The sequence below is a fragment of the Schaalia sp. ORNL0103 genome, from assembly GCF_019429565.1.
Lineage (GTDB): Bacteria > Actinomycetota > Actinomycetes > Actinomycetales > Actinomycetaceae > Pauljensenia.
The window spans coordinates 115,343-281,535 of record NZ_JAHXSA010000002.1 but is presented as its reverse complement, the minus strand read 5'-3'; the positions used below and the strand labels follow the sequence as shown (position 1 = coordinate 281,535).

The following is a 166,193-nucleotide window of genomic DNA, read 5'->3' as shown; positions in this document are numbered from 1 at the left end:
GTCGTCCTCCGTTGGCGGCCTTGGCGCCGGCGGTCTGCCCGGTAGCGCGAGTGCGTCGGGCGGGACGACCGGCCTGACGGGCACGAATGGAGCGGGCGGTATGTCCGGCGCGGCAGGCAAGACGGGCAGCGGCAGCACCGCTGGCGGTTCGGGCGCGGCCGGGCGGCCCGGCATGGGTGGCTTCATGGGTGCCGGTGCCGGTGCGGGCGCCGGTGGCGGCAAGGACGACAAGAAGGGCAAGCGACGCAAGTACACGGCCTTCAAGTTCGAGGACGACGAGGACGATGCGCTGCCCCCCGGCTACGTCAACCCGATGTCGCAGACCTACGGATCGGACAAGGACCTGAAGCCCGCCTCCCCGAAGGACGACGGATGGGATCCCCGCCAATGGTGACCACGAACCACGTGTCCGGCCGCCGGCGGCGGCTACAGCTCGCGGGTGCGTGCGCGATGACCCTGGCCCTGGCGGCCGGGGCCATCGCCCTGCCCGCCGCTCCCGCTCACGCCGCCGACCCGATCACAGCCAACGAACAGACCTTCTACGCCTACTACAAGCTGGACCAGGCGCGGGCCAAAGGCTACACGGGCCAGGGCGTCACCATCGCACTCATCGACGGCGAGGTCGACACCAACGCACCCGAACTCGCAGGTGCCTCAATCATCGACAAGAGCCCCTGCACCGTCACCTCGAGTCCCTTCTCCAAGACACACGGCACTTCAATGGCCTCGCTTCTGGTCTCCAAGGCCTACGGAGTAGCCCCCGACGCCACACTGTTGACCTACACGACCAGCCAGCCCGGAGACAATGACGTGTCCGGCCGAGACTGCACCAGCAGCAACGGCAACGGAATTGAAGACCCCGTCTCCCTAATTAACCGCGCTATCAGTGACGGCGCTCAGATCATTAGCATATCCTCATCTAACGATGAGTCTTCTGACACAACGAAGTGGGCGATCGCCCGAGCCAACGCACTCGGCATCATCATCGTGTCGCCCATGGGTAACGACGCGAAAGACGAAACACTCGACACCTATTCGAAGTGGTCTGGCGTCGTGGGTGTCAGCGCCATCGACACCACCGGCAAGGTAGCCTCCTACTCCTCGTGGGGCCAAGGCACCACCGTCGCAGCAGTAGGCGGCCCCGTCGTTGTACACAACTACGAGAGCGGGAATAAAGGATTTACGGACGGAACTTCAAACTCCGTTCCCCTCGTTGCTGGTTTTCTTGCCCTGGCCAAGCAGAAGTGGCCCAATGCCACCAGCAACCAACTCCTCCAACTACTCACCAAGACAGCTCGGACCGATCAAAGCGGATGGAACACCTACATCGGATACGGAGCGGTTGATCCCGGCGCCATGATCAACACCGACCCCTCGCAATACCCCGACGAGAACCCGTTGATGGACCCAGCTCGACGCAAGGGCCCCACCACCGAGGAAGTACGCCAATACATCGACGGCCTCGTAAACCCCCGCGACATCGCCTTCGACGATTCGTACACCTACCGCGGGGCCGACGAAAGCGTCATCAGCAACACCGACGCCGGCGTGCCCATCCACCTGGGCACCAGCCCCCGCTACCACGCCAAGTAGGACAGAAAAGACCCCGCGTAGCCGCCGTTTGACGGTTCGACGCGGAGGTCTTTCGTGTCTCGGGATCAGCTCTTCGACGAAGAGTTCATCACAGCAACCAAGATTGCCACGATGCCAGAGACCAGGATCAGGATGATGCCGATGGGCAGGGCGTAGAACAACTGCCCTAAGAACGAAAATAGAGTATCGCTATTGTGTTGGAAGCCGTTGGTAGCACGGCCAAGGAATAGCGTGGCTATGAGGGGCAAAACCGTAAGCATCAAGCCAATTCCAAACAAGATACCCGCCGGCATGTACGACCTACGACGCCGCGCGGGCACCGCAGGCCCATAGGCCACCGGCCCAGCCTGCGGGAATCCCTCTTGCATTCCCGGATCGACGGGCATCTGCCCCCAATTCTGCTGCATTGCGGGCTGCATGGCTTGCTGCGGCAGGCCCTCGACCTGTGGAGGATTGGGCACTTGCTGGCCGCCGTATCCGGGGGAAGTATTCGGGTCCGGGGCCTGGGGAATTGGTGTGGTCACTGGTGTTCCTTGGGAGGTTGATGGTGTGGGAGCAGAGGTCGTCGGGTCCGGAAGGTCCTAGAACAACGAGATGAGGTAGAAGAACCCGTAGATCAAGAGGATCAGAAGAACGACGAGGCCAACAACCGCGAGCGGCGCAGCATTCATGAGCAGGCCTCGGGCGATGTAGCCGCGCTCGGAGGGGTTCTTCGTCTGCTTGAGCGCAACGAAGCCGAGAACCAGGCCAATAATGTTCACCGCGATGACGGGGATGGAGAAGAATCCGGCCGTGAAGATGAAGGCGATCGGAGCCAGGTCCAGCCCGTGCTCACCCCTCGGAATCAGCACGTACACCAGCGTCCCGAGGATGACCAGCGCAAAGACAACGAGTCCGGTGATACCGAATCCGCGACACGCTGCCCCTAGGGCTTTGCCTCGGCTGCTTCCAGGAGCGGCGGGCTGCTGGGGAGCCTGGGCCGGATACCCGTTCAAGCCGGGACCGGTCGAATATGGAGTCGTCACAGGTAGTCCTTCATTCGTCGAGGGCAATGGGACAGAGGCATCCGCTATAGGCTAGTCCCCATCATCCAGATGACGCCCAGGATCTCGGCAACCAGAAACACAAGCATCGGGGCTGCATTCAGCCAAATCCCCACCATGCACGCCTTCGCTTGACGCGGATCCTGCGCCCGCTTGCGCCCGGTCTTGCCAAGGACAAGGCCGATGATGTTCATAATCCCACCCAGGATGTAGAACATCGCGACGACGAGAATGAAGCTGATCGGAGCAAGAGTCCACTCAACGGAGTCGTCTGCCGAGGCAAGTACGGAAACCACTCCTGCGAACAACCCGATAGCGCAGAGGATGATCCCAATGACTCCGAGGCATTTGGAGGCCACGACGAGGCCATGGCTGGGAGGAGCCGCAAGCTGCGGTGCCGGCTGCATGTCGCCGTAGGGGTTGCCCGGCACGGCACCGGGGTAGACCGGTGTATTTCCGGGGTAGGCCGGCGCGTTTCCGGGGGTGCCGGGCATCCCGGAACCGGGAGAATGAGGCATTGTCATCATCGGTCCTTCACTCGTTGTTCGTTACGTCTGAGTACCCACCGGATGGGGTCACCGTGAGCGGCTCCGGGCCGCAAACACGAGGATGAGGCCAGAGACCATCAACATCAGGCCGAAGGGGACCACGTACAGAAGAAGTGCAACGCCGGCCCAGGCGAGCCCGTCCCCGCTATCCCCATGGTCTCCGGGGATAAGATCAATCGCGAGACAGCCAGCAATCGACGCCATGACGATGACTGCACCGAAGACGAGCAGGATGATACCGCCGATGCTCCGCCTCTTCTTCGCGCGAGGCACGGGTTCCTGGCCCGGATAGCCGGGCTGTGCGGCAGGCACATACCCCTGGCCCATCGCACCGTTCATAGGCTGCGCGCCCCATTGAGTGGGAGTCGCGTTCTCCGGAGGATACCCCGGAGCGGGATGCGAGTCCGGGAGGTACGGGTTCGGGGTTGTCACGGTCGGTCCTTCACGTGTTGATCAGTGCGCCCATGCGGGCTGCGATCACAATCCTAAACGAGCATATGTTCACGCCACGCATCGACAGTCACAAGGCCTCGGAGCGACTCTCTTAGTCAGACATGTACACCCAGTACAGCACCCCGAGGATGATCCACGGCAACGCGTTGAGCAGGAGGACGTAACACGCTCTTCTCACTTCCTGAAAGTTGTTGCACCGCAACAACTCGATGAGACCGAAGATCCCCCCGAGGACATTGATGACGAAAAGGGCTAACAGGGAGAATATCCAGATCAAGCCACCGCCGAGTCCGTATTTGACCGCCATGTCGTCCGAGTTTGCTGTTTCGATGAAATAGATGACCGTGAGGACGATGCTCAGGAGGACCACGACCCAACCACCAAGGCCAGCCACCAGCGACAGCACCCACGTAACGCGCCTGCGCACGGGCGGACGTCCGTCATGAACGTCGCCTCCGGGAGCGATGTTGGCCACGTGCTGAGGGGGTGTCACAGGCTGCGCCGCGGCACTTTGCGCACAAACATCATTCGACGCACTCATCGGTCGCCTCCTTCGTCGCGGAAAGGTGTTATTTCCATCCGAATAGCCACTCGGCGACGCCTGGTCCCAGCACGCTGTAGGCCCCGACAATAACGAGGACGGGACTCAGGCACAGGACCACTCCGCACAGGCTCGCGCTGCGCTGTTCGCTCGACACATCTGATTCACCCAGCTCTGCCCTGGCGATGACGAGGCCGGTGAGACTCAGACAAGTGGTGAGGCCGCCGCCGATCATCGCAATGACACGGTTGTAGACGATGGCGTCAACCTGATGGAAGTCTGGGTGGAACAGGACGACTATCTCGACGATGATCACAGCGGTGATGGAGATCGCGGTGACAATCCAGACACCGGCACCACATCTGAGGGGCGTCCACCTTTTGCGGGGCGTGGCGGGATACGGCTGTACCCCGCCACGTTCACGATCCGGAGCCTCCATGCCCCTCCCTCCAAAAGTATTTCAAGAATTGAGATTAATGGAGGGAGGGTGTTAACGCAAGGAGGAACGAGCTGGGGATAGCGCTCTACGAGGTTGAGGCAAGAACCACCAGGGGAAGGAACAGAAGACACAAGCACAGGCTTCCATTCAGGACTATTCCCCAGGTAGCGAGTGCCTGCTCATCCTCACTGTCGGCGCATCGTTGCGCCCGTATTCCCATGATCAGGCCCGTCAGCTGGGCGATGCCCACCGGGACAGACACGACGACGAAGGCGATCACAACAAACATGCCGAGCAAGAACGAGTCCTCCGGCGTCGAAGTAATTTCGCCAAGCATCGTGAACAGGCCGACAAGCAACGCTCCACCCATCACCAGCAAGCCTGCGACTCCCACCCCAACGGATCGCGCGCCCGCGCTGCTGAAGAAGCGCTCAAACAGGGAAACACACATGGACAGGACCGCAGCACCACACACAGCGAAGAGGAGAACGAGGCCAACCGGATCACTCACAATACCCGCGGCAGGGATGATGCCGGCGCAGCCAAGGAAGAAAGCATTCACGCCCACTCCAAGCGCGCAGCGCCCGAACTCCACGCGCTCCTCGGCATGCTTTCGCCCCACGAACCCGGCGATGACACCCGCCAGATGAATAATCCCCGCCGCGCCGACTACAGGCAGGACAGAACGGATGAACTCATCGTCACTCATCACCGCAGAGCCGCCGGGTATGACGAGGTTAGCGCTGGCGTTCATCTCGTCAAAAACCGCGCTCGACAGGACGATGAAACCCCCGATGATCACGGCAAGTCCCGCGAGTGCGCAGGCCAAGGACAACCTGTGCATCATTCGCAACACTCGCTTGTTGGGCACAGGTGCGGGACCGCTGTGATCATTCATCACTATCTCCATCCGACGCTTCAGTGACCTACATGAACAACATCAGAACAATCATGAAGGCGGTGAAGACGACGTATGGGCTTGCGTTCAGGAGGATTCCCAGCCAGTTGAGCTTCCGCGTCTTCGGCTTCCCCACTGCCCCAACAATCCCGATAACACCACCGGCGAGGTTCACCGGGCCAATAAACATCAGCGCAAAGAGCGGCAAGAAACCGATCACTTCCTTGCCACTCGGGTCGGGGTCGGATGCGCTGGCTCGGATAGCAAGCCACATGACCAGTATCGTCAGGCCAATGAGGGCCCACCCGACAACACCTAAGATGATCGACACTCGATTCACCTTCTGAGTCACAGCCCCTTGGGTCACGGGCACAGAACCCGGAGCGAATCCCTGCGGAACCGCCGCATATCCCTGAGACGTGGGCTGTGCGGGCGCGTATGGTCCCGAAGGCTGTTGCTCAGGCTGCTGAGGGTAAGGCGTACTCATCTCACTACTCCTATGCGTCACGCAAGGCCGTTACCCGAGGAGGGTGCGCAGCACCTGCGCAACCCCGGCCTCGTTGTTCGAGGGGGCGACGAAGCGCGAGGCCTCGACGACGTCTTGGGAGGCGTTGGCCATCGCGAAGGACAGGTCCCCCTCGCTCATCATGGACAGGTCGTTGCCGGCGTCGCCGAAGACGGCGGTCTGGGAACGATCCACCCCGAGGAAGCGCTGCAGGTCGCGTACGGCGCTGCCCTTGTCGACGCCTCGGATCTGCAGGTCCGCCCAGTTCGCGCCGGAAATCGCGTACTGGTGAGTATCGGCGAAGTTGGCCAGGGTGGCCTCCGCGAGCGCCTCGACCGGTCCGAGGACGAAGACAGCGAGCTTGACGATCGCGTCGTCGATCTCGCCGGCCTCGATCCCGTCGATGATGGCGATCTGATCATCCACGCGCTTGGTGCGGTGGTAGTAGGGCAGAACACCATCGACGAAGCGGTCATCGGTGCGCTCGACGTATGCAAACTGCTTGCCGCACATGACCAGGCCCCCGTCGATCCCATCCGGACCCAAGGTGGCCTCTCGGACGAGGCGGATGACCTCGCGCACCGTGGGGGTGTCCACCGGATGGGAGGAGACCTCTACGCCGTCACGCATCACGATGCCGCCGTTTTCCCCGATGACGGTCATGCCGGGGCGCCCGGGGAACATGTCGATGAGGGTCCACACCTGGCGGCCGGACGCGGGCGCGAAGGTGACGCCGCGCGCGTCCATCTGGTCGAGCAGCTCGTCCATGCCGGGCGGGAAGTTCTTGTCGTCGTCCAGCAGGGTGCCGTCCATGTCGACGGCGGCCAGGCGCAGGTCGGCGCCCGAGTAACGCGCGGGGTCAGTGGGGGTCATCATGGGTCCATTGTGCCCGACGGGAGGCACGGGTGCTCGCACCGGGGACGAGGCTGGGGCAACCGCACGCTGCCGGGCTCAGCCACGCACAGGCTCCTAGTTGTTGCTACTGCTGATATAGGACAGCGTCTGCACAAATCCAATGATGAAGGCGAGGCCGAGAAGAATAAGGCCTGGAGGGGTCAGATGGTAGAGGGCCCACACGAATGCCCAACCCGACGAAACATCATCGGGACCACCCCGACCGACGGTTGCATCGACGTACGCCGAATAAAAGAACGGGCTGATCGTCAGCAAAAGCCCAATAGCGCCAAGAATGAGCGGAATTTTGTAGTTTCCACTCTTCTTCGTCGAAGGGGACGCTCCGCTCTCACTCTCACTCATGTCTGATCCTTTCACTGCCCGACGCTGGGGTGATGACTTGCACCACCATAGCGCAACGGCCACGGCGCGCACGTGGACGGTCTTAGTACCCCTGATTCCGCTCCGCACCCTTGACGGCGAGATGTGCAATGAAGGCACACAGGAAGGCAAGAAGGCTGAACGGAGCCACGAAGATAAGGCACAACAGGAACATAAGGCCAGCATCAGCTTCTGATGCATTGCCACCCGAAACAATAGGGTCTACCAGGAGCACCAACAGCGGCCAATAGACGACGCTTCCCAGGATAACGAATCCCAAAATGACGCAGGAGCGCACCACCTTTGAGCCGCGGCGTGGTTTCTGGGCGCTCAGTGCGCCTTGAGGATCCCAACCAGCTCCGTAGGCCTGTGCGGCCCACGCCGCCGCTTCGGCGGCCTTCCTCTCGCGCCTCTTCGTTACCCCAGCATCGATTGCCAGCGCGATAAGGAAAATAATGAGGATGGGGGCGACAAGTAACAGCACGCTATCCAACTGAAGCAACCTCCAGATCATGAAGCCGCCTTAACGGCCTTCTATTCCATTCGGGAAGACACCGGGGCACCCCAGAACCAGCACCATAGCGCAACGGCCGCGGCGCGCGGTTGAAACCCTCAGATGCCCTGTTCCTTCTCATCAAGCTTCTGCGCGAGCTTGGCGAAGATCGCGAGCAGGAACGAGATGAGACCGAAGGGGGCAACATAAAACACGGCGAAGAAGAGGGTCCAGCCGCTCGCGACACCGGACGGATTGCTGCCGCTATCCATCGCTTCAGGCAGCAGGGGCAAAACGAACACGCTTGAGAGCAGCACGATCCCCAAGATCACGAAGAAGCGCGCCAGCTTTGAGCCCCGACGCCGCGGGGGAGTAACAGGTGCGCCAGTGATTGCCGCGGTCGATCCGCCAGGCGCAACGGGCTGTGCGGCGACAGCGGATGCAACCATGGCCTCGGGGACATTCTCGCCGCGCATCGTCACATCGTTACTCTCGTTCATGCCTGGTCCTTTCACTGCCCGTCGCTGGGGTAATGACTACCACCACCATAGCGCAACGGCCGCGGCGAGCAGCACGGCAGCCACGAAGGCCACGACGAGCCTACGCTCGCTCGCTGCATCGGGTAGTTTCGCTAGATGCCAAGATTGAACAGAGTAGCCCCGCAGAATCTGGTAACGAAGTAAAAGGCGACTATGACCACCGGGGGAATGATGAACATGCGCGCCGACAGCGCGTTTTGTTGACGTGCAGTCCACACCCATGCGACCCACTCGCCAATTCCCACGCAGAAAGCAAGAAAGACGGTGAGTAAACCAAAAATCATGCATGGGACGAGGAGAAGACCCGGAAGCCAGTATTGACCATCGCCATTATCCGAGTGATCCCCAGGCCCTAAATTAATCAGGAATGTGACGATGCTCGGCGCGAGAAGCAGCAGCAGGCCGATGACGGCAAAGATGATCCAAATTTTGGGAACCCGCGGCTTCTTCACAATGGGCTTCTCGGGCAGCATCCGCACAGCCGTTCCCTGTTGCCACTGCGGCGATGCAGGAGAGATGTCCTCAGACACCCGAGCCCTCGCTGGGCTGCTAGGAGCAACCCCCACAGGTATCGCTGCCTCATCTTTTCCACTCATCATCAAACCTCCTCGTTCGAGATGTGAATGAATCTAACTAGAACCACCAGAAGGCAACGGCCGCGGCGAGCAGCACGGCGGCCACGAAGGCCCCGAGCCGCGACAAGCGCCGCGCACCCATGGACAGGGAGCATCGGGTCGAGGCGGATAGGGAGAAGATCTCCTCGTCGAGCTCGGCTCGCGCGCGCACGCTCGGGCGCACGGCGGGCGGATACGAGGGCGGCGCGGGGCGCCGGCGACGCGCGGCTGGCCTGGTGACCTGCGCTCCTCGCGCGGCCCCACCGACCCCCTCCGCGTGCGAGTACTGGGAAGGCGAGCGGTACACGATGTCTCCATCGACTATTGCGGTGTGAATGGCGCAATCCTAGCACCCATGAGGCGCGCGTCACATACATTTGATTTCTTCAATTTCAAACAATTTGATCGGAGTCGCAAACCAACAAACAGCTTGCGCCCCCTTGCAAAATAAGCTGCCCGTCACACCATATGTTAGGCTGGCCCCGTTCGCTCAAAGCACCGAACGACCCTACTTCGAGGAGGAATCATGAGTCTGGAAGATCTGGCCAAGAAGGCTGAAGAAGGCTTCGAGAAGGTCGTTGACGCGGCCAAGGAGAAGGCTGAAGAAGCCAAGGACAAGCTCGCCGAGCTCGCTGGCGATGCCAAGGACAAGGCAGAAGACGCCAAGGACAAGGCAGCGGAGGCCGCCGAAGACGCCAAGGACAAGGCAGCGGAGATCGCCGAAGACGCCAAGGACAAGGCAGAGGACGTCAAGGACAAGCTCGAGAAGTGAGCCACCCGAAGGGGCCGGACCGACAGGTCCGGCCCCTTCTCCATACCCTCGAGTAACCCTGCCGGTGTTCTATTCCCAGATAACCTGACCCCGGCCTCGTCGATGAGGACGAGGCCGGGGCGGCGGCGTGCGTAAACGCTAGAGAGGACTACTCGCGCCCCTCGCGCACACCCGACAGGATGCGGCGGCGCAGCGGGACGGTCGCCTCGGAGGCAACAACAATGAGGACAACACCGACGAGGGCAGACACGAGCGCGATGAGGACCCCCTTTCCCGCACCCGCCGCAAGCATCGGTGACATGAACACCATGCCGAGCAGCATCGAGCCGACGATCATGACGAACGCGGGAATCGCGACCTCGAGGCGACGGCTGCGGTCCATGAAGCCGCGCGGGGACCCCATGTAGGACAGAGCGCGCACCTGGTCGGCGGAGTCGAGGACGCGGATCGACTGGTTGACCGCAGTCGACACAGCGCCCAGCACGAGGGTGATAGCGAAGGTGAGCAGCATGCCCCTGTTGATGTCGCCGACGACGATGAGCGCAACCTCATCGGTTCTGTCCCCGCTCATCGAGATCGCATCACTCGCGGGATACATGATGCCCACGAGGAACCCGACGAGGGCAACCGCCCCGAAGGAGCGCCACACGGCGCGCGGGTCGTCGGCCATGCGACGCCCGGCCACCATCATCTGGGGACTGCGCGAGGCCCGAGCCATGATGCGGCCCATGAGGCTGATCGACCAGACGCCCACCAGGTTGACGATCAGGAAGATCGCGCCCATGAACCCCAGGAATACGGCCATGCCGATAGCGGTTCCCAGGTTCATCGCGAGGGTGCCGACGCTCAGCCACACCACGAGGAGAACGAGGCCGAGGACGGGGCCGACCGCGCTCACGCGGCCCGCCTGCGTGCGGCGCGCGACACCCAGGGGCGTGATCGCAACCTTGCGCATGGCCAGCCACGAGGACAGGGCGGCCAGGAGGATCATGGCGAGCCCCTCGACGAAGAGGGCCACGACCCCCACCCACATCTCGCCGACCCCCATCGGGCGGCCCTGGAAGGACAGGGCGCCCCACGCGGGCAGCGTCACGGCGTACAGGATCGAGCCGACGACGACACCGACAACCGCAAACACGCAGGTTTCGAGGATGCAGGCGAGCTTCGTCTTGCCCGGCGCGAGGCCGACGAGGCGCAGGACCGCGAGGTCGCGCTCACGCCGACTCATGCCCAGGCGCGCAGCCGCTGCCCCCATCGAAATGATGGGGACGATGAGCAGGGTGGCCGCGAAGTACGCAAGCATCACGTAGAAGGACGCCATCCCGTCGAGGCTTGAGGGATCGTCGGCCGTGGCGGACGTGGCCGCGACGGCGGCTCTCGCCCCGAAGGCCATGACGCCGCCGGTGACCGCGAGCAGGAACGCGTGCGGCAGGGCAAAGGCCGCGACCGTGAGGACGGACGTCGCCCGGTCACGCGACCGCAGGAGCGCCCCGGCGGCGGTGCGTACCGCGCTCATCGGGCCACCCCCTGGTTGGGGGTTCCACTGCCTCGGGCCTCGAGGGAAATGCGGCCGTCGCGCACGTGGATCGTGTGCGGCAGGCGCGCGGCGACGGCGGGATCGTGGGTGACGAGGACCAGGGATGCCCCGGTGGAGGCGCAGGCGCTCGTCAGGAGGGACATGACCTCGCCTCCGGTGGCCTGGTCGAGGGCCCCCGTGGGTTCATCCGCGAAGATTACCGAGGGATCGGTGGCGAGCGCGCGGCCGATCGCGACGCGCTGGGCTTGGCCGCCCGAGAGCTGGCCGGGGCGGTAGGGGCCGGCGCCGTCGAGACCGAGGTTTGCGAGGATCTCGCGTGCGCGAGCGATGGCCTGTGATTTGGGCGTGCCCGCCAGCATGAGGGGCATCGCGATGTTCTCTTCCGTGGGCAGCTCGGGCAGAAGCTGGCCGTCCTGGAACACGAAGCCGAAGCGGCGCAGACGCAGGTTGGAGAGCACCCGCTCCGACATGGTCGTCATCTCTTCGCCGTCCAGGGTGATGGACCCTGAGCTGGGGCGCAGCACGCCCGCCAGGCAGTGCAGGAGGGTGGTCTTACCGGACCCCGAGGGACCCATGATCGCCACCTGCGTACCCTGCGGGAGTGTCAGGTCGACGCCCGCCAGGGCGTGAACGGGAGTATTCCCGCGCATGTATGTCTTCGTCAGTGCTCGGGTCACCAGACCCGCCGTGTCGTGTGTCATGTTTGAACGATAGACCCGCAGCCCCGCGCGATTCTATGAGGGTCTGCCCTGGTCGTCCCCTGGCTCGTCCCCGACATCGACGCCGCAGTTGCTACGTTTGACGCATGAGCCGCACCCTGGATCCCCTCGCCGCCCAGCTGCTGCTACGCGCCTACGCGCGGGCCACGAACATGCTCATCGCGGGGCGTTTCTTCGCGACGGACGACCCGACGCTCACCGCCCTGCTGCGCGCCTTCGGCGCTCACGTGGGCCCGCTGTCGGACACCGAGGGAACCCCGGCCTCGTCCCCGGTCGTCTTCGCGCTCGAGGAGGACGCGACCCCGAGGCCCGGCGCGATCACGGTCCTGGCGCCCGGAGGCACTTTCCGCGCCGTCATCGCCCCCGACGGGCGCACCATCACGGGCCCCGGCGACGAGGGACGCATCGAGTGGGCGCGCGCCCACATGCCCGTCACCGAGGCGGCGGCACGCGCACTGGCTCCCCTGGTGGCGGGCCGAAGCGTGGGGCTCTCCCTCGTCCTGGAGCCGAAGACGGCCGCCCTGGCCCTCATGCTCTCCGAGGCCGGGGCACGCGTGAGCGTCTTCGGCTGGGCGGCCGAGACCCGCGAGGACGTCGCGGCCCGCCTGCGCGACGCCGGCATCCCCGTGTTCGCGGACTCGGCAGCCTCCCGCGAGCGCGAGTGGGAGCTCGCGCGCGAGTTTTTGGCCCAGCGCAGCGAATTCCTGCTGGATGACGGCTCCCACCTGATCCGCCTGGCACACGATACCCAGCGCTGCCCGGGCGTCCTGGACGCGCTGGTCGGCGCGGCGGAGGAGACCACCTCGGGGCTGCGCCCCCTGCGTTCTTTCGATCTGCGCATTCCGGTCCTGGCCTCGAACGATGCGCGTTCGAAGACCCTGTTCGACAACGCCTATGGGACGGGCCAGTCGTGCTGGACGACGATCCTCGACCTCATTGACCCGCGCGGCGTCGGTGCGCCCGTGGCGGGGATGAGCGTCGTCGTCATCGGCTACGGTGACGTGGGTCGCGGCTGCGCGCGCTTCGGCGCGGCGCTCGGCGCACGCGTGACTGTCGTCGAGCTGGACCCCGTGCGCGCCCTGCAGGCGTCGATGGACGGGTTCGCCGTGGCCTCGCTGGAGGAGGCAGCTGCGAGCGCCGGCATGCTGATGTCCGCGACGGGCGAGCGGGCGACGATCCCACTGAGCGCGCTGGAGGCGGCGCCCGAGGGTGCGATCGTCACGGTCGCCGGCGGCGTTGACGGGGAGGTCTCCATCGACGAGGCCGTGGCCGCCTCCTGGGTCATGGTCGAGTCGGGCGATCCCCACGTGCAGACCCTGACCAGCCCCTCCGGCAAGACGCTGCGCATCCTCGAGCGCGGGGAGGGCATCAACTACACGGCGGGCGAGGGAAACCCCATCGAGATCATGGACATGAGCTTCGGCGTGCAGCTGGCGTCCCTGCGCGAGCTCCTCACCCGCGAAGGCGAGCTGGCCCCCGGCCTGCACGACCTGCCGCGCGAGGCGGACGACGCGGTGGCCGCAGCAGCGCTGGGCGCCCTGTCGCTGTCGTAGTCGCAGGTCACGTCCACCGGCAGGCGGGTACGCCCGCCCCACTTCTACACTGTTAGTCAGCGTCCCCCACCGAAAGGTCCCCCATGAGCGACGTGGTCGTCTGGTCCGCCGGCATGGTCATCCCGATCACCGCCCCCTCGATCCTCGACGGCGCTGTTGCCGTGCGCGACGGGCGCATCGAGCACGTGGGAGCGCGCGACTGGGTCATCGAAACGCTCACGCAGCGCGGCCTTTCCTTCACCGAACGCCACTTTGACGGCGTGCTGCTCCCCGGCCTGGTCAATGCGCACACGCACCTGCAGTACACGGGCATGGCGTCCGTGGGCGCCGGGCAGTACCGCGGTTTTGACGACTGGGCGCGTGCCTTCGACGAGGTCTACGACGCGGGCGGCCTGGACTGGGGAGGCGACGCGGCCGCGGGCGCGCGCCTGCTCCTGGCCAGCGGCACGACCGCCGCCGCCGACGTGGTGACGGACGCAGCCGCGGCCTCGGCCCTGCACGACGCCGGGCTGCACGGCGTCGCCTACTGGGAGGTCATGGGCTGGTCGAACGAGGAGTGGCGGGCCCAAGGCGAACGCGAGGTCTCCGCATCCCTCGACGCCATGCCGACCCCTCCGGCCGTGGGCATCTCCCCGCACGCCCCCTACTCCCTCGACGCCGAGCCGCTGCTAGACCTGCCCGACATGGCCAGGCGCCGCGGCATGCGCATCCACATCCACCTGGGCGAATCCCACTCCGAGGCCGAATGGTCCGAGACGCGCACGACCGCCCTGGCCGACCTGTGGAAGAGCGAGCACTCCTCGTCGTTCACGGCGATGCGCTCGCGCGGTGGCGGCTTCTCCTCGACGCAGTTCGTCGATCAGCTGGGTGTCCTCGGGCCCGACTGCCACGTCGCCCACGGCGTGTACATGCGCGCCGACGACCGCAGGCGACTGCGCGCCCGCCAGACGGCAGTGGCGCTGTGCCCGCGCTCGAATCGTGTGATCGGCCTGGACGCGCCGCCGGTCAGCGCCTACCTCACCGAGGGCAACATGATCGCGGTGGGCACGGACTCCCTGTCCTCCTCCCCGTCCCTCGACCTGCTCGAGGACGTCGCCCTCCTCTTCGACCTGGCGCGAGCTCAGGGCTACGAGGATCAGGACCTGGCGCGCCGTCTCCTGCAGGCCGCGACCCTGGGCGGTGCTACCGCGATGGGCCTGGCGACCGGACCTGATCGCCTCGGGCAGCTCCAGTCGGGCGCGGTCGCCGACATGTGCGTCGTCGACGTGCCCGTCACCTCGATCGTGGAGACCATCGATACCGTTGCCCGCCACGGCGCTGGCCGCGTCGTCGAAACCGTCGTGTCCGGACACGTGCGTTACTCGGCCTCGCGCTGACCCTGTCGTTTCCCTTTCGCTCAGCCTCCCTTTCTCTTCGTTTGGAGTTTCGCATGACCGACGTGTCCCCGCTGATTGATGCCATGGGCCTGGCGCCCCACCCCGAGGGCGGCCACTACCGCCGCACGTGGACCGCGCCGGCGCAGGTGGACACTCCGCGCGGGAGCCGCCACAGCGCCTCCGCGATCGTCTTCCTCCTCGACCGTGACGAGGAGGCCCGCTGGCACCTCGTGCACTCCGACGAACTGTGGATCTGGTCGGGGCCCGGTGCCCTCGAGGTGCACCTGGGGGGCAGCGGCGACGCACCCGAGGCCGACCCGCGCATCGTCACGCTGGGCTCTCCGGCCGGAACGCAGGCCTCCGATCCGAGCAACCCCGTGCAGGTCCTCGTGCCCGCCGGCACCTGGCAGCGCACCTTCGCCCGCGGTGACTACGCGCTGGCCACCTGCGTCGTGTCCCCCGAGTTCACCTTCGACGACTGGAAGCTCGCCGAAGGCCTCTGATCCCGACGGCACACTGTCCCACGGCGCGGACGCGCAGGCAACGATCACGCCGCTGAGCACCTTGAACGCGCGAGCACCACGGTTCGGGCATAGGGTGAGACCATCCGCTCGACCAATACGAGTGGCTCGTTCCAAGGAGGAAACATGGGTCTGGAAGATCTGAAGAAGCAGGCTGAGGAGGGTCTCGAGAAGGCTAAGGAAACCTTCGGCGAGGAGAACGTCGAGAAGGCCGTCGAGGCTGCCAAGGATAAGGCGACCGAGGTCGTCTCCGATCTGAAGGACAAGTTCCAGAAGTGATCTGACGGGGGGCCGGGCCGATGTGGCCCGGCCCTTTCGCATACCCACGCGGCACTGTGTCCCATCCCCCACCCCCACGAAACCCCTACGATTCCAACGTTTTCCCAGCCCAGGACTCGTTCCATTGTTTCGTGCAGCGAAATGACGCCAGCGCATTTTTCGGCGCACCGATACTCTCATCGAGTCAGACCCGCCCACAAGGCGGAATCCCCCACGTCACCGGGAGGCCCCATGCGCCGCTCTGTCCGTTCCCTCGCTGCCGTCACCGCCATCGCGGCCCTCGGCCTGGCCGCCTGCACGGGCGGCACGAGCTCCTCTTCTTCCGCCGATGCCGAGCAGACCTACGGCCCCGGCGCGCTGCCGACCGTGACGGAAGGCAAGCTCACCGTCGCCACCTCCGATCCCGCCTACTCGCCGTGGATCCTGGACAACGACCCGACCTCGGGCGAAGGCTACGAGTCCGCCGTCATCTACGCCCTGGCCGAGGAACTCGGCTACACCGCCGACAACGTCCAGTGGGTGCGCGCCACCTTCGACGCGTCGATCACCCCCGGCGCCAAGGACTGGGACCTGAACATTCAGCAGTTCTCCATCACCGACGAGCGCAAGAACGCCGTCGACTTCACGTCCCCGTACTACACGACCACCTCGGCGATCATCACCAAGGCTGGCACCCCTGCCGCCGACGCGAAGTCCATCGCTGACCTCAAGGACGTCCTGATCGGCGTCCAGGCCGGCACGACGTCGCAACAGTTCGCCTCCGATCACCTGGAGTCCGGCCTGAGCCAGAAGCTGCAGATGTTCAACTCCTCCGACGACACGGTCCTGGCCCTGCAGACGGGCCGCGTGGACGCGATTGTCGTCGACCTGCCGACCGCGTTCTACATGGTCTCCGCGCAGATCGATGACGGCGTCATCATCGGCCAGTTCGACGACACGACGGGCGGCGAGGAATACGGCATCGTCCTGCCCAAGGGCTCCAAGCTGACCCCCACGGTCTCCGCCGCGGTCGATCGCCTGGCCGAGTCCGGCAAGCTCGCCGAGCTGCAGGAAAAGTGGCTGAACGAGGCACAGAACGTGCCCACCCTCAAGTGAGGCCCCACACTCATGAGTGACTACTCGAGTAACGCGGCGGCCACGCTCACCGTTTCGGCGGTGGAGCGTGGCCGCCGCGCTTATCGGCGCGAGCAGACGGTCCTGTCGATTCTCATCTCCCTGGCTTCCACGATCGTGGTCGCGGGAGTCCTCATCGCCGTGGTCGTCAACTCCGACGGGTGGGAGGCCACCCGCAACACCTTCTTCAACGGCAAGTACTTCGTCGAAGCCTTCCCCCAGGTCCTCTCCGGCCTGTGGCTCAACATCCGGATCCTGCTGATCTCGGTGCTGGGCGTCGCCGTCTTTGCGACTCTGCTGGCGGCCGCGCGCACGCTGGCCGGTCCCGTGTTCTTCCCGATCCGCTTCCTGGCGGCCGCGTACACGGATATTTTCCGAGGCGTTCCCTTCCTGGTCGTCCTCTATCTGATCGGCTTCGGTATCCCCGCGCTCAACCCGACGACGCGCATCCCGACCGCGTTCCTGGGCACGGTCGCGCTGATCCTCACGTACTCCTCGTACGTCGCCGAGGTGCTGCGCGCGGGCCTGGACTCCGTGCACCCCTCCCAGCGTTACGCGGCGCGCTCGCTGGGCCTGTCCCACGGGCAGACGCTGCGCATGATCATCGTGCCGCAGGCAATCCGCAAGGTCACGCCGGCCCTCATGAACGACTTCATTTCCATGCAGAAGGACGTCGGCCTGATCTCGGTCCTGGGCGCGGTCGACGCAATCCGTTCGGCACAGATGGTCCAGGCCAAGACCTACAACATGACGTCCTACGTCGTCGCCGGCCTGCTGTTCATCATCTTGTCATTCCCCTTCATTCGCCTGTCGGACTGGTACACGGCCCGACTGCGTAAGCGCGAGCAGATGGGAGGCACCGTCTGATGTCGGTCCCCACGAATTACGAGGCCTCCCCCACCTCGGACAACACCACCCCGGTTCTGCGCGCCGTCGGCGTCGTCAAGCGCTTCGGCGATAACGTCGTCCTGCGTGGCCTGGACCTGGACGTCGCTGCGCACGAGGTCGTGGTCCTCCTGGGCGCGTCAGGCTCAGGTAAGTCGACGCTACTGCGCTGCGCGAACCTGCTGGAGCGGGTCGACGACGGCCAGATCTTCCTGGCCGGCGAGGACATCACGGACCCACGCGCGAACGCGGATCAGATCCGCGCGCGCATCGGCGTCGTGTTCCAGCACTACAACCTGTTCCCGCACATGTCGGTGCTGGACAACGTGACCCTGGCCGCCCGCAAGGTGCACGGCTGGGAGAAGGGTCGCGCACACGAGCGCGGCATGGAGCTGTTGGACCGCATCGGCTTGAAGGACAAGGCGAAGGAGTACCCGGATCGCCTGTCGGGTGGCCAGCAGCAGCGCGTCGCCATCGCACGCGCGCTCGCCACGAACCCGGAACTGCTCCTGCTGGACGAGATCACGGCGGCACTGGACCCGGTTCTCGTCGGCGAGGTCCTGGACCTTGTGCGTGAGATCAAGGAGCAGGGCTCGACCATCCTCATGGCGACGCACGAGATCAGCTTCGCCCGCCAGGCAGCCGACCGCGTCGTGTTCCTGCGGAATGGCCAGATCGTCGAGCAGGGTCCGCCCGAGCAGGTCATCGACAACCCGCGCGAGCAGGCCACCAGGGACTTCCTGGCGCGCATTCTGCACTGAGACAGGGAAACCAGAGGGGGTGGCCAACTCATCGTTGGCCACCCCCCTTCTCATCCACTCTCAGCGTAGTCCATTCCCGCAGGGATCCTTTCAGAGGAAAGAGCTAGCCCACTCGCACCGCAGATGCTAAGGTATCTATACGTACGGATAATGTCCGTACGAGCGAAAGAGGAGTTGATATGAGCATCGCAAAGACACAGCGTCTGGAACTACGCCTCACCGAGGAACAGAACACTCTCATTCGCAGCGCGGCTACATACACATCTCGCAGCATCAGTGATTTCGTCCTCTCCGCAGCCACATTGGAGGCAGAGCGACGTCTCGCCGACCAGCGCTTCTTCATTCTGAACGAAGAGGAGCACGCCCGCTTCGAAGAAATCCTTGCGGCCTCGCCGACGGACGATCCCAAGCTGCGCAAACTCTTTAATCGCCCCTCGCCCTTCGACACTCACATCGACCTGAACACACCGAGCATCTCCGAGAACTGATGTACGTATCAGTCCTGCAAGAGCCGCGGCCTCTCGAGCGGAGGGACGACCGGTCGCGCTTCCAATCGGGCAACACTGAGATAGACGATTGGTTCCACCGATTTGCGTGGCAGAATCACCGAGCCGGAAACGCTCGCGTCTTCGTCACAACGCAGGAACCAGAGACACTTGGTTTCTACGCCCTATCGATGGGGGCAGTGCAGCGCAGCAAACTCCCAGATGCCCTCAAACCTGGCCAACGCCCGGAGCCGTGCCCAGTTCTCCTCCTCGCGCGCCTCGCCGTCGATCAGCGCGCACAGGGACGAGGCATAGGCGCAGCTCTCCTCAAAGACGCACTCTTGCGAGCCTACACGCTCAGCAATGAGGTGGGATTCGCTGCCCTCCTGGTCCACTGCGCAAATGACCAGGCGCGCGAGTTCTACCTCAGCCAGTCCTCGAACTTTGTTCCCTGCCCGGGAGCGGAGAACCACCTGGTGTTGCCGCTGCGCGCCCTGCGAGAGTTTATCGATACTCTGTAGCATCCAGCACCGAACGGCCGCAACACAACGCAAAGGGCCCAGGATCCGCAGATCCTGGGCCCTTTGCGTTGTCAGTATGGAATCAGTTGGCACCCTGGGTGATGGTCACCTTGAAGTCGGTCGTTATGCCGTCCGGATCGGTCAGGCTCACGGTGACCGGGTCGTCGTCCTCGCCCAGCGCACGCAGCGGGTGCAGGGTGACGATGTTCTTCTCGGACTTGCCGACCTCGAGGGCCGTGGGGTCAGAGACCTCGATCTTCCACTTGGCGGCCTTGTCGGACTCGGCCAGCTTGATCTTCAGGTCGCGCTTCTCGGGGACCTTGATGCCGTGTTCGTCGATCTGAGCGATGGGACGCTCGACCGTCTTGACGTCCTTCGGGGTCACGTAGGAGTGAGCGGAATCGGAATCGGTGGCGCAGCCGGTCAGGGCGGAGATGCCCAGGCCGAGCGCCAGCACTGCTGTGAGGATGGAACGCTTGTTCATAAACACCATACTAAGCATCCATCCTCACAGATATGCATCACAAGGCCCGTTTTGGGACGATGTCACACCCTCCCGCATCACATGGACCAGACGAGCGCCCCCGACTCCACGTCCGCCCAGTAGGAGCTGGCAAACTCCGCCCACTGCTGCGGGAACTGCAACTGCGGGCTGTGCGTGCCCCCTCGGATGATGCTCTCGCGGGCACCCAGGTCTGCGGCCTCCTCGGCGTACCACGAGGGCGGCCAGATCTCGTCCTGGTCCCCGTACAGCACGTGTACCGGCACGCCCGTGGCCGCGAGCGCCGGGGTGTCGGGGCGCAGCTGGGAGAGGATGCGGGCGATGCCCACCAGGTTTTCCGAGGCCGTGTCCAGCGCGCGAATACGTTGGAATTCCGCCCATCCAACGCCGGGTTCATCAAAGTTCATGTCCGGGAAGTAGGTGCGCAGCACCTGCTGGCGCGCGCCGGGACCCGTGGGCAGGGGGTCATGAATCGGCAGGGTGTTCATCCAGTCGTAGACGGCCCGACCCGAGCAGAACAGGGTGACGGAGGCGAAGAGGTCGGGGCGCTTGACGACGGCCGCGCGCGCGACGATGCCGCCAAAAGAGTGGCCCACGAGGTGCACGCGACCCGAGGTCCCGGCCCAGGCCTCGGCGACGGCGATGAGGTCACCGACAAAGTCGCTCATCCCGTACGCGCCCAGGCCGGCTGGCGCGGCGGACCCACCCTGGCCTCGTTGTGAGTAGGCGAGGACGTCCCATCCCGCTTCCCCGAGGAACGGCAGGACGGTCGAGTAGTCCTCCTTAGAGCCCGTGTAGCCGGGGACAAGGAGCGCGCGGTTCTCCCCCGCGGCGCCCGGAGCCGACACCGCTGAGATCGCAGGCGTGCCGTCGACGAGGGCGGGGGCGCTCGGGCCAGTCAGCAGGCCACTGAGCTCGCCGGCCGGGGAGGGGACGGCGACGGGGGTGACGTTTGCTGCCAGCGCAAAGGGACCGAAAGGCTCTATCTGTTTCACGCACCCAATCGTAGAATGAACGCATGACAAACGAGACGATTGCGAGCCAGCTCGCCCACCGGACGATCCGCGCCTACAAGGACCAGCCCCTCACCGAGGAAGAGGTCACCACGCTGATGGAAGTGGCTCGTCACACCGCCACGTCCTCATTCCTGCAGTCCTGCACGGTCCTACACATCACGGACCCGCAGGTGCGCGAGGCGATCGGTGCTGCATCCGGCCAGCCCTACGTGGGCGGCACGAAGGGCGACCTGTTCATCTTCGTCGCCGACCTGTACCGCAACAGCCGCATCCGCGCCGAGCAGGGCGTCTCCTCGGAGGCCCTGGGCTCGATCAACCTGTTCCTCACCGCCGTTGAGGACGCGCTCCTGGCCGCGCAGAACGTGGTCGTGGCCGCCGAGTCGATGGGCCTGGGTACCGTCTACCTCGGCTCGATCCTCGCCGATCCGCGCCCCGTCGTGAAGGCGCTGGAGCTGCCGGAGCTGACCTTCCCGATCGTCGGCCTGCTCGTCGGCCACCCGGACCAGGAACCCGGCCAGAAGCCGCGCATGCCCCTGTCCGTCATGACCGCGAAGAACACGTACCCGCGCATCGATTCCTACTCCGAGACTCTCGCCGACTACGACCGCGAGGTCACCGAGTACTACGACCTGCGCTCGGGCTCGCGCCTCGAGTCCTTCTCGCACCTGGTCGCCACCAACATCGGCGTGGGCGGCGCACACGTCTCCCCCATCATGGAGGTCCTCCACGAACAGGGCCTGTGCCTGCGCTGACTCTCCGTCATTGACGAGGCCGTGGCCTCCCCTCGTGGTCGCCTGACCGCCCGGGGCGCCACGGCCTCGTCGCATGCTGAGCTTGTCGCGCGCTTACAATGAGCGCATGGCTGAGCTTGGTTTTTCCACCTACGTGTTTATCGAGCGCATCGCCGCGAACGCGGCCGCGCTGCACCCCTTCCCGGAGCACAACATTGCGCTCGTGCGGGACGCGCTGGCGGACGCCGGCTTCGACATCACGCTGCTCGGCCCGGACGCGCCGGAGGTCGGCGAGGGCGTGTACTTCCAGCCCGAACCCTTCGACGACGAGGTCATGGGCCTCCTCGCGGACGCCCTGACCCTGCGCGGCATCGGTGCCTACGCCTACGCGCTCGTGGATTCGTCGCTCGGAGGGGACCTGGCCGACATCGCCCTGTTTATGCGCGTCGGCGACGCGTTCCCCCGTCACGGCCGCCACATCCTCATGACGCGCATGTACATTCATCGCACCCCCACGGGCGCGGGCAACAAGGCCGTGACCTGGGCGTTCGGGTCCCCCGCCGACCTGGAGGAGGCAAACCGTCTGCTGTCGGAGAAGTTCGACACCGAGCCGGTCACTGACCCGCGCGGGATGGCCGCCATCGAGATCCGTCACCCCGAGTTCGCGGCGGGCACGGCCGAACCGATGGTCCTCCTCGACGAGATCTTCCAGGTGCTGGGCGCCGCAGGCTTCGAGGGCATCACCATGTGCAACGACCCGGGCGAGCAGACCCAGGGCTGACAAGCGCAGCAGGGGCCGCCGCGCAACCGTCGTTGGTTGTGCGGCGGCCCTTTGTCAAGGGTTTAGCGAATCGCCTCCATGACGCGCACACCGTCGAGCACGCTCACGTAAGGCAGGGGGTTCACGCCGGACTCGAGGACGTACTCGGTGAGCTGGTCGCGCACAACCGCGCGCAGCTCGTCGGGGTTCCACGGCTTGCCGATGTAGTAGTCCAGGCCCGCCTGGTTGACCGCGCGGATCGTGTCGGACTGGTCCGCCTGGCCGGTCACCAGGACCGTGCGGGTCGCGCCGAAACGCTCGTCCTTCATGAGCTCCACGAGGAAATCCACGCCCGACTTTCCGGGCAGGCGGTGGTCGGACAGCACCAGCGCGAGCTCGTCCCCGTCTTCGACGATCTCGTCGATGACGGCCCACGCGTCATCAACATCCTCGGCGACTTCGAGCCGGATCTTGTCCCAGAACTGTTCAAGATCACGCTCGAGTGCGTCGCGCACGTCTGCTTCGTCCTCAAGGGACAGGATTGTCAGGGTCATGATTCCTCCTCGTGTGGTTGGGCGGGCAGCGAGATCCGCATGATCGTGGATCCCGGGTGAGAGTCGATCGTGAGGGTGCCCCCATGATCAACAATGATGCTTCGGACGATGGACATGCCCATGCCCAGGCCGAATCGGACACGCCCCGCCTTGGTGGTGAAGTGGGGTTCCATAATCTTGTCGACGATTTCCGGATCAATGCCCGGGCCGTTGTCGTGGATGGTGACGCTCACGCCTTCGGGCGTGGGACGCACGGTGATGCGGATGAGGGCCTCGGCCTCGCCGCGGGCGGGCAGCTCGGGCACGCCGCCCGAGGCCTCGGCTGCCGCGACCAGGTCGGCGTTCTCGTCCTCGATGGCCTCGGCCGCGTTCACGATGAGGTTCGTCCACACCTGCTGCAGCTTCCCCGGATGCGCACACACGGGCGGCACGTCCTCGTAGTCGCAGTCGATGCGGATACCGCGCACCCTGTGAGCGGTGAGGCGCAGGACATCGTCGATACCCTCACGCACGTCCACGGGCTTGAGGTCCTCGGCATCCGGGCGCGCGTAGCCCTTCAGGGACTGGGTCAGCTCGATGACGCGGTCGCCCGCGGCGAGCACCGAGCGCAGGGACCCGCCCAGGCGCGCCCCGGCCTCGTACGCGTCGATGCCGCCCGGGATCTGCGCGAGCGCACGCGCGCCATCCGCGCCCTGGATCCCCGCGCGCACGAGGCGCCGGGCGAGCGTGCGGTCACCGACGACGGGCAGGAGCTCCTTCATGAGGGCGCGCTCGACCGACGTGGAGCGCGGTGGCGCGGTGAGGGCGCGGGCCATCGCCTCCCGCGACGAGGCCGTGGCCGGTGCCGCGAGCGCGGCATCGACATCCTCGTGCAGGTGCTTGGCCGCGCGCACGAGGGCGGTCACCGGGTTGTTGAGCTCGTGGGCGATGCCGGCACTCAGTTCGCCGAGCATCGCAAAGCGCGCGCGTTCAACCAGCTCGGCGCGGGTGGCGCGCAGGTCCTCGAGGGTGGCCGCAAGGGCCTCCTTCTGGGCCTCGAGGTCCTCGGCGAGCATCGCGTTTTGCAGGTGGAGGTCCTCGGCGCGCATGAGGCGGCGCGTCAGCGAGCGGATCGCGAGGGCCGTCAGCGTCGCACCAATCGACGGGTCCTCGGAGATGACGATCTGGAGCTGCTCGGTCGTCAGGCGCACGAGCGTCGCCTCGGTCGCCGTCTCGCCCGTAAAGAACGCGTCCTCCGCGCGGGCCAGCGACACGAGGCCGATGAGCGGGCCCGACGAGGCCAGGTGCGCCAGGACCTCGCCCTGCGCCGAATCCCTGTGCAGCGACACCTGCCCGTCGAGCACCAGGTAGACGGCGCCCACCGGCTCTCCCTGCGTCACCAGCTGTATCCCCTCGGGGACAATCAGCCGAGGCCTCTGGCCGAGCACGCGCTCGACGCCGGCGAGGAGCTCCATGACGACCTCGTGCTCGTCGCGGTCCAGGCCCTCCAAGAGCGGGCCCTGCACAGCGAAAGGCGGCGGATCAGCGATGAGCGAGCGGATCTGCCTGTCCGAATAGCCGCACCCCTGCAGGTAGCGCACCATCGTCGAATACGCCTGACCCGCCAGCAGCGGCACCGTCCACGGGGACTTCAAGACCGACGCGAGCGCACAGGACTGCATGCACCGGGCCAGGTCGCGGTGCTCGGACTTATCCGTCACCACCACCCACTGCATGCGCTGCAGCGCCGGGAAGGTCCTCGCACGGTCGATGAGCGCGTCAATATCGCCGACCTCGGAGGTCACCAGGCCCATCAGCACATGGTCGCCCGGCTTCAGGCTGGCCTCGTAGCCGGCCAGGTCCTCAATCCCGTCGATGCGGTCCAGGCACAGGCCCGGGAAGGCGTGCGCCAGATCCCTCGTGACGGGCGCGGCAATCGAGCGCGAGTCGTCGCCCACGACCAGCATGTGAATCGGGTAGCCAGCTCGGTGCCCGCCGCTGCGCACATCCGTGCGGGCCAGCACCGAGGCGTCCTCCGCCGCCGGCCCCTGCGTCCACCCGCGGGCCAGCCCCGGCCGGGGGTGCGCCGCCCCCGACCCGACCATGGCCTCGTCCCCGGACACGTCACATCACCCCGATGAATCCCCAGGTCAGCGGCGCGATGAACGCCAGGAGGATGATGCCCACGACGCCCACGACGATGCCGACGATCGCCATCTCGCGGGTCGGGGTCGTGCCCGTCGAGTACGCGATCGCGTTCGGCGGGGTCGAGATCGGCAGGCACATGCCGAGCGAACAGCCCAGGGCGATGACGATGGCGATCTCGGCGGCGCTCGTGGAGACCGTCGTCGCCAGGCCCATACCCATGGGGATCAGGAGGTTCGCGGACGCGGAGTGCGAAATGACGTTCGAGGTCACCCAACCCACGAGGGCCAGCACGAAGATCAGGAGAATACCGGGGATCGAGGCCCACTGGATCGAGCCGAGCATCCACTTGTCGAGGCCCGTCGCAGCCACGCCCGAGCCCAGCGCGATACCGCCCGCAACCAGCCACAGGACCGGCCAGTCCAGGGCACGCAGGTCGTCGCCGCTCATCACCTTCGTCATCAGGAGGACCACGACCGGCAGGAAGCCCACGACGTTGGCGGAAATATGGTGCAGCGACTCCGTCATCCACAGGAGGATCGTCAGACCCGCGACCGAGTAGAAGATGATCGCGCTGCGCGACTTCTCGAAGCGCGCCGACGTGTCGATGTCAAACTTGGCGTCGCTGGGGATGTAGCGCCACGCGATGAAGGCCCACGACAGCGCCAGGAGGACCAGCATGAGCGGGACGGCCGCGAGCATCCACTGCAGGAAGGTCACCTTCACACCCGCGTTCTCCAGGGCGCCGAGCGCGATCGCGTTCGGGGGCGTGCCGACCGGCGTGCCCATGCCGCCGACGTTCGCGGCGACCGGGATCGACAGGGCGATGCCGGTGCGCGCCTTGCCCTCGGGCAGGGCCATGATGACGGGCATCATGACAGCGAACATCGTCGCCGTGGTCGCCGTGTTCGACATGAACATACTCATGATCGCAGTGATCAGCATGACGCCCATGACGGTCAGGCGCGGCTTGCCCATGAAGGGCTTGAGGAGGACGGCCGACAGGGCGCGGTCGAGCTTGTACTTGGCGGCGCCGTCAGCCACCATGAAGCCACCCAGGAACAGGATGATGACCGGGTTAGCCAGGGCACCAAAGAACTTCGTGTATGCCGGGGCACCCTCGCCCACGCTCAGCAGCGCGTGGTCCGAAATAAACAGGACCTCCAAAAAGATAACGAGGACGGCCGTGCCCGCGAGCGGCACCGCCTCCGTCACCCACAGCAGAATCGCCGCCAGGAAGATGCCGAACATGCGCGTTCCGGCCACATCCAGGCCGGGTAGCTGCACGAACAGGCAGGTCACGATACACGCCAGCGCCGCTACGGCGCCGAATACCTTGACCGGGCTAATTGATTGCTTCTTCTTCGAGAAATCTGCCGGTCGCGTGGACATATTCTGAGCGGAGCGCGGATTGATTGACACCGCGCCCTTGGAGCGTCGAGCCATTATGTGAAGACCTCATCGTCTTGCGTGGATAGTGTCCGACCAGTGTATGCCAGCACACACAAAAAGGGAAACTGGGGTGGGGCTTTCCGATACCCCACCCCAGCTTGACGCTGACTCCGTCAGTCGGTCCTCGCGTGACCCCCTACTCGGCCCCGGCCTCGTCGATGTCGTAGCCCGTCGGGAGGACGCCCGGACGCGCCGGCTCCCACCCGAGCGCGGGGGCCACGTACTCCGCGAAGTTGCGGATGATCGACCAGTTTTCCTCGAACCCGAGCTGGTTGGGGATCGTCATGAGGAGGGTGTCGGCCTCCGCGAGGGCGCGGTCCTGGCTCAGCTGCTTGATGAGCGTCGAGGGGGCAGCCGCGTCCGTCCGCGATCAGGTCCAGGGCGGCAGCCTCCTCGGCGAGGTAGAGAGGGTTCTCGTAGCGCATGTCTGAGTTATGGCGTTGGACGGAACACCTATTGCTTGCGGGCACGCGCAGCCCGCAGTCCGTTGGCGATGACGACGACTTCGGCGACCTCGTGCACGAGGACGACCGCCGCCAGGCCGAGCACGCCGGTGATCGCCAGCGGCAGCAGCACAGTGATGATCGCCAAGGACAGAACGATGTTCTGGTTGATGATCCTGCCGCCGCGGCGGGCGTGGCGCAGAGCCTGCGGGATGAGGCCGAGGTCGTGGCCGGTGAAGGCGACGTCGGCGGACTCGATCGCGGCGTCGGAGCCGGTCGCGCCCATCGCGATGCCCACGGTCGCCCCGGCCAGGGCGGGCGCGTCGTTGATGCCATCGCCGATCATCGCGGTCGGCGACGTCTCCGAGAACCCGGCGACGATACGAGCCTTGTCCTCGGGACGCAGCTCGGCGTGCACGTCGCCGATCCCGGCCAGCTTCGCCAGCGCTGCAGCGGTGCGGGAGTTGTCGCCGGTGAGCATGCTCACCTCGACGCCCTGGTCGCGCAGGGTCCGCACGACCTCGGGGACCTCGGGGCGCAGCTCGTCGCGGACGCCGATCGCCCCGGCCAGGAAGCCGTCAACGGTGACGAGCACGCAGGTCTGCCCCTCGGCCTCCAGGTCCTCGACCCGGGCCTTGAGCGGACCGGCGTCGATCCAGCGCGGACTGCCCACCGCCACCCTGCGGCCGTCGACCAGGCCACCGATGCCGTGCCCGGCCTCCTCGGCCACGTCCTGCGCGGCGGGGGTTCCCCGGCCCGCGGCGGCGATGGCGGCGGCGAGTGGGTGCGTCGAGTGCTGCTCCACTGCGGCAGCCCAAGCAAGCACCTGCGCGTCATCGAACCCATGGGCGGCGACGATGGCGGTTACCTCGGGCCGGTTGCGGGTCAGAGTGCCGGTCTTATCCACGGCCAGGTGCCGGATGCCACCGAGGCGCTCGAAGGCGGCCCCGCTCTTGATGACGACGCCGAACTTGGTCGCCGCGCCGATCGCGGAGACCACGGTGACGGGCACCGCGATCGCCATCGCGCAGGGGCTGGCCGCGACGAGGACGACCAGGGCGCGGGTGATCCAGGTCTCCGGGTCGCCGAGCAGGGACCCGAGCACGCCGACGAGGACGGCGAGGATCATCACGCCGGGCACCAGCGGGCGGGCGATCCGGTCAGCGATCCGGGCTCGGTCGCCCTTCTCGGCCTGGGCCTGCTCTACCAGCTCCACGATCGTGGTCAGTGAGTTGTCGGTGCCCGCGGCGGTCGCCTCGACCTCCAGCACGCCGGCGCTGTTGATCGCGCCCGCCGACACCGCTTCTCCGGGCGCGACCTCGACCGGGATCGATTCACCCGTGATCGCCGAAGTGTCCAGGCTCGACCGGCCCGAGCGGACCAGCCCATCGGTCGCGACCCGCTCGCCAGGGCGGACCAGCAGCACGTCGCCGACGGCGATCTCCCTGGCCGGGACCGAGGCGGAGGTCCCGTCGCGCAGCACGGTTGCGGTCTCCGGCACGAGCTTCAGCAGCGCGCGTAGCCCACCGCGGGCGCGGTCCATCGCCTTGTCCTCCAGGGCCTCGGCGATCGAGAAGAGGAACGCCAGTGCGGCCGCCTCCTCGACGTAGCCGAGGATCACCGCGCCCACGGCGCTGATCGTCATCAGCAGCGCGATCCCGAGCTTGCGCTTCACAACGAGATTCCGGATCGCACCGGGCACGAACGTGTACGCACCCAGCAGCAGGCCCGCCCAGAACGCGACCAGCGCCGCGATGTGCAGCCCCGACCACTCCAGCGCCAGGCCGGTGCCGAACGCGACGCCGGAGAGGATCGGCACGACCAGGCCGGGATCACGCCACCACGGGCGCTCTGCCTCCTCTGCCTCGTCCGCGGGACTGGTCATCGGCTCGTCGCAGCCGCAGGCGGCGCTCACGAGGCGTCCCCCGAACTGCTCGCGGCGCAGCAGCCTGGCACCGAGCAGGCTGGGTCGATGCACGGCGCGCTCTCGTCCACGGCGAGGGTCACATCGACCAGTGCCGTCAGCGCCGCGGCCAGGTGCGGGTCGGCGATCTCGTAGCGAGTCTGGCGGCCCTCGGGCTCGGCGACCACGATCCCGCAGTCGCGCAGGCAGGTCAGGTGGTTGGACACGTTCGAGCGGGTCAGCCCCAGCTCACGCGAGAGCACCGCGGGGTGGCTCGGGCCGTCAAGCAGGGACATCAGGATCCGGGAACGCGTCGGGTCGGCCATGGCCCGGCCGAGCCGGTTCATGACGTCAAGACGCGAAGCAATGGTCAGCATGCACTGAACTATACAGCAATAGCTGACCAATAGTCCAGTTGCAGGGGCTGCCGCACGCGCTCCGCGCGCTTGCCCTCGTGAGGCGTGATCACCTCTTGCGCCAGCGGGGCAACTTTGGCATCCCGCGGCCCTTCCAGGTCTCCACGAGACCCGCAACCCAGCGGACGGACACGAAGAGCCCGTAGCCGGCCTCGGCGAGGTCAGCGCCGACCACGAGCCACCGGCCGATGCCGAGCCACACGCTCCCGTCCACGTCCAGCGCCCACTGAACACCCATGATGAGACCGGCGATGACCATCCAGAGACCGGCGATGACCACGGCCACCGGCAGGAAAACGAGGCACATCGCGGTGGCGGCGGACCAGAGCTGTCGCGCCTCCAGCTTCGCCGTCGCGGCGATGATCCGCTCCAGCCGCCTCGGCGTCTCCTCGTCCATGACCTTCACGAACCCCGCGAGCTTCCTCTGCTGTTCGGTCAGCGTGGCAATCCTCGTGTTCTGCGCCTCGACGGCGGCGAGGATCGAGGTCAACAGCTCCATCGTCTCCGGACTGCCAAGCTACTGCTGCGACTACTCGGGCTCGTTCTGCTGCTTCAGCCTGTCGAAAGCTGCGCTCATGTTCCTTCTCCTTCTGCTGCTGGCGGTAGTCAAAGAACGCCTGCGCGCCCTCCGGGGCGAAGTTTGCCGAGAGGGCGCTCGCGCGCTTGCGGCGCTCGGCGCGGCCGGGCCGCCACCAAACGGGGGAAATGGCGTCATTAGAGGTACGACATGCCGGCGACACGCCGCCAACCAGTTCCTAATGCTGCAAAACCCCCATCGGCAGCCAGCCTCGTGCGCCACGTCGCCTACAAGACCTGGGCGCAGGGCCGATTGGCACGAAAAACTCGCCCAGCAGCGGGCCTCCAGCCGCGTTTCCGCGAAAAAGTTCGCCCAGCAAGCGTAAAAACACCGATTGTGGGGTGTTTTGAGCGTGCAAGGCGAACTTTTTCGCACTCACGCCCACCATCAGACCACGCAGGGCGAACTTTTTCGCGCACGAGGCGCGACAACGTGGCGACTTTGAAACCGACAACACCACTGCTCACCCCTGAACAGCAACCATTGAAACCACCATCACCTCTGCACCCGAAAACACCGAATTCGCATCCGCAATGGCGATGACGGTTTCAACCCACACGGATACGAGCGCACAAAGGCGACGACGGTTTCAGGCAACCAGGCCGCCCGGTCGGCACGGCCAGGCTGCAGCACCCATGGGCGGCGGCGGGGCCTGGCCGAGCTTCGATCCGACGCGCCGAGCCGAAGGCTCGCAGCGCGGACGGCGAGCGGGCGGGCCGCCGCCCACGGCGCAGCCCAGCCCCACAGGTGTGGAGGGCGCCGGAGGGACCGGAGGGCACGGGCGGGCTTCGAGGCGCGGCGCCGAACGAAGTGAGGTCGCCTAGCCTCGCGGGCGGCCGGGCCCTCCGGCGCCCGAAACACCCGTGGGGCCACAAGCAACACCATCAATGAGGCGAGCCGCCGCCCACCGGCACACACAGCGGCCCGGCCTCACAAAGCGGGTTATAGGACATTTCGTGTTGCTGGGGTTAGTCCCAGGTGTTGTGGTAGGGGGTGGTGTGGTGGAGTTCGTTCCAGCAAATTGCGTCGCCCCAGCCGGGGATAATGGCGGTGGCTTGGTGGGTTTGGCTGGCGTTATACCAGGCGTTTTCGAGGTCTGCGTCGGTGGGCATGGTGGCGAGGATGCGGGCTGCTGGCTGTGGGTGCGCAGAGTGGGTGTAGCACCACCAAAACACGGCTTTCATGCGTCGAGTCAGGCGCATGCCACGGTGATCGCGCAGCATCTGGCGTAGGCGCGCGTTCGTGCTTTCGATCTGGTTGGTTGTTGCAGGCATCGGCTGATCCCAGGTGGGGTCCAGGTACGTGAACAACAGGCCTTGCCTGATGAGCTTGTTGAGACTGTTACGAGCCCGAACAAGCCTCTCGTGGGTGTATTCCCATCCTCCGTCAGGCCTGCGTGTTTTCTCCTCCAAGAAGTCCTTCCAGCGCGTGCACCAGTCCTGGTAGGCACCGATCCATTCCTGAGCTTCTTCTCGGCCCTCCACGTGCAAGAGTTGTTGCCCAAGAGCGTATAAACCTTGTGAGGCCGCCAGTTTGGGGCGCGTTGTAGTGGCTTGGCGAATACGGCAATACGCATGGAAGGTGCAGCGTTGGATGCGCGTGGTCGGCCAGATTCTCTTGCAGGCTTTCGCGAACCCACTGCCCCCGTCAGTGACGACCAGGGCCGGTGGCGCGATGCGGCTCATGAGTGCTTCCCAGGCACGCGAATTCTCGCTCCTAGCCGCGTACCAACCCAGCACGCAATCGGGAGTTTGAGCGATGAGAACCACGGCACCTCGGCCCAGGTGGATACCGTCAACGAAGATGACGTCATGAACCTCATCGACGATCGGGCTAAACGGCCATAACTGCCACAATGGCTCACAGCGCCTGCGAAACGAGCGTCCCCCGCCAGGCAAATCCGCCTGACGGCGCCGACTGAGCAGCCAGGCCAAGAACTCATCAAGATGCTTGGCCGTGGGTCAAGTCCTGTGGAGTGGTGTAATCGTTTTGTGTCCTTCGGGTTGGGTTATGCGCTGAGTTGGAGTGGGGTGTCCTCCTGTTGGGTGGGTTGTGGTGTGAGTCGTGATTTGGTGAGGATGTCGAGGCTGAGGTAGCGTCGGCCTTCGGCCCATTCGTCGTTTTGTTCGGCGAGGACGGCTCCGACGAGGCGGATGATTGCGTGGCGGTTGGGGAAGATTCCCACGGTGTCGGTGCGTCGGCGGATTTCGCGGTTGAGGCGTTCATTGGGGTTGTTGGACCAGATCTGGGTCCATACCCCGGTGGGGAAGGAGGCGAACGCGAGGACGTCTGCCCTGGCTTGATCGAGGTGATCACACACGGCGGGGAGCTTGTCGTGGACGTAGTCCAAGAGCCGGTCGTATTGTGCGTTGACCGATGCGGCGTCGGGTTGGTCGTACACCGAGTGCAGCATCGCTTTGACGGCGGGCCATAGTGCTTTGGGGGTGACCGACATGAGATTAGCGGCGTAGTGGGTGCGGCATCGTTGCCAGGTGGCTCCGGGCAGGTTGGCGGCGATGGCTTCAACCAGGCCCAGATGGGCGTCACTGGTCACCAGGCGCACGCCGGTCAGGCCCCGGGCGACCAGGTCAGAGAAGAACTCGTTCCAGGCTGGAGCGGTCTCACTGGTAGATACGCGTACCCCCAGCACTTCTCGGTGTCCGTCATTGTTGACTCCGGTGGCAACCAGGACCGCGCACGAGACGACGCGTCCTCCTTCGCGCACTTTCATGGTGAGCGCGTCAGCGGCGACGAAGGTGAAAGGCCCGGCATCGTGGAGGGGGCGGTTGCGGAACTGATCGACGTGTTCGTCTAGGTCTGTTGCCATGCGTGAGACCTGGGACTTGGACAGTCCTGTGATCCCCAGGGTTTTGACGAGCTTGTCCATACGGCGTGTAGACACTCCTGCTAGGTAGCAGTCAGCGACCACTGTGATCAAGGCGCTTTCGGAGCGTTTGCGCCGTTGCAGCAACCATTCTGGAAAGTAGGTGCCTGAGCGCAGCTTGGGGATCGCCACGTCAATGGTGCCGACCCTGGTGTCCAAGGGCCGGTGGCGATACCCATTGCGCTGGGCCTGGCGCTGCGGATCTTGTTGACCCCACTGGGCCCCGCACACCGCATCAGCGTCCGCTGATAACAACGCGTTGATCACGTGCTGGAGCAAGGAACGCATCAAATCCGGGGATGCCTGGGACAACGCCTCGCCAAGCATGCCAGCAGGGTCGATAATATGAGGAGCGGTCATCGTTGTGCCTCCAAATCGTTTCGAGTCAGAAGTAGAGAGCTTTCTCGAAGGATCACACGGTGACCGCACCCATATCAAACGAGCCGACCACCACACGGTTACACCACTATGCGGGACGCTACTTGGCCGTGGAGTCTATTTCGTTCAACGTCGTGATTTTGCAGGGTTTACACCGCCACCGCTGACGACCTGATGAAGTCCTACCGTGACGGATCATGGGGCAACCACACACAGGGCACGATGCAGTATTCACAGAAACGAGGCAAACACGACCAACTAAAAAAGCTACTTTCCCGCGCAGCAAAGCCGAAAAGTCACCCTCCCAGCAACACGATTTGTCCATCCTCATAGTTGGTCCCAACCAACTAAAACACCGACTTTCCCGCACCAGAAAGCCAAAAAGTCACGCCACCAGCAACACCTAGTGTCCTATAACCCCACAAAGCACACGCGGCCCCCGGAACACCCGTGGGGCCACAAGCAAAACGAGAAAACAGGAGCGACGACACCGCAGCCACAACCAGGGAAAACAAAAACCGCAGATCCTGAAAGGATCTGCGGTTTCATCGTGCGCGAGGGGGGAGTTGAACCCCCACTCCATCACTGGAACACGGACCTGAACCGTGCGCGTCTGCCTATTCCGCCACTCGCGCGTACCCAGAAAGAATAGGGGCATCACACCCCCCGCGTCAAATCAGCGCTATATGACCCAGGGCACAAGACCCCGTACAACCTGGATTAAACAGCACTATTCCAACGAAAGACACGACCGGCACACTACGGCATCAACCTGCACGCAACGATGCCAGCGACACCCAACAGGCTCACAGCGATCACAGCGGCATCGATCCATCCGAGCCGCACGTGCGCCCCACGAGTCGCGCCATCCTGAGCCGCAATGGCCCCGCGCATGGACATGGCGCGCCCGGTTTCGGCCGCACCGCGGGACGTGGCCGACAGGATCGCAGTAATGACGTCGACACTCAGGCGCGCGTACCCGCGCATCGACAGCGTGGCCATATCCTGACCGAGACGCAGCTTGGCAGTATCGAGCACCGCCTGCGCCTGGTCTCGCAGCATCGGCAGGCCTCGCAGGGCGGAGGCCATGACGAGCGACCACTGATCGACCGGCGCACCCAAGAGCCGCAGGGGCCTCAGGAAGAAACGCAGAGCGGCCGCGAGCGAGGCGGTCGGCGTCACCCACGCAATGAGTCCGGACCCCCACAGGACGACGAGTGCCAGGGTGGAGACTCGCAGGAAGAGCTCGAGGCCATCCCCCAGCCAGGCGCCAACACAGCCCCCGATAAAACCAGAGACGAACCACATGGGCGGACGCGGTGCGACGCTGAGGGGGAGACGAACGACCAGCGAGGCAACGAGGAGGAGGCCTCCCACGATCGCGAGCGTCGACCAGCGCGGCGACAGGATCACACTGGTGGTGAGCACGGTCCAGCATGCAATAAGGGTCCCGGGCCAGGCACGCGACAGCGGCGTCGACCAGGGCAGGGGACGAGGCAGGGGGAAGCCCGCGCTTCGCCGAGGCTTCGGGCGCGGGGGCCCTTCGCCGAGGCCGGGTGGGGTCCTCGAGAATCGGCCCTCGCTGGCGCCGCCGCCGGGGCCGGTCGCCCCGCAAGCGGAGTGCGGTTCCATCATGAGAGCCCCCCCTCTGCGAGGCGTCCGTGGGTGTCGCACAGGGAGTCCATACCTTCGAGGTCGTGGGAGATGACGAGGATGGACAGGCCGGCGCGCCGGCGCTCGTCCAGCACGGAGATGAGCAGGTCGCGCGAGGCTGCGTCGAGGCCAGCCATGGGCTCGTCGAGGATGAGGACGCTCGGGTGGGAGGCAAGCAGTCCAGCGAGGGCGACGCGGCGCATCTGCCCGCCGGAGAGGTCGTCGATGCCGCGCGTCGCCAGGGCCGGGTCGAGGCCGACGAGTTCCATGGCCTCGGCGACGATACGGTCGCCTTCCTCACGGCTGATGGCACCCTTGCGATGCACAGATCCGGTGCCGATGCGCGGCCCATGACCGGCGGCGGCGAGGATGTCGGAGCGCACGGAGGGGCGCTGGAGCTGGAGGCGCGCGAATTGCATGGAGAGGGCAACGTCGCCGACGCAGCGCTCCATGGGACGCCCGCCGAGGGTAACCCGCCCCCAGGTGGGAACGAGGAGGCCGGTGAGGACGCGCGAGAGCGTCGTCTTTCCCGATCCGTTGTCCCCGGTGATAAGCATTGCCTGGCCGGGGTCGAGGATGAGGCTGACGTCGCGCAGGACCGGCTTCTCCCAGGGGGTGCCGAGGTCGTAGGTGTGGGCGACGCGGTCAGCCCACAGATGGGCGGCGTTAATGAGCGCAGGCGCGCCCGCCACAGAAGACACAGTCGACGTACCGGTGGCGGCGGAAGCGGAAGGATCCCCAGCCTCATCGATGAGGCGAGCACCCTCCCCCGCGCGTCGATCGGAGACGATGCGCCCGCTACGAATCGTGACGACGCGGTCGGCGCGCGCGCTTTCGGTGGGGTCGTGGGTGATGTGGACGACGGCGATGCCGCGCGCGGGCAGGGAGGCGAGGAGGTCGAGCATCTCGGCGCGGCCGGCCCGGTCGATCATCGCGGTGGATTCGTCGGAGATGAGCAGGCGCGGGGAGCGCGCAAGGGCACCCGCGAGCGCGAGGCGCTGAAGCTGCCCACCGGAGAGCGAGCGAGGGTCAGCATCCGTGAGGCCGGCGAGGCCGACTCGCTCGAGCAGCTCCTCGAGGTCGAGGTCGTCGATTTGCTCGGCGCTCATGCCCCAAGTGACGTCTTCGGCGACACTCTGTCCGAGAACAAGGAGTTCGGAGCGCTGTCCCACGAGCGCGGTCCCGCCGACAGCTCCGAGGACACCACCGCCCTCACGCACGCCAGAGCCGGGTTCGGCGCCCGCGAGGAGGAGGGCGAGGGTGGACTTGCCCGAGCCGTTATGCCCGACGATGACCGTGAATTCAGGCTGCTCGAAGCTCAGGGTGACACCGCTCAGGGCGGGGTGGTCAGCGCCCGGGTAGGTGAAGTCGACGTCGGTGAGGGTGAGGGGCAGGGGGGACGAGGCCTCGGCTCCCTCACGCGGGTCCGCCGAGCGGGCGGTCGCAGCCAGGAGCGGGTCCCAGCCCGCGTCCAGGGAGATGCGGCTGAGGATGGCGCCGAGGAGCCACCGTGCGGCGAGGACCAGGAAGGCCACGCCAATAAAGCGGGTGACGGGGATCCAGATCCACCACCAGTCGACAAACCATTGGCCGAGCTGATGCCCTGCGTCGACGAAGCCGCCGGAGTGAGGGATGTTTCCAATCAGCTTGAGGAAGCCATTGAGGGTCTTTTGGATGCTCTCAAGGCCGAGGGTGCGCAGGTCGGACAGGACCCAGAATGCGACGCCCGTGCCGACGCCCCAGATGACGCCGAGGCCAGCGGCGACGCCGCAGACGGGCAGCCAGGAGGCGCGCTTCTTATGGAGGAAGCCGATGATGAGGCCGACGAGGGCCGCCTGGAAGGAGCGGCCGGCGGTGGCGACGCCGCCGACGGCGATGGCGAGGAGGATCGTCGAGGCGAAGGCTGCGACTGCGGCTCGGGGTCGCAGCTTGAGGGAGACCATTGCGAGGGGGACAGCCGTGGCGACCTGGAAGAAGAGTTGGAAGACGGGGGTGACCGCGGCGATGAGGCCGAAGGTGACGGCCAGGCCCGAGAGCGCGCCAGCGGTCGCCACCTCAACGGGAGTGAGGCGGCGGGCATCGCGCGCGGATGTGCTCATGTGCCTAGTCTCCCAGGCCCCGCCCACATCTGCGACCGCCAGGCCGGGATCGCAGCACAGCAGGATAAGCTATGAGCGATCGACACACGCCCCAACACCTACTCCCTATTGATTTCTCCGAAGGGGATGTGGACGCTCGGGGTGGAGAGGGCAGCGCCTTCCACGTGGCGGCGCTGATCGTCGAAGAAGATGTGGGGCTGGAGCACCTCCAGCATGGGGCCCTTCGGGAGGCCGCCCAGGAAGAAGGCATCGTTAACGCGCAGGCCCCACTGTCGGATCGAGTTAATCGCACGCTCATGGGCGGGGGCGCTACGAGCCGTCACGACCGCGACGCGGACCCGGCGCCGATACCCCTGCGGATCATCCACACTTTTCGAGTCCTCTATCCCCTGAATCCGGTTGATCTTCTCCAGAAAATCAGCCATCGGCCCACGGTCGAGAGGCACCTCTGCCAGGGCACTCTCATTCTCCTGATACTCCTCCAGACCCCCACTCTGGAACACGCGCTCGGCAGAATCATCGGCAAGCACGCCGTCGAAGTCGAAAGCAATGCGCAGATCCGTATCCCCATCGTCCGGCACGGCACGCCCGACGACGTGGCCCGCCGCGAAACCCAGGCTGATCGCCTCACGCACGTCGGCCTCGTTCGCGGAGAGGAAGAGGGACATGCGCAGCGGCCTCATGAAGCGATACGGGGAGCGGCCCTGCATGAAGATCGCGCGCGTGATGTCCAAACCGTGACTCGCGACGGAACGCATCACCCGCATCCCGGTCTCCGGGTCATTGCGCGAGAGGATAACGACCTCCACCAGGCGCTCCCGATCCGACAGGTCGTTCAGGTCGAGGAGGCGGCGAATAAAGGGGAACGCGACACCCGGTTCGAGCACGTCATCGAGATGTTCACGCTGATACTCCCGATACCGTTCTTCCCCCTGCTCGCGGAACACCGCGTCGGACTCCTCCAGGTCAAACAGGGCACTCGAGGCGACCCCAATGACGAGGGCACGCTCCAGATCGAGCTCCGCAGCCATGATGCTCCTTCCACGCACATCCACCTAACGACGTCAGGATAAAAACGAGCATGCTCATCTGCGTCCGAGAAACACGCACATCGACACCGCGAAAACCTCTACACGACCCAAGGAAAAAACACCGTGTCATAATGCCGCACTCACCCTTGTGAGGAACACCTAATTTTGTGTAGCATCTCCCTCATAATCCCAAAAACACGAGAGGACCCAATGAAAACCCGCCTCGCCACCCTGACCGCAATCCTGGCCACCGCCACCCTTGCCCTCACCGCCTGCGCAGGCGGCTCCGGCTCCGCCACCAGCCAGTCGGAGCAGACCACCCAGGAGGCCTCGACCTCGTCGACGCGCACGATCACCGACCACGCGGGCAACGAGGTCGTCCTGCCCGAGAAGATCACCCGCGTCGCCATCGACCAGATCCCGATCGAATCCACCTACCTGGCCTACTTCGACGGCAAGGCCCCCTACCTGGTGGGCATGAGCGCCGCACGCGTCAAGGCCATGAGCCAGACGATCGCCGCCGAGATGGCGCCCGAAATGATGCAGGTTGACACCAGCTACTACGACAAGGGCGAGCTCAACGCCGAGGCCCTCCTGAACCTGAACGTCGACGTCGTCTTCTACAACGCCTTCAACAAGGAACACGGCGAAATGTTCCGCAAGGCCGGCATCCCGGCCGTCGGCTTCACGACACTGGGCAACCCCTCGGAGACCTACGCGGAGTGGATGGAGCTCCTCGAGGACGTCTTCAACGAGGACGGCCACATGGCCGACAAGATCGCGCTCGGCAAGGACCTCGTCGCCGACGCCCGCGCGCGCACCGCGAAGGTTCCCGAGGACCAGAAGGTCTCGACGATGGTGCTCATGGGCGCGGCCGACGGCCAGCTCGCAGTCGCGGGCGGCAAGGACGGCTGGTTCACGAACGAATGGGCCGACTCGCTGAACTACACGAACGTCACGCGCGACACCGACACCTCGCACACGCCCGTCACCTTCGAGCAGGTCCTCACATGGGACCCCCAGGTCCTCCTCGTCACCGGCAAGGGCATGTCGAACATGACGGCGAACACCGTCCTGACGAACTCGGTCGAGGGCGTGGACCTGTCCACCCTCAGCTCCGTGAAGTCCGGCCGCGTCTACTCCACCGGCCTGGGCATGTGGAACTGGTTCACCCCCAACCCGGATTCCCCGATCGTGGCGAACTGGATCGGAGCCTCCCTGTACCCGGAGCAGTTCTCCGACGTTGACCTGGTGTCGATGACGAAGGACTACTACCAGAAGATGTACAACTTCACGCTCACGGACGAGCAGGCTCAGCGCATCATCAACCCGGACTCCGCGTCCTGACACCTGGCCCCGGCCTCGTCTCCCCTATCAACGAGGCCGGGGTCCCTTTTGCGCTTTACTCCCGGCGCGCGTCGGGGAGAGGACATCATGAAGTCTGTACTGACCAGGAACGGGCGACTGCGCGTGTGGGTGGTCCCCACGCTGATCGCCCTCATCGTCGTGTGCGCGGCGGCAGCCATGCTGATCGGCCGTTTTTCCGTGTCCCTGGAGGACGTGGTCGCGGCGCTGCGCGCGCGGTTCTGGGGAGGCCCGGCGGTGCCCCCACGCGTCAACTCGGTCGTGTTTGACCTGCGAGCGCCGCGCATCATCGTGGCGATCCTGATCGGCGGGGGCCTGTCGGTTGCCGGCGCCTCGTTCCAGTCGCTCTTCTCCAATCCCCTGGCCACACCGGACACCCTGGGCGTCGCGGCGGGCACGTGCGTCGGCGCGGTCATCGCCCTGTTGCTGGACTGGAACCTGATCGGCGTGCAGGCCGCGGCGCTCGTCGCGGGCCTGGCGACGATGGCTTTCACGACGGCGATTTCACGCACACGCACGGGTTCTTTCAATGTCATCACGCTCGTGCTCGGCGGCGTCATCGTCTCCGCCCTGGCAAACGCGGTCCTCTCACTCCTCAAGCTCACCGCCGACCCCACGAGCCAGCTCCCGGAGATCACCTACTGGCTCATGGGTTCCCTCGCCGCGGTCACCTACCACCAGATCGCGCTGGGCGCCCCGTTCATCATTGCCGGCGTCGTCGTCATCGTGGCGCTGCGCTGGCAGCTCAACATCCTCTCCCTCTCGGAGGACGAGGCCCGCTCAGCCGGCGTCAACGTCTCCCTCATGCGCGCGATCCTCATCGTCGCGTCGACGGTCATCACGGCCTCGGTCATTTCGATGTGCGGCCAGGTCGGCTGGGTCGGCCTGCTCGTGCCGCACTGCGCGCGCATGCTGTGCGGACAGAACAACCGCGCGGTCATCCCCGTGTCGCTGCTGCTCGGGTCGGCACTCATGATCGTCATCGACACGCTCGCACGATCCCTGTCGGCCTCGGAAATTCCCATTTCGATCCTGACGGCCATCATCGGCGCCCCCTTCTTTATCGTGCTGCTGCGCCGGACGGGAGGAGCGCGATGATCAGCGTCGAAAACGCGACCTTCACATACCCGGGCGCCCCCTCCCCAATCCTGACAAACGTGTCCTTCGAGGTGCCCGAGCGCTCACTCCTGGCCATCCTAGGGCCCAACGGCGCCGGCAAGACGACGCTGCTGCGCACCATGATCGGCCTGCAGAAGTGGGACAGCGGGCACACACTCATCGACGGCACCCCCATTTCGTCGATGTCAACCCGCGCACTGGGCCGCGTCCTGTCCTACGTGCCGCAGGCCCGCAACGCATCGAACGTGGCGCTCACCGGCCTCGAGATGGTGATGGTCGGGCGAGCCCCGCACATGCGCACCCTCGCACAGCCCGGAGCGCGCGAGGAACGCATGGCTCGCGACGTCCTCGACGAGGTGGGCGCCTCCCACCTGGCCGAGATGCCCTGCGCGACCATGTCGGGCGGCCAGTTCCAGATGATCCTCATCGCCCGCGCCCTCGTCGCCGACCCGCGCATCCTCGTGCTCGACGAGCCGGAGACCGGCCTCGATTTCCGCAACCAGCTCATCGTCCTGGGACTCCTCGAGCGCCTTGTGCGGGACCGAGGCCTCGCCGTCATCATGAACACGCACTACCCGGCGCACGCCCTGCGCGTCGCGGACCAGGTCGCGCTCTTCTCCTCCACTCACGAGGCCGTGGTGGGTCCGGCGTCCTCCGTCATGAACGCGGACACCCTCGCGAGCGTGTTCGGCGTAGACGTGGCGATCGGCAACGTCGCCTTCGAGGGAGAGGACGTGCAGGCGATCGTTCCGGTTCGACTGAGTGGAGTTAAGTAGCGTCGTCACGCGGAAAACTTCTTCGTCACGATTGTGCAGGTCAGCCACATTTTCGCCGCGAGTGCGGTACCGTATAACTGTGATTCCGCACGCCCAGTCCGGGGGGCATCGATGCCGGGCAGGGGCAACGGGACCATGTCGACTCCGCAGACGGGGCCGAACGGTGCCCCAGCGTTGGGGCGAACACGAAGGAGGGCCCATGGCTACCGGGACCATCAAGTGGTTCAACGACGCCAAAGGCTTCGGATTCATCACTCCTGATGACGAATCCGGCGACGTCTTCGTGCACTATTCAAACATCATCGGCCAATCTGGGCGCCGCACTCTTCTAGAGGGCGAGAAGGTCGAATATGAGGCGATTGAAGGACCAAAGGGCCTCCAAGCTATGAATGTGGCACGAGCCGAGTGACACTGTGTGCCCGGGTGGAGTCCCCACTCGGGCACACTTGCACGAACTGACATGTTTTCCACTGATCTTCACGCATGCCTTTTTCGTTGATAAAACAGAGCTTTAACAGCTTTTTACGATGCCTGTGCCATGCCTTACAAGTGCTTGTGCGGTATAGACCGAGCGGTGGAATCCGCGTAGAATTGTGACTGCACCAAGGGGGGCGACCACGAGTCAGCCCCCTTTTTTGATGCCGTCGCCCACCCGGGCGGCACGGGCCAACAGGTCCACAAACACGCTGGCGTGCGGGGCGCGCTTCGTGCTTCCGCGCGAAGACACTCATAAGGAGAACCCCATGAACCAGATCGTCAAGGCTGAAACCGCCCCCACCATGTCCCAGGCCACCGCCTCGGCTTCCGTTCTCATCGCTCTGATCGTTGTCCTCGCGGGCCTCGGCGTGTTCGCTGCCCTTCAGGTTGCTTCCGTCGCGTCGGTCGTCTTCGCGATCGTCATCGCTCTGACCGCCCTGATCGTTTCCCCCGCTCTTCTCTCGATCGCTCGCACCCGCGCCTGAGCTAATGCGGGGCGTGTGAACGACACGCGCCCCACCCCCGCCAGCGTGACACCACGAAGGTGTCACGCTTTTTCGTTGCCTTCTTGGCTCTTTGTTTTCCTCGTTGGTGCAGCACCGCCCACACACACGTCTAGGGGTTTGAGCGCGTATCTAGGGGTTAACGCGCATGCACAGGGGCTTACGTGCGAGCGCTCAGCTTGTTGTTGGTTTGCGAGTACCTCGACATTCCCGCCGACGTGTACGCGAGCAGTTTTTACCCTCCGAGTTGCCCAAAATGCAGACCACTTCACCCAAAACAGTCCTTTTTCACCGTTTTTTGGCGAGGTGGTCTGCATTTTGGGCGCCACTCCCCTCAGACAGCCTGCGGGGCGGGGGGAATTGCACTACATGAGGGTGCGACACGCCGGCGACACGCTGTCAGAGGACCTCGTGTAGTGCAAAACCCCCACACCACCCCCGGCGTCGGGCACCACGGCGTTCAACAGTGAGGCTCGGACACCAAGGAACAGCGGCCCAGCGCGACACCAACTCACAATGGTCAGGCCCAACAGTGAGCCTCCGAAGGCTAGGGGCCACCGCAGGCCCAGAGGCAACGTCCTGGACACAGTACGGACGCCAAACGGATCAACAGGAGGCACCACGGTCTGATGTCCAGCTGGGCAGCACAGCAACACGCATAGTCCCTTCACCCGAGATTTGCATATTGTGCTCTCCCCCACTAAAGTCCGTCTGTTAAGCACAACATCAAGGAGGATGTCATGAGCGATTTTCAGATGGACACGGAAAAGTGCGCTCCGCGGCGGACACGGTACACCAGCTCTCTGACAACATGTCCGAGTTCAAACTTCAGAAGCCAAGCCTTTTCCTCGACTGCGGCGACGACGCTGTCTCTTCCGCCCTCGGCTACTTCACCACCATGTATCGCACCCACTCGGATGCTGCAAAACATTGGCTCGACAAGACCTCAGGCGCGCTGCGCGACACAGCGCAGGCTACCGAGGACATGGACGACGAGATCGCCGAGACCTTCAAGTCGATCTTCTCAAAGCTGTAGAAACGAGGCAGCCATGCATTCACCACTCGCATATTTATTTCCTCAGCTTCCTGGCGATCTCGGATCTATCTGGGCGTGCCAAAACGAAATGCGCAACCGGTCACGAGACATTAAATCGCTCCACGACGACATCTCCACATTGACCATCGCCCTCGCAGACTGGCAAGGTGCGGCCAAAGTCGCCTTCATCGACAGCAAGAACAAGGAACTACCCGAGCTCATCCGCTGGAGCGATGGAACCCTCCAGGCAGCAGATGCACTGAAGAATTACTACTTCAAGCTCGAAGAAGCGAAGCAGAAGGTCGATTCCATCCGGGGGCAGGCAGATGACCTGTGGGATGACTTTCAGCCACTCTCCTTCCTCAATAACAAAGCGCGCTGGGAGGAATACAAGAAGAAACTGGCAGAACTGGGGTTTTTGTACAGCATCGTAAAGGGCTTGCTCTCAAACGAGGCCCTCAATACCGCTGCTTCTTTGAAAGAAGCCCTCTACTTCACTCCCGAGGATCACAACCACATCGACATCGATGGCGATGGAAAAATGGACGACGTAGACCTCGGAGACACGCGCATGATGTCGCAACAGGAGCTCGAGGACATCCACAAGCGCCTGAAGGATCCATCGAAGCCACTGTTTAATATCGATCAGGGCCACATCGGCGACTGCCATCTATTGTCCACCCTGAATGCTTATAACCAGACCGAGGAGGGCCGCAAATACCTGGCGAGCCTGGTCACGCCGCACTACAACGCACAAGGAAAGATCGACGGGTACTTCGTGGATTTCCCGGGATACGGGAGAAACGAAAAGCGCGTATTCGTCCAGGACGTCATGCTGTATGGCGACACAGCCGGGAGAACGCCCAAGGCGGATCTCGCTTCCGTCTTCGAGAAAGCCTTCATTCAGTCCCACGATGGAGGAACGAAGAGCATGTTCCCCCACGCAGGAGCGTCGGCGAGCTTCTCAGCAATCACCATGCAGAAAATCTCCGGCATTCCGGGGATCCCTCTCGTGAACGTTAGTGCCTATCGTGGAATCATTAAAGATAAGACCATTGCGGCGATTAACTCGGGGCATCCAGTCGTCGCCGAATCCAGCCTCTTCGCCGGAGATGCACAGGTTACAGCCGACGGCAACCAAGAGAATATCAAGATCGCTTCCAGCCACGTCTACACGGTGGCCGCAGCGGATGAGAACGGCGTGACTCTCATCAACCCATGGGGCCACAACAATCGCAGCGGTGGCAGTGGCGGCAGAACGGGAGCAACCTTCACGATCAGCTGGGAAGAGTTCTACGCCAACTATGGCGATGTGACCGTGGGGTTCATCCCATGAGCATCAGACCCGCACGCACACGCACACCCGCACTCATCCGAGCCGTCGTCGTGGCCGTCCTCGTCCTGGCGTTCGTCATCCCCTGGACCTACGCGCACATCGCTTACTCCTGGCCCTGGAAAGAAAAAACCGAGGGCGACGCCTGCACCGGCAAGTACTACGTCACCCAATACGATAAGGAGCGAACCATTTCCCTGGGCACCCTTTCTGATGGACGTACGGTTTACATGGGCAGCACAGGAGAAGTTTCCATGGGACGCGAAATCGCCTCTTTCGGATTGTCCGTCAGTACGGACACTGATAGATCTGCCCCACTCGGCCAGGCAAAAGGCCTCCATCGGGGCGACAGCGCCACCATCGAAGGGGTCGGTACCTTCACCCTCAAGGAAGCCCACTCAGACATCGTCTGGTTCACCCCCAACCCAGGAAAAGCACTGTTCTGCTTCAACCCAGACCCCACATTCACATTGAACAACTTCGCACAACAAGGCCACTGACGCCAGCAACCACCACAGAAGCACACCCATGAGCAACAGACCCACACGCACACGCGCACGCATCCGCGCCCTCGTCGTGGCCGTCCTCGTCCTGGCGTTCGCCATCCCCTGGACCTACGCACACATCGCCTACTCCTGGGACTGGAAAGAACAATCCACAGACGACGCCTGCACCGGCAAGTACTACCTCACCCCATACGACAAGCAACGATCCTTAGAACTGGGAACGCTCTCCGATGGACGCGTCGTTTTGGTCGGCATCTCCGGAGAAGTCTCCATGGGACGCCAGATCGGCTCCTTCGGTGTGTCAGCATTCGACGACAACGACCACTCCGACACCCTCGGAAGCGCTAGAAATCTTCACCGCGGCGACAGCGCCACCATTGACGGGGTCGGCACCTTCACCCTCAAGGAAGCCCATTCAGACATCGTCTGGTTCACCCCGAACCCAGGGAAAGCAACATTCTGCTTTGACCCAGACCCCACATTCACCAAACAGAGCTACCCGTAACGAACGCAGCGACGCTGACAACCTTCAACACAGAAGCACAACCATGAGCACCACACCTGCACGCACACGCAGACCCGCAGGCGTCCGCACCATCGTCGTGGCCGTCCTCATCCTGGCGTTCGTCGTCCCCTGGACCTACGCACACATCGCCTACTCCTGGGACTGGAAAGAAAAAACCGAGGGCGACGCCTGCACCGGCAAGTACTACCTCACCCAATACGACAAGCAACGATCCATGAAATTGGGAACACTCTCCGATGGGCGCCTCGTTTTCGTTGGCATAACAGGAAAAGTCTCCATGGGACGCCAACTCGGCTCCTTCGGCTTGTCAGCACTCACCGGTTATGACCACTACGACTTAATCGGCCAGGCCAAAGACCTACACCGGGGTGACAGCATCACCGTCGAGGGGGTCGGCACCTTCACCCTGAAAGAAGCCCACTCCGACATCGTCTGGTTCACCCCCAACCCAGGAAAAGCAACCTTCTGCTTTGACCCAGACCCCACATTCACCTTCCGTGACTTCCCATAACAAACTCACGGATGACACCGCCCATCACCACGGAACCAAACCCATGAGCAACAGACCCGCACGCATTCGCGCCATCGTCGTGGCCGTCCTCGTCCTGGCCTTCGTCATCCCCTGGACCTACGCTCACATCGCCTACGCCTGGCCCTGGAAACGATTCCAAACAGGCACCCTCATTTCCTGCGACGACAAATACTTGGTAGGAGGTTATCCCAACAAACCACCAGAACTGTTAGGGCATTTATCAGACGGAGCACCGGTCGATTTCATTGCTGGAGGTGAGATCAACATGGGAGTAGAAACTGGCGACTTCGGCCTAGCTGCACAGAGGGGGAATGAAATCGACAACTTCGCTCACTCCCCACAACTCCGCCTAGGAGAATCTACGACCATCGAGGGGGTCGGCACCTTCACCCTCAAGGAAGCCCACTCAGACATCGTCTGGTTCACCCCCAACCCAGGAAAAGCAACATTCTGCTTTGACCCAGACCCCACATTCACCAAACGGAATTACCCATAACAAACTCACTGACGCCAGCAACCACCACCGAGCAGCACGCGCAATCCACCCGCCAACGGAAAAGACGAGGGGTGGGGACCCACCGGGATCCCCACCCCTCAGCCGTTCACGGCACGGTCGCCGCGACGCAGTCGATCACTCCGGCTGAGCCGCAGCGGCGGCCTGCGCGGCGGCCGGAGCCGCGGCGGCGATGGCTTCCAGCTCCGCCTCGCCGTGAGCGCCGGACACGAACCACCCCTCGTACACCGAGGGCGGCAGGGCCACACCCGAGGACAGGAACGAGTGGAAGAAGGGGGCGTAGCGCCACGCCTCCTGGGCGCGCGCCTGGTCGTAGTCGTACACGCCCGAGGAGGCCGCGGCCTCGCCGAACATGACGGAGAACAGGGATCCCGTGCGCTGGACGCGGTGCGCGACGCCGGCAGCGCTGAGCGCGTCCGACACGATCGTGCTGATCTCCTGCGCGGAGGCGTTCACGCGGTCGTACACACCCTGATCAGCGAGTTCGAGGGTGCGCAGGCCGGCGACCGTGGCCAGGGGATTGCCCGAGAGCGTGCCCGCCTGGTAGACGGGGCCCAGGGGGGCCAGCAGGTCCATGACGTCCGCACGCCCAGCAACGGCCGCCAGGGGCATACCGCCGCCCACGACCTTGCCGAAGGTCACCAGGTCGGGCACCCAGTCGGCGCCCTCCACGCAGGACACGTCAACAAAACCGGCGCTGTAGCGGACCGAGGGCGCGCCGTCGACCCACCCGGCCACGGCCTCGAGGCCCCACCAGCCGGCGGGGTCAACGCGGAAGCCGGTGAGGACCTCGTCGAGGATCATGAGCGCGCCGTGCGCGGTGCACAGGCGGCGGATCTCGCGGTTCCACCCGGGGTGGGGCGGGACCGTGCCCATGTTGGCGGGGGCGCCCTCGAAGATGACGGCGGCAATACTGCTACCCGCCTGCTCGAAGCACGCGCGCAGGGCATCGACATCGTTGTAGGGCAGGACGATCGTCTGGGCGGTGATGGCCTCGGGGACGCCGGCCGACCCGGGCAGGCCGCCGGTGGCGACGCCCGACCCGGCGGCAGCGAGCAGGCCGTCGGAATGGCCGTGGTAATTGCCGGCGAATTTCACGATGAGGTCACGCCCGGTGGCGCCGCGCGCCAGGCGGATCGCCGTCATCGTCGCCTCGGTGCCCGTGGACACGAAGCGGACGCGCTGCGCGAAGGGCACGCGCTCGCGCACGGCGCTGGCCAGCAGCGTCTCAGTTTCGGTGGGTGCACCGAAGGACAGGCCACGCGAGGCCGCCTCCTGGACGGCTGCCACCACCTCGGGGTGTGCGTGGCCAAGCAGCGCCGGGCCCCACGAGCCAACAAGGTCCACATAGGAACGTCCCTCGACGTCGGTGACGCGCGCGCCACTCGCGCTCGCGATGAAGCGCGGGGTGCCGCCGACGCCGCCGAAGGCGCGCACGGGCGAGTCGACGCCGCCGGGGATGACGGCTTTTGCTTGGGAAAATGCGGTTTCGTTAGTGGTCACGGCTACCTTCACAGAAGAAAAACGGATTGTTGGTATGGTATGCGCGCTCAGCGGGCCCGGCGGGCTACTTCGAGAGCCCAGTAGGTGAGGACGGAGTCGGCTCCCGCCCGGAAGATGCCGGTCAGGGATTCGTCGATAACGCGGGTGCGGTCAATCCACCCGTTGGCGGCGGCAGCCTCGACCATCGCGTACTCGCCGGACACCTGGTAGGCGGCGACGGGAATGTCGGAGGCGGCGGCCACGTCGGCCAGCACGTCCAGGTAGGGGCCGGCGGGCTTAACCATGAGCATGTCGGCGCCCTCGGCCGCATCGAGCAGCGCCTCGAAAAGGCCCTCGCGTCGGTTCGCGGGGTCCTGCTGGTAGGTGCGACGATCACCCTTGAGCGTGGAACCCACGGCCTCGCGGAAGGGCCCGAAGTAGGCGGACGCGTACTTCGCGGAGTAGGCGAGGATGGCAACGTCCGCGTGTCCCGCCTGGTCGAGGGCGGCGCGGATCGCGGCGACCTGGCCGTCCATCATGCCCGAGGGCGAGACCATGTGTGCGCCCGCGCGCGCCTGGGAAATCGCCATCGCCTGGTAGAGCGGCAGGGTCGCGTCGTTGTCGACGCCGCCTTCGGAATCGAGGAGTCCGCAGTGCCCGTGGTCGGTGAACTCGTCCAGGCAGGTGTCCGCGCACACGACGAGGGCGTCGCCGACCTCGGCGCGCACGGCGGCGAGGCCGCGGTTGAGGATCCCATCCTCCGCCCACGCCTGGGAGCCGATCGCGTCGCGGCGGCCGGGCACGCCGAACAGGTCGATGGCACCCACGCCCGCTTCGGCAGCCTCGGCTGCGGCCCGGCGCAGCGAGTCGATCGTGTGCTGGTACTGGCCGGGCACTGCGGCGATTTCACGGGGTTCATCGATGTCGTCGCACACGAAGACGGGCCAGATGAGCTTGGCGGGGTCGACGTGGGTTTCGCGCACGAGGGCGCGCATCGCGGGGGTCGAGCGCAGGCGGCGCGGGCGGATCGTCGGGATCGGGGAGGAGTCCACCCCGGCCTCGGCGAGGTAGGAGGTAACGGATTCGGGGACGGTGGTCATGAGTCTCTTTCTTCAGGTGCGTCGGCTTGGGCGGGGCGGTCGAGGGCGTCGATAAGGGCGCGGACGATGGCATCGGGTGTGGGGGACGAGGCTTTGGCCGCGACCGCGATCCCCTGCCGCCTGGCGGTGGCTGCGGTGGGCGCGCCGATGGTCACGACCCGAGTTGAGGGGGGCGGCGGCCCGAGGAGCAGGGGGAGGGCGCGCGCCTGGGATGAGGCGGTGAGGACCGCCGCGTCGTAGTGCCCCGCGCGGAAATTCCCCGCGATATCGGCGTCAATATCGGCGGCGTCGGCGGGGGTGGTCGTGTAGGCGTCGACGGCCTCGACGCTCCAGCCGAGGGAGCTCAGCCCATCCGGCAGGGTATCGGGCGCTGCCGCCGAGCGGGGGATGAGGACCGGGCGCGCACCGGAGGCCGCGGCAGGGAAGCACTCGAGCAGCGCGACGGCGGATCCGGCCCCGGTCAGGTCGGCGCTGACCCCCGCGTGGTCGCTGATCCATCGGGCCGTGGTCTCACCGACAGCGGCGATGCGCGTGCCGCGCGAACATGCCCGCGGCAGGGTGTCCGCAACCGCCCGCGCGGCCCTCCAGGAGGAGAACACGACCCACGCGTATCCGCCGTCAGCGAGCCGGGCGCGCGCCGCGTCGAGCTGCGCGGAATCCAGCGGCGTCGAGACCGTGAGGGCGAGAGCATCCACCCGCGCCCCGGCCGTCCGCAGGGCGCGCGCAATGGCGTCGTCGGGCTTGGCGCGGGTCAGGAGGATCCGCCGCGCGGTCAAGTGCGCATTCACTGAGGGTGCGCTCACGTGGGGCTCGTTCACGAGGATTGCCTCGGCGCTTTCGTCGCCCCCAGGTCGGTGACCTCGGCGGCGCCACACGCGAGCAGCTGACGCGCCACGTCCTCGCCGAGGCGGGCGGCCTCGCCGCGACCAACCGAGTCCGTGAGCTCGAGCGCGCCACTCGCCTCGACCCGCTCACGCCCGTCGACGCTCATCACGCGCGCGTCGAGCAGGAGGGCCGAGGAGGCCTCGTCCACGCGGGCGAACGCACCCACGGGAGCCGCGCACCCCGCACCCAGGGCGGAGAGGACGGCCCGCTCGGCGCTGGCCGCGAGCGCGGTCGGCCGATTGTTGAGGGTGCTCAGGAGGGCGCGCAGGAGGGGGTCGTCCTCGTCGCGCGTTTCGATGGCGAGAGCTCCCTGCGAGGGGGCGGGCATCATGACGGTGGGGTCGAGCACGTCGGTGGCGTGGGCGTCGAGGCCGATGCGCCGCAGCCCGGCGAGGGCGAGGACGACCGCGTCGAGACGCTCGCCCGTGCCGAGGGCGGAGGGCGCGGTGCCCGCGTCGGCGCCCAGGTCAATGCCGCGCACGCGCGAGAGCCTCGTGGGGACGTTGCCGCGCAGGTCGCAGACGCGCAGGTCGGGGCGCGCGGCGAGCACCTGGGCGGCGCGCCTGGGCGAGCCCGTGCCGACGAGCGCGCCCGCGGGCAGCGACGACAGCGTCGCCCCGTCGGCCGCGCACAGGGCGTCGCGGGGGTCTTCGCGCTGCGGGACGGCCGCGATGCGCAGGCCCGGCGTGGGGGCGGTGGGCAAGTCTTTGAAGGAGTGGACGGCCAGGTCGCACTCTCCCCCAAGGAGAGCGAGCCGCAGCTGAGCGGCGAACACGCCAACGCCTCCGAGCGCGGCCAGGGGTGCCGCAGACACGTCACCGTGGGTGCGCACGACCTCCAGATTGACGCGCACGTCCTCGCCGAGGCGAGCCCCGGCCTCTTCGATCGCCCGCGCGACGGTGGTGGATTGGGCGAGCGCCAGGCGCGATCCCCTGGTCCCCAGCACAAATGTCCGCGTGGTCATATCAGTCCTTTCGCGCCCGCGCGGGCGTGTGTGACAACGGAGGCGATGCCGGTTCCTGCGACCCAGGCGCCCGTGAGCGCCACGCCCCCCAGGGGACGCACCTGTTCCTCGAGAGCGGCGACGCGGCTGCGATACTCGGGCGGCAGGGGCGGGAGCGTGCCGTTCCAGCGGGCGAGCAGGTGGTCGGTGACGGCCTCGGCGGCGATGGTGACGCCGGTGAGCGTGCGGATGTCGCGCAGGGCCCCCTCGACGGTGACGGCGGGTTCGGCCTCTCCGAGGCGCCCGTAGGACAGGCGCAGCAGGTGCGTGTGGGGCGGGAGTTGGTCGGCGAGCCAGGGCCACTTGACGTTCAGGTGGGACAGCGCCTTGGCCGCCACCGGCCGCTCGTCGGCAGGGGCGGGCGCGACCAGGAGGCCCTGGGAGATGGGCGCGTCGTCCAGCTCGGGGGCGTGAACGGCCAGGGTGAGGCGCGCGATGGGCGCACCCTCGGGAACGCTCACATCGGGCACGAGGCCGGGGATGCGCGCCTGCGTCAACAGGCGCAGGGCGGCGCTGGCGCTGCAGGCGAGGACGAGGCGCTCCGTCGTCACGTTCACGCCCGGCCCACTCGGCACGGGTTCAGCTCCGGGGGTGGGCCCGGGCTTCGTCGGCCCGCACTCGAGGGTCCATCCCGAGGCCGTGCGCCTCAGTGAGAACGCGCCCGTGCGGGTCAGGACGGTTCCCCCGGCCTCTTCGATGGCGGCCCTCAGCGCGTCGACGAGGACGAACATACCGCCCTCGACACAGGCTTCGGGGGTGCGGCGCGATCCGGCAGCGGCCAGGCGCGCCGCAACCGCAGCGGCCAGGGATCCGTGACGGGCAGTCTCGGCGCGCAGGCCGGGGGCAACCGTGTCGGTTGCCAGCACGGAGGGGTCGGCAGTGTAAATGCCCGCGATGATCGGCCGCACCGAGCGCTCCAGCACGGCCTCCCCCATGCGCGCGGCCACGAAACCTGCCAGAGTCTCCCCGGCCTCGTCCATGCCGATGCCGCCGCCCATCGAGCGATCCTCGAGGGCGCGGCGCACCCCGGCCTCGCCGAGTACATGAGCACAGTCAGGCGCGTCCGGGTGGGCCGGGATTCCCAGGAACGAGTCGCGCAGGAAGGGGCGCAGCTCCCAGCCGCCGCGCAGGGCGGGGGCGTAGAGGCGGGCGCCCGATCCGGCGGGCTCGACCGAGGTCAGCCCCAGGGCCTCCACGATCGAGGAGGTGTCGGTGCCGCGCACGACGTATGTCTCCGCGCCCAGGTCCACGTTCGCTCCGCCGACCGTGCCACGGGCGATGAGGCCGCCCAGGTAGCCGCGCGCCTCAATCAGGAGGGGACGCACGCCCGCGCGGGCCAGTTCCCACGCGCTCACGAGGCCGGCGATACCTCCGCCGACGACGACCGCTCCTGGGTGGGTGGGGATGGCCTCCAGGGGGTTCATCGTTCGTCGCCCAGCTCGTGCACCAGCTCCACGATGCGCGTCAGCACGTCCGGGTCGGTCGTGGGTGGCACGCCGTGTCCGAGGTTGAAGACGTGCCCAGGGGCGGAGCGACCAGCGTCGAGAATATCTCGAACAGCCTGTTCGATAACGTGCCACGGGGCCTGAAGCAGCGCGGGGTCCAAATTCCCCTGCACGGCCTTTCCGGGCACCTGCGCGATGGCCCACGACAGGTCCGTCTTCCAGTCCACGCCCACGCAGTCGGCACCGACCTCGGCCATGTCGGCCAGGATCGGAGCGCTGCCCGTCCCGAAGTGGATGAGCGGAGCGCGCTCGCCGGTCACCGGGCTGACGGCGCCGGCGACGCGCTGCGCAACCATGCGCGAATACGGCGCGACGGATTCCCGATAGGTACGAGGCGAGAGGGACCCCACCCACGAGTCGAAGAGCTGCGCGGCGCTGGCACCGGCCTCGATCTGAGCGGTGATAAAGTCGGCGCTCACACGCGCACACCAGGTCATGAGAGCATCCCACGCGCCAGGGTCCGACGCCGCGAGCGACCGCGCGGCCATGTGATCGCGCGAGGGACGCCCCTCGACCATGTACGCGGCCAGGGTGAAGGGGGCTCCGCCGAATCCGATGAGCGGCGTGGAGCCGAGCTCGCGCACCGCCGTTGCGACGCCGTCGCGCACGGACTGGGCACCCTCGGCGCAGTCGCGCGTACGCCCGGTGGAATCGGTCCAGGACCCCTCCCCGTAACGATGACTCAGCAGCTCGTCGATACTCTCGCGCGTGCGATAGGGATGATCGAGGACGGGGCCGACACCTGGCTCAATCTCGACACCCACCCCGGCCAGGCGCAGGGGGACCATGATATCCGAAAAGAAGATGCCCGCGTCCACGCCGTGGCGCCGCACGGGCTGCACCGTTGCCTCGGCGGCCACGTCGGGGCGCAGGCAGGCCTCGAGCATGGGCAGGCCGACGTCGGCGCGCAGCTCGCGGTACTCAGGCAGGGAGCGTCCGGCCTGACGCATGAACCACACGGGGGTGGGCCCGCGTTGCCCGGTCAGGGCGGCGATCAGCGGGGGCGTCGTCATGTATCTCCCTTAATTTAATGATGTTTTCATGCGTTAATTCGCGCATTTCCGTCGTTTTCCAGTTTAGTTCAAGACAATTTCGCACACGTCGCAAATGCTTGAATTTACGTGTCTTTATGTCCATTTATCCGCGGGAGAGAGCCATTTATTTCACCGACATTCCGAAATGACACGGCGTCACCAACATAAATAGCTTCGCTACTCTGCTCGCGCTACCCGCGTGCCCTTAAATGGACGCGTTGTGACTATTCATGTGCTTTCCGCGGACCACCGCTACACCCCCCTCGATGACATCGCCCGGCTCTCCAGCGCGGACGATCTGGGTCCTACCCTCACGCGCTCGCTGCCGAACGCGCGCGGAGTCATGGTCCTGCGCACCTGCAATCGCGTCACCATCTACGTCGACGCCCCGGCCTCGGCCGACCCCCACGCGCTCAAGGACGCGGTCGAGCGCGAGCTCGCCCAGGCCTCGCACGCACAGCGCGAGGACGTGCACCTGCGTCACCTGTGGGGTCGCGACGGCCTCGTCGATCTGTTTTCGACTGCGGCGGGACTGGAATCCATGGTCATCGGCGAGCGCGAAATCGCCGGGCAGATGCGCCGCGCCGCGCGCACGGCCTGGGAGGACGGGACCCTCAGCTGCGACCTGGGGCGCGCCGCCGAGCGAGCGTCGGCCACCTCCCGCCGCGTCGCCACCGAGACCGGACTGGCCGGGGCTGGACGATCCGTCGTCGCCGTCGGCCTCGACATGGCTGCGGCTCACCTGGGACCGTGGGAGGACGCACGCGTGCTCATCGTCGGGACGGGCGCCTACGCGGGCGCGACCGTCAGCACCCTGCACGCGCTCGGCGCATCGGACGTGTCCGTCTACTCGACGTCCGGGCGCGCACGCGAATTCGCCCAGGGACGAGGCATCGGCTGGGTTGATGCCGCAGACCTACCCTCTGCTCTGGAGCGCGCCGACCTCGTAGTGACATGCCGAGGGCTGGGAAGCCCCGTCCTGACGCGCGACATGGCCGCCCAGGCCGGGCACACCGTGGTCCTGGACCTCGCGCTCATGCGCGACACCGAAAGCTCTGTCGCCTTGCTCCCGAATGTCACTCTCATTGATCTGCCGACCATCCAGGCCTCGGTCCCGGCAGCCGATGCTGACGCGCTGACGCGCGCCCGCGCCATCATCGACGAGGAGGTCTCCTCCTTCGAGCGCGGCCTCGGCGCCCGATCCATGGACCCGGTCGTGCGGCACCTGCGCTCACGCGTTTTCCGCATCGTTGAGGAGGAGATCGATCGCCTCGGCGAGGATCCCCTCTCGACGGACGACGCAGCCCGAGCACTGCGTCACCTGGCCGCGCGCCTCATCCACAACCCGACCGTCATGGCGCGCCGGGCCGGCGAGGAGAGCCAGCAGGAACGCTACCTGGAGGCCCTCGGCGTGGTCCTCGGCATCGACGAGACCGCCCTGATCTCGGGGGACGACGCGACCCCTCACGCTTTCTCGCCAGGTGATCACAGCCGTTCCCGCGGCGGCGTCTGCCCACACAATGTTCATACACTGGGTGCATGAGCACCCAGAAGAACGAACCACGCGCACTCGCCCTCGGCGTTTCCTGCTACGTGATCTGGGGTTTCTTCCCCCTGTACTTCTCGCTGCTCTCCCCCGCCGGCGCCGTCGAGGTGATCGTCCACCGCGCGGTGTGGGGCCTGTTCTTCTGCCTGGTCGCACTCGCTGTGACGGGTTCGCTGGGGAAGATCCGCGCGCTGATCGCCGACCGGGGAGCCCTGTGGCGCCTCGCGGTCGCGGGCGCGCTCGTCGTCGTCAACTGGTCGGTGTACGTGTACGCGGTCCTCGCCGGCCACACAACTGATGCGGCGGTCGGCTACTTCATCAATCCCCTCGTGACGATCGCGCTGGGCCTCATCGTGCTGCGCGAGCGCGTCACCCCAATCCAGAAAGTGGCCCTGGCCCTCGGCGTCGTCGCCGTCGTCATCCTCGTGATCGGCCAGCGTTCGGTACCTATCGTCTCGCTCACGCTCGCTCTGACGTTCGGCCTGTATTCCCTCGTGAAGAAGGACGTGGCCGCACGCGTCGACCCGCTGGCGGGCATGGCGATCGAGACGGCCGCGGTCTCGCCCGTCCTGCTCGGCTACTACGCCTACCTGGCGGCCACATCCTCGACGTCTTTCCACACGATCGCTTCTTCCGACGACTCTGGGGTGTCCTGGGTAATTCACCTGGCGCTCCTGGTGGGCGCGGGTGCGTTGACGATGATCCCCCTCATCATGTTCGCCTCGGCAGCAAGGGGCCTGACCCTGGGGACGATGGGCTTCCTGCAGTACCTGGGGCCCACCCTGCAGCTCCTCGTCGCAGTGTTCATCTTCCACGAGACCGTACCCACGTTCCGCTGGATCGCAATGGGCGTCGTGTGGGTGGCGCTGAGCTGCCTGAGCGCCGACTGGCTACTTTCCTCCGTGCGCGCCAAGCGCCTGGCGCGCAAGGGGCACCAGGACTAATTCCGACGGGCTCACTGGGCACGGCGGGCCTGCGAGGAGCGCCCACAGCAGCGGTGTTTCGCGATCAAGTTCGCCCAGCGCGAGGCCTTCGCGGGCTCACCCATGACAAAGTTCGCCCAGCACAGGGCATTCTTGCGCCAAGCCGGTACAAAACTCGCCCAGCACGCCACAAACCGCCGATTTTGGGCCATTTTTCGTGCGCTGGGCGAATTTTGTCACGCTCAGGCCGACAACAGGCCACGCAGGGCGAAAAAAGTCACGCCCAAGACCCCACATCAGCCCAACAAGGTCACCATCCCCAATTTCGCACGTAATTCGATTACATGAAACTTCAACAACACTCAGAAACGTTGAAATACCAACGAATACAATTCAAATTCTGAAATAGTCTCAGGGGAATTACGTGCGAAATTGCTAGAGGGTAGCGGTGAGCGCGCTAGCAACGCACAGCGACACAGCGCCGCCGGTGTGGAGGGCGCCGGAGGGATTGGTGGGCCAGGCCGCGGTGCCCGTAGGCGGCGGCAGGGCCTGGCCGTGCTACTCACAGCGACACAGCGCCGCCGGTGTGGAGGGCGCCGGAGGGATTGGTGGGCTTGGCTGCGGTGCACGTGGGCGGTGGCGGGGTCAGGGCAACACGCGAGCACAATAAGCGTCACTGGTGTGGAGGGCGCCGGAGGGATTGGTGGGCCAGGCCGCGGTGCCCGTAGGCGGCGGCAGGGCCTGGCCGTGCTACTCACAGCGACACAGCACCGCCGGTGTGGAGGGCGCCGGAGGGTCCGGAGGGCACGGGCGGGCTTCGAGATCGACCACTCCGAGCCGCAGGCTCGCGTGTGGCGATCTCGCGGGCGGCCGGGCCCGACGGCGCCCGGAACACCGGCGGCCCGGGTAAACCAGCCCTTACTCTCCGCCGCCGGGCTCCGGGCGTCCCGTGTAGTTGACGAAGCGCGCCATGTCGCCCTGGAAGAGGGCTGTGACGGTCGCGGTCGCACCGGCACGGTGCTTAGCGACGATGATGTCGGCCTCGCCGGGGCGGTCTTCCTTGTCGTAGTAGTCGGGGCGGTGCAGCAGGATAATGATATCGGCGTCCTGCTCGAGCGAGCCGGACTCACGCAGGTCGCTCATCATGGGCTTGCGGTCGGTGCGGCCCTCGGAGTTACGGTTCAGCTGCGCGACGGCGATGACCGGGATGTCGAGGTCCTTGGCCAGGAGCTTGAGGTTTCGCGACATCGCGGAGACTTCCTGCTGACGCGACTCGACCTGGCGGCCGCTCGTCATGAGCTGGAGGTAGTCGATGACGACGAGGCCCAGGTTTTCCTGCTGCTTGAGGCGGCGGCACTTCGAGCGAATCTCGGAGATGGTGATGTTCGCGGAGTCGTCGACGTACAGGGGTGCAGCGCTCATGCGCGAGGAGGTTTCGGCGACCTTTTGCCATTCGTTGCTGTTCATTTTGCCGGCCTGCATCTTGGACAGACGCACCCCGGACTCGGCGGAGAGCATACGCATCGCGATTTCCTGCGAGCTCATTTCCAGCGAGAAGATGAGCGACGTGATGCCGTGCTTCATGGATGCCGAGCGGCAAAAATCCAGGGCGAGCGTGGACTTACCCATCGCGGGTCGGGCGGCGACGATGATCATCTGGCCGCCGTGTAGGCCCTGGGTCAGCTCATCCAGGTCGGTGAAGCCGGTAGGCACGCCGTTGAGTTTGCCCTGGTTCTTTTCAATGTCTTCGAGGGCGATGAGAATATCCGTGCTCATCGTGTCCATGGACACATAGTCGCTGGTTTCGCGCCCGTCGGAGACGGCGTAGACCTCGGCCTGGGCCTGGTCGACGATCTCGTCGACGTCGCCGCCCGCGTCCGCGTAGCCGAGCTGGACGACGCGCGTGCCCGCGGTGACAAGGCGGCGCATGATGGCGCGTTCGCGCACGATGCGCGCGTAGTAGGCGGCGTTCGCGGCGGTGGGCACGGAGGCGATGAGGGTGTGCAGGTAGGCGGCGCCGCCCACCTTCGACAGGACGCCAGCGCGCTTAAGTTCGCCGGCGACGGTGATCGCATCGGCGGGTTCTGCGCGGCCGTTGAGTTCGACGATGGTGTCGAAGATCGTCTCGTGGCTGGGCTGGTAGAAGTCCTGCCCGCGCAGCATTTCGGAGACGACGTTGGCGGCCTCGGTCGTCAGCATCATCGATCCGAGGACGCTCATCTCCGCGTCGATGTCCTGCGGCGGGACGCGGTCGAACTGGTCGTCGGACATCGTGATCCTCTCGGGTGCGCGGGCGTATAGGGACGAGGCCGGGGCTGGGCTGAGTGCCGCGAGCGCGGCCTGAAGCCCTGTGGATAGAGAGCCTTCAGGCGAAGACTAACGCGTTGTAGGCGATTGCGCGACCGACGCTGTGCACGGGCATGTGCACATATTGTGGATAACCTGTGCACAACGCCGACGACGCCTGTGCACAACGCGAAATGACCGATCTGTCAGGGCAGATATCCTCATCACAGTCACATCATTGTCATTCATTGAGCCATCTAGAATTTCCCAATGCACGGCTTTCCACAGGCCTGTGCACACATTGTGGAAAAGAATCGGAGTGTCATGACGAGTACACAGGGACCCAGCGACCCGACCTCACCCGCGAAGCGTGAGGGGGACCCAGCCTCGTCGGCCCCGATGATCACCACGCGGATGATCTTGGCGCTCGCGCTGCCCTCCCTCGGGGCTCTCATCGCGGAGCCGCTGTTCACCGTCATCGACTCCACGATGGTGGGCCATCTGGGCACCCCGCAGCTGGCGGGCCTGGGCATCGCGTCGACCGTGCTGAACACGGCGGTCGGGCTCTTCATCTTCCTCGCCTACTCGACGACCTCCCTGGCGGGCCGCCACCTGGGGGCCGGGCGGCGCGACCTTGCGATCCGCTCGGGGGTCGAGGCCATGTGGCTGGCGGGAGGCCTCGGCGCCCTCGCCGCGATCCTCCTGGCTGTCTTCGCCTCTCCCCTGCTCACCTGGCTGGGGGCCGACGCGGCGACGATGCCGCACGCCCTGGCCTACCTGCGTGCCTCAGCGCCCGGCCTCGTCGGCATGTTTGTCGTCCTGGCGGCCACGGGCACCCTGCGCGGGTTGCAGGACACGCGCACTCCCCTGATTGCGGCGTCCGTGGGCGCGGCCTTCAACGCGGTGGCCAACTGGGTGCTCATGTACCCCCTCGACCTGGGGGTGGCGGGTTCCGGCCTGGGCACCGCGATCACCCAGACGCTCATGGCGGCGTTCCTCGGGTGGATGATCGTGCGCGCTGCCCGGCGCGAGGGCGTGAGCCTGCGTCCCTCCACGGACGGCCTGTTCGGCGCGGCGCTCGAGGGCGCGCCTCTGCTCGTGCGCACCCTCGCGCTGCGCGTCGCCCTCCTGGCGACCCTGAGCGCGGTCACCGCAATCTCCACCCAGGCCCTGGCCGCCCACCAGATCGTGTGGACCCTGTGGACGTTCGCCGCCTACGTGCTCGACGCGCTCGCGATCGCCGCCCAGGCCCTCGCCGGATTCACGACGGGCACCGGCGAGCGCGGCGCCATGCGCCCCCTCCTGCGCACCCTGTCGCGCTGGGGCATCGGCTTCGGCGTCGCCGTCGGCGTCGTCCTGGCAATCACCGCGCCATGGATTACCCGCATCTTCACGACCGACCAGACCGTCATCGACTACGCGACCGTCGCCATCATCGTCGGCGCGCTCTTCCAGCCGATCGCCGGCTACGTCTTCCTCCTCGACGGCGTCCTCATCGGCGCGGGCCGAGGCCGCTACCTGGCCGTCGCCGGCATCGTCAACCTGGTCGTCTACGCGCCCCTCCTGTGGGTCATCGCCCACTCCACCGCGCTCACGGCGCGCCCGTCCCTGGCGCTCGCGATGGTCTGGCTCGCCTACTCGGCCGTCTACACCGGCATGCGGGCCCTCACCAACGGGCTCGGCGCCCGCTCGCTGTAGCCGATCGACGAGGCCGGGGCCGGCCTCGTGCGCACCCCCGGTTCCGCGCGGGGTTCGGTGTCCCGGCGGGGTGGACCCAGGCCTCGTCCCGAGGGAACCGATCGTGACCGGAAACGCCCTAGCGAAGACGCTGCCACCCGTGTAAAGTGGGTAGCTGGACTGTCCGCACCCGCGGCCGGTCCAGCAGACCCTCACGGGCCATACGCAACGCCCTCCTGTCACGGACCGTCCGTGACCGTAAAGACCATAGGAGGTGGGAACCAACGTGCGTAACTACGAACTGATGGTGATCCTCGATCCTTCGATCGACGAGCGCACCGTCGCCCCCATGATGGAGAAGTACCTGGCACCCGTGGCTGCCAACGGCGGATCCGTCGAGAACGTTGACGTCTGGGGCAAGCGCCGCCTTGCTTACGACATCCTCAAGCGTTCTGAGGGCATCTACGTCGTCATCGACATGACCACGACCCCCGAGGTCGCTCTCGAGATCAACCGCCGCATGGGCATCGACGAGACCATTCTCCGTACGAAGCTCCTGCGCCCCGACGCTCACTGAGCCGACACCACACCCTCTAAGCCCGAGGAGCCGACATGGCCGGAGATACCGTCATCACTGTCATCGGTAACCTGACCGCTGACCCCGAACTGCGTTGGACGCAGTCCGGCGCCGCGGTCGCCGATTTCACGGTGGCCTCCACCCCCCGAACCTACGACCGTAACGCCGGTGAGTGGCGCGACGGCGACACCCTCTTCATGCGCTGCTCCGTGTGGCGCGAGACCGCTGAGAACGTCGCCGAGTCGCTGCGTAAGGGCATGCGCGTCATCGTTCAGGGTCGCCTCACCCAGCGCTCGTACGACACCCAGCAGGGTGAACGTCGCACGGTCGTTGAGCTGCAGGTCGACGAGGTCGGCCCCTCCCTGCGCCGCGCACGCGCGCAGGTCACCCGCACCGCCCCCTCCGGTGGCGGCGGCTACCAGTCCGACAACCGCGGCCAGCAGGGCGCGCCCCAGCAGGGCGGCGGTTACGGCGGCGGCCAGGGTGGATATGGCCAGGGTGGCGCCAACTACGGCGCACCGACCGGCGGCTCCCCCGAGGACCCGTGGCGCTCCGCCCCCGCTGGCGGCGCCACCTCCTTCGGCGACGAGCCCCCGTTCTAAAGTCGCGCGCCCCGGCACCTACGCCGGAAAGCGCCACGTCGAAGACAACACGCTTGGGGCGGCACAGTCCGCCCGGATTCACTAGGAGACCATCATGGCGAAGCCCCAACTTCGCAACAAGCCCATCAAGAAGAAGGCCAACCCGCTGAAGTCGGCCAAGATCGAAAAGATCGACTACAAGGACACCGCTCTGCTGCGTAAGTTCATCTCGGACCGCGGCAAGATCCGCGCCCGCCGCGTGACCGGTGTTTCCACCCAGGAGCAGCGCAAGATCGCTCGCGCCGTCAAGAACGCGCGTGAGATGGCTCTGCTGCCCTACTCCACGACCGGCCGCTGATAAGGGAAGGACACAGCTGATATGGCTACCACGAAACTGATCCTCACCCACGACGTCCCCAACCTCGGCCACGCCGGCGAGGTCGTCGAGGTCAAGGCTGGCTACGCCCGCAACTACCTGGTCCCCCGCGGCTTCGCCGCCAAGTGGACCGCCGGCGCGCAGAAGCAGATCGACCAGATCGCCGCTGCTCGTCGCCGCCACGAGATCGCCACGATCGATGACGCTCGCGCCGTGCGCGACGCCCTCCAGGGTGCCGTTGTCGAGATCTCCGGCAAGGTTGGCAACTCCGGCCGCCTGTTCGGCGCCGTCTCCGCTGCTGCGATCGCTGACGCGGTCAAGGAGCAGCTGGGCCAGACCATCGATCGTCGTCGCGTCATCATCGCCTCGCCCATCAAGGCCGTTGGCGACTACACGGTGACCGTCGGCCTGCACCCCGAGGTGTCCGCGAACCTCAAGGTCCGCGTTTCCGCCGCGAAGTGAAGGCTTCACGCATCGGTTGAATGCTGATTGAAGGGGTGGCCCCCGCTCATGTGAGCGGGGGCCACCCCTTTTGCTGTGCCTGCAAGATCTGACGTTCGTCTACGAGACATCATTGCTTGTCCCCTCAGGAGCGCGGCAACGGAGGGCACATAGTGGGAGCGCAGACGCTCACATCCGGATAGGTTGTGCGCATCCGGATAGGTTGTGCGCATCCGGATAAGTTATTCGCTTATGGATAGGTTATTAACCTATCCAGATGTTCGTAACCTATCCGGATCGTCGTTTCCTATCCGCATGCGCATGCTCCCGCTGTGAACACACTGCGGGCCCCGAGGATGCTCCTCGGGGCCCGCAACATCGGCGCTAGGACGCGCGGCTAGTTTCTTCGGCCGCCATTGTTGTTGCCGTTGTTATTGCCGCCGTTATTGTTCCCGCCGTTGCCGTTGTTGGAACCGTTGCCGCCGTTGTTATTCCCGCCGTTGCCGTTGTTCGAACCGTTGCCGCCGTTGTTATTCCCGCCGTTGCCGTTGTTCGAACCGTTGCCGCCGTTCTCCGAATTCTCGGTGGGCTCGGCGGAGGGCGTCTCGGTGGGGGTAGGCGTCTCGGTGGGCTCGGCAGCGGACTGCGGGGCCTCGGTCGTCGCGCTCGGCGCGGGCGTGGGCGCGTTGTTGTGCACCTTGCGGTTGGACTCGACCTTCCACGGGAAGTCGTCGCCCGGCAGGTTCGCGGTCGCCGGCTTCATGTAGTCGATCCACACGTCGACCGGCCAGTCGCCGCCGTGGAACTGATCGAGGCCGCCCACGTCATCCAGGGGCACCGCGTTACCGGCATCGTCGGACTGGTACATCGACACGGCGGTCACCATGCCGGGCACGAAGCCCACGAACTGGGCGGAGAGCTGGTCCGAGGAGGTACCGGTCTTGCCGGCCGTCGTCAGTCGCGCGATCGCGGCATCAACGTTGGCGGCGGTACCCTCACCCTTCGTGACGGCCTCGAGGGCCGGCATAATCGAGGAGACTTCCTCGACGTCAAAGACGCGCTTGGGGGCCACGTCGCCGCTGTAAAGCAGCTTGCCCTTCGAGTCCTCAACCTTCTTGACGATGTGGGCGGTGACGCGCTCGCCACCGTTCGCGATCGTCGAGTAGGCGGTCGTCAGGTCGATGTTGTGCGGCGAGGAGGGGCCCAGGACGTTGAGAAGCTCGTCATTCAGACCCACCGTGTCCTCGGGGATACCCGCGTCGATGGCGGCCTGGAGCGTGTTCTCCGGCTCGACGTCGTCGTTCAGGCCCACGAACACCGTGTTCATCGAGTACGCGGTCGCCTTCACGAGGGTGACGTTACCGAAGGAGTAGCCGCCGTCGTTCGAAACGGGGGTACCCATGCCTCGGAAATACTGGGGGGACTTACCCGAGTACGTGTCGTAGACCGTGCCACCCAGGCGGGCGTTCGCCAGCAGGGCGAAAGGCTTGAAGGACGAGCCGGCCATTGCGATGTCCTGCGTGACGGCGTTCTGCTGACGCTTCTCGTAATCCGCGCCCGCGTACTCGGCGAGGATCTCGCCCGTGGCCGGGTCCATGGAGGACAGGGCCACGTGCTGGTGCGTCGGATCCCAGCCCTCGACCTCGTTCATGCCCTGGGCGGCCGCGACGGCCTGCTCCTGGTGCTCCTTGACGATCGTGGAGGTGATGCGCAGACCACCCTGGCTGATCTTGTCCTCGTCGAACTGGTCGGAGGCGAGGAGCTCCTGCTTGACCTGGGCCATCAGGTAGCCGTTCGTGCCGGTCATCGACGCGCTATTGAGCGTGTCGGGGTCGATCGTCTCGGGGAACACCGCGGCATCCTTGTCGGCCTGCGTGATCCAGCCGTCCTCGACCATGAGGTTCAGGTCGCGCTCCCAGCGCTCCTTCGCCTTGTCGGGGTTGACGGCGGGGTCCCACGCGGAGGGCGCGGGGATGACGGCCGCGAGGAGCGCCGACTCGGACAGGGTCAGCTGAGAGGCGCCGTGGCCGAAGTACGCCTGGGCGGCCGCGTCGATGCCGTACGCGCCACGACCGAAGTAGATCGTGTTCATGTAGGCGCCGATGACCTCGTCCTTGGACTTCTCACGGTTGATCTTGATGGCCAGGACGGCTTCCTTGAGCTTGCCCGTGTAGGACGTGGTCTCGCCGATGTAGTAGCGCTCCACGTACTGCTGGGTCAGCGTCGAGCCACCCTGGCGGGCGCCGCCGCGCAGGTTGTTGACGAGGGCGCGGAAGATGCCCTTCAGATCAACACCAGAGTTCGTGTAGAACGTGCGATCCTCGGAGGCCACGATCGTCTTCGACACGTAGTCGGGCAACGTCGTCGTGTCGATGATCTGACGGTTGATGTCACCCAGGGTACCCATCTCGGTCGTGCCGTCGGCATAGTAGACCGTGGTCTTCTGCGCGAGCGCCAGGTCATCCGGCGCGGGAACGGTCAGCGTGTTGTAGAGGTACAGGAACACCGCCATGCCCGCGATGAACACGCCCAGGAAGACGGTCAGAATTGAGAAGCCGATGCGCTTGGCCCACCGGTGCTTCTTCTTCGCCGGGCCCTTCTTTCCGGCCGACGAGGCCTTGGCAGCCTTCCGGGATGCATGCGACCCGGCTGCGGCGCGCGCCGCACGTCGCGAGGGCAGCGAGTCCCGCCCTGACGTGCCGGAGCCGCCAGGCTCGATGATGTCGTTCCAGTCAGACTGTCCGTTGTTAGTAGCCACGTATTCGCCCTTTCAGCGGATTGGTGTACCCCTAGATTAACTGGGTTTCCTGAAAGAACCCCAAAGTATGGGCTGCAACACAAAGGGGTGGGTGCCGCGCACCCACCCCCTCGTGCAGCTTCCGCCGCAATCTCAGATCAGGACCACTGTTCCTCGGGACGACCATCGACCGCCCACAGGGTGTGGAAGACACCCTCCTTGTCTACCCGGTGGTAGGTGTGGGAGCCGAAGAAGTCACGCTGACCCTGGATGAGGGCCGCCGGCAGGCGCGTCGCGCGGATCTGGTCGAAGTAGGCCAGGGACGAGGCGAACACCGGGATCGGAACACCGGCGAGGGCCGCCTGGGCCACGACGCGACGCAGCGCGGGCGTGCACTCCTGGAAACGCGTCGCGAACGGCTCGGCGGCCAGCAGCAGCGGCAGGTCGGGGTCGGCCTCGTAGGCGCGGGTGATGTCGTCGAGGAAAGCCGCGCGGATGATGCAGCCCGCGCGCCAGATGCGAGCCAGGGCGCCCTTGTCGATGGCCCAGTCGTATTCCTTCGCGCCGGCCTCGATCTCGTCGAAGCCCTGCGAGTAGGCGACGATCTTGGAGGCGAACAGCGCCTGACGCACGTCCTCGATGAACGCGGCCCGGGCCTCGTCCGACTCGATGACGAGGGCGGTGGCGTTGCCCGCGAGCGCCTGGCCGGCCGCGCGCTGGGCGGGCTCGGAGGAGGCGCCGCGCGCGAAGGTCGCCTCGCCGATCGCGGTGACGGGGACGGCCAGGTCGAGGGCGGTCTGGACCGTCCACTTGCCCGTGCCCTTCTGCGAAGCGGCGTCCACGATGAGGTCGACGAGGGGCTTGCCGGTCTCGGCATCCACCTGGCGCAGGACCTCGACGGTGATCTCCATGAGGTAGGAGTTAAGCTCGCCCTCGTTCCAGGCGGCGAAAATGTCGGCAATTTCGGCCGGCGTCGCACCCAGGCCCTCACGCAGGAGGGTGTAAGCCTCGGCGATGACCTGCATGTCGGCGTACTCGATGCCGTTGTGCACCATCTTCACGAAGTGGCCGGCGCCGTTCGCGCCAATGTACGTGGAGCAGGGGACGCCGTCGTAGGTGCCGGCGATGGCCTCGAACATGGGGCCGACGCGATCGTACGAGGCCGGGGTGCCGCCGGGCATGATGGAGGGACCCCACAGGGCGCCCTCCTCGCCGCCGGAGACGCCCGCGCCCACGAAGTGCAGGCCGCGCTCGGCGGCCCACTTCTCGCGGCGGATCGTGTCGGTGAACAGGGAGTTACCGCAGTCGACGATGATGTCGCCTTCGTCCATGAGATCGGCGAGCTGCTCCATGACGGCGTCCGTCGAGGGGCCGGCCTGGACCATCATGATGGCGACGCGGGGGGCGCGCAGGGACGCGACGAAGTCTTCCAGCGTGGACGCGGGAACGAAGGTCGCTTCGTCGCCGTGCTCCGCCATGAGCTTCTCGGTGCGAGCCGGGGTCCTGTTGAAGACGGCGGTCGCGTAGCCGTTGCGGGCCAGGTTGCGGGCGAGATTTGCGCCCATGACTCCCAGGCCGTACACGCCGATGTCGGCCGATGCCTTTTCGGGGGTGAACGTGCTCATGCGATAACTCTCCTAACAAAAAGTTGAATTATTCCCAGAGTACGGCGGCATGACCGGGGGTGCACCATGCGCGGGCGTGACGATTGTCGCCCCGCGCCCCGTCTCACTGCCCCTGGGCCTCGCGGGCGGCCTTCGCGGCGGCCTTGCGGGCCTTCTTTTCCGCGACCTTGGCCTCCCAGTGGGCCTGCTGAGCCTGGTACTCCTCGGCGAGGGCGCGCACGTCGTCCGATGCCCACCAGTCGAGAAGGGCCTGACGGGCGGCCTCCTCGCCCAGCGGCCCGCGCTCCATGCGCAGCTCGAGGAGGTAGTCGCGGGCGATCTTCACGGCACGCGAGGGGCGTAGTCCGAGGATCTCCATGATCTGGTCGCCGTCGAGGTCGGGGCGGATCGCGTCGAGTTCCTCCTGTTCGCGCAGGGCGGCGATGCGCGCCTCGAGGTCGTCGTAGGCGGCGGACAGGTAGTTGGCCTTGCGACGGTTGCGGGTCGTGCAGTCCGCGCGCGTCAGGCGGTGGAGGCGTTCGAGGAGGTCACCCGCGTCGGCCACGTAGCGACGCACCGCCGAGTCGGACCAGGCGGCCTCGCCGTAGCCGTGGAAGCGCAGGTGCAGCGCGACCAGGGTGGAGACGGCCTCGATCGTCGCCTTGTCGAAGTGCAGGGCCTTCATGCGCTTGCGCGTCATCTTCGCGCCCACGATCTCGTGGTGGTGGAAGGACACGGTGCCGTTCGGCTCGAAGCGGCGGGTCGCCGGCTTGCCGACGTCGTGCATGAGGGCGGCGAAACGCAGGATGAAGTCAGGGGCGGGCACGGGGCCGTCCGGGCCGGTCTCCAGGTCCATCGCCTGCTCGACGACGGTGAGGGTGTGCTCGTAGACGTCCTTGTGGCGCTTGTGCTCGTCCACCGTGGAGACGAGGCCGGCGACCTCGGGCAGGACGATGTCGGCGACGCCCGTGTGCACCATCAGCTCGATGCCGCGGCGCGGGTAGGGCGAAATGATGAGGCGCTCGAGCTCGGCACGGATGCGCTCGGCGGAGACGATCTCCAGGCGCGAGGCCATGGTCTCCATCGCGTTCAAGACGTCCATGTCGACGTCGAGGCCCAGCTGCGCGGAGAAACGCGCGGCGCGCATGATGCGCAGCGGGTCGTCATCGAAGGACTGCTCGGCGGACACGGGGGTGCGCAGGTTGCCGTCCGCGAGGTCGGCGAGGCCGCCGCACGGGTCGACGAGGGCCATCTGCGGCAGGCGCATCGCCATCGCGTTGACCGTGAAGTCGCGCCGCGTCAGGTCGCCCTCGAGCGTGTCACCGAAGGTCACCTCGGGCTTGCGCGAGCCGATCTCGTACTCGTCGGTGCGGTAGGTCGTCACCTCGACGACCAGGTCGCCGCGGCGACCGCCGATCGTGCCGAACTCCTTGCCGATGTCCCAGGTCGCGTTGCCCCACTTCGCCAGGAGCTCCTCGGTGCGCTCGGGGCGCGCGGAGGTCGTCATGTCGAAGTCGTGAGGAGTCACTCCCAGGAACGCGTCGCGCACGGGCCCGCCGACGAGCGCGAGCTCCTCCCCGGCCTCGTCAAAAATCGTGCCGAGTTCCATAATCGCGGGCGGGAGCGCCGCAAAGGTCCTCGTGGCGTTCGCCATGAGGGTAGGAATGTCCGTCGTTCCGGCGTTTTGCGCGGTCACGGGGCCGTTATTCGGGGAAGTTGACTGGGTACTCATCGCCCTTAAGCATGCCAGGAAAGCGCCCTGGCCGACTACCGGGGGCCGCGCACCGGCTAAAGTGGAGTCATGCCTGCACGTCCAGTTGACCGCCGAAGCGGGGTGCCCCGACCCCCGCGTCGGTCCGCTTCTGTGCGCGCTGGCCGCTCTCACCTGCCGATTTCCGCGGAAACCAGCGCGGGCGGCATCGTCGTCGACGTGCGTGACGGAATTCCCTATGCGGCGTTGATCGCGCGACGCAATCGAGCGGGGCGCATCGAGTGGTGCCTGCCCAAGGGCCACCTCGAGGGTTCCGAGACCCCCCAGCAGGCCGCGCTGCGCGAGGTCGCCGAGGAAACCGGCATCCACGGGCGCATCATCCGCCACCTCGCATCGATCGACTACTGGTTCTCCGGCAACGACCGCCGCGTTCACAAGGTCGTCCACCACTACCTGATGGGGTATGAGTCGGGCACGATCTCCGTCGATGGGGATCCGGATCACGAGGCCGAGGAGGCCGCGTGGGTGCCGCTGCGCGACGTGTCGCGCCAGCTGGCCTACCCCAACGAGCGCCGCATCGTGCGCATCGCCCTGGACCTGCTGTATCGGGATGGCCGTGACTAGGCGCGCGCTGACGGCTGGCGTCCTGTGCGCGGCGATGGCTCTTCCCTTCGGCCTCGGTCTCAGCGAGGCCGGGGCCGCCCCGCTGCCCACCGTGACCTCCCAGTCGGACGAGTCACGCCCCGCCGTCATGGGTACGGTCTCAGAGGATTCCGGTCTATCTGTTTCCATTAACTCGCTGTCGCCTCGAATCATCACAGATGAAAACGAACTCGTTATCTCTGGAACGGTCCATAACGATTCGCCAACGACGCTCGCGAATATCTCCCTCGAGGTGTTCGTCGCCAACGAGACGCCGATTTCTGTCCCCGCGCTGACGACCGCCCTCACCGATGACGAGCCGGACGCGACCCACGCGGCTTCCTCCTCGCTCACGGACGTCGCCCGAGGAGCCACGACTTCCTTCGAGATCCGCATTCCCACGTCCTCGCTGCCTCTCACCGACGCCGAGGAGTGGGGCCCGCGCGTCACGACCGTGACTGCGACCTCCGGCGAATACTCGGGCAAGGACCGATCGATCATCGTGTGGGACTCGGGCGCGCAGGTCTCCGCCTCGCGCGTGAGCACCGTGATCCCCTGGACCTCGACGAGCGCCACCCAGGACCAGGGTGAACGCTCGGCGGTCCTCAGCCTCGCCTCCGCCAGCGGCGTCACCCTGGCCGTCGACCCGCTGCTGATCCCTCGCGGCCCGCAGCCCACGGCCACACCGACCCCCTCGGCTTCCCCTTCGGCTTCTCCTTCGACTTCCCCCTCGACCGACGCGGGACAGTCCGAAGCTGACCCCGCCCAGTCCGGCCAGTCCGACGCGGAATCGGGTCAGTCCGGTGCCCCCACGGCCTCGCCAAGCGCGTCCGCCACCCCGACGCCCGCCCCCACGGCCACAGACCCGGCGCAGCGCGCTCGTGACCTCCAGTCCGAGGCCTTCGTCGCGGCGCTCCTGTCGAACGCGACCGAGATCATCGCCCTGCCCGAGGGAGACGCCGACCTCGGTGCCCTGTCACTGTCGGGCAACACCGGCTTCTGGGACCGCGCCTCGCGCTCGATGGCCGACTTCCCCGACACGCTGCGCAAGGCCGGGTGGGTCGCACCCGCCAACTCTCCGGCCAGCCCCAGCCCGTCGGCCTCGGCCACCCCCTCCCCTTCCGGGACACCCGAGGCCACGCCCACGCCGAGCACATCCGCAAGCACCGCCGGCCAGTCCGCCACGACGACCTCCGCACCCGACTCCGGCCCCTCGATCCTGCGTAACGTCGCCTGGCCTGCGGACACGACCTTCGGCACGTCGTTCCTGTCCGGATTCTCCTCCTCGAACCAGATCACAATCGCCCCGGTGGGCGCCCTGACGCCTGCCGAGGACGTTCCCTTCACCTCCTACGCGCGAGTCAACATCGACCCCGCCACCGGCGAAACCTCGACGGACGGGACGGGCGCGCGCACCCTCGCCCAGCAGAGCGACATCGCGGCGCTCCTGTCGTGGAACGCGTCCGGTGGCGACGAGCTCGATGCCGAACAGGCCCTCACCGCAATCACCGCGATCATCACCCGCGAGCGCCCCGCCTCCTCGCGCACCATTTTCGCTGCGGCCCAGCGCGGAACCGTCATCAACGAGCGGCTCACCGGTCGCACGAAGGCCCTGTTCTCACCCCGCTGGGTGAGCGCCATGTCCTTCAGCGAGATGGCCGCCAGTGAACCCACCGACGTCGACCGCCAGACCGTCGGGGCCGGTGTTCTCGCTACCGACACGGAGACCGCAATCTCGGCCATGGCCTCGTCCCTGACTATGCTCACACCGCTGGCGAACGCGACGGACGACGCCGACGCGGTGTATGCCTCGGTCACCCCCCAGATTCTCCCGGCCCTGTCCGCGCAGCTCACCCCCTCCGAGCAGCTCGACGCGGCGACTGCCGTCACCTCGCAGGTCACGACGATGCTCTCCGCCGTGACCGTCGAGCCCTCCTCGGCCGTCAACCTCATTAACAAGTCCGCGAACTTCCCCGTCCTCGTGCGCAATAACCTGCCCTGGCCGGTGCGCGTCGACGTCACCCTCGTGCCCGACGATCCGCGTCTGCGCGCCACCCCCGCCCAATCCCAGACGCTCGCCGCGCAGGGCGCGACGACGGTCGAGGTGCCCGTGGGTGCGATCGGCAGTGGCGACATCGACGTCACGTACAAGGTCACCACGCCCGACGGCGTCGTCCTCGACGACTCCCAGACCGTGACCGTGCGCATGCGCGCCGGGTGGGAGGACGCGATCACCGCCGTCATCGCCTCGCTCTTCGGCCTGCTCTTCCTGGCCGGCATCACGCGTTCGCTGCGCAAGAGGGCCGCACGCAAGGCGCAGGCCGCATCCGGCGACGCTGACACGACAGACATCACCACTGAAACCGAGACAGCAACGACGAAGGAGACCCCATGAGCTCGAACACGCCTCGCCGATCGATCCTGAGGGCATCGGCGCTCATGGCGTCGGGCACCATGGTGTCGCGCATCCTCGGCTTCGTGCGCAACGCGATGCTCATCGCCGCGGTCGGCGCGACCGCCGGCGGTGTCGGCGCCGCGTTCCAGACCGCGAACACGCTGCCCAACACGGTCTTCAACCTGCTGGCCTCCGGCATCTTCGACGCCGTCCTGGTCCCGCAGATCGTCGGCGCCATCAAGCGCCGCCACGACGGTGACACCTACGTCAACCGCCTGCTGACCCTCGCGGGAACCCTGCTCTTCCTCGTCACCTTCGCGACGATGGTGCTGGCCCCCGTCCTGGTGATGATCACGGCCGCCGGCTACACCGAGGACATTCGCAACCTCGCGATCCTCTTCGCCCTCCTGTGCCTGCCGCAGCTCTTCTTCTACGGCCTGTATAACCTGCTCGGCGAGCTACTCAACGCGCGCGAGATCTTCGGGCCCTACATGTGGGCACCCGTCGTCAACAACGTCGTGGGCATCGCGGGCCTCGGCGCTTTCCTCGCCATCTGGGGCGGCGCACCGGACGGCGGCATCCCCGCGGGTGACCTGACGGGCGCACAGTTCTGGGTCCTCGCCGGATCCGCGACCCTCGGCGTCATCTGCCAGGCCCTGTGCCTGCTGTGGCCGATGCGTCGGGCGGGAGTCTCCTTCAAGCCGGACTTCCACTTCCGCGGAACCTCTTTCGGGTCGATGCCGCGCGTGGCCGGATGGACGTTCGCGACCCTGGGCGTGTCCCAGGTCGGCGTCCTGTCCACGAACAACCTGGCTGCCATGGCCGACGGTTTCATCGGCCGCAACGGCGCTCAGGGCGGCGTCGTCGGCATCCTCGCCTACTCGACGGCGTTCATGATCTTCATGGTTCCCCAGTCGCTCATCACGGTGTCGCTGACGACCGCGATCTTCACCCGCATGGCCGGTGCCGTCGCCGACGGCGACGACCGAGCGGTGGCTGACAACTACCACCTGGGCGTGCGCACTATTACGTCGCTGACCCTCGTCGCCGCAGCCATGCTGATGGCCGGTTCCGTCCCCATGATGGAGATCGCGATGGCGGCCAAGGGCGGGGATCCCGAGGCCGTGACCGGCTACGCCCTCGTCCTCGCCTCGCTCATGCCCGGCGTCGCCTCGACCGGCATGGTCCTCATGAGCCAGCGCGTCTTCTTCGCCTACGAGGACGTCAAGCCCGTGTTCCTCATGGGCATTGGTCCCACGATCCTCCAGGTGATCGTGGGCTGGTCGATGTACGCCCTGACGGGCGCCCGCTGGTGGGTCGTCGCGGCCGCGCTCGGCGAGACCGTGTGCCGCCTGACCCAGGGCATTATCGCGGTCGTGTGGGTGTCGCGCGAGAACCGCTACGTCGACCGCGCGGGCCTGCTGCGCTCCTACGTGTCCTACCTGGCCGCGGCGATCGTCGCGGGCCTCGTGGGCTTCGGCCTCCTGTGGCTCATGGGCATCCACACCGAAATTTCGTCGACGCTGGGCCGCATGGCACTGGCCGGCGTGAAGCTCTCGCTCGTGTCCGCGCTGACCGGCCTCGTGTACCTCCTGGTCCTGCGCTTCGCCGCGCCCGGCGAATCCGCCGTCATGATGCGCCCACTGCTCACCCGCCTGCGCGTGCCCGGCGCTGTGGTGAACATCCTGGCAGCGTCCTCCACGCCCACCCCCGCACCAGCTGAGATAATGACGGGACACACACCCGACGAGACGGAGGAACCGATGGCTCCCACGCCCGAACGCAGCGGCGACGACGAGAAGCTGCCGTCGTTTGACGAGGTGCTCTCCGCCTCGCCGATCCCCGCGCCTCCCGCAGTCCCCGCGCCTCCCGCGGCCCCCGCAGCCGATAAGGCTGAGGAACTGGCCGACATGCCGCCGGCTCCCGCGCCCGCCGAGGTCCCGACCCTCGGCCCCGCGACGCAGGCACCCGTCGAAAACCCGCTGGTCGCCGAGGCCGTGGCCGCACCCATCGTCGACGACATCGCCGAGGCCACGGAGGCCGCACAGGCACAGGCGATCCCCGAGTCCCTCGCGGAGTACGGCATCGAGCCCGTGACGGATGAGGTGGACGCCGCGCAGGTTGAGGCCCCCGCGTTCCCCCTCGCTCCCCCGCCGCCGGCCCCCGCCGCCAGCGCATACGAGCGCGACGCTGAGGTCAATCCCGAGGACTACCCCCATCCCGCTCCCCTGACGGACGGCCCCTCGACGCATCAGATTCCGCGCGTGCAGGCACCCGAGGCGGTGCCCGCTCCCCCGGTCGAGGACGCCACCGAGGTCATGGACCCCATCCCCCCGATACCTGCCGCTCCCGTGCAGGACGCCCCGGCCTCGTCGAACGAGGAGGGCTCCTCCAAGCGCTCCGGCACGCTCATCGACCCGACGAAGCCCGCGCTGATCTTCGGCGTCGTCCTGGTGCTCTTTGGCGCGATCTGGGGTCCGTGGATGGCCACCCGACCGGTCACCGACCTGGATCTGACCCAGTCCCTGCGCGCCGGTGTCGCACAGCAGCAGTCCGACGAGGAGCCCAGCCCCGCGCTCACCACGACGCCCCCGCCGGCTCCGACCACGACCCCCGTGATCTCCTCCGTGCAGGTCCTGTCGTGGAACAACGACGACGGCGACCACCCGGACCGCGCGATCAACATGATCGACTCGAACCCGGCGACGTCCTGGTCGTCGCGCTGGTTCGACAACAACCAGTTCCGCGACGAGACCTCCGTGACGATCGTCGTGAAGCTCCAGCAGAAGGCCACCGTGTCCTCGGTGACGCTCAACATGGATCCGGCGACGTCCGGCGGCGAGGTCGTCGTGCGTAACGTCACGGACCCGGCGAACCCGCGCGGCGGAACAGAGCTGGCCATGTCGGCGTTGTCTCCGACGACGACGATTCAGCTGCCCGCGGCCGTCGAAACCGACTCGATCGCGCTGCAGTTCCGCTCCATGCCCAAGGGCCAGGACGGACGCAACTGGGCGTGGATCTCCGAACTCACCGTTCAGTAACCCTAAGGAGGGTACGTATGTCTTTCGTGACGATTCCGGGCCTGGTGACGGCCGAATCCACCGATACCACCGCTGAGACCGCCGAGGTGCAGGTCCCGTCGGCCGAGGTGCCCGAGGGCGCCACCGTCCACGACGTTGTCATCGTCGGCTCGGGTCCGGCCGGCTACACGGCCGCGGTCTACACGGCCCGCGCCGGCCTCGCCCCCATCGTGCTGGCCGGTCAGCTGGCTGCGGGTGGCGCGCTCATGAACACGACCGAGGTCGAGAACTTCCCCGGCTTCCCGGAGGGCATTCAGGGCCCCGAGCTCATGGACAACATGCGCGAGCAGGCCGAGAAGTTCGGCGCGGACGTTCGCTACGAGGACGTCGTCGCCGTCAACCTCGAGGGCGACGTGAAGGCCGTGGCCACCGAGGACGAGGTCTTCTACGCGCGCGCCGTCATCCTGGCCACCGGCTCGGAGTACCGTCACATGAACGTGCCCGGCGAGGACGAGTTCTCCGGCCGCGGGGTCTCCTACTGCGCGACCTGCGACGGCTTCTTCTTCAAGGATCGTCGCCTGGCCGTCATCGGCGGCGGCGACTCCGCGATGGAGGAGGCGACCTTCCTGACGAACTTCGCGTCCGAGGTCGTCGTCGTGCACCGTCGCGACACCCTGCGCGCCTCGCGCGTCATGGCCGAGCGAGCCCTGAACAACCCGAAGATCTCCTTCGAGTGGAACGCAACGGTCGAAGAGGTCCTGGGCGACGAGGCCGTGACCGGCCTGCGCCTGGCCTCCACGGTGGATGGTTCCACGCGTGAGATCGCCGTGGACGGCGTGTTCGTCGCGATCGGTCACCTGCCCCGCACGGGTTTCCTGCGCGGCCAGGTCGCCCTCGACGAGGCCGGCTACATCACGGTCGACGAGCCGTCGACGCGCACGTCCGTCGCGGGCGTCTTCGCGTGCGGTGACGCCGTGGACCACACGTACCGCCAGGCCATCACGGCGGCCGGCTCCGGCTGCCGTGCGGCCCTGGATGCGGAGCGCTGGCTGGCGTCCCTGGGCGACCAGGCGTGACCTCCTCCCCCGCTGCTCCCGGCGCTGCGAGCGCTGGAGTGTCCCGGCCTCGTACCTGCCCGTGCGGGTCGGGAGCGATGCTGGCGCAGTGCTGCGGGCGCTACCTGGACGGCGAGGCGGCTCCGACCGCTGAGGCGCTCATGCGGTCGCGCTACACGGCCTTCGCGCTGCGCGACGAGGACTACCTGTTCCGCACGTGGCACCCGCGCACGCGCCCCGCTCCCCCGTACTGGGTGGAGGGGACGCAGTGGACGGGTCTGCGGATCCTGGGGGCCGAGGCCGGGGGTCCTTCCGACGAGGAGGGCACGGTGACGTTTATAGCCTCGTGGCGGGACACATCGACTGGCGAATCCGGGCAGATGCGCGAGCATTCGCGCTTCTCGCGCCGGGCCGGGCGCTGGGTCTACGAGTACGGCGCCAACGACTGACACTACGGTAGGATTTCACTATGATTGCTCGTCGCCTTCTGACTCCCCCCGTGATCATCGGGTTTCTCCTCGTCGCGGCTGTCGCCGTCGCGGGCGGATTCATCACGAGTCCCCTGTCGATCGACACCACGGTGTGGTCTGACTTCGTCGCGTCGCGCACGCCGGCGATGAACTCGTTCATGACGGGCGCCTCGTGGCTGTTTGACCCCAAGCGCGCGGTCGTTGTAGCGCTGGCCGTGGCGGGCGCCGTGTGGTGGTTCATCAAGAAGGTCATGAACGCCCTGTACATCCTGTGTTCCGTGGTGTTCTCGGCCGCAAACAGCTTCATCATCAAGCACCTGTACGAGCGCCCTCGCCCCGAGGAGGCGCTGCGCCTAATCACCGAGGACGGCTACTCGTTCCCATCGGGTCACGCGACGGCTGTGACCGCGCTGTTCGTGTCCCTGGTGCTGGTGCTGACGACGACGCGCATCGGCCGCCGTCTGCGCTACCTGCTGTGGGCCGCGGCGCTGACGCTCATCGTCTTCATCTGCGTGACGCGCCTGTACCTGGGCGTCCACTGGGTGACCGACGTGATCGCCGGCTTCAGCGTGGGTCTCGGCTCGTCGATGATCCTGGCGCCGTTCATGATTGGGCCCAACGCCCTGAAGTTGTTCCGCTAGTTATCGGAGCTCATTTGTTGCCGGGAGCGCCCGGGGCCACGGCCCCGGGCGCTTCTGCGTGCGGATCGTTGGACGCGGCGTCCTCGGCTTCATCCGCGCAGGTTTGCGTTTGCAACAGCTTCCTGCCCGCCTTCGCGACATCCCCCAGGCACCCACAACACCAGTCAAACCGGGTGCCGCGGTGGCTTGCACACTGGGGCATGACCGACACATGCCACCCAACACGAGCCTTCGTGCCGATACTCGCGAAGAATCTCGCCGAGTCGTTGTGTGAAACTGCTGGCACCAATGCAAGGACCTCAGGAATCCCGCACGTTAACCCGATAGGTGGCGGCCTGGGCGTGCTGCCCACCATGCCACCAATAGGGTTTAGCTACGCATCGAAGGGTTAAGCATGCCAGTAGATGGGCCCAGCTGCCACCATTGCCCGCATGATCACTCCCACGGCGACGAATCCAGCTCTCACGACGCGACTCAGCCTCATGCGAGTCCCACAACTCACACGTTAACCCACTAATACGCACGTAGACCCCCTAATCCGTACGTTAACCCGCTAATACGCGTCTGGGCAGCCCCGCCCGTACTCCACATAGCGGGTTTACGTGCGACATAGCGGGTTAACACTCGCAATAGCGGGTTCGCAGGCAAATCAGCACACCTCGCGGGTGCCGTTGCGCCCAAAACGCAGACCACTTCGCCACTAGCAGCCCGTTTTCAGCGTTTTTCACCGAGGTGGTCTGTGGTTTGGGCGTTACACCAGCATCAGATGCGATCCAGCTCCACCGATCGAGGAGAATTGCGCCATCCGCGCCTCCGACACGCCGACAACACACCCCCAGGGGGCTTCACGTAGTGCAAAACCCCCACTGCCACACAGCAAGCAGGCCAGCGGGCTGGCACACACCACTGAACTGGATAGGAAACAACAATCTGGATAGGTTATTGCGTTCTGGATAGGTTAATAAGCTATCCAGAAGCGCCGTTCCTATCCAGAACAGAGCTTCCTATCCAGAACACGCGCCACCTTCTGATAAGAGGGCGCCGGAGGGACCGGCCGCAGGGCCGGTGGGCGGACGACGTTACAAACGTCGTCAAACCGGAGCGATTTGAAGCCCCTTGCGAGGACCCCTGTTACAAACGTCGTCAATCTGCGTCCAAAAACCACTATTTTCAGCGAAAAAGCCGTCGGATTGACGGCGTTTGTAACAACGGATCGGGAATCCACACAAAAAACACCTCCGATTGACGACGTTTGTAACAACACGCAACAGAAAGGCCAGAAAACGCAGCGCGGACGGCTCGCGGGCGGGCCGCCGCCCACCGGCACACACAGCGGCCCGGCCCTCAGAGCAGGCCAGACAGCAGCCGCGCCCGACGGCGCCCGGAACACCAGCGGCGCCACAAGCACCAGCCACACGAACACCCGGGTACGCCAAAGGGGCGGGCACCGAAGTACCCGCCCCTTGTCGGCTCACTCAGCCACGGCCTCGTCGAGGCTGAGGCCGAATGACCGTCAGTCCTGGCGACGGCGACGCATCCACAGGAACATGCCGCCAACGACGGCCGCTCCCAGGCCCGCCCCGCCGATCAGGCCGTCGAAGCCGGTGCGCGCAAGGCGCTGGGCCAGGCCGGTGCTCGGCTTGGTGGCCGGGACGTCGGGCGCGACGTAACCGAAGTTCACGCCGGTGACCTTCTGGTTGTCGAAGCCGATCGTGATCTCACCGGACATGGAGTCGGCGATACCATCCGGGTCCTCGGTCTGGTCCAGGCCGGCGAGGTCGCCGTCAGTGTGGACCTTGACACGGTAGGTGCCGGCGGGCAGCTTCTCGAAGGAGTAGTTGCCGTCCTTGTCGGTCGTCGTGGTGGCCACGACCTTGCCGTCCTTGTCGAGCAGGTCGACCGTCACGCCGGAGAAGGTCTCTTCACCGTCGGTGTAGGAGCCGGACTTGTCGGAGTCGCGGTAGACGCGACCGGCGATCGAGTAGTCCGGGACGTAGCCGAAGTTGACCTTTTCCTGCAGGGAGTTCTCCGGGCCCATCGTGTACACCGCGGAGGTGTCGTCGACGGTGGCGTCGGGGTCCTCGGTCTGGTCGTAGTCCTTGATGGACGAGGAGCGCACGACCTTGACGGTGTACTTGCCGTCGGGCAGGTGCTGGAAGGCGTAGTTGCCGTCCGCGTCGGTGTCGAGGGTCTGGAGGACCTTGCCGTCCTCGTCGAGGAGCTGGACGCTCACGCGCTCGAGGCCGGGCTCGTTACCGTTGATCGTCTTGTCGCGGTTGTCGTCGCGGTAGACGGTGCCCTTAATGGTGTTGTTCGGGACGTAGCCGAAGTCGACGTCGCCCTTGGTGGGGTTCTTCTCGTCGAGGGTGATCGGCTCGGAGGCGTTGTCCAGCTTGTTGTCGGGGTCGCCGGTCTGGTCGGTGTCGGTGAGGGCACCGTCCTTGACGACCTTGACGGAGTAGGTGCCGTCGGGCAGGTGCTCGAAGGAGTACTTGCCGTCCTTGTCGGTCGTCGTGGTGGTGATGACCTTGCCGTCCTTGTCGAGGAGCTGGACCGTCACGCCGGAGTAGCGTCCTTCGGTGTCGCCCTTCTTTCCGTCGCGGTCACCGTCGCGGTAGATGGTGCCATTGATGGAATTGTTGGCAATGTAGCCGAAGTTGACGTCCGTTTCGGTGCGGTGGTCGTTGCTCAGCGAGATGACACCGGAGGTGGAGTCCTTGGTGGAGTCCGGGTCCTCGGTCTGGTCGAGGTCGGTGAGGGCACCGTCCTTGACGACCTTGACGGTGTAGTCACCGGCGGGCAGCTTCTCGAAGGAGTAGGCGCCGTTCTCGTCCGTCGTGGTGGTCGCGACGACCTTGCCGTCCTTGTCGCGCAGCTCGACGGTCTGGTTGGCGTAGCCCTTCTCGGTCGCGCCGTGCGTCTCGTTGCGGTCACCGTCGCGGTAGACGAGGCCGTGGATCGAGTAGTTGTCCGCGTAGCCGAAGTTGACGTTGGTGACGTCCGGGTCGGTGCGCGTGAAGGTGATGGCCTGCGAGCGCGAGTCCGTCTTACCGGAGGGGTCCTCGGTCTGCTCCTTGTCAGCCAGCGGGCCGGTCTTGTCGACCTGGACGGTGTAGGTGCCGTCGTTGAGGCCGGTGAAGGAGTAGTTGCCGTCCTTGTCGGTCGTGGTGGTACCCACGACGTTGCCGTCCTTGTCGAGCAGCTTCACGGTGACGCCGGACAGGTCGATATCGCCCGTGTTCTTCGTCTTGTCGCGGTTCTGGTCGAGGTAGACGTTGCCGGAGATCGCGTGCTTCTTAATGTAGCCGAAGTTGACGTTCTCGCGGACCGGGTTGTCGGCGTTGAGCGTGATCGCGCCGGAGGCGTTGTCCTTCGTGCCGTCCGGATCCTCGGTCTGGGTCAGCTCGGCGATCTCGCCGGCCTTGGTGATCTTGACCGTGTAGGTTCCGGCGTCGAGGCCGGTGAAGGAGTAGTTGCCGTCCGCGTCGGTCTTGGTGGTGGCGACGACGCTGCCGTCGGCGCCGATCAGCTCGACCGTGATGTCCTTGAAGGGGTCCTCACCGTTGTCGAACGAGGAGGACTCGTTCGCGTCGTAGTACACCTTGCCGGAGAGGCGGTGCTTGACGGTGATGGACGCCGAGGAGGAGTTGTTGCCGGGCACGAGGTCGTACTCGGGCGGGTTCACGAAGGCGGCCGTGTTGTTGAGGGTCTTGCCGTCGGTGTCGGCGTTCAGCGTGACGGTCACGAAGAGCGAGGCGTATTCGCCGGCGAGCATGTCGCCGATCGTCCACGTGGTGCCGTCGAAGGTGCCGGCCTCGTCGGTGCCCTTACATTCCTGCGGCAGGCCGGTCGTGTAGCCGGAGGCGCACTTGTGCGTCTCGGCGGACACGAAGGTGGTGCCTTCGGGGAAGGCTTCCTTGACCTTGAGGTCGGGGGCCTTGCCCTGGCCGATGTTGCCGGCGTCGATGCGGTAGGTGACCTGGTCTCCGGGCTTCAGGTTGGAGGCGTCGGAGACGACGGTCTTGTTGAGGGCAACGTCGAGCGCGAGGGCCATGGCGACCTTGATCGGCTCGGCGGGCAGGATGGCGCGGTTGTTCGAGGCCTGGGTGGCCGCGATCGCGACGGACTCGTAGGCGATGCCAGTCGCGTTATCGGGGGCCTTGATGGGCGCAATGATCGGGATCGATGCGCCGGCCTTGATCGGGGTGGCCTTGCCGTTGATGTAGATGCGGTAGGACTTCACGTCGGCCCACGAGGCCGGGGTGGCGGTCCAGTTGTTGTCGCATCCGGTGGGGCCGGCTGCCATGGCGTCGCCCTGCTTCATGACTTCGCCGCGGCAGGGGTTGTAGGAGGTGGAGTACTCGATGGTGACCTGCGAGGGGTCGATGCCCGATCCTGCGCCGACCTGGAGGGGGCCGGTGAGGATGGGTGCCCACTCGGAGCCACGAGGATCAGAATCCTGGATGGCGGTGTCACCGACGTGGGGCAGGATGCCGTAGACGGTCATGTCGGACAGGTCCGCGTTACCGGAGTTGGTGGGGGTGATGCGGTACTTGCCGTCTTCACCCTGGCGGATCATGGACACGCCGTCGACATACTTCTTGTAGGTCGAGCCTTCCACGGAGCCGAGGCCCTCGAGGACGACGTCGGCGCCAGCCTGCTCGGAGACCGTGAAGGTCGAGGAGACGGGGCAGACCTGGTCGGCGGTGTTGCCATCACCATTGACATCGTAGGTATCGTCGGTGGAGCCGTAGAAGCAGATGGTCGTCGACTTGGAGGTCAGCGCGTACTCGGGTTCGGCCGCGGAGATGTAGGCCTCGTTCTTGTGCGTGCCGGCGCTCATCGAGGGGCCGACCTTGCCGCGCAGCTGGATGGTGGTGCCACCCTTGGTCTGGTAGCCGGGCCAGGTGACCTGGACGAGCTGGCGGGTGCAGCCGGTGGCGTCGGTGACGTCGCGGACCGTGACGGTCTTTTCCTTACCTGCGGGACCGCCGGTGACGGAGTCCTCAACGAAGGTCATGCCGCAGGGCAGCAGGTCGGAGATGACGGGCTGGGAGTCAACGACGGTCGAGGTGTTGTTCGCGGTGACGCTGAAGGTGACCTCGGAGCCGGGGGACGCCAGGTTGCCCTTGATGGTGGACTTGGCGTTGTAGTACTTGGGCAGCGCGGTGCCCAGGGTGAGGATGTCGCAGTAGTCGTCGGCGGGGATCTGGATGGATCGGGAGCCGTCGAGGGACTTCATGGACCAGTCGGAGACACAGTTCTGGACGCGCACGTACTGGTCGGACTTGCCGGCCTTCCATGCGGCGGAGTTGGTGTCAGCCTGGACGTAGGTGGTGCCGTCCTCGGTCGTGGGGGTGCCTGCGCCGACGGGGCCGGCGACGTTGAGGATGGAGGACTCACCGGCGGGGATCGTCTGCTTGTAGTGGAAGACGGTCAGGTACTCGTCGGCGGCGAAGGAGGAGAAGTCGAATGCCTTGCCGCGGTAGACGGTCTGAGTGCCGGTGTTGCCCTTGTTGGTCCAGTAGGTGATCTCGATGGGCGTCGTCGTCTGGGTGTCGATCGTCTTGACGCGCATGAGGGGCTTGTCGCAGTCCTTGGAGCCGTCGGTCGGGGACACGAGGCCACAGGTCATGTAGTCGGTGTACTCCATGACGACCGGGACGTTGGAGTTGTTGGAGTAGCTGTACAGCCAGTTACCCTGCTTGCCGCGCTCGAACTGGCTCATGGCGCGCTTGTTGAAGCCGCCGCCGTAGCGGATCTCGCTGTCGAAGCGGTGCGTGAAGGAGGCATCGGCGGTGACAACGTTGGTCTCGTTGTGCATCTCCTTGCCGGTGAGCTTCGCGGTGTTGGTGACGGTGTCGTCCGTGCAGGTGTCGTCGTAGTGGACGGTGACAGACAGGACGAGGTTCATGAACGCGGGGTTGACGTCGCCGACGTTCCAGGTGACGGTGTGGCTCGCGGCGTCGTAGGAGCTCTCGACGGTCGCGGCCGTGTTCGTCTTGGTGTTACCCGAGGCCAAGGAGGACACGTACTTCGCGCACGCCGGCAGCGGGTCGGTGATGACGACATCGGTCATGTTGGACTTGCCGTTGAGGCCGTCGACGTTGGTGTCGTACTTCGGCGTGATCTGGTAGGTCACGTCGACGTTCTTGGGGCTCGCGACCGGGCCGGTCTTGCTCAGGAGGGGCGTCGGCTCGGACTTGATCGTGACGGTCGCCTGGGAGGTTTCCTTGCTCTCGCCCGAGGTGAAGGTCGCGACCGGGGTGACGGTAGAGCCACCGGGGGTCACGCCGCGCGGGGCGGTGAAGGTCAGGACCGTCTGGAACGAGGAGCCAGCGGCAACTGTTCCGAGGTTGTAGGTGACGAGGCCGTCAGCGCCTGCGGTCGGAGCCTTGATCGTGGGGGTGACGACCTTCTTGCCGGCGGTGGCCGTGGCGTTGACGCCGTCGGGCGCCGAGTCGGGGTTCGGGTCACCCGCGGGGGTCACCGTGTGGGGCAGCGTGATGGTCACAACCGAGTCGACACAGTCCTCCGTGGTGGAGGCGCAGGCGAACTCGACGACGTAGCGCTGCTCAACACCGGAGAGGTACGAGGTCTCGTCGGGTGTGATGGCGAGTTTGAGCGTCGGGGCCGCCGCATATGTGGGCAGCGTCGTGACGCCGAGCATAACGAGGGCGGTCGTGACCAGCATGGCAAGCAGCTGGGCCGGCTTGGAAGCCTTCGACCACGTGTGATTGATGTGCACAGCCTTCTCCTGAATGTGCGAAAAGCGTATGTTTCAAGCCAATTTTACGAGTTTCTCAACAAGTGTAAAGACGCTCTCATCCGAGATGAGAAGCCTTCCAACTTCACCCATGCAGGTCAGTTTTCAAACAACGGTTGAGCGCCGACAAACAACCGTCCACACGGTTTATACACAACTGTGCATAGTACTGTGGATAAATACGGGGTTTCACTGCAGCTGATGAGCCACTTTGCACAATTTTTGTGACGGAGCACCCGAATCTTCCACGAATAACCAGATGGTCGGACAAATTTAATCCGACCGCACAATATGACCCCATTAGCGCCGCTGACCTGCTCAAATTGTCGAAGCTCACAAACAGAAAACCCGCAACCATAAGGTTGCGGGTGAAACGTGGAGCTAACGGGACTCGAACCCGTAACCCCCTGCTTGCAAAGCAGGTGCGCTACCAATTGCGCCATAGCCCCGTTGGAGGAACTCAGTCCTCCACGGCGTCCGTGACGGACGTCCACAGGTCAGCGTTATCAGAAAGATCAACGAGGATTTGTCGGACGGCGATGCCGACGGCCACGACGGATCCGACAGCCACGCAACAGGTGACCCATTTCTTCATGATGATCCTCCGCTTTCGCTCGCCTGCGGATGGTGGGCCTAGGTGGGCTCGAACCACCGACCTCAGTCTTATCAGGACTGCGCTCTAACCTACTGAGCTATAGGCCCAACCGGCACCCTTTCGGGCACTCGGATATAGTACACAGCACAGGGCCATCCGGCAAAATCGAGCGTTGGTGACGTCCAACACGACCGCGATCGTCCGGCCCTCGATGGAGCGGAGGAGGCCTCGTGAACACCGTCATCGAGCACGTCCGAGACTCGCGCACACCGCTACGAGCGGACCTCTCCCCCGCCGACGCCCTCGTTCTCTCGTGCCTGGTCTACGTGGATTTTCACGCGCTGCCCGGGCCTCGTTCCCCGCACGGTTGCTTGCTCCGTGAAGTCGCCCAGGCCTCGTCAATCCCGTCTCTGTATCGCTATTCGTTGGCGTCCCACGCCGATCGTCCCCTCCTGGAGGCCGCCGGTGCGAGCGCGCGCTTCGGGGGCCTGCGCGTGCGCGATGCGGTCACTCGGCTGACGTCGAGCCCGCTCGCTCAGTTCGGTGCGGTCACCTTCATCGACGAGGCCGGGGCGACCTACGTGGTCTTGCGCGGGACGGATGCAAGCGCGGTTGGGTGGGCGGAGGATGCCCGCTTCGGCCTTGACTTTCCGACTGATTCGCAGCGGTGGGCTGCCAACTACCTGGCATATGCGGCGTCACGGGCCGAGGGGCCACTCACCGTGGTCGGCCATTCAAAGGGTGCGAATCTTGCGCTGTACGCGGCGGCGGCCACCACTCCCCCGGCGCTCGAGAGCGTCTATGCGTTTGATCCCGTGGGTTTTCCAGCGCCGGTTGTTGAGGGTGGATTTTTCGAGAGCATCGACGGGCTGATGCACATCTACGTGACGGCGGGTTCGTGGGTGAGCCCGCTGCTCCCCCTGCCCGCGCCGGCCACCGTCGTTGCGTCGACCTGGCCGGGGCCACTCAGCCACAACCCGTATGCGTGGCGCTGTCAGAGGTCTTCGCTTGCTCCCGATCACCGTCTGCCGTCGCGGTCGGGCCGGTTTCTGCGTGCTGTTCTCAGCGCACTGTTGCGGGCTCGCCCGACGCGGATTGGCATCAACTAGCGAACCGGCCCCACAGGTGGACACCCGGGCCCTTTGATGCGCACATTAACCCACCTGGTGGCTATCTAAGCCCACCTACGCGCACGTGGGCCTCCTAATCCGCACATTAACCCGCTAATACGAGCCTGGGCAGCCCCGCCCACACTCCCAATAGCGGGTTTACGCGCGATATAGCGGGTTTACGTTCGTATCAAGGGGACAACCCGTATATTCAGGGGCCCACATGCGCGCAACAGACCATACCAGGTACCGTTATGCCCAAATCGCAGACCACCGCGCCCATAAAAGCCCGTTGTCAGCGTTGTTCATCAAGGTGGTCTGCTCTTTGGCCTCGAACCATGACCTCACTGCTGCCACATGGGGAAATCACGTCATTAGAACCCCGACACGCCGCCGACACGCCGACAGCCAGCTCCTAATGCTGCCAAACCCCCACTGACTCTGATGTGGAGGGGCCGGAGGCACCACAAAGTATGGTGACGGGGCCGGCAGGCGCGACAAAATTCGCCCGGTACACCCTCTCCCCCACTCAACCCGTGACAAAGTTCGCCCAGCAACCCGCCTTCTCATGCTCGCCCGCGACAAAATTCGCCCAGCACGCCAGAAAACACTGATTTTGGGCCATTTTGAGCGCGCAGGGCGAACTTTTTCACGCTCACACCCACGATCAGGCCGTGCTGGGCGAACTTTTTCACGCACAGGACGCGGCGACGTGCGACGTTGAAACCAACAACACCACTGCAACCACTGATACTGGCCAACATGAAACCACCGTCACCACTGCGCGCCCCTAAACAGCAATCGTTGAAACCACCGTCACCACTGCAACCGAAAAACACGCCAAAAACGCCCGCTTCTCACCCGCAAAGGCGATGACGGTTTCAATCCCCCGCAAGCACACACGAGCAAAGGCGATGGCGGTTTCAGACAACCGGGCCACCTGGTCGACAGGGCCCAGACGCGATACCCATGGCTGGAGGTAAAACGAGTCGGGGGGAATTGCACTACATGAGCGTCCGACACGCCGGCGACACGCCGCCAGCAGGCTTCATGTAGTGCAAAACCCCCATTGCTACCGGTGTGGAGGGTCCGGAGGGAGTTGCCGCGGTGCCGGTGGGCGGCGGCGGGGCCTGGTCGGGCGTCAAAACGACGCGCCAAACAACGTCAGCAACACAGCACCGCCGGTGTGGAGGGCGCCGGAGGGACCGGAGGGCAGGGGCGGGCTTCGAGGCGCAGGGCCTGGCCGCGGTGCCGGAGGGCGGCGGCAGGGCCAGGGCGGGCCTCGAGATCGACCACTCCGAGCGAAGCTCGCGTGTGGCGATCTCGCGGGCGGGCCGCCGCTCACCGGCACACACAGCGGCCGGGCCCCACAAAGCAGCCCGGCCCAGCGGGCGGGCAGGACACGCGGTGACCGAAGATCAGGTGGGAACGCATTGTGGAGATGGGGGGAATCGAACCCCCGTCCCAACGCGGCACCCGGAACACCCGTGGGGCCACAAGCAACGCAAGAACCCCGTCCCAAGGCATAGCAAAAGGGGCCGGCATCAGCCGACCCCTTGAGCGAGTGCCCTCACTCATCCATGAGGGACACCTTGACGCCACCCACCAGCGAGGCGACGACGTTGTAGAGCATGGCGCCCAGCGTCGACAGGGCGGTGAGCAGCACGACGTTAATGACCGCGACGATGGTCGCGTAGGAGATGACGCGCGGCAGGCGAGCGTAGTCCAGGAGGTCCGCGTAGCGGCCGGCGCCCATGGTCTTGAGGAATTCCTCAAGCTGGCTGAAGACGTGCATGGCGTCGACCATGAGCCACAGGACGATCGTGGCGACGACCATTGCGATACCCAGGGCGACGGACAGCAGGAACGCCACCTTCATGACGGTCCACGCGTCGATGCGCGCGATGGCCAGGTCAACTCGGCGGGGAGCGTCGCTGCGGGTGCTCGAGACGTGGTCGCTCATGGGTTTCCTTCCAGGTCGCACTTCCTACCTGCCAGGCTACCGCATCGCCTGGCACCGGCGCTGGTTCCGCGCCGCTTTGGCAGATTGATCACGGGACGAGGCGGGGGCCTCGTCCCATGATCACGCGTCACTTGTCAGTGTCTGCGGTGTCGTCGCCACCTGCGGGGGCAGTGGCCTCGTCCGCGGGGGCGTCGACCCCGTCCACGGCCTCGGTGTTCTCGGACTCGTCGGTCTCGTCCTCGTCGCCCGAGTCGGAGTTGCGGGTGATCGCGATGATGCGGTCGCCGTCGTCCGGGCGGGCGAAGATGACGCCCATGGTGTTGCGGGCGGTGGGTCGCACGTCGGAGGCGTTGACCTGGACGAGCTTGCCGGACTCGGTGATGACCATGACGTCCTCATCGGGTCGCACGACGAGGGCGCCGACGAGGCCGCCGCGTTCGTCGACGAGCTTGCCGACGCGCACGCCGAGGGTGCCGCGCGACTTCGTCGGGTATTCCTCGACGGGGGTGCGCTTGGCGTAGCCGGACTCGGTGACGATCAGCAGGTCGGTGTTCTCGCGCGGGACCTCCATGCTGAGCAGCTCGTCGTCGCCGCGGAACTTCATGCCGCGCACGCCGGACGTGGAGCGGCCCATGGAGCGCAGCTGGTCGTCGGTGGCGGTGAAGCGCACGGCCTGGCCGTCGCGGGAGACGAGGATGAGGTCTTCGTCGGCCATGATGGTCTGTGCGGAGACGAGCTCGTCGGGCTTGCCGTCCTCGTCCTCGCGCAGGTTGATGGCGATGATGCCGCCGGAGCGGGGCGAGTTGTACAGGCTCAGCGGGGTCTTCTTGACGAGGCCGCGCTTGGTGGCCAGGACCAGGAAGTCTGCGTCCTCGTAGGTGCGGATCGCGAGGACCTGTGCGATGTGCTCGTCGGGCTGGAAGGCCAGCAGGTTGGCGACGTGCTGGCCCTTGGCGTCGCGACCGCCTTCGGGGATTTCGTAGGCCTTGGCGCGGTAGACGCGGCCGAGGTTGGTGAAGAAGAGCAGCCAGTTGTGCGTGGTCGTGACGAAGAAGTGTTCGACCACGTCGTCGCCGCGCAGCTGGGTGCCGCGCACGCCCTTGCCGCCGCGCTTCTGCGAGCGGTAGTTGTCCGTGCGGGTGCGCTTGGCGAAGCCGTCGCGGGTGATGGTGACGACGACGTCCTCTTCGGGGATGAGGTCTTCCATCGACATTTCCCCATCGAAGGGGAGGATGCGGGTGCGACGCTCGTCGCCGAACTTGTCGACGATCTCGCCGAGTTCGGTGGAGATGATGGCGCGCTGACGCTCGGGCTTGGCGAGGATGTCGTTGAGGTCGTCGACGCGGGCCTTGAGTTCGGCGTGCTCGTCCATGATCTTCTGGCGCTCGAGGGCGGCCAGGCGGCGCAGCTGGAGGGCCAGGATCGCGTCGGCCTGAATGGCGTCGACGTCGAGCAGCTCGATAAGGCCGGCGCGGGCCTCGTCGACCGTGGGAGAGCGGCGGATCAGGGCGATGACCTCGTCGAGGGCGTCGAGGGCCTTCAGGTAGCCTTCGAGGATGTGCAGGCGCTCGAGGGCCTTGCGCAGGCGGAACTTCGTGCGGCGCACGATGACGTCGATCTGGTGGTTGATCCAGTGGCGGATGAAGCCGTCGATCGACAGGGTGCGGGGCACGCCGTCGACGAGCGCGAGCATGTTGGCGGAGAAGTTCTCCTGCAGGCTGGTGCGCTTGTAGAGGTTGTTGAGGACGACCTTGGCGACGGCATCGCGCTTGAGGACGATGACGAGGCGCTGACCGGTGCGGCCGGAGGTCTCATCGCGGATGTCGGCGATGCCGCCGATTGCTCCGTCGCGCACGAGCTGGGCGATCTTGTCGGCCAGGTTGTCGGGGTTGACCTGGTAGGGCAGCTCGGTGACGACGAGGCACTGGCGGCCCTGGATCTCCTCGACGTTGACGACGGCGCGCTGCGTGATGGAGCCGCGGCCGGTGCGGTAGGCGTCTTCGATGCCCTTGTGGCCCAGGATGGTGGCGCCGGTGGGGAAGTCGGGTCCGGGGATCAGCTTGATGAGCGCTTCGAGGAGCTCTTCGCGGGACGCGTCGGGGTGCTCGAGGGCCCATTCGACGCCGCGCGCGAGCTCGCGCAGGTTGTGCGGCGGGATGCGGGTGGCCATGCCGACGGCGATGCCTTCGGAGCCGTTGGCCAGGAGGTTCGGGAAGCGCGCGGGCAGGATGGTGGGTTCCTGGTTGCGGCCGTCGTAGTTGTCCTGGAAATCGACGCATTCTTCGTCGATGTCGCGGACCATTTCCATGGCCAGGGGCGCCATCTTGCACTCGGTGTAACGGGGTGCGGCGGGGCCCAGGTTGCCGGGGGTACCGAAGTTACCCTGGCCGGCGACGAGGGGGTAGCGCAGCGACCAAGGCTGCACGAGGCGCGCGAGGGCGTCGTAGATCGCGGCGTCGCCGTGGGGGTGGTAGTTACCCATGACCTCGCCGACGACGCGGGAGGACTTGGAGAACGAGGAGGTGGGGCGGTATCCGCCGTCGTACATGGCGTACAGGACGCGACGGTGGACGGGCTTGAGGCCGTCGCGCACGTCGGGCAGGGCGCGTCCGACGATGACGCTCATGGCGTAGTCGAGGTAGGAGCGCTGCATCTCCTTTTGCAGGTCGACCTGGCGGATGCGCTCGGTGTCCGAGATGTGCCGCGCGTCAGTAGTCTGCTCGTCGCTCACGTTTTTCCTTACGTTGTTTCTGCTCGATCAGGCCCGCCCGGTACGAGGCCGGGGCTGGGCTGGTCGCGGATGATGTCAGATGTCGAGGAAGCGCACGTCGGTGGCGTTGCGCTGGATGAACGTGCGGCGTCGGTCGACGTCGTCGCCCATGAGGATCGTGAAGGTCTCGTCGGCATCTGCGGCCTCGTCGAGGGTGACCTGCTTGAGGATTCGGCTGGCCGGATCCATGGTGGTCTCCCACAGTTCGTGGTCGTTCATTTCGCCCAGACCCTTGTAGCGCTGGATGCCGCCTTCCTTGGGCAGGCGGCGGTTCGCGGCGGCACCGGCGGCGAGCAGTTCGTCGCGTTCCTTATCGGAGTATGCGAATTCGTGCTCGGCGTTGGTCCACTTGATGCGGTACAGCGGGGGCATGGCGATGAAGGTGTGGCCGCCCTCGATGAGGGGTCGCATGTAGCGGAAGAGGAGGGTCAGCAGCAGCGTGGCGATGTGCTGGCCGTCGACGTCGGCGTCCGCCATGATGACGATCTTGCCGTAGCGCAGCTTCGAGATGTCGAAGTCTTCGCCGATGCCGGTGCCGAAGGCGGTGATGAGGGAGCGGATGGTGTCCGAGGACAGGGCTCGGTCCAGGCGCGCCTTTTCGACGTTGAGGATCTTGCCGCGGATCGGCAGGATGGCCTGACGCTCGGGGTCGCGGCCGCCGACGGCGGAGCCGCCTGCGGAGTCACCCTCGACGATGAAGATTTCGCACTCGGAGGGCGTGCGCGAGGAGCAGTCACGCAGCTTGCCGGGCATGGAGGCGGATTCGAGGACACCCTTGCGGCGGGTGGCCTCGCGGGCCTTGCGGGCGGCGACGCGGGCGGCCTGGGCGGCCTGGCCCTTGTTGATGATGGCCTTGGCGTCGGCGGGGTGGGCGTCGAACCAGTCGGTGAGCTTGGAGTAGACCTGCTGGGCGACGAAGGTGCGGGCCTCGGTGTTGCCGAGCTTGGTCTTCGTCTGGCCCTCGAACTGGGGTTCGGTGAGCTTGATCGAGATGACGGCGGTCAGGCCCTCGCGGACGTCGTCACCGGTGAGGTTGTCGTCCTTGTCGCGGATGATGCCCTTTTCGCGGCCGTAGCGGTTGACGAGGGACGTCAGCGCGGTGCGGAAGCCCTCCTCGTGCATGCCGCCTTCGGTCGTGTTGATGGTGTTGGCGAAGGTGTGGACAGACGAGGAGTAGGCGGTGGTCCACTGCATGGCGATTTCCACGCTCATGGTGCCTTCGTCGTTTTCGGCTTCGAAGTCGATGATCTCGTTGTTGATCGTCTCGGACTTCTTGGCGGAGTCGATGTATTCGACGTAGTCGCGCAGGCCGTGCTCGTAGCAGTAGGAGACGGTGCGGTGTCCCTTGGTCTTCTTGTCCGAGGCCTCCTCGCCGCCGGCGATCTCGTCGCCTTCGTCGGTGGCGAACTCGCGCTCGTCGGTCAGGGTGATGCGCAGGCCCTTGTTGAGGAAGGCCATCTGCTGGAAGCGCTGGCGCAGGGTCTCGAAGTCGAATTCGACGGTTTCGAAGATCTCGGGGTCCGGGTAGAAGACCTGGGTGGTGCCGGTCTCGTCGGTTTCTTCGCCGCGCTCGAGGGGCGTGATGGGGGTGCCGCCGTTTGCGAACGACATGCGCCACACGTAGCCCTGGCGACGAATTTCGGTGTTCACGCGGGTGGACAGGGCGTTAACGACGGAGATGCCGACGCCGTGCAGGCCGCCCGAGACGGCGTAGCCGCCGCCGCCGAACTTGCCACCGGCGTGGAGGATCGTCATGACGACCTCGACGGTGGGCTTGTGCTCGGTGGGGTGCTCGTCGACCGGGATGCCTCGACCGTTGTCGACGACCTTGATGCCGCCGTCTTCCTGGATCGTGACCTCGATGTGGTCGGCGTAGCCGGCCAGGGCCTCGTCCACGGAGTTGTCGACGACCTCGTACACCAGGTGGTGCAGGCCGCGTTCGCCGGTGGATCCGATGTACATACCCGGGCGCTTGCGGACGGCTTCCAGGCCCTCGAGGACGGTGATGTCCGATGCGCCGTAGGACTGCTCGCCTTCGGCGGTCTTCTCGTTGTCAGCCACGTGGCTCCCCTCGCATTGCGCGAAAATAGATGTTTAACCTTGTAGATTCTACCAAAAGTGGCGCTTGTTCCCGGGATTGACAGGCTCGGAGGGTTACTTTACAAACTGCGTGATTCCAACGAAAAGTCGACTGTGATCAGTCACATGCCGATTGTGGTTGCGGCTGGGACGCACGGGGCCGCCCTCCCGGCTGGGAGGGCGGCCCCGTCACTCACTCGTCAGCAGCGACGATTCACGCGCTAGGAGTCCCCGTACGATGCCGATACAGAGCTCTGAGCCTATGCGTGCGCGACGCCTGATCAGCAGATTACTTCGGCTGCCAGGTCCACTTTTGGTAATCCTGACCCTTGCCCTGGAGAATAATCCAGTTCGGGTCACGGAACTCGATGGGGTCCCTCTTATTGGAGATAACCCAGTAGGCGACGTATTCGACCGACTGCCCGGCCGGAACATCGACTACGCCGGGCACGTATTCGAAGTCATCGGGCTCCGGAGTCCGGAAGAAGTTAGGCGAGCCGAGCTGCTCGTTGTTCTGGTAGGGACGAGGGTAGAAGCCACCAAATTCCGGGGCATTTCCCTTATTGGTCACCTTGAAAGTGACTTTGAGCGTCTGCTCGTTGTTATCGGCCTTGGGTCCGTACGAGATATCGGTAATCTCGTAGAGACAGTTAGCGCCCACCGGGGTCATGCTGAGCAAGCCGTTGGCTCCCGTTCCGTTTCCCTGCGTGGGTGCGGCGGACGGGTTGGTGTTGTTCGGCGCCTGAGGGTTGCCGGGCGCGGGGTTTGCCGGGTTTGCGCTGCTATTCCCCGGGTTCGCCGGGGCGGAGGTGCCAGGCGCGGGGGCGGAGGTGTTCGAGGAGTCGTCGGAGTCAGATCCCGACATCGCCCAGATGACGACACCGACGATAATCGCAATGACGACGACGCCAGCAATGATGCCAATGATGAGCGGCGTCTTGGACTTGCCACCCTGCTGGGGCGCACCCTGAGGGAATCCACCCTGCCCGCCGTATCCACCCTGCGGGTTCCACTGGCCGTAGGTCTGCTGGGGTGCGCCCTGGGGGAATCCTCCCTGGTACTGGCCGGGGGCGTACCCGCCCTGCTGGCCAAATCCCTGGGCGCTTCCTTCGTTTCTGGCGAATGGATTGCTCATGATGTCTCCTTAACAAGCCCTCACGCGCGGGCTAACGGAACAGCGTATCAGAGACCGCGCGGTCAGAAACATCATTTAGACGCCGACGTGCTCGGCGCTGTCACCCGTAGTCGGCGCGGGGGCCTCGGCCGCGCACGACGTATGGGCCTTTGCGCCACGAGGGGGCGACGGGTCCTCGGATGATGACCTGCTCGACGACGCCGGACCCGACCTCTTCGGCGATGCGCCGCTCGATGGTGGGTAGGAGCAGCTGGAGCTGTTTGGCCCAGGCGGTGGAGTCGGTGCGCACGACCAGGCGGTGTCCCTCGAAGGTCTCGATGCGGGCGTGTTCGGCGACTTGGGGGCCGACGATGTCGCGCCATTTCGCCATGATCGACCCCATCTTGGTGGGGGTGTCCCATTCTCGGGTTTTGATCGTGCGGGCCAGGATGGCGCCCAGGGAGTTGGCCCTGCGGTAGCGCGGGCGCATGGCTGCCATGCCGGGGGCGCGGCTCCACGAGGCGCCGGTTCCCTCCAGGGCCTGGCGCAGGGCCGCGAGGTCACCCTCGGGGTCTTCCTCTGTCGACGAGGCCGGGGCTTCGATCCCGTTGGCGTGGCGGTACGCGGCGGCTCGAGCTGCGGCGCGCGCGGAGACGCTATCGTCCTCGGCGAGGCGGCCGAATCCGTCGGTTTCGATGGCCGCGTATTCGCTGGATCCGTCGAGGCTGCGTCGGGGACGTGTTTCGTCGAGGCCCCACGAGGGCAGGGTGGACCTCGTGTAGCCGTGCGTGCGGGCGACGCTCTGGGCTCGTTCGAGCGCGCGGACGACGAACTCGTCAGCGTCTGCTTCTTCGTCGGGGACCGCAGATCCGCTCAGCTCGTCGGCGTCCGTGTCCTCGCGCTCACTCATTGTCGGCCTCGTCGATGACGGTGCCGCGCTCGGGGTCGAGGCGCACGTGCAGGGCGTGGTGGTCGAGGGAGTCGGGCAGGTCGCCGGCGACCGCGCAGGTGACGATGATCTGTTCGGCCTTCGAGGCGAGGGCGGCCAGGCCCTCGCGGCGCGAGGAGTCGAGTTCGGCGAAGACGTCGTCGAGGATGAGGATCGGGGTGTCGCCGTCGTCGCTGAGCAGCTCGAAGGCTCCGAGGCGCAGCGCGAGGGCAACCGACCATGATTCGCCGTGCGAGGCGTAGCCCTTGACGGGCATCGCGCCGAGGCTGAGGGTCAGGTCGTCGCGGTGTGCGCCGACGAGGTTGACGCCGCGCTCTGTTTCCTTCTCTCGCACCGACGCGAGGGCCGCGAGCATGCGCTCGGTTTGGGCCTCCACGTCGGTGAGGTCGGCGCTGGCCGGGTTGTCGGGGTCGGTGCCGATGACGCGGTCGACCGAGGCATCGAAGGCGAGGCGCAGGTGGCGCGGGGAGTCAGCGACGTCGTCGTAGGAGCGCGCGGCTGGCTCTTCCAGGCGCGATGCGATGGATGCGCGAGTGGCCGTAATCCGCGCGGAGAGGGCGGCGAACTGCTGGTCCCAGATCTCAAGGGTCGACAGGTCGGGGGATTGGCCGCGGCGGAGCGAGGCCTGGGCAGCCTTCATCAGCGCCGCGCGCTGGCGTGCGACCCGGTCGAAGTCGGAGCGCACGGAGGCGTGAATGGGGGAGAGCTGCGTGGCCAGGTCGTCCAAGAAAGATCGGCGCACTGACGGATCGCCGCGCACGAGGGACAGATCCTCGGGAGCGAACACGACCGTGCGCACGATGCCCAGAATCTCGCGGGGCTTGACCTGCGCGCGATTGATGCGCGCACGATTGGCCTTGCCGCGCACGATTTCCAGCTCGATGACCTGCTCGCGGCCCGAGGCTACGACCCGCGCGCGGATGACGGCACCGCCCGGGGCGGCCTCGGCCTCGTCGATGGGGATGCGCACGAGGGCACCCTCGGCGCCGACCCTGTGCGATGAGAACGTGGACAGGTAGGCGAGCGCCTCGACGAGGTTCGTCTTTCCCTGGCCGTTCGCGCCCACGAGGACCGTGGGGCCCTCGTGCAGCTCGACGACCCCGTGCTTCCAGGAGCGGAAGTCGTCGAGGGCCAGGTGGGAGACGCGCACGTCAGATGCCGAAGCGGATGGGCATCAGCAGGTAGCGGAACTGCGTGACCTCGCCCTCGTCGGCCTTCTTCTGGCCCGTGATGACGGCGGGCTTCGTGGGGTGCGTGAAGCCGAAGCGCACGTAGTCGGTGTCCAGGACCTGCAGGCCGTCGATGAGGAACTGCGGGTTGAACGCGGTCGAGATGTCGTCGCCGTTCAGGGTCGCCTCGATGGCTTCGGAGGCCTGAGCGTTGTCGCCCTGGCCAGCCTCGAGGACGAGCTGGCCCTCGGTGAAGGCCAGACGCACGGAGGTCTTGCGCTCGGCGACCAGCGACATACGCTTGACGGCCTCGAGCAGGGCGTGGCGATCGACGACGGCCTGGATCGGCGTCGTGTCAGGGAACAGGCGACGCACGGCGGGGTAGTCGCCGTCCATGAGGGTCGAGGTGGTGCGGCGACCCTGGGCGGTAAAGCCGATGAGGGACGAGGCGCCGGGCTGGGACTCGCCGGACAGGCCGACCTCGACCTTGGCTCCGGAGGTCATCGACTTGGCAACGTCCTGGAGGATGCGGGCCTTGACCAGGGCGACCTCTTCGATCGAGGTGTCGGTGGGCTCCCAGTCCAGCTCGCGCATGGCGAGGCGATAGCGGTCGGTGGCCAGAAGCGTGATCGCCGGGCCGTTGATCTCGATGCGCACGCCCGTCAGCAGGGGCAGCGTGTCGTCGCGCGAAGCGGCAATCGACACCTGGGAAACGGCCTGCGACAGCGTCGACGAATCGATCGCGCCGACTCCCGTGGGCTGCGCGGGCAGCAGCGGGTACTCGTCGAGGGGCATGACCGCGAGCGTGAAGTGCGAGGAGCCGCAGACCAGGTTCACCTTCTGGCCATCGAGCTCGACAGAGACGGGCTTGGAGGGTAGCGACTTGGAGATGTCGGCGAGCAGACGACCGGACACCAGGACCTCGCCGGCCTCGTCGACGGTCGCGGGAATGTGCGAGTTCGCGGACACCTCGTAGTCGAAGGAGGACAGGGTCAGCTCGTCGCCCTCAGCCTTGATGCGCACGCCGGCCAGGATCGGCGAGGCCGGACGCACGGGGAGCGCGCGGGCGGTCCACGACACGGCTTCGGCCAGAACATCGCGGGCGACGGTGAACTTCATAGCTGCCTCCAAAACACAAAACGGATCGGACACTACTTTACCCACAAGTGTGCCCACGTGGGGCAGGAAATTTGCCTCGCGCGTGCCATCGCGTCGCGTCGGCGGCGACGTTGTTGTACGGAGGCCTGTGAAAAAATTTTTGTCTTTTGACTGTCCCTCCATCATAAGGGCTGTGAGTTCTGTGGATAACTCCCTTATGCGTTGGAATTTCAGTCAAATCTCTGTGTTGTTATTCCGGGACGAGGCTGTGGATTCGTCACGACCGCCTGTGCACGAAGCAAATGACAACTTTTTGAGATCCACAGGCAAGACCCTTTTCTCCACAGCCGATGCGTATTCGTCCACCAGCTGTGCACAACTCCTGTGAATCTCGCGCGGGCGCCGACTTTCGTCAGCGCCCGCGCCATTTTCACGACTCCCTGGCCTTCTGCTTAATCCTATTTGTAAGCTCCGACACGTGGTTGAAGGTCTCGCGCTTCTCCTTCATCAGCTTCGAGATCTTCTTGTTCGCGTGCATGACCGTCGTGTGGTCGCGTCCGAAGGCCTGCCCGATCTTAGGCAGCGACAGGTCGGTGAGCTCGCGGCACAGGTACATGGCGATCTGGCGGGCCTCGACGACGTTGTGGCTGCGCTCCGAGGAACCCATCTGCTCGATCGTGACGCCGAAGTAGACGGCGCACTGGCTCATGATGAGGCTGACGGTGATTTCGTTGTCGTCCGGGTTGGACACGAAGTCCTTGAGCATCATCTGCGCGAGGTTGAGGTCGATGCGTTCCTGGTACAGCGACGCCCACGCGCCGATGCGCACGAGTGCGCCCTCCAGCTCACGGATGTTCGAGGAGATGCGCGAGGCCACGTATTCGAAGACCTCAGGGGTTACCTCGAGGCCCTCGGCGTCCGCTTTCTTATGCAGGATCGCGATGCGGGTCTCCAGGTCCGGCGGCTGAACGTCGACGAGCAGGCCCGAGGAGAAGCGCGACCGCATGCGGTCCTCGAAGCCCTTGAGCTGGGCCGGGGGCAGGTCCGAGGTCAGGACAATCTGCTTGTTGGCGCTGTGCAGCGCATTAAAGGTATGGAAGAAGCCTTCGACGGTCTGTTCCTTGTCGCCGATGAACTGGATGTCGTCGATGAGGAGGATGTCGAGCTCGCGGTAGCGGCGGTGGAAGGCCTCGACCTGGGAGTTGTCCGTCTTGTTGAGACGAATAGCGTTGATGAACTCGTTCGTGAACTCTTCGGAGTTGACGTAGCGGACCTTCAGGTGGGGCATCATCGACAGCGCGTTGTGGCCGATGGCTTGGAGCAGGTGCGTCTTGCCCAGCCCGGAATCGCCGTAGATAAACAGGGGGTTGAAGGCGGTGCCCGGGGTTTCCGAGGCGGCCAGCGCGGCCGCGTGCGCGAAACGGTTCGACGGGCCGATAACGAAGGTGTCGAAGGTGAACTTCGGGTTGAGGTGGGTCGGGCCGGAGTCGGTGGGCGCGGTGACGAGGGCGGGGGAGTGGTGCTCCTCCTCCTCATCGAACGACGAGGCCGGGGCGGCCGCGTGTGCGGCGGGTGCGGCGGGGGTCGGCTCCTCCTCTTCCTCCTCCTCCGTGACGACCTCGAGCGTGGGGTCGACGGTGATGGCGATGCGGACGGTACGGCCCAGGTGCACGGACAGGGCGGTCGTCAGCTTCGACTGCGCCTTGTCTTCAATCCACTGCTTGGTGAAATCGTTGGGGACGGCGAGGAGGATCGTGCCTTCGATGTCGCCGAGGGGCCGGGCCGAGCGCAGCATCGACGTGGCGACGGGCCCCAGCTCGTCGGTGGGGACTGCATCCAGGGCCGCAGCCCAGGCGCGTGTGAGGGAATCCGACTCCACGGCAACCTCCGGTCACAAATACTGGTGAGTTCGGTCACGACTTCTCGGTGATGTGCGTGACGCTCGTACATTGTCGCAGTGTAGTCCGCACACATGTTATGCACAGACTGGGGATGAACCTGTGGAGAACTATCACAGAATCACAGCTTTGTAGTTACAACTTTGGGTCCGCAGTAGCTCGCGGAAAGCAAAAATACACACAGCCTGTGGATAACTGCCGTCGTCCACCCTCTGTGGATGGATGAGATCCACAGTGATTTGCACAGCTGTGGATACTGTGTGTGACGCGGTGGGTAACCTTGCCGCGTTGACGTGTGGCCCCAATCCGCTTAGTCTTGGTCTTTGTTTGCGCCCATTTCGGGCGTGCGTCCCCGCTATCGCGCGTGCTTACGTGTCGATAGCCCAACCGATACCGAGTGGGAAACCACTCCCCGCCGAGGAGAATTGCCGTGACCACCAAGCGGACCTACCAGCCCAACAACCGTCGTCGTTCCAAGACGCACGGCTTCCGTCTGCGCATGTCGACCCGCGCCGGCCGCGCCATTCTGGCTGCCCGCCGCCGCAAGGGCCGCGCCAAGCTGTCCGCCTGAGACACCCCGGTGCTGCCGCGCGCGCACCGCATGGTTGACCCAGCGGACTTCACCGCCGCGATCCGACAGGGAACGCGAGCAGGAGATCCGCTGGTCGTCGTCCACGTCCGAGCCGACGAGGAACGCAACAGTCGCCTCGTCGGTTTCGTCGTACCCAAGCGGGAAATCAAGCGCGCCAACGGACGTAATCGCGTCAAGCGGCAGCTGCGCCACCTCATGCGCGAACGGATCGCCGACCTCCCCGAAGGATCCCGGGTCGTCGTGAGGGCCTCAAGTAAGGCCCTCGGCGTCCCCTCCAAGGAACTCGGCGAACACCTCGACCGCGTGATGGCGCGAGCGTGGCGTAAGTGGGACGCACGATGAACCTGGCGGGCCGGGCGCTTCGCGCTCTCGTGTCCGCACCCATCGTCGCCTACCAGCGCTACATCTCCCCAGCCCTCGGCCCCCGGTGTCGATACGCACCCAGCTGCTCCACCTACGCTCTCCAGGCCATTCGCGTCCACGGACCCATCAAGGGACTCATCCTCGCCGCTTGGCGGCTCCTGCGATGCAACCCCTGGAGCCACGGGGGAGTGGACCACGTACCAGAGCGTGGACGCTGGAAGCCCGACCCCTGGATCCCACCCGAGGATTGGGCTGGGCACGATAACTGGGAACGTCCCGCCCCCATGGGACTCGACCCGGAGCATGACCTGACCGAGTAACCGGCCACGGCCTCGGACACTGAAGGAACAACGAAACAGCGGCGCTTCGGCGCCACGGCGAAAGCGAAAACTATGTTCGACGCAATTCTCCACCCCTTCGCGTGGGCGATCTCCTACGTGTGGGTCTGGATCCACGACCTCCTCGTGCTGCTCGGAATGTCCTCCGGCTCGGGCATGGCGTGGGTCCTGTCCATCGTGCTGCTCACCATCCTGGTGCGCATCGCCATCATCCCGCTGTTCCTCAAGCAGATCCGCTCCTCGCGAGCCATGCAGGCCATCCAGCCTGAGATGCGCAAGATCCAGGAGAAGTACAAGGGCAAGAAGGACCAGGTCAGCCGTCAGAAGATGATGGAAGAGACCCAGGCCCTCCAGCGCAAGCACAAGGTCTCGCCCTTCGCCTCCTGCCTGCCCATGCTCGTGCAGATGCCCGTCCTGTTCGGCATGTACCGCGCCATCATCGCGGTCTCCTCCATCTCCGCCGGCACCTACACCTACCGCGGCGATTCCACCGACCACCTCGGCCCGCTGACCGAGTCCGTGTCCACCGAGATCGTTAACTCCACCGTCTTCGGCGTTCCGCTGTCCCACACCCTGCGCGAGTCCTGGGGCCAGCCCGCGATCGTCACTGTCTTCATCGCCGCGATCGTCCTGATGGTCGTCCTGCAGTTCGTCTCCATGCGCCTGTCCTTCTCGCGCAACATGCCCGACATGGGCGACAACCCGATGGCTCAGTCGCAGCGCTCCATGATGTACGTGATGCCGCTGATGTTCATCTTCTCCGGCGCGTTCTTCCAGATGGGCGTCGTCATCTACACCGTGACCGCCTCCTTCTGGGCCCTGGCCCAGTCCCTCTGGACCATCAAGGTCATGCCGACCCCCGGCTCCCCGGCGTACGCCGACCTCCTCGCTTCCCGCGAGGCCGGCTACCAGGAATGGGCCAAGCCCTACTTCCAGAACTATGACCGTGAGCGCGCCGCCCTTGGTGTTGCCGGCTCCGACCCGCGTATCGACGAGCTCAACGAGCGCACCCTCGCCGAGCTGCGCTCCAAGGCCAAGAAGCAGCGCGTCGCCTCCGACTTCCCGGCCTCCATGAGCGCCGGCGAAATCATCACAGTCTACCGGAACCTGGCCACCCAGAAGTGGACGACCCTGCCCGACGAGCAGTGGATGCACGGCCTCACCCTGGCCGTCGAGAAGCGCCTGGCCAAGCAGGAAGCCTCCGCCCAGCGCGCCGAGCTCCAGAAGCAGGTCCGCGACCGCCGCGCCCTCGAGCGTGAGTCCGCCAAGGCCTCGTCCAAGGATGCGTCCGACGCCAGCGAGTCGACCTCCGGCCACGGCTCGCTGAGCGCCGAGGAGATCGAGCGCCGCCGCATCGAGCGCCGCAAGGCCCGCCGCCGCGGCAACAAGCGCTGAGCACCATAGATTCACGGTTCCAGGCCCCCAGCCGGTAACCTGGACACCAGCAAGACCCCATTCCCCACTACGGAGGACACGTCATGAGTGACGACAACGCAGACAAGCTGACCCGCCTCGAAGAAGAAGGCGAAATCGCCGCCGACTACCTGGAAGAGCTGCTTGACATCGCCGACCTCGACGGCGACATCGAGATCGACGTCGAAAACGGCCGCGCCTCGGTCGAGATCGTCGCCGACGACCCCGACGCCCTTGACCGCCTCGTGGGCGACGACGGCGAGGTCCTGGACGCCCTCCAGGAGCTCACCCGTCTGGCCGTCCAGACCGAGACCGGCGAGCGCTCGCGCCTCATGCTCGATATCGCCGGCTTCCGCGCCGAGCGCAAGGAAGAGCTGCAGGACATCACCCGCGAGGCGATCGCCCGCGTGCGCGCCACCGGCGAGGCCGTCAAGCTCGACGCCATGAACCCGTTTGAGCGCAAGGTGTGCCACGACGTGGTCGCCGACGAGGGCCTCACCTCCGAGTCCGAGGGCGCCGAGCCCCACCGCCGCGTGGTGATCCTCCCCGAGGGCACCGACGGTGAGTGAGAACCCGAACGGGACGGGAAGGGGTCGCCAGGTCGGCGACCCCTTCGTCCCAGAAGAGCCCACGCAGGCCGTCCGCGACTTCTTCGGACCGGCCTTCGCCGAGGTCGCCGAGTACGCGCGCATGCTCGAGGAGGAAGGCGAGATTCGCGGCCTCCTGGGCCCGCGCGACATGGAGCGCATTTGGTCGCGCCACATCGTCAACTCCGCCGCCGTCCTGGATTTCATGCCCCGTAAGGATGGCCGTCAGGTCCTCGACGTCGGCTCCGGATCTGGCCTGCCTGGCATCGTGATCGCCGCCTGTCGCCCCGAGCTCGACGTGCACCTGGCCGAGCCCATGGCGCGCCGCGTCGAGTGGCTGATGGACGTTGTGGAGGACTTGGGCCTCGACAACGTGACGATCCACCAGGCGCGCGCCGAGGAGCTGCGCGGCAAGGGCAAGGCCGACGTGGTCACTGCCCGCGCCGTGGCCAACATGAGCAAGCTCGTGCGCATGACGTCGAAGCTGATCGCCCCCGGGGGCTCGCTCGTGGCCCTCAAGGGCCGCCGCGCGCCCATCGAGGTCGACGAGGCCTCGGCGGAGCTTCGTCGTCACCACCTGCGCGCTGAGATCCACGAGGTGCCCTCCATCATGGAGGACGAGTCGACATACGTGGTCGTCTGCACTCGGATCAAGTAACGCGTCCCCAGTGGGGGCGAGGAGCGTCGTGGCGATTGCTGCGGCGCTCCTCTTATATAGTGATGCAGGCCACATCGGAGTGGTGTTGTGTCATTTCGTTTCTGTCGATTGACGGTTTGTCGTGTTTTGTGTTTTCGCTGGGAGAATCGATCCTACAGAACGAAATTTTCGTCGTTGTATGGGGGTGCGCGGAGATTGTGTGCGCCTGGATGCATCCCGGGCTTTTCGTGCTGGAAGTGTGTGCGTCTGCCCGTAAACTAGGGGCAGTATCTAGGAAGGTGTCACGTGAGTACCAACAACACCCCTTTGTCGAATCAGATCGAGCGCAACATGCGCGATCTGGCCATGCTCGAGCGGGCAACATTCCCGCGCCCTCAGCACACGCGCATCATTGCCGTCGCGAACCAGAAGGGTGGCGTCGGTAAGACGACGTCGGCCGTTAACCTCGCTGCCGGCCTCGCGATGGGTGGCTTGTCCGTCCTCGTTGTCGACGCGGACGCCCAGGGAAATGCCTCGAGCGCGCTCGGCGTTCCGCACCCCGCCGGAACCCCGTCAACCTACGACGTCATTATCGGTGGCGCCAGCGTTGCCGACGTCGTGCAGCCGTGCCCCGACATCGACGGTATTGTCGTGTGCCCGGCCACGATCGACCTGTCCGGCGCTGAAATCGAGCTCGTCGACGTCGAGCGCCGTGAGTACCGGCTGCGTGAGGCCCTGCGTGAGTATGTCTCTGAGCATGCCGATATCGACATCGTGCTCATCGACTGCCCGCCTTCCCTCGGCCTCGTCACGCTCAACGTCATGGTCGCCGCCGACGAGGTCATGATCCCAATTCAGGCCGAATACTACGCCCTGGAGGGCCTCAGCCAGCTGTGGAACACCGTCGAACGCATCGGCGTGGATCTTAACCCCGGCCTGCGTGTCTCCGGCATGTTGCTGACCATGGCGGATAAGCGCACGAAGCTCTCCGAAGAGGTCGAGAGCGAAGTGCGTTCGCACTTCCCGGACCACACTTTTGCGACCGTCATCCCGCGTTCTGTGCGCATTTCCGAGGCGCCGAGCTACGGTCAGACTGTCGTCACGTACGATCCCCGTAACGTGGGTGCAATCGCGTATCGGAAGGCCGCGTTGGAGTTGTGCCAGCGCGTCGCAGCCTCTGAGGAGTGATTGTTTCACGTGAAACATTCGGAGTTTTCCGCATGTTTCCGCAGATCGGCACGTATTAGTCACCGTGCGTGAGCATTGGTGCAACAAAGTGATCAAACACGCTTACTAGCTGAGCGCATGCCATTGTTTCACGTGAAACAATGAACCGACGCAATTGAAGGAGTATTGCAATGGCGGATGCAGCACCGAAGTCTGAGGGCCGTAAGGGCGCTCGCAAGCACACCGGCCTCGGCCGTGGTCTTGGCGCTCTCATTCCTCAGGCAAGTGAGCAGACGCCGCATAACGCACCCTCCGCGCCTTCCCGTCCTTTGGACGTGTTCTTCCCCGAAGGCAGCTCCGCTGGCAAGCGTGGAGGTTCTGCGAAGGACCTCCTGCAGCCCAAGCGTGGTACTGCTTCGTCGAAGAAGATGCGTCCGACGATGCCGTCCGTTGATGCGGCCGGTGGACGGCGCGGCGGCGGCTCTCGCAGCGTTCTCGGCGGCGGAATCAATGGCTCAGATTCCCGCCAGAAGCCGGCTCGTGTGCCCGTAAAAGGATCTGCCGCGAACGAAGCAGATAAGCGCGACGAACAGAATGTTTCACGTGAAACATCCGTCGATCACGAGCTTCTTCCGGTTCCCGGTGCATCCTTCGCCGAAATTGCGATCGATCAGATCGTTCCCAACACAAAGCAGCCTCGAGAGGTCTTTGATGAGGACGATCTGAAGGAACTGTCGGCCTCGATTAAGGAGGTCGGCGTTCTCCAGCCCGTCGTCGTTCGTAGCATTCCCGCGAAGGGTCGCTCGGAGAAACTCACCGAGTTCCTCGCCGAAAAGCCCGAAGCGCGCTACGAACTGATCATGGGTGAGCGCCGCCTGCGTGCCTCCGAGCTCGCTGGCGAAACCACGATTCCAGCAATCATCCGGGAGACCGAAGACGGGGATCTGCTCCGCGACGCGCTCCTGGAAAACCTCCACCGGGCCCAGCTCAACCCGCTGGAAGAAGCGAGTGCATATCAGCAGCTCATGGCAGATTTCGGGGCAACTCAGGAAGAGCTTGCCAAGCGAATCGCCCGCTCGCGCCCGCAGATTGCGAATACCCTGCGTCTCCTGAAACTCCCGCCGTCCGTACAGAAGAAGGTTGCCGCTCAGGTCATCACCGCCGGCCACGCCCGTGCGCTGCTGTCCCTGTCGACACCCGAGGAAATGGAACGACTGGCTGAGCGCATCGTCGCCGAGGGTCTCTCCGTGCGTACCACTGAAGAGATCGTTCGCCTCGGCAAGGCGAAGGCAACAGCGCGTCCGCGCGCACGCCAGCAGCGCCCGCTGTCGCAGCTGGGGGAGAGCGTCGTATCGGCGCTGTCCGACGCGTACGATACGCGCGTGACCATCACCGAGGGACGTAAGAAGGGTCGGATCGTCATCGAATTCGCAGGATCCGAGGATCTTCAGCGGATTGCAGACCTTATTCTCCACTGATCTAACTTCATAGTTCTTTTCGCAGATCACGCGCAGTATGTTCTCTACGCGACATTTTCTGAGCTAATCTTCGATTGAATTAACGCTTAAACTACCTCTAAAGGGTCCACAGTTGGGCCCTCGCAGTACTAGAAGGAGCGAAAGGCATGAACGCCCAAGGCAGTTCGCGCACCGTGCTTTTCGATGTCGGTGGCGTCCTCGTGGATGCTCACCCAGACCCGCATACTATCGCCGAGTTGTTCGGTGACGGCTCCCGAGGTCTCACGACTCTCGTCGATCAAGCGATGTGGACCCATCGCGGTGAGTATGACGCCGGCATGTCCGACCGTGAATTTTGGGACCGTATCGCTGGAGATTGCGGTCAGCCCGAGCCGTCCGGCGCCCTTCTGAAGGAGCTCGTTGCGCTTGATGCGTCACGCATCGGGACGGCAAACGCAGGAACTCTCGATCTCGTGCGGCGGCTCCGCCGACAGGCAGTACGCGTCGGCATTCTGTCCAACGCGCCATATCCTATTGCGAAGGCCATTCGTCGCTCGGAGTGGGGAAGCCTCTTCGACTTCTTTGCCTTCTCGTGCGACTACGGTATCTGCAAGCCGTCGCGCGGCATCTACCGTGACGTACTCGTGCGTCTCGACGTGCCCCACGAGGATGTCGTCTTCATCGACGACCGTCGCGAGAACGTCCGCGCGGCCGAGCTCCTTGGCGTGAAGGGCATCGTCTGGAAGGGCGCCGAGGACGCCGAAACGCGTTTGAAAGAGCTTGGAGTGCTTTTCTGAGAGGCTCTGCGTCGGCGAATTTGCGTTTCCATCGGAAACGTGAAAACGACACAGAGGCGTACAGAGAACGGAATTTTGCTCTGATTGTGCGTTCGCGTCATGTTGTCAGGATTACTCATCGCGTGTGAGTATCGTCAGTCGCGGCGTATGCATTAACAACGGACAATGTTTCACGTGAAACATGTGGGTCCGGGAGGATCATCCTCCCGGACCCACAGTGCGTTGAATGAGTGATTACTCCTCGGTTGCCTCGGCGTCCTCGGAGATGATAACGCCGGTGCCTTCCTCGTCGATGACGTAGTCGACGCTGTGCACGTCGCGGCCGCCGGCCACAAAGTCGACGATGTCAGCGCACAGCTGCGCGAAGGACGAGTCCTCAAGAGCGTCAGCGGCCTGGGGGAGGAGCGACGTGTCGGTCATGCCCGGGGCAACATTCGCGTCGATGAACCAACAGGTGCCCTCGTCGTCGACCACGAAATCCATGCGAGACAGGTCGCGCAGGCCCAGCGTCGTGTGGGCCTCAACGGCTGCGGCCTGCAGGTCCGCGAGAAGCTCATCGGAAAGGCGGGCCGGAACGAAGTACTCGGTTTCGTCCGTGGTGTAGCGGGCGTCGTAGTCGTAGCGGCCACGGTCCGTGGACACCTCGACCGGGGGAAGGGCCACAGGTCCGTCCCACAGATCGACAACGGAGACGGCTACGTCGCGGCCGTTAATGCGCTGCTCGACCATCAGGCGCTGTCCGTAGGCGAAGGCATCAACCATCGCACGGCGCAGGGCCTTAGCGTCCTGAGCGGTCGAAATACCGAGCGCCGAGCCGCCGTCCGTCGGCTTGATGACGACGGGGAAGGACACAGAACCCTCGAGAGCAGACAGCACGTGAGAGGCGCCCAGCTGGCGGAAAATTGCCTGCGGAAGCGTTACCCAGCCGGGCGTCGCGAGGCCCGCAGAGCCCAGCAGAGCCTTTGCCGTGGGCTTGTTCGAGGCGAGCATCGCCTGCACCGACGACGAGCCCACGAAGGGGATTCCCACCGATTCCAGGAATGACTGCAGGGACCCGTCCTCGCCGATTGAGCCGTGCACGAGCGGCCACACGACATCGGGGGAGAAGGACGAGATGGCGTCAGCAAGAGACGCGTCGACGTCGGAAATACGCACGTCGTAGCCGAACTGCGTCAGGATGTTCGCGACGCGACGGCCCGAACGAACCGACACATCACGCTCGTGCGTCAGACCGCCGGCGATGATCAAAACCTTCGTAGCCATAGGGGATTCTCCTTACGTAACTTAACGATCCGACCCGGCCCCGGCCTCGTCGCCGGAGGCAGCGCCGAACATGTCGACGAGTTCCTTTTCCGCGTTGACGACCGTCGAGAGGCGGCGCACGCCCTCGCGGATGTCCTCGGGGGTGGGGTAGCAGAAGGACAGGCGCAGGTGGTTGGAGCCCGAGCCGTCGTAGTAGAACGCGGTGCCCGACACGTAGGCGACCTGAGCGCGCACAGCGCGCGGCAGCATGGCCTTCGCATCGAGGCCCTCGGGCAGCGTCACCCACGTGTAGAAGCCTCCGTCGGGAACCGTCCACGTGCACGAGGGCATGTACTCCTCGAGCGAAGTGAGCATCGCGCGGCAGCGCTCCGCGTACATCGAGCGGAAGGACTTGACCTGGCCGTACCAGTCGTAGTTGCTCAGGTAGTCGGCGATCGCCATCTGGCCCACCATCGACGGGCACAGGATCGCGGACTCGAGGGCCAGGACCAGCTTCGCGCGGATCGCGTGCGGCGCGTACGCCCAGCCGATGCGGAAGCCGGGAGCAAACATCTTCGAGAAGGAACCCAGGTAGACGACACCCTCGGGGCTGTACGAGGCGATGGCCGGCAGGGGATCGTTGAGGAAGCCGAGCAGGCCGTAGGGGTTGTCCTCGACGATCAGGACGTGCTCGCGCAGGCAGATCTCAGCGATGATCGGGCGGCGTTCGGCGGACAGCGTCACGCCCGCGGGGTTGTGGTAGTTCGGGATGATGTAGATGAACTTGATCGTGCGGCCCGAAGCGCGCACGTCGCGGATCGTCTCCACCAGGGCCTCGGGAATGATGCCGTGCTCGTCCATGGGGACGTGCACGATGTCTGCCTGGCGCGCGCGGAACACGCCCAGCGCGCCCACGTAGGAGGGGGCCTCGGCGAGGATGACGTCGCCGGGGTTCACGAAGAGCTCCGTGACGAGGTCGAGGGCCTGCTGGCTGCCCGTCGTGACCACGACGTCGTCCGGGTCGGCGCCGACGATGCCGTCGTAGCCCATGACCTCGGTGATGCGTTCGCGCAGCACCTCCCAGCCCTGGCCGCTGCCGTACTGCATGGCCTGCGCGCCGTGGTTGCGGACCAGCTTCTCCGCGGATGCCGCGAGCTTATCGAGGGGCAGATCCTTGAGGTTCGGCATGCCACCGGCGAGGGAGACGACCTCGGGGCGCGACACGACCGAGAACAGAGCTCGAATCTCGGATGCGCGCAGGTTGTGTGCGCGGTCCGCGTAGACGTCGTACCAGGGGTCGAGGCGGTTTCCCTGCGCGGGCGTGCGCCCGGACGAGGCCGGGGTGCCGCCGTTGGTCGAAGGCTGAGTCAAGGCATGCCATCCTTTGCATGAAGTTACGTAGAACCGTATAGGTCAAGTGTGCCACTTTCCTGGCCATACGGGGTAACGGGGCCGGTGGTTGGGCAGATGTTTCACGTGAAACATTGGTTGTGGTGGCGCTCGTGTTCCGGGCGCCGAATGGCCCGGCCGTGGGGCCGGGCTGCTTCGTGTGCCCGTGGGCGGCGGCCTTCCTGCTGTTGTTGCTTGTGGTCCCACGGGTGTTCCGGGCGCCGGAGGCCCCGGCCGCCCGCGAGGCTAGGCAACCTCGCTCCGCTCGGCGCCGTGCCTCGAAGCCCGCCCGTGCCCTCCGGACCCTCCGGCGCCCTCCACACCGGCGGTCCCTGTGGTTCTGGTGTGCCCGGCCAGGCCCCGCCACCGCCCACCGGCACCGCGGCCGTGCCCGTGAGGGTATGCAAAAAGTCCGCAGCCCCTGCGGGTCTGCGGACTTGCGTGGAACTCCGGCGTGGCCGGAATTCGCTCAGTGGCGGTCGGCCTTCACCAGGTGCTTGGTGTCGGCGAGCTCGTTCAGCTGATCGATGTGGGCCTGGGCAACCATGACGTCGATGGTCGAGAACATGAGTGAACTCCTTGTGGGATCGTATTGTGTGTTGATTCCCTGCTTGACGAGGCCGAGGATCACCCGGTCTGTAACGAGGAGTGTGCCAACGCAGGTAGCGTCGGCGCGACCCTGCGTTTCAAACAAGAAAAGCGCCAGACCAGCTTGGCAGCTTTGTCAGGCGCTTGATGGTTATAGTTTATCCCTCCCAAAACGCTCAATCAACCGTTCGGCCAGTAATTTAGATCGCATCAAAAACCAAGCAATTGCAAAGCAAAGTGGCCGCGTGCACACCATCTGCACAAACGTGCGCACGCCGTCACAATTCGTGTGTTGTGTCGACAGTGCTTACCCACAGATCGCGAAATTTCTAAAAATTTAATGTCGGTTCGTACGAGTTCGTCGACCGTTGGCTACTGAAGCTCGCCATCAATTTCGCACGTAATTTGGGGGTCAGACAAATGAGCAATGGTGAGAAAACCGCGGAATTCCAACGATCTGAATTCAAAGTTTGAAAAAGTAGTGAGGGAATTACGTGCGAAATTTAGGGGAGGTGTATTGCATGTGAATTTGAGGGGGAGAGTCGTGGTCCCCGAGGCTTTGGGGCGTCATCAGAGCTCTTGGCCCCATTGTCTGGCCGCATTGTCTGGCCACATTTGAGGTCGACCCTCATGAAGGGGGGCCGCGATCAGGGATTTCGGGTGCTAGAACTTTGCGCGGCGTGGGCCACGGGCATAGAATGATAACGATTCTCATTCATATACACGTGCGAAGCACCTAGAGGACCCCCTCATGAACCCCACGAAGTACCGGAACCCGGGCCGCGCAGCTGCCCGGGCTTTCGCCGCAATGGCCCTCGCGGCCACCTCCTTCCTCGTGCCCGGAGCGGCACACGCCGCCGACGAGGCCACCGCAGGCCCCGACACCACGGACGTGGCGGCAACCGAGGAGGCCGACACCGCGAACGCAGCCACGGCCTCGTCCGAGGCCGCCGTGAGCACCTGCGCCGTCATGCGCACCGCCCCCGCCGGCACCACGGCCACCCTGGACCGCGGCCACGCGGACATCTTCGACCTGACCTCCGACGCGTCCGGCGCGCTCACTCTGCGCATCAAGGAGGACGCGACGGGCTCCGGCGTCATGCGCGAGCCCGAGCAGACGCTCCTCGCCGTCAACAAGTCCACGCTCACCCAGATCCCCGCCGCCGTCAGCCAGGCGACCGGCGCTCCCGCCGCCGCCTACCTGCTCGGCCAGTCCGGCGACAACCAGGCGACCGTCCTGTGGCCCGGATGGGACACCCTGGGCGTCACGGCCGGCGGCTACGACGCCGCGCGCTTCCACATCTCCTACACGGGCCCGGAGAACGGCCGCATCTACGCCTTCACCTCCAGCTTCACCGAGGGCACCAAGGCGGTCACCAATGACGGCAGCTTCGACCTGGCGCCGGGCGGCGACGACATCGACCAGCCTTACGCCGCCCACAAGCACGTCAACTGGCTGTTCACACGCGCCGGCCGCTACACGCTGACCGTCCAGGCCAGCGCGTGGACCCCCGGGAACACCGGCGCCGCCAACGCCCAGTCCGCGGCTCACACGTACACGATCGACGTCGCGGACGAGGCCTCGTGCCTCGCCGAGTCCGGAGCGGCCCCCTCGACCGACCAGGCCCAGCCCGCACCCGCCCCCGGCGTGGGCCCCGGCTCCGTGAGCTCCACGAACAACCAGGCCGCGCAGGACCAGGGCGTGGGCGGCGCCACGGGAACGCCCAGCGCCCCGGCCCCCGCGCCCGGCACGACGGGAACCACCGGAAACACCGGCACGACGACCGGCGCGAACCCCGCCCCCTCTTCGGGCGCGCACACCACCTCGGGCACGACCGGCGGTGAGCGCTGCGTCGCCACCCGCATCACCCGCGAGGCCACCGAGGCCGAGGCCGCCACCCTGGCCTCGAACAACGCCCCCGCGAACACCGCGCGCACGACCCTGACCGTGAGCGTCGGCGACGGCGCCTCCGGCAACGCCACCGACGGCCACTTCGACCTGGGCCCCGCCATCGAAAACGGCACCCTCGTCGCCCGCGTCAAGGACGACCGCAGCCAGCCCGCCCAGTGGGTTGACCCCTCGTCCCTGACCTTCGCCCTCGGTGACGCCGCGCGCATCACCGCGCCCGCCGACCTCGGCTTCGTCGCCACCCCCGGCTCCAGCGTCTGGCTGATCCCCTCCACCCAGATCGCGGGCGTGCCGTGGCTGGGCCTGAACTCCCAGCGCGAAGAGATCGTCACCGGCACCACCGGCCCCGTCCAGTTCACCCTCGACGCCGTCGAAGGCCCCGGACGCGTCGCCGTCTTCAACGCGGGCGCGCTCGGCTCCGGCGTCGGCGAGCACGTCTTCGACGGCCCCGGCACCGGCTACACACTCGGCGCCAACACGCACGCCCACCAGAACTGGGTGTTCACCGTGCCCGGCACCTACACGCTGACCATCACCATGCGCGTCACCCCCAACGGCGCGGCGCTCGCGGGCAGCGGCTTCGGCTCGGGCGGCGACCTCACCGCCACGGGCGCGACCGGCCCGAGCGGGCGACCCATGGTCTCCCAGGTCGTCGGCCGCACCGCGTCCGGCAAGGACTGCGACCTCTCCCTGGCCACCACCGGCGCCGACACCATCCCGTTGACCGTCGTCTCCCTCACGTGGGCGCTCACGGGCGCGGCCTGCGTGTGGGTGGGTGCGATCGGACGTCGCCGCAACCTGCGCCGGGCGCTGTGACCCCTCATTCACGAGGCCGACTCTCCTTCATCCCCCGCCTCCCCTTCCGTGGGTGGCGGGGGAGTGGGTGTGTGCTCGCTGCCTCGACGTTAGCGATCACGGCGACCCTGGCAGGGTGCGCGCCCGCGCCCGACCCCGCGAGCGACGGTGAACTGCGCGTCGTCGCCACGACCGGCATCCTCGCCGACCTCGTGCGCAACGTCGCCGGAGACCGCGTCCACGTCACGCAGATGGTGCCCAACGGGGCGGACCCGCACTCGTGGGAGCCCTCCCTGCGCACCATCCGCGACGTCGCATACGCGGACGTCGCCTTCTCCAACTACCTCATGCTCGAGGAGCACGCCCTCATCCGCGCCCTCGACTCCAACCTGCCCGCCGGCTCGCGCTCCGTCTCCGTCGCCGAGGAGGCCGCCAAGAACGGCGCCACCATCCTCCCCCTCGTCGAAGACCGCGCCCTCGACACCCCGTGGCTCGGCATGCGCGTGTGGGGCGACGGCGCCGACATGGGGGCCACCCGAGCCTCGCAGATCGACCTGACGACCACCGGCGTCGACGGGCCCGGCCAGGCCGCCGCCTACCTCACCACGTCGTTCGGGCAGCCCGAAATCGCCTTCGCGACCTCGGACGGCTTCAACGCCGCAGGCGGATACGACACCGACACCGCGCAGCTGCCCGCCGACGCCCACCAGCACATGAGCTGGGCATTCACCGCCCCCGGCGTCTACCGCGTCCACTTCCGCGCCAACCTGCGCACCACGCCCGGCGCCACGCCCGTCAGCGTTGGGGAAGGCACCGCCGTCTTCGCCGTCGGCACCCCGCCCGAGGAGATCGCCGCCAGTGAGGGCCGCCGCGTCCTGTCCGCCGGCCACGCCGACATCACCGTCAACCTCACCACCAAGCGCGTCGAACTCGCCTCCGACGCCGGAGCACTCAGTGGAGACGAGGCCTCGGCCCCCTGCGTGGGCGCCGGAACCACGGGAGCGGCCGTCGTCTCGACCATGGAATGCACCGACCTCGACCAGGTCGTCATCGAAGTGCCCACCCGCGCACTCACGACGATCCCCGGGGAGGCCTCGTTCCGCTTCATCGGCGAGCCCGGCGCGAACGTCTACATGCTGCCCCAGGCCGTCCTCGGCAAGCACGTCCACGGCGACATCGACCCCCACCTGTGGCACGACGTCCACAACGCCCAGGCGTACGTGCGCGTCATCCGCGACTCGCTGATCTCCGTCGACCCCGACGGCGAGGCCACCTACCGGGCCAACGCAGCCGCCTACCTGACGCGCCTCGACGAGCTCGACGCCACCGTGGCCTCGACCATCGCGTCCATCCCCGAGGAGCGCCGCAAACTCGTCACCACCAACGACGCGTACGCGTACCTGGCGAACGCCTACGGGCTCACCGTCGCCGGATTCGTCGCACCCAACCCCAGCGTCGAACCCTCCATCGCTGACCGGATCAAGCTCCAGGCCACCCTGTCCGACTCCTCGATCCCCGCGGTGTTCCTCGAGCCCAACCTGGCGCGCACCCGCTCCACCCTGCGCACCGCCGCCACCGACGCGGGCGTGGACATCTGCCCCCTGTACGGCGACACCCTCGACGACCAAGCCCCCACCTACATCGACATGATGGAACACAACGCCCGCTCACTGGCACGCTGCCTGGGCGGCAAGGAGATGCCATGAAACCCTTCTCTTCTCGCCCGACTGCCGGCCGCCGGCTCTGCACCCCGGTGGCGGCGGCCCGCCCGCGAGATCGCCACACGCGAGCTTCGCTCGGAGTGGTCGATCTCGAAGCCCGGCCAGGCCCCGCCGCCGCCCCCGGGGCTAGCCGGAGGCCTAAATCTGCACGTGTGAGTGGCGATTTCTCGCCCGCTTTCTTGCCGTCCCGCGGGCGGGCATCTCAGCTCGTCGTACGTCCAGGTGTCGCCGCCCACCGGGGGAATGGCAGCACTAGAAGTATCCCTACGGCGTGTCGTCGGCGTGTCGCAGCTCTAATGGTGCAAATCCCCCGCCTCGGCATGTCGGTGTTCGCCCTCATCATGTCGGCCTTCCTCGTCATCGCGGGTGCGCCCTCTTCTTTTGCTGACCCGAGTCCCGACCCCGACCTCGCGCAGAGCGTCGCCGCGCACGAGGAGTGGTCGAACGAGGCCAGCGAGATCAGCGTTGGGCACGTCGACCTCGGCCCCCGACTGATCGACGGGCAGTGGCGGGCCGGCCTGCGCCACGACGCCGAGAGCGGCGCCGTGTGGCGCGACCCCAACCAGACCGTCCTGCGGGTGGGTGATGCGGCCATCATGACCGCGCCCAACTCCGACGACTACCCCTTCCTGGCCGACGTCGCCGGCAAGCCCGTGTACGTCGTTCCCCAGACGCAGAACCCGGGCGTCGTGTGGCTCGGCTGGAACACGCAGGACCCCGCCGTCACCGCCACCATCGACCGCGGCCTCACCATGCGCGTCGGCCCCGTGTCCGGCCCCGGCCGCGCGTGGCTGTTCCTGCAGTCCGGCACCTTCGGCAAGCCCCTCCTGCTCGCCGACTCGGGCGCGGCGCCTGGCGACGTGTGGATCGACTCGGGCACGCACGTGCACGCCAACTGGGCGTTCTCCGCGCCCGGCACCTACACGGCGACCGTGACCTTCCTGGGCACGACCACCGCCGGCGAGGCCGTGAGCGCCTCCACGACCCTGCGCTTCGCCGTCGGTGACGCCGCCTCCGCGTCCGAGGCCCTGGCCATGGCTGCGCCCGCGGCTGCCCCCGCCGATGGTGCTTCCGCTTCCTCCTCCGCTTCTTCCTCTGGTGCCGCACCCGCTGGTTCCGGGGCCGCTGACCCCGCCGGTTCCTCTTCCTCCGCTTTGGGTGCCGCGTCGGGCGGGCTGCCCGACTGGGCCTTCCTCGCGATCATCGCCGTCGCCATCCTGTCGCTCCTCGTGATCGGCGCCCTCGTCGTCGCGCGCTCGCGCCGCAGCCGCGCCGAACAGGCCGCCGCCATCGCCGAGGCCGACTCCATCCTCGCGCCCCTACCCACCGCCCGCGGTGAGGGCTCGGGTGAGCGCGGCCCCGGCCTCGACGATCGGGGAGGGGAGCAGTGAGCCAGCTGCGCGTCACCGGACTGGGCGCGTCCCTGGGCGGGCGCAGCGTCCTCGAGGGCGTCGACCTGGAGGTTGAGGCCGGGGAGCTCGTCGGCCTCATCGGACCCAACGGCGCCGGGAAGACCACGCTGATCCGCTCGATCCTGGGGCTCATCCCCTCCAGCGGCAGCGTCGAGACCGACGGCGCGATCGGGTACGTGCCGCAGCGGCACGAGTTCGCGTGGGACTTCCCGATCAGCGTGCGCGACGCCGTCCTGCAGGCCGTCACCGTGCGGCGCGGGCTGCTGGGGCGCGCGCGCACCCCGCACTTCCGCGCGGTCGAGGAGGCCCTGTCCCTCGTGGGCATGCGCGAGCTCGCGAAGCGTCCCATCGGCGAGCTGTCCGGCGGCCAGCGCCAGCGCGTCCTCGTCGCCCGGGCCCTCGCGATCCGGCCCGCCGTGCTGCTCCTCGACGAGCCCTTCACCGGCCTCGACATGCCCACGCAGGAGATGCTCATGGACCTGTTCCGTAGCCTTGCGGACGGCGGACGGGCCCTCCTCATGACCACGCACGACCTCATCGGCGCGCGCGCCGGGTGTGACCGCCTGTACCTGCTGCGGCGCACGATCGTCGCGTCCGGGCGGCCCGAGGAGCTGGCGGACGCCGACCCGTGGATCCGCGCCTTCGACGTGCGACCCGACAACCCGATCCTCGACGCCCTAGGAGTGCGCGCATGAGCACCGTGATCCACGCGGCCGGACGTGCCCTCGTCCCGGCGGCGGACTTCCTGAGCCCCTACGACTTCTTCCGCGACCTGACGAATCCCGCGCTGGCGTTCCTGCCGCGCGCGCTGCTGATCGCGGTCGTCGCCGCGCTCGTGTGCGGCAGCGTCGGCGTGCATGTCGTCCTGCGCGGCATGGCGTTCATCGGCGACGCCGTCGCGCACTCCGTGTTCCCCGGCCTGGCGATCGCCTTCGTGTGCGGCGGGTCCCTGGTGCTGGGCGGCGCGCTCGCGGGCGTCGTGACCGCCGTGCTTGTCGCCTTGTTGGCGCAGAATCGGCGGCTCAAGGAGGACTCCGTCATCGGCGTGCTCTTCGTTGGCGCGTTTGCGCTGGGCGTCGCGATCATCGCGCGGGCGCCCGGGTACGCGGGGAGCCTGCAGGACTTCCTGTTCGGGTCGATCACGGGTATCCCGGCGTCGGATGTGCCCGTGGTGCTGGCTGGCGCGTTGTTCGTGCTGCTCATGCTGTTCCTCGCGCACCGACCCATCGTCGCGGTGACCCTGGACCGCGAGAGTGCTCGGGCGGCGGGCGTGCACGTGCTGCTGGCTGACCTGTCTTTGTATGTCGCCGTGGCCCTGGCCGTGGTGATCTCCGTGCAGACGATCGGCAACGTCCTGGTGCTTGCTTTGTTGGTGACCCCCGCGGCCACCGCGCGGCTCCTGTGCGACCGCCTGGGGACCATGATGATTCTGTCGCCCGTGCTGGGTGCTTCCGGGGGCCTGGTGGGCCTGTACCTGTCGTGGGCACTGGACGTGCCCACGGGGGCCACGATCGTCCTGGTGCTGACTGCGTGCTTCGTGCTCGCCTGGGTCTTCGCGCCGAGGCACGGCCTCCTCGCGCGGACACTGCGCGAGAGGCGGGGGTGAGGGGTTGAGCGTGGGGCGCCTGCGTGCGCGAGCTGGCGGGGCTGACTTTGATCCCGTCTATCCGAGCCCGGTTTCACTTCTGATTGTGTGGATCGTCGGTGATTGTTTCACGTGAAACACTGATGTTGAGGCCCCAGCCCACGGTGGTGGGCTGGGGCCTCGGTGTGTTTAGTGGCCTTGTTTTTCTTCTGCGGTGTCGGTGTTGTTGACGATGAGTTGACCGAGGGGGAACGGTCCGGTCGTTTCCGTGGTGGTGACCAGGCCATTAATGGTCTGGGTGTCTCCGGTGAAGGGGTTGGTGGCCGTGCCCGCCCAGGTGGTGGTGAGCGTGATGGTGCGCGTGGCGGAGGGGTAGGGGCCGTCCAGGAAGGACTTCCACCCATTGGGTGCCTTGTAGTAGTGGCGGATCAGGGCGGGGTCCGTGTTGGGATCCATACCCTCTTGCCAAGGCATCCCCGGCGAGGTCGTGGTCAAGTCCGGGGTCCCGTCACCCCAGCTCCACGTGTAGGACGTGGCCGTGAGGGTGACCGTAATGTCATGCCCCAGCAGCGTGACGGTGTGGGTTTGCGTGGGGTGGGTTGCTGCGACGAGCGTGGGGATGTACTTGTTCGTGTACGAGACCCCTTCGGGCCGCTTGTGGAGGCCTGCGCCGTCGGCATGAATCGTCGTGGCCGCGTAGTACAGGATCTCGCGCGTTGTAGGTGTCCATACGGCTTCACCGGTTTTGGGAAACATGGATCGACACGCATACAGCGTGGTGGTTCCGTCTGCTTGAACGCCTTCGTGTCTCTCGCCATCGCAATTCCGATCAGCCATGGATGTCACTGCATCAGTGCTTGGTGTGGCATCGTTAGTAAGCCTTGGGATGTCGTCTGAGGGCTTATGGTTGTTGGAACTACCACCAGGTGCAGTTTCTGTTTTCGAGATTTCTGTTGCAATCGTTGTATCTGATCCGTCCGAATGTGCTGTCATTTTTCCGTCAGGCTCGTCTGCAGCATATGAAGGTGCAGTTGTCAGCAAAAATGAAAACAACATTCCAAAGAGAATAGAAATACTCGGGAATACAAATTTAGCCTTCATTGTCACCAATGACTCTTCCTTGTGTCTCGACCCATCCGTTATCTGTCCAGGTCATAATGAATGTCAGTGTTGACTCGTAGGAGGTGCTTGCGGTGTCTAACTTCGTCATTGTGCAACTTACACCGTCGCTCGATTCGATTCTGAATTTGACAAGAATCGATCCTTCGGGAACATCTTTTCCATTTGCTTCTATTGGCTCCACCCTAAGCACGTGCGTGATATTGGATTCCAATCCGTAGGTCCATCCGTTCGTATATTGTTTAGTTATGTCTGCGATATAATCCGATGCAAACTTGGATGTGGGGGAGGACATGTCCGCGAATGGTTGTGTGTCTCCGGTGTTCCACGCGTAAACAAGCAGCGCGAGGTAGTGTTCGGCCGCGGCTTCGGCGCCTCGTTCGGTGTTTTCCTTGGCTTCTTCGGGTAGTTCGGGCTTCGTGTACGTGTCTGCCGCGAACTCGGCGGGGCGCACGAGGACTCCGTCGGGGCCGATTGCGTAACCGCCTGACATCGGGGGCTCGCTCGATGCCGACGGCATGGGCGCTGGATGTACCGTGGGTGTCGCGGCTGCGCTGGGGTGTTCGCTCCACGAGGCGATGCCCGCGCCCAGCCTGTAGGCACCAACAGCTGCCACAGCAACCAGTACGGTGAGCCCGATACCCATTGCCCACGGGCGTAGTGCTGCTCTCCTGGCTGATAGGGGGCGCTTCTTGCGGCGTGACGGCGGGGCAAGGAAGGCTTGCTCTTCTTCCTCGGTGACGGGTCGCTCGGATAGGGGTGGGACCTTCATGGTGTGTGTGCCTCCACGGTGAGGTGTCCTCCGACGCGCCCCCACCCTTGGGAGCGCGCCCTTCCCCATCAGGGTACGCGCAGAACCGACACGAAACACCAAGAATGCTGCGCAACCATCACGCAAATCCTCCCACCCACATTCCCAGAACCGCACGGATGTGCATGCCTGGCCCCGGCCTCGTCGTGAGAGGTGGGCACGAGGGTGCTCCCGGAACGTCAGGAACCGACGATGCTGAGTTGCGGACTTTCCAAATGGCCTCGTCGTGCCGGCTCCGTGCGGTATGGTTATCGAAAAATGAAGCGGTGTCGCTCGGCGATGCATGGGGAACAACGAGGCATGGGCAACCCGGTCGTATGGCTACCCAATCGGGCGGTTGATCTCCGGCGTCGGAATCAACGCGCATAGAGGCACCGCTGAAATGGATGCGGCTCTCGAGGAAGAGAGGCCTTCCGTGGAGACACAAGGAGAAAAGTATGGAAGCCATCGATGAGTTGATTAGTGCTGCGCAGACTTTCTACGACGAAGCGCGCGCGATTGAGAATGGGCGCTCCCGTTCCTGGGAGCATTGCTATCGCGTGTTTCGAGATGCGCGGACCGACCCCTCCCCGGACTGCGACTATTTGAGCCTGCACCTCGCTTTCTACCTGGCGAGCTGGGGGATGTATCGGGGCTCGTCCTTCCTCCTTCAGAAGGATTACAAGGTGCTTGTGCCCATCGTCGAGGAGGTCCTGAAGCCCGAATATGACTGCTTGTTTGGGCTTGCGTGCGCGGATCTGCGGGAGTCTGAGATTCAGGACAGGCTCGAGAATCTGAACAAATACATCGCCAAGTATTATTTCCGGCCGATCCGCGATGAGGTTGCAGGGCGTGAGGTTCCGACTCCTGTGTCGCCGGTTCTCGTCACGAAAATCCTCATGGGAACGCTCGGGTGCGTGCCTGCGTACGACAGGTTCTTTCAGGATGGCGTTGCGACATACAAGGTGACGACGCAGGAATACAGCCCGAATTCCGTCCTCAAGCTCGTGGACTTCTACGAGGAGCACAACGACCGCCTCGAGGAAGCGCGGCGGGGAATGCGGACTGACGACCTCATCTATCCCCAGATGAAGCTCCTCGATATGGGCTTTTGGCAGATTGGGTTCGAGAGGGACGCTGGGGACGCCAAGTGACCCATGACTGAACTTCTGGTGGGGTCGGCGACGCCGGCCGGCTTTCCGGAGAGCTCGTGGATGTGCTCGCTGCCGTAGCGGCGGATCTGCTCGGTGGCGCGGCCATCGAGCCATAGGATGCCGTTTCGGAGCGGGCGGCCTTCCTTGTCGAAGGGGGCGAATGATTCGTGCTGGTGGGTGATGCCGATGGCTGCGATGCGGCTGCGGTCCGTCAGCGAGAGCTTGGAGTGCACTTCCCCGATGGTCGCGCGGCTGGTTTCCCACCAGCGGATGGGGTTGTGCTCGTACTGGTCCATTGCGGGGGTGTGCAGCTGAATGTTCTGCTTCGCCGTGTGCCAGATGTTTCCTTCTGCGTCGACGACGATCGCCTTCGTGGACGTCGTCGACGAGTCGATTGCGACGACGAGGGGACCGTCTGCCAGATACTTGTTCTCGGTCATGATGCTTTTGCCTCACCTATGAATGACAATTGCTGATCTCGCGCACGAAGAAAGGCCATTCTTTCCGTGTTGCGATGAATGCAGAGACTACTCCCGGTGTATGTGAGGGACAATCAACCTGTCATATGCGCGCGAGGGGTCGCGAGGTCTCATGGGAGCCGTGTGTGCGAGGTGGTGGCTTCATCGAAAAAGCGCTGAAAATGGCGGTCTATCTGTATGTTTGCGGTGTGCGTTCTGGGAAGTGGGCACCACGATGCGCGGTGAAGATGCATACGTTGTGTCAAAGCAAGATGGATTCAAGATGTATATAGGTGCGATTGACGCCCGAGCCGCAAATTGTTGGAAATCCCGCTGTTGGGGCAAATGTGCTCACATGTTGGTTGATGTGTGTTTAGTGGGATGCTAGACGTGGCTGGCTATATCAAAGGTGAAGCATGTGATGATGCAGTGAGATCATTGTGCTGGTTGGTATAGCGTGGTGTATTTCTTGGTCTTGTTAATCTGATTTTAATAAGTTTGCTCTTTATTGATGACAATTCATTAATGCTTCAGTGACTTTGAAATAGCAACATCTCTGTTGAGTTCCTTAAGAAGAGTCAGCCCGCCCCAGCGAGCGCTTGGGTGGGCTGAATGATTAGCTCTCATCTAGCGCCCTCGAGTTATTGAGGGGCTGGAATCTCGCCATAAGAATTACGCAGTGGAGAAAGCTAATCAGTGCTCTCAGCTCTGCACGTCCGGGTGGAGAGGTCTGGGTTTTGGACCGTTTGTTGTGAGAGGGTTGTTCTGAGTAGTCCCGGCTGTTTGTGGCTGGGCAGAATGGATGACCATGAGGTAGTTGTCGAAGCACACGCCTGAGCAGATTGTCGTGAAGCTGGAGAAAGCCGAGGCGTTGGGAGGTGAGGGCATGAGTACGGCCCAGGCCTGCCGCGTGCTGGGTATCAGCGAGGCGACGTTGCGTCGGTGGCGCCAGCGTTATGGGGCTATGAATCGGAGTGAGGCAAAGGAACTGCGTGAGTTGCGCGAGCACAACGCGCGCTTGAAACAGTTGCTGGGCCAAGCAGAGTTGGAAAAGGCAGCGCTGCGAGAGTTGGCAGAGGGAAGTTTCTCAGCCCGGCGGCAGGCACGAGGCTGTGAACCACCTGGTTGGTCAGGGGTTTTCTCAGCGTCTTGCATGGGCGCGTTGCTGGGCTATCCCGGTCAGCGTATTGCCGGGCCCGCGCGGCGGGCGGGGCGAAAACGCTGCGTGATCATGCGCCTGTGCGCCAGTGGATGAACGATTTTGCCGCCACGCATCGACGGTGGGGCTATAAACGTGCCTGGGCGCGGGCCAAGAGCGAGGGTATTGTCATAGGGCGTGATACGTTCCGGCGCTTGTGGCGCACCGAAGGACTGCGCGTGCGCCCGCGCAAAGCCCACAAGCCCCGCACCGCACCACGCCTACAGCGCCTGGTCAGGGCTAGCGCTCCTGGGCAGTTGTGGGCCATTGATTTCCGGCTCGACTCGGACTGGAAGGGGCGTGTCTTTAAGGTCTGTAACGTCATTGATGAGTTCACCCGTCAGCACCTGGCTTTCCGCGTTGAGCGGCGTATGGGAGCCGTCGACGTGATCGAAATGCTTGACCTGGCTGTCCTGGCACATGGAGCACCTTAGGTGCTTCGGGCCGATAACGGGCCTGAATTCATCGCCGTAGCTGTGGGGCGCTGGGCCAGCGAGCACGACACACTCCAAGCGTTCATCCCCCCGGGCCAGCCTTGGCTGGGCGGGTTCGTGGAGTCCTTACACAACCGCATGCGCGACGAACTCCTCGAGGACAGCATGTTCGAGGACCTCGACCACGCCCGTACCCTGATCGCCGCCTGGTCGCGCCGCTACAATGAAGAGCACCCCCATAGCGCGCTGGGCTGGCTCTCACCCAACCAGTGCGCGCGCCAATGGGTACAACATCACCAATAACAACCAACAACCCTCAAAACACCCGGTCCACAAAACCAGACCAGGCCAACATGAAGGAATAAAGATGAACAAGCAGGAATTGGCGTCGAGGATCTGGGAATTCGCGAATGCTATGCGATCCAAAATCGAAGCGAACGAATACAAGGACTACATTCTCGGCTTCATCTTCTATAAGTTTCTCTCCGAAAAACAGGAACAATTCTTGCTCGCTAGTGGAATGACAACCGAAGAATTCCCGGAGCTACTGGTCGAAGACGACCTCGACACGGTGCGCTACGTGCAAGACAACGTGGGCTATTTCATCGCCTACACCAACCTGTACTCAACGTGGCTGAAGCTTGGCAACGACTTCAACGTCGGCGATGTCCGAGACGCGCTCAACGCTTTCACTCGTCTCATCTCCGAGAACGACAAAGCACTGTTCAAGGGAATCTTCGACACGCTGCAAACAGGCCTGTCAAAACTTGGTGACAGCGCAACCTCCCAGACCAAAGCCATCCGTGAGCTACTCAAACTCATCAAGGATATCCCCATGGATGAGCACGCCGGATACGACGTGCTCGGGTTCATCTACGAATACCTGATCGAGAAATTTGCTGCCAACGCAGGCAAGAAGGCCGGCGAGTTCTACACCCCGCATGAGGTTTCGCTGCTGATGAGCCGCATCATCGCCCACGAACTGCGGGGGCGCACCGAGATCCAGATCTATGACCCAACCTCGGGTTCTGGCTCCCTGCTACTCAACATTGGGCAGGCCGTCGCCCGGCACATGGGAGATCCTGACCGCATAAAGTACTACGCCCAAGAGTTGAAGGCCAACACCTACAACCTGACACGCATGAACCTCGTGATGCGAGGAATCAAGCCCGGCAACATCGCGGCAAGGAACGCCGACACCCTAGAGCAAGACTGGCCGATGTTCGACGAGGACGATCCAGTCGGCACGTACAAGCCGCTATACGTGGACGCGGTCGTGTCGAACCCACCCTATTCCCAACACTGGGATCCCACCGACAAGGAAGCCGACCCCCGGTATGCCCGCTTTGGACTGGCACCCGCAAGCAAAGCAGACTACGCCTTCCTGCTCCATGACCTCTTCCACCTCAAGCCCAACGGCGTGATGACCATTGTCTTGCCTCACGGCGTCCTGTTCCGTGGTGGTTTGGAAGAGACGATCCGACAGAACCTGATCGAACAGAACCACATCGACACGATCATTGGCCTGCCTGCCAATATCTTCTTCGGCACCGGCATCCCAACCATCATCATGGTGCTCAAACAACGCCGCGACCGCGACGACGTGCTGTTCATTGACGCGTCCCAAGGCTTTGTGAAAGTCGGAAAGAACAACCAGCTCCGGGCCTCCGACATCCAGCGGATCACCCACACGGTAGAGCATCGCCAAGACGTGGAGAGGTTCGCCCGCGTCGTCAGCCGTAAAGAAATCAGAGCCAACGACTACAACCTAAACCTACCACGCTACGTTTCTGCAATATCCCCAGCTGAACCGATCGATCTGCGCGCGACAGTGTTCGGCGGGATTCCCGAAACCGAGATTGACGAACTCTCCACCTTCTGGAATGTCATGCCAGGTCTGCGCGAAGCACTCTTCACGCAGACCGACAAAGGCTACGCACAACTCAACGATAGCGATCTGCACACGATCATCGATCAGCACCCTGCCGTTGGCGCTTTCAGAGGCCAGGTCACCAGCGTGTTAGAAGGACTCGACGACGATCTCGTCAGTCGAGTGATCAAACATCGGGCGACAGTGCCGCTCATGGCTACCGAAGAGGCGCTGACCGCCGACATCTTCACCCGGTTCGCCCACGCCCCACTCGTGGACTCCTTCGATGCCTACCAAGTACTACACGACCAGTGGGTAGGAATCGCGAACGACCTCGAAATGATCCAGAACGAAGGCGATACTGCCATACGCGCCGTTGACCCGGTCATGGTCATCAAGAAAAAGCAGAAGAGCAAGGAAGTCGTCGAGGAGCAAGACGGGTGGGAAGGACGAATCATCCCATTCCGCCTCGCCCAAGAACACCTCCTGCCCGAACTACTCGCCGAAACCGACGACCTCGCCACGAAGCTGTCGAGCGTTGACGAGGAACTGGCCGGCATGTTCGAAGGGTTCAGCGAAGAAGACCTACTCGACCTCGCTGGCGTGCTTAACGCCGCCGGAGATGCTTTCGCTAAAACCGCATTGAACAAGGCCGTACGTGACTTGAACAAAACCGGCGAGCAATACGCTGAAAACTCCATCGAAGCGGCGCAACTTCGCGCCAAGATACTACTTGACGACAGAACGAAACTCGCCCGGCAGCTCAAGATGGCACAAGTCAAGCTTGAAGCCGAAACCCACCAGGCGATCAACAACCTCACCGACACCCAAGCAGAGGAACTCCTCATCGCCAAGTGGGTCACCCCGCTCATCGAAGAACTAGCCACTATGCCCGAGACAGTGCTACGCCGACTCGATCAACAGCTCGAAGCCATACGCACCAAATACGCCAACAACCTCATCGAACTCGACACCCAGATACGCGGCAGCGAACACCGCGTAACCGAGATGCTCGGCCGCCTCACAGGCACAGACGCAGACATGCAAGGCATCAAGGCGCTACAGGAACTCTTGGGAGGCACCCACGCTAAGCTCCAGCAGACCAAGACATCGCTACTGCAACAAATGTTCCCGCAAGGCGATGCCGTTGAGCCCGAACTCCGCATAGGCGCCTTCGCCGGACCATGGAAATCCATGGAGCTAGGACAGCTCGGTAAAGCCCGGGCCGGAGTTGGCTTTCCAGATATAGAGCAGGGCGGAGATTATGGAATCCCGTTCTACAAGGTGTCTGACATGAGCCTTCCGGGCAACGAACGTGAGATGGTGAAAGCGAACAACTATGTGTCTACTGAGCAGATCGAGCGACGACACTGGAGACCTATATTGGATCTTCCGGCAGTTGTGTTTGCCAAAGTAGGTGCGGCAGTCTATTTAGGGCGCAAGCGGATGGTTCATGAACCATTTCTTGTTGATAACAACATGATCTGGTATTCGATCAACCTTGATGAATGGGATGTGGAGTTTGCCAGAACGGTGTTCGAGACTCTTGACTTCTCCGCGCTAGTACAAACCGGTGCATTGCCCTCGTTCAATCCTTCAGCAGTGGAAGAGATGGCAGTAATGGTTCCATCGTCCATTGATGAGCAGCGCGCCATCGGTGAGCTGTTTGGCCAGCTGGATGACCTCATTACTGGCGGGCAGTTGTATGTCGAGAAGTTGCGGCAGGCTAAGGTGAGCCTCCTGCAGAAGATGTTTGTGTGAGGTGATTGGTGTGAACATGGCGAAGACGTTTAGTGACGAGAAACAGTTCGAGGACGCTGTTATTGAGGTGCTGCAGCGTAACGGATGGACGGAGGTTCTCGACTACCCGTCCGAGGCGAAACTCCTAGATAACTGGGCTCGGATTCTGTTCGAAAACAATCGCTCGCAGGATCGGCTCGGGGACGTGCCACTGACGAGCACGGAGATGGATCAGGTCATTGAGCAGATCTTGGCGTTGCGCACACCGCTGAGGCTCAACGAGTTCATTAACGGCCGCACGGTAGCGATCACGCGTGACGCCACAGAGGCCGCCAATTTCGGTGTGGAGGTGAGCCTGAAGATCTATGACCGCCTTGAGATCGCGGGCGGACAGTCGTGCTACCAGATCGCCCGTCAGCCTCGATATAAGGCCAGCAATAAGATTCTGCCGCCTAGGCGGGGTGACTTGGTGTTGCTGATTAACGGCATGCCAGTGATCCACATAGAGTTAAAGCGCTCCGGGGTGCCAGTCTCGCAGGCGTATCACCAGATCGAAAAGTACGCCCACGAGGGCATCTTCAGCGGCTTGTTCTCGTTAGTTCAGGTGTTCGTGGCGATGACGCCAGACCAGACCCGCTATTTCGCTAATCCTGGCCCAGACGGAGTGTTCAATGAGGATTTCTACTTCCAGTGGGCTGACTTTGATAACGAGCCGATCAACCAGTGGGATCAGGTTATTCGTTCGCTGCTTGCTATTCCGATGGCGCACCAGCTGATCGGCTTCTACACGGTGGTCGACCGAGCTGCGGGCGTGCTCATGGTGATGCGTTCGTACCAGTACAATGCGGCGAACCGTATCGCAGACCGGGTGCTGCAGAAGGTGTGGGGCGATAACGAACAGCGTGGGGGCTACATTTGGCACACCACAGGCAGCGGTAAAACGGTCACGAGTTTCAAGACTGCCCAGTTGATTGCGGACTCGAAGAACGCCGACAAAGTGATCTTCCTCCTTGACCGTATCGAGTTGGGTACGCAGTCGTTGAAGAACTATCGCAGCTACGGTGGGGATGCTATCGAGGTTGCCGAAACCTCGTCAGCCCAGCAGCTTCTGACGAAGCTTAAAGATGATCTCTCAGTCCTGATCGTTACCTCGATCCAGAAGATGAGCATGCTTAATGTGGACGAGGTGCTGGCTGCAGACGACGTAGCCGCGTTGCGGCGTAAACGGATCGTGTTCGTCGTCGACGAGGCACACCGCTCAACGTTCGGCGAGATGCTGATGCGGATTAAGAAAACACTGCCCGACGCACTGTTCTTCGGTTTCACTGGCACCCCGATCCATGACGAGAACCAGCGCAAGCACTCCACAACGGCCACCTTGTTCGGTGACGAGCTACATAGGTATTCAATCGCTGACGGGATCCGGGACAAGAATGTTCTCGGATTCGACCCAGAAATGGTGGAAACCTACCGGGCGCGTGACCTGCGCAAACAAGTCGCGCTCCAGCAGGCCAGAGCAATCGATGAAGCTGAAGTCTTTTCTGATCCACAAAAGACAAAGATCTTCAACCGTTTCATGGACAAGAACCAAGTCCCTATGGTACGGGCGGCGAACTCGGCGGGTAAGATTGTTCGCGGAATTGAGGACTACCTGCCTACCTCCCAGTATGAGCGCGCAGAACACCGTGAAGCCGTGGTCACAGACATCATGGAGAACTGGGTGGCGCTTAGCCAGAACAGCAAATTCCATGCTCTCTTCGCGACCAGCTCGATCCCTGAAGCCATCGAGTACTACCGGATCTTCACCTCGAAGTATCCGTTCCTTGCAGTGACGGCACTGTTCGATCCGAACATCGACAACACTGGCGACACCCAACTTTTCAAGGAAGACGGGTTGGTTGAAGTGCTGTCCGACTACAACGCCCGGTTCGGCCAGAACTTCTCGATGAGTACTTACGACAAGTTCAAAACCGACGTGGCTGCCCGGCTCGCCCACAAGGAGCCACACAACGGCAGAGACTTCAGCCTAGACAAGCAGATCAACCTACTAATCGTGGTCGACCAGATGCTTACCGGGTTCGATTCCAAGTGGCTGAACACGCTGTACTTGGACAAAGTGCTCGCCTACGAGAACATCATCCAGGCATTCTCACGAACCAACCGCATCTTCGGCCCAGACAAGCCTTTCGGTTCTATCCGGTACTACCGCCGCCCGTACATGATGAAGGAGAACATCGACAAAGCTGTAGAACTATACTCCGGGCAGAAACCGATGGGTCTGTTTGTCGAACACCTGGATAGGCACTTGGAGAAGATTAACGACTGCTTCACTAAGATCCGTAGACTCTTCGCTGCCGACGACTTCGCCGAGCTTCCTGAGAGTGAAGCGGATCAAGGTGAGTTCGCCAAACTGTTCAGCGCGCTCTACCACGAGCTGCAGGCCGCATCGATTCAAGGGTTCAGTTGGGACAAGACCGAATACCATTTCAGTGACCCCAGCCGGATCATCGCCGTTGAAATCACTGAGAACGACTATCTGACGCTTCTCCAACGGTATAAGGAACTCACCGAGGGCACTGGTGGCGGCGGAGGCGAGGACGGGGATCCTCCTTTCGACATCGACACTCACATCACCCACATCGACACTGACCGGATCGACGCGGACTACCTCAACAGTAAGTTCACTAAGTACATTCGAGCGCGCGAAGAAGGCGTGCCGGCAGACGAGCTTCAAGCCGTGCTCGAAGAAGTGCATCGCAGTTTCGCCCGACTCTCACGCGACGATCAGATCTTCGCCAACCTGTGGCTCCATGACGTAACAGCCGGAGAAGCCAGCCTCGTTGAAGGCAAGACCGTTGAGGACTACATCAACGACTACAAGCAGGCACACCAAGAACGTCAGATCGATCTGCTCGTCACAGCCCTGGGCGTTGACGCAGCACAGGTGCGAGCGCTTCTAACAGCGCACGTAACCGAAGCGAACCTTAACGAATATGGCAGGTTCACCTCGGTCAAAGAAAGCGTTGATCTTGCTCAAGCGAAACGCTACCTCGAACACCGAGAAGGCCGATCGATGTCACTATTCCTCGTCAACCGCGAAGTCGAGAAACTGCTACGAGCGTTCATCCTGCGCTACGAGCTACCCGAAGACCTCGAAGTTCCCACGCAATCCCAAGACAAATCCGACTAGACAGGAGGATCGCTATCTCCGCCGACCGGGTTCTGGTAGGTGGTCGAGGTCAGCCCAAACCTTTTGACGCGACCCTGATGCCTTTTGACGGCTCCACGCCGAACCTGCAAGCTGGGTGCAAAACCCGGTCGGCATCTCGCCGCCACGCCGCAATCGAGCCGCGAACGCGCCCACGCCGACGTCCTGCGAGGCGACTGGCCGATGCCGGACATCCAGCTCCCGTACCTGTTCGATGCGGCTGAGATTCGGATCCGTGTCCCATACTTGCGTCAGCCGTATCAAATCCGGAACGTGCGCGAGATTCTGCTGCAGCTGATCCAGCATGCTGATGCCGCTAGGCTGCCGCGCGTTGTTATCGAGACCTGTGCGAGCGACGAGGATGACTACCGCGCGAAGCAGGAAGCGACGTTCGAACAGCCGCAGCAGTCGTGGGGACAGTTCGGGATCATCATCGATTGGAGCATCGTTGATTACTTCCACGACCGTAGCATCGTGACCGACACCGGCTGGGTGATCGATCTTGGTCGCGGGTTGGACGTTTACGAGAGCTTCACCTGGTCGTCGCCCTTCGATCCGCGTATTACATTGCCGCACCTGCGGCGGACGAAGGAGATCACGATCAACGTCAGCCGGGAAGATCCCGCGGACGCATAGGTGGTCGTCAGGCCGAGCTGCCTCGTTTGAGTGGCTCTCGTTCTGGCTGCGCGCTTGGCAGGCTACCTGTTGTTGGTGTTGCCCGAGGTGTGGGGGAGGGGTGCGCGTTGCTGCTGGGCTGTGTCGAGCCTGGCGGAGTTGTAGTCGAGGAAGGAAGCCAGTTCTGCGAGGCTCCCGTCCTCCAGCAGGCGTGGGTTGCGCGCCAGGTGTTGGAGGATTTTCTCCAACTCGTCGTGGGGGTGGGTTGCGAGCTGCCTGCGTAGATCATCCACATCCGTGGCATTGACGACGTCAGCTCGCATGACGAGGCGTGTCTGCTCTTCTGCGAACAGCTGCGCGGCAGCAGCGGCGACAAGACGTGCCTGAGCTTCCGCGTTCGACATCGTTTGACGCTTCGCATCAATCCCGAGAGGGATGTGAGAATCCGCTGTACCTGGATTTATCTCCGCGTTGTGGAAGTGGGTCACCCCAGTTGCTTCAGGGGTGCTCTCTTCTTCCTGTTTCTTTCCCCACGGCATCCGAACTTTCGAGAGTGATCCCTTGATGAAAGGGACGGCAGTGCCGGTAGCCCACTTCTTGATTCGAGGAGCCGCATACGCGGTGCCAGCTACCGCCGCTGCACCGACGAGGGTGGTCAGAAGTATTGCAAGCGAATCGGCACTACTATCTTCAGACTCGACATCCTCTTCATCATCTGACTCCAACCGAGCCTCACTCGACATGAACATCGGAGGATTGCTGTGCGGGGAATACACTGGTTCAGTACTGTTCGGGCCGAAATCTGGCATGAATCTTGCGTGCGCCCGCAGACTCCCATCGTCATCGAAGAGGTTTTGCGACCAGCTACCGTCGGGCCGGGTGCCCGGCGACAGGGAATCATCGTCCCAGTAGAAAGTGCCTCGTTGCTGTCCCATGGTGGTCCTGACTAGAGCTGGTGATTTTTCTAAAACTATATGCTCGTCATGAGAAGTTGTCCAACAGCTGGCGAATGTTGCTGAGTGGGTCTTCCTCTTCGAAAACGCGGCCCAGGCTTGGCCTGAATCGGCGCACTTAGCATGGCTGCAATTTGAGTACTGATCGACGCCCTGCACATCCTCCCGCACCTGCGCTCACAATCGCACAAATGTGCAATTATGGTGCGCATCACCGCACGAGTGTGCGCCGCTCCAGCAAGCAATGAGGCGGTTCGTACCAATCTATATCGAACGTTATTTGTCTGGACTAACGCCCCCGCCCATACGTCAGACAAATCAGCCCAAAACCGCCGCAACTGCACCCCAAAAACCCGCCACGGCCTCGTCCCAAACAGACCCGGAAAGTGAACGCCACCACCCGCGTGTCCTAGGATTGGGGGCACGCCGACGTGCCCCCAAGGACGGGAGCACCCGGCACGCAGCAGCACCGCGCACGCGGCACCGCAGGGTGGGTCCAGCAACGAAGACGGACACGCCAGGCACCACCGCACGCCAGCAGAGCCGCCGCACAACCACAACCTCAACACCGACGTTGATCCACACAGAGGAGACTCCTATGAAGCCCCGCCTCGCAGCTACAGCCCTCGTCGCCGCATCCGCATGCGCCCTCGCCCTCGGCGCCTGCACACCCGGTGACACCGCCCAATCCTCGTCCGGAGCCGCCGCGAAGGGCGGCGGAGACGGCAACTACACGATCGCCGTCGTCCCCAAGGACGCCACCAACCCCTGGTTCGTCCGCATGGAGACCGGCGTCAAGAAGTACGCCGAAGACACCGGCATGAACGCCTTCCAGAAGGGCCCCGCTGAAACCGACGCCACCATGCAGGCCCAGGTCATCCAAGACCTCATCGCCCAAGGCGTCGACGCCATCTGCGTCGTCCCCGTCGACCCCGGAGCCATCGAACCCGTCCTCAAGCAGGCCATGGACGCAGGCATCGTCGTCGTCACCCACGAAGGCGCCTCCCAGCAGAACACGATGTACGACATCGAAGCCTTCAACAACAGCGAATACGGCGCGTTCATCATGGACAACCTCGCCCAAGCCATGGGTGAAGAAGGCGTCTACACCACCATGGTCGGCCACGTCACCAACGCCTCCCACAACGAATGGGCAGACGGCGCCGTCGCCCACCAGAAGGAGAAGTACCCCAAGATGACGCTGCTCGAAGCCGAGCCCCGCGTCGAATCCCAGGACAACGGTGAAACCGCCTACCAGACCGCCAAGGAAGTCCTCAAGAAGTACCCCGAAGTCAAGGGCATCCTCGGCACCTCCTCCTTCGACGCGCCCGGCACCGCCCGCGCCATCGAAGAACTCGGCCTCAAGGGCAAAGTCTTCACCGCAGGCACGGGCATGCCCGCCGCCAACGCCCAGATCCTCAAGGACGGCTCCGTGTCGACCCTGACCCTCTGGGACCCCGCGGACGCCGGCTACGCCATGGCATCCCTGGCCACCAAGATCCTCAACGGTGAAAAGATCGAAGACAGCGTCAACCTCGGCGTCAAGGGATACGAATCCATGCACTTCTCCGAAGGCTCCACCAAGGTCCTCGAAGGCAACGGCTGGATCCAGATCACCAAGGACAACGTCGACTCTCTCGGCTTCTAACCGATTCACCGCACACGACCACCCGCGCGCCACGGCCTCGTCCCAATGAACGAGGCCGTGGCCGGGCCACCCCAGCGCGCGCACTGACGCTCGCGCACCCACGCACCCACGCGAAGCGAACTCGCGCGCGTGAGGGGAGGCCCCGGGTCGGCACCACGCGTCGGAAAGGACACCACATGGACACCCCAGTGCTGGCGGTACGACACGTCAGCAAATCCTTCGCAGGCGTGCGAGCCCTGGTCGACATCGACCTCGATATCGCGCCCGGAGAAATCCACTGCCTCGCCGGAGAAAACGGGTCGGGCAAATCCACCCTCATCAAAGTCATCTCCGGAGTCCACACCCCCGAACAGGGCACGGTCTCCATCGGGGGCCGCGAGTTTACGCGACTGACACCCGCCGACGCCATCGACGCGGGCGTACGCGTCATCTACCAGGACTTCTCCATCTTCCCCAACCTCTCCGTCATGGAGAACATCGCGCTCGGCAGCGAAGTCGCCGCCGGACGCCGCCTCGTCAACCGCTCGCGCATGCGCGAAGTCGCCCGCGAAGCCGTCGCCAAAATCGGCTTCCAGGTCGACCTCGACGAACTCGTCGGCAACCTCTCCGTCGCCGACAAACAGCTCGTCGCCATCAGCCGCGCACTCATGGGCGACGCGAAACTCATCATCATGGACGAGCCCACGACCGCCCTCACCAAGAAGGAAGTGCGCGCCCTCTTCAACATCGTCGCCGACCTGCAATCGCGAGGCATTGCGATCCTCTTCGTGTCCCACAAGCTCGAAGAAGTCTTCGAAATCGCGCAGCGCTTCACCATTCTGAGAAGCGGACATAAGGTCATCACCTGCCCGAAGGAAGAACTCGACCGCGCCAGCTTCGCCCGCCACATGACCGGGCGCGACTTCGACGAGGAGCGCTACCAGCCCGGCGACATCAACGAGGCCCCGATCCTCCAGGTCGAGGGCGCGACCGTTGCCGGAGCCTTCGCCGACGCCTCCCTGAGCGTGCGACCCGGCGAAATCCTCGGCATCACCGGCCTGCTGGGCTCCGGACGCACCGAACTCGCCATGTCCCTGTTCGGAATGCTCCCCCTCGACTCCGGGCGTATCCGCGTCAAAGGTCACGACGTCACTCTGCGCGGCGTGCGCGACGCGATCGCCGCCGGCATCGCCTACGTCCCCGAAGACCGACTCACCGAAGGCCTCTTCCTCTCACGCTCGATCGGCGAAAACATCACGATCTCCGAGATGGAATCCTTCACCAAGGCTCTCGGATTCATCGACAAGAAAGCCATCCGCGACGAAGAGAAGAAGTGGGTGAAGCGCCTCGACGTCGTCACCCCCGACCCCGCCAACGCCGTCAACACCCTGTCGGGCGGCAACCAGCAAAAGGTCGTCCTGGCCAAGTGGCTCGCCACCAAGCCCTCCGTCCTCATCCTCAATGGGCCCACCGTCGGCGTCGACATCGGCTCCAAATTCACGATCCACTCGATCCTGCGCGAACTCGCCGCGCAAGGCATGGCCGTCATCATCATCTCCGACGACATCGCCGAGGTGCTCACCAACTGCTCGACCATCGCCATCATGCGAGCCGGGCACCTGAGTGACCCGATTAACCCCGACACCCTCACCGAGGCCGAACTGACCCGGCTCCTGTCCGAAGACCAAGCACCGGCCTCGTCGACCGAAGGGGGAGAGAACTAATGCCCCGACTCATCACGAAAGTCCTGCGCGCCAACGAATTCTGGGTGTTCCTAGTCATCGCGGCGCTCACCCTCGTCATCCAGGCGCGCTCCGGACAGTTCTACACGGCGAACAACCTCGTCGACCTGGCCGGCGCGATGGTGGTCCCCGGCCTCTTCGCCGTCGCCGCGCACCTCGTCCTCGTCTCCGGCGGCATCGACGTGTCCTTCCCGGCGCTGGCCTCTCTCGCGGTCTACGTGACCACGAAGGTCCTCGTCGATAACGGGTGGAACGGGCCCGTCATCGTGCCCTTCCTGATCGCCGCCGCCCTCGGCGCGGTCCTCGGCGCATTCAACGGTATCTTCACCTCGAGGCTGACCGTGCCGACGCTGATCATCACCCTGGGCACCGCCAACGTCTTCAACGGCGTCATGCAGGGCGCCCTCAAATCCGTGCAGATCAACACGATCCCCGAGTCCATGCGCTCCTTCGGATCCGCGTCCCTCTTCGTCGCCCGCAACGAAAGCTCCGGCCTGCAGTCCTCCATGCCCGTGTCCTTCCTGATCCTCGTCGCGGTCGTCGCGGTGGCCTTCTTCGTCACCCGCTACACGATGTTCGGACGCTCCCTCTTCGCCCTCGGCGGCGACGAGTCCGCGGCCGCCCGCGTCGGCTTCAAGGTGCGCGCCACCAAGTTCTGGCTCTACGTCCTCGTCGGCGTCATCGCCGCCCTGGCCGGCATGGTCCGCACCTGCTCTATGGGACAGATGCACCCCACCAACCTGCTCGGCATGGAAATGATGGTCATCGCGGCCGTCGTCCTGGGCGGCACCGCCATCACCGGCGGAAAGGGCTCGCTGACGGGCGTCATGCTCGGCACGCTGCTCATCGTCATCGTCCAAAACTCCATGATCCTCATGGGAATCCCGACGTTCTGGCAGGGCTTCGCCCTGGGCCTGCTCATCATCGTGGGAACCGGCGTCTCCGCGCTTCAGGTCATGCGCGCCCGCCGCAACGCACACTAGGAGGACCACATGTCAACGCTTCTCGCCTCCCCGCGCCTCGCTTTCCTCAAGAAGGACAGCTACATGACGCGACTGATCATCGTCTTCCTCCTCCTGCTCATCTTCTTCGCCGCCGTGCGCCCCGGCCCCTTCTTCGCCGTGCGCACCTGGCAGTCGATGGCCGTCCAATTCCCCGAATTTGGCCTCATGAGCCTGGGCGTCATGTTCACCATGTTCACCGCCGGCATCGACCTGTCCGTCGTCGCCATCGCCAACGTCACCTCAATCTGCGCGGCCCTCACGCTGCGCTCCATGCTCGGCCCGGCCGTCACCCCCTCGTCCATGGCTATGGCTACCCTCATCGCCCTGGGCGTCGCCCTGGTGGTCGGGGTCGTGTGCGGACTCATCAACGGCACGCTCGTCGCGGTCCTCAAGATCCCACCCATCCTCGCCACCCTCGGCACCCTCGAGCTCTTCGGCGGCGTCGCCCTCATCCTCACCCAAGGCAAACCCGTCTCCGGCGTCCCCGCAGCGTTCGGAGCCGTGTTCACCGGGAAGGTGGCCGGCCTCGTCCCCATCCCCCTCGTCGTGTTCCTCGTGTGCGCGGCCGTCGCCGGCGCCATCGTCGCCTTCACGGGCTTTGGGACCACGATCCTCATGCTCGGCACGAACGACACGGCCGCGCGCTTCTCGGGCCTGAAAGTCAAGAGCCTGCTGATCCGCACCTACGTGCTCTCCGGCGTCATGGCCGCCATGGCCGGTATCGTCATGCTCGCGAACTACAACTCCGCGAAAGCCGACTACGGCGCCTCCTACACGCTGCTCACCGTCCTCATCGTCGTCCTCGGCGGCGTCAACCCCAACGGCGGATCCGGGCGCCTGAGCGGCGTGCTCCTGTCCATCCTCATGCTCCAGGTCCTCTCCTCCGGCCTGAACATGTTCCCCGACATCTCCAACTTCTACAGGCCCCTCATCTGGGGTGGCGTGCTCCTGCTCGTCATCTGCATGAACGAGGGCCTCTTCTCCTTTACCAAACTGCGCAGACTCAGGAAAGGACACGCGCATGCTGACAGCTAAAGACAAGCACGTCGTCGTCGGTGCCGACTTCGCCGGGCACCCCCTCAAGGAAGCCGTCAAAGCCCACCTCGAGGAGCGCGGCTGGACCGTCACCGACCTGACGCCCGACGCCGATACCGCACCCATGTACCACCGCGTCGGCTTCGCGCTCGGCGCCCAGATCGCCGAAGGCACGTTCGAGCGCGCCCTCGCGTTCTGCGGCACCGGCATGGGCATCCACATCGCCGCCTCCAAGTGCCCCCACGTGCACGCCGCCGTGTGCGAATCCGTGCCCGCCGCGCGCCGCTGCGCCGCCGCCAACAACGCGAACCTCCTCGCCATGGGCGCCTTCTACGTCGCCCCGCGCACCGCGATGGCCATGGCCGACGCGTTCCTCGAGTCGTCGCTGGGGTCCGGGTACGAGGGCTGGGACGGCTTCTACGAGTACCACCGCATCGGGTACGACGAATGCGAAAACTTCGACTACGAGGCCTACAAGGCCAACGGCTTCGAGGTCGTCAACCCGGGGTTGGCTGTGCTCGCCGAGCAGCCGAAGGGGTTGGCGTACTGAGGTTGTGATGCTGCTGTAGAAAGGTGGGGGGCTCCCGTTTGGGAGCCCCCCACCCATGTAAATCGGCTGTCACTTGTAGCCAAGGTGAGAACTCAGGCAATGCCGAGGCTGGAGGCTCGACCATGTCCTTACTCGGCTCTTCAGAGTTGAGTGTGGGCGGAGGCGTCTAGGCCTCCTGCGATGAGGAGCATTCGGAGTCTGTAGTTGGTGGGGTTGCGGTAGCCTCTGGCGGTGCGTCTGCCCAGCTCGATGATTCCGTTGATGGCTTCGGTGGGGCCGTTGCTGGCTCCGCCGGTGTCGAAGTAGGCCAAGAAGGCGTCCTTCCACTTGCGTAGGGTCCGGCCCAGGCGAGCGATTTCGGGGATGGGACACGTTGGTAGGCGCTCGATGAGATGAGCGGCCAGGCGTCGGCCTTGGGCGGGTGTGGCTTGGTGGAAGACATCTCGCACGTGCTGGGCACAGTGGTAGGCGACTTCGACACTGATATGCGCCTCATCTGCCGTGAAGGCCTCACGGAGGCGTTCTTGTTGACGTGGGGTGAGCCTATGGCGCGAGGCGCGCAAAAGATTGCGGATCTGATAGAGGGGATCGCCCTTGCGTCCGCGGTGACCGGTCGTGTCTTGCTGGACGCGACGACGCACCTCATCAAGGGCGTCGCCAGCGAGCTTGACGATATGAAAGGCGTCCAGCACGCTGGTTGCGTCTTGGAGCTGGTCATCAATGGCGTTCTTATATCCCTGGAAGGGATCCAGTGTTGCGATCTGGATACCGGAGCGAAACTGTTCGCCGCGCTCTTCTAGCCAGTTCTTGTACACGGTGCCAGACCTTCCCGGGACCAGATCCAACAAGCGGGCCGTGGGATGATCCTCCCCGCGCGTCAGGTCCACGATGCCAGTGAGCTCACGGGGGCCCCGTCGGCGTCGGTCCTGGTGGTGCCACACGTGCTCGTCAACTCCCAATACCTGCACCCCTGCGAAACGGGCAGGGTCATCAGATGCGGCTTGCAGACACGGCTTGATATGGGACCACACGGTATTCCACGTGGTTCCTAACTGGCGAGCCAATCCTGCAATGCTGGCTCCCTCGAAGCGCAACTGTCGGATCGCCCAGCGGATCGCCCGGGCGCCCAGACGCGCCCGGTGTGCACACACCCGCTCGTCATGCTCCAGGAATGTCACCGTCTGGCAGGTGGTTTCGCGGCATATCCAGCGCCGCTTAAACCACCGGATCCGCACCGGGACCCCGGCCCAGGGCGCGTCGATCACCTCCACCACCACGCGCCCGTGGCCTTGAGCGATCACCCCACACCCAGGGCATCCAGCACAGCGATCACAGGACTCTATGTCGAGCACCAGACCACACTCACGTCGAGCGACAGCAACCAGATGGAAGCCCTCCAAACCGACGAGCAGATCACACCGATCACAACGATCAAGCGACGCAGAGCAGCAGCAGGTAGGGTGAGACATTGTCGAGGTCCTTGACGACAGCGGGGGTAGAAGTCCGCTCATCATCAAGGACCTCGACCTCTACCCGCAACCCCCGACCAAGACCCGGTCACCCACACTCAACTCGGAAGAGCCCCTTACTCGTGTGATTGTTTTTCGAGAGCGTCGAACCAGGCTGTGAAGAGACGCATCGCCGTATCTGCGAGGTCATCGATCTCGGAGATTGGTTTGGAATATGCTCGGACGCCAATGGCCGTTTCGATGTATCCTTTAGCGAGCCAAGGAACATCTTCCAGATGTTTCATCGTAAGTTCGTGTCGGCGTTTGCCTAGTTGACTTTCCACGAAGCGAGGCTTGTGCGTACTGATTCCGAGAGCGTAGGGATCCTTTTCCAACACCGACTCATAGAGAACTCGAGCGTTGTTGATCCATGACGGTGGGGGGTAAGAATCCGCGGGTGGATAACACTTATCGACATCGTCCACGTAGGTCCCAGCGTAAAAATTGAGACGTACTTCGTTTAGCGTTTCTTTCATTGAGTTACGTGTTACCTCGATCTGTCCAAAGAGCTGATCTCCGTTAGGAAGCTCTGGGGACTTGACAGTGATTCCGGGCATTCCTGAATCCCCGCGATTGACTTTGAGGTACCACCCGTCTGGGATCGTCATATTTCTCAGCGTCTTGCGCAGCACTCGCTCCACCTGGACTTTTATTGTGCAAAGAGACTCGACGTCTGACAGTAGAATGCGAGGCTCGGGGAACTCGGAGAGTGTTTTATCCCAGGTCAGAACTCGGGCGACCATGTGTTGGTAATCCGCTGCATCATCGACGTCAAGGACGAGTAGCATCAGGTAATCGGCGACCGTCGATTCTCGCTCTAGTTGATCCTCACTGATCTCGTGGTCAATCTTGGCTTCGATGGCAATGGTTTTGTGCTCGAACTTCAGAAGAATGTCTACGTGCTGATCTTTCTCGCACCCCACTTCGGTGAGTTCGCCAAGCTTTACGCCTAGCAGGGACGAGAAGTAGCGCTCAGTCGCTTTCGGATCGTGGCGGAATTCTGCGGCCAGCGCTCGCGTGAGTTGGGGCTCCGATGTGTAGAGTGCGCTGAACTTCTGTTTTGGTGTCGCTTCCATATGCTGAGGACTCTCTCGTGGCGGGTGGGGAACGAGACCCATGATGATGACTATCCTGCTGTGTCTGTCACCCCTTTGTAGCTTGACAATACTGAACTCTACACGGTGCTGGATGTGTAAGTGCCTTGACAGGTTGGTCTGCCATGTTGAGGTCGATGAGGGCACCGGAGCTGCAAGTGTGCCCACAAGACGAAACTTTGGCCTCGTCAACAGGGGGAACACGATCCTCCCTGAAAAGTTGCACGCAATTTCCCTGGAAGCCGCTCTTGGCGACCATGTCTACCTTGAAGCCGTTCACGGAGGCCGCGACCGAGTTCGAGAAGGACACTCCTTGGAACACGACCGCGTTGAACATGGCGGTCGCGCACGACACCAGCATCACCGGCACGGTCGGCAGCTTCATGACCGAGCCGACGAGCACGACCAGCTCGTGCACCAGCAGGAGCAGGTTCCAGTTGAACGCCGAATCGAGGGTCGAAAGGATCGTGCCGACCTTCTCGGGCACGTCGCGAACTCCATGTCCGCGACCGACAGGGACAGCGCATCCTCGCCCAGGTGCGCGGCCAGCAAGTCCCACTTTGCGCTGTGCGTCCCCCAGCGGGTGATCGTCTCGTCAAACATCGGAGCCACCCGCCCGGTCCGCGCAGCGATGGGTCTGCCCGCACGCCCCCAGGCCCGCGACATTCAGGGCGGCCGCCTGCTTCGCCGCCCCCAGGGCGACGTACTCGGCGGGGGAGGGGACCTCCACCTCGGCCCCCAGGATGCCCGAGGCCAGGGACCGCACCGCTCTCGACCGCGCCCCGCCGCCGACGAGGACCACCCGCTCGATGGGCACACCCTGCGCGCGCACCGCGTCCAGGGCCCCGCGCATGAGCATCAGCAGCCCCTCGACCGCCGCGCGAGCCACGTGCGCGGGGTCGCAATTCGCCAGCGTCATGCCCTCCAACGTCGCCGTCGCATCCGGCAGATTCGGGGTGCGCTCGCCCTCGAAGTACGGGATCAGCCGCAGCCCACCCGCATCCGGAACTGACAGGGCGGCCTCGTCGAACTCCTCGTACCCCAGGCCCGTCACCCGCCTCATCGCGTCGATAATCCGCGACGCGTTCAGCGTGCACGCCAGCGGCAGCCACCGGCCCGACGCGTCCGAAAAGCCCGTGACCAGGCCGGACGGATCCGACACGGCAGACTCCGAGACCGCCGCGACCACGCCCGACGTCCCCAGGCTCAGCATCGCCGCGCCCGGACCCAAGTCAACGCCGAGGGCCGCCGCCGCGTTATCACCAGCGCCCGGCCCCAGGGAGATCTCGCCCCAGCCGCGCGCCTCGTCCCCGTGAGCCACGACCTCGTACGGTTCCGGGATCCACGGCAGCACGATGCGCTCGGCACGCTCCTCGTCACAGCGCAGCGCCTGGGCGAGAATGTCACGCCGATACGCCGACCCCGACCGATCCACGTACCCCGTCCCCGAGGCATCCGACCGGTCCGTCGCCAACCCCTCCAACCCCAGGCGCTCAAAACCGCCCGCGATCCGCCACGTCAAGTAGTCGTGCGGCAAGCACACCGCAGCCACGCGCTGGGCCGCCTCCGGCTCGTGATCCGCCAACCACCGCAGCTTCGTGACCGTTAACGACGCGACGGGAACCGAGCCCGTGGCATCGGCCCACCAGGCCTCGCCCGTCGAATCCCCCTCGCGCTCCGCGATCAAATCCCGAGCTGCGCCCGCGCTCCTCGTGTCATTCCACAGCAGGGCCGGTCGAATCACCTCGCCCCGCTCATCCAGCACGACCATGCCGTGCTGCTGGCCGCCCACGCTGAGCGCCCGCACGTCGTCCAACCCGCCGGCCGCAGCCACGGCCTCGTTCAACGCGTCCCACCAGGCGCGCGGATCCACCTCGGTGCCCTCCGGATGCGGCGCGCGACCCTCGCGCACCACCTCGCCCGACACCGGATCCCATACGACCACCTTGCATGACTGCGTCGACGAATCGACACCCGCAACGAAAGGCCTCTCGCCCATCACACAACTCCTCGTCGAAGAGACGATCAGCCGATCAGGTGACGCATCGCCTGCTGGTACAGCTCCACGAAGTGGTACTCGCGCTCGCCCGCGGCCTGCGTGTCGAACTCCTCGTAGGAGCTGCGATCCGCCAGGAAGTCCTCGAGGGACTCGCCCGCGGCCAGCGTCGACTCGCCCAGCTCGGGAACCGACGCAGCCTCGAGCAGCTCCTGGGTGACCGGATCCTCGCGGAACGCGCGAGCCTTCTGGGCGAGAGTCAGGTACATCTCGATGTTCGCGCGCGCGGACTCCCACACGCCCTCCATGCCCTCCGTGCGGCTCGGCTTGTAGTCGAAGTGGCGCGGACCCTCGTAGCGCGGGCCGCCGCCCGGGAAGCCGTTCTCCAGCAGATCGACCGTGAAGAACGCGCTGGCCAGGTCGCCGTGGCCGAACGCCTTGTCCTGGTCGTACTTGATGCCCGACTGGCCGTTGAGGTCGATGTGGAAGAGCTTGCCCGCGTTCAGCGCCTGCGCAAGCGCATGCGTGTAGTTCAGGCCCGCCATCTGCTCATGGCCCGTCTCCGGGTTCAGGCCCACGATGTCACCGTGCTCCAGCTGCGCGATGAGGGCCAGCGCGTGGCCGACCGTCGGCAGGAAAATGTCGCCGCGAGGCTCATTCGGCTTCGGCTCCAGGCCAATCTTCAGGTCGTAGCCGCGCGACTTAATGTAGGCGGCGACCGTATCCAGGCCCTCCTTGTAGCGGTCGAACGCCGCGTTCAGGTCTTTCGACGAGTCGTACTCCGCGCCCTCGCGTCCGCCCCACATGACGAAGGTCGTCGCCCCCATCTCCGCAGCCAGATCCACGTTGCGCAGGATCTTACGCAGGCCGAAACGGCGGATCGAACGGTCGTTGTTCGTCAGGCCGCCATCCTTGAAGACCGGGTGCGTGAACGTGTTCGTCGTGACCATCTCGATGACGAGGCCGGCTGCGTCTGCCGCCTCCTTCACCTTCATGACGCGGTCGTGACGCTCCTGATCCGACGCGTCAAAGTCGAACACGTCATTGTCGTGGAAGGTAATGCCCCACGCCCCGACCTCTGCGAGCTTTTCCGTGTACTCCCACGGGTCCAGCACCGGGCGGGTCCCCGTGCCGAAGGGGTCGACCGCATTCCAGCCGACCGTCCACAGGCCGAAGGAGAACTTGTTGTCGGGCGTGGTTGTCATGGTGGTGTCCTTTCGAACGTCGGTGTTCAGTTGGAGGGGGATGGTGCCGCGTCGTCGGTGGCGCTGCGCGTCGTTGTGTGGCGGCGAATGTTGGCGCGTGTGCCGTTCCCGTGTGTTTGGTCGCGCGGCCTTTGTGCGCCGTGTTTGCATCGTCACAATTTATTTGTTGTGGGGTAAAACTTAATACCTGCGTGCGCGTTCGTCAAGGCCCTCCGACAAGTCCGTGCGACGGGTGGGCACCGCCGCCCCGACACGGTAGCCTGGGTCCATGCCGACCCGTTCCGACAGCGCCAACGACGCCGGCCGCATCAGTCGCGGCCCGGTCGCTTCGCCGCGCTCCTCGGAGCGGGGGATAGGCGCTCAGAACCGCGGCGTGAAGTCGGAAAACGTGCGCGCATCCAACATGTCGACGGTGCTACGCAACATCCTCGCCTTGCCGGGCGAGGTCACGCGCGCAGGCCTCTCGCAGCGCACCGGAATGACACGCGCGACTATCTCGCGCCTCGTGGACGACCTGGTGGGTGCCGGACTCGTGCGAGAACTCGAACCCGGCGACGGCGGCGGCCGTGGCCGCCCGGCCAACCGCCTCACCCCCGCGGAGGGCAGCGCCGTCGCCCTCGGCGTCGAAGTGGACGTTGCGAGCCTCGACGTCATGCTCGTCGACCTCGCTGGAAGGGAGCTCGGGCACCGACGGATTGAGCGGGATTTCGCCGACAGTGCGCCGGAGGAGACGATGGCGCTCGCGGCCCAAGAGGCCCACACTCTGCTAGAAGACACACTGCCCGACGCCGCCCTGTTCCTCGGGACGGGCGTTGGGCTGCCGGGCCTGGTGTCGCCGAGCCGGCTGGCGCTCGCCCCGAACTTGGGCTGGCGAGACATCCCGCATGACCAGCTACTTGCCCCGCTCGCCGACCTGAATCCGGTGGTCGTCGCGAACGAAGCGGATCTGGCGGCCTACGCGGTTGCCTACACGCGACCGGGGGTGGCCGGTGGTCCGTCGACCTTTGTGTACGTGTCGGGCGAGGTTGGCGTCGGCGCTGGCGTCATCGTCGATCATCGACCGATGAGCGGGGCGCGTGCCTGGTCCGGCGAAATCGGGCACATGTGCGCGGATCCCAATGGGCCGCTGTGCCGTTGCGGGGCGCGTGGATGTCTCGAGGCCTACCTGGGTGTGCGCGCCCTCGCCGAGCATGTGGGCGCCCCCGCGGGGTCCGGGCCGCGCGGGATTCTGCGTTGCGCGGGCCTCGTCGACGAGGCCGGGGTGAAGACCTCAGAGTCGCTTGCCGTGGGCGCGGAGCAGGAGCGTGCGCGCGCCGTGTTGACGGAGGCCGGGGCGGCCCTCGGGCGCGTGTTGTCAGGCGTTATCAACGCGATGGATATCCCGCACGTCGTGCTGGGCGGTGCGGTTGCGGAGCTGAGTGGTGCCCTGCTGGATCCGGCGCGCGAGGAGATTGAGACGCGCACGCTGCAGGCCCCGTGGTCCTCGCCGATCGTTGAGGTGCTGCCGGATTCTGCGTCGCTGACGGTTCGGGGCGCGGCGTTCCGAGTGCTGGATGCACTCGTGGACGATCCCGCTGCCTTCCTGGGTTAAGCGCGTTCTATCGGAGCGCTCACCAGTTACCCAAGCCCAGGTAGTACAGCGGGTGGGTGAGGATCGCGACGACGCGGTCGCGGTATTCGAGGGGCAGCATCGGGTAGATGACGATCGCGGCCAGAACCGCGACGATCAGAGTGACGAGGATGCGTTTCTTGGTGCTCATGCGTGGCTCCTTTGTGGGGTTGTGAGTTCCATGTGGGCCTCGGTGAGGATGTCGTTGACGAGCTCGACGCCCTCCGGCGTGGCCAGGAGTGGCCGGTCCTCGGGGTGCTCGTTGAAGTGCTGGATGAGGGCGTCGAGGCCGGTGAAGGGGATGCCGATGCGCTCGGAGGAGATGCCCCATGGTCCGTCGTATGTGTCGGGGTCTGCTTCGAGAAATATCGTTGGATGGATGATGTCATCGATGGTGACGTTATCCGTCCACAGGATGGTGACATCCCGGTCGTTGGAGTCTTCCTCGACGGACAGTAGCTCCGGGAAGTGGAAGGAGATTCCCTCGGGGGTCAGAGTTGTCTTTTGCTTGTCAGTCAGGGCGATGATGAGATCCTTGCCGGGATTACGGCTGCACTCGAGATAGGCCATGGATGCAACGGCGAACACATACATCGCGGCATGGAAGGGCTGTCCCGTCGTGAAACCCGCGGCCATCGTCCCTCCCGCGAAGGCGTACAGCAGCAATCCGGTCGTGATGAGCGCGATGGACTGGTGGTTGCCCCAAATGACGATGGAGCCGTCCTCAAAATGGGGACGTGATGACCAGAATGGGCGCACACTTCGCTCGACAAGGTGGGGGAGTGCGGCGGCCAGGTACAGGGGGAACCAGATGAAGAGCAGCTGTAGTGGGCCGATGCGAATGAACGAGAAAACCCAGTAGGCGCCCACCGCCAAGACGGCGTTAACGACAATGGCGATCGCGGTGAGCTTCCACAAGTCTCGCGTCGCCAGGTCCACGCCCCGAGGCGAACTGTCGTGAGGTTTTCTCGCCAAAAATGAGGAAGGACGAGCCACGCTTACCACCCCAGGCCGATGTAGTAGGGCCAGTGCCAAAGAGTAGCGTCAACGCGTTCTCGGTATTCAAGGGGAAGCTGTCTGTAGGACCATGCGACGCCCTCCGTGATCGCAATAGCTGCTACCGCTCCGACCGGTCCGCCGAGAACTGTTCCTAGAAGAGCACTTCCGCCGCGCCGGACGACGGCAGCGGAAACCCAGGATGCAACTTCTGCGCCTCCAATCATCCCAGCAATACCTGAAATGGCCTTCTCTGATGGATTATCAGCGGTCGCAACATCATATGCGAGAAGCAGGCCACCAGCAGCCGTTGCTCCAGTGCTGACCTTAGAAGATAATGATGCTGCGGATCGAGCTCCTTGTTTTGCCTCCATGGCTCTTTGAATCTTTAAGTCCACCGTGGGCCGAATTTGAGTTACCTTTGGTGAATTCATTGATTTGCTGAAAGAGTTCACGGCATCTGTGAGTTTGTCCTGGCGACTAGCTGCGCGAATTGCGAACGACTGATCGACTAAATCAGGGAGTAACTGCCATGGTCTTTCCACGAGTTCCTTCCGCTGGTCGTCGACGAACTTAACGAAAGAAGGGGGTGGATCCGCTTGGACATTTGATAAATGTTTCCTCACCCATTCTTCGAGATCGTCTCTAACTTCCTGCACACGGAGTTTTAATCCTTCGAAATCCTCGATGCGAAGCTTGCTTTGCTCGTACTCGTAACGATCAGCTCGATAAATGTTGTGCTCCCTCTCAGGAGCATCGTATGGCGGCATTACTGGTTCCGTGCCGAGTGGAGGAGGTGAGACGATATCGTATCCATTAATGATCGTAAGGCCGCAGGCTATCGCATTATGTCGAATGGTCTCCATATCGCGGTAGTGATAATCAAGCTGTTGTGCGTATGCTCGCATTGCCTCCCAGACGTTGTATGTATAGCTAGAGTTTTCTCCAGTGCATGAACGAAAGGCATTAAGAAGTTCCTCATATGCGTTAGCGCTCTCGCCTCCCCAGTATTCGGGGAGTGGGACGAGTGAGTTGCTCATTTCGATATACGCATCGTTCAATGCCTCGTAGATTTTTCGCACCTTTGCGGCAGCATCACGAATGTCGTCAGGATTTCCATAAATGCGTGTGTCGATGAGTGAGGAGGAATTAGGTGCCATTATTTCATCTGCTTTCCAAGTGCTTCCAGATGCTGTGTAACTTCTTCCTCATTTTCTTTATGTTGGTTGACTAATGTTCGTAGGTTGGTAGAGCATACATTGCAGTTCTGGGCAAATGCTGTTCCGGCATAGTCAAGGACTCCAAACATGTCCATTATTAATGCTGTTGCAATTCCCGCGTCAACCTCAAGCGGTAATTGTGCAGGCAGATCTTTTATTGACTCTTCCAGCCGCTCGTATGTTTTCGCCATTTGGAGAAGCATATCTTCAGTGATAACGAGATCCGCGGTCATTGGGCTTTCCGTTCGCGAGCATCGGGTTCGATGTAGCGGTCAATTTCAATTTTGTCAAAATTGGTTTGTTCCTGAACCTCTGGAAGTCGTTTTGTCTCTAGGACACCCCATCGTTGTGTTTCGCCCAACCCATCAAGGAGTCGGTCGAGAGACGTGTATGCCAAAAGTACAGTCGTTTGATCGAACATGTGGGCGAGCGAAAAACCGAGCTCCCCATCGGCTCGCTCATCGACTGGTACATATAGGACCGGAGGCACGATCTCCGGATGAGTGTTCACAGACATGTGTTCCATGACTTGACGCTAGCAGCCGTGTGATCGGGGACGCAAGTATAGGCGAAGGGTGCAAGCAAGCATGAGAGCATGAAGCAACCCCGGCCTCGTCCCTGAGAAGAGAAGCGAAGCCGGGGCCCACGAAGCCACAACCGCGACGGTCAGCGGCCCGATGCGAGCGCCGCGCGGGCGACCTCCTCGAAGGTGAGCGGGTCGCGGCCCGTCACGTCGCGCACGGTCGTGGAGACGACGTCCATCTCGCCGCGCGCGATCGACGTGTAGGTCGACACCCACGAGTCGTACTCCCACTGGGCGGCCAGCCACTTCTTGCGGGACTCGTACGCCTCCTCGACGGTTTCGCGCACGTAGGTGACGGGGTGGCCCCATACGCGGGTGAGGATTGCGGCGATCTCGTCGAGGGTCAGGGCCTCGGGGCCCGTCACGTCGAGAGTCTGATTCTCGTAGCGCCTCGGATCGGCCAGGATCCCCGCGGCCACGCGCCCCGCGTCCTCGCGCGCGACCACGCCCACGCGCCCGTCGCCGGCGGGCCCGAGGATGCGGCCCTCCTCGTCCGGCAGCTCCACGAAAAAGTCCGCATAGAAGCAATCGCGCAGGAACGTGTACGTCATGCCCGACGCCTTGATGTGCTCCTCCGTGTGGAAGTGCGTGCGCGCCAGCGTAAACGTCGAGTCCGGCGCCGCGTTCAGGAAGGACAAGTACACGATGTGGCGCACCCCGGAGGCGGCCGCCGCGTCGACGAAAGCGAGGTGCTTGTCCAGGCGGTCCTCGCTCTCGGGCGCGGACACCATGAAGAGGACGTCAACGCCCTCCAGCGCGACGCGTGTTGTGAGCGTGTCCTCGTACGAGCACTTCACCGCGACGGCTCCCGGCAGCTCGGGCGCGCGCGATGGCGTGTTCGCGAGCAGGCGCAGGGGCAGGCCGCGCTCGGACAGGAGGCGGGCGGTGGTACCTCCGACGTTCCCGGACGCGCCGGTGATCGCCAGGGACGGGAGGGACGAGGCCTGGGCCGGCTCATTTGTCCGGGTGCGGGGTGTGGGGGTGTCAGTCATGTGGCCAGTGTGCCACCGGCGTTGTGGCGTGTGCGCACGCCACGCGAGGTTTGGGCTGTGGGCGTAGCGTCCGGCGAGGGTGAAACCGTCATCGCCTTTGCGGGTGCTTGGCGAGGGGTGCACGAAACCCGTGACACCTTTGCGGGCGGAAAACGGCCTGAAATTGGCTCTTTTGTGCGAGCAGAGGTGTCAGCGGTTTCAAACGTGTGCGGCAAGGAGATCGCAGAGGTGTCGGTGGTTTCATCTCCTGGCAGTGAGCCACCCGCATTGGTGTCATCGGTTTCAGGCGAGCAGGGCGAATTTTGTCGCGCTTGTGGGGCCTAGACGCGGGTGGGGAGGCCTGGCTGCGGTGCCCGTGGTGGTGTTCGGAGTCGGACCCCCAAAAAGTCGCACGTAATTCGATTGGGAGAAGATTCAATAAAGTCGGAAAACGTTGCAATTCCAACGATCTAAGTTCAAAACTCGAAGCAGTCGTAGGGGAATTACGTGCGAAATTGGGTGTGAAGGCTGGACGTGAGGCTTGTGGGGTTGGGGTGTGGCTTGGCTGCGACTCCAATGGGCCAGGCTGCGGTGCCCGTGGGTGGCAGCGGGGTCAGGGCAACACGTGAGCACAATAAGCCCCATAGTTGTGGAGGGTGCCGGAGGGATGGAGGGCCTGGCTGCGGTCTCCGTGGGCAGTCTCGGGTCCTGGCCTCCAGAAAAGTCGCACGTAATTCGATTGAATGAAGTTTCAACGATGTCTAAAAACGTTGCAATTCCAACGGTCTGAATTCAAAACTTGAAGCAGTCGTGGGGGAATTACGTGCGAAATTGGGTGTGGGCTCAGCGATGAGCGCTGCGAGGGCTGGGCGCGGTGCCGGTGGGCGGCGGAGTGGCCTGGCCGGGCTTCGAGAGGACGCGCAGAGCCACACATCAGCGACCCGGCCCCACTGGTGTGGAGGGCACCGGAGGGATTGGTGGGCCTGGCTGCGGTGCCCGTGGGCGGTGGCGGGGCCTGGCCGGGCTTCGAGACGACGCGCCGAGCGAAGCTCGCGGCGCGGACGACTCGCGGGCGGGCCGCCGCCCACGGGCACTCAAAGCAGCCCGGCCCAAACACACAAGAGGCGCCCGGAACACTAGCGGCGCCGCACAGGAACACTCCCAAAAGTCATATGAGAAATATGAGAGCTTCATAGGTTCTTCATAGGGTCGAGTGGGGAAATTGGTGCATCGACAAAAGGAGACACCAATGACCGCCCTGATTCTGATCGCCATTGACCTGGTTGCCATGGCCGCCCTCGTGTTCGGCCTGTACTTCCCACGCCACCGCCGTGCCGACCTGGTCGCAGCCTTCCTCGGTGTGAATGTCGGCGTCCTCGCCGTCACGATCATCCTCGCGAACTCGACTGTGAGCGCGGGCCTTGGCCTCGGCCTCTTCGGTGTTCTCTCGATCATCCGACTGCGTTCGGATCAGATCTCGCAGACGGAAATCGCCTACTACTTTGCCTCACTGGCTCTGGGCCTCCTGACGGGCATGTCCTCGGCGGTGACCCCGCTGCTCGGTGGCCTCATCGCGCTGATCCTCGCGGCATTGGCCTTCGGTGACTCGAAGCTGGTCTTCGGCCGCTACACCTCGCAGACCGTCCAGCTGGACCGCGCGATCGCCGACCCGGCCGAGCTGAAGGCTGCCCTCGAGCAGCGCCTCGGTGCGTCCGTCGCCTCGGTGAATGTCGTCAAGCTCGACCTCGTGAACGACCTGACTCTCGTGGACGTTCGCTCGAAGGTCGCCTGACACGCCGGCCCGGCCAGCCAGCCGCCACAACCGCCACCCCGCAGACCACCACCAAGGACACGACTCATGAACGCCACCCTGAACTCGATTCTCGCCGACCTCGACTCGATCGGCCTCGATGAACTGAATAAGCGCGCGGCGATGCTGACCCGAGTGGACCGCAAGTACGCGCTGGACGCCGCCACGGCCTTGGCGATTCTGAGCCACCTCCCTGAGGACACAAAGGTTCTGCAGATTGACGGCCAGGTGTCCCAGGGCTACGCCTCCACCTACTACGACACCCCCGACATGGATTCGTACCTGCTGACTGCGCTCAAGCGCCGCCGCCGCTTCAAGGTCCGCACCCGCTCCTACCTCTCCTCGGGCGCGTCCTTCCTGGAGGTCAAGACCCGCGGCCCGCGCGGCGTGACCGTCAAGAAGCGTATGCCGATCTCTTGGGACGAGGCCGGGGCCCCTCTCGCGGGTGAGCGCCGCACGTGGGTGGCCGGCAAGGTCGAGAAGACGGGCTACGGCCACCTGGTGCCAGCCCTCGAGCCGGTGCTCGCTGGATCCTACGAGCGCAACACCCTGCTTCTGCCCGGTGGCGTGGGACGCGCGACGGTGGACACGAACCTGTCATGGCGCTCGCTGCGCACGGATGGCACCGAGGTTGCCCGCCCCGACCTGGTCATCATCGAAACGAAGTCGGGCGCGACCCCTTCGATCGTCGACCACCTCCTGTGGGAGGGCGGCGTGCGACCCGTGAAGATCTCCAAGTACGGGACCGCGATGGCCGCCATGCACCACCTGCCCGCGAACAAGTGGCACCGCACGCTGGACCGGTACTTTCACGAATACGTGGAGGTCCCCGAGCTTACGCACGACGCGCCCCTCGCGATGGCGGCCTGACAGACCTAACACCGGCGCCCGCGGTTTCGACAGCACACGAAACGAAAGCGCTGAGCATAAGAAACACAAGCTTTAAGCACACGAAAGAGACGAATCAATGAAAGCCCTGAAGAAGATCATGACCCCCGCCCGGACGATCGGCGCGATCGCCCTCGTTGGAACGCTGGCGCTGGGTGCCTGCAGCTCCTCGGGCGTGACCTCCTCCGGCTCCGGCTCCACCACGGCCACCGCGACCGTCGCCGCCTCCGGAACCAACGGCGACACGACCGCGCCGCCCACCGCGGCCGACGCCCTGGCCTCGAACGCGAAGGCCTCCTACGTGAAGGACAGCGACTGGAAGGCCTCGGACGCCGTCGACGTGACGCTCAGCGGAACGACCGCGACCTCCTCGTCCGACGCCGTGAGCGTGAGCGATGGCGTGCTGACCATCTCCAAGGCCGGCGTCTACAAGCTCAGTGGATCCTTCACCGGCAAGGTCGTCGTGGCCGCAGGAGCCGAGGACCAGGTCGTCCTGATCCTCGACAACGCGACCATCACCTCGTCCACGGGCGCCGCGATCGAGGCGACCAGCGGTGACGACCTCGTCCTGTCCCTCGAGGGCACGTCGACGATCACCGACGGCACCTACACCGGCACCGAGGACGCGAACGCCGCGATCTACGCCGACATGGACCTGACGATCACCGGCTCGGGCACCCTCAACGTGACCTCCGGCGCCTCGGACGCGATCACCTCCAAGGACGACCTGTACGTCCTGAGCGGCACGATCAACGCGACTGCCTCGGATGATGGCCTGCGGGGCAAGGACTCCCTGACTGTTGCCGGCGGCACCGTCACCGTGAACTCCGGCGGCGACGCCCTCAAGTCCGACCAGGACAACGACGACACCAAGGGCTACGTGTCCATCGTGGACGGCACCGTCACCCTGACCTCGGGCGGCGACGGCATCGACGCGTACACCGACGCGATCGTCACCGGCGGCACCCTGTCGATCACCTCGGGCGGCGGCGCGTCGGCCGGCAAGCCCTCCACGGGCTCGACCAAGGGCATCAAGGCGCAGACCTACATTATCGTCGACGGCGGCACGACCACCATCGACGCCGGGGATGACGCCATCCACTCCAACGGCGCGCTGCGCCTGAGCTCCGGCACGATCACCGCCGCTTCCGGCGACGATGGCGTGCACACCGAGGTCGCGGCCGTCCTGGATGGTGCAACCGTGACTGTCACGCAGTCGAACGAGGCCCTCGAGGGCGGCCTCATCACAATCTCCGACGGCACCGTCGACCTGACCTCGAGCGATGACGGCATCAACGCCTCGGGCTCGATCACGGTCGAGGCCGGCCTGGCCGCTGTCGCCGAATCCAGCTCGGACTCCGCGACCACCACGGACACGACCACCACCGACACGACCACCACCCAGCAGATGGGCCCCGGTGGCATGGCTGACGGTGGCGGCTCGATGGAAGACACCGGCGAGCAGCTCACCATCACCGGCGGAACCGTGACCGTCAACGCGAATGGCGACGGCCTCGACTCCAACGGCTCGCTGACCATCAGCGGAGGCACGACGACCGTCTACGGCCCGGCGTCCGGCGCGAACTCGAGCCTTGACAGCAACGGCACCATGAGCATCACGGGTGGCACGGTCATCGCCTTCGCTACCAACGAGATGGTGGAGACGCCGACCACGACCGACGGCCAGGGCTGGGTCTCCGCCTCCGCGAACGGCTCCGCCGGATCCACCGTGACGATCACGGACTCCTCCGGTTCCGTCCTGGGCACCTACACCTCGCCCAAGGCCTTCGGAAACGTCATCTACTCGACCTCCGGCATGACCAACGGCTCCACCTACACGGTGAGCGTCGACGGCACCGCCACAGAGGCGACCGCCGGTCAGGGCGGCATGGGGATGGGCGGACAGCCCCCGGCCGGCGGTCCGGAACAGGGTGGCCAGCCGCCGGCTGGCGGTCAGCCCCCGGCGGGCGGTCCGGGTCAGGGCGGTCAGCCCCCGGCCGCACCCCAGGGCTGAGCCTTCCTGAATAGTGCGCCCCGCATGATTGTCGACACGCGGGGCGCACGCATGCCTGCATCGCGTCTTTTTCGCCGAGGTCCCAGCCGGTATCTCACGCCCGCACCCTCACTCGCCACCCCCGGGATCAGCGCAACTAAACTGGAACCAGAGGACGAGGCCCCGGCCTCGTCGATCACAACGAAAGGACCCCTCATGCTCCCCTCCGAGAAGCTCGCCGAGCTCGGCCTCGAACTGCCCGCCGTCGCCACCCCCGTCGCCGCCTACGTGCCGGCCGTCATCGACCGTGGCGTCGTGCGCACCTCCGGCCAGATCCCCGTCGTGAACGGCGAGCCCGTGTGCATCGGCGCGGTCGGCGAGGACGGCGCGGACCCCGAGGACGCCAAGGACGCGGCGCGCGTGTGTGCCCTCAACGCCCTGGCCGCAGCCGCCGCAGCAGCGGGCGGCATCGACAACCTCGCGGGCGTCGTGAAGGTCGTGGGCTTCGTGTCCTCGCGCCCCGACTTCTACGGCCAGGCCGGCGTGATCAACGGCGCCTCCGAGCTGTTCGGCGAGATCTTCGGCAGCCAGCACGCACGCAGCGCCGTGGGCGTCGCCGCGCTGCCCCTCAACGTCAGCGTCGAGGTCGAGGCCGAGTTCCTCATTAAGTGAACGCGCGTGCGCGGCTGAGGCATGCCTACACTGGGTAAGGTTCGCTGAAATGGCCCGTCGGGCCGAAGGATAAGGAAAAGACATGACTGACCGTCAGATGTTCAAGCTGGTCGACGCCAACACCGTCCCTTCCGAGGGCGGCGGCTGCGGTTGCGGCTGTGGTGGCGAAGGTAAGAAGGCGCGCGCCGAGCAGGCCCCCGTCGAGCAGGCCCCCGAGCAGGGCGGCTGCGGCTGCGGCGGACACGGCCACGGCGCTGAGGCTGCCGAGGCCCCCGCCGAGCAGGCTCCCGAGCAGGGTGGCTGCGGCTGCGGCGGACACGACGCCCCCGCCGAGCGTCCCCACGAGATGGCCGCCGAGCCCATCGCCTCCACGGCCGGTGGCTGCGGCTGCGGTGACGGCGCCCCCTCTGCGGGCAACGTCCACGCTGGCGGCGCCGGCGTCATTCACCGCCCGGGCGCGGACGAGCTGGTCATCCACTCGATCCCCCGCGTCGTGCGCCACGCGGTCCTCTTCGCCGCGGTCGATAACCTGCCCGTCGGCGAGAACATCCAGATCTGCGCGCCCCACCAGCCCGAGCCGCTGTTCGCGCACCTGCAGGACTCCGAGCAGCACTACCGCGTGGAGACCCTCGAGGTTGGCCCCGTGGATTGGCGCTACCGCATCACGCGTCTCGCCTGAGGCTCTTTGACACGCCGAGGCCGTGGCTGACTCTCGCTTCCCTGCGGGGCCGGCCACGGCCTCGTCGTATGCGCGCGGAGACGGGTGCCGGTTCGGGTGTCCATTCGCGTGCCTGGGAGCGCCCGACCCGGTACCGTTGGTGTATGAGCTTCTTTGACATGACTTCTGACGCCGACGTTGAGGACGACCTGGATCGCGTCGAGACCGACGTGGTCGTGGACTGCGACATTGAGGCCGCGTGGGCGCTCGTGTCGGAGCCGGGCTGGTGGGTCAACGACGGCCCGCTGGGTGACCACGAGGTGACGCTCGGGGATGACGGCATCTATCGCGTGAGCGACCCGGACGCCGGCGACTGGCTGATCGAGAAGGCCGACGAGGATCCGATGGATGTCGTTGCCTTCCGCTGGTACCCGCTCGCCGACGACGAGCTGCCGGACGAGTACGCGACCCGCGTCGAGGTCTCCCTGTCCGAGGAGCGCGGTGGCGTCGCCATCCACGTGGAGGAGTCGGGTCTGGCGTCGGTTTCCGACGACGAGGCCGAGGCCCGCCAGGCGTACGACGACGCGATCGGCATGTGGGAACAGGTCCTGATCGCGGCGAAGAACTACCTTGAGGGCCGCTGAGCGTCTGCGCTTCCGTGCCGGTGTCTGCTGATGTCGGCGCGTCTCGATGTGGCGCGGCAATGAGCTGAATGACAACCCCCGCAGCCTTGTGGCTGTGGGGGTTTGTTGTGGGTGCGATTCACGGGTGGTGATCTGAGTGCCTGGCCGGGTGTGTCCCCCACATTTCGCACGTAATTCCCCTGTAGATGCTTTAACTTTTTAAGTCAGAACGTTGGAATTCTGGGGTTTTTGGGGTGCTACAAAGTCCGGTCGCCAGGGAATTACGTGCGGAATTGGTGGACGGTGGCGGGGCATTCGCCACGGTTGTGCTTGTGTGCGTGGGTGCTGCACCCGATCCGTAGGCAGTACACCCGATCTGATCGGGTGCAGCGTCCCGTAAGAGGTGCACCGTCCCGTAAGAGGTGTAATGCCCAGTGTGGGAGTTGCTGTGCGAACCATGGTGGAGCTTGTGACTCCGAAGCGTTGCACTAGTTGACGGAGCAATGCACTAGATGGGGGAGTATTGCACTGGATAGTAGCTAGTGCAATGCCCTGCTAAGTAGTGCAACGCTGGCGAAAGTAGTGCAATGCCTCCGGGGGTCGGACGCTGGCCGCGCGGTGGGGCTTGTTCCTAAGTGGTGTTAGACCATTTAGCTGGGTATTACACCAGTTCCCAGGCGGTGTAATGCTCCCTAACTGGTGTAATGCTCCCTAACTAGTGCAATGCCCTGCTAAGTAGTGCAACGCTGGCGAAAGTAGTGCAATGCCTCCCGGTGCCGAATGGTGGGGGGAACTGCATCGACATCTGCCGGGAGCGGGCGTCAACGCTCCGAAATTTCGCACGTAATTCCCCTGCGACTGTTTCAATATTTTAAGTCAGAACGTTGGAATTCTGCGGTTTTTGAGACGCTAACGCGTCCGTCCGTCAGGGAATTACGTGCGGAATTGATGAGGGTTGCCGCGCCGCGACTACTCCGCGTGCCCGGCCTCTCGCACCGCCGCCTCTCGCGCCGCCTCTTGCGCCGCCGCCTCGCGTGCTGCCTTCTTGGCGCGGGCGTGCGCCTCGACCTCTTCAGGGGTGAGGGGGCCCTGCGTGGAACCTTCGCTGCCGTCGGTGCGCTCCCACGAAATAGCGAGGCTGTCGCGTGCGCCGAAGCGCGCCAGGTGGATGCCGACGATGAATTCGAGGCGATCGGCGCGCTCGGGCTCCGTGCGCAGCTCAAGCCTCAGATCAGACGCCGACGCGATCACGTCGAAACGCCCCAGGATCGGACCCTCGCGGTCGAACAGCAGGTATCCGCTGCCCGCTTCCTCGTCCCACGAACCCGTGATCTTGTGGCCCATGTGGCTCACCAGCTGCTTGCCGTAGCGTGCGGCACGCTCGGTGGTAACCGTGGCCACGGAGATCAGGGGGTACGAGGCCTTGGCCGTTGAGGGGGTGGCGGTCTCGCCCGTCGAAGGCGTCGAATTCTGCGTCATAAGGCAAACCTAACTTGAATGCACCGCATCTGCCATGCGTAGCTCTGGATTCGGTCATGCGCGTACCTGTGCGGTAGCGTTGGATAGTCAAGCGCGTCACGCAGGCGCGCAAAGGCCGCGCAAAAAGCCCCCAGGCTGGGAGCAGGCGGAAGGAACAACGATGACAGTTGAGAACGTCGAACACGGTGAGCCCCAGCAGGGTGGCGAAAAGCTTCAGCGCACGCTGAAAAACCGCCACATCCAGCTGATCGCCATCGGTGGCGCGATCGGTACGGGTCTGTTCATGGGATCGGGTAAGACGATCTCCGTCGCGGGCCCCTCGATTCTGCTGGTCTACATGATCATCGGCGCGGTCCTGTTCCTGTTCATGCGCACCCTCGGCGAGCTGCTGCTCTCCGACCACAAGTACGCGACCTTCGCGGACATCGCCCGCGACCTCATTGGCCCCTGGGCCGGCTTTGTGACGGGGTGGACCTACTGGGCGTGCTGGGTGGTCACCGGCGTCGCCGACATGATCGCGATCACCGGCTACACGCACTTTTGGTGGCCGGACCTGCCCGCGTGGATCCCCATCGGTGCGACGACGCTGCTGCTCTTCGCCCTCAACGCCATGACGGTCAAGGCCTTCGGCGAGACGGAGTTCTGGTTTGCGCTCGTCAAGATCGTCGCGATCATCGCCCTGGTCATCGTCGGTTTCGGCATGGTCGCCATGGGCACGGTTGACGAGGAGGGAACCGCGGCCGCCGTCTCGAACCTGTGGAGCCATGGCGGCTTCTTCCCGACCGGATTCACCGGCTTCCTCGGCGGCTTCCAGATCGCCCTCTTCGCCTTCATTGGGATCGAGATGGTCGGCACGACAGTCGCCGAGACCGACGACCCGGACAACACCCTGCCCAAGGCCGTCAACTCCATCCCCGTTCGTATCATGCTCTTCTACGTGGCTGCGCTCGCGGCCATCATGATGGTGACCCCCTGGGATCAGGTGAGCCCCGAGAAGTCCCCCTTCGTCACGATGTTCTCGCTGACCGGGCTGGGCGCCGCGGCCACGATCGTCAACCTGGTGGTCCTCTCCTCGGCCGCGTCGAGCGCGAACTCGGGTATCTACTCCACGTCGCGCATGCTCTACGGCCTGGCCCGCCAGGAGCAGGCGCCCGGCATCTTCGCCCGACTGTCCAGTCACCACGTGCCCCTCAACGCCCTGTTCCTGTCCTGCGTGTGCCTCCTGTCGGGCATCGTCATCATGGGGATGGGCGGCTCGATTTCCGAGGCCTTCACGCTGGTGACCTCCGTGTCGGCGACGCTGTTCATGGGCGTGTGGGTTGTCATCGTCGTGTCCTACCTGGTCTACCTGCGCAAGCGCCCCCAGCTGCATGCGGCCTCGACGTTCAAGGCCCCTGGCGGCGCGATCAGCGCCTGGATCGTCCTGGCGTTCATGGGCTGCATGGGTGTCATCCTGGCGATGTGGGACGATACTCGCCCCGGCCTCGTCTATTCGCTGATTTGGATCGCGTTCATCGTGGGTGCGGCCTTCGCGAACCGCCATTTCCTGCTGCGCCGCGCGTCGCGCGGGGTCCTCGGCGACGGGGGCACGGGAGAGGGCCCGCATACCGGTCCTCATCTGCATGAGTAGCGGAATGAATACCAAGTGACTATGCTCACCAGAGTGCCACGGGAGCTCGAAGCGAGCTGAGAGGGGACCACCCCCGACCGTAGAACCTGATCCGGATCATACCGGCGTAGGAAGGCTCTTCCCTCGTGGCCGCCGTGCAACACGAAGGGAGTATTTTCGCATGGCATCCACTGCTCCGTCCCTCCGCTGGAGGGTCATTGACATCGTCACCGCCGCCGTCCTGGGCGTTGCTTGCGGCCTCATTTTTGTCGTCTGGAACCAGGTGGGCGGCGCAGGCTACGAGTTCCTCAAGACTATCGGCCCCGGTGTGGGTGGCCTGGTGACGGGCGTCTGGCTGCTGGGCGGCACGCTCGGCGGCTACGTCATCCGCAAGCCCGGCGCCGCGCTCTTCGTCGAGCTGATGGCTGCCACCGTCTCCATGGCCCTGGGCTCCCAGTGGGCCGTCGAGACCATCTACTCGGGTCTCGCGCAGGGCCTCGGCGCGGAGGTCGTCTTCGCCTTGGTGGCCTACCGCCGCTTCAACGTGACGATCGTGGGCGCTGCGGGCGCCGTGTCCTTTGCGTTCGAGTGGGTCCTCGAGCTTTTCCTCTCCGGCCACATCACGAAGGGCGTGCTCTACAACGTGATCTACCTCGTGTGCGGCATGGCGTCGGGTATTGTCCTGGCGGGTATCCTCGCTTGGGCGCTGACGAACGCGCTGGCAAAGACAGGCGCCCTGGATCGCTTCGCCTCAGGCCGTGGAGCGCGTGAGCTTGTCTGATTTCGGTTCCATGGACGAGGCCCACCCCGCCTCCTCCCGCCCCGTGTCCTCGCCCGGTGCCTCGGCTGCGCTGGGTGAGGGGGCGGGCGCGCGCGTGTGCGCGCGCGGCTGGGGATGGCGTCACGCCGGGCGTAAGAACGCCGCGCTGTCGGACGTTGATCTCGATATCGCGCCGGGCGAGCGCGTGCTGGTGTTGGGCCCGTCCGGGTCGGGCAAGTCGACGCTCATGGGCGGCTTGGCCGGCCTGCTGGGCGGCGCCGAGGAGGGCGAGGCCACCGGCACGCTCACCGTCGATGGCGTCGCTCCGGCCGAGGCGAGGGGCCGCGTGGGCCTGCTCATGCAGGACCCTGAGGCCCAGGTGGTCCTCGCCCGCGTGGGCGACGACGTGGCCTTCGGCATGGAAAACCTGGGGGTTGCGCGCGAGGAGATCTGGCCTCGCGTGGAGAATTCGCTCGAGGCCGTGGGCCTGAGCGTCCCCCTGGATCATTCGACGACGCAGCTGTCGGGCGGGCAGAAGCAGCGCCTGGCTCTGGCGTCGATCCTTGCGATGGGCCCGGGCCTGCTGCTCCTGGACGAGCCCACCGCGAACCTGGACCCGAGCGGCGTCGCCGAGGTGCGCGCCGCCGTCGAAAAGGTCGTCGAGCGCACGGGCGCGACCGTCGTCGTCGTCGAGCACCGCGTCGACGTGTGGGCCTCTCTCGTGGATCGCGTCATCGTGGTCGCGGACGGTGCGATCGCCGCCGATGGCCCCCTCGACGAGGTCCTCGCCCAGCAGGGTGACGCCCTGCGTGAGCGCGGCATCTGGCTTCCCGGCGACGACGTCGCCGCCGAGGTCGGACCCGCCCCCGAGGTTGCCCCGGCCTCGTCTGATGCCACCCCGATTGCCCGCGTCGCTGACCTGACGATCGGCTACGACGCGTCCGTCCCCGTGCGCAGCGGCATCGACCTGACGATCGAGCGCGGGGTCTCCACCTGCATCGTTGGCGCTAACGGCGCCGGAAAATCGACCTTTGCACTCACCCTCGCGGGCCTTCTGCCGCCGCTGGAGGGCACGGTCGAGGTCGAGACCTCCGATGGCACGCGCGGCGACCCCCACCAGTGGAGCAGCAAGCAGCTGCTCGGCCGCATGTCCATGGTCTTCCAGGAGCCCGAATACCAGTTCCTGGCCGCCACCGTCGCCGAGGAGCTCGCGATCGGCCCGCGCGCCGCTGGCATGACCGACGAGGAGATCGCCCCCCTCGTCGACGAACACCTCGAGGCCCTGGGCCTGACCAAACTTGCGCGCGCCAACCCCATGACGCTCTCTGGCGGCGAGAAGCGCCGCCTGTCGGTGGCGACCGCGCTCATCAGCGCACCCGAGCTGCTCATCCTCGACGAGCCGACCTTCGGCCAGGATCGCGGCACGTGGCTCGGCCTTGTGCGCCTCCTGCGCGCCGCCCTCGAGCGCGGCGTCACCCTGGTGTCGATCACGCACGACCCCGCGTTTGTGGCCGCGATGGGCCAGCGCGTCGTCGACCTCGGGCAGGTCGGCACGCGTGGCGCGGCCCCCGAGGATTCCACGGACGAGGCCGGGGCCGCCCCCGCCGGGAACGTTCACGGTCGCGGCCCGAAGCGCGGCGCCCGAGGCCTCCTCGCGCGTACGAATCCCGTCGCCCGCGTGCTCGCCCTCCTGGTCGCCACCACGCCCCTGCTGATCACGATTGACCCGGTGAGCGCGGCCGTTGCCGTCATTCTCGAGCTTGCGCTCATGCCCCTGTCGGGTGTGTCGGCGCGCAGCTTCTTCCTGAAGGCGACGCCGCTGCTGCTGGCCGCGCCGCTCGGCGCGCTGTCGATGCTGCTCTACGCCTCACCGGGCGGAACCGTGTACTGGCAGTTCGGGCCGGCAGCGATCTCGGATCACTCCATGTGGCTGGCGTTGGGCATCGGCCTGCGCATGTGCGCGATTGTCCTGCCTGCGATTGCTCTGCTCGACCGCATTGACCCCACCGACATGGGCGACGGCCTCGCGCAGATCCTGCACCTGCCCGCCCGCCCCGTGCTGGCTGCGCTCGCGGGCGCGCGCATGACGTCGCTGATGGCGGCCGACTGGAAGGCCCTCGAGCGGGCGCGCCGTGCCCGAGGCGTCGGTGACTCCTCGCGCATCCGTTCCTTCCTGCGAGGCTCCTTCTCGCTGCTGGTCTTCGCGCTGCGTCGCTCCGGCAAGCTGGCCACCACGATGGAGGCCCGAGGCTTCGGCGCGGCAGGCAAGCGAACGTGGGCGCGCCCCTCGCGCCTGCGTGCCGCCGATGCCGTCCTCATGGTCGTCGCCATCGCCGTGCCCGCGATCGCGCTGGCCGCGAGCATCTGGGCGGGCACCTTCGCCCTGGTGGGCCGATGAGCGGCCTCACCTGGGAAGACGTGAGTGGGGGAGTGGGCCTGCGGGTCACGGTCCCCGTCACGATGGGCCCCGATGAGGCCGCCCGCGAGCTCGCCCCCCGCCTGAGTGCCCTGGCGGGGGTGCGGGCCACGGCCTCGTCTGGTGAGGCGGGCGCGCGCCCCGGCGTCCCGGTCGTCACGATCGACGGCTACTCCGGCTCCGGCAAGTCCACCCTGGCCGCAGCGCTCACGCCCCTCCTGCCAGGCTGGCAGGTCCTGCACCTCGACGACTGGTACCCCGGCTGGGACGGCCTCGCGGAGGGCGCCCACATCGCGCGTCGAATTGCCGCGGACCTGCGGGGAGGGCGTGCCTCCTCCTACGAGGCCTGGGACTGGGAGTCCGGTATAACCGGGGCGACGATTCGCGTCCCCCTCGCCCCGACGATCATCGAGGGCTGCGGCGCTATCGAGGCCGAGGCCGATCTCGTCATCTGGATCGCAGACCCCGGCGAGGACGAACGGCGCAGCAGGGCGCTCGCGCGCGACGGGCAGACCTACGCGCCGCATTGGCAGAGGTGGGCCGACCAGGATCTGGGGCGCTCGCTACCATAGGCGTATGCTGCCGCCACATCCCGAACCCCCGCTGTGGGCGTGGCTCCTCTTTGGGGCCTTCGAGTTCGCCATCCGTATCATTGCGCTCGGCATCGTGCCCAAGCATCGCCGCGCCTCGACGTCGACCGCGTGGCTGCTGCTGATCTTCCTGTGGCCCCTCCTGGGTGTGCCGCTGTACTTCATTTTTGGCTCGTGGTGGGCGATGGGCCGCAGGCTCGACGACGACCCGGAAGCCCGCCAGCTGGTCGACGCCATCGTGGCCGGCTCGACCGCGCCCGATCCCGAGAACTACGAGGCGCCGGACGGGCCCGACGGCCTTCCCGCGGGCTCGGACGATGACACCGCCTCGATCATGCGACTGTCCGGGACCCTCAGCGGCTTCCCGGCCTCGGTGGGGCGGGTCGGTCGCCTCTACAACGACACGGCCGAGACCTTCCGGGCCATGGCCGCCAGCATCGATACGGCCACCCACCACGTGAACGCCCTGTACTACCAGACGTCCTGGGACGAGTACACGGCCCCCTTCTACGAGGCCCTCGAGCGTGCCGTCGCCCGCGGCGTCACCGTCCGCCTGCTCGTCGACCACCACGGCATGCGCACAATCCCGGGCCACAAGGACTTCCGCCGCCGCCTGAACGCCATGGGCATCGAGTGGCACGAGATGCTGCCCTTCGCCCCGCTGCGCGGACAGATCCGCCGCCCCGACCTGCGCAACCACCGCAAGATCCTCGTCATCGACGGGCGCGAGGCCTACGTCGGCTCCCACAACCTTGTGGCCCCCGACTACGACACCCCCTCGTACGCGAAGGCCGGCATGCTCTACGACGACACGAGCGTGTCCGTCACCGGCCCGATCGTCGCTCAGATCCAGGCGGTCTTCGCCGTCGACTGGTACTACGCGTGCAAGGAGATCCTGACCCCCGATGTCCTTATCCCGCCCGCCGCGCAGCTGGCAGCCGAGAACGAGGACACGCAGATCTCGGCGATGCAGATCATCCCGTCCGGCCCCGCGTTCACGGGCGAGCCGAACCTGCGCGCGTTCATCCACATGATCTCCTCGGCGCGCACGCACGTGTCGATCACGAGCCCCTACTTCATCCCCGACGAGGCCCTCATGACCGCGCTGACGAACGCCGCGCTGTCGGGCGTCGAGGTCGAGCTCTTCGTCTCCGAGCAGTTCGACCAGTTCCTGGTCGGCCACGCGCAGCGCTCCTACTACGGGCCGCTCCTGAAGGCGGGCGTGCGCATCCACCTGTACCACAAGCCGCGGATGCTCCACTCGAAGTACATGATCGTCGACGGGAGCCTGTGCATCATTGGCTCGTCGAACATGGACGTGCGCTCCTTCGGCCTCAACTACGAGATCGTGCTCGTCGCGGACAGCTCGCGCCTGGTCGAGATGCTGCACGGCAATGACGACCGCACGCGCGAGAAGTCTCGCGAGCTCACCTACGAGGAGTGGCGAGGCCTGCCGTGGCACGTCCACTACATCGACAACGTGTGTCGACTGGGGAGCTCGGTCCTGTGAGTGTTCCTGACAACGAGGTCGCGGCCGGGCGCGCTGCCACCCCTCGCTCACGGCAACAGAACTGGGATCGAAAGACGATGCCGAACACCCTGTCCGCCTCGCTCGAGGTCAATCCGTTTGTCGGGGAGGGTGGCGCCTACGACTCCGTGCGCCCCGCCTACCCGGACGAGGCCGTGGCCGCGTTGATCGACGCCGCGCGGCGCGCGCGAGGTGCCGACGCGTCGGGGCAGGGTGGCCCGCTGCGCGCCGCCGACATCGGCGCGGGCACCGGCAAGATGAGCGAGCTCCTAGCTCGCGGCGGTCTCCTCGTCGACGCGGTCGAACCCTCCGAGGCGATGCGCGCCCAGGCCTCGTCGATCGAGGGAGTCACCTGGCACGGCGGCGTCGCGGAGGAGACAGGGTTACCGAACGACGTGTATGACATCGTCGTCTTTGCGCAGTCGTGGCATTGGGTGGATTCCGAGCGTGCGGGCCTCGAGGCGGCCCGAATCCTGGCACCCGGCGGCGCGCTCGCGATCGTGTGGAATCAGATGGCCGTGTCGATCCCGTGGGTACATCGACTGACGCGCATCATGCGCTCGGGCGACGTGCACCGCCCCGACAACCCGCCCACGCCGGGCGGCGGCTTCGCGCCGATGACCCTCACCCAGGTCGCCTGGGAGGACCGCATGACCCCCGAGCAGATCCTCGCCCTGGGGACGACCCGCTCCTCGTACATTCGCTCCTCTGAGGCCGGCCGGGCGCGCATGCAGGAGAACCTGCGCTGGTACCTCTACGACCACCTCGGGTATGCGCCGGGGGAGCAGGTGACCATCCCGTACGCGACGCTCGTGTGGCTCACTCACCTGTGAGCGGCGCGCGAGCCGAGCGCATGGAACGTCAGCGAATGGGCTCCAGGAACCGGTCCGAGGACCCCTCGGGCATGGGGAGCGGGCGCTCCCGCGCGGTGCGCAGAGCGGGGTCGAGGACGGCCAGGACCGGATCCCAGGTGCGCAGCGGATGTGCGATCGTGAATCCAGCGGAGTCGCTGTTCAGAACGATTTCCTCGTAGACCTGGATGGTCACGCCGTTGTACTCGTGGGCGACGTGCTGGAGGAAGTAGGAGTTCGGGAGGTAGGTGACCTCCTGGAGGTTGAAGTCGGGATCCACCGCATAGATCGGGGTGAGATCGCGCCCGTTGGCGCCGACGACGATGGCGACCTCCGGCCGCGCCAGGTTGTTCGTCGCGGTCTCGAGGCTGTGTGACGTCGACGTGAGCGCCGGCGAGCCGACGACCCGCATGCGGTCCACCGTGCGATCGACGTAGCCGCGGAAGGTGATCTGCGGCCTGGGGGGCAGCTTGTTGAGGAGCTCGAGGAGTCCGCGCATATGTTCGGCATGGTTGTCGTCATTGGTCTTCCTGGCTTGTGCAGGGCGCGTTGGGGGTCCGTGGCGCCAGTGTCTGAACCGTCTTCGTTGGTGATGACGTCGGTGGTGATGTGCCCACGGTATCCGATTGTTGCCGGTGAGCGAAACCGTATGTTCGCGGGGGTGCCTGAGCGTGACGGGCGAGGTGCAGGAAGGGGCCGCGTGTCAGCCCTCGGTGCGTGTGGGAGTCCGTGCCTCGTGCCGCTCCTGAATGGGGCGGGTGCGCCTGGCACAATGGGTGCCATGGCTGTGTCGTTTCTGGGAGTGATCGCCGCCCTCGCCATGTACGCGGTGAGTGTGGCGCCGTCGCTGATGGCGCGCTCGTGGGCATGGCACGCGGTCGCTTCGGGCGTCCTCGTGTCCTGCGGGTACGTAGCCGGCGTGGTCGTCCAGAACGTGGGTGCCCGCGTCATCGCCCTGACCGGCCTGACGATCCGCGCATCCGAGCCCGTCGAGATCGGCTTCCGCGTCTGCATCGCCGCCCTCTTCGCGATCTGGTGGCTCTACGCGGTCATCCAGTCCTACCGACGGGCCCGCGTCGCCGCCAGGCTCGTCAATATGCCGGGGGAGACCTTCGGCGAGTACCTCCTGGGGACGGCCGGCACGGTCGTCATCGCCTGGTGTCTCATCCTGATCGTCGGGGCGTTGAACCGCGTGGGACGCATGCTGATCGGCGCACTCGACGGCTACATGCCGCGCCCGGCGGCGATCGTTGTGGGCATCGCGATCCTGGCCGCCATCGTCTTCTTCCTGACCTCCAACGTGATCCTGCGCGGCGGAATCGGCTTCTTCCGCCACCATGCCGAGCAGATGAATACGCGTACCGCGCGCGGTATCTACAAGCCGTTCGTGCCCGAGCGCTCCGCATCCCCGGCCTCGCCCGTCACCTGGGAATCCGTCGGCGGTCAGGGGCGCGTCTTCCTGGGGCGCGGCCCCTCGCGCCTCGACATCGCCCAGGTCACCGGCGGCGAGGCCATGGAGCCGATCCGCGTCTACTCCGGCATGCCTGCGGGTGGGGCGGGCATCGAGCAGGCCGCGGCGACGGTGGTCGCCGAGCTGCGCCGCACGGGTGCCTTCGATCGTGCCGTCATTCTCCTCGCCGCGTCGACCGGCTCCGGCTGGGTTGACGAGTGGCAGGTCCAGCCCCTCGAGTTCCTGACGCGCGGGAATTGCGCCACCGCCTCGCTCCAGTACTCCTACGTGCCCTCGGCCCTCAACTGGCTGACCGGCCTCGAGCCGGCGCAGGAGGCCTCGGCAGCGCTCTTCCGTGCGGTGCGGGCCGAACTCGACACGATGGACGAGGCGGACCGACCCGCGCTCTTCGTCTGCGGTGAATCCTTGGGGGCTTTCGCCTCGCAGTCGGTTTTCTCCTCGGTCGAGGAGGCGCTCTCCCAAGTGGATGGGGCCCTGTGGGTGGGGACCCCCGCCTTCACGCCGATGCACGCCGAGCTGACGGCAGCCCGCCACAAGGGAAGCCCCGAGGTCGCCCCCGTCGTCTACAACGGTCGGCGCGTGCGCTTCGTGAACGAGCCATCCGACCTGCGCACCGACCTGTACGGGCGCGAGCTGGGGCCGTGGGGCTTCCCGCGCTTCGTCTACGCCCAGCACGCCTCCGATCCGGTCGTGTGGTGGAACCGGAAGATGCTCTGGATGCAGCCCGATTGGCTGCGTGAGCGGGCGGGCCGCGACGTGTCTCCCTTCGTCGAGTTCACGCGCTTCGTCACCTTCATTCAGGTGCTCGCCGACCTGCCCGTCGCGGGGACCGCTCCCGGCGGCCACGGCCACACCTACAACGAGGAGCTGATCCCCCTGTGGCGGGCGATCCTCGGCTTTGATCTCCTCTTCGACGAGGCCCCGACTCACCCGCGCTTGACCGCCCTGGATGGTGAGTGGGTCGACGAGGAGATGGTGGAGCGTATCGGTATCGTCGTGCGGGCGAACCTGGAGCTGTCGGACCGGCAGTAGGGCACCCGCGGCGTGCCGTGGCATGTTTGTCGAGGTCGTGGGCCTGCCATGTATCAGTTTGTGTTAGTTCGCTATGGTATTTACCGTGTCAAATGAATTCTGTACCATCCAGAATTTCAGTCTTTTAAGAGGGTTGTCGGTGAACATGTGTGCTTTTGTCACGGAACATATGTTCATTGGTCAGTGAATGTGTTGAAATCTCGCTGACAAGAGGATGAAGGCTCCCCTTATTTCCCCTCGCAATGCCTTGTAGCTACTGAATGGTAAGCCAGTAAAGCATTGCTAGGTATCTGGTTTCGCAGTATCGTGCGAATTGCGAGCAGATAACTTAACCGCGCGGTATAGCTCGCCTGAATCAACATTGGAGTGAGCATGTCATACACATTTCACAGGGCGTGGATAGCGGCCCTGGCGACCGGCGCGATGGCAGCGTCCGGCGTCGCCTTCGGCGCTCCCGCCCTGGCAGCAACCCCCGCGCCCGACGCGGATGGTCCGATGATCTCCGACCTCGCCACCACCAGTGAAGGTATTGGCGGTCAGGTCACCTTCTCCGTCGTCGACAATCCCGGCCTGTCCAGCATCGACTTGCGCGATCCAGCCTCCGACGCGATCTTCTATCGCCGCGTCGTCGACTTCCCCGGCAACGTCACCGCTGACGGGAAGCATCACTACACGTTCACCATCAAGTTCTCCGATATCCAGGCCGCCTGGGCCAAGGCCGGCCACACCGACGCCCTGCCCGCGACCGTCAAGCTCGTCGCATGGGGCAGCGACGGCATGCCGTCCAAGCGTGCCGATGTCGCCATCGAACCGGTCGCGATGACGTCCCTCGACTTTGGTATCGAGTCAGGAAAACTCGATCTGTACGTTGGCCAGCAGACGAACATTGGCGTCACGCGCATGCCGGAAAACGCCAACATGACGAAGGTCAATTGGTCCGGCGACGACATTGACGTCCTCAACGTCGATGAGAAGTCAGGCCTCGTGACTGCCCAGAAGGAAGGCTGCTCGGATGTGAGGGCTGTCGCCGACTACATGGATCCGACGGTCTTCGACCCGGTGATGGCCAGCGTCCAGGTCTGCGTCAGCGAGCTGGACAAGGACGAGATTGCGCTCAATCACCTCCGTGTGGACATGGAGGAGGGTGAGGCTGTTACCCTCAAGCCGTTGCTTCCCGAGAAGTTCAAGGATGCCACCCTGTCCTGGAGCCTGGAGTACGGTGGCGCGGTCATCCTGAAGGTGGCCGAGGACGGCAAGAGCGCGACGAT

Annotated in this window: 149 protein-coding genes, 3 tRNA genes, 2 pseudogenes and 1 riboswitch (1 of these 155 cut by a window edge); of the genes and pseudogenes, 80 read left to right on the top strand and 74 right to left on the bottom strand. The window is 65.1% G+C overall.

Features of this window, described 5'->3' with window-relative positions; genetic code table 11:
* Both JJJ16_RS08515 and JJJ16_RS08510 read left to right on the top strand, forming a co-directional pair.
* Positions 1–394: pseudogene (locus JJJ16_RS08515) on the top strand (hypothetical protein); the annotation flags it as partial.
* A complete protein-coding gene (locus JJJ16_RS08510) occupies positions 373–1,593 on the top strand; it encodes a S8 family peptidase (RefSeq protein ID WP_219752203.1) in 1,221 nt (406 codons plus the stop codon). The pseudogene JJJ16_RS08515 and the gene JJJ16_RS08510, both read left to right, overlap by 22 nt.
* A 65-nt stretch (positions 1,594–1,658) precedes the next feature.
* Here JJJ16_RS08510 and JJJ16_RS08505 read toward each other — a convergent pair whose 3' ends face one another.
* The 14 genes from JJJ16_RS08505 to JJJ16_RS08440 all read right to left on the bottom strand — a co-directional run bounded on the left by JJJ16_RS08505 (position 1,659) and on the right by JJJ16_RS08440 (position 9,248).
* On the bottom strand, positions 1,659–2,117 hold the full coding sequence (locus tag JJJ16_RS08505) for an iron transporter (RefSeq protein ID WP_318836543.1): 459 nt from the start codon (positions 2,115–2,117) through the stop codon (positions 1,659–1,661).
* A gap of 57 nt (positions 2,118–2,174) precedes the next feature.
* Positions 2,175–2,618, bottom strand: a complete 444-nt coding sequence (locus JJJ16_RS08500) for an inner-membrane translocator (RefSeq protein ID WP_318836542.1) — start codon at positions 2,616–2,618, stop codon at positions 2,175–2,177.
* Between the two features lie 44 nt (positions 2,619–2,662).
* Positions 2,663–3,163, bottom strand: a complete 501-nt coding sequence (locus JJJ16_RS08495) for a hypothetical protein (RefSeq protein ID WP_225905244.1) — start codon at positions 3,161–3,163, stop codon at positions 2,663–2,665.
* Positions 3,164–3,211: 48 nt separating this feature from the next.
* Positions 3,212–3,616, bottom strand: coding sequence for an iron transporter (locus tag JJJ16_RS08490; protein ID WP_219752202.1), 405 nt, complete (start codon positions 3,614–3,616; stop codon positions 3,212–3,214).
* Positions 3,617–3,728: 112 nt separating this feature from the next.
* Positions 3,729–4,178 (bottom strand): hypothetical protein, encoded by a 450-nt coding sequence (locus JJJ16_RS08485; protein WP_219752200.1) that lies wholly within the window; start codon positions 4,176–4,178, stop codon positions 3,729–3,731.
* A gap of 28 nt (positions 4,179–4,206) precedes the next feature.
* Positions 4,207–4,617: a hypothetical protein gene (locus JJJ16_RS08480; protein ID WP_219752199.1), complete on the bottom strand. Its 411-nt coding sequence runs from the start codon at positions 4,615–4,617 to the stop codon at positions 4,207–4,209.
* 85 nt (positions 4,618–4,702) lie between these two features.
* A complete protein-coding gene (locus JJJ16_RS08475) occupies positions 4,703–5,515 on the bottom strand; it encodes a hypothetical protein (protein ID WP_225905243.1) in 813 nt (270 codons plus the stop codon).
* Positions 5,516–5,543: 28 nt separating this feature from the next.
* Positions 5,544–5,867 (bottom strand): cell division protein FtsW, encoded by a 324-nt coding sequence (locus tag JJJ16_RS08470; RefSeq protein WP_318836541.1) that lies wholly within the window; start codon positions 5,865–5,867, stop codon positions 5,544–5,546.
* 165 nt (positions 5,868–6,032) lie between these two features.
* Positions 6,033–6,896, bottom strand: coding sequence for an HAD hydrolase family protein (locus JJJ16_RS08465; protein WP_219752197.1), 864 nt, complete (start codon positions 6,894–6,896; stop codon positions 6,033–6,035).
* A 93-nt stretch (positions 6,897–6,989) separates the two neighbouring features.
* Positions 6,990–7,277 (bottom strand): hypothetical protein, encoded by a 288-nt coding sequence (locus JJJ16_RS08460; RefSeq protein WP_219752196.1) that lies wholly within the window; start codon positions 7,275–7,277, stop codon positions 6,990–6,992.
* An 82-nt stretch (positions 7,278–7,359) separates the two neighbouring features.
* Positions 7,360–7,809, bottom strand: a complete 450-nt coding sequence (locus JJJ16_RS08455) for a hypothetical protein (RefSeq protein WP_219752195.1) — start codon at positions 7,807–7,809, stop codon at positions 7,360–7,362.
* 98 nt (positions 7,810–7,907) lie between these two features.
* Entirely contained in the window at positions 7,908–8,288 is a 381-nt protein-coding gene (locus JJJ16_RS08450) for a hypothetical protein (protein ID WP_219752194.1), read from the bottom strand.
* 131 nt (positions 8,289–8,419) lie between these two features.
* Entirely contained in the window at positions 8,420–8,857 is a 438-nt protein-coding gene (locus JJJ16_RS08445) for a hypothetical protein (RefSeq protein WP_219752193.1), read from the bottom strand.
* Positions 8,858–8,960: 103 nt separating this feature from the next.
* Positions 8,961–9,248, bottom strand: a complete 288-nt coding sequence (locus tag JJJ16_RS08440; RefSeq protein WP_219752192.1) for a hypothetical protein — start codon at positions 9,246–9,248, stop codon at positions 8,961–8,963.
* Positions 9,249–9,467: 219 nt separating this feature from the next.
* On the opposite strand from JJJ16_RS08440, the gene JJJ16_RS08435 reads away from it, so the two are divergent.
* On the top strand, positions 9,468–9,713 hold the full coding sequence (locus tag JJJ16_RS08435; RefSeq protein ID WP_219752191.1) for a YtxH domain-containing protein: 246 nt from the start codon (positions 9,468–9,470) through the stop codon (positions 9,711–9,713).
* Between the two features lie 148 nt (positions 9,714–9,861).
* Here JJJ16_RS08435 and JJJ16_RS08430 read toward each other — a convergent pair whose 3' ends face one another.
* A complete protein-coding gene (locus tag JJJ16_RS08430) occupies positions 9,862–11,229 on the bottom strand; it encodes an FtsX-like permease family protein (protein ID WP_219752190.1) in 1,368 nt (455 codons plus the stop codon).
* Positions 11,226–11,951 (bottom strand): ABC transporter ATP-binding protein, encoded by a 726-nt coding sequence (locus JJJ16_RS08425; protein ID WP_219752189.1) that lies wholly within the window; start codon positions 11,949–11,951, stop codon positions 11,226–11,228. The genes JJJ16_RS08430 and JJJ16_RS08425 overlap by 4 nt, the downstream gene beginning before the upstream one ends.
* 104 nt (positions 11,952–12,055) lie before the next feature.
* Here JJJ16_RS08425 and JJJ16_RS08420 point away from each other — a divergent pair, with 104 nt between their 5' ends.
* From JJJ16_RS08420 to JJJ16_RS08380, 9 genes are all read left to right on the top strand, one after another.
* Positions 12,056–13,522 carry an adenosylhomocysteinase gene (locus tag JJJ16_RS08420; RefSeq protein ID WP_219752188.1) on the top strand — a complete coding sequence of 489 codons (1,467 nt, stop codon included), beginning with the start codon at positions 12,056–12,058 and terminating at the stop codon, positions 13,520–13,522.
* Positions 13,523–13,605: 83 nt separating this feature from the next.
* Entirely contained in the window at positions 13,606–14,898 is a 1,293-nt protein-coding gene (locus JJJ16_RS08415; protein WP_219752187.1) for an amidohydrolase family protein, read from the top strand.
* Between the two features lie 53 nt (positions 14,899–14,951).
* Positions 14,952–15,401, top strand: coding sequence for a cupin domain-containing protein (locus tag JJJ16_RS08410; protein ID WP_219752186.1), 450 nt, complete (start codon positions 14,952–14,954; stop codon positions 15,399–15,401).
* Between the two features lie 144 nt (positions 15,402–15,545).
* Positions 15,546–15,698 carry a hypothetical protein gene (locus JJJ16_RS08405; RefSeq protein ID WP_003797040.1) on the top strand — a complete coding sequence of 51 codons (153 nt, stop codon included), beginning with the start codon at positions 15,546–15,548 and terminating at the stop codon, positions 15,696–15,698.
* Between the two features lie 231 nt (positions 15,699–15,929).
* Positions 15,930–16,793 (top strand): ABC transporter substrate-binding protein, encoded by an 864-nt coding sequence (locus tag JJJ16_RS08400; RefSeq protein ID WP_219752185.1) that lies wholly within the window; start codon positions 15,930–15,932, stop codon positions 16,791–16,793.
* Between the two features lie 12 nt (positions 16,794–16,805).
* Positions 16,806–17,678: an amino acid ABC transporter permease gene (locus tag JJJ16_RS08395; protein WP_219752184.1), complete on the top strand. Its 873-nt coding sequence runs from the start codon at positions 16,806–16,808 to the stop codon at positions 17,676–17,678.
* Positions 17,678–18,457, top strand: coding sequence for an amino acid ABC transporter ATP-binding protein (locus JJJ16_RS08390; protein ID WP_219752183.1), 780 nt, complete (start codon positions 17,678–17,680; stop codon positions 18,455–18,457). Before JJJ16_RS08395 ends, JJJ16_RS08390 begins: the two co-directional genes overlap by 1 nt.
* A 179-nt stretch (positions 18,458–18,636) precedes the next feature.
* Positions 18,637–18,945, top strand: a complete 309-nt coding sequence (locus tag JJJ16_RS08385; RefSeq protein ID WP_219752182.1) for a DUF1778 domain-containing protein — start codon at positions 18,637–18,639, stop codon at positions 18,943–18,945.
* Complete coding sequence (locus JJJ16_RS08380) at positions 18,945–19,463, top strand: GNAT family N-acetyltransferase (RefSeq protein WP_219752181.1); 519 nt, start codon at positions 18,945–18,947, stop codon at positions 19,461–19,463. The genes JJJ16_RS08385 and JJJ16_RS08380 overlap by 1 nt, the downstream gene beginning before the upstream one ends.
* An 82-nt stretch (positions 19,464–19,545) precedes the next feature.
* Here the strand turns inward: JJJ16_RS08380 and JJJ16_RS08375 are convergent, their stop codons facing one another.
* Positions 19,546–19,965: a hypothetical protein gene (locus JJJ16_RS08375; RefSeq protein WP_219752180.1), complete on the bottom strand. Its 420-nt coding sequence runs from the start codon at positions 19,963–19,965 to the stop codon at positions 19,546–19,548.
* 59 nt (positions 19,966–20,024) lie between these two features.
* Positions 20,025–20,960, bottom strand: a complete 936-nt coding sequence (locus tag JJJ16_RS08370; protein ID WP_219752179.1) for an alpha/beta fold hydrolase — start codon at positions 20,958–20,960, stop codon at positions 20,025–20,027.
* A 23-nt stretch (positions 20,961–20,983) separates the two neighbouring features.
* On the opposite strand from JJJ16_RS08370, the gene JJJ16_RS08365 reads away from it, so the two are divergent.
* Together JJJ16_RS08365 and JJJ16_RS08360 are read left to right on the top strand one after the other, a co-directional pair.
* The gene (locus JJJ16_RS08365; protein ID WP_219752178.1) at positions 20,984–21,733 is read left to right on the top strand and encodes an NADPH-dependent oxidoreductase; all 750 of its coding nucleotides are present in this window, start codon (positions 20,984–20,986) and stop codon (positions 21,731–21,733) included.
* Between the two features lie 106 nt (positions 21,734–21,839).
* A complete protein-coding gene (locus JJJ16_RS08360; RefSeq protein ID WP_219752177.1) occupies positions 21,840–22,493 on the top strand; it encodes a hypothetical protein in 654 nt (217 codons plus the stop codon).
* A gap of 62 nt (positions 22,494–22,555) precedes the next feature.
* On the opposite strand, the gene JJJ16_RS08355 is transcribed toward JJJ16_RS08360, so the two are convergent.
* From JJJ16_RS08355 to JJJ16_RS08295, 13 genes are all read right to left on the bottom strand, one after another.
* Positions 22,556–23,026 (bottom strand): response regulator, encoded by a 471-nt coding sequence (locus JJJ16_RS08355; protein ID WP_007588139.1) that lies wholly within the window; start codon positions 23,024–23,026, stop codon positions 22,556–22,558.
* Positions 23,023–25,110: a sensor histidine kinase gene (locus JJJ16_RS08350; RefSeq protein ID WP_219752224.1), complete on the bottom strand. Its 2,088-nt coding sequence runs from the start codon at positions 25,108–25,110 to the stop codon at positions 23,023–23,025. The genes JJJ16_RS08355 and JJJ16_RS08350 overlap by 4 nt, the downstream gene beginning before the upstream one ends.
* A gap of 19 nt (positions 25,111–25,129) precedes the next feature.
* Positions 25,130–26,542 carry an SLC13 family permease gene (locus JJJ16_RS08345; RefSeq protein ID WP_101602474.1) on the bottom strand — a complete coding sequence of 471 codons (1,413 nt, stop codon included), beginning with the start codon at positions 26,540–26,542 and terminating at the stop codon, positions 25,130–25,132.
* Between the two features lie 196 nt (positions 26,543–26,738).
* The gene (locus tag JJJ16_RS10210) at positions 26,739–26,888 is read right to left on the bottom strand and encodes a hypothetical protein (protein WP_225905241.1); all 150 of its coding nucleotides are present in this window, start codon (positions 26,886–26,888) and stop codon (positions 26,739–26,741) included.
* Positions 26,889–27,055: 167 nt separating this feature from the next.
* Complete coding sequence (locus tag JJJ16_RS08335; protein ID WP_219752176.1) at positions 27,056–28,960, bottom strand: heavy metal translocating P-type ATPase; 1,905 nt, start codon at positions 28,958–28,960, stop codon at positions 27,056–27,058.
* Entirely contained in the window at positions 28,957–29,325 is a 369-nt protein-coding gene (cmtR, locus tag JJJ16_RS08330) for a Cd(II)/Pb(II)-sensing metalloregulatory transcriptional regulator CmtR (protein ID WP_007588138.1), read from the bottom strand. The genes JJJ16_RS08335 and cmtR overlap by 4 nt, the downstream gene beginning before the upstream one ends.
* Positions 29,326–29,413: 88 nt before the next feature.
* The gene (locus JJJ16_RS08325) at positions 29,414–29,863 is read right to left on the bottom strand and encodes a hypothetical protein (protein WP_219752175.1); all 450 of its coding nucleotides are present in this window, start codon (positions 29,861–29,863) and stop codon (positions 29,414–29,416) included.
* 1,046 nt (positions 29,864–30,909) lie between these two features.
* Positions 30,910–31,839 carry an IS1249 family transposase gene (locus tag JJJ16_RS08320; RefSeq protein ID WP_264081529.1) on the bottom strand — a complete coding sequence of 310 codons (930 nt, stop codon included), beginning with the start codon at positions 31,837–31,839 and terminating at the stop codon, positions 30,910–30,912.
* 110 nt (positions 31,840–31,949) lie between these two features.
* Positions 31,950–33,185 carry an IS256 family transposase gene (locus JJJ16_RS08315; protein ID WP_219750904.1) on the bottom strand — a complete coding sequence of 412 codons (1,236 nt, stop codon included), beginning with the start codon at positions 33,183–33,185 and terminating at the stop codon, positions 31,950–31,952.
* A gap of 569 nt (positions 33,186–33,754) precedes the next feature.
* Positions 33,755–33,838 (bottom strand) — tRNA-Leu (locus JJJ16_RS08310).
* Between the two features lie 124 nt (positions 33,839–33,962).
* Positions 33,963–34,838 (bottom strand): energy-coupling factor transporter transmembrane component T family protein, encoded by an 876-nt coding sequence (locus tag JJJ16_RS08305; protein WP_219752173.1) that lies wholly within the window; start codon positions 34,836–34,838, stop codon positions 33,963–33,965.
* Positions 34,835–36,955 carry a DUF2232 domain-containing protein gene (locus tag JJJ16_RS08300; protein ID WP_219752172.1) on the bottom strand — a complete coding sequence of 707 codons (2,121 nt, stop codon included), beginning with the start codon at positions 36,953–36,955 and terminating at the stop codon, positions 34,835–34,837. Before JJJ16_RS08300 ends, JJJ16_RS08305 begins: the two co-directional genes overlap by 4 nt.
* Positions 36,956–37,053: 98 nt before the next feature.
* Complete coding sequence (locus JJJ16_RS08295) at positions 37,054–37,986, bottom strand: 5'-nucleotidase (RefSeq protein ID WP_219752171.1); 933 nt, start codon at positions 37,984–37,986, stop codon at positions 37,054–37,056.
* Positions 37,987–38,196: 210 nt separating this feature from the next.
* Here JJJ16_RS08295 and JJJ16_RS08290 point away from each other — a divergent pair, with 210 nt between their 5' ends.
* From JJJ16_RS08290 to JJJ16_RS08240, 11 genes are all read left to right on the top strand, one after another.
* A complete protein-coding gene (locus JJJ16_RS08290; protein ID WP_219752170.1) occupies positions 38,197–39,333 on the top strand; it encodes an ABC transporter substrate-binding protein in 1,137 nt (378 codons plus the stop codon).
* Positions 39,334–39,420: 87 nt separating this feature from the next.
* Complete coding sequence (locus JJJ16_RS08285; protein WP_219752169.1) at positions 39,421–40,449, top strand: FecCD family ABC transporter permease; 1,029 nt, start codon at positions 39,421–39,423, stop codon at positions 40,447–40,449.
* On the top strand, positions 40,446–41,246 hold the full coding sequence (locus JJJ16_RS08280; RefSeq protein WP_219752168.1) for an ABC transporter ATP-binding protein: 801 nt from the start codon (positions 40,446–40,448) through the stop codon (positions 41,244–41,246). Before JJJ16_RS08285 ends, JJJ16_RS08280 begins: the two co-directional genes overlap by 4 nt.
* 199 nt (positions 41,247–41,445) lie before the next feature.
* Positions 41,446–41,655, top strand: coding sequence for a cold-shock protein (locus JJJ16_RS08275; protein ID WP_003791482.1), 210 nt, complete (start codon positions 41,446–41,448; stop codon positions 41,653–41,655).
* A 334-nt stretch (positions 41,656–41,989) separates the two neighbouring features.
* Positions 41,990–42,208, top strand: coding sequence for a hypothetical protein (locus tag JJJ16_RS08270; protein ID WP_034465337.1), 219 nt, complete (start codon positions 41,990–41,992; stop codon positions 42,206–42,208).
* Positions 42,209–43,037: 829 nt separating this feature from the next.
* Entirely contained in the window at positions 43,038–43,262 is a 225-nt protein-coding gene (locus tag JJJ16_RS08265; RefSeq protein WP_219752167.1) for a protein HldE, read from the top strand.
* Positions 43,263–43,275: 13 nt separating this feature from the next.
* Complete coding sequence (locus JJJ16_RS08260) at positions 43,276–44,598, top strand: cysteine protease (protein ID WP_219752166.1); 1,323 nt, start codon at positions 43,276–43,278, stop codon at positions 44,596–44,598.
* Positions 44,595–45,095 (top strand): DNA-binding protein, encoded by a 501-nt coding sequence (locus tag JJJ16_RS08255; RefSeq protein ID WP_219752165.1) that lies wholly within the window; start codon positions 44,595–44,597, stop codon positions 45,093–45,095. The genes JJJ16_RS08260 and JJJ16_RS08255 overlap by 4 nt, the downstream gene beginning before the upstream one ends.
* Positions 45,096–45,123: 28 nt before the next feature.
* Positions 45,124–45,606 carry a DNA-binding protein gene (locus JJJ16_RS08250; protein ID WP_219752164.1) on the top strand — a complete coding sequence of 161 codons (483 nt, stop codon included), beginning with the start codon at positions 45,124–45,126 and terminating at the stop codon, positions 45,604–45,606.
* A gap of 43 nt (positions 45,607–45,649) precedes the next feature.
* Positions 45,650–46,138 (top strand): DNA-binding protein, encoded by a 489-nt coding sequence (locus tag JJJ16_RS08245; protein WP_219752163.1) that lies wholly within the window; start codon positions 45,650–45,652, stop codon positions 46,136–46,138.
* A gap of 43 nt (positions 46,139–46,181) precedes the next feature.
* Positions 46,182–46,655 (top strand): DNA-binding protein, encoded by a 474-nt coding sequence (locus tag JJJ16_RS08240; protein ID WP_219752162.1) that lies wholly within the window; start codon positions 46,182–46,184, stop codon positions 46,653–46,655.
* Between the two features lie 135 nt (positions 46,656–46,790).
* Here the strand turns inward: JJJ16_RS08240 and hemL are convergent, their stop codons facing one another.
* The 6 genes from hemL to hemE are packed head-to-tail and all read right to left on the bottom strand — an operon-like array spanning position 46,791 to position 53,661.
* On the bottom strand, positions 46,791–48,176 hold the full coding sequence (gene hemL, locus JJJ16_RS08235) for a glutamate-1-semialdehyde 2,1-aminomutase (protein ID WP_219752161.1): 1,386 nt from the start codon (positions 48,174–48,176) through the stop codon (positions 46,791–46,793).
* 47 nt (positions 48,177–48,223) lie between these two features.
* Entirely contained in the window at positions 48,224–49,255 is a 1,032-nt protein-coding gene (hemB, locus tag JJJ16_RS08230) for a porphobilinogen synthase (protein ID WP_219752160.1), read from the bottom strand.
* Positions 49,252–50,058 carry a uroporphyrinogen-III synthase gene (locus tag JJJ16_RS08225; RefSeq protein ID WP_318836540.1) on the bottom strand — a complete coding sequence of 269 codons (807 nt, stop codon included), beginning with the start codon at positions 50,056–50,058 and terminating at the stop codon, positions 49,252–49,254. The genes hemB and JJJ16_RS08225 overlap by 4 nt, the downstream gene beginning before the upstream one ends.
* 11 nt (positions 50,059–50,069) lie before the next feature.
* Positions 50,070–51,104 (bottom strand): hydroxymethylbilane synthase, encoded by a 1,035-nt coding sequence (gene hemC / locus JJJ16_RS08220; protein ID WP_219752158.1) that lies wholly within the window; start codon positions 51,102–51,104, stop codon positions 50,070–50,072.
* Positions 51,101–52,567, bottom strand: a complete 1,467-nt coding sequence (locus tag JJJ16_RS08215; RefSeq protein ID WP_219752157.1) for a protoporphyrinogen/coproporphyrinogen oxidase — start codon at positions 52,565–52,567, stop codon at positions 51,101–51,103. The genes hemC and JJJ16_RS08215 overlap by 4 nt, the downstream gene beginning before the upstream one ends.
* Positions 52,564–53,661 (bottom strand): uroporphyrinogen decarboxylase, encoded by a 1,098-nt coding sequence (hemE, locus tag JJJ16_RS08210; protein ID WP_219752156.1) that lies wholly within the window; start codon positions 53,659–53,661, stop codon positions 52,564–52,566. The genes JJJ16_RS08215 and hemE overlap by 4 nt, the downstream gene beginning before the upstream one ends.
* A 241-nt stretch (positions 53,662–53,902) precedes the next feature.
* Here hemE and JJJ16_RS08205 point away from each other — a divergent pair, with 241 nt between their 5' ends.
* Positions 53,903–55,225: a glutamyl-tRNA reductase gene (locus JJJ16_RS08205; RefSeq protein WP_219752155.1), complete on the top strand. Its 1,323-nt coding sequence runs from the start codon at positions 53,903–53,905 to the stop codon at positions 55,223–55,225.
* Positions 55,222–56,172 (top strand): EamA family transporter RarD, encoded by a 951-nt coding sequence (rarD, locus tag JJJ16_RS08200; RefSeq protein WP_219752154.1) that lies wholly within the window; start codon positions 55,222–55,224, stop codon positions 56,170–56,172. The genes JJJ16_RS08205 and rarD overlap by 4 nt, the downstream gene beginning before the upstream one ends.
* Before the next feature lie 897 nt (positions 56,173–57,069).
* On the opposite strand, the gene dnaB is transcribed toward rarD, so the two are convergent.
* Complete coding sequence (gene dnaB, locus JJJ16_RS08195) at positions 57,070–58,422, bottom strand: replicative DNA helicase (protein ID WP_219752153.1); 1,353 nt, start codon at positions 58,420–58,422, stop codon at positions 57,070–57,072.
* Positions 58,423–58,761: 339 nt separating this feature from the next.
* On the opposite strand from dnaB, the gene JJJ16_RS08190 reads away from it, so the two are divergent.
* The 5 genes from JJJ16_RS08190 (at position 58,762) to rplI (ending at position 62,110) form a co-directional block, all read left to right on the top strand.
* Entirely contained in the window at positions 58,762–60,135 is a 1,374-nt protein-coding gene (locus JJJ16_RS08190; RefSeq protein WP_219752152.1) for an MATE family efflux transporter, read from the top strand.
* 265 nt (positions 60,136–60,400) lie between these two features.
* Positions 60,401–60,691 carry a 30S ribosomal protein S6 gene (gene rpsF / locus JJJ16_RS08185; protein ID WP_007589137.1) on the top strand — a complete coding sequence of 97 codons (291 nt, stop codon included), beginning with the start codon at positions 60,401–60,403 and terminating at the stop codon, positions 60,689–60,691.
* A 35-nt stretch (positions 60,692–60,726) separates the two neighbouring features.
* A complete protein-coding gene (locus tag JJJ16_RS08180) occupies positions 60,727–61,293 on the top strand; it encodes a single-stranded DNA-binding protein (RefSeq protein ID WP_003791437.1) in 567 nt (188 codons plus the stop codon).
* 94 nt (positions 61,294–61,387) lie between these two features.
* Positions 61,388–61,630 carry a 30S ribosomal protein S18 gene (gene rpsR / locus JJJ16_RS08175; RefSeq protein WP_003791435.1) on the top strand — a complete coding sequence of 81 codons (243 nt, stop codon included), beginning with the start codon at positions 61,388–61,390 and terminating at the stop codon, positions 61,628–61,630.
* 21 nt (positions 61,631–61,651) lie between these two features.
* A complete protein-coding gene (gene rplI / locus JJJ16_RS08170; RefSeq protein WP_007589133.1) occupies positions 61,652–62,110 on the top strand; it encodes a 50S ribosomal protein L9 in 459 nt (152 codons plus the stop codon).
* A 376-nt stretch (positions 62,111–62,486) separates the two neighbouring features.
* Here the strand turns inward: rplI and JJJ16_RS08165 are convergent, their stop codons facing one another.
* From JJJ16_RS08165 to JJJ16_RS08155, 3 genes are all read right to left on the bottom strand, one after another.
* Positions 62,487–64,847, bottom strand: coding sequence for a transglycosylase domain-containing protein (locus tag JJJ16_RS08165; protein WP_219752151.1), 2,361 nt, complete (start codon positions 64,845–64,847; stop codon positions 62,487–62,489).
* A gap of 137 nt (positions 64,848–64,984) precedes the next feature.
* Positions 64,985–66,451, bottom strand: a complete 1,467-nt coding sequence (gene gndA / locus JJJ16_RS08160; protein ID WP_219752150.1) for an NADP-dependent phosphogluconate dehydrogenase — start codon at positions 66,449–66,451, stop codon at positions 64,985–64,987.
* A gap of 103 nt (positions 66,452–66,554) precedes the next feature.
* Entirely contained in the window at positions 66,555–68,084 is a 1,530-nt protein-coding gene (locus tag JJJ16_RS08155) for a CCA tRNA nucleotidyltransferase (protein ID WP_219752222.1), read from the bottom strand.
* A 210-nt stretch (positions 68,085–68,294) separates the two neighbouring features.
* Between JJJ16_RS08155 and JJJ16_RS08150 the strand changes: the two genes are divergently transcribed.
* From JJJ16_RS08150 to JJJ16_RS08125, 6 genes are read left to right on the top strand one after another with little or no spacing between them, the layout of a single operon-like run.
* On the top strand, positions 68,295–68,765 hold the full coding sequence (locus JJJ16_RS08150; protein ID WP_003791425.1) for an NUDIX hydrolase: 471 nt from the start codon (positions 68,295–68,297) through the stop codon (positions 68,763–68,765).
* Positions 68,752–71,178 (top strand): DUF6049 family protein, encoded by a 2,427-nt coding sequence (locus JJJ16_RS08145; RefSeq protein ID WP_219752149.1) that lies wholly within the window; start codon positions 68,752–68,754, stop codon positions 71,176–71,178. The genes JJJ16_RS08150 and JJJ16_RS08145 overlap by 14 nt, the downstream gene beginning before the upstream one ends.
* Positions 71,175–74,219, top strand: coding sequence for a murein biosynthesis integral membrane protein MurJ (murJ, locus tag JJJ16_RS08140; protein WP_219752148.1), 3,045 nt, complete (start codon positions 71,175–71,177; stop codon positions 74,217–74,219). Before JJJ16_RS08145 ends, murJ begins: the two co-directional genes overlap by 4 nt.
* Positions 74,220–74,236: 17 nt before the next feature.
* On the top strand, positions 74,237–75,274 hold the full coding sequence (gene trxB, locus JJJ16_RS08135) for a thioredoxin-disulfide reductase (RefSeq protein ID WP_219752147.1): 1,038 nt from the start codon (positions 74,237–74,239) through the stop codon (positions 75,272–75,274).
* Entirely contained in the window at positions 75,271–75,702 is a 432-nt protein-coding gene (locus JJJ16_RS08130; protein ID WP_219752146.1) for a YchJ family protein, read from the top strand. Before trxB ends, JJJ16_RS08130 begins: the two co-directional genes overlap by 4 nt.
* A gap of 20 nt (positions 75,703–75,722) precedes the next feature.
* The gene (locus JJJ16_RS08125) at positions 75,723–76,364 is read left to right on the top strand and encodes a phosphatase PAP2 family protein (RefSeq protein ID WP_219752145.1); all 642 of its coding nucleotides are present in this window, start codon (positions 75,723–75,725) and stop codon (positions 76,362–76,364) included.
* Positions 76,365–77,877: 1,513 nt separating this feature from the next.
* Here JJJ16_RS08125 and JJJ16_RS08120 read toward each other — a convergent pair.
* The 4 genes from JJJ16_RS08120 to JJJ16_RS08105 form a co-directional block, all read right to left on the bottom strand.
* Positions 77,878–83,112 (bottom strand): SdrD B-like domain-containing protein, encoded by a 5,235-nt coding sequence (locus JJJ16_RS08120; protein WP_219752144.1) that lies wholly within the window; start codon positions 83,110–83,112, stop codon positions 77,878–77,880.
* 394 nt (positions 83,113–83,506) lie between these two features.
* Positions 83,507–83,579: transfer RNA gene (locus JJJ16_RS08115), tRNA-Ala, on the bottom strand.
* Between the two features lie 11 nt (positions 83,580–83,590).
* Positions 83,591–83,725, bottom strand: coding sequence for a DLW-39 family protein (locus JJJ16_RS08110; RefSeq protein ID WP_003791404.1), 135 nt, complete (start codon positions 83,723–83,725; stop codon positions 83,591–83,593).
* A 30-nt stretch (positions 83,726–83,755) separates the two neighbouring features.
* Positions 83,756–83,832: transfer RNA gene (locus JJJ16_RS08105), tRNA-Ile, on the bottom strand.
* Between the two features lie 123 nt (positions 83,833–83,955).
* Here JJJ16_RS08105 and JJJ16_RS08100 point away from each other — a divergent pair.
* Positions 83,956–84,834 (top strand): Mbeg1-like protein, encoded by an 879-nt coding sequence (locus tag JJJ16_RS08100; protein WP_219752143.1) that lies wholly within the window; start codon positions 83,956–83,958, stop codon positions 84,832–84,834.
* 566 nt (positions 84,835–85,400) lie between these two features.
* Here JJJ16_RS08100 and JJJ16_RS08095 read toward each other — a convergent pair.
* The 9 genes from JJJ16_RS08095 to dnaA all read right to left on the bottom strand — a co-directional run bounded on the left by JJJ16_RS08095 (position 85,401) and on the right by dnaA (position 97,855).
* Entirely contained in the window at positions 85,401–85,598 is a 198-nt protein-coding gene (locus JJJ16_RS08095) for a hypothetical protein (protein WP_219752142.1), read from the bottom strand.
* An 806-nt stretch (positions 85,599–86,404) separates the two neighbouring features.
* Complete coding sequence (locus JJJ16_RS08090) at positions 86,405–86,797, bottom strand: DUF3566 domain-containing protein (RefSeq protein ID WP_003791401.1); 393 nt, start codon at positions 86,795–86,797, stop codon at positions 86,405–86,407.
* A gap of 127 nt (positions 86,798–86,924) precedes the next feature.
* Positions 86,925–89,528, bottom strand: a complete 2,604-nt coding sequence (gene gyrA, locus JJJ16_RS08085; protein WP_219752141.1) for a DNA gyrase subunit A — start codon at positions 89,526–89,528, stop codon at positions 86,925–86,927.
* Positions 89,529–89,603: 75 nt separating this feature from the next.
* Complete coding sequence (gene gyrB, locus JJJ16_RS08080; protein ID WP_219752140.1) at positions 89,604–91,628, bottom strand: DNA topoisomerase (ATP-hydrolyzing) subunit B; 2,025 nt, start codon at positions 91,626–91,628, stop codon at positions 89,604–89,606.
* Positions 91,629–91,935: 307 nt separating this feature from the next.
* Positions 91,936–92,781: a DUF5067 domain-containing protein gene (locus tag JJJ16_RS08075; RefSeq protein WP_219752139.1), complete on the bottom strand. Its 846-nt coding sequence runs from the start codon at positions 92,779–92,781 to the stop codon at positions 91,936–91,938.
* A 100-nt stretch (positions 92,782–92,881) separates the two neighbouring features.
* A complete protein-coding gene (locus JJJ16_RS08070; protein ID WP_219752138.1) occupies positions 92,882–93,670 on the bottom strand; it encodes a DUF721 domain-containing protein in 789 nt (262 codons plus the stop codon).
* Positions 93,663–94,859 (bottom strand): DNA replication/repair protein RecF, encoded by a 1,197-nt coding sequence (recF, locus tag JJJ16_RS08065; protein ID WP_219752137.1) that lies wholly within the window; start codon positions 94,857–94,859, stop codon positions 93,663–93,665. Before recF ends, JJJ16_RS08070 begins: the two co-directional genes overlap by 8 nt.
* 1 nt (position 94,860) lies before the next feature.
* Entirely contained in the window at positions 94,861–95,997 is a 1,137-nt protein-coding gene (gene dnaN, locus JJJ16_RS08060; protein ID WP_219752136.1) for a DNA polymerase III subunit beta, read from the bottom strand.
* Positions 95,998–96,406: 409 nt separating this feature from the next.
* The gene (dnaA, locus tag JJJ16_RS08055; protein WP_219752135.1) at positions 96,407–97,855 is read right to left on the bottom strand and encodes a chromosomal replication initiator protein DnaA; all 1,449 of its coding nucleotides are present in this window, start codon (positions 97,853–97,855) and stop codon (positions 96,407–96,409) included.
* Between the two features lie 449 nt (positions 97,856–98,304).
* Here dnaA and rpmH point away from each other — a divergent pair, with 449 nt between their 5' ends.
* The 9 genes from rpmH (at position 98,305) to JJJ16_RS08010 (ending at position 105,225) form a co-directional block, all read left to right on the top strand.
* Entirely contained in the window at positions 98,305–98,445 is a 141-nt protein-coding gene (rpmH, locus tag JJJ16_RS08050) for a 50S ribosomal protein L34 (RefSeq protein WP_009212821.1), read from the top strand.
* A 9-nt stretch (positions 98,446–98,454) separates the two neighbouring features.
* Positions 98,455–98,808 carry a ribonuclease P protein component gene (gene rnpA, locus JJJ16_RS08045; protein WP_060566055.1) on the top strand — a complete coding sequence of 118 codons (354 nt, stop codon included), beginning with the start codon at positions 98,455–98,457 and terminating at the stop codon, positions 98,806–98,808.
* Entirely contained in the window at positions 98,805–99,149 is a 345-nt protein-coding gene (gene yidD, locus JJJ16_RS08040) for a membrane protein insertion efficiency factor YidD (RefSeq protein ID WP_219752220.1), read from the top strand. The genes rnpA and yidD overlap by 4 nt, the downstream gene beginning before the upstream one ends.
* A 72-nt stretch (positions 99,150–99,221) precedes the next feature.
* Positions 99,222–100,562 (top strand): membrane protein insertase YidC, encoded by a 1,341-nt coding sequence (gene yidC / locus JJJ16_RS08035; protein ID WP_219752134.1) that lies wholly within the window; start codon positions 99,222–99,224, stop codon positions 100,560–100,562.
* A gap of 83 nt (positions 100,563–100,645) precedes the next feature.
* Complete coding sequence (locus tag JJJ16_RS08030; protein WP_009054330.1) at positions 100,646–101,149, top strand: protein jag; 504 nt, start codon at positions 100,646–100,648, stop codon at positions 101,147–101,149.
* Complete coding sequence (gene rsmG, locus JJJ16_RS08025; RefSeq protein WP_034465145.1) at positions 101,142–101,825, top strand: 16S rRNA (guanine(527)-N(7))-methyltransferase RsmG; 684 nt, start codon at positions 101,142–101,144, stop codon at positions 101,823–101,825. Before JJJ16_RS08030 ends, rsmG begins: the two co-directional genes overlap by 8 nt.
* 285 nt (positions 101,826–102,110) lie before the next feature.
* Positions 102,111–102,992 carry an AAA family ATPase gene (locus JJJ16_RS08020; protein ID WP_318836539.1) on the top strand — a complete coding sequence of 294 codons (882 nt, stop codon included), beginning with the start codon at positions 102,111–102,113 and terminating at the stop codon, positions 102,990–102,992.
* A gap of 170 nt (positions 102,993–103,162) precedes the next feature.
* The gene (locus JJJ16_RS08015; RefSeq protein WP_219752133.1) at positions 103,163–104,449 is read left to right on the top strand and encodes a ParB/RepB/Spo0J family partition protein; all 1,287 of its coding nucleotides are present in this window, start codon (positions 103,163–103,165) and stop codon (positions 104,447–104,449) included.
* A gap of 146 nt (positions 104,450–104,595) precedes the next feature.
* On the top strand, positions 104,596–105,225 hold the full coding sequence (locus JJJ16_RS08010) for an HAD family hydrolase (protein WP_219752132.1): 630 nt from the start codon (positions 104,596–104,598) through the stop codon (positions 105,223–105,225).
* 234 nt (positions 105,226–105,459) lie between these two features.
* On the opposite strand, the gene JJJ16_RS08005 is transcribed toward JJJ16_RS08010, so the two are convergent.
* Positions 105,460–106,488 (bottom strand): D-alanine--D-alanine ligase, encoded by a 1,029-nt coding sequence (locus tag JJJ16_RS08005; protein WP_219752131.1) that lies wholly within the window; start codon positions 106,486–106,488, stop codon positions 105,460–105,462.
* Between the two features lie 21 nt (positions 106,489–106,509).
* Complete coding sequence (locus JJJ16_RS08000; protein ID WP_219752130.1) at positions 106,510–107,838, bottom strand: PLP-dependent aminotransferase family protein; 1,329 nt, start codon at positions 107,836–107,838, stop codon at positions 106,510–106,512.
* Positions 107,839–109,195: 1,357 nt separating this feature from the next.
* Between JJJ16_RS08000 and JJJ16_RS07990 the strand changes: the two genes are divergently transcribed.
* From JJJ16_RS07990 to JJJ16_RS07970, 5 genes are all read left to right on the top strand, one after another.
* On the top strand, positions 109,196–111,169 hold the full coding sequence (locus JJJ16_RS07990; RefSeq protein ID WP_219752128.1) for a TIGR03773 family transporter-associated surface protein: 1,974 nt from the start codon (positions 109,196–109,198) through the stop codon (positions 111,167–111,169).
* Positions 111,170–111,240: 71 nt separating this feature from the next.
* The gene (locus JJJ16_RS07985) at positions 111,241–112,854 is read left to right on the top strand and encodes an anchored repeat ABC transporter, substrate-binding protein (protein ID WP_219752127.1); all 1,614 of its coding nucleotides are present in this window, start codon (positions 111,241–111,243) and stop codon (positions 112,852–112,854) included.
* Between the two features lie 311 nt (positions 112,855–113,165).
* Positions 113,166–114,260, top strand: coding sequence for a TIGR03773 family transporter-associated surface protein (locus JJJ16_RS07980; protein ID WP_225905239.1), 1,095 nt, complete (start codon positions 113,166–113,168; stop codon positions 114,258–114,260).
* The gene (locus tag JJJ16_RS07975) at positions 114,257–114,976 is read left to right on the top strand and encodes an anchored repeat-type ABC transporter ATP-binding subunit (RefSeq protein WP_219752126.1); all 720 of its coding nucleotides are present in this window, start codon (positions 114,257–114,259) and stop codon (positions 114,974–114,976) included. Before JJJ16_RS07980 ends, JJJ16_RS07975 begins: the two co-directional genes overlap by 4 nt.
* Complete coding sequence (locus JJJ16_RS07970) at positions 114,973–115,887, top strand: anchored repeat-type ABC transporter permease subunit (RefSeq protein ID WP_219752125.1); 915 nt, start codon at positions 114,973–114,975, stop codon at positions 115,885–115,887. The genes JJJ16_RS07975 and JJJ16_RS07970 overlap by 4 nt, the downstream gene beginning before the upstream one ends.
* Before the next feature lie 168 nt (positions 115,888–116,055).
* On the opposite strand, the gene JJJ16_RS07965 is transcribed toward JJJ16_RS07970, so the two are convergent.
* Positions 116,056–116,622: a hypothetical protein gene (locus tag JJJ16_RS07965; protein ID WP_219752124.1), complete on the bottom strand. Its 567-nt coding sequence runs from the start codon at positions 116,620–116,622 to the stop codon at positions 116,056–116,058.
* Between the two features lie 334 nt (positions 116,623–116,956).
* Entirely contained in the window at positions 116,957–117,757 is an 801-nt protein-coding gene (locus tag JJJ16_RS07960) for a DUF6318 family protein (protein WP_219752123.1), read from the bottom strand.
* Positions 117,758–118,233: 476 nt separating this feature from the next.
* Here JJJ16_RS07960 and JJJ16_RS07955 point away from each other — a divergent pair, with 476 nt between their 5' ends.
* A complete protein-coding gene (locus tag JJJ16_RS07955; RefSeq protein ID WP_219752122.1) occupies positions 118,234–118,929 on the top strand; it encodes a hypothetical protein in 696 nt (231 codons plus the stop codon).
* On the opposite strand, the gene JJJ16_RS07950 is transcribed toward JJJ16_RS07955, so the two are convergent.
* Positions 118,854–119,369, bottom strand: coding sequence for an FGGY family carbohydrate kinase (locus JJJ16_RS07950; RefSeq protein WP_219752121.1), 516 nt, complete (start codon positions 119,367–119,369; stop codon positions 118,854–118,856). The genes JJJ16_RS07955 and JJJ16_RS07950 overlap by 76 nt on opposite strands.
* 835 nt (positions 119,370–120,204) lie before the next feature.
* On the opposite strand from JJJ16_RS07950, the gene JJJ16_RS07945 reads away from it, so the two are divergent.
* Together JJJ16_RS07945 and JJJ16_RS10290 are read left to right on the top strand one after the other, a co-directional pair.
* Positions 120,205–120,642 carry a transposase gene (locus JJJ16_RS07945; protein ID WP_219752120.1) on the top strand — a complete coding sequence of 146 codons (438 nt, stop codon included), beginning with the start codon at positions 120,205–120,207 and terminating at the stop codon, positions 120,640–120,642.
* A pseudogene (locus JJJ16_RS10290) lies at positions 120,639–120,770 on the top strand (IS3 family transposase); the annotation flags it as partial. The gene JJJ16_RS07945 and the pseudogene JJJ16_RS10290, both read left to right, overlap by 4 nt.
* Before the next feature lie 36 nt (positions 120,771–120,806).
* Here JJJ16_RS10290 and JJJ16_RS10200 read toward each other — a convergent pair.
* The gene (locus tag JJJ16_RS10200; protein ID WP_225905272.1) at positions 120,807–121,007 is read right to left on the bottom strand and encodes a hypothetical protein; all 201 of its coding nucleotides are present in this window, start codon (positions 121,005–121,007) and stop codon (positions 120,807–120,809) included.
* Positions 121,008–121,019: 12 nt separating this feature from the next.
* On the opposite strand from JJJ16_RS10200, the gene JJJ16_RS07935 reads away from it, so the two are divergent.
* From JJJ16_RS07935 to JJJ16_RS07920, 4 genes are all read left to right on the top strand, one after another.
* Positions 121,020–121,322, top strand: a complete 303-nt coding sequence (locus tag JJJ16_RS07935) for an integrase core domain-containing protein (protein ID WP_219752118.1) — start codon at positions 121,020–121,022, stop codon at positions 121,320–121,322.
* A gap of 64 nt (positions 121,323–121,386) precedes the next feature.
* Positions 121,387–124,650 (top strand): type I restriction-modification system subunit M, encoded by a 3,264-nt coding sequence (locus JJJ16_RS07930; protein WP_219752117.1) that lies wholly within the window; start codon positions 121,387–121,389, stop codon positions 124,648–124,650.
* A gap of 16 nt (positions 124,651–124,666) precedes the next feature.
* On the top strand, positions 124,667–127,819 hold the full coding sequence (locus JJJ16_RS07925; protein WP_219752116.1) for a type I restriction endonuclease subunit R, EcoR124 family: 3,153 nt from the start codon (positions 124,667–124,669) through the stop codon (positions 127,817–127,819).
* Between the two features lie 201 nt (positions 127,820–128,020).
* Positions 128,021–128,473, top strand: coding sequence for an MIT C-terminal domain-containing protein (locus tag JJJ16_RS07920; protein WP_219752115.1), 453 nt, complete (start codon positions 128,021–128,023; stop codon positions 128,471–128,473).
* 62 nt (positions 128,474–128,535) lie between these two features.
* Here the strand turns inward: JJJ16_RS07920 and JJJ16_RS07915 are convergent, their stop codons facing one another.
* Complete coding sequence (locus tag JJJ16_RS07915; protein WP_219752114.1) at positions 128,536–129,387, bottom strand: hypothetical protein; 852 nt, start codon at positions 129,385–129,387, stop codon at positions 128,536–128,538.
* A 616-nt stretch (positions 129,388–130,003) separates the two neighbouring features.
* Here JJJ16_RS07915 and JJJ16_RS07910 point away from each other — a divergent pair.
* The 5 genes from JJJ16_RS07910 to JJJ16_RS07890 all read left to right on the top strand — a co-directional run bounded on the left by JJJ16_RS07910 (position 130,004) and on the right by JJJ16_RS07890 (position 135,363).
* Positions 130,004–131,053 carry an autoinducer 2 ABC transporter substrate-binding protein gene (locus JJJ16_RS07910; protein ID WP_219752113.1) on the top strand — a complete coding sequence of 350 codons (1,050 nt, stop codon included), beginning with the start codon at positions 130,004–130,006 and terminating at the stop codon, positions 131,051–131,053.
* Positions 131,054–131,229: 176 nt separating this feature from the next.
* Positions 131,230–132,756: a sugar ABC transporter ATP-binding protein gene (locus tag JJJ16_RS07905; RefSeq protein WP_219752112.1), complete on the top strand. Its 1,527-nt coding sequence runs from the start codon at positions 131,230–131,232 to the stop codon at positions 132,754–132,756.
* A complete protein-coding gene (locus JJJ16_RS07900) occupies positions 132,756–133,757 on the top strand; it encodes an ABC transporter permease (RefSeq protein WP_007588302.1) in 1,002 nt (333 codons plus the stop codon). Before JJJ16_RS07905 ends, JJJ16_RS07900 begins: the two co-directional genes overlap by 1 nt.
* 9 nt (positions 133,758–133,766) lie before the next feature.
* Positions 133,767–134,813, top strand: coding sequence for an ABC transporter permease (locus tag JJJ16_RS07895; RefSeq protein ID WP_219752111.1), 1,047 nt, complete (start codon positions 133,767–133,769; stop codon positions 134,811–134,813).
* A complete protein-coding gene (locus JJJ16_RS07890; RefSeq protein WP_219752110.1) occupies positions 134,800–135,363 on the top strand; it encodes an RpiB/LacA/LacB family sugar-phosphate isomerase in 564 nt (187 codons plus the stop codon). The genes JJJ16_RS07895 and JJJ16_RS07890 overlap by 14 nt, the downstream gene beginning before the upstream one ends.
* A 140-nt stretch (positions 135,364–135,503) precedes the next feature.
* Here JJJ16_RS07890 and JJJ16_RS07885 read toward each other — a convergent pair whose 3' ends face one another.
* From JJJ16_RS07885 to xylA, 5 genes are all read right to left on the bottom strand, one after another.
* Positions 135,504–136,832, bottom strand: coding sequence for an ISL3 family transposase (locus tag JJJ16_RS07885; RefSeq protein ID WP_219751047.1), 1,329 nt, complete (start codon positions 136,830–136,832; stop codon positions 135,504–135,506).
* A gap of 116 nt (positions 136,833–136,948) precedes the next feature.
* On the bottom strand, positions 136,949–137,947 hold the full coding sequence (locus tag JJJ16_RS07880; RefSeq protein WP_219752109.1) for a hypothetical protein: 999 nt from the start codon (positions 137,945–137,947) through the stop codon (positions 136,949–136,951).
* Positions 137,948–138,014: 67 nt separating this feature from the next.
* Complete coding sequence (locus JJJ16_RS10195; protein WP_225905238.1) at positions 138,015–138,452, bottom strand: hypothetical protein; 438 nt, start codon at positions 138,450–138,452, stop codon at positions 138,015–138,017.
* 108 nt (positions 138,453–138,560) lie between these two features.
* A complete protein-coding gene (gene xylB / locus JJJ16_RS07870) occupies positions 138,561–139,964 on the bottom strand; it encodes a xylulokinase (protein ID WP_219752108.1) in 1,404 nt (467 codons plus the stop codon).
* Between the two features lie 26 nt (positions 139,965–139,990).
* Complete coding sequence (gene xylA, locus JJJ16_RS07865) at positions 139,991–141,166, bottom strand: xylose isomerase (RefSeq protein WP_219752107.1); 1,176 nt, start codon at positions 141,164–141,166, stop codon at positions 139,991–139,993.
* A gap of 268 nt (positions 141,167–141,434) precedes the next feature.
* Here xylA and JJJ16_RS07860 point away from each other — a divergent pair, with 268 nt between their 5' ends.
* Positions 141,435–142,757 (top strand): ROK family transcriptional regulator, encoded by a 1,323-nt coding sequence (locus JJJ16_RS07860; protein ID WP_219752106.1) that lies wholly within the window; start codon positions 141,435–141,437, stop codon positions 142,755–142,757.
* A 19-nt stretch (positions 142,758–142,776) separates the two neighbouring features.
* Here JJJ16_RS07860 and JJJ16_RS07855 read toward each other — a convergent pair whose 3' ends face one another.
* The 6 genes from JJJ16_RS07855 to JJJ16_RS07830 form a co-directional block, all read right to left on the bottom strand.
* The gene (locus JJJ16_RS07855; RefSeq protein ID WP_219752105.1) at positions 142,777–142,926 is read right to left on the bottom strand and encodes a hypothetical protein; all 150 of its coding nucleotides are present in this window, start codon (positions 142,924–142,926) and stop codon (positions 142,777–142,779) included.
* The gene (locus JJJ16_RS07850) at positions 142,923–143,714 is read right to left on the bottom strand and encodes a hypothetical protein (protein WP_219752104.1); all 792 of its coding nucleotides are present in this window, start codon (positions 143,712–143,714) and stop codon (positions 142,923–142,925) included. Before JJJ16_RS07850 ends, JJJ16_RS07855 begins: the two co-directional genes overlap by 4 nt.
* Before the next feature lie 59 nt (positions 143,715–143,773).
* Positions 143,774–144,931, bottom strand: coding sequence for a WXG100 family type VII secretion target (locus JJJ16_RS07845; protein WP_219752103.1), 1,158 nt, complete (start codon positions 144,929–144,931; stop codon positions 143,774–143,776).
* Positions 144,931–145,224, bottom strand: coding sequence for a hypothetical protein (locus JJJ16_RS07840; RefSeq protein WP_219752102.1), 294 nt, complete (start codon positions 145,222–145,224; stop codon positions 144,931–144,933). Before JJJ16_RS07840 ends, JJJ16_RS07845 begins: the two co-directional genes overlap by 1 nt.
* Positions 145,221–145,517, bottom strand: a complete 297-nt coding sequence (locus JJJ16_RS07835; RefSeq protein WP_219752101.1) for an SAV_915 family protein — start codon at positions 145,515–145,517, stop codon at positions 145,221–145,223. Before JJJ16_RS07835 ends, JJJ16_RS07840 begins: the two co-directional genes overlap by 4 nt.
* Before the next feature lie 140 nt (positions 145,518–145,657).
* Positions 145,658–146,566, bottom strand: a complete 909-nt coding sequence (locus tag JJJ16_RS07830) for an SDR family oxidoreductase (protein WP_219752100.1) — start codon at positions 146,564–146,566, stop codon at positions 145,658–145,660.
* A gap of 1,228 nt (positions 146,567–147,794) precedes the next feature.
* On the opposite strand from JJJ16_RS07830, the gene JJJ16_RS07825 reads away from it, so the two are divergent.
* From JJJ16_RS07825 to JJJ16_RS07800, 6 genes are all read left to right on the top strand, one after another.
* Positions 147,795–148,337, top strand: coding sequence for a DUF4956 domain-containing protein (locus JJJ16_RS07825; protein ID WP_009054256.1), 543 nt, complete (start codon positions 147,795–147,797; stop codon positions 148,335–148,337).
* A gap of 66 nt (positions 148,338–148,403) precedes the next feature.
* On the top strand, positions 148,404–149,225 hold the full coding sequence (locus JJJ16_RS07820) for a polyphosphate polymerase domain-containing protein (protein ID WP_219752099.1): 822 nt from the start codon (positions 148,404–148,406) through the stop codon (positions 149,223–149,225).
* A 97-nt stretch (positions 149,226–149,322) separates the two neighbouring features.
* A complete protein-coding gene (locus JJJ16_RS07815) occupies positions 149,323–151,257 on the top strand; it encodes a carbohydrate-binding domain-containing protein (protein WP_219752098.1) in 1,935 nt (644 codons plus the stop codon).
* Positions 151,258–151,452: 195 nt separating this feature from the next.
* Positions 151,453–151,908, top strand: coding sequence for a RidA family protein (locus tag JJJ16_RS07810; RefSeq protein WP_048677725.1), 456 nt, complete (start codon positions 151,453–151,455; stop codon positions 151,906–151,908).
* An 82-nt stretch (positions 151,909–151,990) separates the two neighbouring features.
* Positions 151,991–152,587: a DUF2249 domain-containing protein gene (locus tag JJJ16_RS07805; RefSeq protein ID WP_219752097.1), complete on the top strand. Its 597-nt coding sequence runs from the start codon at positions 151,991–151,993 to the stop codon at positions 152,585–152,587.
* Positions 152,588–152,730: 143 nt separating this feature from the next.
* A complete protein-coding gene (locus tag JJJ16_RS07800) occupies positions 152,731–153,210 on the top strand; it encodes a toxin (RefSeq protein ID WP_219752096.1) in 480 nt (159 codons plus the stop codon).
* A gap of 948 nt (positions 153,211–154,158) precedes the next feature.
* On the opposite strand, the gene JJJ16_RS07795 is transcribed toward JJJ16_RS07800, so the two are convergent.
* On the bottom strand, positions 154,159–154,668 hold the full coding sequence (locus JJJ16_RS07795; RefSeq protein ID WP_219752095.1) for a DUF2218 domain-containing protein: 510 nt from the start codon (positions 154,666–154,668) through the stop codon (positions 154,159–154,161).
* 160 nt (positions 154,669–154,828) lie between these two features.
* On the opposite strand from JJJ16_RS07795, the gene JJJ16_RS07790 reads away from it, so the two are divergent.
* From JJJ16_RS07790 to JJJ16_RS07765, 6 genes are all read left to right on the top strand, one after another.
* Positions 154,829–156,298: an amino acid permease gene (locus JJJ16_RS07790; protein ID WP_219752094.1), complete on the top strand. Its 1,470-nt coding sequence runs from the start codon at positions 154,829–154,831 to the stop codon at positions 156,296–156,298.
* A gap of 28 nt (positions 156,299–156,326) precedes the next feature.
* Positions 156,327–156,428: riboswitch (TPP riboswitch) on the top strand.
* Between the two features lie 30 nt (positions 156,429–156,458).
* Positions 156,459–157,058 carry an ECF transporter S component gene (locus tag JJJ16_RS07785; RefSeq protein WP_219752093.1) on the top strand — a complete coding sequence of 200 codons (600 nt, stop codon included), beginning with the start codon at positions 156,459–156,461 and terminating at the stop codon, positions 157,056–157,058.
* A 10-nt stretch (positions 157,059–157,068) separates the two neighbouring features.
* Complete coding sequence (locus tag JJJ16_RS07780) at positions 157,069–159,435, top strand: ATP-binding cassette domain-containing protein (protein ID WP_219752215.1); 2,367 nt, start codon at positions 157,069–157,071, stop codon at positions 159,433–159,435.
* A complete protein-coding gene (locus tag JJJ16_RS07775; RefSeq protein ID WP_219752092.1) occupies positions 159,432–160,025 on the top strand; it encodes a hypothetical protein in 594 nt (197 codons plus the stop codon). Before JJJ16_RS07780 ends, JJJ16_RS07775 begins: the two co-directional genes overlap by 4 nt.
* Before the next feature lie 4 nt (positions 160,026–160,029).
* Positions 160,030–161,553 carry a phospholipase D-like domain-containing protein gene (locus tag JJJ16_RS07770; protein ID WP_219752091.1) on the top strand — a complete coding sequence of 508 codons (1,524 nt, stop codon included), beginning with the start codon at positions 160,030–160,032 and terminating at the stop codon, positions 161,551–161,553.
* Positions 161,550–162,404: a class I SAM-dependent methyltransferase gene (locus JJJ16_RS07765; RefSeq protein WP_219752090.1), complete on the top strand. Its 855-nt coding sequence runs from the start codon at positions 161,550–161,552 to the stop codon at positions 162,402–162,404. The genes JJJ16_RS07770 and JJJ16_RS07765 overlap by 4 nt, the downstream gene beginning before the upstream one ends.
* A gap of 28 nt (positions 162,405–162,432) precedes the next feature.
* Here JJJ16_RS07765 and JJJ16_RS07760 read toward each other — a convergent pair whose 3' ends face one another.
* Positions 162,433–162,921, bottom strand: coding sequence for a hypothetical protein (locus tag JJJ16_RS07760; protein WP_219752089.1), 489 nt, complete (start codon positions 162,919–162,921; stop codon positions 162,433–162,435).
* 273 nt (positions 162,922–163,194) lie between these two features.
* Between JJJ16_RS07760 and JJJ16_RS07755 the strand changes: the two genes are divergently transcribed.
* Positions 163,195–164,925, top strand: coding sequence for an alpha/beta hydrolase (locus tag JJJ16_RS07755; protein ID WP_219752088.1), 1,731 nt, complete (start codon positions 163,195–163,197; stop codon positions 164,923–164,925).
* Positions 164,926–165,297: 372 nt separating this feature from the next.
* Positions 165,298–166,193, top strand: partial view of an N-acetylmuramoyl-L-alanine amidase family protein gene (locus JJJ16_RS07750; protein WP_219752087.1) — the 5' portion only. Its footprint extends 1,078 nt past the window's final position; 896 of the gene's 1,974 nt are visible here — the first part of the coding sequence; it begins with the start codon at positions 165,298–165,300; its stop codon lies beyond the right edge, outside the window.

What these genes read in the sequence shown, in the direction of transcription:
- JJJ16_RS08510 (WP_219752203.1), top strand. Translation starts at nt 373, where the DNA reads ATGGGATCCCCGCCAATGGTGACCACGAACCACGTGTCCGGCCGCCGG.
- JJJ16_RS08495 (WP_225905244.1), bottom strand. Translation starts at nt 3,163, where the DNA reads ATGATGACAATGCCTCATTCTCCCGGTTCCGGGATGCCCGGCACCCCC.
- JJJ16_RS08485 (WP_219752200.1), bottom strand. Translation starts at nt 4,178, where the DNA reads ATGAGTGCGTCGAATGATGTTTGTGCGCAAAGTGCCGCGGCGCAGCCT.
- JJJ16_RS08480 (WP_219752199.1), bottom strand. Translation starts at nt 4,617, where the DNA reads ATGGAGGCTCCGGATCGTGAACGTGGCGGGGTACAGCCGTATCCCGCC.
- JJJ16_RS08475 (WP_225905243.1), bottom strand. Translation starts at nt 5,515, where the DNA reads ATGAATGATCACAGCGGTCCCGCACCTGTGCCCAACAAGCGAGTGTTG.
- JJJ16_RS08465 (WP_219752197.1), bottom strand. Translation starts at nt 6,896, where the DNA reads ATGATGACCCCCACTGACCCCGCGCGTTACTCGGGCGCCGACCTGCGC.
- JJJ16_RS08460 (WP_219752196.1), bottom strand. Translation starts at nt 7,277, where the DNA reads ATGAGTGAGAGTGAGAGCGGAGCGTCCCCTTCGACGAAGAAGAGTGGA.
- JJJ16_RS08455 (WP_219752195.1), bottom strand. Translation starts at nt 7,809, where the DNA reads ATGATCTGGAGGTTGCTTCAGTTGGATAGCGTGCTGTTACTTGTCGCC.
- JJJ16_RS08450 (WP_219752194.1), bottom strand. Translation starts at nt 8,288, where the DNA reads ATGAACGAGAGTAACGATGTGACGATGCGCGGCGAGAATGTCCCCGAG.
- JJJ16_RS08435 (WP_219752191.1), top strand. Translation starts at nt 9,468, where the DNA reads ATGAGTCTGGAAGATCTGGCCAAGAAGGCTGAAGAAGGCTTCGAGAAG.
- JJJ16_RS08430 (WP_219752190.1), bottom strand. Translation starts at nt 11,229, where the DNA reads ATGAGCGCGGTACGCACCGCCGCCGGGGCGCTCCTGCGGTCGCGTGAC.
- JJJ16_RS08425 (WP_219752189.1), bottom strand. Translation starts at nt 11,951, where the DNA reads ATGACACACGACACGGCGGGTCTGGTGACCCGAGCACTGACGAAGACA.
- JJJ16_RS08420 (WP_219752188.1), top strand. Translation starts at nt 12,056, where the DNA reads ATGAGCCGCACCCTGGATCCCCTCGCCGCCCAGCTGCTGCTACGCGCC.
- JJJ16_RS08415 (WP_219752187.1), top strand. Translation starts at nt 13,606, where the DNA reads ATGAGCGACGTGGTCGTCTGGTCCGCCGGCATGGTCATCCCGATCACC.
- JJJ16_RS08410 (WP_219752186.1), top strand. Translation starts at nt 14,952, where the DNA reads ATGACCGACGTGTCCCCGCTGATTGATGCCATGGGCCTGGCGCCCCAC.
- JJJ16_RS08405 (WP_003797040.1), top strand. Translation starts at nt 15,546, where the DNA reads ATGGGTCTGGAAGATCTGAAGAAGCAGGCTGAGGAGGGTCTCGAGAAG.
- JJJ16_RS08400 (WP_219752185.1), top strand. Translation starts at nt 15,930, where the DNA reads ATGCGCCGCTCTGTCCGTTCCCTCGCTGCCGTCACCGCCATCGCGGCC.
- JJJ16_RS08395 (WP_219752184.1), top strand. Translation starts at nt 16,806, where the DNA reads ATGAGTGACTACTCGAGTAACGCGGCGGCCACGCTCACCGTTTCGGCG.
- JJJ16_RS08390 (WP_219752183.1), top strand. Translation starts at nt 17,678, where the DNA reads ATGTCGGTCCCCACGAATTACGAGGCCTCCCCCACCTCGGACAACACC.
- JJJ16_RS08385 (WP_219752182.1), top strand. Translation starts at nt 18,637, where the DNA reads ATGAGCATCGCAAAGACACAGCGTCTGGAACTACGCCTCACCGAGGAA.
- JJJ16_RS08380 (WP_219752181.1), top strand. Translation starts at nt 18,945, where the DNA reads ATGTACGTATCAGTCCTGCAAGAGCCGCGGCCTCTCGAGCGGAGGGAC.
- JJJ16_RS08375 (WP_219752180.1), bottom strand. Translation starts at nt 19,965, where the DNA reads ATGCTTAGTATGGTGTTTATGAACAAGCGTTCCATCCTCACAGCAGTG.
- JJJ16_RS08365 (WP_219752178.1), top strand. Translation starts at nt 20,984, where the DNA reads ATGACAAACGAGACGATTGCGAGCCAGCTCGCCCACCGGACGATCCGC.
- JJJ16_RS08360 (WP_219752177.1), top strand. Translation starts at nt 21,840, where the DNA reads ATGGCTGAGCTTGGTTTTTCCACCTACGTGTTTATCGAGCGCATCGCC.
- JJJ16_RS08355 (WP_007588139.1), bottom strand. Translation starts at nt 23,026, where the DNA reads ATGACCCTGACAATCCTGTCCCTTGAGGACGAAGCAGACGTGCGCGAC.
- JJJ16_RS08350 (WP_219752224.1), bottom strand. Translation starts at nt 25,110, where the DNA reads ATGGTCGGGTCGGGGGCGGCGCACCCCCGGCCGGGGCTGGCCCGCGGG.
- JJJ16_RS08345 (WP_101602474.1), bottom strand. Translation starts at nt 26,542, where the DNA reads ATGTCCACGCGACCGGCAGATTTCTCGAAGAAGAAGCAATCAATTAGC.
- JJJ16_RS10210 (WP_225905241.1), bottom strand. Translation starts at nt 26,888, where the DNA reads ATGACGATCCCCAACCAGCTCGGGTTCGAGGAAAACTGGTCGATCATC.
- cmtR (WP_007588138.1), bottom strand. Translation starts at nt 29,325, where the DNA reads ATGCTGACCATTGCTTCGCGTCTTGACGTCATGAACCGGCTCGGCCGG.
- JJJ16_RS08325 (WP_219752175.1), bottom strand. Translation starts at nt 29,863, where the DNA reads ATGGAGCTGTTGACCTCGATCCTCGCCGCCGTCGAGGCGCAGAACACG.
- JJJ16_RS08315 (WP_219750904.1), bottom strand. Translation starts at nt 33,185, where the DNA reads ATGACCGCTCCTCATATTATCGACCCTGCTGGCATGCTTGGCGAGGCG.
- JJJ16_RS08305 (WP_219752173.1), bottom strand. Translation starts at nt 34,838, where the DNA reads ATGATGGAACCGCACTCCGCTTGCGGGGCGACCGGCCCCGGCGGCGGC.
- JJJ16_RS08300 (WP_219752172.1), bottom strand. Translation starts at nt 36,955, where the DNA reads ATGAGCACATCCGCGCGCGATGCCCGCCGCCTCACTCCCGTTGAGGTG.
- JJJ16_RS08295 (WP_219752171.1), bottom strand. Translation starts at nt 37,986, where the DNA reads ATGGCTGCGGAGCTCGATCTGGAGCGTGCCCTCGTCATTGGGGTCGCC.
- JJJ16_RS08290 (WP_219752170.1), top strand. Translation starts at nt 38,197, where the DNA reads ATGAAAACCCGCCTCGCCACCCTGACCGCAATCCTGGCCACCGCCACC.
- JJJ16_RS08285 (WP_219752169.1), top strand. Translation starts at nt 39,421, where the DNA reads ATGAAGTCTGTACTGACCAGGAACGGGCGACTGCGCGTGTGGGTGGTC.
- JJJ16_RS08280 (WP_219752168.1), top strand. Translation starts at nt 40,446, where the DNA reads ATGATCAGCGTCGAAAACGCGACCTTCACATACCCGGGCGCCCCCTCC.
- JJJ16_RS08275 (WP_003791482.1), top strand. Translation starts at nt 41,446, where the DNA reads ATGGCTACCGGGACCATCAAGTGGTTCAACGACGCCAAAGGCTTCGGA.
- JJJ16_RS08270 (WP_034465337.1), top strand. Translation starts at nt 41,990, where the DNA reads ATGAACCAGATCGTCAAGGCTGAAACCGCCCCCACCATGTCCCAGGCC.
- JJJ16_RS08265 (WP_219752167.1), top strand. Translation starts at nt 43,038, where the DNA reads ATGTCCGAGTTCAAACTTCAGAAGCCAAGCCTTTTCCTCGACTGCGGC.
- JJJ16_RS08260 (WP_219752166.1), top strand. Translation starts at nt 43,276, where the DNA reads ATGCATTCACCACTCGCATATTTATTTCCTCAGCTTCCTGGCGATCTC.
- JJJ16_RS08255 (WP_219752165.1), top strand. Translation starts at nt 44,595, where the DNA reads ATGAGCATCAGACCCGCACGCACACGCACACCCGCACTCATCCGAGCC.
- JJJ16_RS08250 (WP_219752164.1), top strand. Translation starts at nt 45,124, where the DNA reads ATGAGCAACAGACCCACACGCACACGCGCACGCATCCGCGCCCTCGTC.
- JJJ16_RS08245 (WP_219752163.1), top strand. Translation starts at nt 45,650, where the DNA reads ATGAGCACCACACCTGCACGCACACGCAGACCCGCAGGCGTCCGCACC.
- JJJ16_RS08240 (WP_219752162.1), top strand. Translation starts at nt 46,182, where the DNA reads ATGAGCAACAGACCCGCACGCATTCGCGCCATCGTCGTGGCCGTCCTC.
- hemB (WP_219752160.1), bottom strand. Translation starts at nt 49,255, where the DNA reads ATGACCACCGTCCCCGAATCCGTTACCTCCTACCTCGCCGAGGCCGGG.
- hemC (WP_219752158.1), bottom strand. Translation starts at nt 51,104, where the DNA reads ATGACCACGCGGACATTTGTGCTGGGGACCAGGGGATCGCGCCTGGCG.
- JJJ16_RS08215 (WP_219752157.1), bottom strand. Translation starts at nt 52,567, where the DNA reads ATGAACCCCCTGGAGGCCATCCCCACCCACCCAGGAGCGGTCGTCGTC.
- hemE (WP_219752156.1), bottom strand. Translation starts at nt 53,661, where the DNA reads ATGACGACGCCCCCGCTGATCGCCGCCCTGACCGGGCAACGCGGGCCC.
- rarD (WP_219752154.1), top strand. Translation starts at nt 55,222, where the DNA reads ATGAGCACCCAGAAGAACGAACCACGCGCACTCGCCCTCGGCGTTTCC.
- dnaB (WP_219752153.1), bottom strand. Translation starts at nt 58,422, where the DNA reads ATGTCCGACGACCAGTTCGACCGCGTCCCGCCGCAGGACATCGACGCG.
- JJJ16_RS08190 (WP_219752152.1), top strand. Translation starts at nt 58,762, where the DNA reads ATGACGAGTACACAGGGACCCAGCGACCCGACCTCACCCGCGAAGCGT.
- JJJ16_RS08180 (WP_003791437.1), top strand. Translation starts at nt 60,727, where the DNA reads ATGGCCGGAGATACCGTCATCACTGTCATCGGTAACCTGACCGCTGAC.
- rpsR (WP_003791435.1), top strand. Translation starts at nt 61,388, where the DNA reads ATGGCGAAGCCCCAACTTCGCAACAAGCCCATCAAGAAGAAGGCCAAC.
- rplI (WP_007589133.1), top strand. Translation starts at nt 61,652, where the DNA reads ATGGCTACCACGAAACTGATCCTCACCCACGACGTCCCCAACCTCGGC.
- gndA (WP_219752150.1), bottom strand. Translation starts at nt 66,451, where the DNA reads ATGAGCACGTTCACCCCCGAAAAGGCATCGGCCGACATCGGCGTGTAC.
- JJJ16_RS08155 (WP_219752222.1), bottom strand. Translation starts at nt 68,084, where the DNA reads ATGGCGAACGCCACGAGGACCTTTGCGGCGCTCCCGCCCGCGATTATG.
- JJJ16_RS08145 (WP_219752149.1), top strand. Translation starts at nt 68,752, where the DNA reads ATGGCCGTGACTAGGCGCGCGCTGACGGCTGGCGTCCTGTGCGCGGCG.
- murJ (WP_219752148.1), top strand. Translation starts at nt 71,175, where the DNA reads ATGAGCTCGAACACGCCTCGCCGATCGATCCTGAGGGCATCGGCGCTC.
- trxB (WP_219752147.1), top strand. Translation starts at nt 74,237, where the DNA reads ATGTCTTTCGTGACGATTCCGGGCCTGGTGACGGCCGAATCCACCGAT.
- JJJ16_RS08125 (WP_219752145.1), top strand. Translation starts at nt 75,723, where the DNA reads ATGATTGCTCGTCGCCTTCTGACTCCCCCCGTGATCATCGGGTTTCTC.
- JJJ16_RS08110 (WP_003791404.1), bottom strand. Translation starts at nt 83,725, where the DNA reads ATGAAGAAATGGGTCACCTGTTGCGTGGCTGTCGGATCCGTCGTGGCC.
- JJJ16_RS08095 (WP_219752142.1), bottom strand. Translation starts at nt 85,598, where the DNA reads ATGTTGGCCAGTATCAGTGGTTGCAGTGGTGTTGTTGGTTTCAACGTC.
- JJJ16_RS08090 (WP_003791401.1), bottom strand. Translation starts at nt 86,797, where the DNA reads ATGAGCGACCACGTCTCGAGCACCCGCAGCGACGCTCCCCGCCGAGTT.
- JJJ16_RS08075 (WP_219752139.1), bottom strand. Translation starts at nt 92,781, where the DNA reads ATGAGCAATCCATTCGCCAGAAACGAAGGAAGCGCCCAGGGATTTGGC.
- JJJ16_RS08070 (WP_219752138.1), bottom strand. Translation starts at nt 93,670, where the DNA reads ATGAGTGAGCGCGAGGACACGGACGCCGACGAGCTGAGCGGATCTGCG.
- dnaN (WP_219752136.1), bottom strand. Translation starts at nt 95,997, where the DNA reads ATGAAGTTCACCGTCGCCCGCGATGTTCTGGCCGAAGCCGTGTCGTGG.
- yidD (WP_219752220.1), top strand. Translation starts at nt 98,805, where the DNA reads ATGAACCTGGCGGGCCGGGCGCTTCGCGCTCTCGTGTCCGCACCCATC.
- yidC (WP_219752134.1), top strand. Translation starts at nt 99,222, where the DNA reads ATGTTCGACGCAATTCTCCACCCCTTCGCGTGGGCGATCTCCTACGTG.
- JJJ16_RS08030 (WP_009054330.1), top strand. Translation starts at nt 100,646, where the DNA reads ATGAGTGACGACAACGCAGACAAGCTGACCCGCCTCGAAGAAGAAGGC.
- JJJ16_RS08015 (WP_219752133.1), top strand. Translation starts at nt 103,163, where the DNA reads ATGGCGGATGCAGCACCGAAGTCTGAGGGCCGTAAGGGCGCTCGCAAG.
- JJJ16_RS08010 (WP_219752132.1), top strand. Translation starts at nt 104,596, where the DNA reads ATGAACGCCCAAGGCAGTTCGCGCACCGTGCTTTTCGATGTCGGTGGC.
- JJJ16_RS08005 (WP_219752131.1), bottom strand. Translation starts at nt 106,488, where the DNA reads ATGGCTACGAAGGTTTTGATCATCGCCGGCGGTCTGACGCACGAGCGT.
- JJJ16_RS07990 (WP_219752128.1), top strand. Translation starts at nt 109,196, where the DNA reads ATGAACCCCACGAAGTACCGGAACCCGGGCCGCGCAGCTGCCCGGGCT.
- JJJ16_RS07980 (WP_225905239.1), top strand. Translation starts at nt 113,166, where the DNA reads ATGGTGCAAATCCCCCGCCTCGGCATGTCGGTGTTCGCCCTCATCATG.
- JJJ16_RS07970 (WP_219752125.1), top strand. Translation starts at nt 114,973, where the DNA reads ATGAGCACCGTGATCCACGCGGCCGGACGTGCCCTCGTCCCGGCGGCG.
- JJJ16_RS07965 (WP_219752124.1), bottom strand. Translation starts at nt 116,622, where the DNA reads ATGTTTCCCAAAACCGGTGAAGCCGTATGGACACCTACAACGCGCGAG.
- JJJ16_RS07960 (WP_219752123.1), bottom strand. Translation starts at nt 117,757, where the DNA reads ATGAAGGTCCCACCCCTATCCGAGCGACCCGTCACCGAGGAAGAAGAG.
- JJJ16_RS07955 (WP_219752122.1), top strand. Translation starts at nt 118,234, where the DNA reads ATGGAAGCCATCGATGAGTTGATTAGTGCTGCGCAGACTTTCTACGAC.
- JJJ16_RS07950 (WP_219752121.1), bottom strand. Translation starts at nt 119,369, where the DNA reads ATGACCGAGAACAAGTATCTGGCAGACGGTCCCCTCGTCGTCGCAATC.
- JJJ16_RS10200 (WP_225905272.1), bottom strand. Translation starts at nt 121,007, where the DNA reads ATGTGCCAGGACAGCCAGGTCAAGCATTTCGATCACGTCGACGGCTCC.
- JJJ16_RS07930 (WP_219752117.1), top strand. Translation starts at nt 121,387, where the DNA reads ATGAACAAGCAGGAATTGGCGTCGAGGATCTGGGAATTCGCGAATGCT.
- JJJ16_RS07925 (WP_219752116.1), top strand. Translation starts at nt 124,667, where the DNA reads ATGGCGAAGACGTTTAGTGACGAGAAACAGTTCGAGGACGCTGTTATT.
- JJJ16_RS07920 (WP_219752115.1), top strand. Translation starts at nt 128,021, where the DNA reads ATGCCGGACATCCAGCTCCCGTACCTGTTCGATGCGGCTGAGATTCGG.
- JJJ16_RS07915 (WP_219752114.1), bottom strand. Translation starts at nt 129,387, where the DNA reads ATGGGACAGCAACGAGGCACTTTCTACTGGGACGATGATTCCCTGTCG.
- JJJ16_RS07910 (WP_219752113.1), top strand. Translation starts at nt 130,004, where the DNA reads ATGAAGCCCCGCCTCGCAGCTACAGCCCTCGTCGCCGCATCCGCATGC.
- JJJ16_RS07905 (WP_219752112.1), top strand. Translation starts at nt 131,230, where the DNA reads ATGGACACCCCAGTGCTGGCGGTACGACACGTCAGCAAATCCTTCGCA.
- JJJ16_RS07900 (WP_007588302.1), top strand. Translation starts at nt 132,756, where the DNA reads ATGCCCCGACTCATCACGAAAGTCCTGCGCGCCAACGAATTCTGGGTG.
- JJJ16_RS07895 (WP_219752111.1), top strand. Translation starts at nt 133,767, where the DNA reads ATGTCAACGCTTCTCGCCTCCCCGCGCCTCGCTTTCCTCAAGAAGGAC.
- JJJ16_RS07890 (WP_219752110.1), top strand. Translation starts at nt 134,800, where the DNA reads ATGCTGACAGCTAAAGACAAGCACGTCGTCGTCGGTGCCGACTTCGCC.
- JJJ16_RS07885 (WP_219751047.1), bottom strand. Translation starts at nt 136,832, where the DNA reads ATGTCTCACCCTACCTGCTGCTGCTCTGCGTCGCTTGATCGTTGTGAT.
- JJJ16_RS07880 (WP_219752109.1), bottom strand. Translation starts at nt 137,947, where the DNA reads ATGGAAGCGACACCAAAACAGAAGTTCAGCGCACTCTACACATCGGAG.
- xylB (WP_219752108.1), bottom strand. Translation starts at nt 139,964, where the DNA reads ATGGGCGAGAGGCCTTTCGTTGCGGGTGTCGATTCGTCGACGCAGTCA.
- xylA (WP_219752107.1), bottom strand. Translation starts at nt 141,166, where the DNA reads ATGACAACCACGCCCGACAACAAGTTCTCCTTCGGCCTGTGGACGGTC.
- JJJ16_RS07860 (WP_219752106.1), top strand. Translation starts at nt 141,435, where the DNA reads ATGCCGACCCGTTCCGACAGCGCCAACGACGCCGGCCGCATCAGTCGC.
- JJJ16_RS07855 (WP_219752105.1), bottom strand. Translation starts at nt 142,926, where the DNA reads ATGAGCACCAAGAAACGCATCCTCGTCACTCTGATCGTCGCGGTTCTG.
- JJJ16_RS07845 (WP_219752103.1), bottom strand. Translation starts at nt 144,931, where the DNA reads ATGGCACCTAATTCCTCCTCACTCATCGACACACGCATTTATGGAAAT.
- JJJ16_RS07840 (WP_219752102.1), bottom strand. Translation starts at nt 145,224, where the DNA reads ATGACCGCGGATCTCGTTATCACTGAAGATATGCTTCTCCAAATGGCG.
- JJJ16_RS07835 (WP_219752101.1), bottom strand. Translation starts at nt 145,517, where the DNA reads ATGGAACACATGTCTGTGAACACTCATCCGGAGATCGTGCCTCCGGTC.
- JJJ16_RS07830 (WP_219752100.1), bottom strand. Translation starts at nt 146,566, where the DNA reads ATGACTGACACCCCCACACCCCGCACCCGGACAAATGAGCCGGCCCAG.
- JJJ16_RS07825 (WP_009054256.1), top strand. Translation starts at nt 147,795, where the DNA reads ATGACCGCCCTGATTCTGATCGCCATTGACCTGGTTGCCATGGCCGCC.
- JJJ16_RS07820 (WP_219752099.1), top strand. Translation starts at nt 148,404, where the DNA reads ATGAACGCCACCCTGAACTCGATTCTCGCCGACCTCGACTCGATCGGC.
- JJJ16_RS07815 (WP_219752098.1), top strand. Translation starts at nt 149,323, where the DNA reads ATGAAAGCCCTGAAGAAGATCATGACCCCCGCCCGGACGATCGGCGCG.
- JJJ16_RS07810 (WP_048677725.1), top strand. Translation starts at nt 151,453, where the DNA reads ATGCTCCCCTCCGAGAAGCTCGCCGAGCTCGGCCTCGAACTGCCCGCC.
- JJJ16_RS07805 (WP_219752097.1), top strand. Translation starts at nt 151,991, where the DNA reads ATGACTGACCGTCAGATGTTCAAGCTGGTCGACGCCAACACCGTCCCT.
- JJJ16_RS07800 (WP_219752096.1), top strand. Translation starts at nt 152,731, where the DNA reads ATGAGCTTCTTTGACATGACTTCTGACGCCGACGTTGAGGACGACCTG.
- JJJ16_RS07795 (WP_219752095.1), bottom strand. Translation starts at nt 154,668, where the DNA reads ATGACGCAGAATTCGACGCCTTCGACGGGCGAGACCGCCACCCCCTCA.
- JJJ16_RS07790 (WP_219752094.1), top strand. Translation starts at nt 154,829, where the DNA reads ATGACAGTTGAGAACGTCGAACACGGTGAGCCCCAGCAGGGTGGCGAA.
- JJJ16_RS07785 (WP_219752093.1), top strand. Translation starts at nt 156,459, where the DNA reads ATGGCATCCACTGCTCCGTCCCTCCGCTGGAGGGTCATTGACATCGTC.
- JJJ16_RS07780 (WP_219752215.1), top strand. Translation starts at nt 157,069, where the DNA reads ATGGACGAGGCCCACCCCGCCTCCTCCCGCCCCGTGTCCTCGCCCGGT.
- JJJ16_RS07775 (WP_219752092.1), top strand. Translation starts at nt 159,432, where the DNA reads ATGAGCGGCCTCACCTGGGAAGACGTGAGTGGGGGAGTGGGCCTGCGG.
- JJJ16_RS07770 (WP_219752091.1), top strand. Translation starts at nt 160,030, where the DNA reads ATGCTGCCGCCACATCCCGAACCCCCGCTGTGGGCGTGGCTCCTCTTT.
- JJJ16_RS07760 (WP_219752089.1), bottom strand. Translation starts at nt 162,921, where the DNA reads ATGCGCGGACTCCTCGAGCTCCTCAACAAGCTGCCCCCCAGGCCGCAG.
- JJJ16_RS07755 (WP_219752088.1), top strand. Translation starts at nt 163,195, where the DNA reads ATGGGTGCCATGGCTGTGTCGTTTCTGGGAGTGATCGCCGCCCTCGCC.